Here is a 167,500-nt window from a genome sequence, read left to right as displayed (position 1 = left end):
TTGGTAACGATCGTACCGGTTCGATTCCGGTCCTCGGCATAATATAATGAGCACCCTTAGCTCAACTGGATAGAGTACCTGACTACGAATCAGGCGGTTAGAGGTTCGACTCCTCTAGGGTGCATTTTTCTATTTAACTCGGGAAGTAGCTCAGCTTGGTAGAGTACTTGGTTTGGGACCAAGGTGTCGCAGGTTCGAATCCTGTCTTCCCGATACATTACAGAGATACGTAAGCGTATCTTTTTTTATTTAACTAGATATTATATACATTAAGAGAGAATCAGTTTGCTTCTCTCTTTTTAATTTCAGTAATTCATTTTGATCGCGTATACTTTTTTGTTTCCTGATTTGTTCAATGAATACAGTAGTTTAGGTACATAAATTAAAATTTAACAGATTGTATAATTCTTACAAACTTTTAAGAAAGTAATTGAAGAGTTTTTTTGCTCCGCCTATAATATATGTGTTTTGTGCGATAAAAATTTCCGCTCTTTTGATTTTAAATAAGTATTGGTTTTCAATATAGTGTGAATTGGGTTTGATATTTCTTTTAAGGAAGCTGCCTTAGATTTTTCTACTTGTGTTTTATTGTATAGTGTATCTTGCTTGTTTTGAACAGAATCTTTTATGACATTTGTCATATTTCCTTGTGACAGAAGCATCTAGCTCCGCTAACTTCAAAAGACTATAATTGAAGTATGAAAGGGAGGAAGAAAAAATGAAACATAAAGTAATTGTCGCAATGAGTTTAGTAGCAGCAGGAGTCATGACTTATCTCATGTTCTCAGGATTGGATGAAGGTTTCTATCATTTTCCTTGGGAGCTATTTGCAGGATTTGGAATGATGTCCTGGCTTATCCGAGAAGGTTTGAAATTAGTCTCAGATGTGAAAAAGGAGTTTGAAAAATGAAAAAAGCGTTTCTCTATCTTTTTATTGGACTATCACTAGTGGTATGGTTGGTAGAAATGTTTACAGGTTGGTTTGATCAAGCCTTCCTTCACCAAGCCATTCGCGGTGCCTGGGGTCTAGGATTTATGATTTTTATCGCCTTTCCGATGGGAAAGGAGTGGCTGAAAGGAGAATATGATGAACATGATTAAGGTAGAAAGCCTAAATAAAAACATCAAGGGCAAGGCTATTTTGAAGGATATTTCCTTTGAGGTAACAGAAGGTGAATGCGTCGCCTTGATTGGTCCCAATGGTGCTGGGAAGACCACACTCTTGGACTGTTTGCTTGGAGATAAACTGGTCACAAGCGGTCAAGTATCCATCCAAGGCTTGCCAGTGACGAGTTCTCAGTTAGACTACACAAGATCCTATCTCCCTCAAGAAAATGTCATCGTTCAGAAATTAAAGGTCAAAGAGTTGATTGCTTTCTTTCAAAGTATTTATCCAAATCCCTTGAGCAACCAGGAGATCGATCAACTATTGCAGTTTGACAAGCAACAAAAAGAGCAATTTGCAGAAAAATTGTCAGGTGGGCAAAAGCGTCTCTTCTCTTTTGTCTTGACCTTGATTGGGCGACCAAAGCTTGTCTTTTTAGATGAACCGACTGCTGCCATGGATACCTCTACCCGTCAACGTTTTTGGGAAATTGTTCAGGACCTAAAAGCGCAGGGAGTCACTATTCTCTATTCGTCCCATTATATCGAAGAGGTAGAGCATACAGCTGACCGGATTTTGGTCTTGAATAAGGGAGAGTTGATTCGTGATACGACGCCTCTAGCCATGCGTAGTGAGGAGATTGAAAAGCATTTTATCCTTCCTTTGGCTTACAAGGAAGTCGTTGAGCAGTCAAACTTGGTTGACAACTGGGCACAAAAACAGGATGCTCTACAAGTAGTCACACGAGAGGCAAATGCTTTCTGGCAACTGTTAGTTCAAGCAGGATGTAGCATACAAGAAATTGAAGTTAATAACCGCAGTTTGCTGGATACAATCTTTGAAGAAACACAAAAGGGAGATGACTAAGATGAAACGATGGATCGCATTAAATAAGATAGAATTTCTATTGACCAAACGGCAATCAGTCTATTATCTATTATCCGTAGGAATGCCGACAGCCTTCTATTTATTCTTTTCAGGCATGTACCAGAACACACCTGGTGGACCAGCTAATTTTATGCGTGATTACCTCATCTCCATGACAGCCTTTTCCATGATGTCGACAGCTATCTTCTCATTCCCAGTTGTTTTACATACCGATAAAATCAACAACTGGCAGAAAACATTACGTCATAGCCCTGTAAATATGGTAGAATATTATCTATCAAAGATAACAAGTATGCTGGTTGATTATTTGGCTTCAATCTTGGTGGTTTTCTCAGTTGGGCACTTTGTAAGAGGTGTGGACATGTCTCTTGGAAATTGGATTGGGGCGGCGCTCTTGCTGATTTTGGGAAGTATTGCATTTGTAGCACTTGGCTTGACCTTGACACTCTTGCCTTCTAGTCAGCTGATGTCTGTCGTGGGTAATCTTCTTTACTTTGGCTTGGCTGTTTTAGGCGGACTCTGGATGCCCGTCTCTTTATTTCCAGACTGGATGCAAGCAATCGGGAAGCGTCTACCAAGCTATCAGTTGATGGAATTGATCAAGACATTCTTAAATGAGGGTGGCATCAATCTATCAGCCACAGTTTATCTACTTGTTTTTTCAGCAATTTTGTTTGGTTTGACCATTTACCTTCAAGGTCATAAGGAGAATACTTAATGCTTGAAAGACTGAAAAGCATACATTATATGTTCTGGGTCAGTTTAATTTTTATGATTTTCCCCATCCTACCTGTAGTGACTGGGTGGCTTTCTGCCTGGCATTTATTGATTGATATTCTATTTGTAGTGGCGTATTTGGGTATTTTAACAACTAAGAGCCAGCGCCTATCTTGGCTTTTCTGGGGGATCATGCTGACTTATGTAGTTGGGAATACTGCCTTTGTTGCTGTTAATTATATCTGGTTTTTCTTTTTCCTATCCAATCTCTTAAGTTATCATTTCAGCTTAGGTGGTTTAAAGTCTTTACATGTCTGGACTTTTCTTCTTGCTCAAGTCCTTGTTGTGGGCCAACTGTTGATTTTTCAGAGAATCGAAGTTGAGTTTCTATTCTATCTACTTGTAATTCTTGCTTTTGTCGATTTAATGACTTTTGGTTTGGTTCGGATTAGGATTGTGGAGGATTTGAAAGAAGCTCAGGCTAAGCAAAATGCCCAGATAAATCTATTGCTTGCTGAAAATGAACGTAGTCGTATCGGTCAAGATTTGCATGATAGTCTGGGACACACTTTTGCTATGCTCAGTGTCAAGACAGATTTAGCCTTGCAGTTATTTCAAATACAGGCTTATCCACAGGTGGAAAAGGAATTAAGAGAAATACAGCAGATAAGCAAGGATTCCATGAATGAAGTACGAACCATCGTGGAAAATCTGAAGTCACGGACCTTAGCTTCAGAACTTGAAACTGTCAAAAAGATGCTAGAAATTGCTGGCATTGAGGTTCAAGTTGACAATCAGTTGGACAAGGCTAGCTTGACCCAGGATATGGAGTCCACGGCTGCTATGATTTTGTTAGAATTGGCAACCAATATCATCAAGCATGCTAAAGCGTCTAAAGCTTACTTAAGATTAGATCGGACAGAGAAAGAACTACTTTTAATAGTAAGAGATGATGGTTGTGGTTTTACTTCTATAAAAGGGAATGAGCTCCATACAGTTCGAGATCGTGTCCTTCCATTTTCGGGAGAGGTAAATGTGATTAGTCAAAAACAACCGACAGAAGTTCAGGTTCGACTAGCTTATAAGGAGAGAATGTAGATGAAAGTATTAGTCGCAGAAGATCAAAGTATGTTGCGAGATGCTATGTGTCAATTGCTCACGCTTCAATCGGACGTGGAGTCTGTCCTTCAAGCCAAGAATGGGCAAGAAGCAATCCAGCTATTAGAAAAGGAATCAGTAGATATCGCCATCCTTGACGTAGAAATGCCTGTTAAGACAGGTCTTGAAGTTTTGGAGTGGATACGAGCAGAAAATTTAGAAACAAAGGTGGTTGTGGTGACGACCTTCAAGCGCCCTGGTTACTTTGAACGTGCAGTCAAGGCTGGAGTAGATGCTTATGTATTAAAAGAAAGAAGCATTGCAGACCTCATGCATACCTTGCACACTGTCCTCGAAGGAGGCAAGGAGTATTCGCCTGAATTGATGGAAGTGGTGATGACGCATCCCAATCCATTAACAGAGCAAGAAATCGCAGTTTTAAAGGGAATCGCTCAGGGCTTCTCTAACCAAGAAATTGCAGACAAACTTTATCTATCCAACGGAACAGTCCGAAACTATGTCACCAATATTCTTTCAAAACTAGATGCAGGTAATCGAACAGAGGCAGCTAATATCGCGAAAGAATCTGGTTGGTTGTGATACTATCATAACTCGAAAACCATTATGTGCTAAAATTGATGGGATTGAATGGAACAATACTAACTTTAGGAGGGTGGGATTCCTCCTTTTTCTTTTTTGGGGGAGCACTACAAAAGAGCTAAAATGGTAACTTCTAAAACTAACTTCCAGTTTCCCACAACCTAGCTTTTAGTATACGAAAAACGCGTGAAAAACGCGTGAAAAACGCGTGAAAAATCAGTGGAAATCCGTCTTAGACTAACTTCCGCTGGTTTTCTTTTTCTTGATATATAAGGGTTCAAAAGCGAAAAGACACAGAAAAAAGTGCACGACAAATAGCCCTAAAACAGAGTCGTCTTAGAGTAACTTCCAGTTGCTAGCGTTTAGTTTGAGACTTTTCGATGGTGATAAGATGTGTAGTTAGAGGGGAAAATTCCCTTTATTTCAATAAATCAAGTGATAAGTGTGTGTCTTCTGGTTTGACAAATTGGCAACCCAGAAGAGCGGCGATGTCCTCGCCAAAGGTGAAGGTGAAGACGTCGTAAGCAGATTTTCCTTGAAACTCTTCTCGTTTCAAGGAATTGACATGGGAAATGACTAGATTGACGTCTTTCTGAGTCAGCTGGTCAAAGGAAGTGCTCTTGGGAAGAATGGCTCGCAAAACTGTATGGTTCTTCTCAATTCGCCCCTTCTGGTCAGGACGGCTAGGGTCGCAGAAGTAGAGGTGAGACTTCCCATCAATGTCTCGCTCAAGCTCTTCCACATAGGAGAACTCAGATCCGTTGTCCGTGAGAATGACAGGGAACTGCTGATGGAACGCAACCCCTCCGTCCATGACTCTTTCTTTCAAAGCTGCGAATTTAGTGGTGACCTCCAGAGCGGTCTTGTTGTCCAAAAGCAAGGCGAAGAGGAAGTTGCAGAAGGAAACGTTGAAGGTGAGCAGTAGCTTTCCACCAGGTCTGCCGATGACCGTGTCCATTTCCAACCATTTGAAGAAATCATCTGTTTCTCGTAACTCTTGGAAATCTTGGTAGGTCCGCCCAATTTTTAGCTCTTTGGGAATAGCTACTTTTCTGGATTTTCTGCGTTCCTTGAACTTGACCATCCGAGGAAAATCAATGGGCTTGGCTGTCAGATATCCCAGCTTGGCATGCCGATACACCGTAGCTTTCGACACAGGTAGGTTATGTGTCTGAATGATATGGTAGATGCTTTGTTTCTTCTGGATGCCTTGGGTTAAGACCTTATCCATCTGATAAAAACTTTCCTTGTTTAGGGGGATGCCCTGTCTGGATTCCCTCAACATAGTCTCGTACTGTTCCTGCGCCTTTTTCGCGTAGTAAAGATAGCGGTTAAACCCACAATCCGTCCTCTTTTTTTGACAGTTGTTACAGACATAAGGAGCTTTTTTGAGAAGAGGGCAATCCGTGCAATCAGATTTGACGGATGTTGGATGCGTGATGCGATTGCGCTTGATTTCCTTTGAAATCGTTGATGGGTCTTTTCCCATCTTCTCAGCGATGGAACGGAAAGTCTCTTGTTGGCTGATTCCGGTTTGGATGTCAATCCGGTCTTCTAGAGTGAGATGTTTTTGTTTTTTTGTCATGAGGTGCCTCCTCACGAAAAGTCTCAGACTTAATTCTAGCATAATTCGTCGTCTGAGAGTAAATTCCAGTTTCCCACAACCTAGCTTTTAGTATAAGAAAAACGCGTGAAAAATCAGTGGAAATCCGTCTTAGACTAACTTCCGCTGGTTTTCTTTTTCTTGATATATAAGGGTTCAAAAGCGAAAAGACTCAGAAAAAAGTGTACGACAAATAGCCTTAAAACAGAGTCGTCTTAGAGTAACTTCCAGTTGCTAGCATTTAGTGTGAGACTTTTCGATGGTGATAAGATGTGTAGTTAGAGGGGAAAATTCCCTTTATTTCAATAAATCAGGTGATAAGTGTGTGTCTTCTGGTTTGACAAATTGGCACCCCAGAAGAGCAGCGATGTCCTCGCCAAAGTTGAAGGTGAAGACGTCGTAAGCAGATTTTCCTTGAAACTCTTCTCGTTTCAAGGAATTGACATGGGAAATGACTAGATTGACGTCTTTCTGAGTCAGCTGGTCAAAGGAAGTGCCCTTGGGAAGAATGGCTCGCAAAACTGTATGGTTCTTCTCAATCCGCCCCTTCTGGTCAGGACGGCTAGGGTCGCAGAAGTAGAGGTGAGACTTCCCATCAATGTCTCGCTCAAGCTCCTCCACATAGGAGAACTCAGATCCGTTGTCCGTGAGAATGACAGGGAACAGCTGATGGAACGCAACCCCTCCGTCCATGACTCTTTCTTTCAAAGCTGCGAATTTAGTGGCGACCTCCAGAGCGGTCTTGTTGTTCAAAAGCAAGGCGAAGAGGAAGTTGCAGAAGGAAACGTTGAAGGTGAGTAGCACCTTTCCACCAGGTCTGCCGATGACCGTGTCCATTTCCAACCATTTGAAGAAATCATCTGTTTCTCGTAACTCTTGGAAATCTTGGTAGGTTCGCCCAATTTTTAGCTCTTTGGGAATAGCTACTTTTCTGGATTTTCTGCGTTCCTTGAACTTGACCATCCGAGGAAAATCAATGGGCTTGGCTGTCAGATATCCCAGCTTGGCATGCCGATACACCGTAGCTTTCGACACAGGTAGGTTATGTGTCTGAATGATATGGTAGATGCTTTGTTTCTTCTGGATGCCTTGGGTTAAGACCTTATCCATCTGATAAAAACTTTCCTTGTTTAGGGGGATGCCCTGTCTGGATTCCCTCAACATAGTCTCGTACTGTTCCTGTGCCTTTTTCGCGTAGTAAAGATAGCGGTTAAACCCACAATCCTTCCTCTTTTTTGGACAGTTGTTACAGACATAAGGAGCTTTTTTGAGAAGAGGGCAATCCGTGCAATCAGATTTGACGGATATTGGATGCATGATGCGATTGCGCTTGATTTACTTTGAAATCGTTGACGGGTCTTTTCCCATCTTCTCAGCGATGGAACGGAAAGTTTCTTGTTGACCGATTCAAGTTTGGATGTCAATACGGTCTTCTAGAGTGAGATGTTTTTGTTTTTTCGGCATGAGGTACCTCCTCACGAAAAGTCTCAGACTTAATTCTAGCATAATTCGTCGTCTGAGAGTAACTTCCAGTTTTGGGAGAGAGATGGAAGTTACTTTGAGAAGTTACGGAGGAGCTAAAATTAACGATAAAAAAGAAAAATATCTTGACAAGCAAGGAAAAATTTTGTTACAATAATAGACGGTACTTTTTACTTTTGGTCTCTCAAGAGTGTACAGGGACGTGCTGACAAATGTTGCAAAAGTACACACAGATGATAGCTGTCACCAAGTGTATCATCACCAAAAATAAAAAAACACAGGAGAATGTAGATGCCTACAATTAACCAATTGGTTCGCAAACCGCGTAAATCAAAAGTAGAAAAATCTAAATCACCAGCTTTGAACGTTGGTTATAACAGTCATAAAAAAGTTCAAACAAACGTTTCTTCACCACAAAAACGTGGTGTTGCAACTCGTGTTGGAACAATGACACCTAAAAAACCTAACTCAGCCCTTCGTAAATTCGCTCGTGTACGTTTGAGCAACCTTATCGAAGTTACTGCCTACATCCCAGGTATCGGACACAACTTGCAAGAGCACAGCGTGGTGCTTCTTCGTGGTGGACGTGTAAAAGACCTTCCAGGGGTACGTTACCATATCGTCCGTGGTGCACTTGATACTGCAGGTGTTAACGATCGTAAACAAGGCCGTTCTAAATACGGTACTAAACGTCCAAAAGCATAAGGAAAGGGGATAAAGAGAAATGAGTCGTAAAAATAGAGCTCCAAAACGTGACGTATTGCCAGATCCGCTTTACAATTCACAACTAGTTACTCGTCTTATCAACCGCGTTATGCTTGATGGTAAACGTGGTACAGCTGCTTCAATCGTTTACGGTGCCTTTGAACAAATCAAAGAAGCTACTGGAAACGATGCACTTGAAGTATTTGAAACAGCTATGGAAAACATCATGCCTGTACTTGAAGTACGTGCACGTCGTGTTGGTGGTTCTAACTACCAAGTCCCAGTTGAAGTTCGTCCAGAACGTCGTACAACACTTGGACTTCGTTGGTTGGTAACAATCGCTCGTCTTCGTGGTGAACACACAATGCAAGACCGTCTTGCAAAAGAAATCTTGGACGCTGCTAACAATACTGGTGCAGCTGTTAAGAAACGTGAAGACACTCACCGTATGGCTGAAGCTAACCGTGCATTCGCACACTTCCGTTGGTAATATAGGATGCGAAAGCGTTAAGAAAGTCCCAGAGAAAATAGGGAATCGAAGCAGGTTGCGATTGCAACCAATGAGATTCATCATTTTCTCCAGACTTTTAGCTTGAGCTCAACTAGATCATGATGCTAGGAACGGTAAGGATGCAAGGTGAAAATAGGAAACTGACGCAGTATTCGACGAATACAAGGAAGTTTATCTTTTTCACACAGCATCCCGTTCCGGCTCAAATCGGCTAATTAACTTTAGCCCGAGTTCAATTCAACTTGTAAATCTACAAGTTGAAACCAACAATAGCATGAAAACATTGAGAACGGGTAGGTCCTGCCTATCCGTTTTTATTAAAATCGTGTTATAATAGAATAGAAATCAAAAATAAATAGGAGAAACAAACCTCATGGCACGCGAATTTTCACTTGAAAAAACTCGTAATATCGGTATCATGGCTCACGTCGATGCTGGTAAAACAACAACTACTGAGCGTATTCTTTACTACACTGGTAAAATCCACAAAATCGGTGAAACTCACGAAGGTGCGTCACAAATGGACTGGATGGAGCAAGAGCAAGAGCGTGGTATCACTATCACATCTGCTGCGACAACAGCTCAATGGAACAACCACCGCGTAAACATCATCGACACACCAGGACACGTGGACTTCACAATCGAAGTACAACGCTCTCTTCGTGTATTGGATGGTGCGGTTACCGTTCTTGACTCACAATCAGGTGTTGAGCCTCAAACTGAAACAGTTTGGCGTCAAGCAACTGAGTATGGAGTTCCACGTATCGTATTTGCCAACAAAATGGACAAAATCGGTGCTGACTTCCTTTACTCTGTAAGCACACTTCACGATCGTCTTCAAGCAAATGCACACCCAATCCAATTGCCAATCGGTTCTGAAGATGACTTCCGTGGTATCATCGACTTGATCAAGATGAAAGCTGAAATCTATACGAATGACCTTGGTACAGATATCCTTGAAGAAGACATCCCAGCTGAATACCTTGACCAAGCTCAAGAATACCGTGAAAAATTGATCGAAGCAGTTGCTGAAACTGACGAAGAATTGATGATGAAATACCTCGAAGGTGAAGAAATCACTAACGAAGAATTGAAAGCTGGTATCCGTAAAGCGACTATCAACGTTGAATTTTTCCCAGTATTGTGTGGTTCTGCCTTCAAGAACAAAGGTGTTCAATTGATGCTTGATGCGGTTATTGACTACCTTCCAAGCCCACTTGATATTCCAGCGATCAAAGGTGTTAACCCAGATACAGACGAAGAAGAAACTCGTCCAGCATCTGACGAAGAGCCATTTGCAGCTCTTGCCTTCAAGATCATGACTGACCCATTTGTAGGTCGTTTGACATTCTTCCGTGTTTACTCAGGTGTTCTTCAATCAGGTTCATACGTATTGAACACTTCTAAAGGTAAACGTGAACGTATCGGACGTATCCTTCAAATGCACGCTAACAGCCGTCAAGAAATTGACACTGTTTACTCAGGTGATATCGCTGCTGCTGTTGGTTTGAAAGATACTACAACTGGTGACTCATTGACAGATGAAAAAGCTAAAATCATCCTTGAATCAATCAACGTTCCAGAACCAGTTATCCAATTGATGGTTGAGCCTAAATCTAAAGCTGACCAAGACAAGATGGGTATCGCTCTTCAAAAATTGGCTGAAGAAGATCCAACATTCCGCGTTGAAACAAACGTTGAAACTGGTGAAACAGTTATCTCAGGTATGGGTGAACTTCACCTTGACGTCCTTGTTGACCGTATGCGTCGTGAGTTCAAAGTTGAAGCGAACGTAGGTGCTCCTCAAGTATCTTACCGTGAAACATTCCGCGCTTCTACTCAAGCACGTGGATTCTTCAAACGTCAGTCTGGTGGTAAAGGTCAATTCGGTGATGTATGGATTGAATTTACTCCAAACGAAGAAGGTAAAGGATTCGAATTCGAAAACGCAATCGTCGGTGGTGTGGTTCCTCGTGAATTTATCCCAGCGGTTGAAAAAGGTTTGGTAGAATCTATGGCTAACGGTGTTCTTGCAGGCTACCCAATGGTTGACGTTAAAGCTAAGCTTTACGATGGTTCATACCACGATGTCGACTCATCTGAAACTGCCTTCAAGATCGCGGCTTCACTTGCCCTTAAAGAAGCTGCTAAATCAGCACAACCAGCTATCCTTGAGCCAATGATGCTTGTAACAATCACTGTTCCAGAAGAAAACCTTGGTGATGTTATGGGGCACGTAACTGCTCGTCGTGGACGTGTAGATGGTATGGAAGCACACGGTAACAGCCAAATCGTTCGTGCTTACGTTCCACTTGCTGAAATGTTCGGTTACGCAACAGTTCTTCGTTCTGCATCTCAAGGACGTGGTACATTCATGATGGTATTTGACCACTACGAAGATGTACCTAAGTCAGTACAAGAAGAAATCATTAAGAAAAACAAAGGTGAAGACTAATCTGTCCTCACTCTAGAAGGAAGTCACTTAGTGGCTTCCTTTTGTCTTTAGAAATTACCTCTAAATATGGTAAAATAGTAGGAGAATAATGTGAGGAAAATGAATGTCAAACAGTTTTGAAATTTTGATGAATCAACTGGGGATGCCTTCTGAAATGAGACAGGCTCCTGCTTTAGCACAGGCTGATATTGAGCGAGTTGTGGTTCATAAAATTAGTAAGGTATGGGAGTTTCATTTCGTATTTTCTAATATTTTACCGATTGAAATCTTTTTAGAATTAAAGAAAGGTTTGAGCGAAGAATTTTCTAAGACAGGAAATAAAGCTGTTTTCGAAATCAAGGCTCTGTCTCAAGAATTTTCAAATCAACTCTTGCAGGCCTATTATAGAGAGGCTTTTTCTGAGGGGCCATGTGCTAGTCAAGGTTTTAAGTCACTTTATCAAAATTTGCAAGTTCGTGCGGAGGGGAACCAACTCTTTATTGAAGGTTCCGAGGCGATTGATAAGGAACACTTTAAGAAGAATCATCTTCCTAATTTAGCTAAACAACTTGAAAAGTTTGGTTTTCCAACTTTTAATTGTCAAGTTGAGAAGAATGATATCCTGACCCAAGAGCAGGAAGAGGCATTTCATGCTGAAAATAAGCAGATTGTTCAAGCGGCCAATGAGGAAGCTCTCCGTGCTATGGAACAACTGGAACAGATGGCACCTCCTCCAGCGGAAGAGAAACCAGCCTTTGATTTTCAAACGAAAAAAGCTGCAGCTAAACCCAAGCTGGATAAGGCAGAGATTACTCCTATGATCGAAGTGACGACTGAGGAAAATCGTCTGGTCTTTGAAGGGCTTGTTTTTGATGTAGAGCAAAAAGTGACCAGAACAGGGCGTGTTTTAATCAATTTTAAAATGACGGACTATACTTCAAGTTTTTCTATGCAAAAGTGGGTTAAGAACGAAGAAGAGGCTCAGAAGTTTGACCTAATTAAGAAGAATTCTTGGCTCCGAGTGCGTGGGAATGTAGAGATGAATAACTTCACACGCGATTTGACTATGAACGTGCAGGATGTGCAGGAAGTTGTTCACTATGAGCGCAAGGATTTGATGCCAGAAGGTGAGCGTCGGGTTGAGTTTCACGCTCATACTAACATGTCGACCATGGATGCTCTGCCAGAGGTTGAAGAAATCGTTGCGACAGCTGCTAAATGGGGACACAAGGCGGTTGCCATCACAGACCATGGGAATGTCCAGTCCTTCCCACACGGCTATAAGGCGGCCAAGAAAGCGGGAATCCAGCTAATCTATGGAATGGAAGCCAATATCGTGGAGGACCGTGTCCCTATCGTCTATAACGAAGTGGAGATGGACTTGTCGGAAGCGACCTACGTGGTCTTTGACGTGGAAACGACGGGGCTTTCAGCTATCTATAATGACTTGATTCAGGTTGCGGCTTCTAAGATGTACAAGGGGAATGTCATTGCTGAATTCGATGAATTTATTAACCCTGGGCATCCCTTGTCAGCTTTTACTACTGAGTTGACTGGAATTACAGATGACCATGTCAAAAATGCCAAACCACTAGAACAAGTTTTACAGGAATTCCAAGAATTTTGCAAGGATACAGTCTTAGTTGCCCACAATGCGACCTTTGACGTTGGTTTTATGAATGCCAACTATGAGCGTTACGGTCTGCCTAAAATTAGTCAGCCAGTTATTGATACGCTGGAGTTTGCTAGAAACCTCTATCCTGAGTATAAACGTCATGGTTTGGGACCGTTGACCAAGCGTTTTGGTGTGGCTCTAGAACATCATCACATGGCCAACTACGATGCGGAAGCTACTGGTCGTCTGCTCTTTATTTTTATCAAAGAAGTAGCAGAAAAACATGGTGTGACCGATCTAGCTAGACTTAACATTGATTTGATTAGTCCAGATTCTTATAAAAAAGCTCGGATCAAACATGCGACGATTTATGTTAAGAATCAAGTGGGGCTGAAGAATATCTTTAAACTGGTTTCCTTGTCTAATACCAAGTATTTTGAAGGGGTGCCACGGATTCCGAGAACGGTTTTAGATGCCCATCGGGAGGGTTTGATTTTAGGATCAGCTTGCTCTGAGGGTGAAGTTTTTGATGCGGTCGTTTCCCAAGGTGTGGATGCGGCGGTTGAGGTGGCCAAGTATTATGACTTTATCGAGGTCATGCCACCAGCTATTTATGCGCCATTGATTGCCAAGGAGCAAGTCAAGGATATGGAGGAACTCCAGACTATTATTAAGAGTTTGATAGAAGTGGGGGACCGCCTTGGCAAACCTGTTCTGGCTACCGGCAATGTTCACTATATCGAACCGGAAGAAGAGATTTACCGTGAAATTATCGTCCGTAGTTTGGGCCAGGGGGCTATAATTAACCGAACCATCGGTCATGGGGAACATGCTCAACCAGCACCACTTCCAAAGGCTCATTTTAGAACGACTAATGAGATGTTGGATGAATTTGCCTTCTTGGGAGAGGAACTGGCTCGTAAATTGGTTATTGAAAACACCAATGCCTTGGCAGAAATCTTTGAACCCGTTGAGGTTGTTAAGGGTGATCTCTATACACCTTTTATTGACAAGGCTGAAGAAACGGTTGCTGAGTTGACCTATAAGAAAGCTTTTGAAATTTATGGAAATCCGCTACCAGATATTGTTGATTTGCGGATTGAAAAAGAATTAACGTCTATTCTGGGGAATGGATTTGCCGTGATTTATCTGGCTTCTCAGATGCTAGTGCAACGTTCCAATGAGCGGGGTTACTTGGTGGGTTCTCGTGGGTCTGTTGGCTCCAGTTTCGTTGCGACCATGATTGGGATTACAGAGGTCAATCCTCTCTCTCCTCACTATGTCTGTGGTCAGTGTCAGTATAGTGAGTTTATCACAGATGGTTCTTACGGTTCTGGATTTGATATGCCCAATAAGGACTGTCCTAAATGTGGTCACAAACTCAGTAAAAATGGGCAAGATATTCCTTTCGAGACCTTCCTTGGTTTTGATGGGGACAAGGTTCCCGATATTGACTTGAACTTTTCGGGAGAAGACCAACCTAGTGCCCATTTGGATGTGCGTGATATCTTTGGTGAGGAATATGCTTTCCGTGCAGGAACGGTTGGTACGGTGGCTGCCAAGACCGCTTATGGTTTTGTCAAGGGCTATGAGCGAGACTATGGGAAGTTTTATCGTGATGCAGAGGTAGAACGCCTCGCTCAAGGTGCGGCTGGTGTTAAGCGGACAACAGGACAACACCCGGGGGGAATCGTTGTTATTCCGAACTACATGGATGTCTATGATTTCACACCTGTCCAGTATCCAGCGGATGACGTGACGGCTGAATGGCAGACAACTCACTTTAACTTCCATGATATCGATGAGAATGTCCTCAAGCTTGATGTACTGGGACACGATGATCCAACAATGATTCGGAAACTTCAGGACTTGTCTGGTATTGACCCTAATGAAATTCCTATGGATGACGAAGGCGTGATGGCTCTCTTTTCTGGGACTGATGTGTTAGGGGTGACACCTGAGCAAATCGGAACGCCTACGGGCATGCTGGGGATTCCAGAGTTTGGAACAAATTTCGTACGTGGAATGGTCGATGAAACCCATCCGACGACTTTTGCGGAGTTGCTTCAGCTTTCAGGTCTATCCCACGGTACCGATGTTTGGTTGGGTAATGCTCAAGATCTGATTAAGCAAGGAATAGCAGACCTATCGACTGTTATCGGTTGTCGGGACGACATCATGGTTTACCTCATGCATGCTGGTCTCGAACCTAAGATGGCCTTTACCATCATGGAACGAGTACGTAAGGGCTTGTGGCTAAAGATTTCCGAAGAGGAGCGAAATGGCTATATTGAAGCCATGAAGGCCAATAAGGTGCCAGAGTGGTATATCGAGTCCTGTGGGAAAATTAAGTACATGTTCCCGAAAGCCCATGCGGCAGCCTATGTTATGATGGCCTTACGTGTAGCCTACTTCAAGGTTCACCATCCGATTTATTATTACTGTGCTTACTTCTCTATCCGCGCCAAGGCCTTTGATATCAAGACTATGGGGGCGGGCTTGGATGCCATCAAGCGCAGAATGGAAGAAATCTCTGAAAAACGGAAGAACAATGACGCCTCTAATGTGGAAATCGATCTCTATACAACTCTTGAGATTGTCAATGAGATGTGGGAGCGTGGTTTCAAGTTTGGGAAACTCGATCTCTACCGTAGTCAGGCGACAGAGTTCCTCATCGATGGGGATACCCTCATTCCGCCATTTGTAGCAATGGATGGTCTGGGAGAGAACGTTGCCAAGCAGTTAGTGCGAGCGCGTGAAGAGGGAGAATTCCTCTCTAAAACAGAATTGCGCAAGCGTGGTGGGCTCTCATCAACATTGGTTGAAAAGATGGATGAGATGGGGATTCTCGGCAATATGCCAGAGGATAACCAGCTCAGTTTGTTTGATGAGTTGTTTTAAAAAAATTGTTTAATCATCTATCCAAAGAGGCTAATGTATATCCAATAGATTTACATTAGCCTTCTTTTTTGTTAAAATAGTCTATAGAAAGAGGGTGAGAGTATGTCAAAGACGAGCATGAGTATCCGTTTGGATAGTGAGGTTAAGGAGCAGGCCCAACAGGTGTTTAATAACCTGGGAATGGATATGACAACAGCTATCAATATTTTCCTTCGTCAAGCTATTCAATATCAGGGTTTACCTTTCGATGTTAGACTAGACGAGAGTCGGAACTTGCTTGAGGTATTAACGGATTTAGACCAAAATCGTAATATGAGCCAATCCTTTGAATCAATCTCTGACTTGATGGAGGATTTGCGTGCTTAAGATTCGTTATCATAAACAGTTTAAAAAAGATTTTAAGTTGGCTATGAAGCGTGGTTTGAAGGTAGAATTATTAGAAGAAGTTTTAAATTTTCTTGTTCAAGAAAAAGAACTTCCTGCTAGATATCGTGATCATCAATTGACGGCATCCAAGCATTTTCAAGGAGTTCGTGAATGCCATATCCAGCCAGATTGGCTTTTGGTTTATAAAGTAGACAAGGAAGAATTGATTTTAAATTTGCTGAGGACAGGCAGTCATAGTGATTTGTTTTAATAAATTTTAAGGTGGTTCTCATGAAACTAAGAATTTTTGCGGAAGATAAGCCGGCTGAGAAGGTATTTGAATATCAATTAGAACTTGCTGACCAGACAATCCTTCTATCAACAGCACTCTTGTCAGGTGCTATTGCTTTAGCAGGATTATTCTCTGCTTTGAAAGAAAAATAAAAATAGAAAAGAGAAAACAACATGGTTTTACCAAATTTTAAAGAAAATCTAGAAAAATATGCGAAATTATTGGTTGCGAACGGAATTAATGTGCAACCTGGTCACACTTTGGCTCTCTCTATCGATGTGGAGCAACGTGAGTTGGCTCACTTAATTGTCAAAGAAGCTTATGCCTTGGGTGCGCATGAGGTCATCGTTCAGTGGACAGATGATGTCATTAACCGTGAGAAATTCCTCCATGCGCCGATGGAGCGTCTGGACAATGTACCAGAATACAAGATTGCTGAGATGAACTATCTCTTGGAGAACAAAGCTAGCCGTCTTGGGGTTCGTTCATCTGATCCAGGTGCCTTGAACGGAGTGGATGCTGATAAGCTTTCAGCTTCTGCTAAAGCTATGGGACTTGCTATGAAGCCAATGCGCATCGCAACGCAATCCAACAAGGTTAGCTGGACTGTAGCAGCTGCTGCTGGACTTGAGTGGGCTAAGAAAGTCTTTCCAAATGCTGCGAGCGACGAAGAAGCAGTCGATCTCCTTTGGGACCAAATTTTCAAAACTTGCCGTGTCTATGAAGAAGATCCTGTTAAGGCTTGGGAAGAGCATGCAGCTATCCTTAAGAGTAAGGCAGATATGCTTAATAAAGAACAATTTTCAGCCCTTCACTACACAGCGCCAGGGACAGATTTAACACTTGGTTTGCCGAAGAACCACGTTTGGGAATCAGCTGGGGCTATCAATGCACAGGGCGAAGGATTCTTGCCAAATATGCCGACAGAGGAAGTCTTCACAGCGCCTGACTTCCGTCGCGCAGATGGTTATGTCACTTCTACAAAACCGCTTAGCTATAATGGAAATATCATCGAAGGTATTAAGGTAACCTTTAAGGATGGACAAATCGTTGACATCACTGCTGAGAAGGGCGATCAAGTCATGAAAGACCTTGTCTTTGAAAATGCGGGTGCGCGTGCCTTAGGTGAATGTGCCTTGGTACCAGATCCAAGCCCAATTTCTCAGTCAGGTATTACCTTCTTTAACACCCTTTTCGATGAAAATGCGTCAAATCACTTGGCTATCGGTGCAGCCTATGCAACTAGCGTTGTTGGTGGAGCGGAGATGAGCGAAGAGGAGCTTGAAGCTGCGGGGCTTAACCGTTCAGATGTTCACGTAGACTTTATGATTGGTTCTAACCAAATGGATATCGATGGTATCCGTGAGGATGGGACACGTGTACCACTCTTCCGTAACGGAGATTGGGCAAATTAAGGAGATAATATGTTAGGAAGCATGTTCGTTGGTCTCCTAGTGGGATTTTTAGCAGGTACTCTGACCAATCGTGGAGAACGCATGGGATGTTTTGGAAAAATGTTTCTCGGATGGATTGGTGCCTTTATAGGACAATTACTATTTGGTTCATGGGGGCCAAACCTAAACGGTACAGCCATTATCCCATCAGTTCTAGGAGCCATGATTTTACTAGCTATCTTCTGGGAAAGAGGAAGCTAAGTTTCGATTAAAAAGCTTGTTTATGATTAAAAATAAAGAGAGGTTGGAACTGGTTGAACTGCACCCCAAAAGTTAGACAGAAAAAATCTAACTTTTGGGGTGTTTTTATTTTAAAGTAATATTTTTTATTCTTGCACTGAGTTAATATTTATCGTATAATTAAGTTAATCGTAATTTTCTTACGGTCAAAGGAGGGCTAGTATGTTACAAAAATTTAAGGTAAAAGGTTTTAAAAATTTTGCATCACAAATTGAGTTTGATTTAACAGCTGGAAATTATTCGTTTAATGATAGTATTGTAAAAAACAATATTCTTACTACTGCAGTTATATATGGAGATAATGCCTCAGGAAAATCAAACTTGGGTTTAGCTATTATGGATATTATAACTCATCTAACAGATAATGAAAAAAATAGTAAGGATTATAAAAAACATTTCTTGAATTTAGAAACTATGCCTAAGTTCGCTGAGTTTGAATATACGTTTAACATTAGTAATCACATTGTCCAATATAAATATTGTAAAAAAAGTTACGATGACATTTTATATGAAGAATTATATATAGATGGTGATTTGCTTATCTTGTATGACAAGAATGAACAAATCAAGACTATTAATTTAAAAAATGGTAATGAAATTAACTTTGATAAATTACGAAACGATCAATCACTAGTGAAACTTGCTTATATTTATTCAACAGGTATAGACAATGTTGAAGAATCAAAGGATGATATTTTTAATAAATTTATAGAATTTGTTGATTCGATGTTATCTTTTGATTCAATATATGGAAATCATTATCAAGGGTATACGACAGGTAGTGGTGATATCGCAACAACAATTATTGAAAAAAATAAAATAAAAGATTATCAAGAATTTCTATCTGATTTGGGTATTAAATATAACTTGTTTGAAAAGGAGATTGACGATAGTAAATATATATTTGTGAAATTTCCTTCTGGAAGAGAAGCTAATTTTTTTAGTATTATGTCGAAAGGAACAGCAGCTTTATCTCTATTTTATATGTGGTATATGCAAATGGTGGATGGTATTAATTTTATGTTTATAGATGAGTTTGATTCCTATTTCCATCATGAAGTTTCCAGAAAATTGATTAAAAAACTTAAAGAATCTTCTAGTCAAATTATTTTAACTACACATAATACAGCCAATATGTCTAATACAATTTTAAGACCTGATAGTTATTTTACTATTTCGCATAATAAAATTGCTAATATAGCAGATCGTTCCGGTCGTGAAATTCGTCAAGCACAAAATATAGAAAAAATGTATCGAGCAGGTAGTTTTGATAATGAGTAATATTTTATTTATTGTTGAAGGTAAGGTAGATGAGCCAAAATATATGGAACAATTTATCAAATATCACCAAGAATGTATGATAAAAAATGGGAATAGTGTTATTCCAATTATTGTTCAGAGTTATGGAACGTTAATATATGATTTATATAAAAAAATCTCTGAGAGTCAGGAAGAGGATGAATTTGAAACGATTCCTCTTTTACTAGACATATTAAAATCAAAAAAAATAGAATATAATTCTAAATTAGAAGATTACGAGAAGTTTTCTGATATTTTTCTTTTTTTCGACTTAGATGCGCACCACTATTATAAGAAAGATGAACGAAATGATTTGGTTTATAAGAAGATTAATAAACTTTTGTCCATTTTTAATGAATCAACTAACAAAGGCAAGTTATTAATTAGTTATCCAATGTTTGAAGCAATTAAATGTTTTAATGATGATTGTTTAGGTAGTTGTGATGTCTTACTACACCTATTTGATATTTATGATGTTAAAAGGAGAGGTAAGACAAAGTTTAAAGATAAATATAAAAATGTAACTTCGGACATGTATAATAATCCGTTATATAATAAATTGAAGATTGAAAAGCTAGTTAAATACTTTATATATTGTTCATTGTGTTTGGTTGAAGATAAAAATGAAATTTCAAATTCTAGTGCAATATTTTTAAATCAATATACAAAGTTTATTAATCCACATAATAAAGTTGTTATATTATCAGCATTTCCTCATTTTATAGTTGAAATATTTGGAATAGATCAATACTTCGAAAAAGAATGTCAATATAAATTTAAAGATATTTCATAGCGAGATTGGAATTTGTTACTGATTTGTAAAGATTAAATTATATTATAAAAGAAATGTTGAAGTATACCCCAAAAGCTAGAGAAAATCGTTAATTTTCAACCACACTCTTCTTTGAGATGCTATATAAATTATTTAACATTTTATATGATAATTGAGTATTAATAAAGAGCAATTTTCATCCATTCACTACACAGCGCCAGGAACAGATTTGGCACTTGTCTTGCCGAAAAATCATGTCTGGGAATCAGCTGGTGCTATCAATGCACAGGACGAAGGATTTTGGCCAAATATGCCGACAGAGGAAGTCTTCACAGCGCCTGACTTCCGTCGTGCAGATGGTTATGTCACTTCTACAAAACCGCTTAGCTATAACGGAAATATCATCGAAGGTATTAAGGTAACCTTTAAGGATGGACAAATCGTTGACATCACTGCTGAGAAGGGCGATCAAGTCATGAAAGACCTTGTCTTTGAAAATGCGGGTGCGCGTGCCTTGGGTGAATGTGCCTTGGTACCAGATCCAAGCCCAATTTCTCAGTCAGGCATTACCTTCTTTAACACCCTTTTCGATGAGAATGCCTCAAACCACTTGGCTATCGGTGCAGCCTATGCAACTAGCGTAGTTGGTGGAGCGGAGATGAGCGAAGAGGAGCTTGAAGCTGCGGGGCTTAACCGTTCAGATGTTCATGTAGACTTTATGATTGGTTCTAACCAAATGGATATCGATGGTATCCGTGAGGATGGGACACGTGTACCACTCTTCCGTAACGGAGATTGGGCAAATTAACAAAAATATCCCAAAAGCAAATTGAATTGTAAGTATGCTTTTGGGATATTTATTTATAAGATTTTATTAGATTTTGAACGATTACATTTCCAACAGAGAGTTTGAAGATTGTCAGGTGTGGAAAGTCCTCCTTTTGATACAGGGACAATATGGTCTATCTCAAGTAACAGGAGAGATTGTTCAGCTGTAGAGGCAGCACAGATTTGACAAGTATAGTGATCTCTTTCTTTTATTTGAGTTCGAAGTTTGTTTGTCATCAGTGATCGTTGAGCTTGAGCAGTTTGTTTTGATTTTATTTTCTTTGCAATATACTCTGCTGTTGCTTCAACAGTTTCACCGTTAAACAGAATTGTCGTTTTCTGAGAACTATTGCCTCCTGCACTCACGTATTCAAAAATATAAGAAGTGTAATCAACCTTTATGTCTGGTAGGTGGATATCTAACTCTTTCATTAAATCTTTAGAAAAGTATTTTAAAATAAATTTTGGAGGATTAAAGTCGTTTTTTATTTGTTCCTCTCGTTGATAAAGATTATCAATTGTGTTTTCCATTCGAGAGATATTCTCTCCGATTTCTTCAAGCTGTTTCAAGCTTTCTTCGGTTGCAGTTATTCCGAAATACTTACAGAGATAATGTATAGGTTCTTCAGATGCACGTCGCACAACTTGTAGGGAAGTTGAATAAACGTTACTTTGATTTAAAGTTTTTTTATGTTTATCTCGCTTATAGTCATGTTGGCTAGTATTTTCAAAGTGAGCTAAATGTGCATGTTTCCCTGTAATATCCTTTACAATAAATTGATTTTTATTTGGGATATCTTTTACATATTCTGAAATCTCATTAAACTCAATAATAGTATCTGCAATTTTTTGTTTTTGTTCTAGAAAACCTGGACTTTTAAAATATCTTATTTTTCTAATATGTAAAGATATACCATAAATGAGGAATAAGCAAAGTGCAATTAGAATAAATGGAAGAATCTTTAAAAATAAAGCTATTACTACAAAAATAAGAAATAAATAGATTAACCACATATGGATGTTTCCTTTTAAACGAAGTATATTTATACTATACCATAAAATTGATAATAGTTCAGCAATTTCCATGATATAATAGTTCTATGAGATTGGATAAATTTTTAGTTGCCTGCGCTGTGGGGAGTCGGACAGAGGTCAAAAACTTACTCAAGGCTGGGCGCGTGACGGTAAATGGTAAAAAAGAAAAGTCAGCTAAATTGCAGATTGATGAAGAAAGAGATGAGATTCGCTTTGATGGGCAAGTGTTGGAGTATGAAGAGTTTGTCTACTACATGATGAACAAGCCCCAAGGAGTTATCTCAGCGACTGAGGATCCTAAGCACAGAACCGTTCTGGACTTGCTGGATGATATTGCTCGGAGCAAGGAAGTTTTCCCAGTAGGACGCTTGGATATTGACACGCATGGTCTTTTGCTCTTGACCAATGATGGTCAGCTGGCCCATGCTCTTCTTTCGCCCAAGCGTCATGTGGACAAGACGTATCTGGCTCTGGTCAAGGGAATTATGATCCAAGAAGATGTGGATACATTCGCCAAGGGCATTCCGCTCAAGGATTTTACCTGCCAGCCAGCTAAGTTGGAGCTTGTGTCCATAGATACAGAAAAGAATCAAAGCCAAATCCGTGTGACTATTGCAGAAGGGAAGTTTCATCAGGTCAAGCGTATGGTGGCCTACTGTGGCAAGGAAGTAGTAGACTTGCAACGCTTGACTATGGGAACGCTAGTATTGGATGAGAACTTAGAACGAGGGGAATGGCGTCGCTTGACCAAGGAGGAATTGGAAAATCTTCTTGCTAGTATTGCTTAATTTGGTTTATATTCGAAAAAGGTGAGGGAGAATGTCCTCGCCTTTTATGTTTTTTAGTTGCTTCCTTTGTGAAAAGAGTTATAATAGACTGTAGAATAAAAGGAGGAATCTATGAACGCGATTCAAGAATCATTTACTGATAAACTATTTGCCAACTATGAAGCAAATGTAAAATACCAAGCGATTGAAAATGCTGCCAGCCACAACGGAATTTTTGCAGCTCTAGAACGTCGCCAAAGCCATGTAGACAACACCCCTGTTTTCTCATTGGATTTGACCAAGGACAAGGTTACTAACCAGAAAGCGTCTGGTCGTTGCTGGATGTTTGCGGCTCTCAACACCTTCCGCCACAAGCTCATCTCACAATACAAACTGGAAAATTTTGAGTTGTCACAGGCCCACACATTCTTCTGGGACAAGTATGAGAAATCAAACTGGTTCTTGGAGCAAGTCATTGCAACTGCAGACCAAGACTTGACGAGCCGCAAGGTTAAATTCCTACTTCAAACACCTCAACAAGACGGTGGTCAGTGGGATATGGTCGTTGCCCTCTTTGAGAAATACGGTGTCGTGCCTAAGTCAGTTTATCCTGAGTCCGTTTCATCTAGCAGTAGCCGTGAGCTAAATGCAATCCTTAACAAATTGCTTCGCCAAGATGCTCAAATCTTGCGTGACTTGCTTGCTTCTGGTGCAGATCAAGCGACTGTCCAAGCTAAGAAAGAAGACCTCTTGCAAGAAATCTTTAATTTCCTTGCTATGTCTTTAGGACTTCCACCTCGTAGATTTGACTTTGCTTATCGTGATAAGGATAACAACTACCAAAGCGAAAAGGGTATCACGCCACAGGAATTTTACAAGAAATATGTCAATCTTCCTCTAGAAGACTATGTTTCTGTTATCAATGCTCCAACTGTAGACAAGCCTTATGGCCAATCTTACACAGTTGAGATGTTAGGAAATGTCGTTGGTAGCCGTGCAGTTCGTTACATCAATGTTCCAATGGAGCGCTTGAAAGAATTGGCGATTGCCCAAATGCAAGCAGGTGAGACTGTTTGGTTTGGTTCTGATGTCGGCCAGCTCAGCAACCGCAAAGCTGGAATTCTTGCGACAGATATTTATGACTTTGAATCAAGCATGGACATTAAACTTACTCAAGACAAGGCTGGACGTTTGGACTATAGCGAAAGCTTGATGACCCACGCCATGGTCTTGACAGGTGTTGACTTGGACGAAAATGGTAAATCAACCAAGTGGAAGGTTGAAAACTCATGGGGAGACAAGGTTGGTGCAGATGGTTACTTTGTTGCCTCAGACGCTTGGATGGACGAATACACTTACCAAATCGTTGTCCGTAAGGAATTGCTGACAGCAGAAGAACAAGCAGCCTATGAAGCAGAACCAATTGTACTCGCACCATGGGATCCAATGGGAGCTTTGGCTGAATAAAAACATAGAAAAAAGGAATCAGATTTTAGAACCTGATTCCTTTTAAGTTGCTTGATTACATGATGTGAAGAACATGTGCCACAATACCCACTGCGAAAAGGGCAAGGATAATAGTGATTGGAGATACTTTTTTCTTAAGCAAGTACATGCAAAGTAAAGTAAGGAGTAGTCCTGATAGTCCAGGAATCAACATATCCAAGTTTTGTTGGAAAGTAGTAACTTTTTCAGGTGTTTGAGACAATCCTTGTCCTACTTGTGCGAATGCTTCTTGGATACCTTTAGATCCTTCTGGCAATTTATCCCAATGGATATAAGCCTTTTCATCTAGTTGAACTTTGGCAACATCGAAAGCAAATTTAATATTTACCCAACGTTGAACAAGGACAGCAAGAATGAACATACCAAGGATAGAAGCTCCTTTAGTGATGTCTTGAAGGATACCGCCAGACATATCTTTAGTGATTTCTGATCCAGCCTTGTATCCAATCTCTTGTGTATACCACAAGAATGACATACGAATCAAGTTCCAAAGAACGAAAAAGAGGATTGGACCTAAGATATTACCAGTAAGGGCAAGTGAAGCACCGAGTGATCCAAGGATTGGGCGTACTGTAAACCAGAATACTGGGTCACCGATACCAGCAAGAGGTCCCATCATACCGATTTTAACCCCTTGGATAGCAGCGTCGTCGATTTCAACACCGTTAGCACGTTCTTCTTCAAGTGCAAGAGTAACCCCCATGATTGGAGCGGCTACGTATGGGTGAGTGTTGAAGAATTCAAGATGGCGTTCAAGAGCAGCGATTTGATCTTCTTTTTTAGTGTAGAGTTTTTTAAGAGCTGGAATTAATGAGTAAGCCCAACCCAAGTTTTGCATACGTTCATAGTTCCAAGAACCTTGTAAGAAAGTTGAACGCCACCAAACTTTTTTACGATCTGATTTAGTTAATTGAAGTTTTTCAGTCATGATGTTTTCAGTCCTTTCTTATCTTAGTAGTCTTCTAGGATATCGCCGATTGGGTCGTTAGAAGTTGCGGCTCCTCCGCCACCATTTCCACCAGTTTTAGAAAGGTGAAGGTAGATAAGAGCGATAGCAACACCGATAGCACCAAATCCGATTAGAGTAATATCTGACACGGCAGCAAGCACGAAACCGATAGCGAAGAATGGCCATACTTCACGAGTTGCCATCATGTTGATAACCATAGCGTAACCAACGGCAACGACCATACCACCACCGATAGCCATACCGTCTTTAAGCCAATCAGGCATAGTATTTAGAATGCTTTGTACGGTTTCAGTTGGTACCATTAGAAGGAGTGCTGCAGGGACTGCAATACGAAGACCTTGAAGAAGAAGTGCGACAAAGTGAGCGCGTTCAACTGCTTTAAAGTCACCTTTTTTAGCAGAAGCATCAGCAGTGTGAACCAATCCGACAGAGAGTGTACGGACAATCATAGTCAAGAATAGACCAGCAACTGCAAGAGGGATAGCAACCGCTTGGGCAACACCGATACCTGTCTTAGTAAAGTCGCCACCAAGAACCATGATAATGGCAGCAGCAACAGAAGCAAGAGCAGCGTCAGGAGCTACGGCAGCTCCGATGTTAGCCCAACCAAGGGCGATCATTTGAAGAGAACCACCAAGGATAATCCCTGCTTCAAGGTTACCAGTAACAAGACCGATAAGGGTACAAGCTACGATTGGTTGATGGAATTGGAACTGGTCGAGGATACCTTCAAGACCTGCTAGGAAGGCTACAACGACTACTAAAACCATAGAAATAATAGACATCTTTAAAATCCTTTCATAAAATCGATTATTGCACGTTTGCTTTGTTGATCAAGTCAAACAAATCTTTTTTCGTGTCGTTTGGTACTTTACGTACATCAAATTCAACACCAAGGTCACGCATTTTTTCAAATGTGGCAACGTCTTCTTTATCCATAGACAAAACGTTGTTAACCATTGTTTTACCAGTTGAGTGAGCCATTGATCCAACATTAAGAGTTTTGATTGGCACGCCACCTTCGATAGCACGAAGAGCATCTTGAGGTGTTTCAAACAAGATAAGGGCATGTGTTCCTCCGAAGCGAGGATCTTTTGCAACGTCGATTAGTTTTTGGATAGGAACAACGTTTGCTTTCACTTTACCTGGAGCTGCTTGTTTAATCAATTCTTTACGTAATTCGTCTTTAGCTACGTTATCTGAAGCAACGATGATACGGTCTGCTTTTGAATCTGGAGTCCAAGCAGTTGCAACCTGACCGTGAAGTAAACGAGTGTCTAGACGGGCAAGGTTGATTTTGAGTTTACCGTCTCCGATGACAGTTCCTTCTGGAATAGCAGCTTGGGCAACTGGAGCAGCTGCAGCGCTTGCTACTTCCTCAACTGGATTGAGCTCTTCTGGAAGAGCCTTGATGCCATCTTTGGCTTCTTTGATAATATTCGCAGCGACTTTTTCTACACCTGCAGCAGCGTCCATGAGGCGCTCTGTGTAGGCTTGAATTAACATCGGTAAGTTCAGTCCTGTGATGATGGCAAACTTACGCTCAGGATTTTCTCCCATCACGCGGCTAGCTTGGTTAAATGGAGATCCACTCCAAAGGTCAGCCAAAACTAGAACCTCATCTTCTGCGTCAAATGCAGCAACAGCGTTATTAAACTTAGCGTATAGATCGTCAGGACCTTCGTTTGGCATAAAGGTTACAACTTGAACCTTTTCTTGTTCACCAAAGATCATAGATCCTGACTGATGAATACCCGCAGCAAATTCGCCGTGGCTCGCAATAATGATTCCGATACTCATTATTGTCATTCCTCCTTTTTTGTTTTAGTTTTCGTTTAAGAAAACTTTAAGACTTTTTAAGTATAAACCGTTTTCATCTAAAAATCAACTATTTATCATAAAATAATTAAAAATATTACATCTGAAAATATTGATATATTGAGTTTTAGAGAAGTTTTTTTGAATCCTTATTAAAAAATTTAATATAAAAAAGTTGGAAGCGCATTCCAACTTTTAAAATAGGTTTCTAATAGATTAGTGGGTGAAGTCGAGTACCATACGTCCTTGGATTTGACCTTTTTCCATTTCGTCGAAAATGGCTACGGCATCTTCTATTGGACGTTTTTGAACAACTGGAACTACTAAACCTTCTGCACCGAATTGGAAGGCTTCTTCCAAGTCTTTACGAGTTCCTACAAGAGAACCGATGACTTGGATTCCATCTAGAACGGTTTTTACGATACTTAGTTCCATCATTTCAGAAGGAAGGCCGACAGCGACAACGCGACCACCAGCACGAACTGAGTCAACAGCCTGGTTGAAGGCAACTTTAGATACAGCAGTTACGACAGCTGAATGAGCTCCACCATCAGTTTTTTCCTTGATGAGTCCTGGTACATCTTCAATTTCGAGGCCGTTAATAACAATGTCAGCGCCTACTTCTTTTGCAAGGGCAAGTTTGTCGTTATTGATATCAACTGCGATGACATGAGCATTGAATACTTTTTTAGCGTATTGAACAGCTAGGTTACCAAGGCCACCAGCACCGTAAAGAACAACCCATTGGCCTGGTTCAACTTTGGCCTCTTTAATAGCTTTATAGGTTGTTACACCAGCACATGTGATAGAAGAGGCTTGGGCTGGATCAAGTCCGTCAGGAACTTTAACAGCATAGTCTGCTGTTACGATACATTGTTCAGCCATACCACCGTCTACTGAGTAGCCGGCATTTTTTACTGTACGGCAAAGAGTTTCACGGCCAGTTGTACAGTATTCGCAAGTACCACATCCTTCAAAGAACCAAGCAACGCTGACGCGGTCGCCGACTTTAAGACTTTTAACATCTGGTGCAATTTCTTTAACGATACCAACACCTTCGTGACCTAGGACACGTCCTGGTACCTGACCGAAGTCGCCATGGGCAACGTGGAGGTCAGTGTGGCAAACACCACAGTATTCAATTTCTACAAGTGCTTCCCCAGTTTCAAGTGGACGGAGTACTTTTTCTTCAACAGCAACACCAGTGCTTTCTGGATTAACAACAACAGCTTTCATAGCTATCCTCCTTGATATTGACCGAGAACAGGGATAACGGGACTGGATTGATTTTGTGTCAACAGAGTCGAGTATGACGAGCTCTCTTGTATTTATATGTGAATTATATCACAAAAGAAAGCCTTTTCCAAGGTTTTGGAGGCAAAAAGTAGAACAATCGATTAACTGGTTGATGAGACTGTGAAAAGAGCACAAAGACCAGCTCGCAAGCTGGTCAGTATGGACTATAAGAATAAGTCTTGCAGGGTTTTGGCAACCCCATCTTGGTCATTGGTTAGGGCAATTTGCTCATCTGCATAGGGGAGTAGCTCTGGGTTGGCATTTTTCATTGCATAACCTTTCCCAGCAAAAGCAAGCATTTCGGTATCATTGTGCTCATCTCCAAAAGCAATCAAATCTTTTTTATCGCGGTTCATTACCTTGAGCAAGTAGTCCAAAGCAAAGGCCTTGTTGACACCTTTTGGGGTACATTCAAGGATATTGAGCGGACCACCCCAAGTGTTGATAGACAGTTGATGCTGGTAGAAGGCATTCATTTCTTTTGCCAAGGCATATTTGTCACTGGCTCTGGTCTGCAAGAGAATACAGTTAGGGTCCTTGGTCACCAATTCAGGATTGAATTGATCTTCAGGCTGGAAAGCTTCTACGCCAAATAGTTTGGGATTGGCAATTTCTTCATTGGGATTTGTGATGTAGAATTTTTTACGATATTCTCCAGCGATAAAATCAGCTTGAATGTCCTCTGAACGTTGAACCATGTCTAACAGATATTTTTTGTCTACGGTCAAACACTTTTCAAAGTCCCAAACTTGGTCTGGTAAATGAGTGAGGGAACCGTTGAAATTAATCATAGGAGTGTTTAAGCCTAGTTCACGGTAAAAATCTTTTGACATACGGTAAGGGCGACCTGTCGTAATAATAACCTGATGCCCTTTTTCAGTAACTTTTTTAATAGTTTCTTTGGTAAAGTCAGAAATCTGACTGTCTGAGTTGAGCAGGGTTCCATCTAGGTCAACTGCAATAATTTTTTTCGTCATATAAACCTTTCTAGTGTCTTTCCAGATAAGATGTCTACTATTATAACAAAAAGCAGGCAGAAAAGCAGATTCGAAACCAAAAAAGAAATTTCATCAAATTCTTAAATAAATCAAACAAAGATATTGAAAAAGTGAATGATAAATGATATAATTCTATTATTGTTCGTAAAAATTAAAAGGAGATTGATAATGGACAAATTATTTAAACTAAAAGAGAACGGTACAGACGTTCGTACAGAGGTTCTCGCTGGTTTAACAACTTTCTTTGCAATGAGCTATATTCTCTTTGTAAACCCACAAATTCTTTCGCAAACAGGAATGCCTGCTCAGGGTGTGTTTCTTGCAACGATTATCGGTGCAGTAGCTGGTACCTTGATGATGGCTTTCTACGCCAACTTGCCATATGCTCAAGCACCAGGTATGGGTCTTAACGCCTTCTTTACATTTACAGTTGTATTCGGGCTTGGTTATTCATGGCAAGAAGCCTTGGCTATGGTCTTCATCTGTGGAATTATCTCATTGATTATTACCTTGACAAATGTTCGTAAAATGATCATTGAATCGATTCCGAATGCCCTTCGTTCAGCTATTTCAGCTGGTATCGGTGTCTTCCTTGCCTACGTGGGAATTAAGAATGCTGGACTTTTGAAATTCTCTATCGATCCAGGCAATTATACGGTTGCAGGAGAAGGAGCTGACAAGGCCCAAGCAGCGATTACAGCAAACTCTTCAGCAGTTCCAGGATTGGTCAGCTTTAATAATCCAGCTGTTTTGGTGGCTCTTGCAGGACTTGCTATCACAATTTTCTTTGTTATCAAAGGAATTAAAGGGGGAATTATCCTCTCTATCTTGACAACAACTGTTCTTGCTATTGCAGTTGGTTTGGTAGATTTGTCTAGTATCGATTTTGCTAATAATCATGTTGGTGCAGCCTTTGAAGACTTGAAGACAGTTTTTGGTGCAGCTCTTGGTTCAGAAGGTTTGGGAGCTTTGATTTCAGATACAGCTCGCTTGCCTGAAACTCTGATGGCCATTCTTGCCTTCTCATTGACAGATATTTTTGACACGATTGGTACCTTGATCGGTACAGGTGAAAAAGTTGGTATCGTAGCGACAAATGGTGAAAATCACCAATCAGCTAAGTTGGACAAGGCTCTTTACTCTGACTTGATTGGTACTTCAATTGGTGCCATCGCTGGTACTTCAAACGTAACGACTTATGTTGAGTCTGCTGCTGGTATCGGTGCAGGTGGACGTACTGGTTTGACAGCCTTGGTTGTAGCAATCTGTTTTGCAATTTCAAGCTTCTTTAGTCCACTTCTAGCGATTGTACCAACAGCCGCTACAGCTCCAATCTTGATTATCGTTGGGATTATGATGTTGGCTAGCTTGAAAAATATCCATTGGGACGATATGTCTGAAGCGGTTCCTGCTTTCTTCACATCTATCTTTATGGGATTCAGCTACTCTATTACTCAAGGGATTGCAGTTGGTTTCTTGACTTACACTTTGACTAAGCTTGTCAAAGGTCAAGCTAAAGATGTTCATGTCATGATTTGGATTTTGGATGCCTTGTTTATCCTTAACTATATCAGCATGGCCTTATAATAGGATAACCCAGGGGAATTTTCCCCCTTTTTTTAATACAAAGTCTAGGAGATGAATGATGGAAGAGAAAAGTATGTGGAAAGAATTGTTGAATCGTGCAGGCTGGCTGTTAATCTTTCTGCTAGCGACAATTTTATATCAGATTCCTATAGGGGTTACTGCTATTTTAACTTTAAATGCAGTACCATTGTTACAGTCAGGACTGATAGTTGCTGGTATTTCGATTGTTGTTTTAGCACTATTTATTTTTGGAGCTCGTAAAACCCAATTAGCTAGTTTTAATTTTTCTTTTTTTAGAGCTAAGGATTTGGCACGATTGGGATTAAGTTATTTAGTTATTATCGGGTCAAATATACTTGGTTCTATCTTGTTGCAACTGTCAAATGAGACGACAACAGCTAACCAGTCTCAGATTAACGATATGGTTCAGAATAGTTCGTTGATTTCTAGCTTTTTCTTGCTGACCTTGCTTGCTCCAATTTGTGAGGAAATCTTGTGCCGTGGGATTGTTCCTAAAAAGATTTTCAGAGGCAAGGAGAACTTGGGATTTGTAGTCGGTACGATTGTGTTTGCTTTATTGCATCAACCAAGTAATTTACCTTCTTTATTGATTTATGGAGGTATGTCGATCGTTCTATCTTGGACGGCTTACAAGACCCAACGTTTGGAAATGTCTATCTTACTTCACATGATTGTTAACGGGGTGGCCTTCTGCTTGTTGGCTCTTGTGGTGATCATGAGTCGGACATTAGGGATTTCTGTTTAAGATTTTTGACAATTGCTTACTTGTTTCTACTGGGAAAAAGATGAATGCAATCGTGTCCATCTTTTTCTTTTTATGGTAAAATAGAGAAATAATATGGTGAAAAGCCTTGAGGGAGTGACCGATATGTCAACTAAAGCAAATCATGCAAAGACAGCTATTTGCGGAATTATCAATGTAACCCCAGACTCCTTTTCGGACGGTGGTCAATTTTTTGCTCTTGAGCAGGCGCTCCAGCAGGCTCGTAAATTGATAGCAGAAGGGGCTAGTATGCTAGATATCGGCGGAGAATCGACTCGGCCGGGAAGTAGCTATGTTGAGATAGAAGAGGAGATCCAGCGTGTTGTTCCAGTGATTAAAGCTATTCGCAAGGAAAGTGATGTTCTCATCTCCATTGATACTTGGAAAAGTCAAGTAGCAGAAGCTGCTTTGGCTGCTGGTGCCAATCTAGTCAATGATATCACTGGTCTCATGGGTGATGAAAAAATGGCCCATGTGGTTGCTAAGGCTGGTGCGAAAGTAGTCATTATGTTTAATCCAGTCATGGCGCGACCTCAGCACCCTAGCTCGCTCATCTTCCCTCATTTTGGATTTAATCAAGCTTTTACAGGGGAAGAGTTAGCTGACTTTGAAACATTGCCAATCGAAGAGTTGATGGAGACTTTCTTTGACAGAGCCTTAGCGAGAGCAGAGGAAGCTGGGATTGCACAAGAGAATATCCTGTTGGATCCAGGAATTGGCTTTGGTCTGACTAAGAAAGAAAATCTGCTTCTTTTACGGGATCTGGATAAACTACATCAGAAAGGCTATCCAATCTTTCTTGGAGTGTCGCGCAAGCGGTTTGTCATCAATATCCTTGAAGAAAGTGGCTTTGAAGTCGATCCTGAGACAGAACTTGGTTTCCGCAATCGGGACACAGCTTCAGCCCATGTAACCAGTATTGCTGCGAGACAGGGTGTAGAAGTGGTGCGCGTGCATGACGTAGCTAGTCATAAGATGGCAGTTGAAATTGCCTCCGCTATTCGTCTGGCTGATGAAGCGGAAAATCTAGATTTAAAACAATATAAATAAGATGAAAGAAATCGAAAACAATCAGTGGATTGCTAACTACCGGACGGACCAACCGCATTTCGGTTTGGAACGAATGGTAGAACTCCTAGCTCTGCGAGGCAATCCCCATCTCAAACTCAAGGTCATCCATATCGGAGGGACCAATGGCAAGGGTTCGACCATTGCTTTTTTGAAAAATATGCTAGAAAAGCTAGGGCTGAGAGTTGGCGTGTTTAGCTCGCCCTATCTCATTCATTATACAGACCAGATTAGCATCAATGGGGAATCTATCCCAGAAGCGAGGCTAGAATCCCTCATGTCAGACTATCAGACTTTGCTGGAAGGGGAATCGGCTACCAATTTGCAGGGGACAACCGAGTTTGAGATTATCACAGCCATAGCCTATGACTACTTTGCCTCAGAGCAAGTAGATGTGGCTATCATGGAAGTGGGCATGGGTGGACTCTTGGATAGTACCAATGTTTGCCAGCCTATTCTAACAGGCATTACGACCATTGGATTGGACCATGTAGCCCTACTTGGTGACACCTTGGAAGCCATAGCAGAGCAGAAAGCTGGTATTATCAAACAAGGTATTCCCTTGGTGACAGGTCGTATCGCTCCAGAAGCTTTGGCTGTCATTGACGCTATTGCGAAAGATAAAAATGCGCCGAGACTTGCCTACGGGGCAGATTATCATGTCAGTCACCAAGAGAGTGTGGTAACGGGTGAAGTCTTTGACTATACAAGTGCTGTCAGACAAGGTCGCTTCCAGACTGGCCTGCTTGGTTTGCACCAGATAGAGAATGCTGGGATGGCTATAGCTTTACTTGATGCTTTTTGTCAGGAGGATGACCGAGAACTAGCAAGCAATCACTTGCTTGCTCAAGCACTAGAAGAAACAAGATGGCCGGGGCGTCTGGAGGTCGTGTCAAGGAACCCCTTGATGATCTTGGACGGGGCCCACAATCCCCATGCTATCAAAGCTTTATTGGCAACCTTGCAAGAACGCTTTGCGGATTATCGTAAGGAAATCCTCTTTACTTGTATCAAAACCAAGGCCTTGGAGGATATGTTGGACTTGCTGGGGGCCATGCCAGATACCGAGCTTACTCTGACACATTTTGACGATAGTCGGGCGACTGATGAAAGCGTGCTGAAAGAGGCAGCTAAGTCTAGAAATCTCAGCTACCAAGGTTGGCAGGATTTTCTAGAGCAGAAATTGACAGATAAAAAAGAAGAGAAAAAAACAGTTAGGATTGTCACGGGTTCCTTGTATTTCTTGAGCCAAGTGAGGGCCTATCTGATGGAGAGGAAGAATGAAAATGGATACACAAAAGATTGAAACAGCTGTAAAAATGATTATCGAGGCTGTGGGAGAGGACGCTAACCGCGAGGGCTTGCAGGAAACACCTGCTCGTGTGGCCCGTATGTACCAAGAGATTTTTTCAGGGCTTGGTCAAACAGCGGAGGAACATTTGTCAAAATCCTTTGAGATTATTGACGATAATATGGTGGTAGAAAAGGATATTTTTTTCCATACCATGTGTGAACATCACTTCTTGCCATTTTATGGTAGAGCGCATATTGCCTACATTCCAGATGGTCGTGTAGCAGGTTTGTCTAAGCTAGCCCGTACGGTTGAAGTTTATTCGAAAAAACCACAAATTCAAGAACGATTGAATATCGAAGTAGCCGATGCCTTGATGGAGTATCTAGGTGCTAAAGGAGCCTTTGTTGTCATTGAGGCGGAACATATGTGTATGAGCATGCGTGGTGTCAGAAAACCAGGCACTGCAACCTTGACGACAGTAGCTCGTGGTCTATTTGAAACAGATAAGGACCTCCGAGATCAGGCTTATCGTTTAATGGGACTATAATACTCTTCGAAAATCAAATTCAAACCACGTCAGCTTCTATCTGCAACCTCAAAACAGTGTTTTGAGCAGCCTGCGGCTAGCTTCCTAGTTTGCACTTTGATTTTCATTGAGTATAAAAAGAATCCGCTTTGGGCGGATTTTTCTAGAAAGGACTAGTTATGGATCAACTGCAGATTAAGGATTTGGAAATTTTTGCCTATCATGGTATGTTCCCTAGTGAGAAAGAATTGGGGCAGAAGTTTGTTATTTCCGCAATCCTATCCTATGATATGACCAAGGCGGCTACAGACTTGGATTTAACAGCCTCTGTCCATTACGGAGAACTGTGTCAGCAGTGGACGACTTGGTTTCAGGAAACCACTGAGGACTTGATTGAAACGGTAGCTTACAAATTGGTAGAACGTACTTTTGAGACCTATTCTCTTGTCCAAGAAATCAAGCTGGAACTGAAAAAACCTTGGGCGCCAGTGCATTTGCCACTAGATACTTGCTCAGTAACCATCCATCGCCGTAAGCAACGGGCCTTTATCGCCCTAGGAAGCAATATGGGGGATAAGCGAGAAAACTTGAAACAAGCCATTGAGAAAATGCGAAATCGTGGCATCCATATTCTCAAAGAGTCCAGTTTCTTGACGACGGAGCCTTGGGGTGGTGTGGAGCAGGATAGCTTTGCTAATCAAGTGGTTGAGGTTGAAACCTGGTTGCCGGCTCCAGTGATATTAGAGACCTTGTTAGCCATTGAGTCAGAGATGGGACGGGTGAGAGAAGTACATTGGGGGCCTCGTTTGATTGATTTGGACTTGCTCTTTGTGGAGGATCAGATCCTTTATACAGATGATCTTATCTTGCCTCATCCTTACCTAGCGGAACGCCTTTTTGTCCTTGAATCCTTACAGGAAATTGCGCCTCATTTTATCCATCCTACATTAAAGCAACCTGTCCGTAACTTGTATAATGCTTTGAAAAAATAAAAAAACTCTAGTTTTCAGTAGTTTATAACTGAAGGCTAGAGTTTTTAAAATAGGTCATTTTCTTCTGGGAGGAGGATAGTCTCTCTACCGTCCATGTCTAAAACTAGGACTCTGGGGGGATAAAGAGGGTCGAAAGGGTGGTTGAAGTCAAAATCAATGGCTGTAGGGAGGTGTTGACTTGAGAAGTGGAAGGTAATTTTTCCTTGGTTATTAAGCAATTGAAACTCGAGTTCCTCCTCCAATTCAAAGACATTTTTTAAGAAGTGGTCGATGATATACCAAAAAGAGTCAATAACGTCATCAGGCAAGCTGGTAACAATGCCAAAACTAGCTGACCGCATGTGGGTATTGGTAAAAGCCATATTTCTTCCCCCTTTCTTTTCCCTTATCATACAGCAAATAGGATTAAAAATCAAGAAAAGGTGATTTTTTCTTCATAAACATAGCTTTCTATGAAATTTTTTTCAAACAATCTTCAAAAAATACTTGAAAGTGTTTACAAATAGTGATAAAATGGAATAAGTAGAATCATGAAAACGAAATTTTCATACCGTCTCTTTTTTGGAGTCTCGTGAGGTATGATATAGAAAGGAAATGGAATGAATACAGACGATACAGTAACGATTTATGATGTCGCCCGTGAAGCAGGAGTTTCAATGGCGACGGTTAGCCGTGTAGTCAATGGCAATAAGAATGTAAAAGAGAACACCCGTAAAAAAGTGCTTGAGGTGATTGATCGTTTAGATTACCGTCCAAATGCTGTGGCGCGTGGTCTTGCAAGTAAAAAGACAACCACTGTCGGTGTGGTGATCCCAAATATTACCAATGGCTATTTCTCAACGCTTGCTAAAGGGATTGACGATATCGCTGAAATGTACAAGTATAATATTGTCCTTGCTAATAGTGATGAGGATGATGACAAGGAAGTTTCAGTTGTCAATACCCTGTTTTCTAAGCAAGTGGATGGTATCATCTTTATGGGGTACCACTTGACTGAAAAAATTCGTTCAGAGTTTTCTCGTTCTCGGACACCAGTTGTTCTTGCAGGAACTGTGGATGTAGAACATCAGCTTCCAAGTGTCAATATTGACTACAAACAAGCAACGATTGATGCAGTAACCTACCTTGCTAAAGAAAATGAGCGCATCGCTTTTGTTAGCGGTCCACTAGTGGATGACATCAATGGTAAGGTTCGTTTGGTTGGCTACAAGGAAGCCTTGAAAAAAGCAGGTATTTCTTATAGCGAAGGATTGGTATTTGAATCTAAGTACACTTATGAAGACGGTTATGCCTTGGCAGAACGCTTGATTTCATCAAATGCAACTGCAGCAGTTGTAACAGGTGATGAATTGGCAGCAGGTGTCTTGAACGGCCTTGCTGATAAGGGTGTGTCTGTGCCAGAAGAGTTTGAAATCATTACTAGTGATGATTCACAAATCTCACGCTTTACCCGTCCAAACTTGACAACTATTGCCCAACCTCTTTATGACCTTGGTGCTATTAGTATGCGTATGTTGACTAAGATTATGCACAAGGAAGAGTTGGAAGAACGTGAAGTTCTCTTACCTCATGGTTTGACAGAACGTCGCTCAACACGAAAACGTAAATAGAAAAAATCAGGGAATCGTGAAGATTTCCTGATTTGTTTTTAGAGGAGAGAATTATACTCAATGAAAATCAAAGTGCAAATTAGGAAGCTAGCAGCAGATTGCTCAAAGTACAGCTTTAAGGTTGTAGATAGAACTGACGAAGTCAGTAACCATACATACGGTAAGGCGACGTTGACGCGGTTTGAAGAGATTTTCTAAGAGACTTACCCTTCCATATAGTCTTTCAAAGCCTGTCCTGTTAGTCCGGCATTGAGGGCAATGAGGAGTTTCAAGCGGGCTTTTTGGGCGTTGAGTTCTTTAACAAAGAAGACACCAGATTTTTGCAACTGCACGCCTCCACCTTGGTAGGCATAGACAGGCTCAGCGATACCGTTAAAGCATCGCGAAACCAGGGCGACTGGGATTCCTTTTTGCAGAAGGCTTTCTAACTTTTGAGACGTTTCTTTGGGAATATTACCAGCTCCGAAGGCTTGGATAATCAAACCGTCCAATTGTTCCAAATCCAGCATATCAATCAGCTCATCTGTCATACCAGCATAAGCAGAGATGATAGGGACTAATCCTTGTATGTGATCAAGGTCAAAGCGGACACGGGGTTCAGCTGTTTTGAAGTAGAGGATTTCCTGTTTCATGATCAGACCAAGTGGCCCGTGCGTTGGAGTCTGGAAGGTGCTGACGTTGGTCGTATGTGTTTTGGTAACATACTTGGCAGCGTGGATTTCATCGTTCATAACAACCAAAACTCCTTTGTCAGCAGCCCTGTTATCGCTAGCTACCCGCAAAGCACTCAGATAATTATAAACACCGTCACTGCCGAGTTCGTTGGAGCTGCGCATGGCCCCTGTTAGAACGATAGGCATATGGGGAACTTCCATGGTATCAAGGAAATAGGCTGTTTCCTCTAGAGTATCGGTCCCGTGTGTGATTACCACTCCATCGTAGTTAGCCGCTTCTTCTTTGATTTTTTGGTAGAGGGCCAGCATATGCTTGGGTTTAATATGGGGGCTTGGCAGGTTAAAAAAGTCCAAGGTGTGGACTTGGATTCCTTCAAGTGGGTTGGACACATGGTTCATGGGATTATCTGAACTCGTCACAACAGCGCCAGAAGCATCGGCCTGCATGGAAATAGTTCCACCCGTATGTAAAACAAGGATTTTCTTAGGCATGATTTACTCACTCTTTCTGAAATGTGGTATAATCATTGTATCACAAAAGGGGAGATTGGGATAGGATGGAAGTCAAAGCTGTTTTTTTTGATATCGATGGAACCTTGGTCAACGATCGCAAGAGTGTTTTGAAATCCACTAAGGACGCGATTAAAATTGTCAAAGAACAAGGGGTGCTAGTTGGTGTAGCGACAGGGCGAGGACCTTTTTTTGTTAAGGAATTGATGGACGATTTGGATCTGGATTTTGCGGTAACCTACAATGGCCAGTATATCTTTAATAAAGAAAGAGTCTTGTTCACGAGCCCAATTTCCAAGTTACATTTGCGCCAGCTCATTGCGTATGCTAAAAAAGAGGGCAAGGAGATTGCCCTAGGGACCAAGGATGCCATGCTGGGTTCTAAAATCATGTCCTTTGGTCTGGGGTCTTTTTCCCAACGAATCAGTCGCTTCGTTCCTTCTGTTTTAACTCGGACGGTGAGTCATTCCTTTAATCGTATGGTTAGCAAGGTTGTGCCCCAAAAGGAAGAAGACCTGCTTCATCTGATGAATCAGCCTATCTACCAAGTTTTGATGCTGATGACACCGGAAGAATCTGAGAAGGCAGCAGCTGATTTTGAAGACTTGAAATTGACACGTAGCAATCCATTTGCAGCGGATGTCATTAATCAAGGGAATTCTAAATTGGAAGGTATTCGCCGAGTTGGGAAAGAATATGGCTTTGACCTCAACCAAGTGATGGCCTTCGGTGACTCAGATAACGACCTAGAAATGCTTGCAGGTGTCGGTATGTCGGTCGCTATGGGAAATGGTAGTAGCAGTGTCAAAGAAGTTGCCAAGCATATCACTACCAGCAATCAGCAAGACGGAATTCACAAGGCATTAGAACATTTTGGTGTTTTGGCTTCAGAAAAAGTCTTTGTCAGCCGTGACTACCATTTCAATAAGGTCAAGACCTTCCACCACATGATGGATGAACGAACTCAAGAAGAACCTCGAGCTTGGAATTTAGAAGGTGCAACCCACAGGGCTGGTTTTAAAATAGAAGAATTGGTGGAGTTTGTTCGAGCTGCCAGTCCTTCTGAAGAGGACTTTGGTCAAGCTCTATCGCAACTTCATCAAGCTCTTGATAAGGCAGCAGATAAAGTAGCCAAGAAGACGCCTGCTCAGCAAGATTTGATAGGTCAGGTAGATGCCTTGATTGATACGCTTTACTTTACCTATGGTAGTTTTGTCTTGATGGGGGTGGACCCAGAACGTATTTTTGATATTGTCCATCAGGCTAATATGGGGAAAATTTTCCCAGATGGCAAGGCTCATTTTGATCCAGTGACCCACAAAATCTTAAAACCAGATGATTGGGAAGAAAAATATGCTCCAGAACCCGCGATTAAAAAGGAACTGCAGCGCCAGCTCAAGGCTTATGAACGCCATAAAGAGAGAAATAAACAGTAAAGAAAAAGGAGCTCTGGGCTCCTTTTCGTTGTAATTATAAGGTTTTTTCTTGTTCTCTCACAACCAGCAAATCGACCTTAGCATGGCGGAGAATGTATTCAGATGAAGAGCCAACCAAGAGGCGTTCAAAGGCGTTGAGACCAGTTGCGCCAACGAGGATGAGGTCCACTTCCTCAGCATCGGGAATAGTACGTGCTAGTAGGGTCTTTGGATTTCCCATTTCAATGACAATATGAACATCTGCCACCCCAGCATCTTTAGCACGTTTTTCGTACTCTTTCATCAGACTTTCAGCGTCGACTTGGAGTTCTTCGTAAACTTCAGCATCAAAGGTGGATACGCTTTGGAGAGCGCGTGTGTCAATGACATGTGCGATGGTGAGTTTAGCGTCGTTTCGTAGAGCAGAATGAACTCCTTTGACAAAAGCCAAGTCCGCTTCTTTAGAACCATCGATTGCGACCATGATATTTTGGTAACGTTGTGCCATAATGAAACCTCCTGAAATTTTCTTACTATTATTGTAAACCTTTTCACTATAGAAGTAAAGCAAAAAAAGTATTTTTCAAAAGAATGTTAGCGCTTAAAATCTATATAAATATATGATAAAATAAAAGAAAGGATAGCAGGAAAGAAGTGAAGGGAGGGAGAATGATGAAAAACTCTTTTCAAAAATCAAATTTCCTTTATTATGGAATCATCCTAGTTTCAGTCTTGGTAGAAGTTATCATGATCTGGCAATTAGAGAGTCTGGTACCGTTTCTTTATCCAGGTTTTATTGGTTTTTTAGTCTTTCATGTACTCTACCATCTAATCTTATTCCTAGTTGCAAAACGAAGTGGGCGTTGGGATTACTTGATGATATGGGGACTTTTCCTCATGTTCAATCTTCTTTATGACTCCTTTTTAGGCTTGCTTTTTCTAGTTTTATCTTTTGGTATGTGATCTTTCTTTGGCAAAATACCTGCTATCTCCCCTGTCTTGACCTCGCTTTTAGCGAGGTTTTTCTTCTATACGAACTTAGTAACACAATTCAGTAAACTTGTCGCATTTTCTTTCTAGTGGTATAATGTTACTATCCTGATGAATTGAGGAAACAAGATGAAAGAATATAACAAGTCTAGTAAGTTAGAGCATGTTGCTTATGATATCCGTGGTCCTGTTTTGGAAGAAGCCATGCGAATGCGAGCAAACGGAGAAAAGATTTTACGTCTGAATACAGGAAATCCAGCAGAATTTGGCTTTACAGCGCCAGACGAGGTCATTCATGACTTGATTATGAATGCGCGTGATAGTGAAGGTTATTCTGACTCCAAAGGGATTTTCTCAGCCCGTAAGGCCATCATGCAGTATTGCCAATTGAAGAAATTCCCAAACGTAGATATTGATGATATTTACCTTGGAAATGGTGTTAGTGAGTTGATTGTCATGTCTATGCAGGGGCTTTTGGACAATGGGGATGAGGTCTTGGTGCCAATGCCAGACTATCCTCTCTGGACAGCCGCTGTCAGCCTAGCTGGGGGAAATGCCGTTCACTATATCTGTGATGAAGCTGCAGAATGGTACCCAGATATTGACGATATCAAGTCAAAAATTACTTCCAATACCAAGGCAATCGTCCTTATCAATCCAAATAATCCAACTGGAGCCCTTTATCCTAAGGAACTCTTGTTGGAGATTATTGAGATTGCCCGTCAAAACGATTTGATTATCTTTGCGGATGAAATCTACGACCGCATGGTCATGGATGGACATGTGCATACGCCTGTGGCTAGCTTGGCACCAGATGTCTTCTGTGTCAGCATGAATGGTCTGTCAAAATCCCATCGTATCGCTGGTTTCCGTGTGGGTTGGATGGTCTTGTCTGGACCTAAGACTCATGTCAAGGGCTATATCGAAGGGCTCAATATGCTATCCAATATGCGCCTTTGCTCTAACGTTTTGGCCCAACAAGTCGTACAAACTTCCTTGGGTGGTCACCAGTCGGTCGATGAATTGCTCCTTCCTGGTGGACGAATTTATGAGCAAAGAAATTTCATTTACAATGCCATTCAAGATATTCCAGGTTTGTCTGCGGTTAAACCCAAGGCTGGACTCTATATCTTCCCTAAAATCGATCGCAATATGTACCGTATCGATGATGATGAGCAGTTTGTCCTTGATTTCTTGAAGCAGGAAAAGGTTCTCTTGGTTCATGGTCGAGGCTTTAACTGGCAGGAACCAGACCACTTCCGTATTGTTTACCTTCCTCGTGTTGATGAACTAGCCCAAATCCAAGAAAAGATGACTCGTTTCTTGAAACAGTATCGTAGATAGGGCTTACATTCGAAAAAGCTGGAAACATTTGCCTTGAGCTATTGACAAAAGTAAAAGAATCAGATAGAATAGTAAAGTATGTTTAGTAACTGATCACTTTATAGCCGGCTAAACGAATACAAAATCTATGAGGAGGTATTCATCGTGAAACGTACTTATCAACCAAGTAAACTTCGTCGTGCGCGCAAACACGGATTCCGTAACCGTATGTCAACTAAAAACGGTCGTCGCGTATTGGCAGCTCGTCGTCGTAAAGGACGCAAAGTTTTGGCTGCATAATCCAAACGAATTCTATCAAAAATCAGTAGGAACTCGAGTCTACTGATTTTTATTTTTGTAAAAAAGTACAAAAAGCTTTATATTTTTGCTCGAATAGTGTATAATATTTCACATACTGTAAAAATGGAGAATAATCATGAAGAAATCAAAAGTGATGCTGTTTGGAGCTATGGCTTTGACAGCAGGTCTAGCTTTAGCAGCGTGTGGATCATCTCAATCAAGTAATGCAGACAAGACTTACTCTTATATCTTTGTCAATAACCCAGATACCTTGGATTATATTACCTCTACACGAGACTCTACATCTAGTATCACAACCAACTTGATTGATGGTTTGTTGGAAAACGACCAGTATGGCAATCTCATTCCCTCTATGGCTGAGTCATGGACGGTGTCAAAAGATGGATTGACCTACACTTATAAAATCCGTCAGGGGGCTAAATGGTACACTTCTGAAGGAGAAGAGTATGCAGATGTAACCGCTCATGACTTTGTGACAGGTCTTAAGTATGCGGCTGATAAAAAGGCTGAAAACTTGTACTTGGTACAAGACTCTATCAAGGGTCTAGCAGATTATGTTGAAGGGAAATCATCTGATTTTGGTACTGTTGGTGTTAAGGCAGTGGATGATTACACTCTACAATACACTCTCAACCAACCTGAAACTTATTGGAACTCTAAAACAACAGCAAGTATCCTTAGTCCTGTAAATGAAGCCTTCTTGAAGTCTCAGGGAGATGACTTTGGAAGTGTGACACCATCAAGTATCTTGTCAAATGGTCCTTACTTGTTTAAATCCTTCACATCCAAATCTTTGATTGAACTTGACAAAAACCCTAATTACTGGGATAAGGATAATGTTAAAATCGAGAAAGTGAAACTCTCTTTCTTTGACGGTTCTGACCAAGACAGCATTGCTAGAGGTTTCTTGGATGGTAACTATACTGATGGCCGTATCTTCCCAACAAGTTCAGTATTTGCTGAACTCAAGAAGGGCAATGAGGACAAGATTACCTACACACCACAAAACTCAGTGACTTTCTATTATCTTTTCAACGTTAATCGTCAAAGCTACAAGCAGACGATGAAACAGTCTGATAAGGAAAAGACAGATTCACGCGCAGCTATGCAGAATAAAGATTTCCGTCAGGCTATCAACTTTGCCTTTGACCGTCATGCTTATGCAGCACAGACAAATGGTGAAGATGGAGCAGACCGTATCTTGCGTAACACAGTTACACCAAGTAACTTTGTCCAAGTTGGGGATAAGAACTTTGGTGATATTGTCAATGAAAAAATTGTCAACTACGGTAAAGATTGGGTAAATATCAACCTAAACGATGGTAAGCAAGCCTTCTTGAATCCTGAAAAGGCCAAAGAGAAGTTTGCCAAGGCCAAAGAAAGTCTGCAAGCACAGGGAGTAACTTTCCCAATTCATTTGGATATGCCAGTTGACCAGACTGCTAAGTTGGATGTGCAACAGGCTGGATCGTTCAAACAAACAGTGGAAGAAACTCTTGGTAAGGATAATGTAGTCATTGATGTTATCCAACTTTCTCCAGATGAAAAAGATCAGGCAACCTACTTTGCAGATACAGCAGAACAAAAAGACTACGATATCGACATCTCAGGATGGGGTGGAGATTACTCAGATCCTAAGACTTACCTAGCGATCCTTGATCCAGAGACAGGTTCTCAGTTGAAAAACATGGGCTTGTCTGAAGGAAAAGACAAGGAAGTTAAGGACAAGATTGGTCTTGCTGACTACAAGAAACTCTTGGATCAGGCAGACGCAGAAATTAAAGATACTCAAGCCCGCTATGAAAAATATGCTGAAGCCCAAGCTTGGTTGACAGATAGCGCCTTGTTCCTACCGGTTCAAAGTGGTGGAGCTAATCCAATCTTCCGTAAGACTGTACCGTTTACAGGACCATTCTCATTCGTTGGTCATAAGGGAAATGCGGACAACTACAAATATGTTGAATTGCAAAAAGAGCCAGTAACTGCTAAACAGTACCAAGAACTCTACGAAAAATGGCTAAAAGAAAAAGCTGAGTCAAATAAAAAAGCTCAGGAAGATTTAGTTAACCACATTCAATGATATTCCTAGTCATGCTTTTCGGTTAATACTCTTCGAAAATCTCTTCAAACCACGTCAGCGTTGCCTTACCGTAGGTATGTTACTGACTTCGTCAGTTCTATCTGCAACCTCAAAACAGTGTTTTGAGCTGACTTCGTCAGTTTCATCTACGACCTCAAAGCAGTGCTTTGAGCAGCATGCGGCTAGCTTCCTAGTTTGCTCTTTGATTTTCATTGAGTACAGGCATAGTGACTGGATTCAGAAAAAAGGCCTCACCAGACGCTTCTCGGTTCTGGTAGGGCCTTTTCTTTATTCTTTTAAGTGATAAGAGTAGCTAGCGACAACGACGTCTTGGTGCCAACGAAGGGCATATTTGAGTTTGAGACTCATCTGATTGTGCAGGATATTTTGCCAAGGTTTATTAGGGATAAACTGGGGGACGAGAACAGTGACTGTATAGTTCTTCTTCTGAGCTTCCTCGGAAATCCGTTTGACATACTTGACAGTAGGGGTGATGATGTCGCGATAGCTGGTCTTGATATTTTTCAGAGTAATGGTTGGGAAGTAATCGGCAAATTCTTGGAGAATTTCTTGGTCTTTCTCTGCTGTTTCCTTAGTAGAAATGTGCATGGCTAAGACTTCATCACCTATACTTTGAGCGTAGTTAATGGCTCCGATGCTAACTCGGGTGACATTTCCTACTAGGACGAGGACAAGATTGCCATCGTAGGTACGTTTTTGGATTCCTTCATAGAGTCGCAGTTGTTGGGCTACTTTTTGGTAATGACTGTGAATCGCCAAGAAGAGTAGGGTGAGTACGAGAATAATGGGGAAGAAAGGCCAGATATCACTGAGACGGAAAAAGAGCAGGATCAGCACGATAGCGTAGCAAATGATGGCTCCAAGGATATTGGCAAGGGCAGGTTTTAAGAAATTTGCCCCTTTTTCTTTTTTCCAATGACGAATCATCCCAGTCTGAGAAAGGGCAAAGGGCACGAAGACCCCGATAGTATAAAGGGGAATCAAACGTTCGGTATTGCCATTAAAAATGAGAAGAAGAATCATAGCCCCAAATGCCAGAGTTAAAATTCCATTAGAGTAGCCTAGGCGGTCTCCTTTTTCCATAAAGAGATGGGGCATGTATTTGTTTTTAGCCATATTGTAAGCCAGCATAGGAAAGGCTGAAAAGCCAGTATTTGCAGCTACGGCTAAAATCAAGGCTGTGGAGAATTGGAAGAGATAATACCCAAGGTGGCCTATGAAGGAATTACCAAGGATGCCTTGAGCCATCTGTGAAAGAATAGTTTCTCCGTGTTGAGGCAGAATCCCCATCCAGTAGTTTAGAAGGGTGATACCAGCAAAAAGAAAACCTAAAATCAGTGACATGATGGTCAAGGTTTGAGCGGCATTCTTTTCTTTTGGAGCCTTGAAAAAGGGAACGGCATTTGAAATAGCTTCGACCCCTGTCAGAGAGGCAGATCCGCTGGTAAAAGCTCTTAGAATGAGAACGATAGATAGGTTCGGAATAGCATGCCCAATAGGTGAAGTTGCCTGATAGCTGAGAGAACCTGTCACTAGTTGAAAGATTCCATAGAGCAAGAGAAAGACAGTACTGATGATAAAGAGATAGACAGGAATCATCAGTGAACTGGCAGATTCTTTTAAGCCCCGTAAGTTCAAGAGCATGAGCAAGCAAACCAGAAAAATAGAGATGTGGAGGTTGTATGGGTGGAGAGCAGGAAGAGCTGCTGTGATAGCGTCCGCTCCAGATGAAACAGATACCGCTACGGTCAGCATATAGTCAACCAGAAGACTACCTCCAGCAATCAAGCCAAGTTCTGGAGATAGATTTTCTCGAGTAACCATATAGGCCCCTCCCCCTTGAGGGTAGGCATGGATGATTTGACGGTAGGAGACGGTCAGGCTAGCTAGGAGCAGGAGGACAAAGAGGCCGATAGGAAGGCTCCACCATATCGCAAGAGGAGAGAGACTAGTCAAGACGAGGACTACTTGCTCAGGCCCATAGGCAATGGAAGATAGAGCGTCGCTTGACAACATGGCCAAGGCCTGCATTTTTCCCAGCAGACCTCCCTCGCCTTCTGTTAAGGACTTAAGAGGACGACCGATAAAAGTCTGTTTTAATTTTGTAAACATGGTATTTTCCTTTTCTGAAAATTTCAATAAGTGCTATTATACTGCTTTGGGAAAATAGCGTCAAGAGACGACGATGGATTTTAGAATATTTTGTACAGATGAGGAGAGAGGGCAGTTTTTTGGTATAATAGAAGATAGAAAACGAGGTTAGAAGAGATGATTTTTGATACACATACACACTTGAATGTAGAAGAATTTGCAGGTCGTGAGGCAGAAGAAATCGCCTTAGCTACTGAGATGGGTGTGACACAGATGAATATTGTTGGTTTTGATCAGCCGACGATTGAGTGTGCTTTGGAGTTGGTGGATAAGTACGACCAACTCTACGTAACTATTGGTTGGCATCCGACAGAAGCTGGTACTTATACAGAGGAGATTGAAGCCTACTTGCTTGACAAGCTCAAGCATCCCAAGGTAGTTGCCTTGGGTGAGATTGGTTTGGACTACCATTGGATGACAGCGCCAAAAGAGGTGCAGGAGCAGGTTTTTCGCCGTCAGATTCAGCTATCTAAGGACTTGGATTTGCCTTTTGTTGTCCATACCCGTGATGCGCTAGAAGATACTTATGAAATTATCAAGAGTGAGGGCGTTGGTCCTCGAGGTGGTATCATGCACTCATTCTCAGGAACTCTTGAATGGGCTGAGAAGTTTGTGGAGCTTGGCATGACCATTTCCTTCTCAGGAGTGGTGACTTTCAAGAAGGCAACTGATATACAAGAGGCTGCTAGAGAACTTCCTTTGGACAAGATGTTAGTGGAAACAGATGCTCCCTACCTGGCTCCTGTTCCTAAACGAGGTCGTGAAAATAAAACAGCCTATACTCGTTATGTAGTGGACTTTATCGCCGACTTGCGTGGTATGACGACAGAAGAGCTAGCGGCAGCAACGACTGCAAATGCAGAACGAATTTTTGGATTGGACAGCAAGTAATGAAAGAGAAAATTTCCCAAGTTATCGTGGTTGAAGGTCGCGATGATACGGCCAATCTCAAACGTTATTTCGATGTAGAGACCTATGAGACACGAGGTTCTGCCATCAATGAGCAAGATATTGCACGTATTCAGCATCTACATGAGCTTCATGGAGTCATTGTCTTTACAGACCCAGATTTTAATGGGGAGCGGATTCGTCGTATGATTATGACGGCCATTCCAACAGTTCAGCATGCCTTCCTCAAACGAGATGAAGCTGTTCCTAAGTCTAAAACCAAGGGGCGTTCTCTGGGAATCGAACATGCTGACTATGAAGACCTGAAAACGGCTCTAGCTCAGGTGACAGAACAATTTGAACATGAGAGTCAGTTTGACATCAGTCGTAGCGACTTGATTCGCCTTGGTTTTCTAGCAGGGGCAGATAGCCGTAAGCGCAGAGAATATCTAGGAGAGGCTCTCCGAATCGGCTATTCCAACGGCAAGCAACTCCTCAAACGCCTAGAGTTGTTTGGGGTTACCTTGGCAGAAGTGGAAGAAGCTATGAAATCTTATGAGAACAGCTAAGCAGACCCCAAATGTAAGGGGAATGTGTTACAATAGTAGTAACAGATAATAGAAAAGAGAATAGATGAGAATTGCAGATTATAGCGTGACCAAGGCAGTGCTGGAGCGTCACGGTTTTACCTTTAAAAAGTCTTTCGGGCAAAACTTCTTGACGGATACCAATATCCTACAAAAAATCGTGGATACGGCTGAGATTGATGACCAAGTTAATGTCATTGAAATTGGCCCAGGGATTGGTGCCTTAACGGAGTTTCTGGCTGAGCGTGCGGCTCAGGTCATGGCCTTTGAAATTGACCATCGTTTGGTGCCGATTTTGGCAGATACCTTGCGTGATTTTGATAATGTGACCGTGGTCAATGAGGACATTCTCAAGGTTGACTTGGCGCAACATATCCAGAATTTTAAAAATCCTGACCTGCCAATTAAGGTAGTAGCCAACTTGCCTTACTACATCACGACACCTATTCTCATGCACTTAATCGAGAGTGGGATTCCTTTTAGTGAGTTTGTCGTTATGATGCAGAAAGAAGTGGCGGACCGCATTTCAGCCCAGCCTAACACCAAGGCTTATGGTAGCTTGTCGATTGCGGTTCAGTACTACATGACTGCCAAGGTTGCCTTCATCGTGCCTCGTACGGTCTTTGTGCCAGCGCCAAACGTGGACTCTGCTATTTTGAAAATGGTGCGTCGTCCAGAACCAGCCGTAGCAGTAGAAGATGAGAACTTCTTCTTTAAGATTTCCAAGGCTAGTTTTACCCATCGCCGCAAGACCTTGTGGAATAACTTGACAGGTTACTTTGGCAAGACTGAGGAAGTCAAGGACAAGCTGACCAAGGCCTTGGATCAAGCAGGTTTGTCACCAAGTGTACGTGGGGAAGCTCTCAGCTTGGCAGAATTTGCCAGCCTAGCAGATGCACTTAAAGGGCAAGGACTTTAAAATGCAGGGACAAATCATTAAAGCCTTGGCGGGGTTCTACTATGTAGAAAGTGATGGTCAGGTTTATCAAACACGCGCGCGTGGGAATTTCCGTAAAAAAGGCCATACTCCCTACGTTGGGGATTTAGTCGACTTTTCTGCCGAGGAAAATTCAGAAGGCTATATCCTCAAAATTCATGAACGGAAAAACAGTCTAGTCCGTCCGCCTATTGTTAATATTGATCAAGCTGTAGTAATCATGTCCGTCAAGGAACCTGATTTTAACAGCAATTTGCTGGATCGGTTCTTGGTTCTTTTGGAGCATAAGGGCATCCATCCCATCGTCTATATTTCCAAAATGGATTTGTTGGAAGATAGAGAAGAACTGGATTTTTATGAACAGACTTATGGTGATATCGGCTACGACTTTGTGACCAGTAAAGAGGGACTCCTGCCTTTGTTAACAGGCAAGGTTACAGTCTTTATGGGGCAGACAGGTGTTGGAAAATCAACTCTTCTCAATAAAATCGCACCAGACCTCAATCTTGAAACAGGAGAAATTTCAGACAGTCTGGGTCGCGGGCGCCACACTACTCGAGCGGTTAGTTTTTATAATCTCAATGGAGGTAAAATCGCAGACACACCAGGTTTTTCATCACTGGATTATGAAGTGTCAACGGCGGAAGACCTCAATCAGGCCTTCCCAGAGATTGCTAGTGTCAGCCGAAACTGCAAATTCCGCACTTGTACCCATACCCATGAGCCGTCCTGTGCAGTGAAGCCGGCAGTAGAAGAAGGTATCATTGCGTCCTTCCGTTTTGACAACTACCTGCAATTCCTCAGTGAGATTGAAAATCGCAGAGAAACCTATAAAAAAGTCAGCAAAAAAATTCCAAAATAAGGAGAACCCTATGTCTCAATACAAGATTGCTCCGTCAATTCTGGCAGCAGATTATGCCAACTTTGAACGTGAAATCAAACGTCTAGAAGCAACTGGGGCAGAATATGCCCATATCGATATCATGGATGGTCACTTTGTACCACAAATCAGTTTTGGTGCAGGTGTGGTCGAAGCTCTTCGACCTCATAGTAAGATGGTCTTTGACTGCCACTTGATGGTAGCTAATCCAGAGCATCATTTAGAAGACTTTGCGCGTGCAGGTGCGGATATCATCAGTATCCATGTGGAAGCAACGAATCATATTCATGGTGCCCTCCAAAAAATTCGTTCACTCGGTGTTAAGCCTTCAGTCGTTATCAATCCTGGCACACCAGTTGAAGCCGTCAAGCACGTTCTTCACCTAGTTGACCAAGTCTTAGTCATGACGGTTAACCCAGGCTTTGGTGGACAAGCCTTTCTACCAGAGACCATGGATAAGGTTCGTGAGTTGGTTGCCCTTCGTGATGAAAAAGGTTTGAACTTTGAAATCGAAGTGGATGGTGGGATTGATGATAAAACGATTGCTCAAGCCAAAGAAGCTGGTGCGACTGTTTTTGTAGCAGGTTCCTATGTCTTTAAGGGAGATGTCAATGAGCGAGTACAAACTCTCAGAAAACAACTGGACTAGGGTTGCTGTTTTTGCTGGCGGAGACCGCGGTCATTACCGGACGGACTTTGATAGCTTTGTCGGTGTTGATCGAGGCTCGCTCTGGGTCTTGGAAGAAAAGCTGCCTCTTGCTCTAGCAGTCGGAGATTTTGATTCTGTGACGGAAGAAGAGCGACAGGTGATTCAAAAACGTGCTCAGCATTTTGTCCAAGCCCGACCAGAAAAAGATGATACCGATTTGGAATTGGCTCTCTTAACCATTTTTGAGAAGAATTCTCAGGCTCAGGTTACTATTTTTGGTGCCCTAGGGGGGCGTATTGATCATATGCTGGCCAATGTCTTTCTGCCTAGCAATCCCAAGTTGGCGCCCTATATGCGTCAGATAGCGATTGAGGATGGGCAAAACTTGATTGCCTATTGTCCAGAAGGGACTAGTCAGCTACATCCCCGTTCAGACTACGACTATCTAGCCTTTATGCCAGTTCGGGATAGCCAGTTGACTATTCTTGGTGCCAAGTATGAGTTGACAGAGGAAAATTTTTTCTTTAAAAAAGTGTACGCTTCTAACGAATATATAGATAGGGAAGTTTCGGTGACTTGCCCAGATGGCTATGTGGTCGTGCTACATAGTAAGGACAGGAGGTAGGATGGAAAGTTTACTTGTTCTATTATTGATTGCCAACCTAGCTGGACTCTTTCTGATTTGGCAGAGGCAGGATAAGCAGGAAAAATATCTAGCCAAGAGCTTGGAGGATCAGGCAGATCACTTGTCAGACCAGTTGGATTACCGCTTTGAACAAGCCAGACAAGCCAGCCAGTTAGATCAAAAAGACTTGGAAGTAGCTGTCAGCGACCGTTTGCAAGAAGTTCGAATCGAATTGCACCAAGGCTTAACTCAAGTTCGTCAAGAAATGACTGAGAATCTCCTCCAAACTAGGGATAAGACTGACCAACGTCTCCAAGCCTTGCAGGAATCAAATGAGCAACGTTTGGAACAAATGCGCCAGACAGTAGAGGAAAAACTAGAAAAGACCTTGCAGACGCGTTTACAAGCCTCCTTTGAGACAGTTTCCAAACAACTGGAGTCTGTCAATCGTGGCCTTGGAGAAATGCAGACAGTTGCCCGCGATGTTGGCGCCCTCAACAAGGTTCTCTCTGGAACTAAAACGCGAGGGATTCTGGGAGAATTGCAACTGGGGCAAATCATCGAAGACATCATGACACCTGCCCAGTATGAACGAGAATACGCAACGGTTGAAAACTCCAGTGAACGAGTGGAGTATGCCATCAAGTTACCTGGCCAAGGCGACCAAGAATATGTCTACCTACCGATTGACTCCAAGTTTCCACTGGCAGATTATTACCGCCTAGAAGAAGCTTATGAAGCAGGTGATAGGGACGAGATTGAACGTTGTCGTAAATCGCTTTTAGCAAGCGTCAAGCGCTTTGCCAAGGATATCAAGAGTAAGTACATAGCACCGCCTCGGACGACCAATTTTGGAGTTTTGTTTGTTCCGACAGAAGGTCTCTACTCAGAAATCGTCCGCAATCCTGTCTTCTTTGATGATTTGAGACGGGAGGAGCAGATTATTGTCGCAGGTCCAAGTACCCTATCAGCCCTGCTTAACTCTCTATCAGTTGGTTTCAAAACTCTCAATATCCAAAAGAGTGCCGACCATATCAGCAAGACTCTTGCCAGTGTCAAGACCGAGTTTGGCAAGTTTGGTGGCATTCTGGTTAAGGCACAAAAACACCTCCAACATGCCTCTGGCAATATTGATGAATTATTAAACCGTCGCACTACAGCTATCGAGCGGACGCTCCGTCACATTGAGTTGTCAGAAGGTGAGCCTGCGCTTGATCTATTCCATTTCCAAGAAGATGAGGAAGAATATGAAGATTAGTCACATGAAAAAAGATGAGCTATTTGAAGGCTTTTACCTAATCAAATCAGCTGACCTGAGGCAAACTCGAGCTGGGAAAAACTACCTAGCCTTTACCTTCCAAGATGATAGTGGCGAGATTGAAGGGAAGCTCTGGGATGCCCAACCTCATAACGTTGAGGCCTATACTGCAGGTAAGGTTGTCCACATGAAAGGACGCCGAGAAGTTTATAACAACACTCCTCAAGTCAATCAAATTACTCTCCGCCTGCCTCAGCCTGGTGAACCCAATGATCCAGCTGATTTCAAGGTCAAGTCGCCAGTTGATGTCAAGGAAATCCGTGACTATATGTCGCAAATGATTTTTAAAATTGAAAATCCTGTTTGGCAACGGATTGTCCGAAAGCTCTACACCAAGTATGATAAGGAATTTTACTCCTATCCAGCTGCCAAGACTAACCACCATGCCTTTGAAACGGGCTTGGCTTATCATACGGCAACCATGGTGCGTTTGGCGGATGCTATTAGCGAGGTCTATCCTCAGCTCAATAAGAGCCTGCTTTATGCGGGGATTATGTTGCATGATTTGGCGAAAGTCATTGAGTTGACGGGACCAGACCAGACTGAGTATACAGTGCGAGGCAATCTCCTTGGGCATATTGCTTTGATTGATAGCGAAATTACTAAAACAGTGATGGAACTCGGCATCGATGATACCAAGGAAGAAGTCGTTTTACTTCGTCACGTCATCCTCAGTCACCACGGCTTGCTTGAGTATGGAAGTCCAGTCCGTCCACGCATTATGGAAGCAGAGATTATCCATATGATTGACAATCTGGATGCTAGCATGATGATGATGTCAACAGCTCTGGCTTTGGTGGATAAGGGAGAGATGACCAATAAAATCTTTGCAATGGACAATCGTTCCTTCTATAAACCAGATTTAGATTAATAATTTAAGAAAAATGAGCATTTTTTAGAACAAGAATGTTCGTTTTTTTATGTGAATATGGTATAATAAGTAAAAGACAAAAATTAATACTCTTCTAAAATCTCTTCAAACTAGGGTAGCATCGCCTTATCGTATGTATATATGTAGGTATATTACAGACTTTGTCAGTTCTATCGACAATCTCAAAACAGTGTTTTGAATCGCCAGCGACCAGCTTTCTAGTTTGCTTTTTGATTTTTTGAATAAAAATGGAATAGGAAATAGAAATGAAATTAAGAAGAAGTGATCGGATGGTTGTCATTTCCAACTATTTGATTAATAATCCTTATAAACTAACTAGTCTCAATACTTTTGCTGAAAAGTATGAATCTGCTAAATCATCCATCTCAGAAGATATCGTGATTATCAAACGAGCCTTTGAGGAAATCGAAATTGGTCACATCCAGACTGTAACTGGGGCTGGAGGAGGTGTTATCTTTACACCGTCTATTTCGAGTCAGGATGCTAAGGAAATGGTTGAAGACTTACGTGCCAAGTTGTCAGAAAGTGATCGTATCTTGCCAGGTGGTTACATCTACCTGTCCGATTTGCTTAGCACACCAGCCATCTTGAAAAATATTGGTCGCATTATTGCCAAGAGCTTTATGGACCAAAAAATTGATGCAGTTATGACCGTAGCGACTAAGGGTGTGCCACTTGCAAATGCAGTTGCCAATGTCCTCAATGTTCCTTTTGTTATTGTGCGCCGTGACCTGAAAATTACCGAAGGTTCAACTGTCAGCGTCAACTATGTATCAGGTTCAAGTGGTGACCGTATTGAGAAAATGTTCCTTTCAAAACGCAGCCTCAAGGCAGGCAGCCGTGTCTTGATTGTGGATGACTTCTTGAAAGGCGGAGGAACTGTCAACGGGATGATTAGTCTCTTGCGTGAGTTTGATTCAGAATTGGCAGGTGTAGCGGTCTTTGCGGACAATGCCCAAGAAGAACGTGAAAAGCAGTTTGACTACAAGTCACTCTTGAAGGTAACCAATATTGATGTCAAGAACCAAGCCATCGATGTTGAGGTTGGCAATATCTTTGACGAAGATAAATAAGAGATAGAACTAAAGGTTGGAACGATAGTCCCAGCCTTTCTTTGCAAATAGAATAGAAGGAAGCTTATGAAAACACCATTTATCAATAAAGAAGACTTAGAAGCGATTGTTGCCGAGTTCCCGACTCCCTTTCACTTGTATGATGAGAAGGGGATTCGTGAGAAGGCAAGAGCTGTCAACCAAGCCTTTTCGTGGAACAAGGGCTTTAAGGAATATTTTGCAGTTAAGGCTACTCCAACACCAGCTATTTTGAAAATTCTCCAAGAGGAAGGTTGTGGTGTGGATTGCTCTAGTTATGTGGAGCTTTTGATGAGCCATAAATTGGATTTTCCAGGTTCTGAGATCATGTTCTCTTCAAACAACACGCCAGACAAGGAATATGCCTATGCGCGTGAATTGGGTGCGACCATTAACTTGGATGCTTTTGAAGATATTGAGCATCTGGAGAGAGCAGCAGGCATTCCAGAAATCATCTCTTGTCGTTATAATCCTGGAGGTGTTTTTGAGCTAGGGACAGACATTATGGACAATCCTGGAGAGGCCAAATTTGGTATGACCAAGGACCAGCTCTTTGAAGCTTTTGCCATCTTGAAGCAAAAAGGAGCTAAGACCTTTGGGATTCACTCCTTCCTAGCATCTAATACTGTTACTCATCTCTATTATCCAGAGTTGGCCCGTCAACTCTTTGAATTGGCTGTTGAAATCAAGGAAAAGTTGGGCATTTCGCTAGACTTTATCAATCTTTCTGGCGGTATTGGTGTCAATTATCGTCCAGACCAGGAGCCAAATGATATTGCCTTGATTGGTGAGGGAGTTCGTAAGGTGTATGAAGAGGTCCTTACGCCAGCAGGTCTTGGTCAGGTCAAGATTTTCACCGAATTGGGTCGTTTTATGTTGGCACCTCATGGGGCTCTAGTCACAAGAGTCACTCATAAGAAGGAAACCTACCGTACCTATCTAGGTGTGGATGCATCAGCAGTCAACCTCATGCGTCCAGCCATGTACGGCGCCTACCACCATATTACCAATATGACTCATCCAGAAGGACCAGCTGAAGTAGTAGATGTGGTTGGTTCACTCTGTGAAAACAATGATAAATTTGCAGTGAATCGCGAACTGCCTCATACAGAAATCGGTGATTTGCTGGTAATTCATGATACAGGTGCCCACGGATTTTCAATGGGATACCAGTACAACGCCAAACTTCGTTCTGCGGAAATCCTCTATACCGAAGAAGGTAAAGCCCGTCAAATCCGCCGTGCGGAGCGCCCTGAGGACTATTTTGCAACCTTATATGGCTTTGATTTTGAAGAATAAAATGATAAGTAATTGAAAATGAAATTGAAAAACAGATTGCTTTCTAAAAAATAGGCAAAAATCTTGTTTTTCCTTCAAGTCGTGATATAATAAAACTATAAAACGTTTTCAAGGAAGGTAACGATATGTCTGAAGAAACAATTGATTATGGACAAGTGACAGGAATGGTGCATTCGACAGAAAGTTTTGGGGCGGTAGATGGCCCTGGTATTCGCTTTATTGTCTTTTTGCAGGGCTGTCACATGCGTTGCCAGTATTGCCATAACCCGGATACTTGGGCTATGGAGTCCAATAAGTCACGTGAACGGACGGTAGATGATGTCTTGACAGAGGCCTTGCGCTACCGCGGTTTCTGGGGAAATAAGGGCGGTATTACAGTCAGTGGAGGAGAAGCCCTCTTGCAGATTGATTTCCTGATTGCTCTCTTCACCAAGGCTAAGGAACAAGGAATCCACTGTACTTTGGACACCTGTGCCCTTCCTTTCCGTAATAAACCACGTTACCTTGAGAAGTTTGACAAACTCATGGCTGTCACTGACTTGGTCCTCTTGGATATCAAAGAAATCAACGAAGAACAGCACAAGATTGTTACTAGCCAAACCAATAAAAATATCTTGGCCTGTGCCCAGTATTTATCAGATATTGGAAAACCTGTCTGGATTCGCCACGTGCTAGTTCCAGGGTTGACAGACAGAGATGATGACTTGATTGAACTTGGTAAATTCGTCAAGACCCTTAAAAATGTTGATAAGTTTGAAATTCTACCTTATCACACTATGGGAGAATTCAAATGGCGTGAATTGGGAATTCCATATTCACTCGAAGGGGTTAAACCACCAACAGCAGATCGCGTCAAGAACGCTAAAAAACTCATGGATACCGAAAGTTACCAAGACTATATGAAACGTGTACATGGATAAAAAAGAAGCCTGATGGAAACGAGCCTACTGAAAAAGTCATTAAATTGATGGCTTTTTTGTTATACTAGAGATGAGGTGAAATAATGCTTGATAATCAGTTAACTATGGATGTCAGTCCTTATTCTAGTTTGTATGATATCGTGGTTCCTAAAACCCACTTTTTACGTCAGCTAACTGAACTCTGTGATTTTAGCTTTATTTATGATGAACTAGAAAAGAATTATCGTCCCGATTTTGGGCGTAAAGCTTATTCACCGATTATGATGTTCAAATATCTCTTGTTAAAAGATATTTATAAGTTATCAGATGTAGATGTGGTAGGACGTTCCTTGTCAGATATGGCCTTTAAATTTTTTCTTGGTCTAGCTCCTGAGGATTCTGTTATCGAGCCATCCTCTTTGACAAAATTTAGAAAGCTAAGAATTAAAGATGATAAACTGCTTGATGTATTGATTCAGAAGTCTGTTCAAATTGCACTCGAACATAACTTGATTAAGAGTAAAATCCTCATTGTGGATGCCACTCACACCAAATCTCATTATAATCATAAGAAACCCCAAGAAATCCTTAGAGAGCGTTCAAAAGCTTTACGTAAAACAATTTATCAACATTCAGAAGATATCAAAATAGAATTTCCAAAGAAACCTCAGGAAGATAACCTCGAAGCAGAGTTGACCTATACAGAGGAATTAATGGCTGTGGTTGAAAAACACGAGGAACTCTTAGCCCTACCGGCTGTGTCTCAAAAGTTCAATTACCTAAAAGAGGCTGTCGAGGACGACTTAGAACACTTGGAAGCTTCTGTTAAGGAGGAGGCTAGGCTTGGACATAAGACAGCCGACAGCTCTTTCTATGGATATAAAAGTCATATCGCTATGACGGATGAACGGATTATTACTGCTTGTGTGGTCACTTCTGGTGAACAAAGCGATGGGAAATATTTACCTGAGTTATATGCCAAAACAAAGGAAAATAGTCTGGACATCGAGACTATTATTGGTGATGCGGCTTATTCAGGAAAGGACAATATTCAACTAGCTCGCAAAGAAAAGATTCATTTGGTGTCAAAACTGAACCCTTCAGTTTCAAAAGGTTACCGTAAAGAAGAGGATGCGTTTGAATTTAATAAAGATGCAGGGCTATTTGTCTGTCCAGAAGGACACATGGCTGTTCGCAAAGCAAGGACAGGGAAAAAATATCAAAATAAGAATCAAGTTGTCACTCATTACTTTGACATTGAGAAGTGCAAGAGTTGCCTTTCCAAGGAAGGATGTTATAAGGAGGGGGCAAAGTCTAAAACTTATTCAATAGCCATTAAGAGTGACGACCATCTTTTCCAGAAGAAATTTCAGGAAACACCTTATTTTAAAGAAATGGCCAGACATCGCTATAAAATCGAAGCAAAGAATGCCGAACTAAAACAGAGACATGGCTTTGATGTCGCGAGAGCATCGGGTCTTTTCAGCATGGAGTTACAGGCAGCCACAACCATCTTCGTGGTCAATATGAAACGAATTATGACCTTAATAAATACAAAATAACCGAGGAACTCGCTCAAATTAACGAGAGATTCCTCGGTTTTCATTTCATTAAAAGTAAGAGACCTATTTTTTCAGTGGACTCGATGGAAACATCGGGCTTTTAAATTTACACAAATATAGATAATTAAATGAAACAAAATTTTATACTCTTCGAAAATCTCTTCAAACCACGTCAGCGTCGCTTTGTCGTATATATGTGACTGACTTCGTCAGTCTTATCTACAACCTCAAAACCGTGTTTTGAGCAGCCTGCGGCTAGCTTCCTAGTTTGCTCTTTGATTTTCATTGAGTATTAAATCTTTTTTACTCTCTAAATTCTGAAAAAAATCCGAAAATGAGTGTATAAGATATAGTTACTTTTAGAAATATTAAATAGAATAGGAGAACATCTATGGAACAAAGTATTACCATTAAAAATTTATGTAAGTCGTATGGCCAAACTCAAATTTTAAAAGATATTTCTTTTGAAGCAAAAGCAGGTAAAGTGACTGCTTTCCTGGGTCCAAATGGAGCTGGTAAAAGTTCAACCTTACGTATTTTATTAGGATTAGACAAAGCAACATCTGGTCTTACCAAAATTGGAGATCAAACTTATAAGGAATTAAAATTTCCTCTAAAGACTGTAGGAGCTTCATTTGACAGTGTAGGAGCTCCTGATGATCGGACTGTTTATCAACATTTGAAAATTGTTGCTGCTAGTAATGGGATATCCAGTCAGCGAATTGAACAAGTCTTGGATATGGTGGATATTAGTCATAAGAAAAAATCTAAAATTGGGAAATTATCATTAGGAGAAGGACAACGCTTGGGAATTGCAACAGCTCTATTAGGAAATCCTCAATATCTGATATTGGATGAACCGACTAATGGGTTGGATCCAAGAGGAATTCGGTGGTTTAGAGAGTTTATAAAAAAACAAGCTCAAGAAGGGAAGACCGTCTTACTGTCATCTCATATATTATCGGAAGTGGAAGCAGTAACAGATGATGTAGTTATCATAAATAAAGGAAAAGTTCTTATAAAAGGGACTTTACAAGAAGTGATGAAAAATCTTTCTTCACTAGAGGAAGTCTTCTTTAGTTTAACAGAGGGAGGGAAGTGACATGGCACTTATTTACTCTCTTCATTCTGAAATATTGAAATTACTTTATAATAGAGCTACTCATGTTGTACTATTCTTGATACTGGTATTTCAAACGTTTTTAGCAAATATTGGTGCTTCTCAAATTGTTTCAGTTGGTATCCATGCTACACCAGAGACAAATCCAGATTTAGCAGAGGCCTTACCTCCTATTGAATTTTTAGGTTTTGATGTCACTTTATTTGGTGTTTTTATTATGATTATCCTAGGCTCAATTTACGGAGCCGAGGAATACAAAGGCTTGGCTATTCGTACAAGCCTCCTCTCTGTTACAAATCGAAGTACTTTCCTAGTTTCAAAAACATTAGTTTGGCTTATATTTTCTTTTATCATTTCCTTTCTATCAATATTCTTGACAATTAACATGACACATTATGTTTTAGGACAAGATGGCTTATTGCTTTTTTTACTAAATGGAACAGTTTGGTTCTATATATTTTTAGCCAGTATAGCTTGGACTTTGTTGGGACTGCTGGCCTATATTATGGCTTTGACATTTAAAACAGCCATTGTTCCTCTATTATTTTTGCTTCCTCAAGTCTACAATTTAGGAACATTCTTAGCAAACTATATATCGGTTGCAAAATTTCTTCCAGTTGCATTGGGGCAAGGATTGATTGCTACATCTCCTCAAATTTTAGAATATAATAGTTTACAAAATATTTTACTTTTACTTTGTTGGAACTTCTCATTCTTGGCTTTAGCAATCTACCGCTTACTTAAGTCAGATATTGGAGGAGGTGAATAAGTTGAAAGAGCAACTTAAAAGTGAGTATCTCAAGTTTATTATGAATCCGTGGCACTGGTTGATTATAGGTGCTCTATTACTGTGTGTTCCAGCGTTAGTTATTTTTTTAAATAATAAGCCAGACCAGTTGACCCTACAGTTTGTTTTGGAACAGCTACTGCAAAGTCTCTATTTAGGACAGGCGGGTTTCATTAGTCTAGCTGTTCTATTTATAGGTCAAGAATTTACAGGTTCTAGCCTTCGTACCAGTTTTCTTACATGTCCAAATCGTTTGATATTTATAATCTGTAAACTAGCTATTGTATTATGTATGGAAATTGTATTATTGGTTGCTGTAATATCATTATGCATACTAATCGCGCAAGGATACTACAATATCAATCTTTTGAGTAATATTAAACATGTTCTAACAATTCTATTTCCAGCTTGTATTTCTATTCTAACCTTCTCTCTTTTAAGTGGTATTTTTGTATTTATTTCCCAGTCTTTTATCTTAATTTTGGGAATAAGTTTATCCCTTTTATTGGGGTTGGGACAAATGTTATTACAATTCAGTTCTTTTTTTAGAAATTTACCATTACTGGCTAGTATGAATTGTTTTTATACCTATCCATTGTCTCTTTATTATCCAGTGTGGCAAGGCTTAGGGATACAAATAGTTTGGTTATTAATTGTTTTTCTATTTGCTACATTGATACTTATAGGAAAAAATGTACGCTAAAGACAGGGGATATCCTGTCTTTTTCTCAGTTAGTGCTATAATATATTCAGGAGGGTGAGTTATGGCTTATAAAATTTTGGTTGTAGATGATGATCTTGCTATTCTTCGCCTAATAAAAAAAGTACTAGAATATGAAAAATATGAAGTAGTCATACGAAATAAGATAGAAGAGATTGATCTTTGTGATTTTACAGGCTTTGACTTGATTCTATTAGATATTATGATGCCTGTTAGTGGTTTAGAAATCTGTCAGATGATTCGCGAGCAGATAACTGTTCCTATCTGTTTTATAACTGCCAAGGATATGGATGAAGACTTAGTAGCTGGAATCAATGCAGGTGCTGATGATTATATTATGAAGCCCTTTAGTATGCAAGAACTTTTAGCACGTGTTAAAATGCACTTGCGTCGTGAAGAACGGACTAAAGGAAATGTTCATCAAATAAAGATTGGGAAGCTTATACTATATACGGATAGTAAGGAACTATTTGTAAACGATGATAAGATTGCCTTGACAAGGAGGGAATTTGATATAGTGAATCTTTTAGCAAGCACCCCAAGTAGAATATACTCTATAGAGGAAATTTATAATTATCTATATCCACAAAGTTCCGAAGCTCTTTTACGTTCGGTTTCAGAGTATATTTATCAAATTCGTCAAAAGCTGAAACCTTATCAATTAAATCCAATTAAAACCTTGTATGGTGGAGGATATCAATGGGTAGAATCAAAAGTTTTAGACAATTAATTCGAGAAACCTGTTGGAGAATTATTTGGCAGTTTAGTCTTGGCTTACTAATGGCCTATCTTATTCCCTTAGCTTCAGTATCTATACAAATAAATGAAGATGGGAAACCTTTAAACAATAGTGGTGTTCTATCAATCTTTTTTAATGTGTCATCATGGATATATATTTGTGTTTTATTGATTATTCTAATAAGTTATCACATTGGAAAATTGTTGAAAAAACTGAGTTATGAAATGACTTTGATTTATGAAAATAGTATGTGGTTGGAGAAGGAATGTACAGAAAGTTTAACGGTTAAAGAATTTCGCGAGACAGGAAATCGGATTATTGTGATGCAAGATAGAATTCGACAATTAATAGTTGATGAGAAACAGCAGAAGGAAGATTTAATGTTTCAGGTTTCAGCAGCTTCTCATGATTTAAAAACTCCCTTAACCATTATTAGGGGAAATGTGGAATTTTTGCAGACGATAACTGAAAACGACCAATCTCAAGAATGCTTAGCAGATATAGAAAGAGCTAGTCAACAGTTACTAGATTATTTCAATCAATTGATTCACTATTCTAAAACCTATTATGATGATGAGACAGGTTGGACGGAGTATTCCTCTTCAGATTTTATCAATGAATTAGAGAAAGAAGTCTCTTTTTTGATAAAAAATCAGATGAAGTTTTCTTTTGAACAAAATGTGAAAGGAACTGAAAACTATTATATAAATCCATCTCTTCTGATTCGTGCCATACAAAATATTTTAACAAATGCTTTGGAATACGCCGATAAACAGAATCCTAAAATTAACATTAGGGTAGAGCAAGAGGAGAAAGAATTGAAAATAGGCATATGGAATAATGGCTCGGAATTTCCAGATGAAGTTTTAAATAATTTTGGAAAGCTCTTTTATCGTATGGATAAAGCTAGATCGGTTAAAGAGCAACATTATGGTATTGGACTTAGTTTTGTATGTAGAGTTGCAAAACTACACAAAGGCCGAGTTGAGCTTAGAAATAGAGACGCGGGAGCAGAAGTTTTAATAACTGTGAATTGTATTAAATCATAGTGATTTACTTGTTAATTTATGATTGAATAGTTTTTTATATGTGAGCTTTTAAACTATTTAACGTTTTCGATTAGTATAAGATGTAACGGTAGATAATAAAAACGAATGATGATATCTAGTTGATGAAAACTATTTATCATTCATTCGTTTTTTTAATTATTGGATAATTTACGTAGCCTTATCTCGAACGTTGTTTTCCAGCGTTGCGATTTTTATGTTTTTTCTTGCTTGTGATAGCAGTTGGTTGTCCAGGGGTAACGTCTTTTCGTCCACTTGGTGTAGAGAAAGTACTTGCTTTTGGTGGGTTCTTTGCCAGTTCTTCACGGACTTTTTTGCGAAGTTTTGGACGAACGATATAGTTGACGATAAACTGTTGGAGAATCATCATGAAACCACCGACAACCCAGTAAAGTGTGACACTGGCTGGTGAAATGAGGGAGAAGACAACAATCGTGATTGGGCTCACGTAAGCCATTTTCTTGATTTGTTCTCTTTGCGTTTCGTCTTCTACTCCGTGAAGTGAAAGGAGCGATTGAAGATAGTAAAGGACACCTGCGCAGGCAACCAAAATCATACTTGGAGAACCTAGAGGAATGCCTAGGTAGCTTGCTTGAGCAACCCCTTCAGTATGTTGGGCAGCAAAGTAGATAGCTGAGAAGAAAGGCATTTGAAGGAGAATAGGGAAACATCCTACACCACCAAACATGCTGATGCCGTGCTCTTTTTGAGCGGCAAAGAGAGCTTGTTGGGCTTCGAGTTTTTCTTCTTGAGTAGTTGCTTCTTTGAGACGCGTTTGGTGTGGCTCAAGGACGTGCTTGAGGGCGTTCATCTTTTCAGAGTGCAGAGTTGCTTTCCATGATTGGTAGATACCAAGTGGCAAGATAATCAAGCGCACGATAATAGTTACGATGATGATAGCAACCCCAAAACCAAGTCCCTTGTCATTGGCGAAGTACTTAATGGCTTCAGCCATAGGCGCTCCGATAGTATTCCAAACCAATCCTGTTGGCTGGCCTGTGGTTTTATCGACATTGACACAGCCAGTTAAGACTAGCAACATAGCCACTCCCATAGCTGAGAGGGCAAAACGTTTAATAGCTTTCAATTTGTTCATTCCTTCTTTTAAAAATAATACCTTTCTATTCTACTGTTTTTTTACAAAATATACAATAGTTCTAGAGACCTAATTTGCGATTTTAAAGTCAGGGTAGGGAGGAAAGTTGCTTAGTTTGACATCTAAGTAGCTGATTTTTGAAAAAGGTGTTGGTCCTTTGCGGATTTCTTGGATAAATTTTGCCATGGTAGCAGATGAGTTTGCTTGGGCTAAAATTTCCACTGTGCCATCGTCGTTATTCCATACTCGACCTGTGATGCCACCAATTTCAAGTGCTAAGCTGTAAACACCCCAACGAAAGCCGACTCCTTGCACCCTACCTTGGGCAATCATTCTAACCTTTTGCATACCAAACCCCTTTGATTGTGTTATAATATTTCTATGACTATTATAACCTCAAAAGCCAATTCTGTGGTAAAAAATGCCAAGAAATTACACCAAAAAAAATACCGCAAGTCTGCCTATTTGATTGAAGGCTGGCACTTGTTTGAAGAAGCTGTTCAAGCTGGGGTGACGATTGAGAAGATTTTTGCCCTAGAAAGTTACCGAGATCAGTTAGCTGCTTTTCCGCAAACTGTCTGGGTGTCAGAGGATATTTTGCTGGATTTGGCAGATTCTCAGACTCCACAGGGAATTGTTGCGGTGGTTCAAAAAGAAGAAGTAGAACAAACTGACTTTAGTCAGGGCAAGTTCTTGTTTTTGGAAGATGTGCAAGATCCTGGTAATGTGGGAACGATCATTCGAACTGCGGATGCAGCAGGTTTTACTGGAGTGATTGTTTCAGATAAATCGGCAGATACCTACAGTCTCAAGACTTTACGTTCCATGCAAGGCAGTCATTTTCATCTGCCTATTTACCGGATGTCTAATCAAGTGCTTCTCGAGAAAGCTAAAAAGGCAGGTATACATGTGCTGGCGACAACCCTATCTAAAGATTCTGTTGATTACAGAGAACTGCCTCCTATAGAAAATTTTGTACTAGTCATGGGAAATGAGGGTCAAGGAATTAGTTCCCTCATGGCTGAAAGTGCAGATCAATTGGTCCATATTAGCATGAAGGGGCAGGCCGAGAGTCTCAATGTTGCCGTTGCGGCCGGTATTTTAATTTTCCATTTAAGCTAATTTTAACTTTCTTTGTTATAATCAAGGAAAGATGTTCATAGAAAAGGAGAAAAGATGAATCACACTATTATTCACGACCGCGCAGGTCTCAATCAATTTTACGCTAAAGTCTATGCCTTTGTTGGTCTGGGGATCGGATTATCCGCTTTAGTATCAGGTCTTATGTTGACGGTCTTTCAATCTCAGTTGGTTTACTTTTTGATGCAGGGACGCCTCTGGTTGACCATTGCAACCTTAGCAGAGCTAGCTCTGGTCTTCGTTGCTAGTAACATGGCCTTAAAGAATAGTCCAGCGGCTCTTCCAGTATTTTTACTTTACTCAGTATTAAACGGCTTTACCCTTAGTTTTGTGGTGGCCTTCTATACTCCGGGTACAGTTTTGTCTGCCTTTGTATCAAGCGCCCTTCTCTTCTTTGTCATGGCGGCAGTCGGTATGTTCACTAAGAAAGATTTGAGTGGCCTTGGTCGGGCTATGATGGCTGCTCTTATTGGTCTGCTGATTGCTATGGTAGTCAATATTTTCTTGGCTAGTGGTTTCTTTGATTATATGATTAGCGTAGCCATGGTCTTGGTCTTCTCTGGGCTGATTGCTTGGGACAACCAAAGGATTCGCTATGCCTATGAGCAATCACAAGGTCGTGTAGCGACAGGTTGGGTTGTGTCAATGGCTCTCAGTATCTATCTTGATTTTATCAATCTTTTCCTAAGTATTCTACGTATCTTTGGTCGCAATGACTAGAAGGTCCCTAACATCAGTGTTCGAAGGAGCACTGATTTTTTTATATTTGCTCTTTCCTTTTCTTGGAAATAGGTGTATAATGCTTTTAATTAATTTTTTGAGGAGTAGTTTATGAAGAAAAGTTTTATCCACCAACAAGAAGAAATTTCCTTTGTCAAAAACACTTTTACTCAGTATTTGAAAGACAAGCTAGAAGTTGTCGAAGTTCAAGGTCCTATCTTGAGTAGGGTCGGTGACGGGATGCAGGACAACTTATCAGGTGTTGAGAATGCCGTATCGGTCAAGGTTCTCCAAATCCCTGATGCTACTTATGAAGTGGTGCATTCACTTGCTAAATGGAAACGCCATACTCTAGCTCGCTTTGGTTTCGGTGAGGGTGAAGGTCTTTTCGTCCACATGAAAGCCCTTCGTCCAGACGAAGACTCGCTGGATGCAACCCACTCTGTTTATGTTGACCAGTGGGACTGGGAGAAGGTTATCCCAAATGGTAAGCGTAACATCGCTTATCTAAAAGAAACAGTTGAGAAGATTTACAAGGCCATTCGCCTTACTGAGCTAGCTGTTGAAGCCCGCTATGACATCGAGTCAATCTTGCCAAAACAAATCACTTTTATCCACACAGAAGAGTTGGTAGAACGCTACCCAGACTTGACACCAAAAGAGCGTGAAAATGCTATTTGTAAAGAATTTGGAGCAGTCTTCTTGATCGGTATCGGTGGTGAATTACCAGACGGTAAACCGCACGATGGGCGTGCACCAGACTATGATGACTGGACAAGCGAATCTGAAAATGGCTACAAGGGTCTGAATGGCGATATTCTTGTCTGGAATGAGTCTCTAGGTGGAGCCTTTGAGTTGTCTTCTATGGGGATTCGTGTAGATGAAGAAACCCTTCGCCGTCAAGTAGAAATTACCGGTGATGAGGACCGCTTGGAATTGGAATGGCACAAGGCTTTGTTGAATGGCCTATTCCCGTTGACAATCGGTGGAGGAATTGGACAATCTCGTATGGCCATGTTCCTACTTCGCAAGAAACACATCGGAGAAGTGCAAACAAGTGTTTGGCCTCAGGAAGTCCGCGATACTTACGAAAATATTTTGTAGAGAATCGAACCGCAAGGTTCGGTTTTCTTTCTCTTTTCGCCTATAATTTGGTATAATAAACGGTATGAAAATCGTATCAGGAATCTATGGGGGACGCCCCCTCAAGACACTAGAAGGCAAGACGACAAGGCCCACTTCGGATAAGGTTAGGGGAGCCATTTTTAACATGATTGGTCCCTACTTTGAAGGTGGACGAGTCTTGGACCTTTATGCAGGTAGTGGTGGTTTATCTATCGAAGCAGTATCGCGTGGCATGTCTAGCGCTGTTTTGGTGGAGAGAGACCGTAAGGCTCAGACCATCGTGGCTGAAAATATTCGGATGACCAAGGAAGTTGGAAAATTTCAACTCCTCAAGATGGATGCAGAACGGGCATTGGAACAGGTATCTGGGGAATTCGACCTCATTTTCTTAGACCCTCCTTATGCCAAGGAACAAATCGTAGCAGATATTGAAAAAATGGCTGAGAGAGAGCTATTTTCTGAAGATATTATGGTCGTGTGTGAGACGGATAAGGCCGTTGAACTTCCAGAAGAAATTGCCTGCCTGGGTATCTGGAAGGAAAAAATTTATGGAATTAGTAAGGTGACAGTCTATGTCAGATAAGATTGGCTTATTCACAGGCTCATTTGATCCGATGACAAATGGGCATCTGGATATCATTGAGCGAGCTAGCAAACTCTTTGACAAGCTCTATGTCGGTATTTTTTTTAACCCCCACAAACAAGGATTTCTTCCTATCGAAAATCGTAAAAGGGGGCTAGAAAAGGCTTTGAAACATTTGGGAAATGTTGAAGTCGTGTCTTCTCATGATGAATTGGTGGTTGATGTTGCAAAAAGACTGGGGGCTACTTTCCTAGTGCGAGGCTTGAGAAATGCGTTGGATTTGCAATATGAAGCCAGTTTTGATTACTACAATCATCAGCTGTCTCCTGATATAGAGACCATTTATTTACATAGCAGACCTGAACATCTCTATCTCAGTTCATCCGGTGTTAGGGAGTTATTGAAGTTTGGTCAGGATATTGCCTGCTATGTTCCCGAGAGTATTTTGGAGGAAATAAGAAATGAAAAAAAAGATTAGATGGCCCTTATATGTCATTGCGGCCTTGATTGTGACTTTCTTGGCGTTTGTAGTGCCCTTGCCTTATTATATAGAGGTTCCAGGTGGTTCGGAAGATATTCGCCAAGTCCTTAAAGTAAATGACACAGAAGATAAGGAAGCTGGTGCCTATCAATTCGTTACGGTTGGTGTCCAGCACGCTACTTTAGCCCATATGATTTATGCTTGGTTGACGCCTTTTACAGATATTCGTAGTGCTCAGGAGACTACAGGTGGCTCTTCCGATGTTGAATTTATGCGAATTAATCAATTCTACATGCAGACATCGCAAAATATGGCCAAGTATCAAGGGCTAAAAACAGCTGGTAAGGATATTGAACTAAAATATCTTGGGGTTTATGTTTTGACTGTGACAGATAATTCGACCTTTAAAGGGATTCTCAACATCTCTGATACGGTCACAGCAGTCAATGATCAGACCTTTGATAGTTCCAAAGACTTGATTGATTACGTCAATTCTCAAAAACTAGGGGATTCTGTCAAGGTAACTTATGAAGAGGATGGGCAAACCAAGTCTGCGGAAGGAAAGATTATCACCTTGGAAAATGGCAAAAATGGGATTGGAATCGGCTTGATTGACCGTACAGAAGTAACAAGTGATGTCCCAATTCGCTTTTCGACGGCTGGTATTGGCGGTCCAAGTGCAGGACTCATGTTTAGTCTGGCTATCTATACCCAAATAGCTGACCCTGGCCTTCGTAATGGCCGTATCGTTGCCGGTACAGGAACCATTGACCGCGATGGGAATGTGGGGGACATTGGAGGTATTGATAAGAAAGTCGTAGCTTCGGCTAGAGAAGGTGCCGCGATTTTCTTTGCCCCAGATAATCCTGTTAGCGAAGAAGAACAAAAAGCGCATCCGGATGCGAAAAACAACTACCAAACAGCCCTAGAAGCAGCCAAAACAATCAAGACAGATATGAAAATCGTGCCAGTTAAAACCCTACAAGATGCAATTGATTACTTGAAAAACAATCCCTAATTTTTAAGTGAAGTTTCCAAACTAGCGCACAAACAGAGAAGATGGTATAATAGTCAAATGGTTCAATTATTATTCACTCTAAGCAGTCACATGCTCTTTATTTATGTGAGTTTTTACCTTTTAAAGGATCTTGTTAGATGGGAAAAGGTTTTAAAAGTGACAGCTGAGAATACAAGAAAAGTCCGTTTATTGATTGCTCTTTTCAGCATTGTAATGGGCTATATCATGAGTTCTTTCTTTATCAGCCTGTATCAACTGTGGCAAGAAGCGCTTAGAGGATTATTATAATTTGCGTGTTTAAGAAATTACTTTCAAGATATTATTAAACTTATAGGGAGAAATAGAATTCATGGATATTATAATCTTATTATTGATAACGCTATCAATTTATTTGTTACCTCAAAATAAGGAATATCTAAATGTTAAATCTACATCAGGGCTTAGAGGATTTCTAGCTATAGGAATAATATTTCATCATTTGTCACAATGGGTTACATCTGGTGATGAGTTTTCTAATTTTTCCTATATGGGAACTTATATCGTTTCTATTTTCTTCTTTTTATCAGCCTATGGATTGTATTTTCAGAACGAAAATAAGAAAAACTATCTAGATAATTTTTTAGTTAAGAGACTTTCTAAAATTCTAGTTCCATTTTTTTCTATATCTTTGATTTATATGTTTTATAGATTTTTAAACGGTCAATTAATGGATTTAGATTTTTTTGCTAATTTATTTAAAAAAGGAAGTACAATTATTTATAATGGATGGTTTGTCGATATTATAATTCTAATGTATATATTTTTTTATGTATCATTTAAGTTCTTCAAAATAAGTTTATTTCTATTGTTATCAATACAGTATTCATAATTGGTTATATTTGTTTAGCTATAAAATTAGGTTACGGTTTTTGGTGGTATAATAGTGTTTTTCCCTTCATCATTGGCTTAATATGGGCTAAAAATAAAAAGAAAATTGATGGAGTTTTAGATAGACATTATTTTATCATACTTGTTTTAGTAACAGTGTTACTCTTTATTTCACATCAATACGACATTTTGTTGAGGTATGTGCATTTAGAAGATAGTTATAGTTACGCGTTAGCCGCTAATTTAGATAATATTATTTTTACAATCTACTTTATTATTGTTTTTTTGAAAAAAATAAATTTTTCAAATATATATTTGATTTTAATAGGTAGTATATCATTTGAATTATATATGATACATGGATTAGTTATTTCTATGCTAGGAAAAATATTTGTGTCATCCAGAGTAAATGATGTGATATTTACATTTTTTGTGCTGATCCTTAGTCTAATTTTAGCTTGGATTATTAATAAATTAGTTAATAGAATTACAAAGAAAGTAAGTCTATTACAAAATCAAGAGTAAAGGAAATAAGTATGGAAAAAATTGTGGTTCAAGGTGGCGATAATCGTCTGGTAGGAAGTGTTACGATTGAAGGAGCAAAGAATGCAGTCTTGCCCTTGTTGGCGGCGACTATTCTAGCAAGTGAAGGAAAGACTGTCTTGCAGAATGTTCCTATCTTGTCAGATGTTTTCACTATGAATCAGGTGGTTCGTGGTTTAAATGCCAAGGTGGATTTTAATGAAGAAGCTCATCTTGTCGAGGTGGATGCGACTGGCGATATCACAGAGGAGGCTCCCTACAAGTATGTTAGCAAGATGCGTGCATCTATCGTTGTCTTGGGACCAATTCTTGCTCGTGTAGGTCATGCTAAAGTATCCATGCCAGGTGGTTGTACGATTGGCAGCCGCCCTATTGATCTTCATTTGAAAGGTCTAGAAGCTATGGGGGCTAAGATTAGTCAGACAGCTGGTTATATCGAAGCCAAGGCTGATCGCTTACATGGAGCTCATATCTATATGGACTTTCCAAGTGTTGGTGCTACTCAGAACTTGATGATGGCAGCGACGCTGGCTGATGGGGTGACAGTGATTGAAAATGCTGCGCGTGAGCCTGAGATTGTGGACCTAGCCATTCTCCTCAATGAAATGGGAGCCAAGGTCAAAGGTGCTGGTACAGAGACCATTACCATTACCGGTGTTGAGAAACTTCACGGTACGACTCACAATGTAGTCCAAGACCGTATCGAAGCAGGAACCTTTATGGTAGCTGCTGCCATGACTGGTGGTGATGTCTTGATTAAAGACGCTGTCTGGGAGCATAACCGTCCCTTGATTGCCAAATTGCTTGAAATGGGAGTGGAAGTGACAGAGGAGACTGAAGGAATTCGCGTTCGCTCTCAACTAGAAAATCTAAAAGCTGTTCATGTGAAAACTTTGCCACACCCAGGTTTTCCAACGGATATGCAGGCCCAATTTACAGCCTTGATGACTGTCGCAAAAGGGGAATCAACTATGGTGGAGACAGTTTTTGAAAATCGTTTCCAACACCTAGAAGAAATGAGACGTATGGGATTGCATTCTGAGATTATCCGTGATACAGCTCGTATTGTTGGTGGACAAGCTTTGCAGGGTGCAGAAGTTCTTTCTACTGACCTTCGTGCCAGCGCAGCCTTGATTTTGACAGGTTTGGTAGCGCAGGGAGAAACAGTGGTCGGTAAATTGGTTCACTTGGATAGAGGTTATTACCGATTCCATGAGAAGTTGGCGCAGCTAGGTGCTAAGATTCAGCGGATTGAGGCAAGCGATGAAGATGAGTAAGAAATCAAGCTATGTAATCAAGCGTTTACTTTTAGTCATTTTGGTATTGTTTTTAGGTGCTCTAGCCCTAGGAATCGGCTTAATGGTCGGCTATGGAATCTTGGGCAAGGGTCAAGATCCATGGGCTATCTTGTCTCCAGCAAAATGGCAGGAATTGATTCATAAATTTACAGGAAATTAGGCTGGAGAACCAGCCTTTTTCTAGAGATAAGGAGAAATATGAATAAAAAAACAAGACAGACACTGATCGGACTGCTAGTGTTATTACTCTTATCTGCGGGAAGCTACTATATCAAGCAGATGCAGTCGACAGCTAATAGTCCCAAAACCAAGCTTAGTCAGAAAAAACAAGCGTCTGAAGCTCCTAGTCAAGAATTGGCAGAAAGTGTCTTAACAGATGCAGTCAAAAGCCAAATAAAAGGGAGCCTGGAGTGGAATGGATCAGGTGCTTTTATCGTCAATGGTAATAAAACAAATCTAGATGCCAAGGTTTCAAGTAAGCCCTACGCTGATAATAAAACAAAGACAGTGGGCAAGGAAACGGTACCAACCGTAGCTAATGCACTCTTGTCTAAGGCTACTCGCCAGTACAAGAATCGGGAAGAAACTGGGAATGGTTCGACTTCTTGGACTCCACCAGGTTGGCATCAGGTCAAGAATCTAAAGGGTACTTATACCCATGCGGTTGATAGAGGTCATTTGTTAGGCTATGCCTTAATTGGTGGCTTGGATGGTTTTGATGCCTCAACAAGTAATCCTAAAAATATTGCTGTCCAGACAGCCTGGGCCAATCAGGCACAGGCCGAGGATTCGACTGGTCAAAACTACTATGAAAGCATGGTGCGTAAAGCCTTGGACCAAAACAAGCGTGTTCGTTACCGTGTAACCCTTTACTACGCTTCGAACGAGGATTTAGTTCCTTCAGCTTCACAGATTGAAGCCAAGTCTTCAGACGGAGAATTGGAATTTAATGTTCTAGTTCCCAATGTTCAAAAGGGACTTCAACTGGATTACCGAACTGGAGAAGTAACTGTAACTCAGTAAAAGATAAGATAAACTCCTATGTCACTTGTGGATATAGGAGTTCTTTCTTACTAGTTTAAGCAGGGCTAGAATAGGTACTAAGAAAAAAATAATATGTACTGAACTAGATTTTGTGATATAATAAGTGACAAGATACTATTTTAGGAGAAGAACTATGGAAGACCCAAGTAGTCAGAATTTGTTGCTACAATTTGTTTTATTGTTTATCTTGACGGTGTTAAATGCCTTTTTCTCAGCCACAGAAATGGCCATGGTTTCACTTAACCGTGCGCGGGTTGAACAAAAGGCAGAAGAAGGAGATAGACGCTATATCCGTCTGCTGAAGGTACTAGAAAATCCTAATCACTTTTTATCAACTATTCAAGTAGGGATTACCCTGATTACGATCTTATCAGGGGCGAGTTTGGCAGAAACTCTGGGACGAGAAATTGCATCTTGGCTTGGAAATGGCGAAACAGCTTATGCCGTTGCAAGTTTTCTATCTTTAGCATTTTTGACTTATATTTCCATCGTTTTTGGGGAATTGTATCCTAAGAGAATTGCTCTTAATCTAAAGGATGCCTTGGCGATTCGTACAGCGCCAGTTATTATCGGGCTGGGGAAATTAGTTAGTCCCTTTGTTTGGCTCTTATCTGCATCTACCAATCTATTGAGTCGCTTGACTCCTATGACCTTTGACGATGCTGATGAAAAAATGACACGTGATGAAATTGAGTATATGCTGACAAATAGTGAAGAAACACTAGATGCTGACGAAATTGAGATGTTGCAGGGGATTTTTTCACTGGACGAACTGATGGCCAGAGAAGTCATGGTTCCTCGAACGGATGCCTTTATGGTCGATATTCAGGATGATAGTCAAGCCATTATTCAAAGTATTTTAAAACAAAACTTCTCCCGTATACCAGTTTATGATGGGGATAAGGACAATGTGATTGGGATTATTCACACCAAGAGTCTCCTTAATGCAGCATTTGTAGATGGTTTTGACAATATTGTTTGGAAGAGAATCTTACAAGATCCACTCTTTGTTCCTGAAACCATTTTTGTAGATGACTTACTAAAAGAATTGCGCAATACCCAAAGACAAATGGCAATCTTGCTGGATGAATACGGTGGTATGGCTGGTTTGGTGACTCTGGAAGACCTCTTAGAGGAAATTGTTGGGGAAATCGATGACGAAACGGATAAGGCTGAAATCGAAGTTCATCAAATTGGAGAAGATACCTATATCGTTCAAGGTACCATGAATCTCAATGATTTTAATGACTACTTTGATGTTGAACTGGAAAGTGATGACGTTGATACTATCGCTGGTTATTATTTGACAGGAGTTGGGACCATTCCAACGACTGAGAAACTCAGCTATGAATTAGTTAGCCAAAACAAACAGCTTATCTTAACCAATGATAAAGTGAAAAATGGACGTGTTACCAAGGTAAAAGTCCAAATCACAGAAGTCGAAATAGAAGAAGAAACAGAGTAAATTAGAGGCTTTTGTCATCATGAGTGACAAAGCTTTTTTCAGTTGTTTTAAAAGGGAATAGTATCCTCGAAAAACTCAGCCCCCAAATCCGCCCCAAAAGTTTTTTAAGGTTATACGTATTTATTCGAGGAAAAAGAAAAAAGCCCTTTAAATTGGGCTTTCTATTTAAATGAAACCTGATAAATCAAGTTATAGAAGGCGGTAGACGGATTTGAACCGACGATCAAGCTTTTGCAGAGCCGTGCCTTACCACTTGGCTATACCGCCTTAACGTTTATTATTATACCTTGAAAATGATTTTCAGTCAATAGCTTTTTCAGATTTTTTGTATCAATAAGCCTAAATATTCTGAAAATTCGTTTACTTTTCTTGAAATCTATGATATAATTGATGATAACCTATACTTTATTTATAAGAGGAGTAAATAAATGAAAAAAAGTCAAGTGCTTGCTGTAGCGGGAGCTACCTTATTAGCGTCAGGAGTTCTAGCTGCGTGTTCAAACACTAGTTCAAATAATGCTAAACTAGCAAAAGATTACCAATATGTTTATCAAACAGATCCAGAAACCTTGGATTATATCGTCAGCAATATCGATTCAACATCTTTCGTCACAACAAATGCTGTAGATGGTTTGTTGGCTAACGATAAATATGGTAATCTGGTTCCTTCTATTGCTGAATCATGGACAGTTTCAAAAGATGGTTTGACTTATACCTATAAAATCCGTAAGGATGCTAAATGGGTAACTGCAGAGGGAGAAGAGTACGCTCCTGTCACTGCTAAAGACTTCGTTACTGGTTTGAAACATGCTGTAGATGGAAAATCAAAAGGACTTTCAATCGTTAGCTCTTCTATTAAAGGATTAGAAGCCTATATCAAGGGTGAAACAAGCGATTTTTCAACCGTTGGAGTAAAAGCGCTTGATGATCAAACATTAGAATATACCTTGAACCAGCCAGAAACTTTCTGGAATGACAAGACAACTAGTGGTGTTTTGATGCCGGTTAATGAAGAATTCTTAACTTCAAAAGGGGAAGGTTTTGGTGCCCCAACCGATGCTAACTCTATTCTTTATAACGGTCCATTTGTCTTGAAGGCTGTAACTCCTAAATCATCTATCGAGATGGCTAAAAATGACGCTTATTGGGACAAAGAAAATGTAAAAATTGAGAACGTTAAGTTCACTTTCTGGGATGGTAAGGACCAAGATGTGATTGCTAAAGGTTTTGCTGATGGTCAATATAGCAAGGCTCGTATCTTCCCTACAAGTTCTACATATGAAAAATATGCAGCTGACTTTAAAGATAACATTTACTTTAATGAACCAGGTGCGGGTGTTGCAACTGTCAGCTTGAACTATGGCCGTACAACCTATAACCACACTGCCAAAACAAGTGATGCCCAAAAGACATCTACTCAGAAAGCATTGCTAAATAAGGAATTCCGTCAAGCCTTGAACTTTGCAGTGGACCGTGCTTCTTATTCAGCTCAAACAAATGGTACTGATGGAGCTGCAGTAGCTATCCGTAATACGTTTGCACCATATAATCTTCAAGTTGGTAAGAAAACATTTGGTGAATTGGTACAAGATAGCTTGGCTAAGACAAATTCTTCTACTTGGTCAAACGTGTCTCTAGCAGATTCTCAAAATGGACTTTACAATGAAGAAAAAGCTAAAGAAGTCTTTGCTAAAGCTAAATCAAGCTTGCAAGCTGAAGGTGTTGAATTCCCAATCCACTTGGATGCCTTGGTTATCCAAGAATCAACAGCGGTTGTAAACCGTGTTCAATCATTGAAACAATCAATTGAAAAAGTATTGGGTTCAGATAATGTTGTTGTAGACTTACAACAAATGACTCAAGCAGAAGCTTTACCAATTTCATTTAGCGCTCCAACAGCTAAAGAACAAGACTGGGATATCCATACCTTGCTAGGATGGAACCCTGACTATCAAGATCCTTCTACTTTCTTGGATCAATTCGTCATTAAGGGAGGAAGCACTCGCCTTTACCTTGGTATTGACCAAAACACAGATGCATCAGTAGTAAGCAAACTTGGTTTAGCTGACTATGGAAAATTACTTGATGACGCAAACAGCGAAAACCAAGATGTTCAAAAACGTTATGAAAAATATGCGGTGGCACAAGCTTGGTTGACTGACAATGCTTTGACAATTCCAGTAATGGCTTCTCCTAAAGAAACAGCCGTTTCATATGTTTCAAAAGTTCTACCATTTAGCTCTTCATATTCAGTGGCCGGCCTTAAAGGTGAAAATTCAGGATACTTGAAGTACACTGAAGTTGGTGAAAAAGCAATTACCAAAGAAGAGTATGAAAAAGCTCGTGAAAAATGGTTGAAAGAAAAGACTGAGTCAAACGAGAAAGCTCAAAAAGAATTGGCAAGTCATGTGAAGTAAATAATTTTCAATAGAACTTTCTCTCCATGAGGAGAAGGTTCTTTTGGGATTTTTAAAGGAAATGATATGAAAAAATATATTTTTATGCGTGTTTTGCGGTCATTGGTTTCTATCTTCTTAGTAACAACCTTGACTTACACGATTATCTATACAATGGTTCCTCGAAAATTGATTTTCAAACAGGATACCAACTATAACAAGATTGCGACAACGGCTGATAAACGTGATAACTATGAAAATACAGTTTATGAGCGTATGGGCTATATCGAGTACTACGATACCAAAGAGTTGCAAGAAAAAGCTAGCCAGATGGATGCTTCTGTAACAGTTGAAGCTAATGACACCAACAAGGCTATCTATGAAAAATACATCAAACAAATCGGTCATGGTTGGACCTTGGGAGAATTTACTGAAAGTGGCCAATTCTACGCTACTCGTGAAATCCCAATTTTTGAACGTGTTTTTCACTTCTATGCTAACTTGATTGACATTGATCATACAAATAAAATTCAAGACCCTGAAAATCCAGACTTGAAACGTTACCTTCGTTTTGAAAATGATCCAGCTATCGGATGGTCCTTGGTTGGTTCAGGAACTAAACACAAATATCTCTTGTACTTCAACAGTCAGTTCCCATTTGTGCATCAAAACTTTGTGAACATTAATTTAGGTGACTCTTATCCAACCTATGCTAATAGTCCTGTTTTACAGGTTATTACTCAAGGACAAGGGCAAACAAAAACATCTCAAGTTCAGTTCCCAACAGGTAAGAAGACTTCTTCTGTAAATATTTACTCAAGAACCTATAAATCACCTAGTCAGGCTGATTCTCGTGAAGTAGCCAACTACGGAAAAGATGACCCATATACTGCAACTGAAAGCAACTACCAATATCCTTCTATGATTGCCAGCTCTGCTGTCGTTGGATTGATCGGTTTGGTGATTTCTTATGCGATTGCTGTGCCACTTGGTTCAGCTATGGCTCGCTTCAAGAACACTTGGATTGATAGCTTCTCAACAGGGGCTTTGACCTTCTTGATGGCTCTTCCAACAATTGCCTTGGTTTATATCGTTCGTTTGGCTGGTTCTTCAATCGGCTTGCCAGATTCATTCCCTATCTTGGGTGCTGGAGATTGGCGTTCGTATGTTTTACCAGCAGTTATCCTTGGTTTGTTGGGTGCTCCTGGTACAGCCATTTGGATTCGTCGTTATATGATTGACTTACAATCACAAGACTTTGTACGTTTTGCTCGTGCCAAAGGTTTGTCTGAAAAAGAAATTTCAAATAAACACATCTTTAAAAATGCTATGGTTCCGCTTGTTTCAGGAATTCCTGGTGCTGTTATCGGGGTTATCGGTGGTGCAACCCTTACTGAAACAGTCTTCGCCTTCCCAGGTATGGGTAAAATGTTGATTGACTCTGTAAAAGCATCTAATAACTCTATGGTCGTAGGTCTTGTCTTCATCTTTACATGTATTTCTATCTTCTCACTTCTTTTGGGAGATATTTGGATGACGATTATTGACCCACGTATTAAATTGACTGAGAAAGGAGGCAAATAATGTCTACAATCGATAAAGAAAAATTTCAGTTTGTAAAACGTGACGATTTTGCCTCTGAAGCCATTGATGCGCCAGCATATTCTTACTGGGGTTCAGTGTTTAGACAATTTATGAAGAAAAAATCAACTGTAGTTATGTTGGGAATCTTGGTAGCTATCATTTTGATGAGTTTCATTTACCCAATGTTTTCTAAGTTTGATTTCAATGATGTCAGCAAGGTAAACGACTTTAGTGCTCGTTATATCAAGCCAAATGCTGAGCATTGGTTCGGTACAGACAGTAATGGTAAATCTCTCTTTGACGGTGTCTGGTTCGGAGCTCGTAACTCTATCCTCATTTCTGTGATTGCGACAGTGATTAACTTAGTTATCGGTGTCTTTGTCGGTGGTATTTGGGGAATTTCAAAATCAGTAGACCGTGTGATGATGGAAGTTTACAACGTCATCTCAAATATCCCATCTCTTTTGATTGTCATTGTCTTGACTTACTCAATCGGAGCTGGATTCTGGAATCTGATTTTTGCCATGAGTGTAACAACATGGATTGGGATTGCCTTCATGATCCGTGTGCAAATCTTGCGTTATCGTGACTTGGAATACAACTTGGCGTCACGTACTTTGGGAACGCCAACATTGAAGATTGTTGCCAAAAATATCATGCCTCAATTGGTATCTGTTATTGTGACAACGATGACTCAAATGCTTCCAAGCTTTATCTCATACGAAGCTTTCTTGTCTTTCTTCGGTCTTGGATTACCGATTACAGTGCCAAGTTTGGGTCGTTTGATTTCAGATTATTCACAAAACGTAACAACCAATGCTTACTTGTTCTGGATTCCATTGACAACTCTTGTCTTGGTATCCTTGTCCCTTTTCGTAGTTGGTCAAAACTTAGCGGATGCTAGTGATCCACGTACACATAGATAGGAGTAGAAATGACAAAAGAAAAAAATGTAATTTTGACTGCTCGCGATATTGTCGTGGAATTTGACGTTCGTGACAAAGTATTGACAGCCATTCGCGGCGTTTCCCTTGAACTAGTTGAAGGAGAAGTATTAGCCTTGGTAGGTGAGTCAGGATCAGGAAAATCTGTTTTGACAAAGACTTTCACAGGTATGCTTGAAGAAAATGGTCGTATTGCTCAAGGAAGTATTGACTACCGTGGTCAGGATTTGACAGCTTTATCTTCTCACAAAGATTGGGAACAAATTCGTGGTGCTAAGATTGCGACGATCTTCCAAGACCCGATGACTAGTTTGGACCCAATTAAAACAATTGGTAGTCAGATTACAGAAGTTATTGTAAAACACCAAGGAAAAACAGCTAAAGAAGCAAAAGAATTGGCCATTGACTACATGAATAAGGTTGGGATTCCAGATGCAGATAGACGTTTTGATGAATACCCCTTCCAATATTCTGGAGGAATGCGTCAACGTATCGTTATTGCTATTGCCCTTGCCTGCCGACCTGATGTCTTGATTTGTGACGAGCCAACGACTGCCTTGGATGTAACCATCCAAGCACAGATTATTGATTTGCTAAAATCTTTACAAAACGAGTACCATTTCACAACAATCTTTATCACCCATGACCTTGGTGTGGTAGCAAGTATTGCGGATAAGGTAGCAGTGATGTATGCAGGAGAAATCGTTGAGTATGGAACTGTTGAGGAAGTCTTCTATGACCCTCGCCATCCATATACATGGAGTCTCTTGTCTAGCTTGCCTCAGCTTGCTGATGATAAAGGGGATCTTTACTCAATCCCAGGAACACCTCCGTCACTTTATACTGACCTGAAAGGGGATGCTTTTGCCTTGCGTTCTGACTATGCAATGCAGATTGACTTCGAACAAAAAGCCCCTCAATTCTCAGTATCAGAGACGCATTGGGCTAAAACTTGGCTTCTTCATGAGGATGCTCCAAAAGTAGAAAAACCAGCTGTGATTGCAAATCTCCACGATAAGATCCGTGAAAAAATGGGATTTGCCCATCTGGCAGACTAGGAGGAAGGAAATGTCTGAAAAATTAGTAGAAATCAAAGATTTAGAAATTTCCTTCGGTGAAGGAAGTAAGAAGTTTGTCGCGGTTAAAAATGCTAACTTCTTTATCAATAAGGGAGAAACGTTCTCGCTTGTAGGTGAGTCAGGTAGTGGGAAAACAACTATTGGTCGTGCCATTATTGGTCTAAATGATACAAGTAATGGTGATATCATTTTTGATGGTCAAAAGATTAATGGTAAGAAATCGCGTGAACAAGCTGCGGAATTGATTCGTCGTATCCAGATGATTTTCCAAGACCCTGCTGCAAGTTTGAATGAACGTGCGACTGTTGATTATATTATTTCTGAAGGTCTTTACAATCACCGTTTATTTAAGGATGAGGAAGAACGTAAAGAGAAAGTTCAAAATATTATCCGTGAAGTAGGTCTTCTTGCTGAGCACTTGACTCGTTACCCTCATGAATTCTCAGGTGGTCAACGTCAACGTATCGGTATTGCCCGCGCCTTGGTGATGCAACCAGACTTTGTTATTGCGGATGAGCCCATTTCAGCCTTGGACGTTTCTGTGCGTGCCCAAGTCTTAAACTTGCTCAAAAAATTCCAAAAAGAGCTCGGTTTGACCTATCTCTTCATTGCCCATGACTTGTCGGTCGTTCGCTTTATTTCAGATCGTATCGCAGTTATTTACAAGGGTGTTATTGTAGAGGTTGCTGAAACAGAAGAATTGTTTAACAATCCAATTCACCCATATACTCAAGCCTTGCTTTCAGCGGTACCAATTCCAGATCCAATCTTGGAACGTAAGAAGGTATTGAAGGTTTACGACCCAAGTCAACACGACTATGAGACTGATAAGCCATCCATGGTAGAAATCCGTCCAGGTCATTATGTTTGGGCTAACCAAGCCGAATTGGCGCGTTACCAACAAGGGTTAAACTAATAATGGTTTTATAATTTCCATGTCAACTTTTATGGAAATTATAAACCTTTTTTGTTGTACTGATTCGAAAAACTTTGAAAGCTTCCTGAAAGAATTTTCGAAAAATTTTAAAAAATTCTGAAATATTCTTGACAGGTGATGAAAAAGGTGGTAAGATAGGAAACATCAAAAAAGAAAGCAGAAAAAGAAATGAATAAGAGACAAGCTGTAACGATGAATCAAAACTTTTACTTTAGCTACTTTAGATAGTGTTTGTAGACATGTCACCATGGATGCAAACAGTTCAAGCAATTTGTTTGTATCTATGTGGCTAAGATTTTTGATTGTGGTCCATATAGATGAATATCTAAATGGACTAGCTAAGTTGTAACTTGTTAGATTATTTCAAGCATCCGTTTAGGTATTATCTAGGCGGTTTTTTATTTTATCTTTTCTGAGAAGGAGTTTCATTATGAAAGTTGTTCGAAAATTACTAGCCCCCCTCTTGGTAGTGGGGATTCTCTTGACCTCTCTGATTAGTTTGCATCAGTTGAAGGCAGATAAGAAAAAAGATGTGTTTCGTATCGGTATTTCGCAATTTATTACTCACCAGTCTCTAGACGCTACTAGAGAAGGGTTTGTAGATGAACTAGCTAAACAAGGCTATGTTGAAGGGAAAAATATTGAGATTGATTTGCAAAATGCACAGGGAGAACAACGAAATCTAAAAACGATTTCCCAGCAACTAGCAGAATCTAGTGATGTCGTTCTAGCCATCGCAACGCCTTCTGCTCAGAGCTTGGCCAATACAACACAAACGACACCGGTTATCTTTTCAGCTGTAACAGACCCTGTTAGTGCTAAATTGGTTGAGTCAAGAGAGCATCCTGGGGGCAATGTAACTGGGACAAGTGACCAGTCATCAGATGCCATTTCAACCCAAATCAATTTGATAAAGAAAGTGTTGCCAAAAGCTAAAACGATTGGAATCCTCTATACTCAGAGCGAGCCAAATTCAGTTGTCCAAAAGGATGAAGCTAAGCGCCTTTTGGAAGAAAAAGGATTTACCGTTGTTGAAAAAACAATCTTGGACAGTAATAACGTCAAGGCGGCAGCAGAAAGCTTGATGGCAGAGGTGGATATGGTTTTTGTCCCAACGGATAATATCATTTCATCAACCATGGAAACAGTCAAGCAGGTTTCTATTAAACACAAGGTTCCAGTATTTGGTGGTTCAACAGAAATGATTGCGGTTGGTGGCTTGTATAACTACGGAACCAATTATGAAGAATTGGGACGTCAGACAGCACGCATGTTGATTCGTGTTTTAAAAGGTGAGAAGCCAGAAAATATAGCAGTTGAGTTGCCTGAAAAACTGGAATTGCATACCAATCAAGAAATGGCAGATGCACTAGGAATTGATATTAGTAAGTTAGAAGGCAAGGAATAAGGAGGCTTAAGATGAATTTTGTATTATCTAGTTTATCAGAAGGTTTGCTATGGTCGATTATGGCTATTGGGGTCTACTTGACTTTCCGTATTTTGGATATTGCGGATATGACTGCTGAAGGAGCCTTTCCACTGGGGGCGGCTGTCGTCGTATCTCAGATACAGGCAGGGACAAATCCTTGGATTGCGACTTTACTTGCTTTGCTGGCAGGTATGGTAGCAGGTCTTGTATCAGGAATGCTCCACACCAAGATGAAAATCCCAGCTCTCTTGACAGGGATTGTGACCTTGACAGGGCTTTATTCCATCAATATTAAAATCATGGGAAGTGTGCCCAATCTTTCCTTGGGAGATTCTTCAACTGTCTTTAAACAGTTGGCTAGCTTGGGACTGACAACTGAAGAAGCTGTTTTCACGCTCAGCTTGGTTTGTCTCTTACTTGTTTGTTTGGTCTTGACTCTTTTGATGAAAACAGAGATTGGCTTGGTCTTGCGTTCGACTGGTGACAATATTCCGATGAGTGAGGCCAATGGGGTCAATGTAGACACCATGAAGATTGTTGGTTACATGATTTCAAACGGCTTGATTGCCCTATGTGGTTCCTTGTTTGCCCAAAATGATGGATTTTCAGATGTGACTTCTGGGACAGGAACCATTGTTGTTGGTTTGAGTGCAGTGATTATTGCGGAAGTCTTGATTCACGACTTGACCATTGGAGGCCGCTTGTTATCCATCGGAATCGGTGCTATTGTTTACCGTTTGATTATTTTAAATATCTATGAAATTCCAAATCTAGATCAAAACCTGGTTCGTCTCTTTAATGCAATCTTGCTTGCCTTGGTTTTATTTGCACCAGAATTGCAAAAGAGATTAAAAATTCGTGGTTTGAAACTGAGAAATGAATAGGAGGAAAAAGTTATGGCAAGTTTATTAACACTTGAAAATATTCACAAGACATTTGAAGCAGGGACGGTCAATGAGAACCATGTCCTCAAAGGATCAGATTTAGAAGTTGAAGAGGGAGATTTTATCTCTGTGATTGGTGGAAATGGAGCAGGGAAATCCACTTTGATGAATATCTTGGCTGGCAATCTATCGGTGGACGAAGGGGACCTTTTATTGGCAGGCAAATCCATTAAAAATCTGAGTGTAAGAAAGAGAGCCAAGGATATCGCTCGTGTTTTTCAAGATCCTAAGATGGGAACAGCTTCTCGTTTGACGATTGAGGAGAATATGGCTATTGCCTTGAGACGCGGGCAGAAGAGAGGGCTTGGTTGGGGAGTGAAGGAGAAGGATAGAATCCAGTTCCAAGAGGCCTTGAAGGAGTTGAATATTGGTCTTGAAAACCGCTTGAAAGTGGATACTCAATATCTCTCAGGAGGACAAAGACAGGCCTTGACCCTAGTCATGGCAGCTCTGGTGAAACCCAAACTTTTGCTTTTGGATGAACATACTGCGGCACTTGACCCGAAAACGAGTCAAATGGTGATGGACTTGACGCAAAAGATTGTGGAACACCATCAGTTGACAACCTTGATGATTACCCATGATATGAACCATGCAATTGAGTACGGAAATCGTCTCATTATGCTCTATCAAGGCAAGATAGTGGTAGATGTCAAGGGAGAGGAGAAAAAGCATCTGACGGTTGAAGATCTTATGCATCTCTTCCATAAAAATAGTGGCCAAAGTCTAGTCAGTGATGAATTGGTTTTGGGATAAAGAAAAAGGCTGAGATCTAGTGTCTCAGTCTTTTATTAGGTACGAAGGACATGTCGTTCATCTGAGGTGTAAGTCCTCCGTGGGCACCGACTACCGGTAAACCCAATAGCGACTCTCAAGTCTGACGCTGGAAATAATAATCGTCAGAGGAAGGGGTAGAAAAATCGTGCCTATACGAACAGAAGTGTGATAGTAAGGCATATATAGTGTATAAGGTATCTCAGACATCTAAAGTATTTGAACGTTTTCGTAGTAGTGATGAAGATTATGTAACGATAACGTGGGAAAGAAATGTTCATATTAGGCGAAAATCAAAGAACAAATTAGAAAGTTTGTCTCCTATATCCTAAAATACTGATTTGTGAAGAATATCAAAACTAGAAAGGATAAGATCTGAATCAGACCTTATCTTTTTTTGTTATATAGTGGATTGGAATAAAATATGAGCAAATCGATTAGGAAAGGAATATTAATTTATAGAAACATTTTAGCAGTTGTGCTGTACTGTTCTAGTTTCAATTTGCTATATCTAAAGGTGTTTCAAGAAAAAATTATATTTTTTTATAAAAAAATATAATTTTTTCTTGAAAACGGATTCTTTTCGTTGTATAATGAAATTGTAAATGAGTTATAAAATTTTATAATTAAATAAAAAATATTTTCAAAAAAGGGGGTCTATCTTATGGTAAATAAGATGCCGATAGTTGGAATCTCAGGTAGTGTTATGATTGATCAAGGAGGAATGTTTCCTGGTTACCATAGAAGCTATGTCAATGAAGATTATGTTAATTCTGTAATCCAAAATGGTGGGATACCTCTTATTATACCTGTATCAGATGTCACTGAAGTTTTAGATAGTTATATTGATAAAATTGATGCATTGATCTTATCTGGTGGTCACGATGTTTGTTCTATGAATTATAACGAGGAGCCTTGTCCTAAGATGGGAGATATATTCCCAGAAAGAGATAAGTTTGATTTTGCCTTGTTAGAACGCGCAGAAAAAAAACGCATCCCAATTCTTGGTATTTGTCGTGGAGCACAGGTTATTAATGTTTATCATGGCGGGTCTCTTTATCAAGATGTCTCAATGTGTGATACAGCAGCTGTAAAACATTGGCAAGGCCACTTCCCAGAACAAGTTACTCATTCAGTAGATATTGTTGATGATTCACTGTTGCATAGGATTGTAAAAGTAAACAGAGTGATGGTTAACTCATTTCATCATCAAATTATGAAAAATGTATCATCTGATTTTAATGTTGTGGCTAGAGCCGCGGATGGTGTTGTAGAAGCAATTGAACATAAGGATTACCCAATGTTAATTGGGGTACAATGGCATCCTGAAATGATGCACAAGAAATCAATGCAAATGAACTTGTTATTTACTGCATTGATTAATAATGCATGTAAAGATTGTCAAATGTGTGAAATTTAATAGGAGAAAAATAATGAAAAAAAAGCTAGGATTTTATTCGATTGTCCTTCTGACAATTAACTCTATTATTGGTACGGGAATTTTCCTTTCTCCTGGTGGTGTTGTTGCCAAAGCAGGAGATAAGGCGCTTATCATTTATATTATGGCAGCGGTATTTGCATCTGTTTTAGCAGTAACATTCGCATCAGCGGCTAAGTATGTTTCCAAAGGTGGAGCCTCTTATGCTTATACTAAAGCTGCATTTGGAGATAACATCGGGTTCTATGTAGGGATTACTCGCTACATTGCAGCAAGTATTGCGTGGGGTGTAATGGGAACTGCGGTAGTTAAAACAGTTCTTAATATGTTTGGGTTTGATAATGGCAACTTGACCTACGTTACAATTGGGTTCGTTATTCTAATGGGAATTCTTCTTGTAATCAATTTATTGGGAACACGTTTGTTTGAGCTTATCAATAACTTGTCTACTATTGGTAAAGTAGGAGCTCTTGTTACAACCATTCTCGTAGGATTAGCAATTGTGTTATTTACTGGTGTCAATGAATTTGATACAATTAAAAATCTGACTGATAGCACTGGGGCTAAGTTGGGCGAAAATATGGATATTTCAGCCTACGTAATGGCAGTTATTGCAGCATTTTATGCCTTCACTGGTTTTGAAAGTGTAGCCTGTGGTGCTCAAGATATGGAAGAACCAGAGAAAAATCTTCCAAAGGCAATTCCATTGGCAATTGGGATAATAGCTGTTATCTATCTAGGTATTGTTGGAACAGCTATGATGATTAATCCATCTGCTATTGTGACGACAAAAGAAGTAGTAGCACTTGCAGCAGTATTCTCAAATCCAATTATTCGTACAATCATTCTTGTAGGTGCTTTGGTTTCTATGTTTGGTATAAACGTAGCTGCATCATTCCACACTCCACGTATCTTGGAAGCAATGGCAATGCAAAATCAAGTTCCAGAATGGTTTAAAGTTAGAACTAGCAAAGATTTTCCGCTTCGTGCATTTTTAGTGACGATTGGAGCAGCAATCTTACTTCCTATGGCATTCCAATATAATATGACTAGTATTATTGTTCTAAGTTCAATTTCACGTTTTATCCAATTTATCATAGTTCCTCTGGCTGTTATGGTATTCTACTTTGGAAAACAAAAAGAAGAAATTGTTGCAACTGCTAAGAGGAGCTTTGTATTTGATGTTATCGTTCCATTCTTTGGATGTATCTTAACAGTAATTTTATTATACAAATTTAACTGGGCATCGCAATTTACAATCGTAAGTAAATCAGGAGATGTATCATTGAATACATTTGCTATCGTAGCAATGATTATTGGTTACCTTGTTTTACCAGTAGGATTGATGATTTGGAGAAATGTAAAAGAAAGAAAAGAGGCATAAAATGAAACGATTAAGTAGTGAAAAAATTCCAGCAGCAGTAGGTAGTTATTCCCCAGCAACACTTGTAGGTAACCTTATTTTTACATCAGGTCAACTACCAATTAACCGTTCAACGGGGAAAATCGATGAAGATACTATTGAATGGCAAGTAAGTCAGTCTCTTAACAATATCAAATCGATTTTAGAAGATAATCATTCCTCTATGGATAAGATTGTCAAAACAACTGTTTATTTGAGTAATATTACTGATTTTAAAGCGTTCAATGAGGTTTATCAAGGTTTCTTTAACGGAGATTATCCAGCGCGTACAGCGTTCCAAGTTGGAGCTCTTCCAATGGGGGCTTTGGTAGAAATTGAAGCAATTGCGGAGGTAGATGAATGAGAGAGAATACCAAACTATTACATGGCTATAAAGTATTAGATACTTATACTGGTGCTGCCTCTATTCCTATCTACCAAACATCAACTTTTCATAACAAACATCTCTATGACGATAGCCAAGAATATTTGTACACTCGTTTTTCAAATCCAACAGTAGACGCACTTGAAGATGGTTTTAGAAGTCTAGAGGATTCAAAATATGCCCTTAGTTTTTCATCAGGCATGGCTGCAATCTCGAATGTATTAATGTTACTTAATGCTGGAGAGCATGTTATCTTACCTAAAGAAGTATACGGGGGTACATGTCAGTTTGTAAATAATCTCCTGCCAAAATACAAGATTGAATATACTTTTGTAGATATGGCTGATATAGAGTCAGTAGAAAAAGCCATACGTGAGAATACTCGTATGATATATCTTGAAACTCCATCAAATCCACTTTTAAAAGTTTGCGATATTAAAAAGATTGTGGCGTTAGCTAAGGAGTATGATTTGGTTACTGTGGCTGATAATACCTTTATGACATCTTTAGCGCAAGAACCTCTAAAACTTGGAGTTGATATAGTAGTTGAAAGTGTTACTAAATTTATAAATGGACATAGTGATGTCATTGCAGGTCTTGTTGCTACTAATTGTGAAACATACTATCAAGAATTAAAATTGTTCCAAAAGAACTTTGGGGGAATCCTTGGAGTTGAAGATGCTTGGTTAATCATGCGTGGTATGAAAACAATGGGAATACGTATGGACCATGCAGTTAAGAATGCTCAAAAATTGGCTGAATTCTTGCAAAATCATCCAAGAGTGAAACATGTTTACTATCCTGGATTAAAGGATCATCCGAATCATGAAGTACATATGGGTCAATCAAAAAATGGTGGAGCAGTACTATCGTTTGAATTGTCTTCAAAAGAAGAATTGATTACTTTTACTGAAAAAATTCGTATTCCTATCTTGGCAGTTAGCCTTGGTGGAGTTGAATCTATTCTTTCTCATCCAGCAACAATGTCTCATGCCTGCCTTAGTCCAGAAGAAAGATTGGAGCAAGGTGTAGTGGATGGCTTATTAAGACTCTCTTGTGGTATTGAAAATATCGAGGATTTAATCGAAGATTTCAAACAAGCATTGGAAAGCTAAAGATCTAACACAAAATTTTACAATATCATTTGGATTGAATCTGTAAAATTTTGTGTTTTTCTTTTAATTATGGAGGTATAAAGATGGAAACAATTAATTGGAAAAATGTAGTGGAAGATAGAAAAGAAGATCTTCTAAATGATATTGAACGCTTGCTTCGTATCAATTCGGTAAAAGGTGATCCGGTTGATGGTGCCCCACTTGGAGAAGGGCCCAAACAAGCGATTGATGAAATCAAAAAAATGGGTTATGAAGCCGGTTTTAAGGTAAATGATTACGGACCACTTGTTACTCGTATTGACTGGGGAGAAACTGGGGAGCCTTTTGGAGTTTTAGGTCATGTAGATGTGGTTCCTGTCGGAACTGGTTGGAATAGTAATCCATTTGAACCTACCTATAAGGACGGTAAATTAATTGCTCGAGGTAGTTTGGATGATAAAGGCCCTCTAGTTTGTGCTTTTTTTGCTATGAAGTTGTTGAAGGAACGTGGTTACATTCCCAAAAGGAAACTACAACTGATTGTAGGCAGTGATGAGGAAACAAATTGGGAATGTTTGAATTATTATAAAACTATTGAAAAACTTCCAAATGAAGGTTTCGTTCCAGATGCTTATTTTCCAGTGGTTAATGGAGAAAAAGGTATAATTCACTTTACGATAGAAGAAGGGAAAGATGACTCTCAAACTGGGATTTATTATTTAGTAGAATTTAAGAGTGGCACTAAAGAAAATATGGTTCCAGGTCTAGCGGAAGCCCGTCTAAAAGGGGGATCTGAATCAGATATTACCGATAGCTTCCAAAGATTTTTAGTAGAGCACCCAAATGTATCTGGGCAAGTAGATCAGAATGATGAAGAGCTAAAGATTACTCTATATGGTAAATCTGCCCATGGTTCAACCCCAAGTAAAGGTGTAAATGCTGCGACTTATTTAGCTAAGTTTTTAAGTCAGCATCCTGTTAAAAATGGGAAGTCTTTTTTAAATCATATGGGAGAATCTTTTCATGAAACAACTGATGGTAAAAATTTAGGTATTAACCATCAATCAGAAATAGGTGAATTGACTTTTAATGTGGGAATTGCAAATTATGATTGTAGTTCAGGAGGGAGAATAGTTACTGACATCCGCTTTCCATTTAGTCAGTCATCTAGTGAAATTAAATCGCATTTAGAAAAGTATTTTGAAGATGAGGTTTTGAATATTGTTGTTAAGAAAGATCCACATTTTGTATCTTCAGATACTATGTTGGTAAAAACTCTTTTAAAAATTTATGAAAGTCAAACAGGTGATAAAGGATATACAAAGGTTATAGGTGGATCAACATATGCAAGTTTGTTGTCAGAAGGAGTTGCATTCGGAGCATTATTTCCTAGTACAGAAGATACCATGCATCAAGCTAATGAGTTTATTCCGGTTAATGATTTAGTATTGATTACAGCTATCTATGCTCAAGCATTATTCGAACTAATTTGTAAAGCTGAATAAGCGTTTCAAATATTTGTAAAATTAATTCTAATATGATAGACTTTACGAAAAATGCATTAGATAGAGATAGGAAATAAAATGAATAAGGACCTAAAAATATATATCCCTTTAATCAATTTTTTGGCAACTGTTCTAGGAAATGATACAGAAGTTGTTCTACAAGATTTTACGAATGGTTTTGATCATTCCTTAGTCTATATTAAAAATAATTTATCAAATAGGGAAATAGGGTCACCTGCAACAGATTTTGTTTTAGATATTGTCAGAAATAAAATTTATATTGAGAACGATTATTTAGTAAATTATCGGAGTAGAACTCATTCAGGTAAAAATCTATATTCTTCAAGCTATTTTATTAAAGATGAACTCAATGAATTAATGGGGATGATTTGTATAAATAGTGATAAATCCAAAATGATATCTCTAAAAAAATTGTTTGAATCAGGAATATCTATCATTGATGAAAATCTACTCGGTGATAATGATAAAACATCTGCAGATGAAACTATAGTAGAAAACTTTAATCACTCAGTTGATTCTTTAATAGATGATTTGATTTTTAAAGAAACAAATGGGAAAGACTTATCGCAATATAAATTAAGTAAATCTGAAAAAATTTCAATAGTTCAAGTACTAGATACAAAAGGTTTTTTTGAATTTAAAGATTCTATTTCAAAAGTTGCTTCTATATTTCAAATGTCAGAAGTTAGTATATATAAATACCTTCAAGAAGTCAGAAAGGGTGAATAAAATAATTGAGGAGTAAAAATGGACTTTGACCTATTCCTTTTAGTATGTAATTATATTGGAACGATTGCATTTGCAGCATCGGGTGCTATAAAAGGTTTTGATAAACATCTGGATATTTTTGGGATTAGTTTGTTGGCTATTGTCACAGCTGTCGGGGGCGGTATTTTACGTGATTCTATAATAAGTAGATTTCCTTCGGCACTTTTTGATCCCAGTTCGATTTATCTTGCGATATTTGTTGCAATTATAATGTATATTTTTGTTGTTTTAAATCGTTCAAATTATGGCTATAATTCAGAAACATATAGATGGTTACGCGAAGCCTACTTAATCTTTGACTCGATTGGCTTAATTATATTTTCTTTAATTGGACCGACAGTTTTAATTGAAACTAAGCTCAATTTAATGTCAGCTGGATTATTGGCATGTTTGACTGGAGCTGGTGGGGGTATAATAAGGGATTTATTAATCAATGAGGTTCCTAGTGTCTTGAAAGAGGATATCTATGCATTATTATCTTTTGCTGTAGGACTTTCGTACTATGGTTTGACCCATTTTATAGGTTTTTCTAGAATTTCGACGTTTATAATAATCTTCATTTTAGGTTTTATTATTAGGATGATTATTATTCGATTTAGATTATCTTTACCAAATATGGAGAATAGAGGATAAAGTTAAGTACCCAAGTGCTCTTTTGTGGAGTGTTTATTATGTTTGACCTTCTTTAGTATTAATTGTTGTCTTATTAGACTTGTTCGATAACTGTTTGAAGCAAGATTAGCTGGTTAGAAATTGAATTTTTAATATTCCAACTAGTCATTAGTTTTTAGTTTGTGCATATTTAAATTAGTTGAAATGATCCATAATAACACCTATAGATTGTAGTTGAAAAGATTCAACAAGATACCAAACAAGTCTATTCTAGTTGACTTAATTTGATTAATGAATTTTAAACACCTATAATTATCAGTGTTATTTATCATTTATGTAATTGCAATGGATAATAAGTTTTCTTATTCTAAACGAAAGTTTAATGAGTTAGATGCCAGCCAAGGAAATAATTTTCTTCTCTTTTGTTTTATCGTTCCTATATTAATTTTATAGAACGTATTTATTTGATTTTAAATAACAAGACAAGAGAAGTGTCTGAAAAAATTCTACTCAAACCCTATCAAACACTGGCTATCTATGTAAATTAAACTCAGTAAGGAGCCCTCTTTCGCAGAAAAGCAGGGTTCTTTTTGCTGTCTATTCCCTCCCTGAAAGCGTAAAACAAACTAGTCAGGGTGGCTAGTTTGTGGTATAATGAAAGAGACTCAAAAAGAAACAGGAGAAAAATGATGGATTTACTATTAGCAATTGTATTGATTGTGCTAGCTTTTCTAGGAGGAGCTCTTGGAGGAATGTACTTGGTTCGTAAGCAAATTGAAAAAGAATTCGCTGACAACCCACGTTTGAATGCTGAAGCAGTTCGTACTCTTTTGAGTGCAAATGGTCAAAAACCAAGCGAAGCTAAGGTACAACAAGTTTACCACCAAATCATCCGCCAACAAAAGGCAGCCCTTGCTAACAATAAAAAGAAAAAATAAATAAGGAAAAGTCTGGGATGAAAGTTCCAGACTTCTCACTATGTTGACTATGGTTTAGGGATGAGACTTTTTCCTTGCATTCTATTGATATTTGATTATGATTAAGAGAGATGGTTGTTGATTAGGCTGTTATTATTCAGTTCATAAGGAACGGTAATCATAATGAACTATCAATCAGAAAAAAGACTAGAAAGAAGACTGTATGGATAATCGACCAATTGGTTTTTTGGATTCGGGTGTCGGGGGCTTGACCGTTGTGCGTGAGCTCATGCGCCAGCTTCCTCATGAAGAAATCGTCTATATTGGAGATTCGGCGCGGGCTCCCTATGGTCCCCGTCCTGCTGAGCAAATTCGTGAATATACTTGGCAGTTGGTCAACTTTCTCTTGACCAAGGATGTCAAAATGATTGTCATTGCTTGTAATACTGCGACTGCGGTCGTCTGGGAAGAAATCAAGGCTCAACTAGATATTCCTGTCTTGGGTGTGATTTTGCCAGGAGCTTCGGCAGCCATCAAGTCCAGCCAAGGTGGGAAAATCGGAGTCATTGGAACACCCATGACGGTACAATCAGATATCTACCGCCAGAAAATCAACGATCTGGATCCGGACTTACAAGTGGAAAGTTTGGCCTGTCCCAAGTTTGCTCCCTTGGTGGAGTCTGGTGCTCTGTCAACCAGTGTCACCAAGAAAGTGGTCTATGAAACCCTGCGTCCCTTGGTTGGAAAGGTGGATAGCCTGATTTTGGGTTGTACCCATTATCCACTGCTCAGACCTATTATTCAAAATGTCATGGGGCCCAAGGTTCAACTTATCGATAGTGGGGCAGAGTGCGTACGGGATATCTCAGTCTTACTTAATTATTTTGAAATCAATCGTGGTCGCGATGCTGGACCACTCCATCACCGTTTTTACACAACAGCCAGCAGCCAAAGTTTTGCACAAATTGGTGAAGAATGGCTGGAAAAAGAGATTCATGTGGAGCATGTAGAATTATGACAAATAAAATTTATGAATACAAGGATGACCAGGACTGGTACGTCGGGTCCTATGGTATTTTTGGTGGCGTCCGGACGTTGACGGATGATGACTTGGATTTTCCTCTATTGGAGTTTGCCCAAAGATTTCGAGATGAGGATCGAGGTTTTCCTGTTTCTGTTACTGTTTTACGCTATGGTTCTCGCTACCGTTTATTGTCTTTTGTGGTAGATATCCTCAACCAAGAAATGGGACGAAATGTGGAAGTCATACAACGTCAGGGGGCTTTACTCTTGGTTGAAAATGGACAACTCCTGCATGTGGAATTGCCTAAAGAAGGGGTCAATGTTCATGATTTCTTTGAGACAAGCAAAGTTAGAGAAACCTTATTGATTGCGACTCGTAACGAGGGCAAGACCAAGGAATTCCGAGCTATCTTTGACAAGCTAGGCTACGATGTAGAAAATCTTAATGATTATCCAGACCTACCTGAAGTAGCTGAAACAGGCATGACCTTTGAAGAAAATGCCCGTCTCAAGGCAGAAACCATTTCCCGGTTAACTGGCAAGATGGTTCTGGCAGATGACTCGGGTCTAAAAGTCGATATCCTCGGAGGTCTTCCAGGGGTCTGGTCAGCACGTTTTGCAGGTATCGGAGCTACTGACAGGGAAAACAATGCCAAACTCTTGCACGAGTTGGCCATGGTCTTTGAACTCAAGGACCGCTCGGCTCAATTCCATACAACCCTAGTCGTAGCCAGTCCAAACAAGGAAAGCTTGGTTGTTGAAGCAGACTGGCCAGGCTACATTAACTTTGAACCTAAGGGTGAAAATGGATTTGGTTACGATCCCCTCTTCCTTGTAAGAGAGACAGGAAAGTCCTCAGCTGAATTAACCCTTGAAGAAAAAAATAGTCAATCTCACCGTGCCTTAGCCGTTAAGAAACTTTTGGAGGTATTTCCATCATGGCAAAGCAAACCATCATTGTAATGAGCGATTCCCATGGCGATAGCTTGATTGTGGAAGAAATCCGTGATCGCTATGTGGGCAAAGTTGACGCCGTTTTTCATAATGGCGATTCTGAACTGCGTCCAGATTCTCCACTTTGGGAGGGCATCCGTGTAGTTAAAGGGAACATGGACTTCTACGCTGGCTATCCAGAACGTTTGGTGACTGAGCTTGGTTCGACCAAGATTATCCAAACTCATGGACACTTGTTTGACATTAATTTCAACTTTCAAAAGTTGGACTACTGGGCTCAGGAGGAAGAGGCTGATATCTGCCTCTATGGTCACTTGCATGTGCCAAGTGCTTGGATGGAAGGCAAAACCCTCTTTCTAAATCCAGGTTCCATCAGTCAACCGCGTGGTACTATCAGAGAATGTCTCTATGCTCGTGTGGAGATTGATGACAGTTATTTCAAAGTGGACTTTTTGACACGAGACCATGAGGTGTATCCAGGCTTGTCCAAGGAGTTTAGCCGATGATTGCCAAGGAGTTTGAGACTTTCTTATTGGGGCAAGAGGAAACTTTTTTGACCCCTGCTGAAAATCTAGCTGTGTTGATTGATACCCACAATGCAGATCACGCTACCCTCTTGCTCAGTCAGATGACCTATACCCGTGTTCCTGTTGTGACAGATGAAAAACAGTTTGTTGGGACGATTGGGCTCAGAGATATTATGGCTTATCAGATGGAGCATGATTTGAGTCAAGAAATCATGGCAGATACGGATATCGTTCATATGACGAGAACGGACGTAGCGGTCGTCTCGCCTGATTTTACCATTACGGAGGTCTTGCACAAGCTGGTAGATGAGTCCTTCTTACCGGTTGTGGATGCGTCTGGTATTTTCCAAGGAATTATCACGCGCAAGTCTATCCTCAAGGCAGTCAATGCCCTCTTGCATGACTTTAGTAAGGAATATGAGATTCGATGCCGATGAGAGATAGGATTTCAGATTTCTTAGAGGAAAAGCAGGTCTTGTCTGCCAATTCCAAGCAGTCTTATAAGTATGATTTGGAACAGTTTGTAGATTTGGTAGGCGAGCGGATTTCTGAGACCAGTCTCAAGATTTACCAAGCTCAGCTAGCCAATCTAAAAATCAGCGCCCAGAAGCGAAAGATTTCGGCCTGTAACCAATTTCTCTACTTTCTCTATCAAAAAGGAGAGGTGGACAACTTTTATCGCTTGGAATTAGCCAAACAAGCTGAAAAGAAGACCGAAAAACCAGAAATTCTAGACTTAGCCTCTTTTTGGCAAGAAAGTGACTATCCAGAGGGTCGCTTGCTAGCGCTCTTAATTCTAGAAATGGGGCTCTTGCCGAGTGAGATTTTAGCTCTCAAGGTTGAGGATATCAATCTGGATTTTCAGGTGTTGCGAATCAAGAAGGCTTCCCAACAGAGGATTGTCACCATTCCCACGACCTTGCTTTCAGAATTGGAACCCTTGATGGGCCAGACCTATCTCTTTGAAAGGGGAGGGAAAGCCTATTCTCGTCAGTGGGCCTTTCGTCAGCTAGAAGCTTTTGTCAAGGAGAAAGGTTTCTCAACCTTATCCGCTCAAGCCTTGCGGGAACAGTTCATTCTACGACAAATTGAAAACAAGGTTGATTTGTACGAAATTGCAAAAAAATTAGGATTAAAAACAGTCCTGACCTTAGAAAAATATAGATAATGGATATTAAATTAAAAGATTTTGAAGGGCCCCTGGACTTGCTCTTGCACCTGGTTTCGAAGTACCAGATGGATATCTACGATGTGCCTATTACGGAGGTCATCGAACAGTATCTAGCCTATGTCTCAACTCTGCAGGCTATGCGTTTGGAAGTGACGGGTGAGTACATGGTTATGGCCAGTCAGCTCATGCTGATCAAGAGCCGCAAGCTTCTTCCAAAGGTAGCAGAAGTGACAAACTTGGAGGATGACCTAGAGCAGGATCTTCTCTCCCAAATCGAAGAATACCGCAAATTCAAGCTCTTGGGTGAACACTTGGAAGCCAAGCACCAAGAACGGGCCCAGCACTATTCCAAAGCGCCGACAGAATTGATTTACGAAGATGCGGAGCTTGTGCATGACAAGACGACCATTGACCTCTTTTTGGCTTTTTCAAATATCCTAGCCAAGAAAAAAGAGGAGTTTGAACAGAATCATACGACTATCCTGCGGGATGAGTATAAGATTGAGGACATGATGGTTATCGTGAAAGAGTCCTTGGCTGGACGAGATCAATTGCGCTTGCAGGATTTGTTCAAGGAAGCCCAGAATGTCCAAGAGGTTATCACCCTCTTTTTGGCAACCCTAGAGTTAATCAAAACCCAGGAGCTGATTCTTGTGCAAGAGGAGAGTTTCGGAGATATCTATCTCATGGAAAAGAAGGAAGAAAGTCAAGTGGCCCAAAGCTAGACTTGATAGAGAGGAAAGATGAGTACTTTAGCAAAAATAGAAGCGCTCTTGTTTGTAGCGGGTGAAGATGGGATTAGAGTCCGCCAGTTAGCTGAACTCCTCTCTCTGCCACCGACAGGCATCCAACAGAGTTTAGAAAAATTAGCCCAGAAGTATGAAAAGGACCCAGATTCCAGTTTGGCTCTGATTGAGACAGGGGGAGCTTATAGATTGGTGACCAAGCCTCAATTTGTAGAGATTTTGAAGGAATACTCTAAGGCACCTATCAACCAGAGCTTGTCTCGGGCAGCTCTTGAGACCTTGTCCATCATTGCCTACAAACAGCCTATCACACGAATAGAAATTGATGCCATCCGTGGGGTCAACTCGAGTGGGGCCTTGGCAAAGTTGCAGGCTTTTGACCTGATAAAGGAAGACGGGAAAAAAGAAGTGTTGGGGCGCCCCAACCTCTATGTGACTACAGATTATTTCCTAGATTACATGGGGATAAACCATTTAGAAGAATTACCAGTGATTGATGAGCTTGAGATTCAAGCCCAAGAAAGCCAATTATTTGGTGAAAGGATAGAAGAAGATGAGAATCAATAAGTATATTGCCCACGCAGGTGTGGCCAGTAGGAGAAAAGCAGAAGAGCTGATCAAGCAAGGTTTGGTGACGGTCAACGGCCAGGTGGTACGTGAACTAGCAACGACCATCAAGTCTGGTGACAAGGTCGAAGTTGAAGGTCAGCCTATCTACAACGAAGAAAAGGTCTATTATCTACTTAACAAACCACGCGGTGTCATTTCCAGTGTGACAGATGACAAGGGCCGCAAGACGGTTGTCGACCTCTTGCCCAACGTGAAAGAGCGCATCTACCCTGTAGGTCGTTTGGACTGGGATACATCAGGAGTCTTGATTTTGACCAATGATGGAGACTTTACGGATGAGATGATTCACCCCCGTAATGAAATTGATAAGGTCTATGTCGCGCGTGTTAAAGGTGTGGCCAATAAGGACAATCTCCGCCCCTTGACCCGTGGACTTGAGATTGATGGCAAGAAAACCAAGCCAGCTGTTTATGAAATTCTCAAAGTGGACCCAGTTAAAAATCGCTCTGTGGTGCAGTTGACTATCCATGAAGGGCGTAACCATCAGGTTAAAAAAATGTTTGAAGCTGTTGGTCTTCAAGTGGACAAGTTGTCGCGTACACGTTTTGGGCACCTAGACTTGACAGGCCTTCGTCCAGGTGAATCCCGTCGTCTGAATAAAAAAGAAATCAGCCAACTACACACCATGGCTGTAACCAAGAAATAATGAGACGAATCTTAATAGCGCCAGTACGCTTTTACCAACGTTTTATCTCGCCAGCCTTTCCACCCTCTTGTCGCTTTGAGCCGACTTGTTCCAACTATATGATTGAGGCTATTGAAAAACATGGCTTTAAGGGTGTCTTGATGGGTTTGGCTCGGATTTTACGTTGCCATCCCTGGTCGAAAACAGGTAATGACCCCGTCCCAGACCACTTTTCCCTCAAACGGAATCAAGAAGAAAAATGAGGCTGGGTAAAAATATTTTAGTGAAATGATAAAAACGCATCCTATCAGGTTTGAGTGAGCTTGATAGGATGCGTTTTATCATGTAAAGATGTGATTGAGTTTAAAGTAGCTTATTTCAAGGCTTTTTGTGCGTCTTCAATCATAAGTTTGGTTGATTCAAGTCCGCCTCCGCTTAGATACCAGAGGTCTGGTGTTAGTTGGATAATCTTGCCATTTTTAGCAGCAGGAGTTTCAGCGATAAGGGCATTTTCTAGGACACCGTCGTTGCTAGAGTTGTCCCCACCGATGGCAAGGGTACGGTTGATGACAAAGAGGATGTCAGGATTGATTTCTTTGACACTTTCAAAGCTGACTTCTTGTCCGTGGCGAGAATCTTCAAATTGAGTATCAGTTGGCTTGAATTTCAAGGTTTGGTACAAGAAAGAGAAACGAGATTGGGCACCAAAGGCAGCCATTTTTCCTTCGTTGAGGAGGATGGCAAGGGCTTTTTTGTCAGAGCTTTCATTTTTAGTAGCGACTTCTTGGATGTTCTTGTCTAGCTTGGCCAATTCTTCCTTGGCTTTCTGTGTACCAGTTTCACCGAAGGCGCTTGCTAGGGATTCGATATTAGTCTTGGTAGAAGTCCAGTAGTCATCTTTGCCTGCTTGGAAGAGAACAGTCGGAGCGATTTCGTTGAACTTATCTACGAATTTTTGGGTACGTGGTGAAGCGATAATTAGGTCTGGTTCAAGAGCAGCAAGGGCTTCTAGGTCTGGCTCAACCATAGAACCAACATTTTTAACTTTTCCAGCTAGGTCTTTTAGATAAGTCGGAACAGTTTTTGTAGGCATTCCGACGATATTCTTTTCAAAACCTAAAGCGCGAATAGTATCCGCAGCACCGAGGTCAAAGGTCACAATCTTTTCAGGGACTTTTGAAAGTGTGACTACACCTAGTGAATTTTTAATGGTTACCTCTGTTGGAGCAGAGCTACTTGACTCCGTCTTACTAGTGCTTGAGTTTGTACTACATGCACCAAGTAGGAGCAAGAAACTGGCTATTAGGGCAGTGAGGTAAAGTTTAAGGGATGTTTTCATGATTTCTCCTTTTTAAAATGTGATAACGATTTAGGGAGTCTCTAGGTTTTATTGACTAAGAGACTGAAGGTTCTCTAACTTGAGCTTCTATGTTACTAGCTATAGATACAGATCTTTTTGCCATTGATATCCGCCAGTGTGATGGGAATCTCGTAAAGTTGACTGAGCAGGTCAGCCTGCATGATTTGATTTGTTCTTCCCTTGCTAAAGACATGACCGTCCTTGAAGGCGACAATTTCATCTGCATACTGGCTGGCCATGTTGATATCGTGGAGGACGATGATAATGGTCTTTCCGAGTTCCTCCACCAGTCGCTTGAGAATCTGCATCATGCTGACGCTTTGCTTGATATCGAGATTGTTGAGCGGTTCGTCTAGTAAGATAAAATCCGTATCCTGGGCTAGGATCATAGCGATAGAGACACGTTGCAGCTGGCCTCCAGACAGGCTATCGATGTAGCGGTCTTTTAAGTTGGTCAGTTCCAGATAGTCCAGAGTTTCTCGGATTTTTTCCCAGTCTTCTGCTCTCAGTCGACCACGGCTGTAGGGAAAACGTCCAAAACTGACTAATTCTTCAACAGTCAATTTGGCTTGGTAATTGATTTTCTGCTTTAGAATGGTTAGCTCTTTGGCTAGTTCTTGGGAATTCCAACTCTCGATTTCACGACCTTTGATACTGAGTATTCCCTGATCCTTCTTGGTCAGTCTGCTCATAATGGAGAGGAGAGTTGATTTTCCAGCACCATTTGGACCAATAAAGGCTGTCAGTTTCTGAGGACTGACTTCAAGCGTAATACCTTGCAAAATATCCTGTTTTTGAATGGATTTGTCAATGTTTTCCAGTTTCACTGACGCGCCCTCCTGTATAGTAAGATAAAGAATAAGAGACCACCTACGCTCTCGATGATCATGCTGATGCGAATTTCCAGTGCAAAGACTCGTTCAATCAGGGCCTGCCCCAAGGTCAAGCTAATAAATCCAACCAGAATGGCTACGATAAAGAGTAACTTGTGCCGATAGTCTTTGACAATCAGGTAGGTGAGGTTGGACAGCATAAAGCCGAAGAAAGCCATAGGACCTACCAAGGCGGTGGCTGTTGAAGTCAAAAGCACGATGCCCCAGAGGAGTTCTCTCTGTTCTTTTTCCACATTGAGCCCCAATATTTGAGCCGTTTCTCTTTGCAGGTGCAAGACATCCAGAATGACTGCTTTCCGAAAGAAAAAGATGGTCAAAGCAAGGATAATCAGAGAACCAATGGCTAGGATGGAAGTGTTGAGATGCTGAAAGGAGGCAAAGAGACTGTTCTGCAGTTTATCGTATTCATTTGGATCCATCAAGACCTGAAGGAAGGTACTGATATTTCGAAAGAGACTTCCGAGTGCTAGACAGATTAGCAGGATGAAGACCAAATCTTGCTTCATCAGTGTCTTCAAGTAGCCTTGTAAGGCAAGAAAGAAGAGGGATTGAAGCAGAAACAAAACTAGGAATTCTAAAATAGGGGACTTGCCAAGTTGAAGAAACTTGCTTTCAAAAACCAGTAGTAGAGTTTGCAGTAGGACGTAGAAGGATTCGATTCCTAAAATACTTGGCGTCAGGAAACGATTTTCCGTCAGGGTTTGAAAACTAATGGTCGAAATCCCAGTCGCGATAGCTACCAAGAGATAAACAATGATCTTTTGGGAACGCAACTTCCAAGCAAAGACAGATAGGTGAGTAATGGGCCAAAAATAGAGGAGACAAGCTCCGATGGCCAGAATAATGAGAAGACCGAAGAGTTTGGTATGTTTGCTTTTAAACTGCATCTTTTCGTCCCCCTCTCCAGAGAAGTAGGATAAAGACGAGGCTACCAATGATTCCTAGTAGAAGACTGACAGACAGCTCATAGGGCCGAATCAGAACTCGGGATAGGATGTCGCAGGCTAGGACCAGATTGGCACCGACTAGTGCGACCATGAGTTTGGTCTGGCTTAGATTATCTCCATAGCGCTTGCGAACAAGATTGGGGACAATAACTCCGAGAAATGGCAAGCCACCCACGGTAATCATGGTGACACTAGTCGTTAGTGCCACCAGAAAGAGGGCCAGTTTTTCAAGTAGGGAGTAAGAAATCCCCAAACTCTCACTGGTTTCCTTGCCCAGATTCATGATGGTAAAGGTTTGGGATAATTTCCAAACGGCTATCAGGATGATGAGGCCTAAGAAAAGCCACTCATACTGATGGGTCTGAATCATGGAGAAGGAGCCCTGGGTCCAAGCTGTCATACTCTGAACCAGATTGAAACGGTAGGCGATAACTTCTGTCACAGAACCGATAATCCCGCTATAGATGATCCCAATCAGAGGTAACATCCACCTTTCCTTTATAGTAAAAATGGTCATAAAGGCTAGGAAGAAGAGGGTGAATACGATGGATGAAACAAAAGCGAAGAGCATCTTTTGGGTCAGACTAGCCGACGGAAAGACAAAGAGGCTCAATACCATTCCCAGTTTGGCAGCTTCAGTCGTTCCAACTGTGCTTGGAGCAGCAAACTGATTTTGAGTGATAGTCTGCATGAGAAGTCCTGCCATACTCATACTAGAGGCCGTCAGGAGAATACTGATGGTTCTTGGGAGACGGGATTCTTGAAGGAGAAGCCAAGTTTCATGATCCAGTGCAAAGAGCTTTCCCCATGAAAAATCACTGGTTCCAATGCTAATAGAGAGAAAGACTAGGAGTAGAAGTAAGCCAATTAAATAATGAGAAAGTTTCATACCCCATCCTTTCATGTAGATTTGGTACCGAAAGATACCTGCGGATATTACTGTAACATGATTTATTTAATCTGTCAATAAATTTTCTGACAATTTAATGAATAAAACAAGGAGAGAGCGCCAAGGCTTTCTCCTTTGTTATCCTATTCCAAAATGTTTTTGCCTTCTTTAACACGCCAACGATAATCTGATAAAATAATATCTTCGAGGGAGTAGCTAGCCTGCCAATCAAGATATTTTTTAGCTTTTGATGCGTCTGCTAGGACGCTAGCTGGGTCACCAGCACGACGAGCAACAATTTCGTGTGGTATTTTTTGATTCAGTAATTCTTCAGCAGTTTTAAAGATTTCTTTGACGGTATAGCCTTTTTCAGTTCCTAAGTTAAAGATTTGAGAAGAACTGTCTTCTTGAAATAGGTAGTTCATTCCTTTAACATGAGCCTGTGCAAGGTCCAAGACATGAATGTAATCTCGAATACATGAACCATCACGTGTATCATAGTCATCTCCAAATATTTTCAGGCTATCATTTTGTCCCAATGCGGTCTTGTTGATGTTGGGAATGATATGAGTTGGATTTTTCACTCGCAGACCGTTTGAAGCATCCATTTCAGCTCCAGCAACATTAAAGTAACGGAAAATGACATATTTCCAGTCGTAGCGATTGGCCATCCAGTAAATCATTCGTTCACCCATCAGTTTTGTCTCTGCATAAGGATTGACAGGGTCGAGCAGGGTATCTTCAGTTGCTGGCTTGTCAATACAGTTATTACCATAGAGGGAAGCAGTCGAAGAGAACATGATTTTTTGAATGCCAACTTCAGATAAGACTTTGAGAACTTGGTTCATACCCGCAACATTGGCAGTGAAGTATTTACTTGGATTTTCAATACTTTCGCTCACAACAATCTCACCTGCACAATGCAGAACAGCATCAATCTGATTTTCTTCTAAGTAAGCTTTTAGAGCACTAGAATCATAAACATCCAGTTGTTTAAAGCTAGCACGACTATCTACAGCTGAACGATTTCCTGTAGAAAGATTATCTAAGACATGCACCTTGTAGCCAGCATTTAAAAGAGCTTTAACGGTATGGGAGCCAATGTACCCAGCCCCACCTGTAACAAGAATTGTTTTGGTCATGATTTTTTTCCTTTTTCTAGTTTTGTACTATTTTAAAGAAAGAAGAAAGGAAAGTCAACTATTTTCTGTAAATTTCATGAAAAAATTGAACGATTTTGGAATTAAATTGTTTTTTGTTTGGAAATAAAGTTTCGAGTTAATCTTGGAATGTTTCTTGGATTTTATATCACATGCAAGAAAATACAAGCTTTTTCTAAGATACAGTAAGACTAAGATACTAATTTAGAAATCCACCTTCCCGCTATCCTTCTCCTATAAAAAGTGGTAAAATGGATGAAAGAAAGAAGGAACTGAAATGACAACATTATTTTCAAAAATCAAAGAAGTAACAGAACTTGCTGCTATCTCAGGTCATGAAGCGCCTGTCCGTGCCTATCTTCGTGAAAAGTTGACACCACACGTGGATGAAGTAGTGACAGATGGCTTGGGTGGTATTTTCGGAATTAAACATTCAGAAGCTGCGGATGCACCGCGCGTCTTGGTCGCTTCTCATATGGATGAAGTTGGTTTTATGGTCAGCGAAATCAAGCCAGATGGTACCTTACGTGTGGTAGAAATTGGTGGTTGGAATCCTATGGTGGTTAGTAGCCAACGTTTTAAACTCTTGACTCGTGACGGTCGTGAAATTCCTGTGATTTCAGGTTCTGTTCCACCACATTTGACTCGCGGTAAGGGCGGTCCAACTATGCCTGCTATTGCAGATATCGTCTTTGATGGCGGTTTTGCGGATAAGGCTGAGGCAGAAAGCTTTGGCATCCGTCCTGGCGACACCATCGTACCAGATAGTTCTGCAATCTTGACGGCCAATGAGAAAAATATTATCTCAAAAGCTTGGGACAACCGCTACGGTGTTCTTATGGTTAGCGAGTTGGCGGAAGCTCTGTCAGGTCAAAAACTTGGCAATGAACTCTATCTTGGCTCTAACGTCCAAGAAGAGGTTGGTCTCCGTGGTGCTCATACTTCTACAACTAAATTTGACCCAGAAGTTTTCCTAGCAGTTGACTGCTCACCTGCTGGCGATGTCTATGGAGGTCAAGGTAAGATTGGGGATGGAACCTTGATTCGCTTCTATGATCCAGGTCATTTGCTTCTCCCAGATATGAAGGACTTCCTTTTGACAACAGCTGAAGAAGCTGGAATCAAGTACCAATACTACTGTGGTAAAGGCGGAACAGACGCTGGCGCAGCTCATCTGAAAAATGGTGGTGTCCCATCTACAACAATCGGTGTTTGCGCTCGTTATATCCATTCTCATCAAACCCTCTACGCTATGGATGACTTCCTAGAAGCTCAAGCTTTCTTGCAAGCCTTGGTGAAAAAATTGGATCGTTCAACAGTTGATTTGATTAAACATTATTAAACTTAAGGAGGTGGTAGGGATGGTAGAACCAAACCTAGAAAGCCTTATAAAAGATCTTTACAATCATGCTCGACATGATTTGAGTGAAGATTTAGTTGCTGCTCTCCTAGAGACTGCTAAAAAACTGCCTACTACAAATGAGCAATTGTTGGCAGTTCGTCTCTCAGGCCTGGTCAATCGTGAATTGCTCCTAAATCCCAAACATCCGGCACCTGAGTTGCTCAACTTGGCTCGCTTTATCAAAAGAGAAGAAGCTAAGTACAGAGGAACCGCGGCTTCTGCGATTATGTATGGGGAGCTCTTTAAAATGCTTTGATTCCATTGTGAATCAAAGCATTTTTCTATATGATAGAGAAAAGCAATTCTTGATAAGGAGAAGAAAAAGCCATCCCATTTAGGATAGCTTCTTGGTTCTTAGATTTGTTCAGCAATGACCTTTTCAGCTAGATTCATAGCGTGGTCTGACACACGAGTGTAGTGGGAAATAATGTCGATAAAGTTGACCCCAGCTTGTGTTGAACACTCACCCTTGTTGAGGCGTTTGATGTGAGTCTTTCTAAGAACACGTTCCATATTGTTGATTTCTTTATGGCGTTCAATCAGACTTTGAGCTTTTTCAATATCATTGTTTTCCACGCTATCAAGGGCATCCTTGATAAAGTCAGTGGTTTTTTGATAGATATCGGCTAATTCCTGCAAAGCAGCTTCAGAGAACTCAACATTTTTACGTTGAAGATAGTCAGTCAGGTTAATTAGCGCTTCTGCGTGGTCCCCAATCCGTTCCAAATCGCGGGATGAATCCAGGATGTTGGTCAGCACTTCACTTTCTTTCTGGCTAAGGGCTTCACTTGAAAGAGTAATAAGGTAACGAGTCAATTTTTCATCAATGGTATTGATGGCTTCCTCTGTCTTGTGGCCTTTTTCAGCAACCTTTTCATTGAGGTCAATGATGTAGTTGTATGAAAGGTCAAAGGCTTTAGAAGCATAATTTCCTAAGTGAAGGAGTTCTTTTTTCGCATTTCCGAGAGCGATTGATGGAGCTTGTTTAATCAAATGCTCATCAAGATAAAGTGGCTCGTACTTGACAACTTCATCTTCACCGGGGATGAGCTTGGTTACAAAGTAGGCCAAGGCTCCGATGAATGGAAATTGTACAATGGTGTTACTTACGTTAAAGGCACCGTGAGAGAAGGCAATGGTCATCTCAGGTGAGAGGTGAAGGAGTGTCTGGAAGTACTCAATCATAGACGTAAATGGACCTAATAAGATTAAGCAAAGAATAGTTCCTAAAACGTTAAAGGTAACGTGGGTTGCAGCAACGCGTTTCGCAGAGACATTGGCTCCAGCTGCCGCGATGATAACTGTTAGGGTTGTCCCGATATTATCCCCGAAGAGAACTGGTAGCGAACCTTTAAGGTCAAGGAATCCACCTGCATAGAGACCTTGCAAAATCCCGATTGTCGCAGAAGAAGCTTGGATGAGGACGGTAATCACTGCACCGGCAAAAACTCCCAACACAGGATTTTGTCCCAAGGTTACCATGTATTCCTTGAATTGTGGTAAATCTTTAAGAGGGCTCATACCGGCACTGATGAGGTTGAGGGCGTAGAAGATTCCCCCTACACCAAACAGGATGCGCCCGATATTGTTTGCTGTTCTGTTTTTGGTAAAGAAGAGGAACATGGTTCCAAGGAAAATCAAGGGTAAAGCATACTCACCAAGCTTGAAACCGATGATAAAGGAAGTAACTGTGGTTCCGATGTTGGCTCCCATGATGATTCCGATAGCCTGTCTAAGAGTTAGAAGACTAGCGCTGACCAGTCCAACCGTGATAACTGTAACTCCTGTACTTGACTGAATCAGGGCAGTCACGACAATTCCGACTAGAACACCTAAAAAGGGATTGCTAGTGTACTTGTCAATGTAAAAACGAAGGCGATCTCCAGCAGCTTGTTGCAAACCGTCTCCCATGGTCTTGATACTATATAAGAATAGTCCCAGACCACCTAAAAAGTGAAATAAAATTTCCTGCCAATTAATGGACATTTCTTTTTCCTCCGAAAAATAATAACGGAATTTCTCCTATTCTATTTTAAAGGATAAAAGTAAATCTAACAAGTGTTAAGCTAAGATTTTAGAAAGAAAATTCGTGAGAAAAAGTAAAAATAATACACTCTAACATGGCATGAAGATTAAATATCGAAAAATCTTGTGAAATCTTTCCTTATATTTCCAAAGTGTGATATAATAGTTTCGAATAAAATAAATAAAGGGGTTTTTGTAACATGGCAAAACTTACTGTTAAAGACGTTGACTTGAAAGGTAAAAAAGTCCTCGTTCGTGTTGACTTCAACGTACCTGTAAAAGATGGCGTGATTACCAACGACAACCGTATCACTGCAGCTCTTCCAACTATCAAGTACATCCTTGAACAAGGTGGACGTGCTATCCTCTTCTCTCACCTTGGCCGTGTAAAAGAAGAAGCAGACAAAGCTGGTAAATCACTTGCTCCTGTAGCTGCTGACTTGGCAGCTAAATTGGGTCAAGACGTTGCTTTCCTTCCAGGTGTCACTCGTGGTGCTGAATTGGAAGCAGCGATCAACGCTCTTGAAGATGGACAAGTTCTCTTGGTTGAAAACACTCGTTACGAAGATGTTGACGGCAAGAAAGAATCTAAAAACGATCCTGAACTTGGTAAATATTGGGCATCACTTGGAGATGGTATCTTCGTAAACGATGCATTCGGTACAGCTCACCGTGCACACGCATCTAACGTTGGTATCTCAGCAAACGTTGAAAAAGCAGTTGCTGGTTTCCTTCTTGAAAACGAAATTGCCTACATCCAAGAAGCAGTTGAAACTCCAGAACGTCCATTTGTGGCTATCCTTGGTGGTTCAAAAGTTTCAGACAAGATCGGTGTTATCGAAAACTTGCTTGAAAAAGCTGATAAAGTCCTTATCGGTGGTGGTATGACTTACACATTCTACAAAGCACAAGGTATCGAAATCGGTAACTCACTTGTAGAAGAAGACAAATTGGATGTCGCTAAAGCTCTTCTTGAAAAAGCTAACGGTAAATTGATCTTGCCAGTTGACTCAAAAGAAGCTAATGCATTTGCTGGCTACACTGAAGTGCGTGACACTGAAGGTGAAGCAGTTTCTGAAGGCTTCCTTGGTCTTGACATCGGTCCAAAATCTATCGCTAAATTTGACGAAGCTTTGACTGGTGCCAAAACTGTTGTATGGAACGGACCTATGGGTGTATTTGAAAACCCAGACTTCCAAGCTGGTACAATTGGTGTGATGGACGCTATCGTGAAACAACCAGGCGTTAAATCAATCATTGGTGGTGGTGACTCAGCTGCCGCAGCGATCAACCTTGGCCGTGCAGACAAGTTCTCATGGATCTCTACTGGTGGTGGGGCATCAATGGAACTTCTTGAAGGTAAAGTTCTTCCAGGACTTGCAGCCTTGACAGAAAAATAAGATTTTATAAATGAATCAAAGAAGAGAGGGATGAAAGTTCCTCTTTTCTTTTGCTTAAAATAAAAACGCTTCCTCTTAACTATTCCTCATAAAATCACCCAAATTATGATAAAATGGAAATAGAAAGTTGAGATTATGAGTTATTTTAAAAAATATAAATTCGATAAATCCCAGTTCAAACTTGGTATGCGAACTTTTAAAACAGGTATTGCTGTTTTTCTAGTTCTCTTAATTTTTGGCTTTTTTGGCTGGAAAGGTCTTCAAATCGGTGCTTTGACAGCCGTTTTTAGCTTGAGGGAGAGCTTTGATAAGAGTGTTCATTTTGGGACTTCGCGTATTCTAGGCAATAGTATCGGTGGCCTCTATGCCCTGGTCTTCTTCCTATTAAATGGCTTTTTCCATGAAGCTTTTTGGGTAACTTTAGTAGTTGTTCCAATCTGCACCATGTTAACCATTATGACAAATGTAGCCATGAATAACAAAGCAGGTGTCATAGGTGGTGTAGCAGCTATGTTAATCATTACCTTATCAATTCCGAGTGGAGAAACAATTTTGTACGTATTTGCGCGTGTATCAGAAACGTTCATGGGAGTTTTTGTCGCAATTCTCGTAAATTACGATATTGACCGTATTCGACTCTTTTTAGAGAAAAAAGAAAAATAATGTTACATTTTATAACATTATCAATTGACGTTTGTCTTTTTTTAGACTATAATAGACAGAAAGAAGGAAATTGTAAATGAAGGAAAAAGAATTTCGCCGAAACATGGCTGTTTTTCCTATTGGCAGTGTTATGAAGTTGACTGATCTATCGGCTCGTCAGATTCGTTATTATGAAGATCAAGAGTTGATTAAACCTGATCGAAATGAAGGGAATCGTCGCATGTATTCCTTGAATGACATGGATCGTCTGCTTGAAATCAAAGATTATATCTCAGAAGGTTATAATATCGCTGCTATTAAGAAAAAATATGCTGAACGTGAAGCGAAGTCCAAGAAAGTGGTGAGTCAGACTGAGGTGCGTCGTGCACTTCACAATGAACTTCTCCAACAGGGGCGTTTTGCTTCAGTACGATCACCTTTTGGTCGCGGTTAGACAACCGCAAGTAGTCATAGATTAAGGAGAAAACTCATGCCAATCAAAGCTGCAGATATTCGTCGTGAAGTCAAGGAAAAAAATGTTACCTTTATCCGTCTCATGTTCTCAGATATTTTGGGAACCATGAAAAACGTCGAAATTCCTGCTACAGATGAACAATTAGATAAGGTCTTGTCAAATAAGGCTATGTTTGATGGATCTTCTATTGAAGGTTTTGTACGTATCAATGAGTCAGATATGTACTTGTACCCAGACTTGGATACATGGACAGTCTTCCCGTGGGGAGATGAAAATGGAAGTGTTGCAGGTTTGATCTGTGATGTCTACACAACAGAAGGTGAACCATTTGCAGGTGACCCTCGTGGCAATTTGAAACGTGCTCTTCGTCACATGGAAGAAGTAGGATTCAAATCCTTCAACCTTGGTCCAGAGCCAGAATTCTTCTTATTTAAACTAGATGAAAATGGTGACCCAACACTTGAAGTAAATGACAAGGGTGGCTACTTTGATTTGGCGCCTACTGACCTTGCGGACAATACACGCCGTGAGATTGTCAATGTCTTGACTAAAATGGGATTTGAAGTAGAAGCGAGTCACCATGAGGTTGCGGTTGGACAGCATGAAATTGACTTCAAGTACGATGAAGTTCTTCGAGCTTGTGATAAGATTCAAATCTTTAAACTTGTTGTTAAAACCATTGCTCGAAAACACGGACTTTACGCAACCTTTATGGCCAAACCAAAATTTGGTATTGCCGGATCAGGTATGCACTGTAATATGTCTTTGTTTGATGCAGAAGGAAATAACGCCTTCTTTGATCCAAATGATCCAAAAGGAATGCAGTTGTCAGAAACAGCCTACCATTTCCTTGGCGGTTTGATCAAGCATGCTTACAACTATACTGCTATCATGAACCCAACAGTTAACTCATACAAACGTTTGGTTCCAGGTTATGAAGCGCCTGTTTACATTGCTTGGGCTGGTCGTAACCGTTCGCCACTTGTGCGCGTACCTGCTTCACGTGGTATGGGAACTCGTCTTGAGTTGCGTTCAGTGGATCCAATGGCAAACCCGTATATCGCTATGGCGGTTCTGTTGGAAGTTGGTTTGCATGGTATTGAAAATAAAATCGAAGCACCAGCTCCTATCGAAGAAAATATCTATATCATGACAGCAGAAGAGCGCAAGGAAGCTGGTATTACAGACCTTCCATCAACCCTTCACAACGCTTTGAAAGCTCTGACTGAAGATGAAGTTGTCAGAGCGGCTCTTGGAGAACATATCTATACTAGTTTCCTTGAAGCCAAACGAATCGAATGGGCAAGTTATGCAACCTTCGTTTCACAATGGGAAATTGATAATTATTTAGACCTTTACTAATACTAATATAGAAGAAAGATTGCCTGAGGGTGGTCTTTTTTTCTTGTATTTTATATCGAGGTGTGATATATTTTATATAACGAAGTGCGATATATCGAACTTGATAGGAGGTGAATGCAAATGGAATTGACGGATAAGATTCGTCGAGTTTATCTTCCAATGACAGAAACGGGTTTTTATATCTTGTTCTGTTTGCAAAAGGAGCGTCATGGTTATAGTATTACGCAAAAGGTCAAGGAGATGACAGATTCGCAAGTATCGATTAGTCCTGGAACCATGTATGGAACCTTGTCAAAAATGGAAAAGGATGGTTTGATTTCCTTTGTCCGAGAAGAGGAGAAGCGTAAAATCTATCAGATCACAGACTTGGGACGCAAAGTCTTAGAGATTGAATTGAAACGTATTGAACGGCTCTATAGAAACAGTCGGGAGGAAGGATGATGGAAAAGAAGGTTGTTTATAGAATTGCTACCATTGCGGATTATGAGAGGGAGGCTCTATACTTTAGAGAAATGCATGCTAAGGGATGGAAACTTAGGGAAGTAAGCTACTCTATCTTATTGTTTGCAGTTAAGTATACCTTTGAAAAGTGTCAGCCTGAGCAAGTGTCTTATCAGTTGGATTTTTACCCAATGGAAAAATCAGAGAGAGCCTCCTATTTACAACTATTTAAAGACTGTGGTTGGGAGCATATTACAGACTTTAATAGTTTTTCCTATTTTAGAAAAGCGCATTCTGAAGTTGAATCGGCTGCAGAGTTTGAAATTTATAACGATGCTACTAACAAGTTGGATATGGTTAATCGCATTTTAAGACTGCGACTAGTACCTGTTTTACTTTTGCTAGCCATACATATACCATTACTATTTATGTTGCTCGATAGGAGTAATAGGTTTGATCTATGGAAATTTCTTGTGGTTGGGCTAGATATTTTCTTGTCTTTAATCCTCTTGTTAATAGTTGCCTATATTAGCTGGAAGTTATGGCATAAAAAGAAGGAATTATCAGATTTATGATAGGGTAGGTATGCTCAAAATTGGAGGGGAAGTCATGATCAATAAAAAGCAATTTCGGATCTTCACTATTCTTGATTTGGACAAGAAGGAAGAATATTTACATGAGATGCATTTGAAAGGCTGGAGATATAGAACGAATAGTTTTGGTTTTTTCTATTTTGAACAATGTCAACCTGATGATGTCATCTACCGTATCTATGATTCTAGATTTCTTAAAAAGCATAAGCGTGAACTGCAAGATTTTAGAAATAGCGGTTGGGAATTGATAGAAAGAGATTTTTGTTCGATTCTTCGTAAACCAGCTTCTGATATACTTTCAGAGGAACGAGTTTATATGAGTAAGGAGCTCAGGTGGGAAGTTATGCGGTCTAGACTTTGTTCATGTACAGCTACTTTCTCGGGTGGTCTTGTTGTTTGTATGAGTTTATTTAAAGAAGAGCTTTCTATGTCTTTCTTTATAGTTTTTCTTTTATATGCTTTTCTGATTTCTTATCTAATCTATGGTTATTTCAGACTTAAAAAGAAATACCGAGTAGCTGGAAGGTAAAGCTCTAGGTCTTCAGACTGATTTTTAGCACTCTTGATGAAAGAGTGCTAATTTTTTGAGTTTTTGTCTTGACATTCTCTTTTAAGGGTGTATAATAGAATCATGAGTTAGCACTTGAACGTATCGAGTGCTAATGGATCAGACAGAGAGGAGTGATGAGATGGTTACAGAGCGTCAGCAGGATATTTTAAATCTGATTATTGACATCTTTACCAAAACGCACGAACCTGTCGGATCCAAAGCCTTGCAAGAGTCTATTAACTCTAGCAGTGCAACTATTCGTAATGACATGGCGGCTTTAGAAAAGCAAGGGTTACTTGAGAAGGCTCATACTTCAAGCGGTCGCATGCCAAGTGTTGCTGGTTTTCAGTACTATGTTAAACACTCACTGGATTTTGACCGATTAGCTGAAAATGAGGTATATGAGATTGTCAAAACCTTTGATCAGGAATTCTTCAAATTGGAGGATATTCTGCAAGAGGCTGCTAATCTACTGACAGACTTGAGTGGCTGTACGGTAGTGGCACTGGACGTTGAGCCGAGCAGACAACGGTTGACAGCCTTTGATATCGTGGTTTTAGGTCAACATACAGCCTTGGCAGTATTTACCCTAGACGAATCGCGAACGGTTACCAGTCAGTTTCTGATTCCAAGGAACTTCTTGCAGGAAGATTTGCTGAAACTGAAGGCAATCATTCAAGAACGTTTCCTCGGTCACACCGTTCTAGATATTCACTACAAGATTCGGACGGAGATTCCGCAGATTATCCAGCGTTATTTCACAACAACGGATAATGTTATCGATCTCTTTGAACATATCTTTAAGGAAATGTTCAACGAAAACATTGTGGTGGCGGGTAAGGTCAATCTCTTGAATTTTGCCAATCTAGCAGCCTATCAGTTCTTTGACCAACCGCAAAAGGTGGCCTTGGAGATTCGTGAGGGTCTGCATGAAGATCAGATGCAAAATGTCCGTGTTGCGGACAGTCAAGAGTCCTGTCTAGCAGACCTAGCAGTGATTAGTAGCAAGTTCCTCATTCCTTATCGGGGAGTTGGAATTCTAGCCATTATCGGTCCAGTCAATCTGGATTACCAGCAGCTAATCAACCAAGTCAATGTGGTCAACCGTGTTTTGACCATGAAGTTGACAGATTTTTACCGCTACCTCAGCAGTAATCATTACGAAGTACATTAAGATTGAAATCATTAAAGGAGGCGAAAATGGCCCAAGATATAAAAAATGAAGAAGTAGAAGAAGTTCAAGAAGAGGAAGTTGTGGAAACGGTAGAAGAAACAACTCCTGAGAAGTCTGAGTTGGACTTGGCAAATGAACGTGCAGATGAGTTCGAAAACAAATACCTTCGTGCTCATGCAGAAATGCAAAATATCCAACGCCGTGCCAATGAAGAGCGTCAAAACTTGCAACGTTATCGTAGCCAGGACTTGGCAAAAGCAATCTTACCATCGCTCGACAACCTTGAGCGTGCACTAGCAGTTGAAGGTTTGACAGACGACGTTAAAAAAGGATTGGAGATGGTGCAAGAAAGCTTGATTCACGCTTTGAAAGAAGAAGGAATCGAAGAAATCGCAGCTGACGGCGAATTTGACCATAACTACCATATGGCTATCCAAACTCTCCCAGCAGACGATGAACACCCAGCAGATACCATCGCCCAAGTATTCCAAAAAGGCTACAAACTCCATGACCGCATCCTGCGCCCAGCAATGGTAGTGGTGTACAATTAGGCTAACTTGTCCGAAACGACAATAAACTATGAAAGAAAGATAAAAAAGTAGTTCAGCTTTGTAATAGTGAGCAAAGCGAACCAAAGACGATACTCTTCGCCGTGGCGTTATTAGCGCAAACTTTGAGACTTTAGGCTCAAAGTTTAGTCAAAGAGATTGACGAAGTCAAGCTCTGACGGCGTCGCCACTTAAGAAGAGTATCAAAAAGAAAAATAGAATATAAAATTTAAGGAGAAAAACACATGTCTAAAATTATCGGTATTGACTTAGGTACAACAAACTCAGCAGTTGCAGTTCTTGAAGGAACTGAAAGCAAAATCATCGCAAACCCAGAAGGAAACCGCACAACTCCATCTGTAGTATCATTCAAGAACGGAGAAATCATCGTTGGTGACGCTGCAAAACGTCAAGCAGTCACAAACCCAGATACAGTCATCTCTATCAAATCTAAAATGGGAACTTCTGAAAAAGTTTCTGCTAATGGAAAAGAATACACTCCACAAGAAATCTCAGCTATGATTCTTCAATACTTGAAAGGTTATGCTGAAGACTACCTTGGTGAGAAAGTAACCAAAGCAGTTATCACAGTTCCAGCTTACTTCAACGATGCTCAACGTCAAGCAACTAAAGACGCTGGTAAAATCGCTGGTCTTGAAGTAGAACGTATCGTCAACGAACCAACTGCAGCAGCTCTTGCTTACGGTTTGGACAAGACAGACAAAGAAGAAAAAATCTTGGTATTTGACCTTGGTGGTGGTACATTCGACGTATCTATCCTTGAATTGGGTGACGGTGTCTTCGACGTATTGTCAACTGCAGGGGACAACAAACTTGGTGGTGACGACTTTGACCAAAAAATCATCGACCACTTGGTAGCAGAATTCAAGAAAGAAAACGGCATTGACTTGTCTACTGACAAGATGGCAATGCAACGTTTGAAAGATGCAGCTGAAAAAGCGAAGAAAGACCTTTCTGGTGTGACTTCAACACAAATCAGCTTGCCGTTTATCACTGCAGGTGAGGCTGGACCTCTTCACTTGGAAATGACCTTGACTCGTGCGAAATTTGACGATTTGACTCGTGACCTTGTTGAACGTACAAAAGTTCCAGTTCGCCAAGCCCTTTCAGATGCTGGTTTAAGCTTGTCAGAAATCGACGAAGTTATCCTTGTTGGTGGTTCAACTCGTATCCCAGCCGTTGTAGAAGCTGTTAAAGCTGAAACTGGTAAAGAACCAAACAAATCAGTAAACCCTGATGAAGTTGTTGCCATGGGTGCTGCTATCCAAGGTGGTGTCATTACTGGTGATGTTAAAGACGTTGTCCTTCTTGATGTAACACCATTGTCACTTGGTATCGAAACAATGGGTGGTGTCTTCACAAAACTTATCGACCGCAACACAACAATTCCAACATCTAAATCACAAGTCTTCTCAACAGCAGCAGACAACCAACCAGCCGTTGATATCCACGTTCTTCAAGGTGAACGCCCAATGGCAGCAGATAACAAGACTCTTGGACGCTTCCAATTGACAGATATCCCAGCTGCACCTCGTGGTATCCCACAAATCGAAGTAACATTTGATATCGACAAGAACGGTATCGTGTCTGTTAAGGCCAAAGACCTTGGAACTCAAAAAGAACAAACTATTGTGATCCAATCAAACTCAGGTTTGACTGACGAAGAAATCGACCGCATGATGAAAGATGCAGAAGCAAACGCTGAAGCAGATAAGAAACGTAAGGAAGAAGTTGACCTTCGTAACGAAGTAGACCAAGCAATCTTTGCGACTGAAAAGACAATCAAGGAAACTGAAGGCAAAGGCTTCGACGCAGAACGTGACGCTGCCCAAGCTGCCCTTGATGACCTTAAGAAAGCGCAAGAAGACAATAACTTGGACGACATGAAAGCAAAACTTGAAGCATTGAACGAAAAAGCTCAAGGCCTTGCTGTTAAACTCTACGAACAAGCTGCAGCAGCGCAACAAGCTCAAGCAGGAGCAGAAGGGGCGCAAGCAACAGGAAACGCAGGCGATGACGTCGTAGACGGAGAGTTTACGGAGAAGTAAGATGAGTGTATTGGATGAAGAGTATCTAAAAAATACACGAAAAGTTTATAATGATTTTTGTAATAAAGCTGATAGTTATGAATCTGCAAAAGATTTTATAGATAATATTCCAGTAGTGTATTTGGCTAGGTATAAAGCAATTATTTTAGCTGAGCATGAAAGTTGTGTTAAAAATGATGAGGCGGTAAGGAATTTTGTTACTTCAGTATTGTTGTCAGCGCTAGTATCAGCACTAGTATCAGCAACCATACAAAAACCAGAATTTATAATATCGTTTATAATTGGCATGGTTTGGGTTGTCTGTGTTTTCCTTCTAATCTATTGGAATTTTATAGCCAATACTAAGAAGAGACAAAAATATATAAATGTTTGTGTGCTTATTGGATATTTAAAATCAAAATAAATTTGATTTAAGTTACTTCACTCATCCACAGAGGTTGCAACCCAGCCTCTGTTTTTCGATAAAATAGAGGATGTTGCGTATGAAAAAAGTACTTTGTATCATTTATCCTAATTTTTCTCTTTATGAGATAACCACTTTAACGAGTACTTTAGCTCTGTCTTTTGATATCACGATTGATTATGTCGCTTCTGAGAATTCGATGGTGGTCTCTGAGGATGGTTTGTCCTGTCAACCGACGAAAACATTGGATCAGATCCGTATAGAAGATTATTCTTGTGTGATTTTGCCAGGAGTGGTAAATATAGGTCCTGCTCTACAAGATGAGAAATTGATCTCGTTTTTGAGAAGTCTTAATGAGCAAGATATCCTAATTGCAGCCATTTCTTCAGCGCCCCTTTTATTGGCGAAAGCAGGCTTGTTGAACAACACGAAATTTACAGGTGGAATTTGGCAAAACTTCTTTGACTATTTTGAATTTCTTCCACGTGAGAATTTCCAACCGAAAGTTCTTGTCCAAGATAAACAAATCATTACGGCTATCGGTTTTGCACATCAAGAGTTTGCAAGAAAAGTGATTTTCGGTTTAGGGTTGGCAGAGAATACGGATAACTATTTTAAAGAACAGAACGAGTATGCTGAAGAGGATTTGATATTTACTCTATCAGATGAAGAGTTTAATCAAGTGAAGCAGAGTATAGAAAACAGCCTCTAAAGATTTACATGAAAATTATAGAAAGGAACAAAGGTGTTCAGGGAATTGAACACGGGTTCCCAAATTTATTACTCAATATAAAAGAAAGGAATTGAACCCGACCTAAATTCTCGGAAAAAAGATAAATCTGCCTAGGAGCATCGCTCCAGCGTCAGATTTCCTATTTTTCAGTCGAATTTTACGGTCTTGGTATCTTGTATGAACAATACTGAATTTTATGATCGTCTGGGGGTGTCAAAAAACGCTTCGGCAGACGAGATCAAAAAGGCTTATCGTAAGCTTTCGAAAAAATATCACCCAGATATCAATAAGGAGCCTGGTGCTGAGGAAAAGTACAAGGAAGTTCAGGAAGCTTATGAGACTTTGAGTGACGACCAAAAACGTGCTGCCTATGACCAATACGGTGCTGCTGGAGCCAACGGTGGCTTTGGTGGTGCAGGTGGCTTCGGTGGTTTTGAGGACATCTTCTCAAGTTTCTTTGGCGGTGGTGGTGCTTCGCGCAATCCAAACGCTCCTCGTCAGGGGGATGACCTCCAATACCGTGTGAATTTGACCTTTGAAGAAGCTATTTTTGGAGCTGAAAAAGAGGTTAAATACAATCGTGAAGCAAGCTGTAGTACATGTAATGGTTCTGGTGCTAAGCCAGGAACAAGTCCAGTCACTTGTGGACGCTGTCATGGTGCTGGTGTCATTAACGTCGATACGCAGACTCCGCTTGGTATGATGCGTCGCCAAGTAACCTGTGATGTCTGTCACGGTCGCGGAAAAGAAATCAAAGATCCATGTACAACATGTCACGGAACAGGGCATGAAAAACAAGCGCATAGCGTACATGTCAAAATTCCTGCTGGTGTGGAAACTGGTCAACAAATTCGCCTAGCTGGTCAAGGTGAAGCTGGATTTAACGGTGGACCTTATGGTGACTTGTATGTAGTGGTTTCTGTGGAAGCCAGCGACAAGTTTGAACGTGAAGGAACCACTATCTTCTACAATCTCAACCTCAACTTTGTCCAAGCAGCTCTTGGTGATACAGTTGATATCCCAACGGTTCACGGTGATGTTGAATTGGTTATCCCAGAGGGAACTCAGACTGGTAAGAAATTCCGTCTACGTGGCAAGGGAGCTCCGAGCCTTCGTGGTGGTGCAGTTGGTGACCAATACGTTACAGTTAATGTCGTAACACCGACAGGTTTGAACGACCGCCAAAAAGCAGCCTTGAAAGAATTTGCAGTGGCAGGTGACTTGAAAGTCAATCCAAAGAAAAAAGGCTTCTTTGACCATATAAAAGATGCCTTTGATGGAGAATAAACTAAAAAGAGCCGATGGGCTCTTTTTTAAGTGTAAACAAGCCATATCCCGTCAATTATACACCACAATTTAGACAACGCATTCACCATTTCATAACTAATACTCTTCGAAAATCTCTTCAAACCGCGTCAACGTCACCTTGCCGTATATATGTGACTGACTTCGTCAGTCTTATCTACAACCTCAAAACAGTGTTTTGAGCAACCTGCGGATAGTTTCCTAGTTTGCTCTTTGATTTTCATTGAGTATAAATCAAATACTTTCTCAGACTTTCCGCCGTAATGAAAACACCTGAAACCGTTTGATTTCAGGTGTTCGGAAACTTTGAGACCTAGGCTCAAAGTTTAGGTATGGAACTTCGAAGAAGGTCGCTACCGTCCGTCATTACTTAAGGAAAGTCTTAAAAAATCTATAAACTAAAAAGAGCCAATTGGCTCTTTTTACTTATCTTCCATTTCCTGTGTTTCTTTGATAACAGCTAGTCTAGTCTGGATATCTTTTTCCAAGACCTTAAACTTGTAAGTTAGGTCTTCTTGATATTCCTTGATGAGTTCTTTTTGCTGGTCAATGATTTGTAGGCTGTTTTGGATAATATCTACATCATCCTTGATAGCTTGAACGCGGTCAGTGGTATTCAAGACTTCATCTGTGATGGTTTGGCGATTTTTTGTGACCAGATAACTTCCGGCTGCAGCTCCTGCAAATAGCAGTAGATTGGATAATTTCATGGCAACTCCTTAGGCGTTTTTGATGGTTTCAGCGACTTGAGCAAGTTTGTCAAAGTCTGGTTCGTGGGCGATAAAATCAATCTTGAGGTCATCGTCCGCACTGTAGCGAGGTACGAGGTGAACGTGGGTATGAAAGACGGTTTGCCCTGCGATTTCTTCACAGTTAGCAATGATATTCATACCAGCAGCCTTGGTAGCTTTCATGACTTTTTGAGCTACTTTTGGTACTTGGGCAAAGAGTTGGCTAGCGCTAGTAGCGTCCATCTCCAAAAGATTGCGATAGTGTTCCTTTGGCACGACTAAGGTGTGTCCTGGTGTCACTTGAGAGATATCAAGAAAGGCAAGAACCTGCTCATCTTCATATACTTTTGAAGCAGGAATTTCCCCTGCGATGATTTTACAAAAAATGCAATCTGACATAAAATCTACCTCTACTGTATTGAATTTTGATATAATATAGCTACATTATACCAGATTTGGAGAAAATATGTTAGAAATTAAAAACCTGACAGGTGGCTATGTCCATGTCCCTGTCTTGAAAGATGTGTCCTTTACTGTTGAAAGTGGGCAGTTGGTCGGTTTGATTGGTCTCAACGGTGCTGGGAAATCAACGACAATCAATGAGATTATTGGTCTGTTGACGCCTTATAGTGGTTCCATCAATATCAATGGCTTGACCCTGCAAGAAGATGTAACGAACTATCGCAAGCAAATTGGCTACATTCCTGAGACGCCTAGTCTGTATGAGGAATTGACCCTCAGAGAGCATATCGAAACGGTTGCCATGGCTTATGGTATTGAGCAAAAAGTGGCTTTTGAGCGAGTGGAACCTTTGTTAAAAATGTTCCGTCTGGACCAGAAATTGGACTGGTTCCCTGTTCATTTTTCAAAAGGGATGAAGCAGAAGGTCATGATTATCTGTGCTTTTGTGGTGGATCCGAGTCTCTTTATCGTGGATGAGCCTTTCCTTGGTCTTGATCCGCTGGCTATTTCTGACTTGATTCAGCTTTTGGAAGTGGAAAAGCAAAAGGGCAAGTCCATTCTCATGAGTACCCACGTGCTGGACTCTGCGGAGAAGATGTGTGATGCCTTTGTCATTCTTCACAAGGGAGAGGTGCGTGCCAAGGGGAATCTCCTGCAACTGCGTGAAGCCTTTAATATGCCTGAGGCTAGTTTGAATGATATTTACTTGGCTCTGACCAAAGAGGGGGACCTATGAAAGACTTGTTTTTAAGGAGAAAGCAGGCTTTTCGTAAGGAGTGTGTCGGTTATCTGCGTTATGTTCTCAATGACCACTTTGTCTTATTCCTGCTTGTCTTGTTGGGCTTTCTAGCCTACCAATACAGTCAACTCTTGCAACATTTTCCTGAAAATCATTGGTCTATCCTTTTGTTTGTAGGAATCACCTCTGTTTTACTTTTTCTCTGGGGTGGAATTGCCACCTATATGGAGGCTCCAGACAAGCTCTTTCTCTTAGTCGGAGAAGAGGAAATCAAACTCCATCTTAAGCGTCAAACTGGCATTTCCCTAGTCTTTTGGCTCTTTGTCCAGACTCTTTTCTTGCTGTTATTTGCGCCCTTATTTTTAGCAATGGGCTATGGCTTGCCTGTTTTTCTGGTCTATGTGCTTTTATTGGGAGTAGGTAAATATTTCCTCTTTCGTCAAAAGGCTAGTAAATTTTTCACGGAAACTGGACTGGATTGGGACTATGTCATTTCCCAAGAAAGCAAGCGTAAGCAAGTCTTGCTTCGTTTCTTTGCTCTCTTTACGCAGGTCAAGGGAATTTCAAACAGCGTCAAACGTCGTGCCTATCTGGACTTTATCCTAAAGGCTGTCCAGAAGGTGCCTGGAAAGATTTGGCAAAATCTCTATCTGCGTTCTTATCTGCGAAATGGAGATCTCTTTGCCCTCAGTCTCCGTCTGCTCTTACTTTCATTGCTGGCGCAGGTCTTTATCGAGCAATCTTGGATTGCGACAGCAGTGGTAGTGCTGTTTAACTACCTCTTGCTCTTTCAGTTGCTGGCCCTCTATCACGCCTTTGACTACCAGTATTTGACTCAACTTTTTCCACTGGACAAGGGGCAAAAGGAAAAAGGCTTACAGACTGTAGTCCGAGGATTGACCAGTTTGGTCTTAGTAGTGGAATTAGTTGTTGGGTTGATTACCTTCCAAGAAAAACGAGCCCTTCTAGCCTTACTGGGAGCTGGTTTGGTTTTACTAGTCTTGTATTTGCCTTATCAGGTCAAACGTCAGATGCAGGACTAACATTGCCTATATGACACTAAAAAAGAAGTTGAGTTCAGTTTGTCTCAGCTTCTTTTATTTTCTACAAGATAATGGTTGGTCCGTAGAGACTCAACTTGGTCTTGACTTGGTCAAAGTGGAAGCGGTCATAGGCCCGCCAAGCGGCGCGAGTTGGAGCATCTGGATCAAGAGCGCTGAGTCCCATGAGAAGACTGGAAGTCTGGTAAAATTTTTCCAGTTCAATCAAGACTCGATTATCCACTGTTTCAGCCTTGGCTAGAAAGCCAAGAATAGAGTTTAATTGCTCCTGAAAGCGGACGTCGTCAGCGGTTGCCTGTTTGCATGCTTGATAGGCTTTGTTTAAGTCAGTAATCAAAGTCTGAGCTCTTTTGATAGGGTCTGCATCTGTCATGAGAATTCCTCCTTTAATCTGGGTGCCAGTCTTACTTCTAGCAATTGTATTTTGATACTGTCAGTTTATCACTTTTATTTCCTTTTTCGCCTTCAAATCTTTAATTGTCATTGAAATTTCCTGAATGGTACTGTTAAGATTTTATGATAAAATAGTTGTAAGCTCATCATGATGTTGTAGAAAAATAGTCCTTTTAGGAGTTTTCAAAGACTGTTTAGGATTGGGTGGACTTGTGTTAAGCTTTTTCTGTTATTCTTTTCTTATACTCAATGAAAATCAAAGAGCAAACTAGGAAGCTAGCCGCAGGCTGTACTTGAGTACGGCAAGGTGAAGCTGACGTGGTTTGAATTTGACTTTCGAAGAGTATTAGGAGGAGAATCCAATGAAACATATGATTATTCAGACACAGAAAACAGTCTATAAAGTAAACGTCGACGATATCTACTATATCCAAACACATCCAACTAAAGCCCATACCGTACAGATTGTTACAGAAGAGGCTAGTTTTAATATGGTTCAAAATTTAAGTAATCTTGAGAACCAATATGGGGAAACCTTGATGAGATGTCATCGAAATTGTTTGGTCAATCTTGATAAAGTAAAATCGATTGATTTTCAAGAAAGAATCCTTTTTCTCGGAGAAGAAGGTCAATACGCTGTCAAGTATTCCAGACGTCGCTATAGAGAAATTCGTCAAAAATGGTTGAAAGAAGGAGAGTAAGAAGATGAGAATATTTGTTTTAGAAGATGATTTTTCCCAACAGGCTAGAATTGAAACGACCATTGAGAAACTTTTGAAAGAACATCATATCACTCCCAGCTCTTTTGAGATCTTTGGCAAGCCAGACCAACTGCTGGCAGAGGTGCATGAGAAGGGGGCGCATCAGCTATTCTTTTTGGACATTGAGATTCGAAATGAGGAGATGAAGGGTCTAGAGGTGGCTAGAAAGATTCGGGATCGAGACCCCTATGCCCTGATTGTCTTTGTGACGACTCACTCGGAGTTTATGCCCCTGTCCTTTCGCTACCAAGTGTCTGCTCTGGACTACATTGATAAGGCTCTTTCAGCAGAGGAGTTTGAATCTCGGATCGAAACAGCCCTCCTCTATGCCAATGGTCAAGACAGTAAAAGTCTAGCTGAAGATTGCTTTTACTTTAAATCAAAATTTGCCCAATTCCAGTATCCTTTTAAAGAGGTTTACTATCTTGAAACGTCGCCTAGAGCCCATCGTGTTATTCTCTATACCAAGACAGACAGGCTGGAATTTACGGCGAGTTTAGAGGAGGTTTTTAAGCAGGAACCCCGTCTCTTGCATTGCCACCGCTCTTTTCTCATCAATCCTGCAAATGTGGTGCATTTGGATAAGAAAGAAAAACTCCTTTTCTTTCCCAATGGTGGAAGCTGTCTAATCGCGCGTTATAAGGTCAGGGAAGTGTCTGAGGCTATCAATAACTTACACTAAGCTAGGAGAGTTTATGAATATTGCTTGGATATTATTGCATACACTTGTTACTCATGGACTAGAAATTGTCATTTTCTTTAAGGTGGATGGAATTGGTCTCACTTTTGAGAGGATTTTTAAAGCCTTTCTTTTTAAGATACTGTTGGCCTTTGTTTTTTTAATGATTGGCTATATGGTAGGAGATAGTTTCCTATTTTATTTTATGGAACCCTTGTACGGTATAGGCTTGTCTTTCTTACTGTTAAGAGGGCTTCCTAAAAAACTTCTCTTCTTTTATGGTCTCTTTCCAATGATATTGGTGAATCTCTTTTATAGAGGTCTTTCTTATTTTGTGCTTCCATTTTTGGGACAAGGGCAAGTACATGATGATTACTCTTTGATTTGGTTGTGTATAATAATTTTCAATTTCTTCATTTCTCTAGCCTTTTTGAAATGGTTAGACTATGATTTCACTAACTTGAGAAGGGAGATTCTAGATAAAGCTTTTCAAAAGTCCCTGACTAAAATTAACTGGATAATGGGGGCTTACTATTTGGTGATACAAACTCTATCTTACCTTGAATATGAACAAGGTATTCAATCAACGACTGTTCGCCATCTCATCCTAGTCTTTTACCTGCTCTTTTTTATGGGGATTATCAAGAAATTGGATACCTATTGGAAGGACAAACTCCGTGAGAGACTGGACCAAGAGCAGGTCCTGCGCTATAGAGATATGGAGCGCTATAGTCGACATATAGAGGAACTTTACAAGGAAGTACGGAGCTTTCGCCATGACTACACCAACCTTTTGACCAGTTTACGTCTGGGCATTGAAGAGGAGGATATGGAGCAGATAAAAGAGGTCTACGATTCGGTCTTAAAGGATTCTAGTGAAAAATTGCAGGACAATAAATATGACCTGGGCCGATTAGTGAATATTCGTGATAAAGCCCTCAAAAGTCTCCTAGCAGGAAAGTTTCTAAAAGCCAGAGATAAGAAGATTATCTTTAATGTCGAAGTTCCTGAGGAGATTCAGGTCGAGGGGATGAGCCTGCTTGACTTTCTAACCATTGTGTCTATCCTTTGTGACAATGCTATTGAAGCTAGTGTAGAGGCCAGTCAACCTCATGTTTCAATCGCCTTTTTAAAAAATGGAGCACAGGAGACCTTTATTATCGAAAACTCCATCAAAGAAGAGGGCATCGATATTTCTGAAATCTTCTCCTTTGGAGTTAGTTCTAAAGGGGAGGAGAGAGGAGTTGGTCTCTATACCGTCGTGAAAATTGTGGAAAGCCATCCCAATACCAGTCTAAATACTACCTGCCAAAATCAAGTCTTTCGTCAGGTACTTACTGTGGTACATGCAGAATGATAAAAAATAAGACCGAGAGTTCTTGTTTCTCGGTCTGTATGGTTGAATAGTTAATCAAATTAGTTTTGAGTTACAGTAAATTGCTTGTATGAAATAATTTTCTCTATCATCAACTATCGGGAGAGGTTTCTAACTTTTGAAATCTAATTCTGCTATATCTACTTTTTATTTTTAGTTTTTAATAATCCTATTATAGATAGAGTTATTAAAGTTATAGACATTAAACTGCTAAAAATAAATACTTTTGATGTTAATCCAATAGAAAATAGTAATATTCCATAAAAAATATTGGATATATAATAAATCTTACTCTTCATGATTACTTGCCTCCGAATATAGATTTTTGCCGTATTACAAATGTGACAAGTTTAGTATAGCACTGTTTTTAAAAAAATTTCATCCAAATCTTGAATGGTTATTGAAACATCTTGAATTGAACAAAGAACTTTCTCCTTACCAAAATAACGAATATCATTCATAAACCGAAAAATAATATATGTTATCATTATTTTTTGCTATAATGGTTAATGAGCTTACCATTCTTGTCTTCAATAAAAAATCAGTATTTGAAGAAAACTAGGAAACTAGTTATAGACAGTACTGCTTTACGGCGAGATGGTGTTGCAATAGTTTGAAGAATATTTCTTGGGTTCGAAACAAAATACTATAGTATGTGAGGTATCATAAATGAATAAGAAATCCTTTTTTATCATCTGCTCTACGTTGATCATAGCATCAAATCTTCTCATGATTTCCGTGGTGAACAAGGGAGAAGAAACGGGGGGCAATCTGTTTGTGATTGCTATAGCCTGTGTTATGCTACCAGCCTTTTTATATGCAGTTGAAAACAGACTTACTTCAATGGTAAGAGTAGAATCAATACTCCTGATTCAGTTGACAGTTATATCCCTACTCCGTCTTATCAACAGAATAGGGAGTACGCCTGAAATCCTCAACATTATCATTACCCTTATCGCTTTGGCAAGTGGGACAGCTGCTATCCTTGTTGCGATTATGAGAATATATGAGAACATACGGAAGTGAGGGTGAGTAGTTTTCTATTTTGTATTTTCACATTGTCAAGTTCCCCCAGGGCAAGTATGTTTTTCATGCTTGCTTTTTAAATTTTTTAACAATTCAAGAGGTTTTGATGACCATTTGTTATTTGGATGGAAAATTTTAAAAAATAGTAGTATACTAACCTTATTAAGGTTGTAATAGGACGAAAGTAAAAAGAGGTATTCCTCGTGAATGCAACAACAATGTTACAATTGGCTATTATGCTTGCTTAAAGGATTGAGCCTGTATGTAGAGGAGCTGTACTTGGAGGTAATTATGGATTTCAAAAGTTTTCTTATTGCTTTTGTTGTTGGTATGTTTGTTTCTTTTATTACTTATTTAATTAGGGAAAAATTTTTAAAATCTCCAAAGAAGAATAAAGATAGATCTAATTAGATAAAAAGATTTTTTATCGCTAGTTTAATCTACAGGGGAGTTTCTTTAATATTGTTTCGCCTGTCAAAATGATATGTGATAGCAGGATAAAAAATCTACAAATTAAGTTGGTATCAATATGGTGTAAAGGGCAAGTATGTTTTTCATGCTTGCTTTTTAAATTTTTTAACAATTCAAGAGGTTTTGATGACCATTTATGATTTGAGTAATCCAAGGTCAAAATGAGTGCTATACTGGCAGTGTAAAGGTTCTTGCTCAACAAAGATTCAGGAGGAAATTTTATGAAGAAAAAAATATTTGTCATTTTCATCTTGTATTTGATCATGTCCATCTTTCTATATCCGCTTAGGGAGAGTGCTTGGTATCATCTATTTTATACCATAGCCTATATGATTGCGGTTGTGATCTATTTTGCTTTAACTAAAAAGAAAGGAGCAAAGAAATGAAAACGTTTCTTGCTAAAAAACGAAACATCTTCCTTGCGAGATTGTTCTTAGGTCAGTTGCCCTTGCTTATCTCTACTTATCTATTTCTATCTCGTCAGTTTTTAAATTTTTCATTGGTTTTCCAATTTCTTTTAGTGGTTATTAACTTGGCTTCTATTTTGGTCACTGTTTACCTCACTAGGGAAATGAGGATAAGAGAGTTTGAAGATGATGATTTGGTTAGTCCTAGAACCAATCAACTCATGTATATCGGCTTAACAGGCTTTATGTCTATTATTTGTTTGTATAGAGGGATCACAGCAGGAGAATCCTATCAACAACTAATCGCTTATATTGGCGCTATTCTCTGCCTGCTTATCATGCTTTTGCTCATTTGGGGCTTGAAGTATTATAAAAAGTAGAGGCTAATGCAGTTTTTGCAATTCAAGATGTCTCGATGACAATTTAAGATTTGGATGAAAAACTTTAACAAATAGTGCTATACTGAAATTGTCAAAGTTGCAACGGGTGCTGCTACATTCTGTTAAAAATCGCTCTTGATTGATAAGATGGATTTGCTAGGAAAGGAGTAAATAATTATGGATAAGAAAAAGATAGTTTCGACTATAATATGTATAGTATTTCTTGTAGTGTCAGTGGATAATTTTTTTAGAAACTTAACCCAATTAATGTTCATTTTAAATATTATTGGTTTATTTTGTTTTTCAGTGCTAACATACATTAACATAAAAGAGATACTCTTAAATATACGTAAATGATGATTTGGTTAGTCCTAAAACCAATCAACTCATGTATATCGGTTTGACAGGCTTTATGTCTATTATTTGTTTGTATAGGGGTATCACAGCAGGAGAATTCTATCAACAACTAATTGCCTATATTGGCGCTATTCTCTGCTTGATCATCATACTTCTACTCATTTGGGGCTTGAAGTATTATAAAAAGTAGGGGAAGAGATTTCTTCTTAATATTGGACTAGTCTAGAGTCTGACAAGAGGAGGTCATCATGTATAAACACTTATTTTTCCTAGATTCCAAAACCTTAGACTGGTTGACACCTTATATTCTAGTCTTGGCTTCTGACACCATTGCCTTTAATGTTTTTGTGCTAACCTTTGTATCTGCGGTGGTCTTTAATTCCCTAAATTCCATGCTAGCTTTAATGGCTATATTCTTAGGGGCTGGCTATGTGGTCGGATTTTGGTTACTCAAATGGTTTGTTTTGGAAAGACTAGAGCTCAAGGATGACTTGTAGGGAAGTTTGTTTGTTGAGGAGGATAATTTTATGAAGTTTTTTGATAAATTTCATGCTTTGTGCTTTGGATTTTTAGTACTACTAATCGTCATTACAGTTCCTTATACGATTAACCATGGGGATTTTTTTCAAAATGAATATGAATTGATTATTGTAAGTCTTCTTGTAACCTCGCTGAGTGTTGCTTATGCTAGAAAGTTTGAAATGATTTCTTTTGGGATGTTAAGCAAGAAAGACCTTTTGCTTTTCATTGCAATCTTTCTTCTAAGTGTGGTTGAGACGCTAGTTTATATTCATTTCTTCGCTGTTTCTTCTGGCGCAGGAGTTCAACACTTGGCGGAAGTCAGCAGAGGAATTTCCCTGTCTTTGATTTTGACTTCCTCAGTTTTTGGACCCATCCAGGAGGAACTCATTTTCAGAGGACTTCTTCAAGGTGCGGTTTTTGACAATTCTTGGTTAGGGATTGTACTGACTTCCTCTCTCTTTTCTTTTATGCATGGACCTTCTAATGTCCCTTCGTTTATTTTTTATCTACTTGGGGGCTTGTTACTGGGCTTTGCTTATAAAAAGAGCCAAAACCTATGGGTTTCTACTCTAGTTCACATGTTTTACAATGCTTGGCCACTCTTATATTATTTATAAAAATTATGAAAGGTAAGTAGAAGACGGTGCTTACCTTTTTCTTTCTATAATGATACCCAAGCCACCCCAGAGGCTTTTCTTTGAGAATCGGGCGTGGAGCGGTTGACGAATAGGCCAAAAACTAGTAGAATAGTAAGGAAACTTTATACGGAGGAAAGAAATGGATTTGGGTGATAATGAGCTAACACTGACTCCCATACCTGGGAAAAGTGGTAAGGCTTATATGGGTAGCTATCCTGATGGGAAGCGCATCTTTGTAAAAATGAACACCTCTCCAATCCTACCTGGTCTAGCTAGAGAACAAATTGCTCCGCAATTATTATGGAGTCGCCGTTTGGCAGATGGGCGTGATATGTGTGCTCAAGAATGGTTGACAGGCAAGATATTGACCCCCTATGATATGAATCGTAAGCAAATCGTCAATATTTTAACCCGCCTACATCGCTCACGTCCGTTGATGACACAGTTGAGTCGGTTGGGCTATGCCATGGAAACACCTGTAGACTTACTACAGTCTTGGCAAGAAACGGCTCCAGATGCTTTGCGTAAAAATCATTTTATCAGTGAAGTGATGGCTGATTTACGTCAGACTATTCCAGGATTTAGAGAGGACTATGCGACCATTGTCCATGGAGATGTACGACATAGTAATTGGATTGAGACAGACAGTGGCTTGATTTATTTGGTAGATTGGGATTCGGTTCGTTTGACCGACCGCATGTTTGACGTGGCTCACATGCTCTGCCATTATATTCCAGAACATCAGTGGAAGGAATGGTTGACTTACTACGGTTACAAGTACAATCAAACGGTATTAAATAAATTGTATTGGTACGGTCAATTGTCCTATTTGAGCCAGATTTCCAAGTATTATATGAACCAAGATTTAGAAAATGTCAATCGGGAGATTCATGGCCTGCGTCACTTCCGAGACAAGTATGGAAAGAGAAGATGAGAGTTAGAAATCGTAAAGGGGCGACAGAATTACTAGAGGCAAATCCCCAGTATGTGGTCCTCAATCCCTTGGAAGCCAAGGGAAAATGGCGGGACTTGTTTGGCAATGATAATCCCATTCATGTGGAAGTTGGAAGTGGAAAGGGTGCCTTTGTTTCAGGTATGGCCAAACAAAATCCTGACATCAACTATATCGGGATTGATATTCAAAAGTCTGTTTTGAGCTACGCTTTGGACAAGGTGCTTGAAGTTGGAGTGCCTAACATTAAGCTCTTGTGGGTAGATGGTTCTGACTTGACTGACTACTTTGAAGACGGTGAGATTGATCGCTTGTATCTGAACTTTTCAGATCCATGGCCTAAAAAACGCCATGAAAAGCGTCGTTTGACCTACAAGACCTTCTTGGATACCTTCAAGCGTATCTTGCCTGAAAATGGAGAAATTCATTTCAAAACGGATAACCGTGGCTTGTTTGAGTACAGCCTAGTGAGTTTTTCTCAGTATGGCATGAAGCTCAATGGTGTCTGGCTTGATTTACATGCCAGTGATTTTGAAGGCAATGTCATGACAGAATATGAACAAAAATTCTCCAACAAGGGGCAAGTTATCTACCGAGTTGAGGCAGAATTTTAAGAAATAGCCTGCAATCAGGCTGTATAAGTGCTTTTGCTTTACATAAGTTGGGAAACGTGCTATACTAAGAGTAAGAATATGAAAAGTGAGGCGGGGAAATATCTTCGCCTCTTGCTTATGAGGAGGTGGACGCAATCGCAACAATCGTAGAATTAGTCAGAGAAGTTATAGAACCTGTCATAGAAGCGCCTTTCGAACTCGTGGATATCGAGTATGGAAAGATTGGCAGTGACATGATTCTCAGTATTTTTGTAGATAAACCTGAAGGAATTACCTTGAACGACACGGCAGACTTGACAGAAATTATCAGTCCTGTCCTAGACACCATCAAGCCAGATCCCTTCCCAGAACAATATTTCCTAGAAATCACCAGTCCAGGCTTGGAACGTCCTTTGAAAACCAAGGATGCCGTAGCTGGAGCGGTTGGGAAATACATCCATGTCGGGCTCTACCAAGCCATCGATAAGCAAAAGGTCTTTGAAGGAACTCTGTTGGCCTTCGAAGAGGACGAGTTGACTATGGAATATATGGACAAGACGCGTAAGAAAACTGTCCAAATTCCATACAGTTTAGTATCAAAAGCACGTTTAGCAGTAAAATTATAGAAAAAGAAAGGATAGCTTTTGAGGATTCAAAAGTGAAGAAAACATGAGTAAAGAAATGCTAGAGGCCTTCCGCATTTTGGAAGAAGACAAGGGAATCAAAAAAGAAGACATCATCGACGCAGTAGTAGAGTCGCTTCGTTCCGCTTATCGCAGACGCTATGGTCAATCAGACAGTGTAGCTATTGATTTCAACGAAAAAACAGGTGACTTTACAGTTTATACTGTCCGTGAAGTGGTTGATGAAGTATTTGATAGCCGTTTGGAAATCAGCTTAAAAGATGCTCTTGCCATTAATTCAGCCTATGAACTTGGTGACAAGATTAAGTTTGAAGAAGCACCTGCTGAGTTTGGTCGTGTAGCAGCCCAATCTGCCAAACAAACCATCATGGAAAAAATGCGCAAGCAAACACGTGCCATTACCTATAACACTTACAAAGAGCATGAACAAGAAATCATGTCTGGTACTGTAGAACGCTTTGACAACCGCTTTATCTATGTCAACCTTGGTAGCATTGAAGCCCAATTGTCAAAACAAGACCAAATTCCTGGAGAAGTTTTTGCTTCTCATGATCGTATCGAAGTGTATGTCTACAAGGTTGAAGACAACCCTCGCGGTGTGAATGTCTTTGTTAGCCGTAGCCATCCAGAAATGATCAAACGCTTGATGGAGCAAGAAATTCCAGAAGTTTATGATGGAACTGTTGAAATCATGAGCGTGGCTCGTGAAGCTGGTGACCGTACTAAGGTTGCCGTTCGTAGCCACAATCCAAACGTGGACGCTATTGGTACAATCGTTGGACGTGGTGGTGCTAACATCAAGAAAATCACTAGCAAATTCCACCCAGCTCGTTACGATGCTAAAAATGATCGTATGGTGCCAATCGAAGAAAATATCGACGTTATCGAGTGGGTAGCAGATCCAGCTGAATTTATCTACAATGCCATCGCTCCTGCTGAGGTCGACCAAGTTATCTTTGATGAAAACGACAGCAAACGTGCCTTGGTGGTTGTTCCTGATAACAAGCTTTCTCTTGCTATCGGTCGTCGTGGGCAAAACGTTCGCTTGGCGGCTCACTTGACTGGTTACCGTATCGATATCAAGTCTGCTAGTGAATTTGAAGCCATGGAAGAAGCTGGTTCGGTAGATTTGGAAGCAGAAAACGATACTGTAGAAGAATAAAAGCTGCTAGAGGAGGGAAAGATGAAAACAAGAAAAATCCCTTTGCGCAAGTCTGTTGTGTCTAACGAAGTGATTGATAAGCGTGATTTGCTCCGCATTGTCAAGAACAAGGAAGGGCAAGTCTTTATCGATCCGACAGGCAAGGCCAATGGCCGCGGCGCTTATATCAAGCTAGACAATAAAGAAGCCCTAGAGGCTAAAAAGAAGAAAGTCTTTAACCGCAGCTTTAGCATGGAAGTGGAAGAAAGCTTTTATGACGAGTTGATCGCTTATGTGGATCACAAAGTGAAAAGAAGAGAGTTAGGACTTGAATAAGCAAAAGATAAGCAATCTCTTGGGACTTGCTCAACGAGCAGGGCGTATCATATCGGGTGAAGAATTGGTGGTCAAGGCCATTCAAGACGGCAAGGCCAAGTTGGTCTTTCTAGCTCATGATGCTGGACCCAATCTGACCAAGAAGATTCAAGATAAAAGTCATTATTATCAAGTAGAAATTGTAACCGTGTTTTCAACACTGGAATTAAGCATAGCAGTCGGAAAATCTAGAAAGGTTTTGGCTGTGACAGATGCTGGATTTACAAAGAAAATGAGGTCTCTTATGGAATAGAAGAGGAGGACATGATTTGTCTAAGAAAAGATTGTACGAAATCGCAAAAGAACTTGGAAAAGAAAGTAAAGAAGTTGTAGCGCGTGCAAAAGAGTTGGGCTTGGATGTGAAAAGCCACTCATCAAGTGTGGAAGAAGCTGTCGCTGCAAAAATCGCTGCCAGCTTTAAACCTGCAGCTGCTCCGAAAGCAGAAGCAAAACCTGTAGCACCAAAAGCAAGTGCAGAAAAGAAAGCCGAGAAATCTGAGCCAGCTAAACCAGCTGTAGCCAAGGAAGAGGCAAAACCTGCTGAGCCAGTCGCTCCTAAAACAGAAAAAGTAGCAGCTAAACCGCAAAGCCGTAATTTCAAGGCTGAGCGTGAAGCTCGTGCCAAAGAGCAGGCAGAACGACGCAAGCAAAATAAGGGCAATAACCGTGACCAACAACAAAATGGCAACCGTCAGAAAAACGACGGCCGTAATGGTGGAAAACAAGGTCAAGGAAACCGCGACAATCGCCGTTTTAACGACCAAGCTAAGAAACAGCAAGGCCAGCAAAATCGTGGTAATGAGCGCCGTCAACAAGAGGACAAACGTCCAAATTCAGCGGCTCCACGTGTTGACTTTAAAGCCCGTGCAGCAGCCCTAAAAGCAGAACAAAATGCAGAGTACGCACGTTCAAGTGAGGAACGTTTCAAGCAGACTCAGGCTGCCAAAGAAGCCTTGGCCCAAGCTAACAAACGCAAGGAGCCAGAGGAAATATTTGAAGAAGTGGCTAAGTTAGCTGAACAAGCGCAACAAGAACAGCAAGTTCAAGCAGTGGTTGAAGTCGTCCCTGAGAAAACAGAACCTGCAGTGGATACACGTCGTAAAAAACAAGCTCGACCAGACAAAAATCGTGACGATTATGATCACGAAGAAGATGGTCCTAGAAAACAACAAAAGAATCGAAGTAGTCAAAATCAAGTGAGAAATCAAAAGAATAGTAACTGGAATAATAACAAAAAGAACAAAAAAGGCAATAACAAGAACAACCGCAATCAGACTCCAAAACCTGTTACGGAGCGTAAATTCCATGAATTGCCAACAGAATTTGAATATACAGATGGTATGACCGTTGCGGAAATCGCAAAACGTATCAAACGTGAACCAGCTGAAATCGTTAAGAAACTTTTCATGATGGGTGTCATGGCCACACAAAACCAATCTTTGGATGGGGAAACAATTGAACTCCTCATGGTGGATTATGGTATCGAAGCCAAACAAAAAGTTGAAGTTGATAATGCCGATATCGAACGTTTCTTTGTCGAAGATGGTTATCTCAATGAAGATGAATTGGTTGAGCGTCCACCAGTTGTAACTATCATGGGACACGTTGACCACGGTAAAACAACACTCCTAGATACCCTTCGTAACTCTCGTGTTGCGACAGGTGAAGCAGGTGGTATCACTCAGCATATCGGTGCCTACCAAATCGTGGAAAATGGTAAGAAGATTACCTTCCTTGATACACCAGGACACGCGGCCTTTACCTCTATGCGTGCGCGTGGTGCTTCTGTTACCGATATTACGATCTTGGTCGTAGCGGCAGATGACGGGGTTATGCCTCAGACTATCGAAGCCATTAACCACTCAAAAGCAGCCAACGTTCCAATTATTGTAGCCATTAACAAGATTGATAAACCAGGTGCCAACCCAGAACGCGTTATCGGTGAATTGGCAGAGCATGGTGTTATGTCAACTGCTTGGGGTGGAGATTCTGAATTTGTTGAAATCTCGGCTAAATTCAACCAAAACATCGAAGAATTGTTGGAAACAGTCCTTCTTGTGGCTGAAATCCAAGAACTCAAGGCAGACCCAACAGTTCGTGCGATCGGTACAGTTATCGAAGCTCGCCTGGATAAAGGAAAAGGTGCGGTCGCAACCCTTCTTGTTCAACAAGGTACCTTGAATGTTCAAGACCCAATCGTTGTCGGAAATACCTTCGGTCGTGTCCGTGCCATGACCAATGACCTTGGTCGTCGTGTCAAGGTGGCTGGACCATCAACACCAGTTTCTATCACAGGTTTGAACGAAGCGCCAATGGCGGGTGACCACTTTGCTGTCTACGAAGATGAAAAATCTGCGCGTGCAGCAGGTGAAGAGCGTGCCAAACGTGCCCTCATGAAACAACGTCAAGCTACCCAACGTGTTAGCCTTGAAAACCTCTTTGATACCCTTAAAGCTGGTGAACTCAAGTCCGTTAACGTTATCATAAAGGCTGACGTACAAGGTTCTGTTGAAGCCCTTTCTGCCTCACTTCAAAAGATCGACGTGGAAGGTGTCAAAGTTACCATCGTTCACTCAGCGGTCGGTGCGATCAATGAATCTGACGTAACTCTTGCCGAAGCTTCAAATGCCTTCATCGTTGGTTTCAACGTACGCCCTACACCACAAGCTCGTCAACAAGCAGAAGCTGATGATGTAGAAATTCGTCTCCACAGCATTATCTACAAGGTTATCGAAGAGATGGAAGAAGCCATGAAGGGGATGCTTGATCCAGAATTTGAAGAAAAAGTTATCGGTGAAGCAGTTATCCGTGAAACCTTCAAGGTGTCTAAAGTGGGAACTATCGGTGGATTCATGGTTATCAACGGTAAGGTTACTCGTGACTCTAAAGTCCGTGTTATCCGTGATGGTGTCGTTATCTATGACGGCGAACTCGCAAGCTTGAAACACTACAAAGACGACGTCAAAGAAGTTACTAACGGTCGTGAAGGTGGTTTGATGATCGATGGCTACAATGATATCAAGACTGATGATGTGATTGAGGCCTATGTCATGGAAGAAATCAAGAGATAAGATTTTTGCTCCTTTCTTAGGTGGTGAGGGACGCAAGCAAACCGATGGTTTCATTGCTTATTTTTGAGCCTAGGGTCTCAAAAATCCCCTGTGATGGGACTGATAAATCAGTTCCATCACTTTCACCACAGCGAAAGAAGCAGGTTAGCTCAAATTGAACTTCGTTTCAATTTGAACTGAAAATCAAGAAGTTTAAAAATAGCTAGGTCTGCTGGCCTAGCTTTTGGTTCAAAGTAGAGAAAGGAATATCATGGCAAATCATTTCCGTACGGATCGTGTGGGCATGGAAATCAAGCGTGAAGTCAATGAGATTTTGCAAAAGAAAGTCCGTGATCCGCGTGTCCAAGGCGTGACAATCACAGATGTTCAGATGCTGGGTGACTTGTCTGTTGCCAAGGTTTACTACACCATTTTGAGTAACCTTGCTTCAGATAATCAAAAAGCTCAAATCGGGCTTGAAAAAGCAACTGGTACCATCAAACGTGAACTTGGTCGCAATTTGAAATTGTACAAAATCCCAGATTTGACCTTCGTCAAAGACGAGTCCATCGAGTATGGAAACAAGATTGACGAAATGCTACGCAATCTGGATAAGAACTAAGAAGAGGGGCAACCCTCTTTTTTGGTGGGGAAATGGCTACAAAACATACTGGGAAATCTTTCTAGACTTAAAAATTATTAAAAAACTTTATAAAATTTAGATAGTGTGATATTATGAAATAAAGATACAAGAGAAAGAGGTATTTATATGGCTGAACAAGACTTAGCTATGCAAGTATTGCAACAAGTGGTAAAACTACCTGTTGTTAAGGTTGATCGTTCGAAATTTTTAGTGGATAAGTTTTCCAAAGAATTGGATCCACAGGACATTCCTACTTTATTAGAACAAGGCCCAACGTCTCTCTTATCTCAAGAAATATTAGATCGAGTGGCTAATGCCTGTATTAGGGATAATGTTTTATTAGCGAGTGGAACTTCTGTTTTGGCAGGATTACCTGGAGGGATTGCTATGGCAATTACCATTCCAGCTGATGTGGCTCAATTTTATGGTTTCTCTCTGAAATTGGCTCAAGAATTAGGTTATATTTATGGTTATGAGGATCTTTGGGCTTCACGCGAGGAGTTGAGTGAAGATGCTCAAAATACCCTCTTGCTTTATCTAGGTGTCATGTTGGGGGTGAATGGAACCGCTGCTTTGCTACGTGCAGGTGGTATAACAATTGCCAAACAGGTAATGAAAACAGTACCTAATAAAGCTTTAACAAAGACGCTTTGGTACCCTATTTTGAAAAAAGTCTTAAAAATATTTGGTGTGAATCTGACCAAGGGAGGGCTGGCCAAAGGAATGGGGAAATTCATTCCTATCTTAGGTGGTATCATTTCAGGTGGTTTAACCTTTGCAACTATGAAACCGATGGGTGAAAGCTTGCAGAAAGAATTGTCTAAACTAGTCAACTATAGTGAAGTTCAATATCAAGAAGATGTTGAAACAATCCGAAAAGAGGCTGAAATAATCGAGGGTGAGTGAGATGAATCCTATCAAAGCTTTTGCTAAAATTTATGGGAATTACTTTTTGACCATGCAAGGTGTAAAAGTAATGAGAACGATAAAGAAAGATGACAATGTTGTTGTCGGTCTAGGTAAACTTTTTATTGCAGATAAACTAATGGATACGGCTCGGTGGCTCATTAAGCCAGAGGAGAGAGAATGAAATTTTTCTGGGCAATTCTTGCCATTATTTTTATCAAACCAATTTTGGGGATTGTGAAATTCTTTTGGATGATCATCTCTTTTGCAGTCCAATTGCTGTTTTACAAGATATTATTTAAGATATTGGATTGGCTCTTTAAACTTATTTAGATGGTTATCCAAGTCGCTGAGAACTAGCAGGAACTCTACTGCTAGTTTTTTAATCTCTTTCCTTGTGGTATAATATAAGCAGTAAAATCATTTTAGAACATTCATTGGAGGTCATCATGGATAATATCATCGATGTGTCAATTCCTGTTGCAGAAGTGGTGGACAAGCATCCAGAAGTCTTGGAAATCCTAGTAGAGTTGGGTTTTAAACCCCTTGCTAATCCCTTAATGCGCAATACAGTTGGTCGTAAAGTATCACTCAAACAGGGTTCTAAGCTTGAAGGAACTCCTATGGACAAGATTGTCCGCACGCTGGAAGCAAACGGCTACGAAGTGATTGGGTTAGACTAATGGCAGATGAACGGATTCATGTCCTGCGGGATATTTTGTTAGAATTGCACAATGGTGCCTCTCCTGAGTCGGTTCAGGAGCGTTTTGATGCGACCTTTGCGGGTGTCTCAGCCATAGAGATCTCCCTCATGGAGCACGAGCTGATGAACTCAGACTCAGGTGTCACCTTTGAAGATGTTATGGAACTTTGCGATGTCCATGCTAATCTTTTTAAAAATGCTATTAAAGGTGTCGAAGTAGAGGATACTGAGCATCCAGGTCACCCAGTTCGTGTCTTTAAGGAAGAAAATCTGGCCCTCCGTGCAGCTTTGATTCGCATTCGTAGATTGTTAGATACCTATGAGTCTATGGAAGATGAAGAAATGCTGGCGGAGGTGCGTAAGGGTTTGGTGCGTCAGATGGGACTTGTGGGGCAATTTGACATCCATTACCAACGTAAAGAGGAACTCTTCTTTCCTATCATGGAGCGCTATGGTCACGATTCGCCTCCTAAGGTTATGTGGGGAGTGGATGACCAGATTAGGGAGCTCTTTCAAACAGCTCTAGCGACAGCCAAGTCACTACCAGAAGTGTCGATTAGCACTGTAAAAGAAGATTTTGAAGCCTTTGCGACAGAGTTTGAAAGTATGATTTTCAAGGAAGAGTCCATCCTTCTCATGATTCTCCTTGAGTCCTTTACTCAGGATGACTGGCTTCAGATTGCGGAGGAGAGCGATACCTACGGCTATGCCATCATCCGTCCGTCTGAGAAATGGGTGCCAGAAAGACAGAGTTTTGTTGAGGAAAAGAGTGTAGAGGAGCCTGTACAACGAGATACAACAGAAGGCCAAGTTCAACAAGTTATCGATACGCCAGAAGGACAGTTTACTATTACCTTTACCCCTAAGGAAAAGGAAGCGGTGATGGATCGCCATAGTCAACAGGCTTTTGGGAATGGCTATCTTTCAGTCGAGCAGGCCAACCTCATCCTCAATCACCTCCCCATGGAGATTACCTTTGTCAATAAAGACGATATTTTCCAGTATTACAATGACAATGCGCCAGCTGATGAGATGATTTTCAAACGGACACCGTCCCAAGTCGGGCGTAATGTCGAACTCTGCCATCCACCTAAGTACTTGGACAAGGTCAAGACCATCATGAAGGGGCTTCGTGAAGGAAGCAAAGATAAGTATGAAATGTGGTTCAAGTCTGAGTCGCGAGGTAAGTTTGTCCACATCACCTACGCTGCAGTGCACGATGAAGAGGGAGAATTCCAAGGTGTGTTGGAATACGTTCAGGATATTCAACCCTACCGTGAGATTGATACGGACTATTTCCGTGTATTAGAATAAGGAGAAAAAATGAGTTACGAACAAGAATTTATGAAGGAATTTGAAGCCTGGGTCAATACCCAAATCATGATCAACGACATGGCGCACAAGGAAAGCCAAAAAGTCTACGAAGAAGACCAGGACGAGCGTGCCAAAGATGCCATGATTCGCTACGAAAGCCGCTTGGATGCTTATCAGTTCTTGCTTGGTAAGTTTGAAAACTTCAAAGCAGGCAAGGGATTCCATGATTTGCCAGATGGCTTATTCGGTGAGCGAAATTATTAAACGAGATAGATTCTTGATTTTTTACTAAAATCTTGATAGAATATTTATATTAAATCCTTGTCAGAGCAGGGGTTTTTTATTGAAAGGATTTTATCATGTCAAAGAAACTCAATCGTAAAAAACAATTACGAAATAGCCTCCGTCGTGCAGGTGCTTTTTCAAGTACTGTGACTAAGGTTGTAGAAGAGACAAAAAAAGTCGTAAAACGTGCTGAGAAGTCAGCAAGCCAAGCTGGTAAGGCTGTTTCTAAAAAAGTTGAACAAGCAGTAGAAGCTACCAAAGAGCAAGCTCAAAAAGTAGCCAATTCTGTAGAAGATTTTGCAGCAAACTTGGGTGGACTTCCACTTGATCGTGCCAAAACTTTCTATGATGAAGGAATCAAGTCTGCTTCAGATTTCAAAAACTGGACTGAAAAAGAACTCCTTGCCTTGAAAGGAATCGGCCCAGCTACCATCAAGAAATTGAAGGAAAATGGCATCAAGTTCAAGTAATTTTTCTTGAGCCTTGCATTTCCGTCAAAATCTTGCTACAATAGAGCCATTAGAGGTGTTTTGAATCCCACATTTTACAGAAAGTGGCGGTGCTGAGAAGTCCACAAATGTGTCAAAACTGGTTGCTAATGGATGAAAATTTGAAATAAAAGTGTCTTTTTGTTTTAAAGACGAGAGTTGCGGGCAACTGCCCGAAATTGGGTGGTACCGCGGATAAATACATTCGTCCCTGTCATGTAGATGGCAGGGCTTTTCTTTTGCGTCTTAGTCAAAGGGGGTTGTTATGAAGCAATCTTTTAAAACAAGTAAACTCTACTATGGTTTTCCTATTTTCATTTTGGGGTATCAGGACCAGAACTTTGAGCAGAATATCACGACCTGCAGTTCCTCTTATAGCTTGGGAGATTGGCTGGTCATCGGTGTTGGAGCTGAGGAAAATGCGGCTGAGCAAATCAAGCATTACCAGAAGTTTACTGTGAATATCCCTGATGAAAATTTCATGCTTGAGATGGAGCGGGCTGGCTTTATCAGTCATCGAGAGAAATTGAAACATCTGGGGCTAGACTACGAGATTTCTAAACAGACTCAGGCACCGATTTTAAATGATTGTCCAGTAGTATTGGATTGTCAAGTAGATCGGATTATCGAGGAAGATGGAATCTGTCATATCTTTGCTAAGATTATCGAACGACTAGCTGATCCAGAACTTTTGGATGACAAGGGGCATTTTAAGAATGTCCGTTTTGCGCCGACTTACTTTATGGGGGATGGCCACCAGCGCGTTTATCGTTATCTAGATGACCGAGTAGACCCTATGGGGAGCTTCATTAAGAAAGCGAGGAAGAAAGATGACAAGAGCTGAGTTGCCAGAACGGTTGGAAACAGAGCGACTTATCCTACGAGTCCGTACAGTGGCTGATGCTGAGGATATCTTTGACTATGCCAGCTGTCCGGAAGTCTCTTACCCAGTAGGCTTTCTACCCGTCAAGACCTTGGAAGATGAGGTTTACTATCTAGAGCATATCCTTCCCGAACTCAATCAAAAGGAGAATCTCCCAGCTGGCTATGGGATTGTCGTCAAAGGAACCGATAAAGTCATTGGTTCTGTTGACTTCAACCACCGTCATGCGGATGATGTGCTAGAGCTTGGCTATACCTTGCATCCAGATTATTGGGGCAGAGGATATGTACCAGAAGCAGCGCGTGCCTTGATTGATCTAGCTTTTAAAGAACTTGGTCTTCACAAGATTGAACTAACTTGCTTTGGATATAACCTTCAAAGTCAACGAGTCGCGGAAAAGCTTGGCTTTACCCTCGAAGCTCGCATAAGAGAACGTAAAGATATTCAAGGAATCCGCTGTGACAGTCTGATATATGGTTTGCTGAGAAGTGAGTGGGAGGTAATTTGATGCATCTTTTCATCATTGGTGCTCCAGCATCAGGAAAAATGACTCTTGGTCAAGAGTTATCTCGACTGACAGATGCTACACTATTTTATAACCATCAAGCTATTGATTTTGCACTAGAAATCTATCAGGACTTTACAGAGGAAATGTGGGAATTTGTTCGTGGAATGACCTTTTCTTTCCTTGGAGCAAGTGCAAGAAATCAGCGATCAGTAATTTTAACAGACGTAATTGATTTTTCAAATCGGTACCAGCTGCTGTATTTGAAGCAAATTCAGGATTTGTTGGATGACTATCATCAAGAGATTCTTTTTGTGGAGTTGGAAACAAGTCTTGAGGAGCGCTTACATCGAAATCGAACGGAGAACCGATTGAAGCACAAGCCCTTAAAACGACATATTGAGGTATCTGAAAGAGAAATTTTAGATACAGCTGAAACACTTCAATTAAATTCCCAACATCAACCGAATGAGTTGCACCATTACTTTAAAATAAATAATACGAGTTTGACTGCAAAAGAAGCTGCTAAGCAAATTCAAAATAAAATGAATACAATAGAGAAAGGACAAACACATATCTAAACAACTTCATGAAGACGTTCTCAAGACTCAAGAAGTTCAAAAGTCTCAATCTTTTTCGTTCGTGATTCTGACCACCAAATGTAACTGGAAAAACTCTACCTTGGTCAGGCTTGGGGTACAACCTTCAAAGTAAACGAATCACAAAGAAGCTTAGATTCCCGTTCAAGCCTGTAGCTGAGTCCCGAAGGATATCTAAGTCAGTTGAGTCGAATCTATTGAAGGATGAGTTAGAGGAGGAAATAGATGGCTAAAAAGAAAAATAGAAAAAAAGAATTAAAACGCCAGCAAAAGTTGGATATCAAAGTTATTTCTGAAGAAGAGGCTGCTTGGACAGAAATCATGGCCAAAAATCCAACTTTTGTAGAACGTCGGACTATTCAAAATTTCGATGAACTGCATACAGCAGTGATGCAATATGCTGATGAACACGGAGAGTATCCAGATGTTCAGCTAATCAATTACCAACTGAAAAATAGGACTTTTGATTGGAGTCAGGATCACGCTTTATTTAGAGAAGCTATGCATACTCCAAATACACAGAAGCGAAATAAACTGTTAAAACAAGTTTTAAAAATAAATCCAGATTATTTTGCGGCTGATTTTCACTTGTTCTTATCAGAAGTTGAAGATTTTGATTTGTCAACTTTTAAAAAAGTTTTGGATTTTGAAATTCTAGTTTTAGAAAAATGGAAAATGAACGGATACAATAGTTGGAATTATTTTGAAGCACGCCCTATCCTGTCTGCTCTGATGTTTCTGATTGAGTATTATATGATGGAGAACTTCAATTCTAAGGCTATAGGATTGATTGACCTATATTTGAGTAAGCGACCAGAACGGTTTCCTCCTAATTTTGTCTTCTGTATGCTCTCCTTGTATCATATCACTGGTCAGGAACTAAAGGTTGAACGTTTCTATCGTGAAGAATTGAATAAAGGGAAACGGGATGATACCATTCTTATTCATGCCATCATCTCTGCTTTTTCTCAAGGAAAAATTGAGGAAGCAAGTCAGCTATTTGCAAAATTAGTGGAAATCAATGATGAAGCTGTTAAATTCTTTATAGAGGAAGATTGGCAATTCAAAGTTATAGATATAGAAGATCAAGAATGCTATTGTCCAAATTCAGTTGAATCGCTACAAGCTAGTTTGTATCCTCTGCTTGACTATTTACAAGAAAATATTATTTTAACGAAATTTTTAACAAACGAAGCCAAAAAGTTCCGCCGTAAACCAGTATTTTCGAATCATTCCAGTATGATAAGAAATTTATCCGAGGTCACTGACTGGCATTCCTTTATGAATGAGGAAAAAATGAAGGGAATTCGGATGGATTTTGTTCACATCTTTGTTGAAAATGGGATTCGTACGTCTTCAGATTTCAAAAAATGGACTGAAAAAGAAGTTCTTGCTTTGAAGGGAATTGGTCCCGTAACCGTTAAAAAGCTGAAAGAAAACGGCATAGAGTTTAAGAACGAGAAGTAATTGTTTATGGAAGGGGGGAGGTGAAATTGTCTTGAATGAAATTTCTAATTTCATCCTGTATACTACACCCAATGGCCATGTTCAGCTAGATATCCTTTTACAGGATGAAAATCTTTGGTTGACTCAAAAAGGTCTTGCAGAACTCTTTGGAGTTGAACGAAGTGTCATTACAAAGCACTTGAAAAACATTTATGATAGTGGTGAGTTGGATAAGATGTCAACTTGTGCAAAATTTGCACAGGTTCAACAAGAGGGCAATAGAACTGTCCGGCGTGAACTTGAATATTACAATCTGGATGCTATCATTTCAGTAGGCTATCGTGTAAATTCCAGTAAGGCTACTCAATTTAGAATTTGGGCAACCAAGACCTTGAAAGAATTTATCATCAAAGGTTTTGTTTTAGATGATGAACGTTTGAAACAAGGACAGACAGTTTTCGGACAAGATTATTTCCGTGAACTTTTAGAACGAATTCGCTCTATTCGTTCTAGCGAGCGCCGAATCTATCAACAAATTACGGATATCTTTGCCGAATGTGCCATAGATTATGATCGAAACTCAGATATTACTAAAAACTTCTATGCTATGGTGCAAAATAAATTTCATTATGCAATTACTGGAAGTACGGCTGCAGAAATTATCTATCAGCAAGCAGATGCTAGTAAAGAAAAAATGGGATTAACTACTTGGAAGAATGCACCTGATGGACGAGTTCTCAAATCAGATGTAACAGTAGCCAAAAATTATTTGCAAGAAAAAGAAATTCGACAACTAGAGCGAACTGTTACAGCCTATTTTGATTATATTGAGGGTTTGGTTGAGCGCCGTAATACTTTTACAATGCGAGGATTGGCAGATAGTATTGATCGTTTTCTATCTTTTAATGAGTACGAAATTTTAGAAGGAAAAGGAAGTATTTCCAAGAAACAAGCAGACTCAAAAGCCATCCAGGAGTATGAAAAATTTAACCGAACTCAAAAAATTCTATCGGACTTTGATAAACATATTCTGAAGATAATGAGAGAAAGTTAATGTAAAATTTTCACCGTTTCTTTGCTTATAGAAGATAATGAGAAAAACAAGATGAGTTGAATCAAAGTCTATCTTCTACATACTAATTTTATTTAAAGATATTAACTAGAAAGGACAAACACATGTCTAAAGAACTTTCACCTAAATACAATCCAGCCGAGGTTGAGGCTGGTCGTTACCAAAAATGGCTTGATGCCGATGTTTTTAAGCCTTCAGGCGATCAAAAGGCTAAGCCATATTCTATCGTTATTCCACCACCAAACGTAACTGGTAAACTTCACCTTGGTCACGCTTGGGATACGACTTTGCAGGATATCATTATCCGTCAAAAACGCATGCAAGGTTTTGATACCCTTTGGCTTCCAGGGATGGACCACGCGGGGATTGCTACTCAGGCTAAGGTTGAGGAGCGCTTGCGTGGAGAGGGCATTAGCCGTTATGACCTAGGTCGTGAATCTTTCTTGACGAAGGTCTGGGAATGGAAAGACGAATATGCCACTACTATCAAGGAACAATGGGGCAAGATGGGGCTCTCTGTCGACTACTCTCGCGAGCGTTTCACTCTTGATGAAGGCTTGTCAAAAGCTGTTCGTAAGGTCTTTGTGGACCTTTACAAGAAAGGATGGATCTACCGTGGTGAGTTTATCATCAACTGGGACCCAGCAGCTCGCACAGCCCTTTCTGATATTGAGGTGATTCACAAGGATGTCGAAGGTGCCTTCTACCACATGAACTACATGCTGGAAGATGGCTCACGCGCCCTTGAAGTTGCGACCACTCGTCCTGAGACCATGTTTGGAGACGTTGCAGTTGCGGTCAATCCAGAAGACCCACGCTACAAGGACTTGATCGGTAAAAACGTCATCCTTCCAATCGCTAATAAATTGATTCCAATCGTTGGGGATGAGCATGCTGATCCTGAGTTTGGTACAGGTGTCGTGAAAATCACACCTGCCCACGATCCAAACGACTTCTTGGTTGGTCAACGCCATAACTTGCCACAAGTTAACGTCATGAACGACGACGGAACTATGAACGAGCTTGCCTTTGAATTTGCAGGCATGGACCGTTTTGAAGCTCGTAAAGCAGTCGTTGCTAAGTTGGAAGAAATCGGTGCCCTTGTTAAAATCGAAAAACGTGTCCACAGTGTTGGTCACTCAGAACGTACAGGTGTTGTGGTTGAGCCACGCTTGTCAACGCAATGGTTTGTCAAGATGGACCAATTGGCTAAGAATGCCATTTCCAACCAAGACACAGAAGACAAGGTAGAATTCTACCCACCTCGTTTCAACGATACCTTCCTTCAATGGATGGAAAATGTCCACGACTGGGTTATCTCTCGTCAGCTCTGGTGGGGGCACCAAATCCCTGCTTGGTACAATGCAGAAGGTGAAATGTACGTCGGTGAAGAAGCTCCAGAAGGTGACGGATGGACTCAGGACGAAGATGTCTTGGATACTTGGTTCAGTTCTGCCCTCTGGCCATTCTCAACCATGGGCTGGCCTGATGTCGATTCAGCAGACTTCAAACGTTATTATCCAACATCAACTTTGGTGACTGGTTATGATATTATCCCGTTCTGGGTATCTCGAATGATTTTCCAAGGTTTGGAATTTACTGGCAAGTCGCCATTCAAAAATGCCTTGATTCATGGTCTCATTCGTGATGAGCAAGGACGCAAGATGTCGAAATCTCTCGGTAACGGGATTGATCCAATGGATGTTATTGATAAGTACGGAACAGATAGCCTTCGTTGGTTCCTTTCAAACGGTTCTGCACCAGGACAAGACGTGCGTTTCTCTTACGAGAAAATGGATGCTTCATGGAACTTCATTAACAAGATTTGGAACATCTCTCGCTACATCCTCATGAACAATGAAGGTTTGACCCTTGAGCAAGCAACTGCCAATGTCGAAAAAGTGGTCAACAAGGAAGCTGGAAATGTCACAGACCGCTGGATTCTCCACAACCTCAATGAAACCATCGGCAAAGTCACTGAAAACTTTGACAAGTTTGAGTTTGGTGTCGCTGGACACATCCTCTACAACTTCATTTGGGATGAATTTGCGGACTGGTACGTTGAGTTGACCAAGGAAGTCCTTTACAGCGATAATGAAGAAGAGAAAGTCATCACACGTTCTGTCCTCCTTTACACTTTGGACAAGATCCTTCGTCTCCTTCACCCAATCATGCCATTCGTGACAGAGGAAATCTTTGGACAAATCTCAGAAGGCTCTATCGTGACAGCAGAATACCCAACTGTCAATCCAGCCTTTGAAGACCTTGCTGCTCACACAGGTGTAGAAAGCCTCAAAGACTTGATCCGTGCCGTTCGGAATGCGCGTGCAGAAGTAAACGTAGCGCCAAGCAAGCCTATTACAATTCTTGTCAAGACAAGCGATAGCGACTTGGAAACCTTCTTTAACAGCAATGTCAACTACATCAAACGCTTCACAAATCCAGAACACTTGGAAATCGCATCAAACATCCCTGCACCTGAACTGGCTATGTCAAGCGTCATCACAGGAGCAGAACTCTACCTGCCACTCGCAGACCTCCTCAATGTCGAAGAAGAATTGGCTCGTCTCGACAAGGAACTGGCTAAATGGCAAAAAGAACTGGATATGGTCGGTAAGAAGCTCTCTAACGAACGCTTCGTAGCCAACGCCAAACCAGAAGTCGTCCAAAAAGAACGCGACAAACAAGCCGACTACCAAGCCAAATACGATGCGACCGTCGCACGTATTGATGAGATGAAGAAGTTGGTGAGGTAGATGAAATTTGGAAACTTTGGAATATAACTTACAAACATTGATTGATAATAACTTTATACCGAAGAAAAAGATAATTGGGAAATATAATAATAAGACAGTCTATTTATTTAAAAATACGAATAAACCTTTAGGGGGAGACTTATTAAAGCATATCATTAATTTTTGTGGAACTATAATAAAAAATTCCCTACGATTGCCAGTTGTAATAGATTTAGGTGAATTAAAGGTAGAAGATAAACTAAGTTACATACTATTAGAATGTATTGCATATCAATTGGTTATCAATGGTTTCGATCTTCAAATTGTAATGAATCCTAATTTTAGCATTGATACTAACGGTGTTACTTCTTCACCATTAATATTTCTAAACCCTTATTATATCTATTTCGAGAAAAGTGATAAAGTTAAAAGGACAAATCAGTTTTTGAAAAGTTTTGAATTAACCCAGTCGGGAAAATATAGAAAATGGCTTTCAAAAGACGATGAATTTGGTGTGGCTAAACTTACAACTGACCTAATCTATCTTTTCCGGTCCCAATATCACAAGCATTTTTCACATTATACCTTGACAGACTATGAAGAGGTCATGGTTAAAAAATTAGCAACAACAATCGGTGAACTAGTCGACAATGCTCATGAACATGGCGAAAGTAACTGTTTAATTGATATTGATTTTTCACATGATTTTACAGATAAGAGAGAAAATAATAAAACGTTTGGTGGAGTGAATGTTACGATTATTAATTTTTCTAATCGAAATTTTGAAGAAAAAGTTAAACATAAAATATTATATTCTAACATAATTGAAAGTAGTCGTTATTTAAAAGTCCGAGAAGCGTTCAATATACATAAAGAATTATTCAATAAAAAATATACAGAAGATATCTTTTGGTTTATAGCATCTTTACAGGATAAAATTTCAGGTAGAGATTTATATGTTAGAAATGGTGGAAAAGGAAGCACAGAATTAATAAGTAGTATCCAAGAGTTTACTCACGATGATTATTGTTATGTGATGAGTGGGAAAAATATTATAAACTTAAAGAAAAAATATCTCGAATCTGATTCTGATGGTTTTGTTGGTTTTAATGGAAAAAACTTTATCTCTTGCGAACCTGATCCAGAATCTTATTCAAAAAGTAAGGTATACTTCCCTGGAGTGGCCTATAATCTTAATTTTGTACTGGAGGAATGTAATGATGAAAAAAATTGAATTAGATTTTGATAGATATGATAGAACTTTAATTAGTTTATCGGGGAGAAAGTTTGGAGAAAAAACATACAACGATCAAGTCGCTCCTTATATAGAAAAACAAGAAAAAGTTACTTTAGTATTTCCTGATAAAATTGAGGTTGTAGCCTCTTCTTTTGTTCAGGGACTGTTCTATAAAGAACTTGAAGAAATCGGACTTAACTCTGTGAAATCAAAATTTACTATTGAATCTAAAGTAAATGGTTTTGCTCAAAATTTTTGGGGGAGTTTAGATTAATGAAAACTTCTGATATATTAGCGACTATTGCAATCTTTGTCTCTATTTTCACATTTATTATAAACTTACATTTTGAAAACAAGCGTTTAAAACGAGAGTCAGATGCTAAATTTTTTCAAGATATTTATTTTAAATACATGAAAGACATAATTCCGAAGGTAGAAGCAAATATTTCGTTTAATTCGACTACAAATAGACTAGAAGGTATAAAACCAATGATTGTTTTACTTCAAAATTTAAGAAAGAAAACAACACCATATAAGTTTGTAGATACGAAGTTTTATGAGAGTTTCACAAAAAAAATAATGAATGTAGAAGATTTTTATTCCGATTCTCTTAGTCATGTTACTGACTCCATAAGATATGAGCAATTTCATAAAGATTCTACTCTAAAGATTACTGAACTATATTTAATACTAAATCAAAAATTTAGAAATAAAAGATTTAAAAATGATTAGGATCTAACATAATAAATTCAGTCAATTCGTTCCCGTACACCCACTTATTGACACCATCGGCTGGGTAGCGAAGAAATAAAAATCCGTTTTAGACTAATTTCCACTTCTGTTAGGCAAGTGGAAGTTACTTTGAGAAGTTAGCGAAATAAAAGTCCTGTCACTTTCTCCCCCTTAACCTTTGACTATTCCGCAAAATTATCGTAAAATAAAGAGTAAATGATAAAATGAGGTCAGAGTCTGTTCGCTCTGGCGATAGTAGTATAAATGAGGAGAAACGCTTTGGAATTAGAAGTATTTGCTGGGCAAGAAAAAAGTGAACTATCTATGATTGAGGTAGCGCGTGCTATCTTGGAACTTCGTGGTCGCGATCATGAGATGCATTTTAGCGATCTTGTAAATGAAATTCAAAACTACCTTGGAACATCAAACAGCGATATCCGCGAAGCTTTGCCTTTGTTCTACACAGAGTTGAACTTTGACGGTAGCTTCATCTCGCTTGGAGACAATAAATGGGGTCTTCGTTCATGGTATGGTGTAGACGAAATCGACGAAGAAATCATCGCTCTTGAGGAAAATGATGACGATGAAGTAGCACCAAAAGCTAAGAAGAAACGTGTCAATGCCTTCATGGATGGCGATTCAGATGCTATTGACTACAATGCGGACGATCCAGAAGACGAAGATGCATACGAAGCAGATCCAGCTCTTTCATACGATGATGAAAATCCAGATGATGAGAAAAATGAAGTGGAAGCTTACGATGCAGAAATCAACGAAATCGCCCCAGATGACTTGGGAGAAGACGTGGATCTCAACGAAGAAGACGATGAGTTTTCAGATGATGATGCTGAAAACATCGAGGAATAAAAATTTGCTATTGACAATTGTCCTATTTTTAGGTATCATATTGTTCGGGCACCTCTTTTAGAGGTCGGGGCTCCCTAGTTCTTAGGGAGCTATTTTTGTTTTTTCAAGAAGTTATCTTCTTGTATTTTAGTTGTGAATCTGGCGCAGTCGTCCCAGATTATCTTATTAGTAGGGTCTTGTTTTCTATGTCCCCTCGTAGTCAACAAGGCCTTGAGCATTTTAGAAAGAGGAATCTATGTCAACGAAATATATTTTTGTAACTGGTGGTGTGGTGTCGTCTATTGGGAAAGGTATCGTCGCAGCAAGTCTAGGCCGTCTCTTGAAAAATCGTGGTCTCAAAGTAACCATTCAAAAGTTTGACCCTTATATCAATATCGATCCGGGGACTATGAGCCCTTATCAGCACGGGGAAGTTTTTGTGACAGATGATGGAGCTGAGACAGATTTGGACTTGGGTCACTATGAACGTTTCATCGATATCAATCTTAATAAATATTCCAACGTGACAACTGGTAAAATTTACAGTGAAGTTCTTCGTAAAGAACGCCGTGGAGAATACCTTGGGGCAACTGTTCAAGTCATTCCTCATATAACAGATGCTTTGAAAGAAAAAATCAAGCGTGCCGCTGTAACGACCGACTCGGATGTCATTATCACAGAAGTTGGTGGAACAGTAGGAGATATCGAGTCCTTGCCATTCCTAGAGGCTCTTCGTCAGATGAAGGCAGATGTTGGCGCGGATAATGTTATGTACATCCATACAACCTTACTTCCATACCTCAAGGCTGCCGGTGAAATGAAAACCAAACCAACTCAACACTCTGTCAAAGAATTGCGTGGATTGGGAATCCAACCAAATATGTTGGTGATTCGTACAGAACAACCAGCTGGTCAAGGAATTAAAAACAAACTAGCACAGTTCTGTGATGTGGCACCAGAAGCCGTTATCGAATCGTTGGACGTTGAACACCTTTACCAAATTCCATTGAACTTGCAGGCTCAAGGTATGGATCAAATTGTCTGTGACCATTTGAAATTAGATGCACCAGTAGCGGATATGACAGAGTGGTCAGCTATGGTGGACAAGGTCATGAACCTTAAGAAACAAGTCAAGATTTCCCTTGTTGGTAAGTATGTGGAGTTGCAAGATGCCTACATCTCAGTGGTCGAAGCCTTGAAACACTCTGGTTATGCCAATGATGCAGAAGTTAAAATCAATTGGGTCAATGCCAATGATGTGACAGCAGAGAATGTGGCAGAACTTTTGTCTGATGCGGACGGAATCATCGTGCCAGGTGGTTTTGGTCAACGTGGTACTGAAGGGAAAATCCAAGCCATCCGCTATGCGCGTGAAAATGATGTTCCAATGTTGGGTGTCTGCTTGGGAATGCAGTTGACATGTATCGAGTTTGCTCGTCACGTTTTAGGACTCGAAGGTGCCAATTCTGCAGAACTTGCACCAGAAACAAAATACCCTATCATTGATATCATGCGTGATCAGATTGACGTTGAGGATATGGGTGGAACCCTTCGCTTGGGACTTTATCCGTCTAAGTTGAAACGTGGTTCTAAGGCTGCGGCTGCTTATCACAATCAAGAAGTGGTGCAACGCCGTCACCGTCATCGTTATGAGTTTAACAATGCCTTCCGTGAGCAGTTTGAGGAAGCAGGCTTTGTCTTCTCAGGAGTTTCTCCAGACAATCGTTTGGTCGAAATCGTGGAAATTCCTGAAAATAAATTCTTTGTAGCGTGTCAGTATCACCCTGAACTGTCAAGCCGTCCAAATCGTCCAGAAGAACTCTACACTGCCTTTGTGACTGCAGCAGTTGAGAACAGTAATTAGCAAAATCAGAACCTTTGAGAAGAATCTCAGAGGTTTTTTGCTTGCATATTTAGGATAAGATTTGCAAAATAAAAACATAGTGATATAATTAACATAAAAAATCCTAAGGAGGATTTACAATGAAAAAAATCACACTATTTGGTTTATCTCTAGCAGGTCTAGCTTTACTGGCTTTTCCTCATTCAGGGCAGGCATTTGAGCTTAAAGAAGAATGGGTTGTCAAGTGTGGAGTGCAGTATCAAGATGGAAAGATTCTTCGATTCAACAGTGGCCATGAAGTAGATATTAAAGTATTGGATTTGCCAAAAAACGAGAAAATCGAGTGGACGGTCAGTCTCAATGGTCAAGATCAAACTGTCAATTTCCTAGGTCAAGAAAAGGACAAGTCTATGATGGGCGTAGAGGGGCGTTACCTGAATTTCTATGTTCCATATGGCTATAGAGGAGATATCAAGGTCGAGGCTAAGAGCGGAAACGAAGTGAAGACCTGGTTAACGAAAGTTGTGGATGATATTCATAATGATAGTGGAAAGAGAGGCTACTACCGTATTGAAGAATCAAATAATCAATACACCTACCTTGATACAAAATGGGATTATCAAACCAAGACTTACACTGCTACCTTACCAGAGACTGTCAATGGTCAAAAAGTCTTTGCTTGGGCAGACTATAACAATGGCGAGTTGAAACTTGAAAAACTAAAGTCTATCAGTCACAAATATGATGGAGGAGCTTTCAAAGAACTTTATCCGATTGTAAAAGCAGAAAGCTGGCTAAAATCAAACCAAAACTGGTACTATCAAAAACAAGGTCAATTAGTGCAGAATGATTGGGTTAAGGACAAGGGAACTTGGTACTTTATGAATGATAAAGGAGTCATGTTCAATCAAACTTGGCTTTATCAAGGTAGCAACTGGTATGCCTTTAAATCATCAGGAGCCATGATTGCGAGTGATTGGCTTTACGACCAAGGCAAGTGGTACTATTTATCAACTTCAGGCTCCATGAAAGCAAATACTTGGGTTTATGACAAGGGAGACTGGTATTATGTAAGTTCTTCTGGTGCCATGTTATCGAATGATTGGGTCAAAGATAATGGCAAGTGGTATTATCTGGCTTCATCAGGTAAGATGCTTCGCAATACCTACACACCTGATGGTTACTACGTTGGTAACTCAGGCGCTTGGCAATAAGAATAATACTCTTCGAAAATCTCTTCAAACCACGTCAGTTCTATCCACAACCTCAAAACGCTGTTTTGAGCTGACTTCGTCAGTTCTATCTACAACCTCAAAGCAGTGATTTGAGCAGCCTGCGGTTAGCTTCCTAGTTTGCTCTTTGATTTTCATTGAGTATAAGAAGTCCTTTTCCTTAAAGGAAGGGGCTTTTTACTTGCTTTTCTGCTACTTCCTCATTTGTCCTAAAGCCTTTTTTGTGTTAAAATGAATGGTATGAAAGCTAAAAAAATGTGGATGGCAGGCTTGGCTTTGCTTGGTATTGGGAGCCTTGCCCTTGCTACGAAAAAAGTTGCAGATGACCATAAGCTCATGAAGACTCAGGAAGAGTTGACAGCGATTGTGCGAGACCATTTTTCAGACATGGGGGAAATTGCGACCCTCTATGTTCAAGTCTATGAAAGCAGTCTAGAGAGCTTGGTTGGTGGCGTCATTTTTGAGGATGGCCGTCATTATACCTTTGTCTATGAAAATGAAGACCTAGTCTATGAGGAGGAAGTTTTATGATACAACCAGCAAGTTTAGAAGAATTGGCATCTTTAGTGGAGAAAGATGGCAAGAAGGTCTTTCTTTTTGTGGCAGACTGGTGTGGCGATTGTCGTTATATCTATCCTGCCTTACCAGAAATTGAGGAGACCAATCCAGAGTTTACCTTTATTCGAGTGGACCGAGACCAGTATATGGATTTGGCCAAACTCTGGGATGTTTACGGAATTCCTAGCCTTGTTGTTCTAGAAAAGGACAAGGAAATCGGTCGTTTTGTCAATCGTGACCGTAAAAGCAAGCAACAAATCAATGACTTTTTAGCAGGACTGAAATAGGAGAAAAGAGAAATAATGATTTTTACATATAACAAAGAACATGTCGGTGATGTCCTTATGGTCATCGTGAAAAACAGCGGAGATGCTAAACTGGATGTGGAACGCAAAGGCAAGATAGCCCGTGTTTTTCTCAAAGATAATGGGGAAACAGTAGCTTGGAATATTTTCGAAGTTTCAAGTTTGTTTGAAATTGCAGAGCGCGGTCAAGTCTTTTTGACAGATGAGCAAGTCGCTCGTTTGAACCAAGAACTACAGGCGGAAGGCTTTACAGAAGAAATTGTCAATGACAAGGAACCTAAGTTTGTTGTTGGTGAAATTGTCGAGATGGTAGCTCATCCAGATAGTGACCACCTCAACATCTGCCAAGTTGCAGTCGCAAGTGACAAGACAGTGCAAATCGTTGCAGGGGCTCCCAATGCGCGTGTCGGTCTGAAAACCATTGTGGCTCTTCCTGGAGCTATGATGCCAAAAGGCAATCTCATTTTCCCAGGCGAGCTTCGTGGCGAAAAGAGTTTTGGAATGATGTGTAGTCCTCGTGAATTGCATCTGCCAAATGCTCCGCAAAAACGTGGTGTTATTGAATTATCAGAAGACCACGTTGTCGGAACACTATTCGACCCAGCGAAACACTGGACTGCCTAAGAAATTGTCAGTATCTGATAGACCAGATAGAGGGGGATAAGATGGCGAAAAATGTAGTGATTACGGGAGCGACATCAGGGATTGGTGAAGCGATTGCGCGGGCTTATCTGAAGCAGGGTGAGAATGTCGTTCTAACAGGACGACGGATAGACAGATTAGAAGTCCTTAAGTCAGAGTTTGCAGCAACCTATCCAAATCAAACAGTTTGGACCTTTCCACTAGATGTCACGGATATGACCATGGTGAAGACTGTCTGCTCTGATATTCTAGAAACGATAGAGCAGATTGATATATTGGTCAATAACGCCGGACTGGCTCTAGGTTTAGCACCCTATCAGGACTATGAAGAGTTAGATATGCTGACCATGTTGGATACTAATGTCAAGGGTTTGATGGCAGTCACTCGCTGTTTCTTGCCAGCAATGGTAAAAGCCAATCAGGGGCATATTATCAATATGGGATCGACCGCAGGAATCTATGCTTATGCGGGAGCCGCTGTTTACTCAGCCACCAAGGCGGCAGTTAAAACTTTTTCAGATGGACTGCGAATTGATACTATCGCAACGGACATCAAGGTGACGACCATTCAGCCTGGAATTGTCGAAACAGATTTCTCAACGGTACGTTTTCATGGTGACAAAGAGCGTGCTGCGTCCGTCTATCAGGGAATCGAAGCCTTGCAAGCTCAGGATATTGCAGACACAGTGGTTTATGTGACCAGTCAACCTCGCCGTGTGCAGATTACAGATATGACCATTATGGCCAATCAACAGGCGACAGGTTTCATGGTTCATAAAAAATAAAAAATTTTCTCGAAAAGTTACAAATTTCTGTAACTTTTTTTGATTTCCTGCGAATAGATAAGTAGGAGGAAGAAAATATGTATAATAAAGTTATCTTAATCGGACGTTTAACGTCTACACCAGAATTGCATAAAACCAACAATGACAAGTCAGTAGCACGAGCAACTATCGCTGTGAACCGTCGTTATAAAGACCAAAACGGTGAACGTGAAGCTGATTTTGTCAATATGGTCCTATGGGGTAGACTAGCAGAAACTTTGGCCAGCTACGCAACCAAAGGCAGTCTCATTTCCGTTGATGGAGAATTACGTACCCGTCGTTTTGAGAAAAATGGCCAGATGAACTATGTGACCGAAGTTCTTGTTACAGGATTCCAACTCTTGGAAAGTCGTGCCCAACGTGCCATGCGTGAAAATAACGCAGGCCAAGACTTGGCAGACCTAGTCTTGGAAGAGGAAGAATTGCCATTTTAAGCATTAAAAGGTTTGAGTTTGTCTCAGGCTTTTTATCTTGCCAAAGTCAGACTTTTTTCTTGACTATTTCTGACCAAGTGATACAATAGAACTATAAATTAGCACTCAGATATAAAGAGTGCTAATGATATCTATCTCATTATGGAGGAAATCAGATGTTGAAACCATTAGGAGACCGTGTGGTCTTGAAAATCGAAGAAAAAGAACAAACTGTTGGAGGCTTTGTCCTTGCAGGCTCAGCCCAAGAAAAAACAAAAACAGCCCAAGTTGTAGCTACTGGACAAGGTGTTCGTACCTTGAACGGTGATTTGGTTGCCCCAAGCGTTAAGACTGGCGACCGTGTCTTGGTTGAAGCCCATGCAGGTCTTGATGTCAAAGATGGCGATGAAAAGTACATCATCGTTGGCGAAGCGAACATTTTGGCTATCATTGAAGAATAGAAGGAGAAAGTAAGTATGTCAAAAGAAATTAAATTTTCATCTGATGCTCGTTCAGCTATGGTCCGAGGTGTCGATATTCTTGCAGACACTGTTAAAGTAACCTTGGGGCCAAAAGGTCGTAACGTTGTGTTGGAAAAATCATTTGGCTCACCCTTGATTACCAATGATGGTGTGACCATTGCTAAAGAAATCGAGTTGGAAGACCATTTTGAAAATATGGGTGCCAAATTGGTATCAGAAGTAGCTTCAAAAACCAATGATATCGCAGGTGACGGAACGACAACTGCAACTGTCTTGACCCAAGCAATCGTCCGCGAAGGCATCAAAAACGTCACAGCAGGTGCAAATCCAATCGGCATTCGTCGTGGGATTGAAACAGCAGTTGCAGCAGCAGTAGAAGCCTTGAAAAACAATGCAATCCCTGTTGCCAATAAAGAAGCTATCGCTCAGGTCGCCGCCGTATCTTCTCGTTCTGAAAAAGTCGGTGAATACATCTCTGAAGCCATGGAAAAAGTTGGCAAAGATGGAGTCATTACTATCGAAGAGTCACGTGGTATGGAAACAGAACTTGAAGTTGTGGAAGGAATGCAGTTTGACCGTGGTTATCTTTCACAGTATATGGTAACAGATAGCGAAAAAATGATGGCTGACCTTGAAAATCCATACATTTTGATTACTGATAAGAAGATTTCCAATATCCAAGAAATCTTGCCATTACTAGAAAGCATTCTCCAAAGCAATCGTCCACTCTTGATTATTGCGGATGATGTTGATGGCGAAGCTCTTCCAACTCTTGTTTTGAACAAGATTCGTGGAACCTTCAACGTGGTGGCAGTCAAGGCACCTGGTTTTGGTGACCGTCGCAAAGCCATGCTTGAAGATATCGCCATCTTGACAGGTGGAACAGTTATCACAGAAGACCTTGGTCTTGAGTTGAAAGATGCGACAATTGAAGCGCTTGGTCAAGCAGCGAGAGTAACTGTGGACAAAGATAGCACGGTTATCGTAGAAGGTGCGGGAAATCCTGAAGCGATTTCACACCGTATTGCAGTTATCAAGTCTCAAATCGAAACTACAACTTCTGAATTTGATCGTGAAAAATTGCAAGAACGCTTGGCCAAATTGTCAGGTGGTGTAGCGGTTATTAAGGTCGGAGCTGCAACTGAGACTGAGTTGAAAGAAATGAAACTCCGTATTGAAGATGCCCTCAACGCTACTCGTGCAGCTGTTGAAGAAGGAATCGTTGCAGGTGGTGGAACAGCCCTTGTAAATGTTATACCAGCCGTGGCTGATTTGAAATTGACAGGAGACGAAGCAACAGGCCGCAATATTGTTCTCCGTGCCTTGGAAGAACCAGTCCGTCAAATTGCCCACAATGCAGGATTTGAAGGATCTATCGTTATCGATCGTTTGAAAAATGCTGAAGTTGGTACAGGATTCAACGCAGCAACTGGTGAGTGGGTCAATATGATTGATCAAGGGATTATCGATCCAGTTAAGGTTAGTCGTTCAGCCCTACAAAATGCAGCATCTGTAGCCAGCTTGATTTTGACTACAGAAGCAGTCGTAGCCAATAAACCAGAACCAGTAGCCTCAGCTCCAGCAATGGATCCAAGCATGATGGGCGGCATGATGTAAGCTTTCTATAGGAAACACAAAAGGAGGGAATGCCTATTCCTCCTTTTTATGATGTTCATTTCTAAATTGATTTGAGCTCTCCTAACTTATATGATAAAATAAGACTAGAAAAAGGAGAAGAACATGATCGATGTAGAAGAGATTCTGAGCAAGATGAACCCCAATCAGAAGATTAATTATGACCGTGTCATGCAGAAGATGGTCCAAGTATGGGAGAAAAATGAGCAACGGCCAACCATTCTCATGCATGTTTGCTGTGCCCCTTGCAGTACCTATACCCTAGAATATTTGACCAAATACGCTGATGTGACCATCTATTTTGCCAATTCCAATATTCATCCCAAGGCAGAATACCATAAGCGTGCCTATGTGACTAAAAAGTTTGTCAGTGATTTCAATGAGCGGACTGGCAATAACGTTCAATACCTAGAAGCTCCTTATGAACCTAACGAATATCGTAAACTGGTTCGAGGTTTGGAAGAAGAGCCTGAAGGTGGCGACCGTTGTAAGGTTTGCTTTGACTACCGCCTGGATAAAACAGCGCAAGTGGCTATGGATTTAGGTTTTGATTATTTCGGTTCGGCTTTAACCATCAGTCCTCATAAGAATTCTCAAACCATTAACAGCATCGGAATCGATGTGCAAAAGATTTACACAACTCATTATCTTCCCAGCGATTTCAAGAAAAATCAAGGCTACAAACGTTCAGTAGAGATGTGTGAAGAGTATGACATCTACCGTCAATGTTATTGTGGATGCGTCTATGCAGCCCAAGCCCAGAATATTGACCTGGTTCAAGTTAAGAAGGATGCCACAGCGTTCTTGCTGGATAAGGATGTTGAAAAAGACTATTCCCACATCAAATTTACTGTTACGAAATTAGATATATAAATGAAAACTTGCCTCAAGGTAGGTTTTTTGCTAGTAGAAAAGCGATAGACAGAAATTGCTGGACCAATCTTTGAATTTCTAGTCCAAGGCTTGTGAGTCTTCAACAAGCCTTGGACTCTTAAAAAAATGAAGTTTTGCTTAAAAGAGCTTTTTAAATTAAAACGAGCAATTATCAGTTCAAATCTGTTTCAAAAGAAGAACGGATAAATTAATCGATGCTTTGTTTTTGAGTTAGGAAGTTAAGCATGCCAAACTGAGTCGTAGGAATAAATTTCTTTATAGAAATGTGTTACAACTCTGCTATAACGGAATATTCCTTTTTTGCATTTATACAACTTATTTAACACTATCTTTATTCTTGTGATATAATGTCAAATTATAGAGTGGAGGTCATTTAAAATGATTGATAAAGTAATTGAACAATATAAAAGTCATGATAATCTTGATATTCGAGTAGAATTGCATAAGAAGTATTCAAAAAATAAATTGGGATTTAATAATTGGATATTTTCTAACTACCAAATCACTGATGAAGTAAAGGTTCTAGAATTGGGATGTGGTACAGGAGAACTGTGGAAAAGTAATAGTGATTCTATAGATAAAATGAAGCAGTTGGTTGTTACAGATTTTTCTAAAGATATGGTAAAATCAACGAAGTCAGTGATTGGAAATAGAGACAATGTCAACTATGAGATAATGGATATTCAAAAGATTTCTTTTGAGAATGAAACGTTTGATATTGTTATTGCTAATATGCTTTTACATCATGTGAATGATATTCCTAAAGCTCTCTCTGAGGTAAATAGGGTCTTAAAAACCGGAGGAATTTTTTACTGTGCTACATTTGGTGAAAATGGAGTTGTAAATTATTTGGCAAGTTTATTTAAAGATGAGGTTAATCAAGATTTAGAAAATAAAACGTTTACTTTACAAAATGGTAAAAGGTACCTGAGTAGGTATTTTAACTCTGTCGATACATTACTCTATGATGATGAGTTACAGGTAACTAGTATAGATGACCTAGTTAAATACATCCAATCGTTTAAAGGAATTTCAGAAATAGGCTCACTAGAAGAGGAAATAATACGTAAAAGATTGGAAAGTGAGTTTAATAATGGTATGTTGATCATTCCTAAAGAATATGGTATGTTTATCGCTAGAAAAGAAAGTTAAGGGAACGAAATTGTGAAAAATTATGGAGAAGCTTTTCGATATTTTAGAAAATTAAACGGATATTCTTTAGAGTATGCTGCAGCTGATTCTATATCAAAATCTCAACTTTCTAGATTTGAAAGAGGAGAAAATGAAATTTCTCTTTCAACGTTCTTTAAATTATTATCAAATATCAATGTTTCGATAGAGAATTTTTGTAATCACCTAGAACATTATAAAAGAACGGAGCTTGATGATTTTTTGGTTAATTTATCTCCGAATTTTTATAGTTTGAATACTAAAGGATTGGAGGAAATAAAAAATGAGCAACAAAAACTTTTTGAGAAGAATGGGGAAAAAACTCATAAAATAAATACAATTATGGTTCAGGGATTATTAAATCAGATAGATTGTAATTATGTAGTTAGTAGAGAAGATCTAAATTTAGTATATGACTATTTATTCCAGAAGGAACGATGGGAGTCCTATGAGATAACGCTGATTGGTAATTTATATCATCTTTTTGAAATAGATTATATTTACAGGGTTGGAAAAGAAATACTGGAGCGTACACATTATTACGAAAAAATCGGCAAGAATAGAAATTTAGTTGTGTCAGCTTGTTTAAATTTTTGGTTCTGTTGCCTTGAAAATTCACATCTAATATATGCAGACTACTTTGAAATGAAATTAAAGAAATTATTAAAAGATGACACAAAAGTTTTTGAAAAATCTACATTCAAATTTGTAGAAGGATATAAAATATACCTGACTGAATCTAAAGAATCTGGAATTAAACAAATGAACAATGTCATAAAATATTTTGAGTTTATTGAATCTAAAAGTATTGCTTTATATTTTCAAAAACGATTAAATGAGTTGGTAGATTAAATAGCATTTTCTCTGTAAAGATATTATTTTTAAAATGTTGTACTAAATGATTGATGCTAGGTGGAAATCCAAAAAATAAATTATTTGATACGAAGTTGACCTGTATTTTTTATACTAATCATCTCCGTATTTTTGTATTAAACGATATAAGTTTATTGTAAATTTAAAGGAACAAAGACATTAAAAAATATCAGTAGGTCTATTTGTTTTATATATTTCGCGAATTCTGCATAAATCTCTTTCTAGTAATGTGTTGTAACTCTGCTATAATGGATTTATTCCTTTTTGTGTTTACACAATTTATTTTACACTACCAAAAAAACAAGGTCAGGATTTTGTTCCTGACCTTTGACAACTTTACCGATTCTTTAGTTCTACATAGCGCTTGTACCAAATGTTTACATAGGCTTCTGAGAAAGGACCTCGTCCATTGTTAATCCAATCAACAAGAATTTTGACATGTTCTTTTAAAATATAGTCCAAATCATCAGAATAATTCATTTTGCGTTTGTGACGCTCATACTCCTCAACGTCCAAGAGACGTTTTTCCCCATCTGTAAAAATTTTAACATCCAAATCGTAATCAATATACTTCAGTGCTTCTTCATCCAGATAGTAGGGGCTAGCCATATTGCAATAGTAGGAAATTCCATTATCACGAATCATGGCAATGATATTAAACCAATATTTCTTGTGAAAGTAAACAATAGCCGGTTCTCGAGTAACCCAACGACGACCATCACTTTCGGTAACAAGTGTATGATCGTTGACACCAATAATGGCGTTTTCTGTTGTTTTTAGTACCATGGTGTCCCGCCAAGTTCGGTGGAGACTCCCATCATGCTTATAACTTTGAATTGTAATAAAGTCGCCTTCTTTTGGAAGCTTCATAACTAACCAACTTTCTACAATTTATAAGTTTATCGTTTACTATTGTACCATAAAATTACCTAAAATCTGTGAATTTTACATGAAAATATTAAAGATATTCTCTGAGAGCGCTTGCTATATCCGAAAAATCGTAGCCTTTTCGTGCTAAAACTTGAGTTAAACGCTGTTTAAGTTCGTATCCTTCATATTTTCGAGCATACTTAGCATATTGCTTATCAAGTTCCCTGAAGATGAGTTCCTGAGTCGTTTCTTGGTCAACTTGACTATCCAACTCGTCAAAGGCAACTTTAGCATCAGGATAAGAGAAGCCCTTGTTGGTCAGATTTTGGATAATCTTATCTTGCAAGGCACGAGCTGGAAGTTTTCCCTCATATTTTTTCAATAGTTTGTTGGCTACACGTTGAGCAACTTCCGAAAAATCAAATTCTTTCAAGTTCTCTTCTATACTAGATTTTGAAATCCCTTTTTGAGCTAGTTTCTGAGTCAGTACATAAGGTCCCTTGTCTCCTGAAAGTTGATTGGCATTGATGATAGCATAAGCGTACTGGTCATCATTAATCCACTTATCTTCTTTAAGATTAGCAATGACTTGAGAAACGATGTTTTCATCAATATCGTATTTTTTCAGATATCCTCTTACTTCTTTTTCAGTGCGTGCTTTAAAGGATAGGTGGTAGAGGGCCAGATTCTTACCATAAGAAAATTGAGCAAAGTCCTGTATCTCTTTCAATTCCTCTTCGCTTATCACCTTATCTCTCGATAGCATAAAACGAACAATTGTATCTTCGGTGATATAACATTTATCGTTATTATCAAGCTCCATCAGATAGAGTCTTTTTTTCTTTTCAAGTTTTGTGATTTTCATAGTTCTATTATAACTCAAAATGTGATAAGATAGGGGTATGAATCTGAAAGTGAAACAAAAAATACCATTAAAAATCAAGCGCATGGGAATTAATGGTGAGGGAATCGGTTTTTACCAAAAAACATTAGTCTTTGTGCCGGGTGCTCTCAAAGGAGAAGATATCTATTGTCAGATTACTTCTATTAAACGCAACTTTGTTGAAGCAAAGCTACTAAAGGTCAACAAGAAGTCTAAATTTCGAGTTGTGCCAGCTTGTACTATTTACAATGAGTGCGGAGGCTGTCAAATTATGCACCTGCATTATGATAAGCAACTGGAGTTCAAGACGGACTTACTTCATCAAGCACTGAAAAAATTTGCTCCTGCAGGATATGAAAACTATGAAATTCGTCCAACTATTGGAATGCAGGAACCAAAGTACTACCGTGCTAAGTTACAATTTCAGACTCGAAAATTTAAGAATCAGGTTAAGGCGGGCTTATATGCACAAAACTCTCACTATTTAGTAGAGTTGAAAGACTGCCTAGTACAAGACAAGGAAACCCAAGTGATTGCTAATCGTCTAGCAGAATTACTTACTTATCACCAGATTCCAATCACGGATGAGAGAAAAGTTCTAGGTGTTAGAACGATAATGGTCAGACGAGCAAGAAAGACTGGACAGGTTCAGATTATTATTGTTACAAACCGTCAGCTTAATTTAACCCAACTAGTAAAAAACTTAGTTAAAGATTTCCCAGAAGTTGTGACAGTAGCTGTAAATACAAATACAGCTAAAACCAGTGAGATTTATGGTGAAAAGACAGAGATTATCTGGGGAGAAGAGAGTATTCAAGAAGGTGTACTCGATTATGAATTTTCACTATCTCCTCGAGCTTTCTATCAACTAAATCCTGAACAAACAGAAGTTCTTTATAACGAGGCGGTAAAAGCCTTGGATGTAAATAAAGAAGACCATTTGATTGATGCTTATTGTGGAGTTGGAACGATTGGATTTGCCTTCGCAAAGAAAGTTAAAACACTCAGAGGTATGGATATTATTCCAGAAGCCATTGAAGATGCCAAGCGAAATGCTAAAAGAATGGGATTTGACAACACACATTACGAAGCTGGAACAGCCGAGGAGATTATTCCTCGCTGGTATAAGGAAGGCTACCGAGCAGATGCTCTGATTGTGGATCCACCACGTACTGGTCTGGACGATAAGCTATTAGATACTATTCTTACTTATGTACCAGAAAAAATGGTTTATATTTCTTGTAATGTTTCGACCTTGGCTCGTGATTTAGTACGCTTAGTAGAAGTCTATGACCTCCATTATATCCAGTCGGTCGATATGTTCCCACATACCGCTCGAACTGAAGCTGTTGTAAAATTAATTAAAAAAGTTTCAAAAAGGAGTTGACAAAGTTTAAAAAGTCTGTATAATAGTAAGAGTTGAAAACAACTCTGGTCCGTTGGTCAAGGGGTTAAGACACCGCCTTTTCACGGCGGTAACACGGGTTCGAATCCCGTACGGACTATGGTATGTTGCGGTTGAAGCACTTGATGGAAAAAAGTTTCAAAAAAGTTTCAAAAAAGTGTTGACAAGCGAAAGCGACTGTGATATACTAATATAGTTGTCACTTGAGAGAAGCAAGTGACAAAGACCTTTGAAAACTGAACAAGACGAACCAATGTGCAGGGCACTACAACTAAGGTTGTAGTACTGAACAATGAAAAAACAATAAATCTGTCAGTGACAGAAATGAGTGAGAACTCAAACTTTTAATGAGAGTTTGATCCTGGCTCAGGACGAACGCTGGCGGCGTGCCTAATACATGCAAGTAGAACGCTGAAGGAGGAGCTTGCTTCTCCGGATGAGTTGCGAACGGGTGAGTAACGCGTAGGTAACCTGCCTGGTAGCGGGGGATAACTATTGGAAACGATAGCTAATACCGCATAAGAGTAGATGTTGCATGACATTTGCTTAAAAGGTGCAATTGCATCACTACCAGATGGACCTGCGTTGTATTAGCTAGTTGGTGGGGTAACGGCTCACCAAGGCGACGATACATAGCCGACCTGAGAGGGTGATCGGCCACACTGGGACTGAGACACGGCCCAGACTCCTACGGGAGGCAGCAGTAGGGAATCTTCGGCAATGGACGGAAGTCTGACCGAGCAACGCCGCGTGAGTGAAGAAGGTTTTCGGATCGTAAAGCTCTGTTGTAAGAGAAGAACGAGTGTGAGAGTGGAAAGTTCACACTGTGACGGTATCTTACCAGAAAGGGACGGCTAACTACGTGCCAGCAGCCGCGGTAATACGTAGGTCCCGAGCGTTGTCCGGATTTATTGGGCGTAAAGCGAGCGCAGGCGGTTAGATAAGTCTGAAGTTAAAGGCTGTGGCTTAACCATAGTACGCTTTGGAAACTGTTTAACTTGAGTGCAAGAGGGGAGAGTGGAATTCCATGTGTAGCGGTGAAATGCGTAGATATATGGAGGAACACCGGTGGCGAAAGCGGCTCTCTGGCTTGTAACTGACGCTGAGGCTCGAAAGCGTGGGGAGCAAACAGGATTAGATACCCTGGTAGTCCACGCCGTAAACGATGAGTGCTAGGTGTTAGACCCTTTCCGGGGGTTAGTGCCGCAGCTAACGCATTAAGCACTCCGCCTGGGGAGTACGACCGCAAGGTTGAAACTCAAAGGAATTGACGGGGGCCCGCACAAGCGGTGGAGCATGTGGTTTAATTCGAAGCAACGCGAAGAACCTTACCAGGTCTTGACATCCCTCTGACCGCTCTAGAGATAGAGTTTTCCTTCGGGACAGAGGTGACAGGTGGTGCATGGTTGTCGTCAGCTCGTGTCGTGAGATGTTGGGTTAAGTCCCGCAACGAGCGCAACCCCTATTGTTAGTTGCCATCATTCAGTTGGGCACTCTAGCGAGACTGCCGGTAATAAACCGGAGGAAGGTGGGGATGACGTCAAATCATCATGCCCCTTATGACCTGGGCTACACACGTGCTACAATGGCTGGTACAACGAGTCGCAAGCCGGTGACGGCAAGCTAATCTCTTAAAGCCAGTCTCAGTTCGGATTGTAGGCTGCAACTCGCCTACATGAAGTCGGAATCGCTAGTAATCGCGGATCAGCACGCCGCGGTGAATACGTTCCCGGGCCTTGTACACACCGCCCGTCACACCACGAGAGTTTGTAACACCCGAAGTCGGTGAGGTAACCGTAAGGAGCCAGCCGCCTAAGGTGGGATAGATGATTGGGGTGAAGTCGTAACAAGGTAGCCGTATCGGAAGGTGCGGCTGGATCACCTCCTTTCTAAGGATAAGGAACTGCGCATTGGTCTTGTTTAGTCTTGAGAGGTCTTGTGGGGCCTTAGCTCAGCTGGGAGAGCGCCTGCTTTGCACGCAGGAGGTCAGCGGTTCGATCCCGCTAGGCTCCATTGGTGAGAGATCACCAAGTAATGCACATTGAAAATTGAATATCTATATCAAATAGTAACAAGAAAATAAACCGAAAACGCTGTAGTATTAATAAGAGTTTATGACTGAAAGGTCAGAAAATAAGGTTAAGTTAATAAGGGCGCACGGTGGATGCCTTGGCACTAGGAGCCGAAGAAGGACGTGACAAACGACGATATGCCTTGGGTAGCTGTAAGTAAGCGATGATCCAGGGATTTCCGAATGGGGGAACCCAACAGGTACTACCTGTTACCCGCATCTGTTAAGGATGTGAGGAGGAAGACGCAGTGAACTGAAACATCTAAGTAGCTGCAGGAAGAGAAAGCAAAAGCGATTGCCTTAGTAGCGGCGAGCGAAACGGCAGGAGGGCAAACCGAAGAGTTTACTCTTCGGGGTTGTAGGACTGCAATGTGGACTCAAAGATTATAGAAGAATGATTTGGGAAGATCAGCCAAAGAGAGTAATAGCCTCGTATTTAAAATAGTCTTTGTACCTAGCAGTATCCTGAGTACGGCGGGACACGCGAAATCCCGTCGGAATCTGGGAGGACCATCTCCCAACCCTAAATACTCCCTAGTGACCGATAGTGAACCAGTACCGTGAGGGAAAGGTGAAAAGCACCCCGGGAGGGGAGTGAAATAGAACCTGAAACCGTGTGCCTACAACAAGTTCGAGCCCGTTAATGGGTGAGAGCGTGCCTTTTGTAGAATGAACCGGCGAGTTACGTTATGATGCGAGGTTAAGTTGAAGAGACGGAGCCGTAGGGAAACCGAGTCTGAATAGGGCGGATTAGTATCATGACGTAGACCCGAAACCATGTGACCTACCCATGAGCAGGTTGAAGGTGCGGTAAGACGCACTGGAGGACCGAACCAGGGCACGTTGAAAAGTGCTTGGATGACTTGTGGGTAGCGGAGAAATTCCAAACGAACTTGGAGATAGCTGGTTCTCTCCGAAATAGCTTTAGGGCTAGCGTCGACATTAAGATTCTTGGAGGTAGAGCACTGTTTGGGTGAGGGGTCCATCCCGGATTACCAATCTCAGATAAACTCCGAATGCCAATGAATTATGGTCGGCAGTCAGACTGCGAGTGCTAAGATCCGTAGTCGAAAGGGAAACAGCCCAGACCACCAGCTAAGGTCCCAAAATAATTGTTAAGTGGAAAAGGATGTGGGGTTGCACAGACAACTAGGATGTTAGCTTAGAAGCAGCTATTCATTCAAAGAGTGCGTAATAGCTCACTAGTCGAGTGACCCTGCGCCGAAAATGTACCGGGGCTAAAACAATTTACCGAAGCTGTGGATACCTTTATAGGTATGGTAGGAGAGCGTTCTATGTGTGAAGAAGGTGTACCGTGAGGAGTGCTGGAACGCATAGAAGTGAGAATGCCGGTATGAGTAGCGAAAGACAGGTGAGAATCCTGTCCACCGTAAGACTAAGGTTTCCAGGGGAAGGCTCGTCCGCCCTGGGTTAGTCGGGACCTAAGGAGAGACCGAAAGGTGTATCCGATGGACAACAGGTTGATATTCCTGTACTAGAGTATGTAGTGATGGAGGGACGCAGTAGGCTAACTAAAGCAGACGATTGGAAGAGTCTGTCTAAGCAGTGAGGTGTGATATGAGTCAAATGCTTATATCTGTAACATTGAGCTGTGATGGGGAGCGAAGTTTAGTAGCGAAGTTAGTGACGTCACACTGCCAAGAAAAGCTTCTAGCGTTTAAACATACTCTACCCGTACCGCAAACCGACACAGGTAGTCGAGGCGAGTAGCCTCAGGTGAGCGAGAGAACTCTCGTTAAGGAACTCGGCAAAATGACCCCGTAACTTCGGGAGAAGGGGTGCTGATTTTAAGTCAGCCGCAGTGAATAGGCCCAAGCAACTGTTTATCAAAAACACAGCTCTCTGCTAAATCGTAAGATGATGTA

Annotated in this window: 170 protein-coding genes, 6 tRNA genes, 2 rRNA genes and 3 pseudogenes (2 of these 181 running past the window's edge); 155 read left to right on the top strand and 26 right to left on the bottom strand. The window is 40.5% G+C overall.

The annotated features are described in order from the left end of the window. The 9 genes from ACAM22_RS08625 to ACAM22_RS08585 all read left to right on the top strand — a co-directional run. Window positions 1-39 (top strand) — tRNA-Leu (locus ACAM22_RS08625); it begins 47 nt to the left of the window's first position. 11 nt (window positions 40-50) lie between these two features. Beyond that, window positions 51-124: transfer RNA gene (locus tag ACAM22_RS08620), tRNA-Arg, on the top strand. Window positions 125-139: 15 nt separating this feature from the next. Continuing rightward, a tRNA-Pro gene (locus ACAM22_RS08615) sits at window positions 140-213 on the top strand. A 505-nt stretch (window positions 214-718) separates the two neighbouring features. Further along, entirely contained in the window at window positions 719-910 is a 192-nt protein-coding gene (locus ACAM22_RS08610; RefSeq protein ID WP_000681201.1) for a hypothetical protein, read from the top strand. After that, complete coding sequence (locus ACAM22_RS08605; protein WP_219967532.1) at window positions 907-1,101, top strand: hypothetical protein; 195 nt, start codon at window positions 907-909, stop codon at window positions 1,099-1,101. The genes ACAM22_RS08610 and ACAM22_RS08605 overlap by 4 nt, the downstream gene beginning before the upstream one ends. Next, window positions 1,088-1,972 (top strand): ABC transporter ATP-binding protein, encoded by an 885-nt coding sequence (locus ACAM22_RS08600; protein WP_265472273.1) that lies wholly within the window; start codon window positions 1,088-1,090, stop codon window positions 1,970-1,972. Before ACAM22_RS08605 ends, ACAM22_RS08600 begins: the two co-directional genes overlap by 14 nt. 1 nt (window position 1,973) lies before the next feature. After that, window positions 1,974-2,711 (top strand): ABC transporter permease, encoded by a 738-nt coding sequence (locus ACAM22_RS08595; protein WP_261054132.1) that lies wholly within the window; start codon window positions 1,974-1,976, stop codon window positions 2,709-2,711. Continuing rightward, window positions 2,711-3,808: a sensor histidine kinase gene (locus ACAM22_RS08590; RefSeq protein WP_261054130.1), complete on the top strand. Its 1,098-nt coding sequence runs from the start codon at window positions 2,711-2,713 to the stop codon at window positions 3,806-3,808. Before ACAM22_RS08595 ends, ACAM22_RS08590 begins: the two co-directional genes overlap by 1 nt. After that, window positions 3,809-4,408, top strand: a complete 600-nt coding sequence (locus ACAM22_RS08585) for a response regulator transcription factor (RefSeq protein WP_261054128.1) — start codon at window positions 3,809-3,811, stop codon at window positions 4,406-4,408. Window positions 4,409-4,826: 418 nt separating this feature from the next. Here ACAM22_RS08585 and ACAM22_RS08580 read toward each other — a convergent pair whose 3' ends face one another. Continuing rightward, complete coding sequence (locus tag ACAM22_RS08580) at window positions 4,827-5,993, bottom strand: IS30 family transposase (RefSeq protein WP_369606686.1); 1,167 nt, start codon at window positions 5,991-5,993, stop codon at window positions 4,827-4,829. Between the two features lie 315 nt (window positions 5,994-6,308). Further along, window positions 6,309-7,418 (bottom strand): annotated as a pseudogene (locus ACAM22_RS08575) (IS30 family transposase). A 366-nt stretch (window positions 7,419-7,784) separates the two neighbouring features. On the opposite strand from ACAM22_RS08575, the gene rpsL reads away from it, so the two are divergent. The 12 genes and pseudogenes from rpsL to ACAM22_RS08515 form a co-directional block, all read left to right on the top strand. Continuing rightward, window positions 7,785-8,198: a 30S ribosomal protein S12 gene (rpsL, locus tag ACAM22_RS08570; protein WP_001142332.1), complete on the top strand. Its 414-nt coding sequence runs from the start codon at window positions 7,785-7,787 to the stop codon at window positions 8,196-8,198. Window positions 8,199-8,217: 19 nt separating this feature from the next. Further along, window positions 8,218-8,688, top strand: a complete 471-nt coding sequence (gene rpsG, locus ACAM22_RS08565; protein WP_000087873.1) for a 30S ribosomal protein S7 — start codon at window positions 8,218-8,220, stop codon at window positions 8,686-8,688. A 394-nt stretch (window positions 8,689-9,082) separates the two neighbouring features. Beyond that, complete coding sequence (gene fusA, locus ACAM22_RS08560) at window positions 9,083-11,164, top strand: elongation factor G (protein ID WP_000090350.1); 2,082 nt, start codon at window positions 9,083-9,085, stop codon at window positions 11,162-11,164. A 103-nt stretch (window positions 11,165-11,267) separates the two neighbouring features. Next, the gene (locus tag ACAM22_RS08555) at window positions 11,268-15,659 is read left to right on the top strand and encodes a PolC-type DNA polymerase III (RefSeq protein ID WP_369606685.1); all 4,392 of its coding nucleotides are present in this window, start codon (window positions 11,268-11,270) and stop codon (window positions 15,657-15,659) included. A gap of 102 nt (window positions 15,660-15,761) precedes the next feature. Beyond that, on the top strand, window positions 15,762-16,025 hold the full coding sequence (locus ACAM22_RS08550) for a type II toxin-antitoxin system RelB/DinJ family antitoxin (RefSeq protein ID WP_153192760.1): 264 nt from the start codon (window positions 15,762-15,764) through the stop codon (window positions 16,023-16,025). Further along, window positions 16,018-16,296, top strand: a complete 279-nt coding sequence (locus ACAM22_RS08545) for a type II toxin-antitoxin system YafQ family toxin (protein ID WP_261025629.1) — start codon at window positions 16,018-16,020, stop codon at window positions 16,294-16,296. Before ACAM22_RS08550 ends, ACAM22_RS08545 begins: the two co-directional genes overlap by 8 nt. 20 nt (window positions 16,297-16,316) lie before the next feature. Next, a complete protein-coding gene (locus ACAM22_RS08540) occupies window positions 16,317-16,469 on the top strand; it encodes a hypothetical protein (RefSeq protein WP_000776626.1) in 153 nt (50 codons plus the stop codon). A gap of 21 nt (window positions 16,470-16,490) precedes the next feature. Further along, window positions 16,491-17,732, top strand: a complete 1,242-nt coding sequence (locus tag ACAM22_RS08535) for an aminopeptidase (RefSeq protein WP_000243934.1) — start codon at window positions 16,491-16,493, stop codon at window positions 17,730-17,732. 9 nt (window positions 17,733-17,741) lie between these two features. Continuing rightward, window positions 17,742-17,972 (top strand): GlsB/YeaQ/YmgE family stress response membrane protein, encoded by a 231-nt coding sequence (locus ACAM22_RS08530; RefSeq protein ID WP_261025631.1) that lies wholly within the window; start codon window positions 17,742-17,744, stop codon window positions 17,970-17,972. A 201-nt stretch (window positions 17,973-18,173) separates the two neighbouring features. Continuing rightward, window positions 18,174-19,292 (top strand): ATP-binding protein, encoded by a 1,119-nt coding sequence (locus ACAM22_RS08525; protein ID WP_261025632.1) that lies wholly within the window; start codon window positions 18,174-18,176, stop codon window positions 19,290-19,292. Next, window positions 19,285-20,103 (top strand): hypothetical protein, encoded by an 819-nt coding sequence (locus tag ACAM22_RS08520; RefSeq protein ID WP_261025633.1) that lies wholly within the window; start codon window positions 19,285-19,287, stop codon window positions 20,101-20,103. The genes ACAM22_RS08525 and ACAM22_RS08520 overlap by 8 nt, the downstream gene beginning before the upstream one ends. Before the next feature lie 157 nt (window positions 20,104-20,260). Next, a pseudogene (locus tag ACAM22_RS08515) lies at window positions 20,261-20,890 on the top strand (aminopeptidase); the annotation flags it as partial. A gap of 53 nt (window positions 20,891-20,943) precedes the next feature. Here the strand turns inward: ACAM22_RS08515 and ACAM22_RS08510 are convergent. Continuing rightward, window positions 20,944-21,996, bottom strand: a complete 1,053-nt coding sequence (locus ACAM22_RS08510) for an HNH endonuclease (RefSeq protein WP_261025634.1) — start codon at window positions 21,994-21,996, stop codon at window positions 20,944-20,946. Between the two features lie 14 nt (window positions 21,997-22,010). On the opposite strand from ACAM22_RS08510, the gene ACAM22_RS08505 reads away from it, so the two are divergent. Together ACAM22_RS08505 and pepC are read left to right on the top strand one after the other, a co-directional pair. Further along, window positions 22,011-22,733 (top strand): pseudouridine synthase, encoded by a 723-nt coding sequence (locus ACAM22_RS08505; RefSeq protein WP_261052285.1) that lies wholly within the window; start codon window positions 22,011-22,013, stop codon window positions 22,731-22,733. A gap of 111 nt (window positions 22,734-22,844) precedes the next feature. Beyond that, window positions 22,845-24,179, top strand: a complete 1,335-nt coding sequence (gene pepC / locus ACAM22_RS08500; protein ID WP_369606684.1) for an aminopeptidase C — start codon at window positions 22,845-22,847, stop codon at window positions 24,177-24,179. 55 nt (window positions 24,180-24,234) lie between these two features. Here pepC and ACAM22_RS08495 read toward each other — a convergent pair whose 3' ends face one another. From ACAM22_RS08495 to ACAM22_RS08475, 5 genes are all read right to left on the bottom strand, one after another. Further along, a complete protein-coding gene (locus ACAM22_RS08495) occupies window positions 24,235-25,146 on the bottom strand; it encodes a PTS system mannose/fructose/sorbose family transporter subunit IID (protein WP_000136864.1) in 912 nt (303 codons plus the stop codon). Window positions 25,147-25,169: 23 nt separating this feature from the next. Continuing rightward, window positions 25,170-25,973, bottom strand: a complete 804-nt coding sequence (locus ACAM22_RS08490) for a PTS mannose/fructose/sorbose transporter subunit IIC (protein ID WP_049543673.1) — start codon at window positions 25,971-25,973, stop codon at window positions 25,170-25,172. Window positions 25,974-25,998: 25 nt separating this feature from the next. Further along, entirely contained in the window at window positions 25,999-26,988 is a 990-nt protein-coding gene (locus ACAM22_RS08485) for a PTS sugar transporter subunit IIB (protein ID WP_004258131.1), read from the bottom strand. Between the two features lie 234 nt (window positions 26,989-27,222). Then, on the bottom strand, window positions 27,223-28,242 hold the full coding sequence (gene adhP / locus ACAM22_RS08480; RefSeq protein WP_369606683.1) for an alcohol dehydrogenase AdhP: 1,020 nt from the start codon (window positions 28,240-28,242) through the stop codon (window positions 27,223-27,225). 224 nt (window positions 28,243-28,466) lie between these two features. Continuing rightward, the gene (locus ACAM22_RS08475; protein WP_261052298.1) at window positions 28,467-29,279 is read right to left on the bottom strand and encodes a Cof-type HAD-IIB family hydrolase; all 813 of its coding nucleotides are present in this window, start codon (window positions 29,277-29,279) and stop codon (window positions 28,467-28,469) included. 189 nt (window positions 29,280-29,468) lie between these two features. On the opposite strand from ACAM22_RS08475, the gene ACAM22_RS08470 reads away from it, so the two are divergent. The 6 genes from ACAM22_RS08470 to folB all read left to right on the top strand — a co-directional run bounded on the left by ACAM22_RS08470 (window position 29,469) and on the right by folB (window position 35,551). Beyond that, entirely contained in the window at window positions 29,469-30,887 is a 1,419-nt protein-coding gene (locus ACAM22_RS08470; protein WP_143952530.1) for an NCS2 family permease, read from the top strand. A gap of 58 nt (window positions 30,888-30,945) precedes the next feature. After that, the gene (locus ACAM22_RS08465; RefSeq protein WP_369606682.1) at window positions 30,946-31,653 is read left to right on the top strand and encodes a lysostaphin resistance A-like protein; all 708 of its coding nucleotides are present in this window, start codon (window positions 30,946-30,948) and stop codon (window positions 31,651-31,653) included. Window positions 31,654-31,746: 93 nt separating this feature from the next. Further along, window positions 31,747-32,721 (top strand): dihydropteroate synthase, encoded by a 975-nt coding sequence (folP, locus tag ACAM22_RS08460; RefSeq protein ID WP_369606681.1) that lies wholly within the window; start codon window positions 31,747-31,749, stop codon window positions 32,719-32,721. 1 nt (window position 32,722) lies between these two features. Next, on the top strand, window positions 32,723-34,045 hold the full coding sequence (locus ACAM22_RS08455) for a folylpolyglutamate synthase/dihydrofolate synthase family protein (RefSeq protein WP_369606680.1): 1,323 nt from the start codon (window positions 32,723-32,725) through the stop codon (window positions 34,043-34,045). Beyond that, entirely contained in the window at window positions 34,026-34,580 is a 555-nt protein-coding gene (folE, locus tag ACAM22_RS08450) for a GTP cyclohydrolase I FolE (protein ID WP_004247172.1), read from the top strand. Before ACAM22_RS08455 ends, folE begins: the two co-directional genes overlap by 20 nt. A gap of 158 nt (window positions 34,581-34,738) precedes the next feature. Beyond that, window positions 34,739-35,551: a dihydroneopterin aldolase gene (gene folB / locus ACAM22_RS08445; RefSeq protein WP_261052313.1), complete on the top strand. Its 813-nt coding sequence runs from the start codon at window positions 34,739-34,741 to the stop codon at window positions 35,549-35,551. Between the two features lie 44 nt (window positions 35,552-35,595). On the opposite strand, the gene ACAM22_RS08440 is transcribed toward folB, so the two are convergent. Then, entirely contained in the window at window positions 35,596-35,913 is a 318-nt protein-coding gene (locus ACAM22_RS08440) for a DUF960 domain-containing protein (RefSeq protein WP_000886035.1), read from the bottom strand. A 237-nt stretch (window positions 35,914-36,150) separates the two neighbouring features. Here ACAM22_RS08440 and ccpA point away from each other — a divergent pair, with 237 nt between their 5' ends. Then, on the top strand, window positions 36,151-37,161 hold the full coding sequence (gene ccpA / locus ACAM22_RS08435; protein WP_001090627.1) for a catabolite control protein A: 1,011 nt from the start codon (window positions 36,151-36,153) through the stop codon (window positions 37,159-37,161). 203 nt (window positions 37,162-37,364) lie between these two features. Here the strand turns inward: ccpA and ACAM22_RS08430 are convergent, their stop codons facing one another. Further along, a complete protein-coding gene (locus ACAM22_RS08430) occupies window positions 37,365-38,327 on the bottom strand; it encodes an asparaginase (RefSeq protein WP_261066322.1) in 963 nt (320 codons plus the stop codon). A gap of 65 nt (window positions 38,328-38,392) precedes the next feature. On the opposite strand from ACAM22_RS08430, the gene ACAM22_RS08425 reads away from it, so the two are divergent. Then, window positions 38,393-39,781: a Cof-type HAD-IIB family hydrolase gene (locus tag ACAM22_RS08425; RefSeq protein ID WP_369606679.1), complete on the top strand. Its 1,389-nt coding sequence runs from the start codon at window positions 38,393-38,395 to the stop codon at window positions 39,779-39,781. Between the two features lie 34 nt (window positions 39,782-39,815). On the opposite strand, the gene ACAM22_RS08420 is transcribed toward ACAM22_RS08425, so the two are convergent. After that, window positions 39,816-40,268, bottom strand: coding sequence for a universal stress protein (locus ACAM22_RS08420; RefSeq protein ID WP_000079148.1), 453 nt, complete (start codon window positions 40,266-40,268; stop codon window positions 39,816-39,818). 161 nt (window positions 40,269-40,429) lie between these two features. Between ACAM22_RS08420 and ACAM22_RS08415 the strand changes: the two genes are divergently transcribed. From ACAM22_RS08415 to ACAM22_RS08400, 4 genes are all read left to right on the top strand, one after another. Further along, complete coding sequence (locus ACAM22_RS08415; RefSeq protein ID WP_369606678.1) at window positions 40,430-40,723, top strand: hypothetical protein; 294 nt, start codon at window positions 40,430-40,432, stop codon at window positions 40,721-40,723. 156 nt (window positions 40,724-40,879) lie between these two features. After that, window positions 40,880-42,094, top strand: coding sequence for a pyridoxal phosphate-dependent aminotransferase (locus ACAM22_RS08410; RefSeq protein ID WP_000666455.1), 1,215 nt, complete (start codon window positions 40,880-40,882; stop codon window positions 42,092-42,094). A 144-nt stretch (window positions 42,095-42,238) separates the two neighbouring features. Then, the gene (gene rpmH, locus ACAM22_RS08405) at window positions 42,239-42,373 is read left to right on the top strand and encodes a 50S ribosomal protein L34 (protein WP_000831905.1); all 135 of its coding nucleotides are present in this window, start codon (window positions 42,239-42,241) and stop codon (window positions 42,371-42,373) included. Window positions 42,374-42,509: 136 nt separating this feature from the next. Next, window positions 42,510-44,474 (top strand): peptide ABC transporter substrate-binding protein, encoded by a 1,965-nt coding sequence (locus ACAM22_RS08400; RefSeq protein WP_369606677.1) that lies wholly within the window; start codon window positions 42,510-42,512, stop codon window positions 44,472-44,474. A 288-nt stretch (window positions 44,475-44,762) separates the two neighbouring features. On the opposite strand, the gene ACAM22_RS08395 is transcribed toward ACAM22_RS08400, so the two are convergent. Next, window positions 44,763-46,607 carry an APC family permease gene (locus tag ACAM22_RS08395; RefSeq protein WP_369606676.1) on the bottom strand — a complete coding sequence of 615 codons (1,845 nt, stop codon included), beginning with the start codon at window positions 46,605-46,607 and terminating at the stop codon, window positions 44,763-44,765. 156 nt (window positions 46,608-46,763) lie between these two features. Between ACAM22_RS08395 and ACAM22_RS08390 the strand changes: the two genes are divergently transcribed. The 17 genes from ACAM22_RS08390 (at window position 46,764) to ACAM22_RS08310 (ending at window position 62,689) form a co-directional block, all read left to right on the top strand. Further along, window positions 46,764-47,537 carry a TatD family hydrolase gene (locus ACAM22_RS08390; RefSeq protein WP_261052333.1) on the top strand — a complete coding sequence of 258 codons (774 nt, stop codon included), beginning with the start codon at window positions 46,764-46,766 and terminating at the stop codon, window positions 47,535-47,537. Then, window positions 47,537-48,103 (top strand): ribonuclease M5, encoded by a 567-nt coding sequence (gene rnmV, locus ACAM22_RS08385; protein ID WP_261052336.1) that lies wholly within the window; start codon window positions 47,537-47,539, stop codon window positions 48,101-48,103. The genes ACAM22_RS08390 and rnmV overlap by 1 nt, the downstream gene beginning before the upstream one ends. 64 nt (window positions 48,104-48,167) lie before the next feature. Next, window positions 48,168-49,040 (top strand): 16S rRNA (adenine(1518)-N(6)/adenine(1519)-N(6))-dimethyltransferase RsmA, encoded by an 873-nt coding sequence (rsmA, locus tag ACAM22_RS08380; RefSeq protein ID WP_261063494.1) that lies wholly within the window; start codon window positions 48,168-48,170, stop codon window positions 49,038-49,040. 1 nt (window position 49,041) lies between these two features. Further along, the gene (gene rsgA, locus ACAM22_RS08375; protein ID WP_261140670.1) at window positions 49,042-49,920 is read left to right on the top strand and encodes a ribosome small subunit-dependent GTPase A; all 879 of its coding nucleotides are present in this window, start codon (window positions 49,042-49,044) and stop codon (window positions 49,918-49,920) included. A 10-nt stretch (window positions 49,921-49,930) separates the two neighbouring features. After that, window positions 49,931-50,587, top strand: coding sequence for a ribulose-phosphate 3-epimerase (gene rpe / locus ACAM22_RS08370; RefSeq protein ID WP_261140671.1), 657 nt, complete (start codon window positions 49,931-49,933; stop codon window positions 50,585-50,587). Continuing rightward, on the top strand, window positions 50,550-51,212 hold the full coding sequence (locus ACAM22_RS08365; protein WP_369606675.1) for a thiamine diphosphokinase: 663 nt from the start codon (window positions 50,550-50,552) through the stop codon (window positions 51,210-51,212). Before rpe ends, ACAM22_RS08365 begins: the two co-directional genes overlap by 38 nt. A 1-nt stretch (window position 51,213) precedes the next feature. Next, entirely contained in the window at window positions 51,214-52,470 is a 1,257-nt protein-coding gene (rmuC, locus tag ACAM22_RS08360; RefSeq protein WP_261052361.1) for a DNA recombination protein RmuC, read from the top strand. Further along, a complete protein-coding gene (locus ACAM22_RS08355) occupies window positions 52,460-53,401 on the top strand; it encodes a 3'-5' exoribonuclease YhaM family protein (RefSeq protein WP_000703213.1) in 942 nt (313 codons plus the stop codon). The genes rmuC and ACAM22_RS08355 overlap by 11 nt, the downstream gene beginning before the upstream one ends. A 266-nt stretch (window positions 53,402-53,667) precedes the next feature. Further along, window positions 53,668-54,495, top strand: coding sequence for a pur operon repressor (gene purR, locus ACAM22_RS08350; protein WP_023943469.1), 828 nt, complete (start codon window positions 53,668-53,670; stop codon window positions 54,493-54,495). 66 nt (window positions 54,496-54,561) lie between these two features. Further along, the gene (locus ACAM22_RS08345) at window positions 54,562-55,812 is read left to right on the top strand and encodes a diaminopimelate decarboxylase (RefSeq protein ID WP_369606674.1); all 1,251 of its coding nucleotides are present in this window, start codon (window positions 54,562-54,564) and stop codon (window positions 55,810-55,812) included. Window positions 55,813-55,937: 125 nt separating this feature from the next. After that, window positions 55,938-56,732, top strand: coding sequence for a pyruvate formate-lyase-activating protein (gene pflA / locus ACAM22_RS08340; protein ID WP_004255837.1), 795 nt, complete (start codon window positions 55,938-55,940; stop codon window positions 56,730-56,732). Window positions 56,733-56,815: 83 nt separating this feature from the next. Then, window positions 56,816-58,273 carry an IS1182 family transposase gene (locus ACAM22_RS08335; RefSeq protein ID WP_101786106.1) on the top strand — a complete coding sequence of 486 codons (1,458 nt, stop codon included), beginning with the start codon at window positions 56,816-56,818 and terminating at the stop codon, window positions 58,271-58,273. 391 nt (window positions 58,274-58,664) lie between these two features. Then, entirely contained in the window at window positions 58,665-59,375 is a 711-nt protein-coding gene (locus ACAM22_RS08330) for an ABC transporter ATP-binding protein (RefSeq protein ID WP_020901990.1), read from the top strand. A 1-nt stretch (window position 59,376) separates the two neighbouring features. Then, on the top strand, window positions 59,377-60,162 hold the full coding sequence (locus tag ACAM22_RS08325) for an ABC transporter permease (protein WP_020901991.1): 786 nt from the start codon (window positions 59,377-59,379) through the stop codon (window positions 60,160-60,162). A 1-nt stretch (window position 60,163) separates the two neighbouring features. Beyond that, the gene (locus tag ACAM22_RS08320; protein WP_020901992.1) at window positions 60,164-60,883 is read left to right on the top strand and encodes an ABC transporter permease; all 720 of its coding nucleotides are present in this window, start codon (window positions 60,164-60,166) and stop codon (window positions 60,881-60,883) included. A 61-nt stretch (window positions 60,884-60,944) separates the two neighbouring features. Then, on the top strand, window positions 60,945-61,631 hold the full coding sequence (locus ACAM22_RS08315; protein WP_020901993.1) for a response regulator transcription factor: 687 nt from the start codon (window positions 60,945-60,947) through the stop codon (window positions 61,629-61,631). Then, complete coding sequence (locus ACAM22_RS08310) at window positions 61,601-62,689, top strand: sensor histidine kinase KdpD (RefSeq protein ID WP_020901994.1); 1,089 nt, start codon at window positions 61,601-61,603, stop codon at window positions 62,687-62,689. The genes ACAM22_RS08315 and ACAM22_RS08310 overlap by 31 nt, the downstream gene beginning before the upstream one ends. A 178-nt stretch (window positions 62,690-62,867) precedes the next feature. Here ACAM22_RS08310 and yidC read toward each other — a convergent pair whose 3' ends face one another. Both yidC and ACAM22_RS08300 read right to left on the bottom strand, forming a co-directional pair. After that, the gene (yidC, locus tag ACAM22_RS08305) at window positions 62,868-63,794 is read right to left on the bottom strand and encodes a membrane protein insertase YidC (RefSeq protein ID WP_369607023.1); all 927 of its coding nucleotides are present in this window, start codon (window positions 63,792-63,794) and stop codon (window positions 62,868-62,870) included. Window positions 63,795-63,872: 78 nt separating this feature from the next. Next, a complete protein-coding gene (locus tag ACAM22_RS08300; protein WP_033684743.1) occupies window positions 63,873-64,151 on the bottom strand; it encodes an acylphosphatase in 279 nt (92 codons plus the stop codon). Between the two features lie 33 nt (window positions 64,152-64,184). Between ACAM22_RS08300 and ACAM22_RS08295 the strand changes: the two genes are divergently transcribed. From ACAM22_RS08295 to ACAM22_RS08240, 12 genes and pseudogenes are all read left to right on the top strand, one after another. Further along, entirely contained in the window at window positions 64,185-64,925 is a 741-nt protein-coding gene (locus ACAM22_RS08295) for an RNA methyltransferase (RefSeq protein WP_261052384.1), read from the top strand. 54 nt (window positions 64,926-64,979) lie between these two features. After that, the gene (locus tag ACAM22_RS08290) at window positions 64,980-65,663 is read left to right on the top strand and encodes a Bax inhibitor-1/YccA family protein (protein WP_261052387.1); all 684 of its coding nucleotides are present in this window, start codon (window positions 64,980-64,982) and stop codon (window positions 65,661-65,663) included. Between the two features lie 111 nt (window positions 65,664-65,774). After that, the gene (gene asnA / locus ACAM22_RS08285) at window positions 65,775-66,767 is read left to right on the top strand and encodes an aspartate--ammonia ligase (protein ID WP_000748005.1); all 993 of its coding nucleotides are present in this window, start codon (window positions 65,775-65,777) and stop codon (window positions 66,765-66,767) included. Between the two features lie 64 nt (window positions 66,768-66,831). Continuing rightward, window positions 66,832-67,371: a 16S rRNA (guanine(966)-N(2))-methyltransferase RsmD gene (gene rsmD, locus ACAM22_RS08280; protein ID WP_004248990.1), complete on the top strand. Its 540-nt coding sequence runs from the start codon at window positions 66,832-66,834 to the stop codon at window positions 67,369-67,371. After that, entirely contained in the window at window positions 67,361-67,849 is a 489-nt protein-coding gene (gene coaD, locus ACAM22_RS08275) for a pantetheine-phosphate adenylyltransferase (protein WP_261052399.1), read from the top strand. The genes rsmD and coaD overlap by 11 nt, the downstream gene beginning before the upstream one ends. Continuing rightward, on the top strand, window positions 67,833-68,870 hold the full coding sequence (locus ACAM22_RS08270) for a SepM family pheromone-processing serine protease (RefSeq protein WP_000727281.1): 1,038 nt from the start codon (window positions 67,833-67,835) through the stop codon (window positions 68,868-68,870). The genes coaD and ACAM22_RS08270 overlap by 17 nt, the downstream gene beginning before the upstream one ends. A gap of 57 nt (window positions 68,871-68,927) precedes the next feature. After that, window positions 68,928-69,158 (top strand): DUF1146 family protein, encoded by a 231-nt coding sequence (locus ACAM22_RS08265; protein WP_063612229.1) that lies wholly within the window; start codon window positions 68,928-68,930, stop codon window positions 69,156-69,158. A gap of 61 nt (window positions 69,159-69,219) precedes the next feature. Continuing rightward, a pseudogene (locus tag ACAM22_RS08260) lies at window positions 69,220-70,262 on the top strand (acyltransferase family protein). Between the two features lie 11 nt (window positions 70,263-70,273). Further along, a complete protein-coding gene (murA, locus tag ACAM22_RS08255) occupies window positions 70,274-71,557 on the top strand; it encodes a UDP-N-acetylglucosamine 1-carboxyvinyltransferase (RefSeq protein WP_000411904.1) in 1,284 nt (427 codons plus the stop codon). Beyond that, on the top strand, window positions 71,550-71,738 hold the full coding sequence (locus ACAM22_RS08250; protein WP_025171934.1) for a DNA-directed RNA polymerase subunit beta: 189 nt from the start codon (window positions 71,550-71,552) through the stop codon (window positions 71,736-71,738). Before murA ends, ACAM22_RS08250 begins: the two co-directional genes overlap by 8 nt. A 38-nt stretch (window positions 71,739-71,776) precedes the next feature. Beyond that, the gene (gene endA, locus ACAM22_RS08245; RefSeq protein ID WP_153226562.1) at window positions 71,777-72,601 is read left to right on the top strand and encodes a DNA-entry nuclease EndA; all 825 of its coding nucleotides are present in this window, start codon (window positions 71,777-71,779) and stop codon (window positions 72,599-72,601) included. A 154-nt stretch (window positions 72,602-72,755) separates the two neighbouring features. Then, on the top strand, window positions 72,756-74,087 hold the full coding sequence (locus ACAM22_RS08240) for a hemolysin family protein (protein WP_369606673.1): 1,332 nt from the start codon (window positions 72,756-72,758) through the stop codon (window positions 74,085-74,087). A gap of 196 nt (window positions 74,088-74,283) precedes the next feature. Here ACAM22_RS08240 and ACAM22_RS08235 read toward each other — a convergent pair. Next, window positions 74,284-74,354 (bottom strand) — tRNA-Cys (locus ACAM22_RS08235). Window positions 74,355-74,515: 161 nt separating this feature from the next. On the opposite strand from ACAM22_RS08235, the gene ACAM22_RS08230 reads away from it, so the two are divergent. From ACAM22_RS08230 to yidD, 25 genes are all read left to right on the top strand, one after another. Continuing rightward, entirely contained in the window at window positions 74,516-76,504 is a 1,989-nt protein-coding gene (locus ACAM22_RS08230; protein WP_369606672.1) for a peptide ABC transporter substrate-binding protein, read from the top strand. A gap of 66 nt (window positions 76,505-76,570) precedes the next feature. After that, a complete protein-coding gene (locus ACAM22_RS08225) occupies window positions 76,571-78,067 on the top strand; it encodes an ABC transporter permease (protein WP_000759914.1) in 1,497 nt (498 codons plus the stop codon). Then, a complete protein-coding gene (oppC, locus tag ACAM22_RS08220; protein ID WP_000103691.1) occupies window positions 78,067-78,993 on the top strand; it encodes an oligopeptide ABC transporter permease OppC in 927 nt (308 codons plus the stop codon). The genes ACAM22_RS08225 and oppC overlap by 1 nt, the downstream gene beginning before the upstream one ends. A gap of 8 nt (window positions 78,994-79,001) precedes the next feature. Continuing rightward, window positions 79,002-80,069 (top strand): ABC transporter ATP-binding protein, encoded by a 1,068-nt coding sequence (locus ACAM22_RS08215; RefSeq protein WP_000159550.1) that lies wholly within the window; start codon window positions 79,002-79,004, stop codon window positions 80,067-80,069. A gap of 10 nt (window positions 80,070-80,079) precedes the next feature. Further along, window positions 80,080-81,006, top strand: a complete 927-nt coding sequence (locus ACAM22_RS08210; RefSeq protein ID WP_070842265.1) for an ATP-binding cassette domain-containing protein — start codon at window positions 80,080-80,082, stop codon at window positions 81,004-81,006. A gap of 451 nt (window positions 81,007-81,457) precedes the next feature. Then, complete coding sequence (locus ACAM22_RS08205; protein WP_000869838.1) at window positions 81,458-82,435, top strand: ABC transporter substrate-binding protein; 978 nt, start codon at window positions 81,458-81,460, stop codon at window positions 82,433-82,435. Between the two features lie 11 nt (window positions 82,436-82,446). Further along, window positions 82,447-83,340: an ABC transporter permease gene (locus ACAM22_RS08200; RefSeq protein ID WP_125422242.1), complete on the top strand. Its 894-nt coding sequence runs from the start codon at window positions 82,447-82,449 to the stop codon at window positions 83,338-83,340. A 12-nt stretch (window positions 83,341-83,352) separates the two neighbouring features. Beyond that, entirely contained in the window at window positions 83,353-84,156 is an 804-nt protein-coding gene (locus ACAM22_RS08195) for an ABC transporter ATP-binding protein (protein ID WP_369606671.1), read from the top strand. Between the two features lie 694 nt (window positions 84,157-84,850). Next, window positions 84,851-85,594, top strand: a complete 744-nt coding sequence (locus tag ACAM22_RS08190) for a gamma-glutamyl-gamma-aminobutyrate hydrolase family protein (protein ID WP_261052510.1) — start codon at window positions 84,851-84,853, stop codon at window positions 85,592-85,594. Window positions 85,595-85,607: 13 nt separating this feature from the next. Then, window positions 85,608-86,996: an APC family permease gene (locus tag ACAM22_RS08185; RefSeq protein ID WP_261052446.1), complete on the top strand. Its 1,389-nt coding sequence runs from the start codon at window positions 85,608-85,610 to the stop codon at window positions 86,994-86,996. Window position 86,997: 1 nt separating this feature from the next. Then, window positions 86,998-87,378, top strand: a complete 381-nt coding sequence (locus ACAM22_RS08180; protein WP_049524762.1) for a Rid family detoxifying hydrolase — start codon at window positions 86,998-87,000, stop codon at window positions 87,376-87,378. After that, on the top strand, window positions 87,375-88,514 hold the full coding sequence (locus tag ACAM22_RS08175; protein WP_261052447.1) for a PLP-dependent aspartate aminotransferase family protein: 1,140 nt from the start codon (window positions 87,375-87,377) through the stop codon (window positions 88,512-88,514). Before ACAM22_RS08180 ends, ACAM22_RS08175 begins: the two co-directional genes overlap by 4 nt. 83 nt (window positions 88,515-88,597) lie before the next feature. Next, a complete protein-coding gene (pepV, locus tag ACAM22_RS08170) occupies window positions 88,598-89,998 on the top strand; it encodes a dipeptidase PepV (RefSeq protein WP_261052453.1) in 1,401 nt (466 codons plus the stop codon). Window positions 89,999-90,076: 78 nt separating this feature from the next. Further along, window positions 90,077-90,748, top strand: a complete 672-nt coding sequence (locus ACAM22_RS08165) for a PAS domain-containing protein (RefSeq protein ID WP_261052455.1) — start codon at window positions 90,077-90,079, stop codon at window positions 90,746-90,748. 18 nt (window positions 90,749-90,766) lie between these two features. Beyond that, window positions 90,767-91,420 (top strand): trimeric intracellular cation channel family protein, encoded by a 654-nt coding sequence (locus ACAM22_RS08160; protein WP_247942437.1) that lies wholly within the window; start codon window positions 90,767-90,769, stop codon window positions 91,418-91,420. Between the two features lie 668 nt (window positions 91,421-92,088). After that, window positions 92,089-92,337 (top strand): YneF family protein, encoded by a 249-nt coding sequence (locus ACAM22_RS08155; protein ID WP_000364990.1) that lies wholly within the window; start codon window positions 92,089-92,091, stop codon window positions 92,335-92,337. 202 nt (window positions 92,338-92,539) lie between these two features. After that, entirely contained in the window at window positions 92,540-93,334 is a 795-nt protein-coding gene (gene racE, locus ACAM22_RS08150; RefSeq protein ID WP_033684754.1) for a glutamate racemase, read from the top strand. Continuing rightward, the gene (locus ACAM22_RS08145; protein WP_369606670.1) at window positions 93,331-94,302 is read left to right on the top strand and encodes a nucleoside-triphosphate diphosphatase; all 972 of its coding nucleotides are present in this window, start codon (window positions 93,331-93,333) and stop codon (window positions 94,300-94,302) included. The genes racE and ACAM22_RS08145 overlap by 4 nt, the downstream gene beginning before the upstream one ends. Continuing rightward, window positions 94,278-94,799: a metallophosphoesterase gene (locus ACAM22_RS08140; RefSeq protein WP_001118952.1), complete on the top strand. Its 522-nt coding sequence runs from the start codon at window positions 94,278-94,280 to the stop codon at window positions 94,797-94,799. Before ACAM22_RS08145 ends, ACAM22_RS08140 begins: the two co-directional genes overlap by 25 nt. Beyond that, window positions 94,796-95,257 (top strand): cyclic-di-AMP-binding protein CbpB, encoded by a 462-nt coding sequence (gene cbpB / locus ACAM22_RS08135; protein ID WP_000560718.1) that lies wholly within the window; start codon window positions 94,796-94,798, stop codon window positions 95,255-95,257. Before ACAM22_RS08140 ends, cbpB begins: the two co-directional genes overlap by 4 nt. Beyond that, a complete protein-coding gene (gene xerD / locus ACAM22_RS08130; protein WP_369606669.1) occupies window positions 95,254-95,988 on the top strand; it encodes a site-specific tyrosine recombinase XerD in 735 nt (244 codons plus the stop codon). Before cbpB ends, xerD begins: the two co-directional genes overlap by 4 nt. Beyond that, complete coding sequence (locus tag ACAM22_RS08125) at window positions 95,988-96,716, top strand: segregation/condensation protein A (RefSeq protein ID WP_369606668.1); 729 nt, start codon at window positions 95,988-95,990, stop codon at window positions 96,714-96,716. The genes xerD and ACAM22_RS08125 overlap by 1 nt, the downstream gene beginning before the upstream one ends. Window positions 96,717-96,734: 18 nt before the next feature. Beyond that, on the top strand, window positions 96,735-97,304 hold the full coding sequence (scpB, locus tag ACAM22_RS08120; protein ID WP_024057383.1) for an SMC-Scp complex subunit ScpB: 570 nt from the start codon (window positions 96,735-96,737) through the stop codon (window positions 97,302-97,304). Then, window positions 97,291-98,013, top strand: a complete 723-nt coding sequence (locus ACAM22_RS08115) for a pseudouridine synthase (protein ID WP_001222228.1) — start codon at window positions 97,291-97,293, stop codon at window positions 98,011-98,013. Before scpB ends, ACAM22_RS08115 begins: the two co-directional genes overlap by 14 nt. Beyond that, window positions 98,013-98,255, top strand: a complete 243-nt coding sequence (gene yidD / locus ACAM22_RS08110) for a membrane protein insertion efficiency factor YidD (protein WP_020903101.1) — start codon at window positions 98,013-98,015, stop codon at window positions 98,253-98,255. The genes ACAM22_RS08115 and yidD overlap by 1 nt, the downstream gene beginning before the upstream one ends. Window positions 98,256-98,365: 110 nt before the next feature. Here the strand turns inward: yidD and ACAM22_RS08105 are convergent, their stop codons facing one another. The 5 genes from ACAM22_RS08105 to galE form a co-directional block, all read right to left on the bottom strand. Further along, complete coding sequence (locus tag ACAM22_RS08105; protein ID WP_020903102.1) at window positions 98,366-99,331, bottom strand: siderophore ABC transporter substrate-binding protein; 966 nt, start codon at window positions 99,329-99,331, stop codon at window positions 98,366-98,368. A gap of 95 nt (window positions 99,332-99,426) precedes the next feature. After that, window positions 99,427-100,179: an ABC transporter ATP-binding protein gene (locus ACAM22_RS08100; protein WP_369606667.1), complete on the bottom strand. Its 753-nt coding sequence runs from the start codon at window positions 100,177-100,179 to the stop codon at window positions 99,427-99,429. Further along, window positions 100,176-101,132 carry an iron chelate uptake ABC transporter family permease subunit gene (locus ACAM22_RS08095; RefSeq protein WP_369606666.1) on the bottom strand — a complete coding sequence of 319 codons (957 nt, stop codon included), beginning with the start codon at window positions 101,130-101,132 and terminating at the stop codon, window positions 100,176-100,178. Before ACAM22_RS08095 ends, ACAM22_RS08100 begins: the two co-directional genes overlap by 4 nt. Beyond that, the gene (locus tag ACAM22_RS08090; protein ID WP_369606665.1) at window positions 101,122-102,081 is read right to left on the bottom strand and encodes an ABC transporter permease; all 960 of its coding nucleotides are present in this window, start codon (window positions 102,079-102,081) and stop codon (window positions 101,122-101,124) included. The genes ACAM22_RS08095 and ACAM22_RS08090 overlap by 11 nt, the downstream gene beginning before the upstream one ends. 143 nt (window positions 102,082-102,224) lie before the next feature. Then, the gene (gene galE / locus ACAM22_RS08085) at window positions 102,225-103,223 is read right to left on the bottom strand and encodes a UDP-glucose 4-epimerase GalE (RefSeq protein WP_369606664.1); all 999 of its coding nucleotides are present in this window, start codon (window positions 103,221-103,223) and stop codon (window positions 102,225-102,227) included. A gap of 295 nt (window positions 103,224-103,518) precedes the next feature. Here galE and pepA point away from each other — a divergent pair, with 295 nt between their 5' ends. Next, on the top strand, window positions 103,519-104,583 hold the full coding sequence (pepA, locus tag ACAM22_RS08080) for a glutamyl aminopeptidase (protein WP_369606663.1): 1,065 nt from the start codon (window positions 103,519-103,521) through the stop codon (window positions 104,581-104,583). Window positions 104,584-104,602: 19 nt separating this feature from the next. Further along, complete coding sequence (locus tag ACAM22_RS08075; RefSeq protein ID WP_084954033.1) at window positions 104,603-104,899, top strand: bacteriocin immunity protein; 297 nt, start codon at window positions 104,603-104,605, stop codon at window positions 104,897-104,899. 98 nt (window positions 104,900-104,997) lie between these two features. On the opposite strand, the gene ACAM22_RS08070 is transcribed toward ACAM22_RS08075, so the two are convergent. After that, complete coding sequence (locus ACAM22_RS08070) at window positions 104,998-106,629, bottom strand: Na/Pi cotransporter family protein (RefSeq protein ID WP_369606662.1); 1,632 nt, start codon at window positions 106,627-106,629, stop codon at window positions 104,998-105,000. Between the two features lie 239 nt (window positions 106,630-106,868). Here ACAM22_RS08070 and pgk point away from each other — a divergent pair, with 239 nt between their 5' ends. The 13 genes from pgk (at window position 106,869) to dnaJ (ending at window position 118,345) form a co-directional block, all read left to right on the top strand. After that, window positions 106,869-108,068 (top strand): phosphoglycerate kinase, encoded by a 1,200-nt coding sequence (pgk, locus tag ACAM22_RS08065; RefSeq protein WP_261029911.1) that lies wholly within the window; start codon window positions 106,869-106,871, stop codon window positions 108,066-108,068. 135 nt (window positions 108,069-108,203) lie between these two features. Beyond that, a complete protein-coding gene (locus ACAM22_RS08060; RefSeq protein ID WP_049540998.1) occupies window positions 108,204-108,731 on the top strand; it encodes an aromatic acid exporter family protein in 528 nt (175 codons plus the stop codon). Window positions 108,732-108,807: 76 nt separating this feature from the next. Further along, window positions 108,808-109,164, top strand: a complete 357-nt coding sequence (gene glnR, locus ACAM22_RS08055; protein WP_000659551.1) for a transcriptional repressor GlnR — start codon at window positions 108,808-108,810, stop codon at window positions 109,162-109,164. A 36-nt stretch (window positions 109,165-109,200) separates the two neighbouring features. Then, window positions 109,201-110,547 carry a type I glutamate--ammonia ligase gene (glnA, locus tag ACAM22_RS08050; RefSeq protein WP_049540996.1) on the top strand — a complete coding sequence of 449 codons (1,347 nt, stop codon included), beginning with the start codon at window positions 109,201-109,203 and terminating at the stop codon, window positions 110,545-110,547. Between the two features lie 120 nt (window positions 110,548-110,667). Beyond that, a complete protein-coding gene (locus tag ACAM22_RS08045; protein WP_369606661.1) occupies window positions 110,668-110,988 on the top strand; it encodes a PadR family transcriptional regulator in 321 nt (106 codons plus the stop codon). Continuing rightward, window positions 110,988-111,563: a DUF2812 domain-containing protein gene (locus tag ACAM22_RS08040; RefSeq protein WP_369607022.1), complete on the top strand. Its 576-nt coding sequence runs from the start codon at window positions 110,988-110,990 to the stop codon at window positions 111,561-111,563. Before ACAM22_RS08045 ends, ACAM22_RS08040 begins: the two co-directional genes overlap by 1 nt. Window positions 111,564-111,597: 34 nt before the next feature. Next, window positions 111,598-112,110, top strand: coding sequence for a DUF2812 domain-containing protein (locus ACAM22_RS08035; protein WP_049550801.1), 513 nt, complete (start codon window positions 111,598-111,600; stop codon window positions 112,108-112,110). A 160-nt stretch (window positions 112,111-112,270) separates the two neighbouring features. Next, window positions 112,271-113,305 (top strand): heat-inducible transcriptional repressor HrcA, encoded by a 1,035-nt coding sequence (gene hrcA, locus ACAM22_RS08030; protein ID WP_369607021.1) that lies wholly within the window; start codon window positions 112,271-112,273, stop codon window positions 113,303-113,305. Window positions 113,306-113,331: 26 nt separating this feature from the next. Beyond that, window positions 113,332-113,856 (top strand): nucleotide exchange factor GrpE, encoded by a 525-nt coding sequence (gene grpE, locus ACAM22_RS08025; protein ID WP_000046038.1) that lies wholly within the window; start codon window positions 113,332-113,334, stop codon window positions 113,854-113,856. 242 nt (window positions 113,857-114,098) lie between these two features. Beyond that, the gene (gene dnaK, locus ACAM22_RS08020) at window positions 114,099-115,922 is read left to right on the top strand and encodes a molecular chaperone DnaK (RefSeq protein ID WP_000034661.1); all 1,824 of its coding nucleotides are present in this window, start codon (window positions 114,099-114,101) and stop codon (window positions 115,920-115,922) included. A 1-nt stretch (window position 115,923) separates the two neighbouring features. After that, entirely contained in the window at window positions 115,924-116,325 is a 402-nt protein-coding gene (locus ACAM22_RS08015) for a hypothetical protein (RefSeq protein ID WP_000114425.1), read from the top strand. 79 nt (window positions 116,326-116,404) lie between these two features. Continuing rightward, complete coding sequence (locus tag ACAM22_RS08010) at window positions 116,405-117,037, top strand: DJ-1/PfpI family protein (RefSeq protein ID WP_369606660.1); 633 nt, start codon at window positions 116,405-116,407, stop codon at window positions 117,035-117,037. Between the two features lie 198 nt (window positions 117,038-117,235). Then, a complete protein-coding gene (dnaJ, locus tag ACAM22_RS08005) occupies window positions 117,236-118,345 on the top strand; it encodes a molecular chaperone DnaJ (protein WP_369606659.1) in 1,110 nt (369 codons plus the stop codon). 440 nt (window positions 118,346-118,785) lie between these two features. Here dnaJ and ACAM22_RS08000 read toward each other — a convergent pair whose 3' ends face one another. Further along, a complete protein-coding gene (locus ACAM22_RS08000) occupies window positions 118,786-119,073 on the bottom strand; it encodes a hypothetical protein (RefSeq protein WP_084928138.1) in 288 nt (95 codons plus the stop codon). Between the two features lie 9 nt (window positions 119,074-119,082). Next, window positions 119,083-119,493: an HIT family protein gene (locus tag ACAM22_RS07995; RefSeq protein ID WP_001278317.1), complete on the bottom strand. Its 411-nt coding sequence runs from the start codon at window positions 119,491-119,493 to the stop codon at window positions 119,083-119,085. A gap of 67 nt (window positions 119,494-119,560) precedes the next feature. Between ACAM22_RS07995 and ACAM22_RS07990 the strand changes: the two genes are divergently transcribed. After that, on the top strand, window positions 119,561-120,292 hold the full coding sequence (locus tag ACAM22_RS07990) for an ABC transporter ATP-binding protein (protein ID WP_369606658.1): 732 nt from the start codon (window positions 119,561-119,563) through the stop codon (window positions 120,290-120,292). Beyond that, entirely contained in the window at window positions 120,289-121,338 is a 1,050-nt protein-coding gene (locus tag ACAM22_RS07985; RefSeq protein WP_369606657.1) for an ABC transporter permease, read from the top strand. Before ACAM22_RS07990 ends, ACAM22_RS07985 begins: the two co-directional genes overlap by 4 nt. Before the next feature lie 61 nt (window positions 121,339-121,399). On the opposite strand, the gene ACAM22_RS07980 is transcribed toward ACAM22_RS07985, so the two are convergent. Then, entirely contained in the window at window positions 121,400-121,729 is a 330-nt protein-coding gene (locus ACAM22_RS07980; RefSeq protein WP_084861873.1) for a helicase BlpT, read from the bottom strand. A gap of 382 nt (window positions 121,730-122,111) precedes the next feature. Here ACAM22_RS07980 and ACAM22_RS07975 point away from each other — a divergent pair, with 382 nt between their 5' ends. From ACAM22_RS07975 to ACAM22_RS07760, 44 genes are all read left to right on the top strand, one after another. Further along, complete coding sequence (locus ACAM22_RS07975; RefSeq protein WP_153199232.1) at window positions 122,112-122,450, top strand: LytTR family DNA-binding domain-containing protein; 339 nt, start codon at window positions 122,112-122,114, stop codon at window positions 122,448-122,450. Between the two features lie 4 nt (window positions 122,451-122,454). Further along, a complete protein-coding gene (locus ACAM22_RS07970; RefSeq protein WP_261029340.1) occupies window positions 122,455-123,192 on the top strand; it encodes a response regulator transcription factor in 738 nt (245 codons plus the stop codon). Window positions 123,193-123,205: 13 nt separating this feature from the next. Continuing rightward, a complete protein-coding gene (locus ACAM22_RS07965; RefSeq protein WP_369606656.1) occupies window positions 123,206-124,546 on the top strand; it encodes a sensor histidine kinase in 1,341 nt (446 codons plus the stop codon). A 687-nt stretch (window positions 124,547-125,233) separates the two neighbouring features. Then, window positions 125,234-125,590, top strand: a complete 357-nt coding sequence (locus ACAM22_RS07960) for a hypothetical protein (RefSeq protein ID WP_078237973.1) — start codon at window positions 125,234-125,236, stop codon at window positions 125,588-125,590. 291 nt (window positions 125,591-125,881) lie between these two features. After that, complete coding sequence (locus tag ACAM22_RS07955) at window positions 125,882-126,001, top strand: PncF family bacteriocin immunity protein (RefSeq protein ID WP_142760972.1); 120 nt, start codon at window positions 125,882-125,884, stop codon at window positions 125,999-126,001. 442 nt (window positions 126,002-126,443) lie between these two features. Next, window positions 126,444-126,848, top strand: coding sequence for an immunity protein (locus tag ACAM22_RS07950; protein ID WP_369606655.1), 405 nt, complete (start codon window positions 126,444-126,446; stop codon window positions 126,846-126,848). Between the two features lie 605 nt (window positions 126,849-127,453). Continuing rightward, a complete protein-coding gene (blpZ, locus tag ACAM22_RS07945) occupies window positions 127,454-127,702 on the top strand; it encodes an immunity protein BlpZ (RefSeq protein WP_049502002.1) in 249 nt (82 codons plus the stop codon). Between the two features lie 30 nt (window positions 127,703-127,732). After that, window positions 127,733-128,344: a lysostaphin resistance A-like protein gene (locus tag ACAM22_RS07940; RefSeq protein WP_369606654.1), complete on the top strand. Its 612-nt coding sequence runs from the start codon at window positions 127,733-127,735 to the stop codon at window positions 128,342-128,344. Window positions 128,345-128,504: 160 nt separating this feature from the next. Next, the gene (ccrZ, locus tag ACAM22_RS07935) at window positions 128,505-129,299 is read left to right on the top strand and encodes a cell cycle regulator CcrZ (RefSeq protein WP_000363005.1); all 795 of its coding nucleotides are present in this window, start codon (window positions 128,505-128,507) and stop codon (window positions 129,297-129,299) included. Further along, entirely contained in the window at window positions 129,296-129,931 is a 636-nt protein-coding gene (gene trmB / locus ACAM22_RS07930) for a tRNA (guanosine(46)-N7)-methyltransferase TrmB (protein WP_001266094.1), read from the top strand. Before ccrZ ends, trmB begins: the two co-directional genes overlap by 4 nt. A 125-nt stretch (window positions 129,932-130,056) precedes the next feature. After that, complete coding sequence (gene rimP / locus ACAM22_RS07925) at window positions 130,057-130,536, top strand: ribosome maturation factor RimP (protein ID WP_261066355.1); 480 nt, start codon at window positions 130,057-130,059, stop codon at window positions 130,534-130,536. Between the two features lie 43 nt (window positions 130,537-130,579). Then, window positions 130,580-131,716, top strand: a complete 1,137-nt coding sequence (nusA, locus tag ACAM22_RS07920; protein WP_000032274.1) for a transcription termination factor NusA — start codon at window positions 130,580-130,582, stop codon at window positions 131,714-131,716. Window positions 131,717-131,737: 21 nt separating this feature from the next. After that, window positions 131,738-132,031 (top strand): RNase P modulator RnpM, encoded by a 294-nt coding sequence (gene rnpM / locus ACAM22_RS07915; RefSeq protein ID WP_125451476.1) that lies wholly within the window; start codon window positions 131,738-131,740, stop codon window positions 132,029-132,031. Further along, window positions 132,024-132,323: a YlxQ-related RNA-binding protein gene (locus tag ACAM22_RS07910; protein WP_001041390.1), complete on the top strand. Its 300-nt coding sequence runs from the start codon at window positions 132,024-132,026 to the stop codon at window positions 132,321-132,323. The genes rnpM and ACAM22_RS07910 overlap by 8 nt, the downstream gene beginning before the upstream one ends. Window positions 132,324-132,339: 16 nt before the next feature. Continuing rightward, a complete protein-coding gene (gene infB / locus ACAM22_RS07905) occupies window positions 132,340-135,141 on the top strand; it encodes a translation initiation factor IF-2 (protein ID WP_261066356.1) in 2,802 nt (933 codons plus the stop codon). Window positions 135,142-135,391: 250 nt separating this feature from the next. Further along, the gene (gene rbfA, locus ACAM22_RS07900; protein WP_001273601.1) at window positions 135,392-135,742 is read left to right on the top strand and encodes a 30S ribosome-binding factor RbfA; all 351 of its coding nucleotides are present in this window, start codon (window positions 135,392-135,394) and stop codon (window positions 135,740-135,742) included. A 147-nt stretch (window positions 135,743-135,889) separates the two neighbouring features. Next, a complete protein-coding gene (locus ACAM22_RS07895) occupies window positions 135,890-136,669 on the top strand; it encodes a hypothetical protein (RefSeq protein WP_000840392.1) in 780 nt (259 codons plus the stop codon). A 1-nt stretch (window position 136,670) separates the two neighbouring features. Beyond that, window positions 136,671-136,853, top strand: coding sequence for a hypothetical protein (locus tag ACAM22_RS07890; RefSeq protein WP_261048216.1), 183 nt, complete (start codon window positions 136,671-136,673; stop codon window positions 136,851-136,853). A gap of 265 nt (window positions 136,854-137,118) precedes the next feature. Further along, a complete protein-coding gene (locus tag ACAM22_RS07885) occupies window positions 137,119-137,352 on the top strand; it encodes a DUF1858 domain-containing protein (protein WP_000368739.1) in 234 nt (77 codons plus the stop codon). After that, on the top strand, window positions 137,352-138,686 hold the full coding sequence (locus ACAM22_RS07880; RefSeq protein ID WP_369606653.1) for a DUF438 domain-containing protein: 1,335 nt from the start codon (window positions 137,352-137,354) through the stop codon (window positions 138,684-138,686). Before ACAM22_RS07885 ends, ACAM22_RS07880 begins: the two co-directional genes overlap by 1 nt. A 9-nt stretch (window positions 138,687-138,695) precedes the next feature. Further along, window positions 138,696-138,950 (top strand): DUF1912 family protein, encoded by a 255-nt coding sequence (locus ACAM22_RS07875; RefSeq protein WP_000119706.1) that lies wholly within the window; start codon window positions 138,696-138,698, stop codon window positions 138,948-138,950. Window positions 138,951-139,045: 95 nt separating this feature from the next. Beyond that, window positions 139,046-139,441: a helicase gene (locus tag ACAM22_RS07870; protein ID WP_045605660.1), complete on the top strand. Its 396-nt coding sequence runs from the start codon at window positions 139,046-139,048 to the stop codon at window positions 139,439-139,441. 283 nt (window positions 139,442-139,724) lie between these two features. Further along, entirely contained in the window at window positions 139,725-140,303 is a 579-nt protein-coding gene (locus tag ACAM22_RS07865; RefSeq protein ID WP_261077204.1) for a flavin reductase family protein, read from the top strand. Next, entirely contained in the window at window positions 140,290-140,850 is a 561-nt protein-coding gene (locus ACAM22_RS07860; RefSeq protein ID WP_369606652.1) for a GNAT family N-acetyltransferase, read from the top strand. Before ACAM22_RS07865 ends, ACAM22_RS07860 begins: the two co-directional genes overlap by 14 nt. Further along, a complete protein-coding gene (locus ACAM22_RS07855; RefSeq protein ID WP_369606651.1) occupies window positions 140,850-141,428 on the top strand; it encodes an AAA family ATPase in 579 nt (192 codons plus the stop codon). Before ACAM22_RS07860 ends, ACAM22_RS07855 begins: the two co-directional genes overlap by 1 nt. Before the next feature lie 243 nt (window positions 141,429-141,671). Further along, on the top strand, window positions 141,672-142,913 hold the full coding sequence (locus ACAM22_RS07850; protein ID WP_369606650.1) for a hypothetical protein: 1,242 nt from the start codon (window positions 141,672-141,674) through the stop codon (window positions 142,911-142,913). A gap of 31 nt (window positions 142,914-142,944) precedes the next feature. Then, complete coding sequence (locus ACAM22_RS07845) at window positions 142,945-143,946, top strand: virulence RhuM family protein (RefSeq protein WP_369606649.1); 1,002 nt, start codon at window positions 142,945-142,947, stop codon at window positions 143,944-143,946. Window positions 143,947-144,068: 122 nt separating this feature from the next. Beyond that, window positions 144,069-146,720, top strand: coding sequence for a valine--tRNA ligase (locus tag ACAM22_RS07840; protein ID WP_369606648.1), 2,652 nt, complete (start codon window positions 144,069-144,071; stop codon window positions 146,718-146,720). A gap of 7 nt (window positions 146,721-146,727) precedes the next feature. Continuing rightward, entirely contained in the window at window positions 146,728-147,933 is a 1,206-nt protein-coding gene (locus tag ACAM22_RS07835) for a hypothetical protein (RefSeq protein ID WP_261053405.1), read from the top strand. Beyond that, window positions 147,917-148,210: a DUF4325 domain-containing protein gene (locus tag ACAM22_RS07830; RefSeq protein ID WP_261053403.1), complete on the top strand. Its 294-nt coding sequence runs from the start codon at window positions 147,917-147,919 to the stop codon at window positions 148,208-148,210. The genes ACAM22_RS07835 and ACAM22_RS07830 overlap by 17 nt, the downstream gene beginning before the upstream one ends. Continuing rightward, window positions 148,210-148,668 carry a hypothetical protein gene (locus tag ACAM22_RS07825; protein ID WP_261053402.1) on the top strand — a complete coding sequence of 153 codons (459 nt, stop codon included), beginning with the start codon at window positions 148,210-148,212 and terminating at the stop codon, window positions 148,666-148,668. The genes ACAM22_RS07830 and ACAM22_RS07825 overlap by 1 nt, the downstream gene beginning before the upstream one ends. A 279-nt stretch (window positions 148,669-148,947) precedes the next feature. Next, window positions 148,948-149,535 carry a DNA-directed RNA polymerase subunit delta gene (rpoE, locus tag ACAM22_RS07820; RefSeq protein WP_000418405.1) on the top strand — a complete coding sequence of 196 codons (588 nt, stop codon included), beginning with the start codon at window positions 148,948-148,950 and terminating at the stop codon, window positions 149,533-149,535. Between the two features lie 235 nt (window positions 149,536-149,770). Beyond that, on the top strand, window positions 149,771-151,378 hold the full coding sequence (locus ACAM22_RS07815) for a CTP synthase (RefSeq protein ID WP_261053399.1): 1,608 nt from the start codon (window positions 149,771-149,773) through the stop codon (window positions 151,376-151,378). A 119-nt stretch (window positions 151,379-151,497) separates the two neighbouring features. Beyond that, window positions 151,498-152,571 (top strand): N-acetylmuramoyl-L-alanine amidase family protein, encoded by a 1,074-nt coding sequence (locus ACAM22_RS07810; protein WP_261053398.1) that lies wholly within the window; start codon window positions 151,498-151,500, stop codon window positions 152,569-152,571. Window positions 152,572-152,820: 249 nt separating this feature from the next. Then, window positions 152,821-153,120, top strand: coding sequence for a DUF4651 domain-containing protein (locus tag ACAM22_RS07805; RefSeq protein WP_001815024.1), 300 nt, complete (start codon window positions 152,821-152,823; stop codon window positions 153,118-153,120). Further along, window positions 153,117-153,434, top strand: coding sequence for a thioredoxin family protein (locus tag ACAM22_RS07800; protein WP_000615777.1), 318 nt, complete (start codon window positions 153,117-153,119; stop codon window positions 153,432-153,434). Before ACAM22_RS07805 ends, ACAM22_RS07800 begins: the two co-directional genes overlap by 4 nt. A 15-nt stretch (window positions 153,435-153,449) precedes the next feature. Continuing rightward, window positions 153,450-154,076 carry a YtpR family tRNA-binding protein gene (ytpR, locus tag ACAM22_RS07795; protein WP_261053397.1) on the top strand — a complete coding sequence of 209 codons (627 nt, stop codon included), beginning with the start codon at window positions 153,450-153,452 and terminating at the stop codon, window positions 154,074-154,076. Between the two features lie 41 nt (window positions 154,077-154,117). Then, entirely contained in the window at window positions 154,118-154,879 is a 762-nt protein-coding gene (locus ACAM22_RS07790; protein WP_261053395.1) for an SDR family NAD(P)-dependent oxidoreductase, read from the top strand. 77 nt (window positions 154,880-154,956) lie between these two features. Then, the gene (locus tag ACAM22_RS07785; RefSeq protein ID WP_000282442.1) at window positions 154,957-155,352 is read left to right on the top strand and encodes a single-stranded DNA-binding protein; all 396 of its coding nucleotides are present in this window, start codon (window positions 154,957-154,959) and stop codon (window positions 155,350-155,352) included. Window positions 155,353-155,507: 155 nt separating this feature from the next. After that, window positions 155,508-155,792, top strand: a complete 285-nt coding sequence (groES, locus tag ACAM22_RS07780) for a co-chaperone GroES (RefSeq protein ID WP_000917330.1) — start codon at window positions 155,508-155,510, stop codon at window positions 155,790-155,792. Window positions 155,793-155,807: 15 nt separating this feature from the next. After that, on the top strand, window positions 155,808-157,430 hold the full coding sequence (gene groL / locus ACAM22_RS07775) for a chaperonin GroEL (protein WP_261053384.1): 1,623 nt from the start codon (window positions 155,808-155,810) through the stop codon (window positions 157,428-157,430). Between the two features lie 123 nt (window positions 157,431-157,553). Continuing rightward, the gene (locus ACAM22_RS07770; RefSeq protein WP_020900987.1) at window positions 157,554-158,321 is read left to right on the top strand and encodes an epoxyqueuosine reductase QueH; all 768 of its coding nucleotides are present in this window, start codon (window positions 157,554-157,556) and stop codon (window positions 158,319-158,321) included. A 399-nt stretch (window positions 158,322-158,720) separates the two neighbouring features. After that, window positions 158,721-159,494: a class I SAM-dependent methyltransferase gene (locus tag ACAM22_RS07765; RefSeq protein WP_261014553.1), complete on the top strand. Its 774-nt coding sequence runs from the start codon at window positions 158,721-158,723 to the stop codon at window positions 159,492-159,494. A 12-nt stretch (window positions 159,495-159,506) separates the two neighbouring features. Further along, complete coding sequence (locus tag ACAM22_RS07760) at window positions 159,507-160,364, top strand: Rgg/GadR/MutR family transcriptional regulator (RefSeq protein ID WP_261053379.1); 858 nt, start codon at window positions 159,507-159,509, stop codon at window positions 160,362-160,364. 357 nt (window positions 160,365-160,721) lie between these two features. Here the strand turns inward: ACAM22_RS07760 and ACAM22_RS07755 are convergent, their stop codons facing one another. Beyond that, window positions 160,722-161,255 (bottom strand): DUF402 domain-containing protein, encoded by a 534-nt coding sequence (locus ACAM22_RS07755; RefSeq protein ID WP_000775316.1) that lies wholly within the window; start codon window positions 161,253-161,255, stop codon window positions 160,722-160,724. A gap of 88 nt (window positions 161,256-161,343) precedes the next feature. Next, complete coding sequence (recX, locus tag ACAM22_RS07750; protein ID WP_261053376.1) at window positions 161,344-162,120, bottom strand: recombination regulator RecX; 777 nt, start codon at window positions 162,118-162,120, stop codon at window positions 161,344-161,346. Between the two features lie 37 nt (window positions 162,121-162,157). Here recX and rlmD point away from each other — a divergent pair, with 37 nt between their 5' ends. From rlmD to ACAM22_RS07725, 5 genes are all read left to right on the top strand, one after another. Next, on the top strand, window positions 162,158-163,525 hold the full coding sequence (gene rlmD, locus ACAM22_RS07745; RefSeq protein ID WP_261053374.1) for a 23S rRNA (uracil(1939)-C(5))-methyltransferase RlmD: 1,368 nt from the start codon (window positions 162,158-162,160) through the stop codon (window positions 163,523-163,525). 46 nt (window positions 163,526-163,571) lie between these two features. Next, window positions 163,572-163,643: transfer RNA gene (locus ACAM22_RS07740), tRNA-Glu, on the top strand. 243 nt (window positions 163,644-163,886) lie between these two features. Continuing rightward, window positions 163,887-165,432, top strand: a 16S ribosomal RNA gene (locus ACAM22_RS07735). A gap of 51 nt (window positions 165,433-165,483) precedes the next feature. Next, window positions 165,484-165,556, top strand: a tRNA-Ala gene (locus tag ACAM22_RS07730). Between the two features lie 124 nt (window positions 165,557-165,680). Next, a 23S ribosomal RNA gene (locus tag ACAM22_RS07725) occupies window positions 165,681-167,500 on the top strand (it continues 1,081 nt past the right edge of the window). The 16S and 23S rRNA genes sit together here with 2 tRNA genes alongside, the layout of an rRNA operon.

Source organism: Streptococcus sp. SN-1 (genome assembly GCF_041154385.1).
GTDB lineage: Bacteria > Bacillota > Bacilli > Lactobacillales > Streptococcaceae > Streptococcus > Streptococcus mitis_CT.
Note: the sequence above shows the minus strand (reverse complement) of the source record. Positions and strands in the feature narration are given on the sequence as shown.

Coding starts and splice junctions, on each gene's coding strand:
- ACAM22_RS08610 (WP_000681201.1), top strand. CDS start 719: ATGAAACATAAAGTAATTGTCGCAATGAGTTTAGTAGCAGCAGGAGTC.
- ACAM22_RS08605 (WP_219967532.1), top strand. CDS start 907: ATGAAAAAAGCGTTTCTCTATCTTTTTATTGGACTATCACTAGTGGTA.
- ACAM22_RS08600 (WP_265472273.1), top strand. CDS start 1,088: ATGAACATGATTAAGGTAGAAAGCCTAAATAAAAACATCAAGGGCAAG.
- ACAM22_RS08595 (WP_261054132.1), top strand. CDS start 1,974: ATGAAACGATGGATCGCATTAAATAAGATAGAATTTCTATTGACCAAA.
- ACAM22_RS08590 (WP_261054130.1), top strand. CDS start 2,711: ATGCTTGAAAGACTGAAAAGCATACATTATATGTTCTGGGTCAGTTTA.
- ACAM22_RS08585 (WP_261054128.1), top strand. CDS start 3,809: ATGAAAGTATTAGTCGCAGAAGATCAAAGTATGTTGCGAGATGCTATG.
- ACAM22_RS08580 (WP_369606686.1), bottom strand. CDS start 5,993: ATGACAAAAAAACAAAAACATCTCACTCTAGAAGACCGGATTGACATC.
- rpsL (WP_001142332.1), top strand. CDS start 7,785: ATGCCTACAATTAACCAATTGGTTCGCAAACCGCGTAAATCAAAAGTA.
- rpsG (WP_000087873.1), top strand. CDS start 8,218: ATGAGTCGTAAAAATAGAGCTCCAAAACGTGACGTATTGCCAGATCCG.
- fusA (WP_000090350.1), top strand. CDS start 9,083: ATGGCACGCGAATTTTCACTTGAAAAAACTCGTAATATCGGTATCATG.
- ACAM22_RS08555 (WP_369606685.1), top strand. CDS start 11,268: ATGTCAAACAGTTTTGAAATTTTGATGAATCAACTGGGGATGCCTTCT.
- ACAM22_RS08550 (WP_153192760.1), top strand. CDS start 15,762: ATGTCAAAGACGAGCATGAGTATCCGTTTGGATAGTGAGGTTAAGGAG.
- ACAM22_RS08540 (WP_000776626.1), top strand. CDS start 16,317: ATGAAACTAAGAATTTTTGCGGAAGATAAGCCGGCTGAGAAGGTATTT.
- ACAM22_RS08535 (WP_000243934.1), top strand. CDS start 16,491: ATGGTTTTACCAAATTTTAAAGAAAATCTAGAAAAATATGCGAAATTA.
- ACAM22_RS08530 (WP_261025631.1), top strand. CDS start 17,742: ATGTTAGGAAGCATGTTCGTTGGTCTCCTAGTGGGATTTTTAGCAGGT.
- ACAM22_RS08525 (WP_261025632.1), top strand. CDS start 18,174: ATGTTACAAAAATTTAAGGTAAAAGGTTTTAAAAATTTTGCATCACAA.
- ACAM22_RS08520 (WP_261025633.1), top strand. CDS start 19,285: ATGAGTAATATTTTATTTATTGTTGAAGGTAAGGTAGATGAGCCAAAA.
- ACAM22_RS08510 (WP_261025634.1), bottom strand. CDS start 21,996: ATGGAAATTGCTGAACTATTATCAATTTTATGGTATAGTATAAATATA.
- ACAM22_RS08505 (WP_261052285.1), top strand. CDS start 22,011: ATGAGATTGGATAAATTTTTAGTTGCCTGCGCTGTGGGGAGTCGGACA.
- pepC (WP_369606684.1), top strand. CDS start 22,845: ATGAACGCGATTCAAGAATCATTTACTGATAAACTATTTGCCAACTAT.
- ACAM22_RS08495 (WP_000136864.1), bottom strand. CDS start 25,146: ATGACTGAAAAACTTCAATTAACTAAATCAGATCGTAAAAAAGTTTGG.
- ACAM22_RS08490 (WP_049543673.1), bottom strand. CDS start 25,973: ATGTCTATTATTTCTATGGTTTTAGTAGTCGTTGTAGCCTTCCTAGCA.
- ACAM22_RS08485 (WP_004258131.1), bottom strand. CDS start 26,988: ATGAGTATCGGAATCATTATTGCGAGCCACGGCGAATTTGCTGCGGGT.
- adhP (WP_369606683.1), bottom strand. CDS start 28,242: ATGAAAGCTGTTGTTGTTAATCCAGAAAGCACTGGTGTTGCTGTTGAA.
- ACAM22_RS08475 (WP_261052298.1), bottom strand. CDS start 29,279: ATGACGAAAAAAATTATTGCAGTTGACCTAGATGGAACCCTGCTCAAC.
- ACAM22_RS08470 (WP_143952530.1), top strand. CDS start 29,469: ATGGACAAATTATTTAAACTAAAAGAGAACGGTACAGACGTTCGTACA.
- ACAM22_RS08465 (WP_369606682.1), top strand. CDS start 30,946: ATGGAAGAGAAAAGTATGTGGAAAGAATTGTTGAATCGTGCAGGCTGG.
- folP (WP_369606681.1), top strand. CDS start 31,747: ATGGTGAAAAGCCTTGAGGGAGTGACCGATATGTCAACTAAAGCAAAT.
- ACAM22_RS08455 (WP_369606680.1), top strand. CDS start 32,723: ATGAAAGAAATCGAAAACAATCAGTGGATTGCTAACTACCGGACGGAC.
- folE (WP_004247172.1), top strand. CDS start 34,026: ATGGATACACAAAAGATTGAAACAGCTGTAAAAATGATTATCGAGGCT.
- folB (WP_261052313.1), top strand. CDS start 34,739: ATGGATCAACTGCAGATTAAGGATTTGGAAATTTTTGCCTATCATGGT.
- ACAM22_RS08440 (WP_000886035.1), bottom strand. CDS start 35,913: ATGGCTTTTACCAATACCCACATGCGGTCAGCTAGTTTTGGCATTGTT.
- ccpA (WP_001090627.1), top strand. CDS start 36,151: ATGAATACAGACGATACAGTAACGATTTATGATGTCGCCCGTGAAGCA.
- ACAM22_RS08430 (WP_261066322.1), bottom strand. CDS start 38,327: ATGCCTAAGAAAATCCTTGTTTTACATACGGGTGGAACTATTTCCATG.
- ACAM22_RS08425 (WP_369606679.1), top strand. CDS start 38,393: ATGGAAGTCAAAGCTGTTTTTTTTGATATCGATGGAACCTTGGTCAAC.
- ACAM22_RS08420 (WP_000079148.1), bottom strand. CDS start 40,268: ATGGCACAACGTTACCAAAATATCATGGTCGCAATCGATGGTTCTAAA.
- ACAM22_RS08415 (WP_369606678.1), top strand. CDS start 40,430: ATGATGAAAAACTCTTTTCAAAAATCAAATTTCCTTTATTATGGAATC.
- ACAM22_RS08410 (WP_000666455.1), top strand. CDS start 40,880: ATGAAAGAATATAACAAGTCTAGTAAGTTAGAGCATGTTGCTTATGAT.
- ACAM22_RS08400 (WP_369606677.1), top strand. CDS start 42,510: ATGAAGAAATCAAAAGTGATGCTGTTTGGAGCTATGGCTTTGACAGCA.
- ACAM22_RS08395 (WP_369606676.1), bottom strand. CDS start 46,607: ATGTTTACAAAATTAAAACAGACTTTTATCGGTCGTCCTCTTAAGTCC.
- ACAM22_RS08390 (WP_261052333.1), top strand. CDS start 46,764: ATGATTTTTGATACACATACACACTTGAATGTAGAAGAATTTGCAGGT.
- rnmV (WP_261052336.1), top strand. CDS start 47,537: ATGAAAGAGAAAATTTCCCAAGTTATCGTGGTTGAAGGTCGCGATGAT.
- rsmA (WP_261063494.1), top strand. CDS start 48,168: ATGAGAATTGCAGATTATAGCGTGACCAAGGCAGTGCTGGAGCGTCAC.
- rsgA (WP_261140670.1), top strand. CDS start 49,042: ATGCAGGGACAAATCATTAAAGCCTTGGCGGGGTTCTACTATGTAGAA.
- rpe (WP_261140671.1), top strand. CDS start 49,931: ATGTCTCAATACAAGATTGCTCCGTCAATTCTGGCAGCAGATTATGCC.
- ACAM22_RS08365 (WP_369606675.1), top strand. CDS start 50,550: ATGAGCGAGTACAAACTCTCAGAAAACAACTGGACTAGGGTTGCTGTT.
- rmuC (WP_261052361.1), top strand. CDS start 51,214: ATGGAAAGTTTACTTGTTCTATTATTGATTGCCAACCTAGCTGGACTC.
- ACAM22_RS08355 (WP_000703213.1), top strand. CDS start 52,460: ATGAAGATTAGTCACATGAAAAAAGATGAGCTATTTGAAGGCTTTTAC.
- purR (WP_023943469.1), top strand. CDS start 53,668: ATGAAATTAAGAAGAAGTGATCGGATGGTTGTCATTTCCAACTATTTG.
- ACAM22_RS08345 (WP_369606674.1), top strand. CDS start 54,562: ATGAAAACACCATTTATCAATAAAGAAGACTTAGAAGCGATTGTTGCC.
- pflA (WP_004255837.1), top strand. CDS start 55,938: ATGTCTGAAGAAACAATTGATTATGGACAAGTGACAGGAATGGTGCAT.
- ACAM22_RS08335 (WP_101786106.1), top strand. CDS start 56,816: ATGCTTGATAATCAGTTAACTATGGATGTCAGTCCTTATTCTAGTTTG.
- ACAM22_RS08330 (WP_020901990.1), top strand. CDS start 58,665: ATGGAACAAAGTATTACCATTAAAAATTTATGTAAGTCGTATGGCCAA.
- ACAM22_RS08325 (WP_020901991.1), top strand. CDS start 59,377: ATGGCACTTATTTACTCTCTTCATTCTGAAATATTGAAATTACTTTAT.
- ACAM22_RS08315 (WP_020901993.1), top strand. CDS start 60,945: ATGGCTTATAAAATTTTGGTTGTAGATGATGATCTTGCTATTCTTCGC.
- ACAM22_RS08310 (WP_020901994.1), top strand. CDS start 61,601: ATGGGTAGAATCAAAAGTTTTAGACAATTAATTCGAGAAACCTGTTGG.
- ACAM22_RS08300 (WP_033684743.1), bottom strand. CDS start 64,151: ATGCAAAAGGTTAGAATGATTGCCCAAGGTAGGGTGCAAGGAGTCGGC.
- ACAM22_RS08295 (WP_261052384.1), top strand. CDS start 64,185: ATGACTATTATAACCTCAAAAGCCAATTCTGTGGTAAAAAATGCCAAG.
- ACAM22_RS08290 (WP_261052387.1), top strand. CDS start 64,980: ATGAATCACACTATTATTCACGACCGCGCAGGTCTCAATCAATTTTAC.
- asnA (WP_000748005.1), top strand. CDS start 65,775: ATGAAGAAAAGTTTTATCCACCAACAAGAAGAAATTTCCTTTGTCAAA.
- rsmD (WP_004248990.1), top strand. CDS start 66,832: ATGAAAATCGTATCAGGAATCTATGGGGGACGCCCCCTCAAGACACTA.
- coaD (WP_261052399.1), top strand. CDS start 67,361: ATGTCAGATAAGATTGGCTTATTCACAGGCTCATTTGATCCGATGACA.
- ACAM22_RS08270 (WP_000727281.1), top strand. CDS start 67,833: ATGAAAAAAAAGATTAGATGGCCCTTATATGTCATTGCGGCCTTGATT.
- ACAM22_RS08265 (WP_063612229.1), top strand. CDS start 68,928: ATGGTTCAATTATTATTCACTCTAAGCAGTCACATGCTCTTTATTTAT.
- murA (WP_000411904.1), top strand. CDS start 70,274: ATGGAAAAAATTGTGGTTCAAGGTGGCGATAATCGTCTGGTAGGAAGT.
- ACAM22_RS08250 (WP_025171934.1), top strand. CDS start 71,550: ATGAGTAAGAAATCAAGCTATGTAATCAAGCGTTTACTTTTAGTCATT.
- endA (WP_153226562.1), top strand. CDS start 71,777: ATGAATAAAAAAACAAGACAGACACTGATCGGACTGCTAGTGTTATTA.
- ACAM22_RS08240 (WP_369606673.1), top strand. CDS start 72,756: ATGGAAGACCCAAGTAGTCAGAATTTGTTGCTACAATTTGTTTTATTG.
- ACAM22_RS08230 (WP_369606672.1), top strand. CDS start 74,516: ATGAAAAAAAGTCAAGTGCTTGCTGTAGCGGGAGCTACCTTATTAGCG.
- ACAM22_RS08225 (WP_000759914.1), top strand. CDS start 76,571: ATGAAAAAATATATTTTTATGCGTGTTTTGCGGTCATTGGTTTCTATC.
- oppC (WP_000103691.1), top strand. CDS start 78,067: ATGTCTACAATCGATAAAGAAAAATTTCAGTTTGTAAAACGTGACGAT.
- ACAM22_RS08215 (WP_000159550.1), top strand. CDS start 79,002: ATGACAAAAGAAAAAAATGTAATTTTGACTGCTCGCGATATTGTCGTG.
- ACAM22_RS08210 (WP_070842265.1), top strand. CDS start 80,080: ATGTCTGAAAAATTAGTAGAAATCAAAGATTTAGAAATTTCCTTCGGT.
- ACAM22_RS08205 (WP_000869838.1), top strand. CDS start 81,458: ATGAAAGTTGTTCGAAAATTACTAGCCCCCCTCTTGGTAGTGGGGATT.
- ACAM22_RS08200 (WP_125422242.1), top strand. CDS start 82,447: ATGAATTTTGTATTATCTAGTTTATCAGAAGGTTTGCTATGGTCGATT.
- ACAM22_RS08195 (WP_369606671.1), top strand. CDS start 83,353: ATGGCAAGTTTATTAACACTTGAAAATATTCACAAGACATTTGAAGCA.
- ACAM22_RS08190 (WP_261052510.1), top strand. CDS start 84,851: ATGCCGATAGTTGGAATCTCAGGTAGTGTTATGATTGATCAAGGAGGA.
- ACAM22_RS08185 (WP_261052446.1), top strand. CDS start 85,608: ATGAAAAAAAAGCTAGGATTTTATTCGATTGTCCTTCTGACAATTAAC.
- ACAM22_RS08180 (WP_049524762.1), top strand. CDS start 86,998: ATGAAACGATTAAGTAGTGAAAAAATTCCAGCAGCAGTAGGTAGTTAT.
- ACAM22_RS08175 (WP_261052447.1), top strand. CDS start 87,375: ATGAGAGAGAATACCAAACTATTACATGGCTATAAAGTATTAGATACT.
- pepV (WP_261052453.1), top strand. CDS start 88,598: ATGGAAACAATTAATTGGAAAAATGTAGTGGAAGATAGAAAAGAAGAT.
- ACAM22_RS08165 (WP_261052455.1), top strand. CDS start 90,077: ATGAATAAGGACCTAAAAATATATATCCCTTTAATCAATTTTTTGGCA.
- ACAM22_RS08160 (WP_247942437.1), top strand. CDS start 90,767: ATGGACTTTGACCTATTCCTTTTAGTATGTAATTATATTGGAACGATT.
- ACAM22_RS08155 (WP_000364990.1), top strand. CDS start 92,089: ATGGATTTACTATTAGCAATTGTATTGATTGTGCTAGCTTTTCTAGGA.
- racE (WP_033684754.1), top strand. CDS start 92,540: ATGGATAATCGACCAATTGGTTTTTTGGATTCGGGTGTCGGGGGCTTG.
- ACAM22_RS08145 (WP_369606670.1), top strand. CDS start 93,331: ATGACAAATAAAATTTATGAATACAAGGATGACCAGGACTGGTACGTC.
- ACAM22_RS08140 (WP_001118952.1), top strand. CDS start 94,278: ATGGCAAAGCAAACCATCATTGTAATGAGCGATTCCCATGGCGATAGC.
- cbpB (WP_000560718.1), top strand. CDS start 94,796: ATGATTGCCAAGGAGTTTGAGACTTTCTTATTGGGGCAAGAGGAAACT.
- xerD (WP_369606669.1), top strand. CDS start 95,254: ATGAGAGATAGGATTTCAGATTTCTTAGAGGAAAAGCAGGTCTTGTCT.
- ACAM22_RS08125 (WP_369606668.1), top strand. CDS start 95,988: ATGGATATTAAATTAAAAGATTTTGAAGGGCCCCTGGACTTGCTCTTG.
- scpB (WP_024057383.1), top strand. CDS start 96,735: ATGAGTACTTTAGCAAAAATAGAAGCGCTCTTGTTTGTAGCGGGTGAA.
- ACAM22_RS08115 (WP_001222228.1), top strand. CDS start 97,291: ATGAGAATCAATAAGTATATTGCCCACGCAGGTGTGGCCAGTAGGAGA.
- yidD (WP_020903101.1), top strand. CDS start 98,013: ATGAGACGAATCTTAATAGCGCCAGTACGCTTTTACCAACGTTTTATC.
- ACAM22_RS08105 (WP_020903102.1), bottom strand. CDS start 99,331: ATGAAAACATCCCTTAAACTTTACCTCACTGCCCTAATAGCCAGTTTC.
- ACAM22_RS08095 (WP_369606666.1), bottom strand. CDS start 101,132: ATGCAGTTTAAAAGCAAACATACCAAACTCTTCGGTCTTCTCATTATT.
- ACAM22_RS08090 (WP_369606665.1), bottom strand. CDS start 102,081: ATGAAACTTTCTCATTATTTAATTGGCTTACTTCTACTCCTAGTCTTT.
- galE (WP_369606664.1), bottom strand. CDS start 103,223: ATGACCAAAACAATTCTTGTTACAGGTGGGGCTGGGTACATTGGCTCC.
- pepA (WP_369606663.1), top strand. CDS start 103,519: ATGACAACATTATTTTCAAAAATCAAAGAAGTAACAGAACTTGCTGCT.
- ACAM22_RS08075 (WP_084954033.1), top strand. CDS start 104,603: ATGGTAGAACCAAACCTAGAAAGCCTTATAAAAGATCTTTACAATCAT.
- ACAM22_RS08070 (WP_369606662.1), bottom strand. CDS start 106,629: ATGTCCATTAATTGGCAGGAAATTTTATTTCACTTTTTAGGTGGTCTG.
- pgk (WP_261029911.1), top strand. CDS start 106,869: ATGGCAAAACTTACTGTTAAAGACGTTGACTTGAAAGGTAAAAAAGTC.
- ACAM22_RS08060 (WP_049540998.1), top strand. CDS start 108,204: ATGAGTTATTTTAAAAAATATAAATTCGATAAATCCCAGTTCAAACTT.
- glnR (WP_000659551.1), top strand. CDS start 108,808: ATGAAGGAAAAAGAATTTCGCCGAAACATGGCTGTTTTTCCTATTGGC.
- glnA (WP_049540996.1), top strand. CDS start 109,201: ATGCCAATCAAAGCTGCAGATATTCGTCGTGAAGTCAAGGAAAAAAAT.
- ACAM22_RS08045 (WP_369606661.1), top strand. CDS start 110,668: ATGGAATTGACGGATAAGATTCGTCGAGTTTATCTTCCAATGACAGAA.
- ACAM22_RS08040 (WP_369607022.1), top strand. CDS start 110,988: ATGGAAAAGAAGGTTGTTTATAGAATTGCTACCATTGCGGATTATGAG.
- ACAM22_RS08035 (WP_049550801.1), top strand. CDS start 111,598: ATGATCAATAAAAAGCAATTTCGGATCTTCACTATTCTTGATTTGGAC.
- hrcA (WP_369607021.1), top strand. CDS start 112,271: ATGGTTACAGAGCGTCAGCAGGATATTTTAAATCTGATTATTGACATC.
- grpE (WP_000046038.1), top strand. CDS start 113,332: ATGGCCCAAGATATAAAAAATGAAGAAGTAGAAGAAGTTCAAGAAGAG.
- dnaK (WP_000034661.1), top strand. CDS start 114,099: ATGTCTAAAATTATCGGTATTGACTTAGGTACAACAAACTCAGCAGTT.
- ACAM22_RS08015 (WP_000114425.1), top strand. CDS start 115,924: ATGAGTGTATTGGATGAAGAGTATCTAAAAAATACACGAAAAGTTTAT.
- ACAM22_RS08010 (WP_369606660.1), top strand. CDS start 116,405: ATGAAAAAAGTACTTTGTATCATTTATCCTAATTTTTCTCTTTATGAG.
- dnaJ (WP_369606659.1), top strand. CDS start 117,236: ATGAACAATACTGAATTTTATGATCGTCTGGGGGTGTCAAAAAACGCT.
- ACAM22_RS08000 (WP_084928138.1), bottom strand. CDS start 119,073: ATGAAATTATCCAATCTACTGCTATTTGCAGGAGCTGCAGCCGGAAGT.
- ACAM22_RS07995 (WP_001278317.1), bottom strand. CDS start 119,493: ATGTCAGATTGCATTTTTTGTAAAATCATCGCAGGGGAAATTCCTGCT.
- ACAM22_RS07990 (WP_369606658.1), top strand. CDS start 119,561: ATGTTAGAAATTAAAAACCTGACAGGTGGCTATGTCCATGTCCCTGTC.
- ACAM22_RS07985 (WP_369606657.1), top strand. CDS start 120,289: ATGAAAGACTTGTTTTTAAGGAGAAAGCAGGCTTTTCGTAAGGAGTGT.
- ACAM22_RS07980 (WP_084861873.1), bottom strand. CDS start 121,729: ATGACAGATGCAGACCCTATCAAAAGAGCTCAGACTTTGATTACTGAC.
- ACAM22_RS07975 (WP_153199232.1), top strand. CDS start 122,112: ATGAAACATATGATTATTCAGACACAGAAAACAGTCTATAAAGTAAAC.
- ACAM22_RS07970 (WP_261029340.1), top strand. CDS start 122,455: ATGAGAATATTTGTTTTAGAAGATGATTTTTCCCAACAGGCTAGAATT.
- ACAM22_RS07965 (WP_369606656.1), top strand. CDS start 123,206: ATGAATATTGCTTGGATATTATTGCATACACTTGTTACTCATGGACTA.
- ACAM22_RS07960 (WP_078237973.1), top strand. CDS start 125,234: ATGAATAAGAAATCCTTTTTTATCATCTGCTCTACGTTGATCATAGCA.
- ACAM22_RS07955 (WP_142760972.1), top strand. CDS start 125,882: ATGGATTTCAAAAGTTTTCTTATTGCTTTTGTTGTTGGTATGTTTGTT.
- ACAM22_RS07950 (WP_369606655.1), top strand. CDS start 126,444: ATGAAAACGTTTCTTGCTAAAAAACGAAACATCTTCCTTGCGAGATTG.
- blpZ (WP_049502002.1), top strand. CDS start 127,454: ATGTATAAACACTTATTTTTCCTAGATTCCAAAACCTTAGACTGGTTG.
- ACAM22_RS07940 (WP_369606654.1), top strand. CDS start 127,733: ATGAAGTTTTTTGATAAATTTCATGCTTTGTGCTTTGGATTTTTAGTA.
- ccrZ (WP_000363005.1), top strand. CDS start 128,505: ATGGATTTGGGTGATAATGAGCTAACACTGACTCCCATACCTGGGAAA.
- trmB (WP_001266094.1), top strand. CDS start 129,296: ATGAGAGTTAGAAATCGTAAAGGGGCGACAGAATTACTAGAGGCAAAT.
- nusA (WP_000032274.1), top strand. CDS start 130,580: ATGAGTAAAGAAATGCTAGAGGCCTTCCGCATTTTGGAAGAAGACAAG.
- rnpM (WP_125451476.1), top strand. CDS start 131,738: ATGAAAACAAGAAAAATCCCTTTGCGCAAGTCTGTTGTGTCTAACGAA.
- rbfA (WP_001273601.1), top strand. CDS start 135,392: ATGGCAAATCATTTCCGTACGGATCGTGTGGGCATGGAAATCAAGCGT.
- ACAM22_RS07895 (WP_000840392.1), top strand. CDS start 135,890: ATGGCTGAACAAGACTTAGCTATGCAAGTATTGCAACAAGTGGTAAAA.
- ACAM22_RS07890 (WP_261048216.1), top strand. CDS start 136,671: ATGAATCCTATCAAAGCTTTTGCTAAAATTTATGGGAATTACTTTTTG.
- ACAM22_RS07885 (WP_000368739.1), top strand. CDS start 137,119: ATGGATAATATCATCGATGTGTCAATTCCTGTTGCAGAAGTGGTGGAC.
- ACAM22_RS07880 (WP_369606653.1), top strand. CDS start 137,352: ATGGCAGATGAACGGATTCATGTCCTGCGGGATATTTTGTTAGAATTG.
- ACAM22_RS07875 (WP_000119706.1), top strand. CDS start 138,696: ATGAGTTACGAACAAGAATTTATGAAGGAATTTGAAGCCTGGGTCAAT.
- ACAM22_RS07870 (WP_045605660.1), top strand. CDS start 139,046: ATGTCAAAGAAACTCAATCGTAAAAAACAATTACGAAATAGCCTCCGT.
- ACAM22_RS07865 (WP_261077204.1), top strand. CDS start 139,725: ATGAAGCAATCTTTTAAAACAAGTAAACTCTACTATGGTTTTCCTATT.
- ACAM22_RS07860 (WP_369606652.1), top strand. CDS start 140,290: ATGACAAGAGCTGAGTTGCCAGAACGGTTGGAAACAGAGCGACTTATC.
- ACAM22_RS07855 (WP_369606651.1), top strand. CDS start 140,850: ATGCATCTTTTCATCATTGGTGCTCCAGCATCAGGAAAAATGACTCTT.
- ACAM22_RS07850 (WP_369606650.1), top strand. CDS start 141,672: ATGGCTAAAAAGAAAAATAGAAAAAAAGAATTAAAACGCCAGCAAAAG.
- ACAM22_RS07840 (WP_369606648.1), top strand. CDS start 144,069: ATGTCTAAAGAACTTTCACCTAAATACAATCCAGCCGAGGTTGAGGCT.
- ACAM22_RS07830 (WP_261053403.1), top strand. CDS start 147,917: ATGATGAAAAAAATTGAATTAGATTTTGATAGATATGATAGAACTTTA.
- ACAM22_RS07825 (WP_261053402.1), top strand. CDS start 148,210: ATGAAAACTTCTGATATATTAGCGACTATTGCAATCTTTGTCTCTATT.
- ACAM22_RS07815 (WP_261053399.1), top strand. CDS start 149,771: ATGTCAACGAAATATATTTTTGTAACTGGTGGTGTGGTGTCGTCTATT.
- ACAM22_RS07810 (WP_261053398.1), top strand. CDS start 151,498: ATGAAAAAAATCACACTATTTGGTTTATCTCTAGCAGGTCTAGCTTTA.
- ACAM22_RS07805 (WP_001815024.1), top strand. CDS start 152,821: ATGAATGGTATGAAAGCTAAAAAAATGTGGATGGCAGGCTTGGCTTTG.
- ACAM22_RS07800 (WP_000615777.1), top strand. CDS start 153,117: ATGATACAACCAGCAAGTTTAGAAGAATTGGCATCTTTAGTGGAGAAA.
- ytpR (WP_261053397.1), top strand. CDS start 153,450: ATGATTTTTACATATAACAAAGAACATGTCGGTGATGTCCTTATGGTC.
- ACAM22_RS07790 (WP_261053395.1), top strand. CDS start 154,118: ATGGCGAAAAATGTAGTGATTACGGGAGCGACATCAGGGATTGGTGAA.
- ACAM22_RS07785 (WP_000282442.1), top strand. CDS start 154,957: ATGTATAATAAAGTTATCTTAATCGGACGTTTAACGTCTACACCAGAA.
- groES (WP_000917330.1), top strand. CDS start 155,508: ATGTTGAAACCATTAGGAGACCGTGTGGTCTTGAAAATCGAAGAAAAA.
- groL (WP_261053384.1), top strand. CDS start 155,808: ATGTCAAAAGAAATTAAATTTTCATCTGATGCTCGTTCAGCTATGGTC.
- ACAM22_RS07770 (WP_020900987.1), top strand. CDS start 157,554: ATGATCGATGTAGAAGAGATTCTGAGCAAGATGAACCCCAATCAGAAG.
- ACAM22_RS07765 (WP_261014553.1), top strand. CDS start 158,721: ATGATTGATAAAGTAATTGAACAATATAAAAGTCATGATAATCTTGAT.
- ACAM22_RS07755 (WP_000775316.1), bottom strand. CDS start 161,255: ATGAAGCTTCCAAAAGAAGGCGACTTTATTACAATTCAAAGTTATAAG.
- recX (WP_261053376.1), bottom strand. CDS start 162,120: ATGAAAATCACAAAACTTGAAAAGAAAAAAAGACTCTATCTGATGGAG.
- rlmD (WP_261053374.1), top strand. CDS start 162,158: ATGAATCTGAAAGTGAAACAAAAAATACCATTAAAAATCAAGCGCATG.